We start from the raw sequence: 230,686 nt of genomic DNA on the forward strand, positions 1-230,686 counted from the left end.
CTCCACAAACTGTTCCGGCTGCGCGATGGCGTTCAGCAACGCGTGTTTCGTCCAGTAGTGGAAATGTTCGGTCAGACGATAGGTCGTACCGACATACGGGAATTTATCTGCTTTGCCCAGCGCGTCAGCATCGTCCTTGAAGATACGGGCGGCAGGGTTAGAGATAACGTTTGGATGCAGCGGGTTCGTACCGAGCGGCGTTTCAAAGGGTTCGTAATGTTCCGGGAACGGCCCTTCCGCCATCTTATCGGTAGCAAACAGACGCCCCATGCCCTCTGGTTGCATGATAAACGGCCCGACATTACTGCCCGGTGCGGCTGTGCTGTAGTCCGGAATATCCATCCCGCTCCATTTCGCCCCGTCCCATTTCAGGAGCTGGCGTTTAGGATCCCAGGGTTTACCCTGCGGGTCAGCAGAGGCGCGGTTATAAAGAATGCGGCGGTTGAGCGGCCACGCCCACGCCCAGCCCAGGGTGTTACCGAGGCCTGACGGATCGGCGTTATCACGACGCGCCATCTGGTTGCCTTCCGGCGTCCAGCTTCCGGCGAAGATCCAGCAACCGCTTGAGGTGGTGCCATCATCGCGCAATTGGGCAAACGAACTGAGCTGCTGACCTTTCTTCACGATCACGGCACCCGTTGCCGGGTCCATCACGTCTGCAAGGGCCTTGCCGTTGCTCTCCATCGCCACTTCTTCGGAAGCGGGTTCGTGAGGCGTGGTGTAATTCCAGGTCATATTAAGAACCTGTTCCGGATTAGCACCGCCTTCTTCGGCATACATTTTACGCAGACGCAGGAAGATGCCCGCCAGAATTTCGCCGTCCGTCACCGCATCGCCCGGCGCATCCTGACCTTTCCAGTGCCATTGCAGCCAGCGCCCGGAGTTAACGATAGAACCGTTTTCTTCGGCAAAGCAGGTGCAAGGCAGACGGAATACTTCGGTCTGGATTTTTGACGAGTCCACGTCGTTCGACTCACCGTGGTTTTGCCAGAAGGTGGACGTCTCGGTGTTGAGCGGATCGATGGTTACCAGGAATTTCAGTTTCGACAGCGCTGCGACGACCTTATTCTTGTTCGGGAACGACGCTACCGGATTGAAGCCCTGGCAGATATAGCCGTTCACCTGACCTTTGAACATCATGTCGAAATATTGCAGGACGTCATACCCTTTATCCCACTTCGGCAGCCAGTTGAAGCCCCAGTCATTCTCTTTCGTCGCCTTGTCGCCATAGAAGGCTTTCATGAGCGAGACAAAGAATTTCGGGTAATTGCTCCAGTAGTTTACCTGGCCTTCAAGCAGCGGTTTGGGCGTGTTCGCTGTCAGATAGGTCTGAAGGTCGCCCTGCTTCTCACTGGGAAGCGTCATGTAACCGGTCAGGCTTTGCGACAGCAGGCCAAGATCGGTCAGACCCTGAATATTGGAGTGGCCACGCAGGGCGTTGACGCCACCGCCTGCCATACCCATATTGCCGAGCAGCAACTGGATCATCGCCATGGTACGGATGTTTTGCGCACCGATGGAGTGTTGCGTCCAGCCCAGTGCATACAGGAACGATGCGGTTTTGTCGTGAGCGCTGGTTTCTGCGATGTACTCGCACACTTTCAGGAAATCCGCTTTCGGCGTCCCGCAGATGTTTTCAACCATTTCAGGCGTGTAACGGGAAACGTGCTGTTTCAGCAGATTCCATACACAGCGCGGATGCGTGAGCGTGGTATCCCGTTTCGCGAAGCCCTGTTCGTCCAGCTCATAGTTCCAGCTGGTTTTGTCATACTTACGTTTGTCAGCGTCATAACCGGTGAACAGGCCATCTTCGAAGCCAAAATCCTCACGCACGATCAGGCTGGCGTTGGTATAAGCCTCGGTGTATTCACGGTTATATTTTTCGTTAGTCAGCAGGTACAGCAGCACGCCGGAGAGGAAGGCAATATCCGTTCCTGAACGAATGGGCGTGTAAAAGTCCGCGACTGATGCCGTTCGCGTAAATCGGGGATCGATAACAATTAATTTGGCGCCATTATGGATTTTGGCTTCCATCGCCCAGCGGAATCCCACCGGATGCGCTTCAGCCGCGTTCCCACCCATCACAACGATGAGGTTGGCGTTTTTCATATCTACCCAGTGGTTGGTCATCGCACCGCGACCAAATGTTGGAGCAAGACTTGCTACCGTTGGTCCGTGTCAGACACGCGCCTGGTTATCCACGGCAAGCATGCCGAGGGCGCGGGTAAATTTCTGGGTTAAATAGCCGGTTTCATTACTGGATGCCGAGGCGCATAACATACCGGTGGAGAGCCAACGGTTAACGGTAGTGCCTTCGGCATTTTGCGCAATGTAGTTAGCATCGCGGTCTTCTTTAATCAGTTTGGCGATGCGGTCAAAGGCATCATCCCAGGTAATTTTCTGCCATTTATCAGAGCCAGGTGCGCGGTATTCCGGGTATTTCAAACGGCTTTCGGAATGCACGAAATCCAACAGACCTGCGCCTTTGGGACAGAGCGCCCCGCGGTTAACCGGATGATCCGGGTCGCCTTCAATATGGATAATGGATGCTTTGGCATTTTTCGCTCCGTCACCGAGGCTGTACATTAACAGCCCACAGCCAACGGAACAGTATGTGCAGGTGTTTCGGGTTTCACGGGTACGCAGCAGTTTGTACTGCCGCGTTTCCGCCAGCGCCACCCCTGGAGCAAAGCCCAGAGCCGCCGCTGTAGTACCTGCCATACCGCCAGCGCAGATCTTAAAGAACTGCCTTCTGCTGACCTGCATGGATTACTCCTTGATTCGACATTGTCACGCGTTGTTATTTACTTTGCGGTCGACGCCGCAAAGGTTCAGAATTGCTGTAAATCCCCTGGTCCAAAAGGGGTATGCCCCAGAATACCACATTGCGGGTACGCCTGTTTTAATTCGGTTAATACAACGTGAACAAAATCCATACTGAAGAAGACGAAATTGCTATGCAGATCACAGGTGCGCGCCAGGTCTCACTCTGGAAACGGGAAGATCTGCAGCATACCCAGCCTGACGTTCTGGCCGAAGAAGTGCCGGTGGCGTTGGTTTATAACGGCATTTCGCACGTCGTGATGATGGCATCGCCCAAAGAGCTCGAGTGGTTTGCTATTGGGTTTTCCTTATCCGAAGGGATTATTGAGAGCACATCAGACATCTATGGCATGGAGGTCGTCCCTTCCTGTAACGGCCTGGAGGTACAGATAGAGTTATCCAGCCGCCGCTTTATGGGATTAAAAGAGCGCCGCCGTGCGCTGGCCGGGCGAACAGGGTGTGGGGTCTGCGGTGTTGAGCAGCTTAATGACATCGGAAAACCGGTTACGCCGCTTTCTTTTACTCAAACGTTTGATCTGGCGAACCTTGATCAGGCTCTCCATCAGCTGACAGATTTTCAACCTGTCGGGACGCGCACGGGATGCACCCATGCCGCCGCCTGGATGTTACCGTCCGGTCAGCTGATTGCAGGGCATGAAGATGTGGGGCGCCATGTGGCGCTGGATAAACTGCTGGGGCATCGCGCGCACAAAGGAGAGCCCTGGACGCAGGGGGCGGCGCTGGTCTCCAGTCGGGCGAGTTATGAAATGGTGCAGAAAGCGGCGATGTGTGGCGTGGAAATTCTCTTTGCCGTCTCCGCAGCAACCACGCTGGCGGTTGAGGTTGCTGAACGCTGCAACCTGACGCTGGTGGGGTTTAGCAAACCGGGCAGGGCGACGGTTTACACGCATCCCCGGCGTTTAATTGCAGGTTGATGAGTTAGTCAATAATTTTGACAATTAAAAGCAAAACCTTCCGCTTTTTGTTGATGGGGTAGAGGTCTATTATCTATTCCATCGAGGCACGGTGCCTCACCCAAACAAATAACCTGAAGGATTTACATCATGAAAAGCATCAAAACTTTCGTTGCAGTTATCGCCCTTGCTACTTCTTTTGGTTCTTTCGCGGCACAAACCGTTACCGCAACCGGTTCAACAATGGATGGTGCGGAAGCCAAAATCGCCGCTCAGGCTCAGCAGGCGGGTGCGTCTTACCACATCACTGAAGCTTTCACCGGTGACCGTGTACATATGACCGCCCAATTGACCAAGTAAAAATCAGTACTGTCGAAAGAGCGCCTGCGGGCGCTTTTTTCGTTTTTGTAATGTCCGAAATCCACACTACTTTTTCAAACGGGAAAGGTTTTTAGGGTGTTGATAATTTGAGGCTTATTTCCAAAAGAAACAGGAGCTTCAACGCGATGCCTGATGGAACTCTACGCTGCTGTTCCCAGCTGCGAACAAGATCCACGCTTAGACCAATCGCATCCGCGAATTCAGCGTGTTTCATACCTGCATTTTTTCGAATGGCTTTAACATCAGGCAGAATATGACGATGAATATTTTCGGGTGCTGGAATTATCTGGCCTTTCTCAATGGCCACCATCTCTTCCAGGCTGGTCACAAGATCTGCAAACAATGTTTTATCCCGTTTTCTTTCCTCATAAGGAAGGCCGGGTACCCCTCAGGGCAATACCCCTTATTCCCGGAGCTGAGACCGTGTTTTCAAAATTGCTTTCTCAGCCTCGTTTAACTCATCTTTTACGTTTTTCGGGTATATGAGTATCAGGTAAATTCTCTCACTCGCTAATTTAACGTAGTAGCTAACCCTCACTCCCCCTCGCTTTCCTGTGCCTGGACGGGTCCAGCAGATCTTTTTACACCCACCAGTATGTCCAGTCACATCACCCCGTTCATATGCTTCCTGCAAATAGCTCTGAAGCGCCTGAAATTCATCATCCTGCATCAGGCTTCTCTTCATCGCGCTTCAGTCGGCAATACGAAAACTGCGCCTGTTAGATGTCCTGTCATTGCAAACGGTGTCGTCTCAGGAACCGTGTGCAAACGACTGTATTTGAAAAGTGGTTGCAGCCAGTCTGGCAGGTACTATTAATCTAAAAATTAATTCAATAAAATTGAATGATAAATGCAAATCATTCCACTTTCAGTTGAGGGTTAACAGGTCTATTATTTATTTCATCGAGGCGCGGTGCCTTAATTAAACAAACTTACTAAAGGATACATATCATGAAAAGCATCAAAACTTTTGTTGCAGTTATCGCTCTGGCTACTTCTTTCGGTTCTTTCGCGGCTCAAACTGTGACCGCAACGGATACCACTCTTTCTGGCGCAGAAGCCAAAATCGCCGCTCAGGCACAGCAGGCCGGCGCAGCCTCTTACCAGATTACCGAAGCCTTCTCTGGCAACCAGGTTCACATGACCGCTGAACTTAGCAAATAAGTTGTCCCGCACTGCCGCTGTCCCTTGCTCTTCGGAGCGGGGACAGGTTCTTTCCCATCCGGCTCTTTACACTCTCCCTTTATTGCACGCCCGCCAGACGCAACAGCGCCGTTACCACCGCGGCGGAAATAATCACCACAATTAACGGCATCTTGCGCCAGGCAAGAAACAGGGCAAACAGCACGCCCAGCACCCGCGCCATTCCGGCAAAATGTTCACCTTCATACAGCGTTGCCGCCAGCGCCACGGCAAACAGCAGGGTGGTAGCCGCATCCGAGAGCAGCGCCTGCGCGCGCTCCGACAGGGCCAGCTTACTGCCGAGCTTCGCCCCCCCCAGCCGCATCAGATAAGTGCCCGCCGATAAAATCGCAATGCCACCAATGATGAGCGTCGTGTTCGCCATTATTTCTTCCTCGCGAGCAGACCAAGTAAAGAGAGCAGCACCGGCAGCCCCACCGGCGTAAAGGGCACCGCCGCCAGCGAGATAACCGCCCCGCTGGCGGCGCGAATCAGCGTGGTTCGCTTCTTCAGTGCGGGTAGCACCAGTGCCAGTAAAATGGCGGGGAAGACCGCATCCAGGCCGATAGTTTCCGGCGCGGGCAACAGTTTTCCGACTCCGGCACCGACCAGCACCCCCGCCGGCCAGAACAGAGCCACACCCAAACCGCAGAGCCAGTAAGCCGCTTTGCGCTGTTCTGGCGTAGGCTGGGATAAACCAAACACCACGCTTTCATCGTTCATGATGTGGCAGCCTAAAAAGCCTGCCGCACGGCTGCCGACCAGTTCACGCACCGTCACCCCAAACGGCAGATGGCGGGCATTTACCAGCAAACCGGCTACTGCGGCAGCCAGCGGATTGCCGCCGCTGGCCACAATCCCGATAAACATAAACTCGGAAGCACCGGCGAGTACCAGCACGGAGAGGGTAAGGGGCACCCAGAGCGGAAAACCGTAGGCCATCGCCAGCGATCCATAGGAGACGCCCACCACGCCAACGGCGAGGCAAACGAGGAAAATGGCCCTGATCGTGTCGTTTGTGAGACTTGAAAAGTGATATCTGAACATAGGTTTTTTAGCTATATCGAACGAGAATCCATTATAATGAACACACTAAAATCGTTTTTCAAGAAGAACGATTCGTTCATTATAACGAACAATGGAGCCGTGTCATGACACAGCCTATTAGCGTGATTGCCAAAAGTCTGGTGCGGGAGCGCCTGAGAACCGGGCTGTCGTTGGCGGAGATCGCCCGCCGTGCCGGGATTGCGAAATCGACGCTTTCGCAGCTTGAGGCCGGGAACGGTAATCCTAGCCTGGAAACGTTATGGTCGCTTTGTGTGGCACTGGATATTCCCTTCGCCCGTTTGCTGGAGCCGCAGGCCAACAAGACGCAGGTGATCCGTCGCGGCGAAGGGACGAAAGTGGTCGCGGAACTGGCGCATTATCAGGCCACCTTGCTGGCTACCTGCCCGCCGGGTGCGCGGCGCGACCTCTATTTTCTGGACGCACAGCCCGGAGCCGATCGCATTTCGCAGCCGCACCCGCCAGGTTCCGTTGAGCACATTATTGTGACCCGGGGTCGGGCGATAGTGGGGCTGATGGAATCGCCGGAAGAACTCAGCGCAGGGGATTACATCTGTTACCCTGCCGATCTTGAGCATATTTTTAAGGCGCTGGAGCCTGACACCCAGGCCATTCTGGTCGCAGAACAGAATTAAGCCACCGCACCGCATGCCCGCTGGACGGGAACAGCTGCGCTGACAAAGACAGGGTAAGGTATGTCACTTAAAGCAATCGCCAAACAACTCGGTATTTCCGTCACCACCGTCAGCCGTGCGCTGAACGGCTATGATGATGTCTCGCAGGAGACGCGTGCCCGTGTGCAGGCTGAAGCGGACAGACGCGGCTATCGCCCTAATACCCTGGCCCGCCGCCTGAAGATGGGCAAAATCGATGCTGTCGGGCTGGTTTTTCCGGTACACCCGGTGCCGCTCAATAACAGCGTATTTATGGAAATGGTGGGGGAGATCAGCCGGGAGCTGGCGAACCACGATATCGATTTACTGTTGATTGCTGATGATGACCTGGCGGACAAGCACAGCTATTTGCGCATGGTGCAAAGTCGCCGGGTGGATGCGCTGATTGTTGCCCACACGCTGGACAATGACGTCCGGCTGGCGCAGTTGCAGGCCACCGGTTTTCCCTTCCTCGCGCTGGGGCGCAGCCAGCTTGCAAGGCCTTATGCGTGGTTTGATTTTGATAACTATGCCGGGACTTATCGCGCTACCCGTTACCTTATTGAAAAAGGCCATCAGCGTATTGCGCTACTGGGTGAGAACAACAATCAGGCGTTTATTACTCAGCGACGCCAGGGCTACCTGGATGCGCTGCGCGACAGCGGCTTATCGAGCGAATGGCTCCGCATGTTGCCCCCTTCACGCCGTGCGGGCTACCAGGCAGTAGAAGCCCTTCTTGCGCTGCCCGAACCGCCACAGGCCATTATTACCGACTGCAACACTCACGGGGACGGTGCCGCTATGGCACTGATCAAGCAAGGAAAACTGCTCGGTGACAACCGTGTGGCATTGGTGGTATATGACGGATTACCCGACGACAGCATTGTCGACGTGGATGTCGCCGCCGTCGTGCAGGCCACCCGCGAAGCGGTAGGTAAGCAGATTGCCGACATGGTACTTCAGCTTATTGCGGGCGAACCTGTAGGCCAATTACAGGTGCTCTGGCAGACCGAATTCCGCCCCGGCGTCACCGCCTGACTTCTCTCATTCAATGCGCAAATTTTTGAGTAGATCACATAACCAAAACGTTTCGGTTGTGATCCGAAACGTTTCGGATCAAGGATAGCGGCATCCCGAATCTGGAGACGCCCTATGGAAGCTCGTTATCTGCGCCTTGAAAGCGCAACAACCGATGTGGTTATTAAAACCCACCCTTTTGCTGAAATCGTTTACTGGGGGCCGCACCTCCATCACTACTCGCCCGAGGATGCGCAAAGCCTGGTACGCCCGGTTGCTAACGGCAGACTGGACGTAGATTCCCCGGTCACATTGATGGCGGAATCCGGGCATGGCCTGTTTGGTTCGCCGGGGCTGGAAGGGCACCGTAATGGGCTGGACGGCTCGCCGATTTTCACCACTATCGATGTGCAACATCATGAGCAAAGCGTGACCCTGACCAGCGAAGACGTGGTGGCGGGGCTGCAACTGACCAGCAAACTGCGTCTCGACGCGACCGGCGTGCTACAAATTCGCCATGGCCTGGCCAACCTGATGGCGGATGACTGGCAGGTGAATCGGCTGGCCGTGACGCTGCCGGTTGCGGAGTACGCTCGTGACGTGATGGCGTTTCATGGACGCTGGATCCGCGAATTTCAGCCGCACCGCGTCACCCTTGAACACGACAGCTTTGTGATTGAAAACCGTCGCGGGCGCACCTCTCATGAACACTTCCCGGCGCTGATGACTGGTAGCCCGCACTTCAGTGAATCGCAGGGCAGCGTCTGGGGCGTGCATCTGGGCTGGAGCGGCAACCACCGCCTGCGTGCGGAAGTGAAAACCGACGGCCGTCGCTATCTTCAGGCTGAAGCGCTCTATCTGCCTGGTGAAATGGCGCTAGCGGAAGGAGAAACCTTGTGGACCCCGTGGCTCTACGCCAGCCACTCCGCGCAGGGGCTGAACGGCATGAGCCAGCAGTTCCATCGATTCCTGCGTGCCAGGGTTATCCGTTTCGTCGGGGACAAGCCGCGCCCGGTGCACCTTAACACCTGGGAAGGCATCTATTTTGACCATAACCCGGCGCACATCATGAAGATGGCCGAAGAGGCTGCCGCGCTCGGCGTAGAGCGCTTCATCATTGATGACGGCTGGTACAAAGGGCGTAACGACGACTTTGCCGCGCTCGGCGACTGGTATCTGGATGAGGGGAAATACCCGGATGGGCTGCGGCCCGTTATCGACCATGTTAAAGCGCTGGGCATGGAGTTCGGCATCTGGGTTGAGCCGGAGATGATCAGTCCGAACTCGGATTTGTACCGTGCCCATCCCGACTGGGTGCTGGCGCTGGAGGGCTATTCGCAGATCCTCGGCCGCCATCAACTGGTACTGAACATCACGATCCCTGAGGCGTTTGATTACCTGCTGGCGCGTATGAGCTGGTTGCTTGGCGAGCATGAGATTGACTATGTGAAGTGGGACATGAACCGCGAACTGGTGCAGCCGGGTCAGGGGCGTCGCGCTGCGGCTGACGCGCAAACCCGCGCCTACTACCGCCTGCTCGACACCCTACGCAGCCGGTTCCCGCATATTGAATTTGAGTCCTGTTCGGCGGGCGGTGGACGCATCGATTATGAAGTATTGACCCGTTGCCACCGCTTCTGGGCATCGGATAACAACGATGCGCTGGAACGTAATATTATCCAGCGCGGCATGAGCTATTTCTTCCCGCCGGAAGTGATGGGTGCGCACATCGGCAATCACCGTTGCCATGCCACCTGGCGCCAGCACAGCATTGAGTTTCGCGGCCTGACGGCGCTGTTCGGGCATCTCGGTCTGGAGCTGGATCCGGTCAATGCCGATGCCAAAGAGCGTGCAGGCTACCGCCACTACGCCGCGCTCTATAAACAGTGGCGTGAAGTGATTCACAGCGGCACGCAGTGGCGTATTGATATGCCGGACAGCACCACGCTGGTACAAGGGATCGTGAGTCAGGATAAACGCCAGGCGCTGTATACCGTCAGCCAACTGGCGATGCCGGACTATACGCTGCTGGCCCCCCTGCGCCTTGCCGGTCTGGAGGCTCAGGCGCGGTATCGCATTACGCTTCTCGATCACCCGAACATCCGTATTACCGATGAGGGAGGCCACACCATGCGCCAGCTTCCGGCATGGATGACGGTACCGCAAATCGTCAGCGGGGAGTGGCTGATGCAGGCGGGGCTCGCGCTACCAGTGCTCGATCCGGAAAGCGCTATTTTGGTCGGTTTTGAACGCGTGTGACCCTAACGGGGCCGCGCTGCGGCCTCACTTCTGAGGATAATAAGAATGAACACGACCCCCTGTACCCATAAAAATAACCCGACGTTCTGGATCTTTGGCATCTTCGTATTTTTGTATTTCTTCATCATGGCCACCTGTTTTCCATTCCTGCCTATCTGGCTCTCGGATGAAATTGGCCTCAGTAAAACCCACACTGGCATTGTCTTTTCCTGCATGTCGCTTTCAGCCATCTCTTTCCAGCCGATTCTGGGCGTGGTTTCTGACAAACTTGGACTGAAGAAAAACATGCTGTGGGTGATCGTCAGCATGTTGGTACTCTTCGCGCCGTTCTTCCTGTACGTTTTCGCCCCGTTGTTGAAATTCAACATCTGGGCCGGTGCGCTGGCAGGAGGCTTATATATTGGCTTTGTCTTTTCTGCGGGCTCCGGTGCCATTGAAGCCTATGTGGAGAAGGTAAGCCGCCACAGCCATTTCGAATATGGTAAAGCACGCATGTTTGGCTGCCTCGGCTGGGGGCTGTGTGCTTCGACCGCTGGCATTCTGTTCAGCATTAACCCGGCGTTTGTCTTCTGGATGGGCTCTGCGGCAGCCGTCGTGTTAATGGTGTTGCTGGCGCTGGCGAAGGTGCAGTCGCAGGAAACCCTCACCGTGGGGACAGGTGAAAGCCGCCCGGCGACCATTAATATCCGTATGGTCATCGACCTGTTTCGCATGAAAAAGATGTGGATGTTTATTCTGTACGTGGTGGGCGTGGCCTGCGTGTATGACGTCTTCGACCAGCAGTTTGCCACCTTCTTTAAGTCCTTTTTTGATACCCCACAGGCGGGAACCAAAGCCTTTGGTTTTACCACCACGGCAGGGGAATTATGTAACGCAGTCATTATGTTCTGCTCGCCGTGGATCATTAACCGCATTGGTGCCAAAAACACGTTGCTGATTGCCGGACTGATGATGACAACTCGCATTATTGGTTCGTCGTTTGCCACTACGGTTTATGAAGTGATCGCGCTGAAAATGCTCCACGCGCTGGAGGTGCCGTTCCTGCTGGTGGGGGCATTCAAGTACATCACGGGCGTCTTTGATACCCGCCTGTCGGCGACTATCTATCTGATTGGTTTTAACTTCGCCAAACAGCTGGCGGCGATATTCCTCTCCGCGTTTGCCGGCAACATGTATGACCGGATTGGCTTCCAGGACACCTACTTAATCCTCGGCTGCTTTGTGCTGGCGATTACGCTGGTGTCAGCCTTTACGCTGAGCGGCAGGCAACCTACGGTGGTGACGGGGGGAACGCTGGAGGCGAGGTAAGGCAGAAAAACGCAGCTCTTATGGTGGCAAAACAGCATAAAGCTGTTTTAAAATGTAAGAATAGTTCTTACATCTGGAGCAGGTATGGCACGTACAATGACTGTAGATCTGGGCGATGAACTTCGTGAGTTTGTTGAGTCGCTGATCGCTACCGGGGATTATCGAACGCAAAGTGAAGTGGTTCGTGATTCCTTAAGACTGCTACGCGAGCAGCAGGCGCAATCGCGTTTAAATCAGCTAAGAGCGTTGTTATCTGAAGGGCTGGAAAGCGGTGAAGCGAAAAAATGGGAGCAGGATGCTTTCCTCAGAAACATCAAAGCCAGGGTGGCGACAAAGGATGAGAGAGATTGAGTTAACGCCGAAAGCGAATGAAGATCTTGAAAACATTTGGTTATACGGCTTTGAGATGTTCGGTATGGAAAAGGCAGATCGCTACATTCTGCATATCTCTTCCGTATTTGGTCATCTTGCACAACATAGTGCTGGCAAGCGAAGAGGGGAATTAGGGCAGGACATTCGTTCATTTCCCTGTCGGCAACATGTCATTTTCTATAAAGAAAACAGGCAAATGATATCCATTATCCGCGTATTACATCATTCGCGGGATGTCGAAACCCATCTGTATTGGCAATAGCTCCCCCTGCGAGGAGCTATTGCGTTTTACGCCAGGTAAAACACTTCGTTAAGCTCTGTGCTCACCGGGCTGTTGTCCGGGTTGGAGGGCATCACATCACTCATGTGTTTCCACCAGCGCTGGCAGACGTCGGTGTTAGCCACCGCGTTCCAGCGCTCTTCGGACTCAATTTCCACTGTCGCGAACAGCAGGTTACGGGCTTTATCAAGGTAAATGGCGTAGTGATGTGCGCCATGAGCCTTCAGCACAGCCTCAAGCTCAGGCCAGATGGGGTTATGACGACGCTCATACTCTTCGTGCGCGTCAGGATTTACCTGCATCACAAAGGCCTTACGGATCATAAAGCCTCCAGGTAGAGCTCGCGGACTTCATCACGGCTGGCGGTGCGCGGGTTGCATGGTGCGCAGGGGTCCGCCAGCGCCTTGTCCAGCCAGCCTTCGATATCCTCTTTGGTAACACCAAGCTGACTGAAGCCAGACGGAATGCCCACGCGTGCGCTGAGATCGCGAATGGCCTGAATCGCCGCCATGCTCGCCGCTTCATCGCTCATGCCACGGGTATCAACACCCATCGCCTGAGCCACGCGGGCAAAGCGGGCAACAGCATTCGGTCGGTTAAAGTTTTCGATTACCGGCAGCAGGATGGCGTTACAGACCCCGTGCGGCAGATTGTGAGTGGCGCCCGGCTGGTGAGCGAGAGCGTGGACCAGGCCCAGACCGGCGCTGTTAAACGCCATCCCCGCCAGGTACTGACCAAAGGCCATCTGTTCACGGGCTTCGATATTGTGACCATCGTCGACCGCTTTGGGCAGCCACAGATTGATGAGGCGGATGGCTTCCAGCGCATTAGCGTCAGTAAGCGGATGTGCGCCTACGGAAACATAGGCTTCTACAGCGTGAGTCAGGGCATCCATCCCGGTTGCGGCGGTTACAGATGCCGGGATTTCCAGCATCACGCTGGCATCGTCCACGGCAATATCCGGGATGATGTTCGGGTCGATGATGACCTCTTTCACCTGGCGAGCAGAGTCGATGATGACCGCGTTGCTGGTCATCTCGGCAGCGGTTCCGGCGGTGGTGTTGATGGCGACCAACGGCACGCCCGCATTTGTCACTTTGCCCACACCGGAATATGCAGTAGACGGGCCGGGGTTAGCGGTGAGGATTTTCACGGCTTTGGCGGTATCGATTGGGCTGCCGCCGCCGAAAGCGATCACGTAATCGCAGCCGGCAGTCTGGTAGGCTTCATAGCCTTTTTGCACCAGTTCTTCGGTCGGGTTAGGGAAGACGTCATCAAACAGGTGATATGACATCTGATGGGCGTCGAGTGCGGCGAAGAGGCTGTCCAGCAGGCCGAGTTTGACCAGCTGGCCGTCGGTCACAATCAGCGCTTTACCCCACTGTTTGCCTGCGACCAGGTTGACCATGTCACCGATTGCACCCGCACCATGCAGGCTGATTTTCGGAAGGGCTAACATAAAGCTCATAATGTATCTCCTTAATTACTTTTATTTTTTCCGGCGGCCAGACTCCATGCCGTCGGAGGTATTCTGTTCCCCTCACCCTAACCCTCTCCCCTTTGGAGCGAGGGGATGGTCCGGTACGCTCCAGCGCTCAGGAGCTAAACAATGGCTGAGAGCAGTTTTCACCCTCTCCCCTTTGGTGCGAGGGGATGGTCCGGTGCGCTCAAGCGCTCAGGAGCCAAACAATGGCTGAGAGCGGTTTTCACCCTCTCCCCTTTGGGGAGAGGGCAGGGGTGAGGGGCAATTAACCCCTTCTGCGCTGCATGACCCGGCGGTAGATAATTGGCAAAGAAATCACCACGATCAGCATCGCGCCGACGATAATCGACATCACAATGCCCGGCACGTTAAGCAGGCTCAGACCAAAGGTCACAAGCCCCATCAGGAAGGCGGCAATCACCACGCCCACCATGCTGCCAGAGCCGCCAAGAATGTTGACGCCGCCCAGCACCGCCATCGTCACCACCGCCAGCTCCCAGCCCATCGCAATCGTCGGACGGGTACTGCCCAGGCGTGACGTCAGCAACACCGACGCCAGGCCCGCCATCAGCCCCACCAGCGCAAACAGGATCAGGTTGTGGCGCTTCACATTGATGCCGGAATACCACGCGCCCGTCGGGTTGTTGCCGATGGCGTAAGTGCGACGACCAAAGTTGGTGCGATGCAGTACAAAAGCAAAGACGATGGCGAGCACAATAAACAGCGCAAACTCGAACGACAGCGCGCCGAAGACATAGCCCTGACCAAACCAGGCGAAGCTCTCCGGGTAAGCGTTAAGCGCCTGATCGCCCAGCAGAATGTAGGTGATGCCGCGGTACAGGCTCATGGTGCCGATGGTGATGACGATGGACGAGAGGTTAAAGCGCGTCACCAGCAGACCATTAAACAGCCCGCAAAGCAGACCTACCCCCAGTCCGACGCAGACCAGCAGCGGCGTGTCCAGACCCGCTGCGGCACAAAACCCCATCACCGTTGAACTCAGCGCGATGGTGGAGGCGACCGACAGGTCAATCTCACGAGCAATGATCAGCATCGCCATGGGCAGCACGATGATCGCCTTTTCCGTGAAGTTGAAGGTGGCGTCTGAGAGGTTCCAGATATTGAGGAAATAAGGTGAGGCCAGCGAGTTGGCAATGAACACCGCCAGCGTCACCGCCAGTAAAAAACCTTCCCAGCAGAGCAGGCGCTGCCAGAAGGACGTTGCGACGGGAACGTTGTTCACCGCGTCAGGCGTCAGCATTTTGGTCATGATTTCACCGCCACTTTCTGTCGTGCCAGGGCTGCATCGCGCAGGATCAGACGCCCTTTGCGTTTGTTGCCACGTTCATTCAGCAGAACCGCAATGACAATCACCGTGCCGGAAATCGCCATCTGCCAGAAGGGGGAAATACCGATGACAGGCAGCGCGTTGTTGATAACGCCAAGGAACAGCGCACCCAACAAACACCCGAGTACCCGGCCTGTTCCGCCCATGGTACTGATACCGCCAATTACACAGGCTGCCACGACCTGCAGTTCGAAACCGTTAGCCACGTCGACATAGGCGACAGCGAAGCGGGAAATCCACAGGTAGCCGCAAAAACCCGCCAGCGCCCCGGAAAGACAGAAACTGACGAACTGCATTTTTCCGGCGTTGATTCCGGTGTAGTACGCTGCCGTAGCGTTGCCGCCAGCGGTGTAGAGGGCACGCCCGGTGCGGCTGTAGCGCAGGAAATAGCCCACCAGCAGCAATGCCGCTACGGCACACCAGCTCAACAGCGGTAACCCGAGCAGGGAGGTGCGAGGCAGGCTGAGGAAGTCAGCGCTCATCTGGTGTGAGTTAATCCAGCCGCCATCTGAAAGCAGGAAGATAATGCCGCGATAGATGCTCATGGTACCGAGCGTCACCACAATCGCCGGAATGCCCATCTTCCAGACCAGCAGGCCGTTAATCATGCCCATCACCAGGCCGAGCGCAGTAGCCAGAATCAGCAGTGCCCAGACCGGAATTGTCGGGTAGTGGAAGTTCAGCAAAGCGACGATCATGCCGGTCAGTGCGAGGTTGGCCGCCATCGACAAATCAATGCCTTTGGTCAGCAGCACCATCATCTGCCCGAGCGCGAGGATGATAAGAATGGAGGTGTCGTTAAACATCTCCACCAGGTTGCCGGGACCGATAAACGACGGCACGCGGCTGCCGATAGCCAGCACCATCAGCACCACCACGCCGCCCAGCAGGGCTTCGCGATGTTTAAGAAGTTGTTGCCACATTATGCTGCCTCCTTACCGGCACCGCTGGCGGCGCTGACGATGGTTTCTGCCGTGGCTTCACCGGCGTTGTATTCCGCCACCATCAGCCCTTCATGCATCACAATGATCCTGTCCGCCATGCCCATCACCTCCGGCAGTTCCGACGACACCATGATCACCGCTAGTCCGTGGGAGACCAGTTCGGACATAAACTGGTGCACCGCCGCTTTCGAACCGATATCAATGCCTTTCGTCGGTTCGTCGAGGATGATCACATCCGGGTGGGTGGCGAGCCATTTGCCGATCACGACCTTTTGCTGATTGCCGCCGGAAAGGGTTTCCACTGGTTGTTTCCAGCTAAAGGCCTTCACCTGCAGGCGTCTGGCGTATTCATCCGCCAGCGCCCACTCTCTGGCATCGTTGAGCACGCCGTTGGGGTTGAGTTTGCCAAGCTGCGGCAGGCTGATGTTCTGGGCAATCGGCAGTTCAATGATCGCTCCCTGCTTTTGGCGCTCTTCCGGCACGCAGACAATCCCGGCCTGAATGGCATCCGCAGGCTGACGGAAATGCACCGCTTTGCCATTGAGGACGATCTCGCCAGAGGACGGGCGGGAAACGCCGGAGAGCGCCTGCATCAACTCGGTACGCCCGGCACCGACCAGACCGTAGAAGCCGAGGATTTCCCCCTTACGCAGAGAGAAATTGATATGGGCAAACTCGGTAGGGTGACAGAGATCTTTCACCTCCAGCACCGTGTTGCCCCTTTCACAGACCACTTTCGGGTAGGTCTGGGTGATGGCGCGCCCGACCATCATCGACACCATGCGTTCCTCGGTAATATCCTGCATCGCGCCGGAACCGATATAGACGCCGTCGCGCAGAATGGTGTAGTAGTCCGCCAGTTCGAAGATTTCATCGAACTTGTGCGAGATAAAGAGGATGGCTTTTCCCTCGTTTTTTAAACGCTCAACGATTTGATAAAACTCCAGAATTTCATGCTGAGACAGTGCCGCCGTGGGTTCGTCGAGAATCACTACCTGCGCTTCGAATGACAGCGCACGGGCAATCGCCACCATATGGCGCTGGGCGATGCTCAGGGTTTTGAGGGTGGCACGTGGATCAATCTGCACTTCGAGGCGGGTCAGGATATCCCGTGCCTTCTGATGCATGGCGGGCCAGTCGAGCTTTTTCAACAGACCCTTGCTGATGTACTGACCGACGAAAATGTTCTCGGTGACGGACAACTCGTCGAACAGTACGGTTTCCTGGTGTATGGCGGTGATCCCCACCTTGTGCGCAGATTCCGGTGTCGGAAGCTGAATGGGAATGGCTTTATAAAGGATTTCGCCCTCTTCAGGCTGGTAAATACCGGTCATGACTTTGACCAGCGTGGACTTGCCCGCGCCGTTTTCACCGATGAGGGCGGTGACGCTGCCGGGCCAGAGGTCGAGCTGCACGTTCTCAAGGGCACGCACACCAGGGAATACCTTGGTGATGCCTTTGAGGGACAGCAGGGGTGTGGATGCCGTCATAATGTTCTCCATAAAATTTCCCCTCACCCCACCCCCTCTCCCCATAGGGGCGAGGGGCTCGATCGGTTCCCTTCTCGCCTGAAGGGCGAAGGGCTCGATCGGTTCCCTTCTCGCCTTAAGGGCGAAGGGCTCGATCGGTTCCTTCTCGCCTTAAGGGCGAAGGGCTCGATCGGTTCCCTTCTCGCCTGAAGGGCAAGGGGCTCGATCGGTTCCTTCTCGCCTTAAGGGCAAGGGCTCGATCGGTTCCCTCTCGCCTTAAGGGCAAGGGCTCGATCGGTTCCTTCTCGCCTGAAGAGCAAGGGTTCGATCGGTTCCCTCTCGCCTTAAGGGCAAGGGCTCGATCGGTTCCTTCTCGCCTGAAGAGCAAGGGCTCGATCGGTTCCTTCTCGCCTGAAGAGCAAGGGCTCGATCAGTTCCCTCTCCCCTGTGGGGAGAGGGTTAGGGTGAGGGGCGAAGTTGTTAGAAAATTTTCGAGAACTTATCAATGTTGCTGGCGTCGTAGACGAACGGCTCTGCCATTGCGCCACTGCCGTCGGCATCCAGTTTCACCTTGCCGAGTTTGCCCATATTGGCCTCGGTTTTGGTCGCCGTCCCTTTCACTAAGTCATCGGCCAGGTACGTTGCGGCATAACCCAGATCGATGGGGTTCCAGATGGCGAAACTTTTCGTCGCCCCGGATTTCACCGCACCGGCCATTTCAGACGGCAGGCCAAGACCCGTGACGTACACTTTGCCAATCTTGCCCTGGTCTTTCACCGCCTGCGCTGCCGCCACGATGCCCACGGAGGACGGGGAGACAATCACCTTCAGGTCCGGGTAAGATTTCAGCAGGCCAACCGCTTCGCGGTAGCTCTTATCGGAGAGATCGTCACCGTAGGCAACGGTGACCAGATTGATGGACGGGTACTTCGGCAGCACCTTTTTCATCTCATCAATCCAGATGTTCTGGTTGGTGGAGGTCGGCGTTGCGCTGAGGATAGCCACGTCCCCCTTTTCCACATTCAGTGCTTTCAGCGCATCGGCCGCCAGCTTGACGTTGGTTTCGCCAATCAGGGCATTGTTAGACGGGTTCAGGTGAATCTGACGACCGCCTTTCGCCACGCCAGAGTCCCAGGAGACGACTTTAATGCCGCGCTGCATGGCTTTTTTCAGTACCGGGACCACGGCATCGGGATCGTTGGCGGAAATCGCGATCGCATCCACACCCTGAGCGATCAGGCCGTTAAGCACTTCGATCTGTGCTTCTGCGGTGGTGGTGGTCGGGCCGGTATAGATAACTTTGACATCACCTAACTCTTTGGCAGCTTCCTGCGCGCCGGTGTTTGCTGCTTCAAAAAAACCATTTCCTAATGATTTCGCTACAAGGGCAATTTTGACTTCTGCTAAAGCGGAACCGGACAACGCCAGAGCGGCAACGGTGAGGATTAAGCTTGTCTTTATTTTCATTGCTTTTACTCCACTGAGTTAGATTCCCGTCGTCATTCGCATTGCAGGTGCGTTGGCGTTCTCACGAACCCCGGTTACTTACTGTTGTAAGCGCCCGGAAATTCGCTGCGACGCTGCCTTCCTGCACTGCGAAATCCATAGGAATAGATTGTTTGCAGGTAACAGAGTTTCCCCTTCGGATCGTTGCCCGAAGGGGTTATATACCCGTCATACTTCAAGTTGCAGGTGCGTTGGCTTTCCTCGCTCACCCGGTCACTTACTCTTGTAAGCTCCCGGAGATTCACTGCGTCGCCGCCTTCCTGCAACTCAAATTATTTAGGGTATTAGACGTTCTTAGTGGTACAGCTCTAATGCACTGGCCAGCGGGGTGACGCCAAAGCGTTTACCCAACGCGATCAACTCTTCGCGGGTGATGGTCTGCTTCATGCCGCCCATGGAGTAGACTTTCACCAGCACTTCTGCAGATTTCTCCGCGGTATCGATAAGACCAAAGGTCTCGTCCAGCGTCGGGCCGCTGCCGAAAACGCCGTGGAACGGCCACAGCACCAGTGAATGTTTGTTCATCGCCTGGGCGGTAGCCTGACCGATTTCGTCAGTACCCGGCACCATCCACGGCAGAATGCCTACGCCGTCCGGGAAGACCACCAGACACTCGGTGCTCCCTTCCCACAGTTTGCGGGTGATAAGATCGGAATCATTCTCCAGCACGTAGGTCAGGGCGATCAGGTTGGTGGCATGACAGTGCATGATGACACGGTCTTTGCCGTCGGTAGCCTTGATGCGCTCGCAGTGTGACAGGAAGTGGGCCGGCAGTTCAGAGGTCGGCACCGCTTCGTTCGTCAGACCCCATAGAATGTGGTAGCCCGCGCCGTCGCTGTCCACTTTTACCACACCGAGGTTAGCGGCAGGGTCGAGCTGAACGTTACGGAAGAATTTGCCGGAACCGGTGACGATAAACGGCGTGTTGGCGAGCAGCGGCATCGGCTGGCTCAGCGCGATATAACGCGGCTCAGCATGGAAATCAGCTTCATAGGGGGCGATGTCAGCATCATCCAGACGCAGCGTCAGGTTACCGCCGTTGCGCTCATCCCAGCCTTTAAGCCAGGCATCGCTGGTGGCTTTGATCATGCCCTGGGTGAACCAGGCGTTGATAATGTTCTGCATAGTCTTTCGGTTCCTGTTTAATCGGCGAGGTTTTCCCCTCACCCTAACCCTCTCCCCAAAGGGGCGAGGGAACTGTTCGGTGCGTTCCATAACCCCGGTGCACTGGAGCGGGGGAACGGTTTGGTACTCTCCATAACCCCGGTGCACTGGAGCGGGGGAACGATTCGGTATTCTCCATAACCCCGGTGCACTGGGGCGAGGGAACGGTTCGGTCTTCTCCCTCTCCCTTTAAGGAAGGGGGTCGGGGCGAGGGTCAATCACCCGCGGTTACTCAACACCTCTTTCTCATAAGCGCGTACGCTCTGGAGCCACTGGCTACCGGCCGGTGTGTCGTGACGCTGGCAGTACATCTCCCACACGGCCTGCCACGGCAGGCATTTCTGCTCTTCCAGCAGTGCCAGGCGCGCGGTGTAATCACCTTCGGCTTCCAGTTGACGCAGTTGCTCAACCGGCTCCAGCAGGGCACGCAGCAGAGCTTTCTTCATATTGCGGGTACCGATGACCCAGGCGGCGATACGGTTGATAGAGGCATCAAAGAAATCGAGGCCGATGTGTACGCGGTCGAACAGGTTGTGACGCACAATCTCGCTGGCAATCGCCTGGGTTTCGTCGTCCAGCAGCACCACATGGTCACTGTCCCAGCGTACCGGGCGGCTGACGTGCAGCAGCAGGCGCGGCACATAGAGCATGGCGGCGGAGATTTTGTCGGAAATCACTTCGGTTGGGTGGAAGTGGCCGGCATCAAGACACAATGCAGTCTGGCGACTGGCGGCGTAGCCCAGGCAGAATTCGTTGGAGCCAACGGTGTAGCTCTCTGCCCCAATGCCAAACAGTTTGCTCTCAACGGCGTCAATGTGATGCGCCTGGTCGAACTTCTCGCTCAGCGCTTCGTCAAGGGCGGCCATTAAACGCTGACGGGGGGCGAGGCGGTCAACGGTGATGTCTTTCATGCCGTCCGGTACCCAGATGTTCATTACCGACGGCGTGCCAAGCTGCTCACCGAAGTACGCAGAAACGCGACGGCTGGCCTTCACGTGGTCAATCCAGAACTGACGGATTTTCGGGTCGGCATGGGAGAGGGTAAAGCCATCGGCGCTCAGCGGGTGTGAGAAACAGGAGGGGTTAAAGTCCAGACCCAGTTTGTTGGCTTTTGCCCACTCAACCCAGTTTTTGAAGTGTTCAGGCCTGATGGCATCGCGACTGACGGTGGGGCCTGCTTCATGATAAATCGCATGCAGGTTCAGGCGCTTAGGACCTGGGATCAAACTCAGTGCCTGTTCCAGATCCGCTCGCAATTCAGTGGCGCTACGCGCTTTGCCCGGATAGTTGCCGGTCGCCTGAATGCCGCCGGTCAGGCTGCCTTCCGGGTTTTCAAAACCAGCAACGTCATCGCCCTGCCAGCAGTGCATGGAGACCGGTAGTCTGTCGAGCTGGCGCAGCGCCTCTTCGACATCAATGCCTACTGCATTGAAGCGCTGTTTAGCGATTTCCCAGGCGTGTTCAAGTTGAGTGGTCATGCGCAAAGCTCCTTAGTCTGTCGTTTTTGCTGAAACCGCACGACGTAGCGGGCAATTTCGTTATCAGGATTGGGGGTGTAGGTTGTCAGCGCGTAGCTCGCGGCAACAACGTCACGAAAAGCATCGACACTCTTCAGTTCGTTCAGTGTCATCAGTTGCACGCCAATATTGCCAAGGGTGGAGGCTTCAATCGGGCCTGCCACCACGGGCAGACCGCAGGCATCGGCACAAAGTTGGTTCAGAAGCTGGTTCTGGCAGCCGCCGCCGACAATATGCAGTTGGGTAAAGGGTGTACCGCGAAGGCGGGCGAGCTCGCTCAGGACATCGGCATAGAGCAGCGCCAGGCTGTCAAAAATGCAGCGTGCCAGCTCGGCATCGCTGTGCGGCTCAGGCTGCTGGCTTTCGCGACAGGCGGCCTGGATCTCCTCACTCATATTGCGCGGGTTGATGAAGCGTTCGTCGTTGGGGTTGATAACGAACTGGCATGAAGGCAGCGCGCTGGCCCCGGCAATCAGCGCAGGCAGGTCTTCCACCTGATGCTCTTTCAGTACGCGCTGGAGCAGCCATAAGCCCATGATATTTTTTAGTACCCGGTAACGCCCTTCCGCCCCCCCTTCGTTAGTGATATTGGCGGCCAGGGCCTCGTCACCGGTGTAAGGCGTGGTGCTCTCAAAACCCATCAGCGACCAGGTGCCGGACGCGAGATAGGCGGCGCTGGTATGTTTCAGCGGCGAGGCGATGACGGCGCTGGCGGTATCATGGCTGGCAACGGCGACGACCGGAATGGCCTCGCCCTGTGGGCTGTTCCAGTGGCCGATCACATTGCCCGGATGCGTCGGAGTACCAAACCAGGATGCGGGTACGCCCGTCCAGTCGAGCAGCGTATCGTCCCAGTTGTCGGTTTCAATATTGACCAGTTGGGTGGTGGTGGCATTCGTGTATTCCCAGTTCAGATTACCGGTCAGGCGGAAGCTGAAATAGTCAGGGATCAGCAGAGCATGTTCTGTTGCGTTCACGACGTCCGGCTGCTGCTGGGCGAGGGCATAGAGCTGATAGAGCGTGTTAAAGGGGAGAAACTGAATCCCGCTGCGGCGATAGATGTCGGCTTTGCCGAGTGCCGCCTGGGCGCGTGCCATGATGCCATCGGTGCGGTGGTCGCGATAGGAGACGGGGAGGCCTACTCGCTGCCCGTGTTTATCAATCAGTACATAATCCACGCCCCAGGTGTCGATACCAATGCTGTCGATCTTCACACCCTCGGCACAGGCTTTTTCCAGCCCCAGACAGATTTCATCTTCAAGCGCGTCGATATCCCAGCAGTCGGCACCCTGTTTTTTTTCCAGATAATTGGCGAAGCGATGAACTTCACGCAGCGTGAGCATCCGCTGTTCTGTCGCGTAGCAGGCCAGCATTACGCGGCCGCTGGAAGCACCAAGATCGACGGCGACACAATGGCGAAAAGTCATGGTGAGGTCCTTGTGAGAGTTGTTACCCCCACTCTAAAAAAAGGACGCTCAGGTAACCTTCTTGTTACTGACAGTCGCCATGAGGGACTGGCAAGAAAGCAAAGGTGAAAGTGAGAGAGTTCACACTTTCGGGTAAAAGTGAGGCGCGTTACAGGTGTGACGGATGCCGCAATTCCTGATCTTTCACGCGCTTTCTTAAAAAACCGACAGGCTTTGCCGCGTTTGCGGTCAAAAATTCAAGGTGCGAATCGTTACCCTTAATTACTATTTTGAGAACATTTCTCATTAGTGAGTAGGGCAATCATGACCGTATTACACAGCGTGGATTTTTTTCCTTCGGGCATCACGCCAGTGGCTATCGAACCGCGATTGCCCCAGGCGGCATTTCCTGAGCATCACCATGATTTCCATGAGATTGTTATCGTAGAGCACGGCACGGGTATCCATGTTTTTAATGGTCAGTCGTATACCATAAGCGGTGGCACAGTCTGCTTCGTGCGCGATCATGACAGGCATTTATATGAACATACTGACAACCTCTGTCTGACCAATGTGCTCTACCGCTCGCCGGATGCGTTCAGGTTCCTGGCGGGCTTAAACGAACTGCTGCCACAGGAGCAGGATGGTCATTACCCGTCCCACTGGCGCGTTAATCAGTGTGTGCTTCAGCAGGTTCGCCAGATAATCGGCCAGATGGAAACGCTGGGGGATGGGCTGGATATGCCGACCACCGCTAACCGCGAAATTCTCTTTATGCAGTTGCTGGTGTTGCTGCGAAAAAGCAGCCTGGAAGAGGGGGCAATCAGTAACGATGCGCGACTGAATCAGTTGATGTCCTGGCTTGAGGATCATTTTGCAGAAGAGGTGTGCTGGGAGTCACTGGCAGACCAGTACGCGCTGTCACTGCGAACGCTGCACCGCCAGCTTAAAAGCTACACCGGCCTGACGCCGCAGCGTTATCTCAACCGCCTGAGACTGATTAAAGCGCGTCATATGCTGCGTCATGGGGATGATAGCATCACGGATATCGCTTATCGCTGCGGTTTTGGCGACAGTAACCACTTTTCAACGCTTTTTCGCCGGGAATTTAACTGGTCACCGCGTGATATTCGTCAGGGACGCGATGTGCAACTGCAATAACGGTAACGAGAAGGCTGTCACCGATTTTGTTTTGTAAATCAGCTAATAGTTACCGGTTGTCTTAGGCTGAGGTGATGTTGTGGCAAGCCAGTTAATTCTTCGTAGCGCCGATTTTTTCCCACGGGCAGGGCAGACCGTCGCTGTGGCGGATCGCTATCCGCAAAATGTGTTTGCGGAGCATACGCACGAGTTTTATGAACTGGTGCTGGTCTGGCGAGGCAATGGCCTGCACGTTCTTAACGATCGCCCCTGGCGCATTACCCGCGGCGATCTGTTTTACATTCGCGCTGAAGATAAACACTCCTATGCCTCGGTCAACGACCTGGTGCTGCAAAATATTATCTATTGCCCGGATCGACTATCACTCAATCTTGATTGGGCGGCGCACATTCCGGGGTGTCACGGTTCTGAATGGATGCCCCACTGGCGCATAGGCAGCACCGGCATGGCTCAGGCGCGCCAGGTCATTACGCAGCTTGAGCAGGAGAGTACGAAAAACGACCCTCTCGCGAACGCCATGGCGGAAGTCCTGTTCGCCCAACTGGTGATGACCTTAAAGCGTCATCGCTTTGCCACTGACAATCTGGCCGCGGTGAACAGTGAGCCATTGCTGGACAAACTCATCACCGCCCTCTCCGGTAGCCTTAACCGCAGCTTCCTGCTGGAACAGTTTTGTGAACAGGAGCAGTGCAGCGAACGGGCGCTTCGCCAGCAGTTTCGCACCCAGACCGGCATGACCATTAACCACTATCTGCGCCAGCTGCGGATTTGCCATGCGCAGTATTTATTGCAGCATAGCGAACTGATGATTGGCGAGGTCTCCACACGCTGTGGCTTTGAAGACAGTAACTATTTTTCTGTCGTCTTCACGCGCGAAACGGGTATGACGCCCAGCCAGTGGCGGCAGCGCCATAACGACGCGGCATAGTATCCTCGCGTCGCGACATTCCTTTATGCCACATAGACTTGTTTACATAACAGAATGTTATAACCATAATAAAACTACGGCATTGATAAACATTTTCAATAGCATTTAACTAACTATAATGAACCAACTGCTTACGCGGCGTTAACATACCTGCCGCCCGACAATAATGGAGATTAGTATGAGCTATACACTGCCATCCCTGCCTTATGCGTACGATGCACTTGAACCTCATTTCGACAAGCAGACGATGGAAATCCATCACACTAAACATCACCAGACCTACGTTAACAATGCCAACGCGGCGCTGGAAAGCCTGCCAGAATTTGCCAGCCTCCCTGTTGAAGAGCTGATCACCAAGCTGGATCAACTGCCGGCTGACAAAAAAACCGTACTGCGTAACAACGCAGGTGGTCATGCTAACCACAGCCTGTTCTGGAAAGGCCTGAAAAAAGACACCACCCTGCAGGGTGATCTGAAAGCGGCTATCGAGCGTGATTTCGGTTCTGTTGATAACTTCAAAGCTGAATTTGAAAAAGCAGCAGCGACGCGCTTCGGCTCTGGCTGGGCGTGGCTGGTGCTGAAAGGCGATAAACTGGCTGTGGTTTCTACTGCAAACCAGGATTCCCCGCTGATGGGTGAAGCTATCTCCGGTGCATCTGGCTTCCCGATTCTGGGTCTGGACGTGTGGGAACACGCCTACTACCTGAAATTCCAGAACCGCCGCCCGGACTACATCAAAGAGTTCTGGAACGTGGTGAACTGGGACGAAGCAGCAGCACGTTTCGCCGCTAAGAAGTAATTTCTCGTTATCTCCCGCGCCTTGCGGGTGAGTCCAGCCCCTGCTGACGTTGTCAGCAGGGGCTTTTTTATGGGCCAGACCGGGGGAAGGAATGATAGAAACGCTGATCTGATAAAAATGAAATATTGTTTTAATTTTGCATGTGAGATCACTTTTCCGGGTGTGACGAAGGTCTAACATTTCGCCATCAGCGCTGGAAACGTTTCGGTAAATGGGCGAGATGGCGCACAAAAATCAGTGATTTTTTGACAGGTGGCGATATGCAAATCAAACGTGCAATTGAAAAAATCCCCGGCGGGATGATGCTGGTTCCGCTGTTCCTTGGTGCGCTGTGCCATACCTTCTCTCCGGGTGCCGGTAAGTATTTTGGCTCCTTCACCAACGGCATGATCACCGGTACGGTGCCTATTCTGGCGGTGTGGTTCTTCTGCATGGGTGCATCCATCAAGCTCAGTGCAACCGGCACGGTGCTGCGAAAATCCGGTACCCTGGTGGTGACGAAAATTGCGGTGGCCTGGGTGGTCGCGGCGGTGACTTCACGTCTGATTCCGGCTCACGGTGTGGAGGCCGGCTTTTTTGCCGGGCTGTCGACGCTGGCGCTGGTCGCCTCAATGGACATGACCAACGGCGGTCTTTACGCCTCTATCATGCAGCAGTATGGCACTAAAGAGGAGGCCGGGGCGTTTGTGCTGATGTCTCTGGAATCGGGTCCGCTGATGACGATGGTTATCCTCGGTACGGCGGGTATCGCGTCATTTGAACCCCATGTCTTTGTTGGTGCCGTGCTACCGTTCCTGATTGGTTTTGGCCTCGGGAATCTCGACCCGGAACTGCGGGAGTTCTTTACCCGCGCGGTGCAGACTTTGATTCCCTTTTTCGCCTTCGCGCTTGGTAATACCATTGATTTAAGTGTGATAGCGCAGACCGGTTTGTTGGGGATTCTGCTGGGGCTGGCGGTCATTGTGATAACCGGCATCCCGTTGATTATTGCTGACAAGCTCATTGGCGGTGGCGATGGGACGGCGGGGATTGCAGCCTCCAGCTCGGCAGGTGCAGCGGTGGCAACACCGGTGCTGATTGCGGAGATGGTACCGGAGTTTAAAGCGATGGCACCGGCCGCTACTGCGCTGGTGGCGACATCGGTCATCGTGACCTCAATTCTTGTGCCGATCCTGACCTCTATCTGGTCACGTAGAGTGAAAGGAAACGCAGCAGCAGCTGAGCTACACAGTGCGGTAAAATAACACCGAAAAAGAGACATGAAGCCGGCCTGAAAAGGCCGGTTTTTTTAGCGCGTTGTCCCAAAAATTTCATCTGCCAGGGCACACTGCCCGGGCGTTAACTCACCGCCAAAATTGCGTGACGTGGCCCCACAATAGCCGAACTTACGTGACACCACGGTTTTGATGGTGGTAACAAAGTCTTCGCCAATGGTGTAAATCGACATAAACCGGCCAATGTCACGCTGGGCTCTGTGCAGTGCAGCCAGATCGTTTTGCTTCCAGGCTTGGCGGGCGCCGACAAATAACTCCGGCATTACGTTGTTCAGCCCGGAGATAACGCCTGCCCCGCCTGCCAGCAGGTTCGGAATGAAATATTCGTCATAGCCTGACAGCACGGCGAAATCATCGCGGATTTTTTCGGTCGCCAGAATGATATTGCGGGTATGCGACTGGCAGTCGACCGTGTCTTTGATGCCGACGAAGTTCGGGAATTCCGCTGCCAGCGTGGCGACCAGCTCAGGCGTCAGGTCACATCCCGTGCGTGCCGGGAAGTTATAGGCGAACCATTTGCCACGCAACTGTTGCCCCAGATGACGGAAGTAGCTCAGCAGTTGCGCCGACGTTTGTCCGTAGTAATAGGGCGGCAGCACCATCACGGCATCATAGCCGGTGCGGAAGGCCTCATCCGCCATTCGTTCTACATCATTCATGCAGGTTGAGGAGACGTTGGCGACCAGCGTGCCCGGCGTCATTTCCCGTACCTCTTTTATCAGCATAAGCCGTTCATCAAGCGTAAAAGAGGCGAATTCGCCAATGCTGCCCATTAGCAATACCACATCAATTCTGGCGTCGGTCAGGCGTGAAATATGCTGTCTCATTCCGTTCAGGTCGACTTTACCGTCGGGCGTCATTGGCGTAATGGACGGGCACCAGACGCCGCAAAATTCGTTTTCATTCTTCACGTCACTGTCTCCTTGAATGTGAAATAGCGTTTCAGTTATTCATTTAAGTGATAGCACGTCCCGATGAACCTCACGCGAACCGGTGTCTCATTTCTGCACGATTTCAGTGTAAAAAATGTGGTGTAATGCCAGGACACTTTACGCACCAGGGGGCCTTATGCGGCATGCGGTTAATGTTTATGTGGGAACAATACAGGATTATGCGGGAAGTAAGCCCAGTGCTATCGCCAAACGTCAGGTGGATGGAGAGTTAACGTTAACGAATCGCGGCCTGGTGGGGGATCAACAGGCGGAAAAAGTGATTCACGGCGGGCCGGACAGAGCCCTGTGCCATTATCCACGGGAGCATTATGCCTTCTGGCGACAGCAGTTTCCTGAGAACGAAACGCTCTATTATGCGCCCGCCTTTGGTGAGAATTTGTCGACGGAAGGGCTGACGGAACACAACGTATTTATCGGCGATATCTTTCGCTGGGGGGAGGCGTTAATCCAGGTCACTCAGCCACGCTCACCGTGCTATAAACTCAATTTTCACTTTAATGTCAGCGATATGGCCTCACAAATGCAGGCGAGCGGGCGCGTAGGCTGGCTGTACCGCGTGATTGCCGCCGGAAAGGTCGCCACTGACTCGCCGCTGGAGCTGGCCTCCCGTACCAGCGACGTCAGTGTGCAGGATGCCGCCGCCATTGCCTGGCATATGCCCTTTGATGACGCGCAGTACCATCGGTTACTTTCCGCAGCCGGGCTTTCAGCCAGTTGGGCAAGAACCATGCAAAAGCGACGTTTAAACGGCGTTATCGAAGATAATTCGCGAAGATTGCGCGGTAAATAGTGTCGGTTTCCCCTCGTATGCCGAGGGGAAACAATGCGGTTAAGCGCGTCTGTACAGCGGCAGCCAGATGGTCAGGCGTAACCCGCCCAGCGGGCTGTCATCCGCTTTTACCCAGCCACGGTGCTGCTGAATGGCGGTTTCGACGATAGCCAGCCCCAGACCCGTGCCCCCCGATTCACGATCGCGCGCCTCGTCGGTACGGTAGAAGGGGCGGAAAATTTGCTCTCTGTCTTCCGGGCTGACGCCAGGGCCGTCATCATCAACATTGATGGTAATGCCCTCTTTGTCGACGGCGAAGTTGACTTCGATTTTGGTGTGCGAATAACGCAGCGCGTTGCGCACGATATTCTCCAGCGCGCTTTCCAGCGCGTTGGGGTTGCCGTACAACGGCCACGGGCCCGGGGGGAAGTTGACCGTCAGCGTTTTGCCAACCTGCTCCGCCTCAAACGCGGCATTATCCAGCACCTCATTCCACAGGTGGTTCGCCTTCACGGTTTCGCTCACCAGGGCCGCTTTTTGCTGATTACGTGACATAACCAGCAGGTCATTAATCATACTGTCCAGGCGCTGTGCTTCGGTTTCAATACGCTCAAGCTCTTTGCTCTCCCCACTGCGGCGGCGCAGAAGCGCTGTCCCTAATTGCAAGCGGGTGAGGGGTGTACGCAGTTCGTGGGAGATATCAGAAAGCAGACGCTGTTGCGAGGTCATCATTCGCTCCAGCGCTGTGACCATCTGGTTAAAACTGGCCCCGGCGGCGATAAATTCCTGCGGCCCGGCTTCCAGCTCTGGCCGCTGGCGTAAATTGCCCTGGGCCACTTCATCCGCAGCGTTTTTCAACTTGCGGGCCGGTCTTGCGAGGCTCCATGCCAGCCAGAGCAGCAACGGCGAGCTAATAAGCATGGTGACGATAAGCAGCAGCAGCGGCCGGTCAAACAGCAGGTTGATAAAATCTGATTGAGAATTGCTGGCAGGGCGGATCAGATAGAGCTGGTAGCTATCCTCGCCGTCGCGGACGGAAAAGGGCCCTACCATCTCTACCCGCCCGTATTTTTTCTTCTGCGGGTGATCGGAGTTATCCGCCTGACCAATAAAGTTGCGGATAATCTGCATTTCATTGCGTTCTGCGCCTATCACGCGGCCTTCGCTGGTGACCAGCAGAAGGCGTTGTCCTGGCGGCGCCCATTTATCGATAGCGCGGAACAGTCTCCGCCACCACATCAGATCGTTCGGTGGGTCGTTGACCAGCTCCGCCTCGACGTGCTGTTCAATCATCACGCCCTGGCGCTGCTCGCTGTCGAGCAACTCCGTCATCTGGCGTGAATCAAGTTTTGGCACCATCAGAACCAGCATTAAAACCAGCGCCAGCGTCAGCCAGAAAATGGCGAAGATGCGGGCGGTCAAACTTCCTATCATGTAGCGGATACCATCAAATAGCCGCGACCACGTAAGGTTTTAAACCACGGATGGCCGTCCTTGCGGTCCGGTAGTTTGCGGCGCAGGTTAGAGATATGCATATCGATGGCGCGATCGAACGGCGTCAGGCGTTTGCCCAGCACTTCCTGGCTTAGATGCTCACGCGAAACCACCTGACCCAGGTGCTGCGCGAGCAGATAGAGCAGGGTAAATTCAGTGCCGGTAAGTTCAAGCGACTGACCATCGAAGCTGGCTTCCTGGCGACCCGGGTTCAGGCTCAGGCCATCTACTTCCAGGGTCGGAGAGCCGTTATCGGTGTTCTGCTGCTGTTCGCTCCAGTGGGAGCGACGCAAAATGGCGCGAATACGCGCGACCAGTTCGCGATCGTTAAAGGGTTTTGGCAAATAGTCATCAGCCCCCAGCTCAAGGCCGAGAACGCGATCCAACTCGCTGCCACGGGCCGTCAGCATAATGACGGGTGTCTGGTGTGTCTGGCGTAGCTCTTTAAGGGTGTCGATGCCATTTTTCTTCGGCATCATGACGTCGAGCAAAAGCAAATCGATACTGTCATCAAGGAGGTCGAGCGCCTGCTCCCCATCATGGGCAACCTGCACATTAAAACCTTCCATGTCGAGCAGCTCTTTTAACAGGGATGTAAGCTCTCGGTCATCATCTACTAAAAGAATCTTATTCATCGTTTAAATACCTCCGAGGCAGAAATTACGTCATCAAGAGTCGCTAATCCATGACTTTACGTTGTTTTACACCCCCTGACGCTTGTTTGCAGCCTGAATCGTAGACTGATTCTCGTTGATTCGCGACACATAAGATTTTGGGAGCAAATGATGCGCATTGTTACCGCTGCCGTCATGGCCTCAACACTGGCGCTCAGTACGATTGGCCAGGCAGCTGAAGTCGTAACAGGCGATAACTGGCACCCGACTGAGGGAATCGCGCAGCGTAATGGTCAGAACCATATGTTTGACGGCATAAATTTAACCGAGCATCAACGCCAGCAGATGCGAGATTTGATGCAGCAGGCACGGCACGACCAGCCCCCTGTTAATGTTAGCGAAGTGGAGGCAATGCATCGCCTTATCACCGCAGAAAATTTTGATGAAACCGCCGTGCGAAATCAGGCTGAAAAAATGGCGCAGGCACAGATAGCGCGTCAGGTTGAAATGGCTAAAGTCCGCAACCAGATGTATCACCTGCTCACGCCGGAGCAGCAGGCGGTTTTGAACCAGAAGCATCAACAACGGATGAACCAACTGCGCGACGTCGCGCAAATGCAGCAAGGTTCACCGTTGAAGTTCTTCAGTAGCAGCAGTACCCAGCGTTCCCAGTAATGAACCCTGTTTTCCTTGCCATAGACACCATCCCTGTCTTCCCCCACATGATGTGGGGGTTTTTTTTGCCCCGAATTCAGACCCCCTGATTTTGCGCCTGACAGGTGGCCTTTCGTTATACTACCCACACAAGAGTGGGGAGTCCTTATGAACGAATCTTACGGACGCCTGGTCAGCCGTGCTGCTATCGCAGCCACGATCATGGCGTCGTCATTATTGGTAATTAAAATCTTTGCATGGTGGTATACCGGTTCGGTCAGTATCCTGGCCGCGCTGGTCGATTCGTTAGTGGATATCGCCGCTTCGCTCACTAACCTTCTGGTGGTGCGTTATTCACTGCAACCGGCAGACGATGAACATACCTTTGGTCACGGCAAGGCTGAATCTCTCGCTGCGCTGGCGCAAAGTATGTTTATCTCCGGTTCGGCGCTGTTTCTGTTTTTAACCGGCATTCAGCATCTGGCGAACCCGGAACCTATGCATGCCCCTGGTATTGGTGTGGTTGTAACGCTGATTGCGCTGGTTAGCACTGTGATCCTGGTCACCTTTCAACGTTGGGTGGTGCGAAAAACCCAGAGTCAGGCGGTCAGGGCAGATATGCTTCATTATCAGTCTGATGTTATGATGAACGGTGCAATTTTGGTCGCGTTGTGGCTGTCGTGGTACGGCTGGCATCGTGCAGATGCCCTGTTTGCATTGGGCATCGGTTGTTATATTTTATACAGCGCGTTACGTATGGGATATGACGCCGTTCAGTCTCTGCTGGACAGAGCATTACCGGATGAAGAGCGTCAGGATATTTTCAATATTGTCACATCCTGGCCGGGCGTCAGTGGCGCACATGATCTTCGCACAAGGCAGTCCGGCCCAACACGGTTCATTCAAATCCATCTGGAGATGGAGGATAACCTCCCACTCTTTCAGGCGCATCTTGTGGCTGAACAGGTGGAACAGGCGATTCTGCAGCGTTTTCCAGGGTCCGATGTCATTATTCATCAGGATCCCTGCTCGGTAGTACCTCAAGGACGATAGGCGCGTTGAAGCTGTCGTATTTCGTTGTAAAAAAAGAGAGTCAGACCCGCATTTAGTGTATAAATTACCGCCATATGGTCTGACCTGAATCAATTCAGCAAAAAGCGATTGATATAATATTTGCATCATAGTCGTTTGCCCTGCGGGGCCTCGTTTTGGCCAACAGAACATTATTTTTGCATTCCTAAGTTCAGAGGTAGTCATGATTAAAAAAATCGGTGTGTTGACAAGTGGCGGTGATGCGCCGGGCATGAACGCAGCAATTCGTGGCGTTGTCCGTGCAGCATTAACTGAAGGTCTGGAAGTCGCGGGTATTTATGATGGTTACCTCGGCCTGTATGAAGACCGTATGATTCAACTGGATCGCTATAGCGTGTCAGACATGATTAACCGTGGCGGCACCTTCCTCGGCTCCGCGCGTTTCCCGGAGTTCCGTGAAGAGCACGTTCGCGCCGTGGCTATCGAGAACATGAAAAAACGCGGCATCGATGCGCTGGTGGTTATCGGCGGGGACGGTTCCTATATGGGCGCCAAACGTCTGACGGAAATGGGCTTCCCATGCATCGGCCTGCCAGGCACCATCGACAACGATGTGGCCGGTACTGACTACACCATCGGCTACTTCACTGCACTGCACACTGTGGTAGAAGCGATTGACCGCCTGCGTGACACCTCTTCTTCTCACCAGCGTATCTCTATTGTTGAAGTGATGGGGCGTTATTGTGGTGACCTGACTCTGGCGGCCGCCATCGCTGGTGGTTGTGAGTTTATCGTGCTGCCGGAAGTAGAATTCAGCCGTGAAGACCTGGTTGCCGAAATCAAAGCCGGTATTGCGAAGGGTAAAAAGCACGCCATTGTAGCTATTACTGAGCACATCTGTGATATCGATGAACTGGCGAAATATATCGAAACTGAAACTGAGCGTGAAACCCGTGCGACGGTGCTGGGTCACATTCAGCGCGGCGGCTCCCCGGTTCCTTACGACCGCATCCTGGCTTCCCGTATGGGTGCCTACGCCATCGAACTGCTGCTGCAGGGCCACGGTGGACGTTGCGTCGGTATTCAGAACGAAAAAATGGTGCACCATGACATCATTGACGCTATCGAGAATATGAAGCGTCCGTTCAAAGGCGACTGGCTGGACTGCGCTAAAAAACTCTACTAATCCTCATTAAACGCCCTCTGCACCGAGGGCGTTTCTTTTCGCTTCAGATATTCCCCAAAGTTATAGCCAATCTTCTTTTATTCTTTAATCATCGCATCGCTTTCTGGCAGGCTGAGTACATCAAAATACCTGACCTGAGAGAGTGGGCGATGAATAAATGGGGCGTGGGACTTACCTTACTGCTGGCATCCGGCAGCGTTCTGGCAAAGGACATTCAGTTATTAAATGTGTCGTATGATCCTACGCGTGAGTTGTACGAACAGTACAACAAAGCGTTCAGCGCACACTGGAAGCAGGAGACGGGCGATACTGTCACTATTCGTCAGTCTCATGGCGGTTCTGGTAAACAGGCGACCTCCGTCATTAATGGCCTGGATGCTGATGTCGTGACGCTGGCCCTGGCGTATGACGTGGATGCGATTGCCACGCGTGGCAGCATCGACAAAAACTGGATTAAACGCCTGCCGGATAACTCCGCGCCTTACACCTCGACCATTGTATTTCTGGTGCGTAAAGGCAACCCGAAACAGATTCATGACTGGAATGATTTGATCAAGCCGGGCGTGTCCGTCATCACCCCAAACCCGAAAAGCTCAGGCGGCGCGCGCTGGAACTACCTGGCGGCGTGGGGCTACGCGCTGCACCAGAACGGTGGCGATCAGGCAAAAGCGCAGGAATTTGTGAAGGCGCTGTTTAAAAATGTAGAAGTACTGGATTCCGGCGCACGTGGGGCAACCAACACCTTCGTAGAGCGCGGTATTGGCGATGTGCTGATTGCCTGGGAAAACGAAGCCCTGCTGGCGACGAAAGAACTCGGCAAAGATAAGTTTGAAATCGTGACCCCGAGTGAATCTATCCTCGCGGAACCGACGGTTTCCGTCGTTGATAAAGTGGTGGCGAAAAAAGGCACCCAGCAGGTGGCTGAAGCCTACCTGAAGTATCTCTACACGCCGGAAGGTCAGGAGATTGCAGCGAAGAACTTCTATCGTCCCCGTGACAAACAGGTTGCGGCGAAATATGAAAGCGAGTTCCCGAAACTGAAGCTGTTTACCATTGACGATGTCTTTGGTGGCTGGACAAAAGCGCAGAAAGCGCACTTCTCCAATGGCGGCACTTTCGACGAAATCAGTAAACGCTAATCCCCGGGCGGCCCTTAACGGGGCCGTTTTTGTTTTCCCCTTCGGACGTTATTTTCTTACCCTCCTGCGCTATGCTTCATGTTCTGCCTGAAATGAGGACGGCTAATGAAGATGGTGCTCCGAACCGTAAGCGTGCTGGTGATGTTAATGCTGCTGGCGGCGGCTTACGGCGCGTACTGGTGGCACAGCGGCGACAGGGATCAACTTCGCCAGACCGTGATCGGGCAATGCGTCCCTCATCAGCGTGATAAACAGCAGCCCGAACCCTGTGTTCAGGCTAACCTGGACGCGGGTTATGTGTTGCTCAAAGACCGACACGGCCCGCTGCAACATCTTCTTATGCCCACCTACCGTATTAACGGGATTGAAAGTCCACTGTTACTGCAGCCCTACACGCCGAACTTTTTCTGGCAGGCCTGGCAGTCGCGCGGGGTGATGGAAAAAAGGCACGGCGGCCCGGTTCCGAATAGTGCGATTTCACTGGCCATCAACTCCCGTACCGGGCGCACTCAAAACCACTTTCATATTCACATCTCCTGCCTGCGTAGCGACGTGCGAACCACGCTTGACCGTGAAGCAGCCAGTATTAGCAGCCGCTGGCTGGCGCTGCCCGGTGGACTGCTGAGGCATCACTATCTGGCGCGGCGGGTCACGGAAGCCGAACTGGTAAAGCGCAGTCCGTTCCTGATGCTGGCAGAAGAGGTGCCTGGTGCCCGTGACCATATGGGACGGTATTCACTGGCCCTGGTGCAGCAGGCTGATGGCTCCTTTGTGCTTCTGGCAACACAACGAGATGCGCTCACCTTTAACCGCGGGTTTGCGGAGGAACTCCAGGATCATCAGTGCACTATCCTGAACTGATCCCACCAGATTTGGCGTTTACCAGGCAAGTCTGTCGCCCTACACTTGCCGAAATTATCTACAGGAGACAGGCATGTCGCTCTGGTTTACTCACCCTCTGTTCCTTCCTTCCGTAATCGTTGGCATAACCATCGTGCTCTGGGCGACCTCGCTGTTGCCGGAGTTCATCACGGCGCTGTTGTTTTTCACCGCGGCAATGATTGCCAAAATTGCGCCGCCGGACGTTATCTTTGGCGGCTTCGCGTCTTCGGCGTTCTGGCTGGTGTTCAGCGGTTTCGTGCTCGGCGTGGCGATTCGCAAAACCGGGCTGGCCGACCGGGCCGCACGGGCATTGTCTTCTAAACTGACGGATTCGTGGTTGCTCATGGTGGCAAGCGTGGTTCTGCTAAGTTATGCGCTGGCCTTTGTGATGCCCTCCAATATGGGGCGTATTGCGCTGTTGATGCCCATTGTGGCGGCAATGGCAGCACGGGCGGGTATCGCGGAAGGCACGCGCGCCTGGTACGGACTGGCGCTGGCGGTCGGGTTTGGTACCTTCCAGCTCTCTGCGACCATTCTGCCTGCGAACGTCCCCAACCTTGTCATGAGCGGGGCGGCGGAAGGATCGTACGGCATTCACCTGAATTATGTTCCTTATCTGCTGTTGCACACGCCGGTGCTCGGCATACTCAAAGGTCTGATCCTGATTGGCCTGATTTGCTGGCTCTTCCCAGGCAAACCGCATGCTGCAAAAGAAATGGCACCGTCAGAACCCATGAGCCGGGCAGAGAAGCGGCTGGCATGGCTGCTGGCCGTTGTTCTGACGATGTGGGTGACGGAGAGCCTGCACGGCATTGGCCCGGCGTGGACGGGCCTGGTAGCGGCCTGCATTACGTTGTTGCCACGGGTCGGCTTTATCAATGGCGAGGAGTTTTCCAGCGGCGTGAATATTCGTACCTGTATCTACGTAGCCGGTATTCTGGGGCTGGCGATTACAGTGACGCAAACCGGGATCGGTGCGGCGGTGGGCAACGCCCTGCTGCATGTGATGCCGCTTGATCCGGAGAAGCCGTTCACCAGCTTCCTCGCGCTGACCGGCATCACGACGGCATTAAATTTCATCATGACCGCCAACGGCGTGCCGGCGCTTTTCACCACCCTGGCACAGAGTTTCTCCGATGCTACCGGGTTCCCGCTGCTGTCGGTAATTATGATTCAGGTGCTGGGCTATTCCACGCCGCTGCTGCCGTACCAGGCGTCACCGATTGTGGTGGCAATGGCGCTGGGTAAGGTGCCTGCCCGGGCGGGAATGTTGTTATGTTTCGCGCTGGCGGTGGCAACGTATCTGGTGCTGTTACCGCTGGATTATGCGTGGTTTAGCGTGCTGGGGAAATTGTAGGTCTTGATGGGTCTGTGCCCCTCTCCCTGCAGAGAGAGGGGCCAGGAAATTACGCTTTGGCGGCTTCTGCTGCTTTAACGATCACCGCAAAAGCGTCAGCTTTCAGGGATGCACCGCCAACCAGCGCGCCGTCGATGTCCGGCTGAGTGAAGAGTTCAGCCGCGTTGGACGCATTAACTGAACCGCCGTACTGGATGATCACTTGCTCAGCCACTTTCGCGTCGGCTTTAGCAATGTGGTCACGGATAAATTTGTGAACGGCCTGTGCCTGCGCCGGGGTAGCTGATTTGCCGGTGCCGATAGCCCATACAGGTTCGTATGCAATAACAGCGCCTTCGAAGGCCGCAGCGCCCTGGGTTGTCAGCACGGCGTCAATCTGACGCGCGCACACTTCTTCCGTTTTACCCGCTTCGTTTTCTGCTTCGGTTTCACCGATGCACAGAACCGGGATCAGACCCTGCTCTTTCAGCACGGCGAATTTCTTCGCGATGAATTCATCAGATTCTTTGTGGTAGGTACGACGCTCAGAGTGACCAATGATGATGTATTTCGCACCAATATCTTTCAGCATTTCAGCGGAGGTTTCGCCGGTGAATGCGCCAGACAGGTTAACGTCAACGTTCTGCGCGCCCAGCACGATGTGGCTGCCGTCAGCGGCGTGTTTTGCCAGATCGAGGTACATATCAGGTGGCGCGATGGCTACGCCACAACCGGTAACGCCAGCCAGCTCTTTACGCAGGTTAGCAACCAGTTCGTTTACCATATGGCGGCTGCCGTTCAGTTTCCAGTTACCCATCACCAAAGGATGTCGCATTTTTACTCTCCACGCACGAAGCGAATTAAGGAATATAGCTACCCCTCAGGGCAGCGTGGTCTGTGAAACAGTATAGAGATTCGTCCCTGCAAAGGCTTTGCTTTTTGTCATTTATTGTCGCCTTGGGTGCTCTCAGATAACGTCAGCTTAATCGGTTCAACTGCGAAGGTCAGCCCCTTTTCACCGTCATCTGCGACAACATAGCGAATCGCACCTTCCGTTTCGGCATACCATAATTTGTTTTTGCCGCTGTTCAGGAGCTTTTGCAGTTTTTGCAGGCTTTGCGCTTTTGTAAGACCGGGCGAAAACTCCCGCAGCACCGCAGCCATATACTCCTGCGCTTTCGCTCTGGACGATTTTTGCTCTGGTCCTCTGATGGGGAGCCAGGTTATCTGCATTGACTTAATTTTCAGCGTACCGCGCTCCAGTGCCGTGGACGCATAAAGATTGTCATTAATCCTGGTGGCCGCACGGGTGATACGCGCCGTGTCAGCACCCGATTCAATGGCGCGGAACTCATTCAACGCAAGCGCAGGATTGTCCTCATTAAAACTTTCCCGGAACTGGCTGATAGATTGTTCAAAGGTCGGGGCACCGGGCAATAAATAGGGTGCCGCCGGTACGGATGAGGCATCGTCTGCATGCGCAGGCGAAACTATCATCAGTGCCGCCAACAGGAGCCACCAGGTTTTCATCAACATCATCCTCATTTCATTTTGCTCACGATTAAAACGATAACCGCCGGGCTTGTCAAAAAGTCGCGCCGCCAGGGTAAACTAGCCGCATCACGATAATAAGGAACCTTACATGGGTATTCAGCAGTGGTTATTCTCAATTAAAGGGCGCATTGGCCGCCGTGACTTTTGGGTATGGATGGTCATCTGGGTGGTGGCAATGGCGGCGCTCTTTTATGCGGTCAGTTTCAGTCTGCTTGCCAGCCAGACTGCGGCGTTCATGCTGGTTTGTCTGCTCTGGCCGACCGCCTGCGTGGTCATTAAACGCCTGCACGATCGCGGCAAATCTGGCCCCTGGGCACTGTTATTTATACTCGCCTGGATGCTGCTTGCCGGGAACTGGGATATGTTAAACGCCACGTTGCAGTGGGCTGTCGGACGTTTTGTGCCTGCGCTTATCATGGTGGGAATGTTCATTGACCTGGGCGCCTTTGTGGGCACCCAGGGTGAAAACAAGTTTGGTAAAGATACGCTGGACGTAAAGTACCGCTAATCACCAGTAGTGTTCCGCCGTCATATGGCCCGGTCGACGGCGTAAGTGTTTGGCCATCTGCCGGGTCTCTTTCAGCAGTTGCTGCGTATCACGCACCATCTGCGGGTTACCGCACAGCATCACATGGCTGGTCTCTGGCGTCATCGGTAATCCGACGGCCTCCTCCAGTGCGCCGCTCTCGATAAGTGCCGGTACGCGCCCGGTCAGCGAACCTGAAACCGTTTCGCGGCTCACCACCGTCTGAATGCGTAATTTGCCTTCGTAGCGCTGCTGAAGCTCCAGCATCATCGGCAGGTAGCTGAGATCGGCGGCATAACGCACCGCATGTACCAGCACCAGATTTTTAAAGCGTTCGAGATCTTTGCCCTCCTGCAAAATCGACAGGTAAGGGCCAATAGCCGTGCCGGTGGCCAGCATCCACAGGGTTTCGCAGTCCGGCACCTCTTCAAGCACAAAGAAGCCAGCGGCTTCGCTAACGATCAGAATGTCATCCCCTGGCTGGAGTGCGGCCAGGCGAGGGCTAAGTTTGCCTTCCGGCACGGTGACCAGATAGAACTCAAGATCAGGATTTCCTGGCGCGTTAACGTGTGAGTAGGCGCGTTGCACCCGTTCCCCGTCGATTTCGAGCCCGAGCTTGGCGAACTGTCCGGCGGTGAAAGGAAGGATGGGGGCATGAACGGTCAGGCTGAACAACGCGTCGGTCCAGAACTCGACTTTAACCACTTTTCCTGTAACCCAGTCGGCCATGATTTTCTCCTGTTCAGAATCATTGCCTTATCTTCGTCGTGAATGGAGAGGATTTCCAGCCCGTGAGCACCGGAAAGCTCTCCCTGACAAATATACCCGCCCTGCGTAAGGTTGCAGATGCCTTGGCTACACGCCTTCACGCGAATCACTTACGAATAAGTTCATCGGGATGGCTCGCTGCCGTCAGCCTGCAACCTGGGTGATGCAGGAGACACACTTACAGAATATGGGTCTGCACGTCCGGGTCTTTGCGATCCAGATAATGAATTGACTGAATACGGCGAATGGTGCGTGATTTGCCGCGAATCAGCAGGGTTTCGGTGGTGGCGATATTGCCTTTGCGGCTGATACCGTCCAGCAGGTCGCCTTTGGTGATGCCGGTCGCGGAGAAAATCACATTGTCACTGCGCGCCATGTCGTCCAGACGTAACACGATACCCGCTTCGATACCCATCTCCTGGCAGCGTGCCAGCTCATTTTCCCCGATACGTCGGTTCGCTTCACTGTCACCTTTCACATGATGACGAGCCAGCAGGCGGCCCTGCATATCTCCGTCCAGTGCACGGATAACGGCAGCGGAGACCACACCTTCTGGTGCGCCGCCAATTCCGTAGAGCACGTCAACTTCGCTGTCCGGCATACAGGTCAGAATGGAGGCGGCAACGTCGCCGTCCGGAATGGCAAACACGCGCACGCCGAGTTTCTGCATGTCGGCAATGGTCGCTTCGTGACGTGGCTTCGCCAGAATGGTCACCGTCAGCTCAGCGAGCGGTTTACCCAGCGCAGCCGCGACGTTACGCAGGTTCTCATCCAGCGGCAGGTTGAGATCAATCGCGCCTTTTGCGCCCGGCCCGACAATCAGTTTTTCCATGTACATATCCGGTGCGTTGAGGAAGCACCCTCGATCGCCCACCGCCAGCACCGCCAGGGCATTCGCCTGGCCCATCGCGGTCATACGCGTACCTTCAATCGGGTCCACGGCGATGTCCACCGCATCCCCTTTGCCGGTACCGACTTTCTCACCGATGTAAAGCATTGGGGCTTCGTCTATCTCCCCTTCGCCAATGACGATGGTGCCGTCGATGTTGACCTGATTAAGCATGATGCGCATCGCGTGAACTGCTGCGCCGTCAGCTACGTTCTTATCACCGCGCCCCAGCCACTTGTAACCAGCAAGCGCCGCCGCTTCCGTCACGCGGGAAAATTCAATGGCAAGTTCTCGTCTCATTGCATACTCGTGAAGTCAAAGAAATTGCGCGAAGTTTAACACAGAGAGGGCGCGAGGGTGCGGCCGGGTCCCCTCACCCTAACCCTCTCCCCAAAGGGGCGAGGGGATGGTACGGTGCGGTTTTCTATCCAGGTGCAGCGGTGTCGGTTTTCATCCACTCCCAAAAGGATGAGGGGATTGTACAGCGCGGTTTTTTTCCGGAACGGAGGGTGAGTGAACGGGGCTGGTTTTCACCCTCTCCCCGTTGGGGAGAGGGCAGGGGTGAGGGGATTACTCGCCGTGATCTTCCCACGCCAGGGCGCGTTTTACTGCTTTCTTCCAGCCGTTGTAACGCACGTTACGCTCGGTGGTTTCAATACCGGGGCGGAATTCGCGCTCAATCACCGCCTTCTCTTGCAGTTCATCCAGATTCTGCCAGAAACCAACGGCCAGACCGGCCAGATAGGCGGCACCCAGCGCCGTCACTTCACGCACTTCGGGGCGCTCCACGCGGGTACCCAGAATGTCGGACTGGAACTGCATCAGGAAGTTGTTGGCGACGGCACCGCCGTCCACCCGCAAGGCGTGCAGACGAATGCCGGAGTCGGCCTGCATCGCTTCCAGCACATCCCGTGTCTGATAAGCAATGGATTCCAGGGTGGCGCGGATGATGTGGTTTGCATTCACCCCACGGGTCAGACCGAAGACTGCACCACGGGCATAGGGGTCCCAGTAAGGCGCGCCCAGACCGGTGAACGCAGGCACAACGTACACGCCATTTGTGTCTTTCACCTTGGTAGCAAAATACTCAGAGTCAAACGCATCGCTGATGAGTTTCACCTCGTCGCGCAGCCACTGAATAGACGCACCCGCCATGAACACCGCACCTTCCAGTGCATAGTTCACTTCACCGCTTGGGCCACAGGCGATGGTGGTCAGCAGACCATTTTCTGATTTCACCGCTTTCTCACCGGTGTTCATCAACATAAAGCAGCCGGTACCGTAAGTGTTCTTCGCCATCCCTTCTTTGACGCAAAGCTGGCCGAACAGCGCCGCCTGCTGGTCACCGGCAATCCCGGCGATCGGAATACGTGTACCACCTTTACCACCAATATTGGTCTGCCCGTAAACTTCAGAAGATTTGCGGACATCCGGCAGCATCGCGCGTGGAATATCCAGCGCTTCCAGCATCTTGTCATCCCATTCCAGCGTATTAATGTTGAACAGCATGGTACGGGAGGCGTTGGTGTAGTCGGTCACGTGTACGCGTCCCTGGGTCATTTTCCAGATAAGCCAGGTATCAACGGTACCAAACAGCAGTTCGCCGCGTTTTGCTCGCTCGCGTGAGCCTTCAACGTGGTCGAGGATCCATTTCACTTTCGTTCCGGAGAAGTACGGGTCAACCACAAGACCGGTGGCGCTACGCACGTATTCTTCCATACCATCACGTTTTAGTTGCTCGCAAATATCCGCGGTGCGGCGGCACTGCCAGACGATGGCGTTATAAATCGGTTTGCCGGTTTCACGTTCCCAGACAATCGCCGTTTCACGCTGGTTGGTAATACCAATCGCCGCGATCTGATCGGAGTTAATATCGGCTTTTGCCAGCACTTCAACCAGGGTGGAGCTCTGGGTAGCCCAGATTTCCAGGGGATCATGTTCAACCCAGCCTGGCTTCGGATAAATTTGTTCGAATTCGCGCTGGGATACGCTGATGATGTTGGCGTCATGGTCCATTACAACGGCGCGGGAGCTGGTAGTGCCCTGGTCGAGCGCAACGATATATTTTTTTTCAGTCATGATTTATGTCCCGTAGTCACATTACAGCGAAGCTTTTTGTTGAGCGGTAGGCGTGGAATCTTTCTCTTCCACGGCGCAAACATCACACGGCAGATGGCGGCCAATCAGTTTACGATAACCGAAGGCACCCAGCGCTGCGCCGACAATCGGCCCGAACAGCGGCACGAGGAAGTAAGGAATATCTTTACCGCCGGTGAAGGCAACATTGCCCCAACCTGCCAGCCAGGCGAACGCTTTCGGCCCGATATCACGTGCCGGATTCATCGCAAACCCGGTCAGTGGGCCCATAGAAGCACCAATAACCGCGATCAGCAGGCCGATCAGCAGTGGCGCAAGTGGACCACGTGGAATACCGTTACCATCGTCCCCTAACGCCATAATGACGCCCATCAGAATAGCGGTAATCACCATTTCAACCGCGAAGGCCTGCACAAAATTGATATGTGGGTTAGGGTAAGTTGAGAAAATGCCCGCGAGATCAATACTTTCAACCGTCCCACGTACCATGTGGTGAGTTTGTTCGTAATCGAGGAAAAGATTGTAATAAAGCCCGTAAACAAGCGCAGCAGCGCAGAACGCACCGGCAAACTGGGAAAAAATGAAAGGAGCAACTTTGCGCCCGTCAAAACAGGCAAAGAGCCACAACGCGATTGTCACTGCCGGGTTAAGGTGTGCGCCGGAAACCCCTGCGGTCAGGTAGATGGCCATCGCCACACCCAGGCCCCAAATGATACTGATTTCCCACTGTCCGAAGCTGGCGCCCGCCACTTTCAGCGCAGCAACGCATCCCACACCGAAGAAAATCAACAACCCGGTTCCGAGAAATTCGGCGATGCACTGGCCTTTTAAGGTTGAGGTTTGACTCATAATCGGATCCTGCCAAGAGTTTAATGGTTATTGTTTGCATGGAGGTCGGGCTCCACGATGTCGTGTAGACATACTGTTAATTTATCGTTAACGCTCACAAACGAGAAATATCGAAATTAAAATGTGTGTGCTACGTCAATAAAATGAGCGTTTTCGCGCTATGAGGCGCGTTTGCGAATGATGTGAACATTGAGTGAAGTGTGAACTGAATCATTTTTGTAACCCATAATTTAACAATTAAGGAGTAGGCCCGCCAGCAGCCCAGGCATAACCTGAAAAGTGTTGCAAAGCTTGATCTGCGCGGCTTGTCGCTGGACAGGGGCGGTAGGGCTTCATACAATCGGACACCAGGGCCATGCGCTAAACATTGAGGCGTCGCCGTTCACGGAACGAAGCTGTACCCGAGAGGTGCAACTGTTCATCAACGCCTTGCAATTCAGGAGAGGTATGACGATGTCATTAGAAGTATTCGAGAAACTGGAAGCAAAAGTACAGCAGGCGATTGATACCATCACGTTGTTGCAGATGGAAATCGAAGAGCTGAAAGAGAAGAACAACAGCCTGAGCCAGGAGATTCATTCTGCTCAGCAGGGTCGTGAAGAGCTGGAACGTGAAAACAACCAGCTTAAAGACCAACAGCATGGCTGGCAGGAGCGGTTGCAGGCTCTCTTAGGGCGCATGGAAGAAGTCTGATTACGCTTTATCTTTCGCGCCGTAGCGGCGTTGGCTGCATTCGCTCACCCCGGTCACATAGTTATCTATGCTCCCGGGGATTCGCTTACTGGCCGCCTTGCTACAACACGAAATCTTTCGCGTAATGTTGAGGTTATCTTTCGCGACGTAGCGGCGTTGGCTGCATTCGCTCACCCCGGTCACATAGTTATCTATGCTCCCGGGGATTCGCTTACTGGCCGCCTTGCTACAACACGAAATCTTTCGCGTAATGTTGAGGTTATCTTTCGCGACGTAGCGGCGTTGGCTGCATTCGCTCACCCCGGTCACATAGTTATCTGTGCTCCCGGGGATTCGCGTACTGGCCGCCTTGCTACAACACGAAATCTTTCGCGTAATGTCGGGTTTATCTTTCGCGCCGTAGCGGCGTTGGCTGCATTCGCTCACCCCGGTCACATAGTTATCTGTGCTCCCGGGGATTCGCGTACTGGCCGCCTTGCTACAACACGAAATCTTTCGCGTAATTGTTGATTTCAACTTGCGCGTAAAATAAAAAGGGCACCCGAGGGTGCCCTTTTTATATAAAGCGAAAGCGAACTACTCGATATCTAACGCATCTTCGGAAAGGATAATACCGGTGTTGTCAGCATAGAGATGGTCGCCGGAGAAGAAGGTCACACCGCCAAAGTTGACGCGGACATCGCTCTCACCAATCCCTTCTCCTGCTGCTCCCACCGGGATGGCGGCAATGGCCTGAATACCCAGATCCAGTTCCTCAAGGTCATCAACCTGACGCACCGCGCCATAGACGACAATGCCTTCCCATTCGTTCTGGGCGGCGATGCGGGCAAGATCCGCATCAATCAGGGCACGGCGCACCGAACCACCGCCATCGACCAGCAGTACGCGACCACGGCCATTCTGTTCGAGCAGATCATAGAGCAACCCGTTATCCTCGAAACATTTCACCGTGATGATTTGACCGCCAAACGACGACCGTCCACCAAAATTGGAGAACAGCGGTTCCACGACGTTGACATCTTCCTGGTAGATGTCACAGAGCTCAGACGTATCGTATTTCATAGGCTTAACGTTCAGTTGCTGCGAGAATAGTCAGTATATCGCGCATCACGCGTTGTTGGCAAAATCATCAATTGTTAATTGACCTTCGTCAGTTAAAAATGCACCTGACTTAAGATAATCCCAATCACAAACAATAAGTTAGTTAACAACGCCCCTTTTACCGTGCGTTCGAGCATCGGCGGCATAGCGTTCGGATTCAGTTCGCGCATCACAAAGCGCGCCTGTTTGAATAACAGCGGAGTGGCAAGCAGGAACAACCAGCCCCAGACGCTCTGCAACGAAAGCAGGTTAAACAACGCCAGACAAAGGAGCGCGCCCGCCAGCAGGCCGGCATGATAACGTCGGGCATTCACCGGGCCTAAACGAACGACGAGGGTGATTTTGCCGTTCACCCTGTCGCTGTCGATGTCGCGCAGATTATTGATGTTAAGCACGGCCGTAGCCAGCAGGCCGCAGGCGGTAGCAGGCAGGAAAATCGCCGGGCTCAGCATGTGTGCCTGGAGATACCAGCTTCCCATGACGCTCAGCCAGCCGAAGAAAATCAGCACCGAGACATCACCCAGGCCAATATAACCATAGGGGCGCTTGCCGACGGTATAGGTGATAGCGGCCACAATTGACAATCCACCCAGTACTACGAAACCGATAAAGTCCATCAATGTATGGGTGGCGGTCAGCAGCAGTAGCAGACCTGAAATACAGCTCAGAACGATGACGATAATCAGCGCGCGTTTCATCTGCTCAAGGGAGATCGCCCCTTTTTGCATCCCACGCAGAGGGCCAATACGGTCAGGTTTATCGCTGCCTTTGACAGCATCGCCATAATCGTTAGCCAGATTGGAAAGAATTTGCAGGAGGCCGGCGGTGCTTAACGCGAGTATGGCAACCAGGGGATCAAAGAAACCCTGCCACCAGGCGAGTGCCGTGCCCACCACAATGGCGGCAAAAGCCAGCGGAAGGGTTTTAGGCCGCAGGCTTTCCAGCCAGGCCTGGGTGCGGCTCAAAGGTTGTGTCTCGGTCATAATCCCAGCCAATAATAAAAATGGGGGCATAAGCCCCCATCAAAAATGATGAAAACGTTGTGGCGGGGATTATAAGATAAAACGGCTCAGATCTTCATCTGCCACTAAAGCATCAAGATGCTTACTCACATAGTCGGCATCAATAGTAATACTTTCGCCATTCAGGTCGCTTGCGTCGTAAGAGATATCTTCCATCAGACGCTCCAGCACTGTGTGCAGACGACGCGCACCAATGTTCTCGGTGGTTTCGTTGACCTGCCACGCAGCCTGAGCGATACGCTTGATCCCATCATCGGTAAACTCAATGTTCACGCCTTCGGTCGCCATCAGCGCTTTGTACTGTACGGTAACAGAGGCGTTTGGCTCGGTCAGGATGCGCTCGAAATCTTCGGTGGTCAGCGCTTTCAGTTCAACGCGAATCGGCAGACGGCCCTGTAATTCCGGGATCAGGTCTGACGGGCTGGCAACCTGGAACGCACCGGAGGCGATAAACAGGATGTGGTCCGTTTTCACCATGCCGTGTTTTGTGGAGACAGTACAACCTTCCACCAGCGGCAGCAGGTCACGCTGAACGCCTTCACGGGAGACATCCGGGCCGGAGGTGTTGCCACCACGTTTACAGATTTTGTCGATTTCATCGATAAAGACGATACCGTGCTGCTCAACCGCGTCGATAGCATCCTGCTTCAGCTCTTCCGGATTGACCAGTTTGGCAGCTTCTTCTTCCACCAGCAGTTTCATCGCGTCTTTGATTTTCAGCTTGCGCGGCTTCTGCTTCTGACCGCCCAGGTTCTGGAACATCGACTGCAACTGACTGGTCATCTCTTCCATACCCGGAGGGGCCATGATTTCGACACCCATCGGGGCCGCGGCGAGATCGATCTCAATCTCTTTGTCATCCAGCTGCCCTTCACGCAATTTTTTGCGGAATGACTGGCGAGCGGCGGACGGTTCGGCAGGCTGCTCTGCTTGCCCCCAGTTGTTTTTTGCTGGTGGGATCAGCACATCCAGGATGCGCTCTTCGGCCATCTCTTCCGCGCGGTAACGGTTTTTCTCAATGGCCTGGACACGCACCATTTTTACCGCAGCATCGGTCAGATCGCGAATGATGGAATCCACTTCCTTACCAACATAGCCCACTTCGGTGAACTTTGTAGCTTCGACTTTAATGAAAGGCGCATTGGCCAGCTTCGCCAGACGGCGGGCAATTTCGGTTTTACCGACACCGGTCGGGCCAATCATCAGAATGTTTTTTGGGGTCACTTCATGGCGCAGCTCTTCATCAAGCTGCATACGGCGCCAGCGGTTACGCAGCGCGATAGCGACGGAGCGTTTCGCCGCGTCCTGACCGATGATGTGTTTGTTCAGTTCGCTGACAATTTCGCGTGGGGTCATTTCAGACATGGGAGATCCTTACGCCTTGGAGGTCAATTCTTCAATGGTGTGGTTATGGTTGGTATAGATGCAGATGTCTCCTGCAATATCCAACGCTTTCACCGCGATATCGCGCGCATTCATGTCGGTGTTTTCCAACAGTGCGCGGGCAGCTGCCTGGGCGTACGGGCCGCCGGAGCCGATAGCAATGAGGTCGTTTTCAGGCTGAATGACGTCACCGTTACCGGTGATGATCAAAGACGCGGTTTCGTCCGCGACGGCCAGTAGCGCTTCGAGCTTGCGCAGCATGCGATCTGTGCGCCAGTCTTTCGCCAGTTCAACGGCGGCTTTCACCAGATGGCCCTGGTGCATTTCCAGTTTACGTTCAAAGAGTTCAAACAAGGTGAACGCATCGGCGGTTCCGCCGGCGAAGCCCGCGATAACTTTGTCGTTATACAAACGACGGACTTTTTTCACATTGCCTTTCATAACGGTATTGCCCAGCGTGGCCTGGCCATCACCGGCGATAACGACCTGGCCGTTACGGCGTACGCTTACTATTGTTGTCACGAGCAGACCCCCTGGTTAGGAATACAGAACAGAAGCCCCGTACAGGTACGGGGCCGAATGCAAATATAGATGGGGGGGATTTTGGGGGTTTCAACCCCCGGAGGCGAGACGGATACAGTTTGTGTGGCCGGCAATCTTCAGGCGGCTGATGGTTCCATCTGCGTTATCTTTCCCTTTCACCGGGCCGATGACCACGCGGTTCCAGCCGTTGCTGCTGGTGATGCGGGAGTCAAAACCTTCGAAAGCGAGCTGAGCGCGCACGGTTTCAGCCTGCTCTGCCCCTTTAAACGACCCGCACTGCACCATCCAGCGGCGGTCATCTTTCTTCTCAGCGGCTGGCTTAGGCGCTTCGGTTTCATGGGTTATCGGCGCACTCTGCTGTGTTTTTGGCGCCGCTGCGGTCGTGTGTGCAGGCGTTTGCAGTAAATCCTGATAAGGCTGCTGGTTACTGCTCACGGGCCTCTGCGTCTGCGTCTGGCGCGGCGGCTGTTGTACCGGCGCATTTTGTACCGTACGTGCTGGCTGAGAAGGCTGCGAACGCGGCTGCTCCGCCCACTGCTGTTGCTGCTGAAGCTGTTGCTGTGCCTGACGCTGGCGCTGCAACGTTTGCTGGCGTTGCTCTGCCGTCTGTTCATTCCACGGCACCTCATTGAGCTGCGTGGGCTGCTGGCGCATATCAGCTTGCATCTGCGCGAGCAATTGACGTTGCTCGCCTGTCAGCTGATCGGCGTTCTGTACTTCGCCGCCGGCAGAGGGTTCCGTAGGCGCACGTACGCCCGGCTGGCGGCTTTCAAGTTCTTTGATATAACGCCAGCGCTCTTCTGGTTTTGGCGGTAAGCCATTGCCTGCCACTTTCTGGCTCTGCAGGGTTTCGGACTCTTCTTTTTTGTGGTGAGTAATAAAGTACAGACCACCGATAAAGGCCACCACCACGGCAGCGGCGATCGCGACCATCGCTGGCGAGACAGCAGACGAACTGCGTTGCTTTTTCCTTGGGCTACTCTTTTTCTGCCGCGAAGGAGCCGACTGGCTGCGGCGTACATAATCTCGTTGTGCCACTATCGTTTCGCTGTATTTATTTCGTTTATCAGCCCGCCATGTTACTTAAGCGACGGGCTTTTGACCAGAAGAGGGATTCTGATAACCCATTTACGTTAGGTCAGCGCTTTTGTCGAGCCACGAATGATCAATTCGCAGTCCAGCAAGCGGGAACCACTACTGACACTATGTCCTTGCAGCTGATCCAGCAAGAGCAACATCGATTCGCGGCCGATGTCGAAACGCGGCTGGGCGACGGTGGTCAGCGGCGGATCGCAAAACTCTGCCAGCGAGATGTTATCAAAACCAATAATGGATAAATCGCGTGGGACCTGGAGGCCGTGGCGTTTGGCATGCGACAGCGCGCCGAGCGCCATGATGTCGCTATGGCAAAATACAGCGGTTGGTGGCCTGGGTAGAGACAAAAGCTGCTCCAGCGCGTTGCTGCCTGCAGCAAAGGTAAAATCTCCACGCGCAATATAATGAGGATCAACGGTGAGTCCGGAGCGACGCAACGCCTGCACATAGCCCTGTAAACGGTAGTGACAGAGCGGCATCTCTTCCGGGCCGGCAATACAGCCAATCAACTGATGTCCCTGCTCATGCAAATAGTTAACGGCGTTGAAGGCAGCGGTGAGATTATCGATATGGACGGTGGGTAGCTCCAGCTCGGGCGCGAATTCGTTGGCCATGACCATCGGGGGCAGATTACGTTGCTCTTCAATACTGGCATCAAAGGGTAAACGCGAGCCCAGCAGCAACATACCGTCAATCTGCTTGGTGATAATCAAGTCGATAAAGGTCTTTTCCTGCTGGTTCTGATGGGCGCAGTCGCCAATCAAAACCAGATAACCGTTTTCTGCGGCGGTCACTTCGATGCCGCGAATTATTTCGCTAAAAAAGGGATCGCAAATGTCAGGGACAATCACCAGGATGGTCCGGGATTCATTGCGTTTAACATTGCGTCCCATCGCCTGCGGCAGGTAACCCACTTCCATTGCCGCCTGTTCCACCCGATTACGGGTTGCCTGCGATACCTTATCTGGATTCATTAACGCACGGGATACCGTTGCGGTCGAAACGTTCGCTTTAACGGCAACATCTTTCATGGTCGCAGTTGCAACCGGATTCCTGGTCTTCACCTTCTTCTCCTCGCCTGCGCGGCGCACGCGCAGAGACATTTTTATCAGATAGTTAACCAGACCGGTTACAGTATTTTCAGCAAAAGTGTGATGAAAGTTAAATTTTTAGACCCGCCTCGCAAGCTTAGCTCTCAGCCGGGTCCACATCCAGGGTCCACTTCACTTTACGCGCGTCGGGGAGGGTATTGATAAGCGCCAGCGTGCCGCTGATAACCTGTTGCAGACGAACGCGGGAGGGGTGCTGAAGTAAAAGCTGCCAGCGCCAGCGCCCGGCGCGCTTGGGTGCCAGGGCGGGCACCGGGCCTAACACCCACAGTTGCTGGTCTGCAAGCGGGCTCGATTGCAGCAAATTCTTCAATTGCTGGAGGAAGAGAGGGGCCTGCTGATTGTTATGATCTTCAGCACGGATGATCACATGGCTGGTCCAGGGGGGAAGTTGCATGGTCTGACGTTCTGCCAGCGCTTGCTCTGCGAAGGTGTCATAGCCTTTATATAACAGCGTTTGCAGCAGGGGATGCTCCGGGTGGTGGGTTTGTAATACAACCTCACCTTGTTTTCCCGCACGGCCCGCACGGCCGGAAACCTGCGTATAGAGCTGGGCGAAACGCTCAGCAGCGCGAAAATCCGCAGAGAACAGCGCGCCGTCCACGTCCAGCAAGGCAACCAGGGTGACGTCCGGAAAGTGGTGACCTTTCGCCAGCATCTGGGTACCAATCAGAATACGCGCACCACCCCGATGAACATCGGCAAGATGTTGCTCCAGTGCCCCCTTGCGGCTGGTAGTATCGCGGTCAACGCGGGAGAGGGGCACGTCGGGAAAGAGGGGCGTCAGGGCCTGTTCAAGCTGCTCGGTTCCCAGCCCCACCGGCACCAGATGCGTCGACCCACATGACGGACACTGGCGCGGGACCTGGCGCTGGCTGTCGCAATGGTGACAGCGAAGCTGGTGTTGAGACTGATGCAGCGTGTAGTAGTGATCGCAGCGGGGGCATTCGGCAATCCAGCCACAGTCATGGCAGAGCAGCGCAGGTGCGAACCCACGGCGATTAAGGAAAAGAATAACCTGATTACCCGCCTGCAGATGCTGGCGCATGCGGTTGATTAGCGCTGGCGCTAAACCAGCCTGTAACGCCTGCCCTTTTAAATCCAGCACATGCTGGACCGCAGGGCGAGCCCCACCGGCGCGGCGCGTCAGGCGCAGCATGTGGTATTTCCGCGCCCGTACGTTGTGCAACGTTTCCAGAGCGGGGGTGGCGGAGCCTAAAATAATCGGTATCTGTTCACTATGCGCACGGTATACCGCCAGATCCCGCGCATGGTAGCGCCACCCTTCCTGCTGTTTATAGGAGCTGTCGTGCTCTTCATCAATCACGATCACCCCGAGGTTCTTAAAGGGCGTGAACAGCGCCGAACGCGTGCCGATAACTATCGCCGCCTCGCCGTTTTTTGCTTTCAGCCAGGCGGACAGCCGCTCGCTGTCGTTAAGGCCGGAGTGCAGCACCTCAACGGGGGCGGAGAAGCGTTCGCGAAAGCGGGCGATAGTTTGAGGCGTCAGGCCGATTTCCGGCACCATCACCAGCGCCTGTTTACCCTGTGACAGCGTGTTTTCCAGCACGCTCAGGTAGACCTCGGTTTTCCCTGAACCGGTGACCCCCGCCAGTAGCCAGGCGGAGAATCGGTCATCGGCACTGCGGATCGCCCCGACGGCGGTAGCCTGCTCGGTATTGAGCCTTAAACGCTCGCCGCTGACGGAAAAGCCCACCCGCCAGTCCTGCCACGCCGGTTCCTCACTGTTAAGCTCCGCCAGCCCTTTTGCACGTAATGATTGCAGTGCGGCTTCAGTGAAATCGAGCTGCGTGACTTGATGACGCCAGATGCGCCCCTGGCGTAAAGCGGCAAGGGCCTGCTGCTGTTTGGGGGAGCGTTTGAGCGTATTAATGTCGACAGCCAGCCCCTGTTCGGTGGCAAACCAGAACCACTGCACGGTCGCGCTGGCAGGTTTGCCCTGACGCAGCAAAATTGGCAGTGCGTTGGAGAGCACGTCGCCAATCGGGTGGTGATAATAATCCGCTGCCCAGAGCAGAAGTCGCCAGAGTGAGCCAGCAATCACCGGTTCGCTGTCCAGGACCTCAATGACCTCTTTCAGTTCATGAACGGGGAGTTCACTCTGCTCGCTAACCGCGACCACAATGCCGACACGCTCCTGTTTACCGAAAGGTACACGCACGCGACAACCTGCACTGACGGGCATGCTCTCGGGCAGGCGGTAGTCAAAGGTGCGAGGCAAGGGTACAGGCAGCGCAACGTGGGCGACGGGCATTTGTGGATCCTGACTTGAAAACTGGCGGGATAGTATACACATTGTTAACGGTGGGGCGCGGATCAGTTTGCATACACTGGTTAATTTCTGTATGATTCGCCGCCTTTGGTGCGTATTCACGCAGCCAAAACATTATTGCCCGAGAATTTTGCGTCCCTGCGGCGTGAAAGGCGACGGGAAATTATTAACTTCGCGTGGTGTCTGGCGTTAGGGCTGGAAGAGCGACGCGGCCTTAAACTGAGGTTTCCCATGAAAAAAGGTATTCACCCAAATTACACTGAAATTACTGCTAACTGCTCTTGCGGTAATTCTATCAAAATCCGCTCAACCGTAGGTCACGACCTGAACCTCGACGTATGCGGCCAGTGCCACCCGTTCTACACCGGCAAACAGCGTGATGTTGCTACCGGTGGCCGTGTTGACCGCTTCAACAAGCGTTTCAGCATCCCAGGCAGCAAATAAGTTGCCCGATAAAAAGAGCGCCGAAAGGCGCTTTTTTTGTGCCTGATTTCTGCCTGGTACACCCTCACATCACCGCCTGATCGCCATCTTTCCTCCCCTGTTGCTACGTCATCTCTGGTGATTCGGCACGGCGTTTCTTTTTTTAAGACCTATTGTTTCAGTTGGTGATATGGCGCTTATCAACCTTTGCTTTTTTGCCACGAACCGAAAACCCTGGCAAAATTTAAAAGGTTTGTACATTTACACTAAAATACAATCCCTCGCGTAATGAAACCTTTTTAATCTGTAGCTTTGAATTTCACTTGTTGCGCTGGCCTGGGGATTATCAGCTACATATTTTCTTTTATTAGATTACGTCAAAGAGGAATTTCCATGAAGCTGAAATATGCCTTATTACTGCTTCCTGTATTAGCAGGTGCGGCCCATGCCGGTTATGTGGATTATCGTCACGAGTATTATGATGATGGTCGTAACTACGACCGTGTTTATATGTCCCAACGTTTTGCAAGTGGTTTTGGTGTGGCGGTAGAAGGCATTTCTCGCTCTAATGATACGCAGGCCAAAAAACCACTGAATAATATGGAGTCAAACGGGGTAGAGTATACGGCAAGCTATCAGGCGACCTGGAACAACCTGGTCTGGCAACCCGGCGTGGCGGTTGAAACCGGTGATAACATCGCGATTTATAAACCTTATATTCGTGTTCAATATAATATTAATGAAAACTGGTGGACCGCCTTCCGCTACCGTTATGAGTATGCAAGACGCAATGCCCAGGGGCGTGACGATCGTCATTTAAACCGGCCGGAAGCATGGATTGGATATAATACCGGGAACTGGATGTTTGAATTAAACGGTTTCTATAAATTCGCAGAAAACGAAAATATTTATAATAACTCTAAAACAGATTATGAATATAACTTCCGTGTAGCTTATAAATATGGCTCATGGGTGCCTTTTGCCGAAGTGGGTAATGTTTCCTCCGGCTATAATACTGCCACCACCGATGACCGTCAGACCCGTTACCGTATCGGTCTGGGATACAATTTCTAACCTTCCTCATTTATTTCTGTGTCTGTCTGAACGGCGGCAATATATTTGTCGCCGTTGTTCTGCGCATTCGTAAGAGGACGTCTCGCCCTTACCACCGTAGGCCTTCTATTTACCCGGTTGAGATTTTACTGGCGACAAAGGTGCCGGTGCTTTTGACGCGTTGCAGCTAGTTTTTGTGATATATGTCACAAAATTCTTGCCGGTCGCCTTCATCAGGCTTATGCTTTTCACAACAAACAGGCAATCGAATAACGTGTGAAAGGTGATGACTATGCTGAAAGCGTTCAAAAATGTCGTTGTGTCTTACTTTGTTTCACTGTCAGAAGTTCACCCCGAAGTGACCCGCTTCTGATTCAGACACCGCATAACCTACAAAAAAGGCAGAAGATATCTTCTGCCTTTTTCATATCAGTATTCCCACGTATCGGGGTCAATTCCCAGTTCACGCATGATCACTTTCGCTGCTTCCGGGATTTCGTCGCTGCGCTCTTTACGCAGGTCTTCATCGTTGGGCAGAGGCTGGCCGGTAAAGGCATGCAGGAAGGCCTCACACAGCAGCTCGCTATTGGTGGCATGACGCAGGTTATTGACCTGTCGACGGGTGCGCTCATCGGTGAGGATTTTTAACACCTTCAGAGGAATGGAAACCGTAATTTTTTTTACTTGTTCACTCTTCTTACCGTGCTCAGCGTAGGGGCTGATATATTCGCCGGTCCATTCAGCCATGAGATACCTTTAATCCTCTCAGTCATTAATAGAAGGTCTGAACCTGGACAATGCACAGTGCCCGGACCGTAATCCCGCATAGTTTACCGTAGAGTCACTATCGTGACACGGTGTATCGCGTGACGTTGCTTTACTAAAGCATATAATTTTAACGGCTATTGCGCATTTGCTCAATCTATACGCAAAGAAGTTTAGATGTCCAGATGTATTGACGTCCATTATCCGAGTGTTTACTCTGTGACCTGACTTTTCATCCATTAAGCCAGGAAGCCTTCACCATGACGCGTAAACAGGCCACCATTGCAGTGCGTAGCGGATTGAACGATGACGAGCAGTACGGCTGCGTTGTCCCGCCTATTCATCTCTCCAGCACCTACAACTTCACCGGATTCAACGAACCACGCGCGCATGACTATTCGCGCCGTGGTAACCCTACGCGTGATGTTACCCAGCGTGCGCTGGCAGAGCTGGAAGGCGGAGCCGGCGCAGTGCTGACCAACACCGGCATGTCGGCGATTCATCTGGTGACCACGGTGTACCTGAAACCTGGCGATCTGCTTGTTGCACCGCATGACTGTTATGGCGGCAGCTATCGACTGTTCGATAGTCTGGCAAAACGCGGGTGCTACAACGTTTTATTTGTCGATCAAAACGATGAGCAGGCACTACAGGCAGCGCTGGCGCAAAAACCCAGGCTGGTACTGGTGGAAAGTCCAAGCAACCCATTGTTGCGCGTCGTGGATATTGCGAAAATCTGTCAGCTGGCGCGTGAAGCCGGGGCGGTAAGCGTGGTAGATAACACCTTCCTGAGCCCGGCGTTGCAAAACCCGCTGGCGCTGGGTGCTGACCTGGTACTGCATTCCTGTACGAAGTACCTCAACGGTCACTCTGATGTTGTCGCCGGGGTCGTGATCGCAAAAGACCCGGAACGTGTCACGGAACTGGCATGGTGGGCGAATAATATTGGCGTCACCGCAGGCGCCTTCGACAGTTACCTGCTGCTGCGCGGCCTGCGTACGCTCTCACCACGAATGGAAGCGGCGCAGCGCAACGCCCAGGCGATTGTCGAGTTCCTGAAAACCCAGCCGCTGGTAAAAAAACTGTATCACCCGTCGCTGCCGGAAAATCAGGGTCACGACATTGCCGCTCGTCAGCAAAAAGGCTTTGGGGCAATGTTAAGTTTTGAGCTGGATGGCGATGAGCAAACACTGCGTCGCTTCTTAAGCGGGCTGTCACTCTTTACGCTGGCAGAATCTTTAGGTGGGGTTGAAAGCTTGATCTCCCACGCTGCCACCATGACGCACGCGGGCATGGCGCCGGAAGCACGTGCCGCCGCCGGCATTTCTGAGACGCTGCTGCGTATCTCAACCGGCATTGAAGATGGTGAAGATTTGATTGCCGATCTGGAAAATGGCTTCCGGATCGCAGCTGAGGGATAAACATGAGTGTGAATGCGCAGGCAGGGGCGACGGTTCGCCAGCTGCACAAATTTGGTGGGAGTAGTCTGGCTGATGTGAAGTGTTACCTGCGTGTCGCAGGGATCATGAACGAGTACTCGCAACCTGGCGACATGATGGTCGTCTCGGCGGCGGGCAGCACCACCAACCAGCTGATCAGCTGGCTGAAGTTAAGCCAGACCGACAGGCTCTCTGCGCATCAGGTTCAACAATCATTACGGCGCTATCAGAGTGAGTTGATCGCCGGACTGCTGCCCGCTGACGTGGCGGACGGCCTGACCAGCGATTTTATTCGTGACCTGGAGCGGCTGGCGGGTTTGCTGGATAGCGGAGTAACCGATGCCGTCTATGCCGAAGTGGTGGGGCACGGCGAAATCTGGTCAGCCCGTTTGATGTCTGCCGTGCTTAACCAGCAGGGGATGGAATCCGCCTGGCTTGATGCGCGTGACTTCCTTCGCGCCGAGCGGGCGGCTCAGCCTCAGGTTAACGAAGGTGCCTCCTGGCCACTGTTGCAACAGTTACTGGCGCAACATCCTGGCAAACGTCTGGTAGTCACCGGCTTCATCAGCCGCAACGACGCGGGTGAAACCGTGCTGCTGGGGCGTAACGGTTCTGACTATTCGGCCACCCAGGTCGGCGCGTTGGGCGGCGTGTCTCGCGTCACCATCTGGAGCGATGTGGCCGGGGTGTACAGCGCCGATCCCCGTAAGGTTAAGGATGCCTGTCTGCTGCCGCTGCTGCGTCTGGATGAGGCCAGTGAACTGGCACGTCTCGCCGCACCGGTACTGCATGCCCGCACGTTGCAGCCGGTTTCCGGCAGTAATATCGATTTGCAACTGCGTTGTAGCTACAACCCGGAACAGGGGTCCACGCGTATTGAACGGGTGCTGGCCTCCGGCACCGGCGCGCGTATTGTCACCAGTCATGACGATGTCTGCCTGATTGAGTTTCAGGTTCCCGCGGGGCACGATTTCAAACTGGCGCAAAAAGAGGTCGATCTGATCCTCAAACGCAGCCAGGTGCGCCCGCTGGCGACAGGCGTTCATGCCGACCGCAACCTGCTGCAACTTTGCTACACCTCGGAAGTGGTGGAGAGCGTCTTTAAACTGCTCACTGAAGCGGACTTACCCGGCGACCTGCGTTTGCGCCAGGGGCTGGCGCTGGTCGCGCTGGTGGGAGCCGGTGTCTGCCATAATCCGCTGCATTGCCACCGTTTCTGGCAGCAGCTCAAAGGACAACCGGTGGAGTTTATCACCCAGTCAGAAGAAGGCATCAGTCTGGTCGCGGTACTACGCGTCGGACCAACCGAAAGCCTGATTCAGGGGCTGCATCAGTCTCTGTTCCGGGCGGAAAAACGCATTGGTCTGGTGCTGTTTGGTAAAGGGAATATCGGTTCACGCTGGCTGGAACTCTTTGCTCGCGAACAACGCGCCCTCTCTGCGCGAACGGGTTTTGAATTTGTGCTTGCTGGCGTGGTGGACAGCCGCCGTAGCCTGCTGAACTACGATGGGCTGGACGCCAGTCGTGCGCTGGCTTTCTTTAATGACGATGCGGTTGAGCAGGATGAAGAGTCTCTCTTCCTCTGGATGCGGGCACACCCCTACGATGATCTGGTGGTGCTGGACGTGACCGCCAGTGAGCTGCTTGCCGACCAGTATCTGGATTTTGCCAGCCACGGTTTTCACGTTATTAGCGCCAATAAACTGGCCGGGGCGAGCGACAGCAATAAATACCGTCAGATCCACGACGCCTTTGAAAAAACCGGGCGTCGCTGGCTCTATAACGCCACCGTCGGTGCGGGTCTGCCGGTCAACCACACCGTGCGCGATCTTATCGACAGCGGTGACAGCATTCTGGCCATCAGCGGGATTTTTTCCGGCACGCTCTCCTGGCTGTTCCTGCAATTTGACGGCACCGTGCCGTTCACCGACCTGGTGGATCAGGCCTGGCAGCAGGGTCTGACCGAGCCGGACCCGCGCGTTGACCTTTCTGGTAAAGATGTGATGCGTAAGCTTGTGATCCTCGCCCGTGAAGCGGGTTATGACATCGAGCCGGATCAGGTGCGTGTGGAGTCGCTGGTGCCGGCGCACTGCGAAGAGGGCTCCGTTGATCACTTCTTTGAAAACGGCGATGAGCTGAACGAGCAGATGCTACAGCGTCTGGAGGCGGCGCGCGAAATGGGCCTGGTGCTGCGCTACGTGGCGCGTTTTGACGCTAATGGAAAAGCACGTGTCGGCGTTGAAGCGGTACGCGAAGAGCACCCGCTGGCGGCGCTGCTGCCCTGCGACAACGTTTTTGCCATCGAAAGCCGCTGGTATCGTGATAACCCACTGGTGATTCGCGGGCCGGGTGCCGGGCGCGATGTGACTGCCGGGGCGATTCAATCGGATATTAATCGCCTGGCGCAACTGTTGTAATCCGTATGTTTTCCCTCTCCCGGCGAAAAGCGGAATGCAGGGCCGGTTTTCTCCCTCTCCCCGTGGGAGAGGGCTGGGGTGAGGGCATCATCACGCACTTCCCCCAGCCCATCCTGAACCTTTTTCATCTTCGTTGAATATACCGCACACATAATCGTGATTTTCCGGTTGACGTTCGTCCGCTTTTCCGTCATTTTTACATCCAGACGTCTAAACGGATGGATGTTTATAGCGCAGCAAATAACAACACGCGATTGATGAGGTAAGGTATGAGCTTTTTTCACGCCAACCAGCGAGAAGCCCTGAATCAGAGCCTGGCTGAAGTGCACGGGCAGATTAATGTTTCTTTTGAATTTTTTCCGCCGCGTACCAGTGAAATGGAACAGACCCTCTGGAACTCCATCGATCGTTTGAGCAGCCTTAAGCCGAAGTTTGTCTCCGTGACTTACGGCGCGAACTCCGGTGAACGTGACCGTACCCACAGCATCATTAAAGGGATTAAGGACCGCACCGGTCTGGAAGCCGTGCCGCATTTGACCTGTATTGATGCCTCCCGTGATGAGCTGCGCGCTATCGCCAAAGATTACTGGGACAACGGCATTCGTCACATTGTGGCACTGCGCGGTGATTTACCGCCAGGCAGCGGTAAGCCGGACATGTATGCCGCCGATCTGGTGACGTTACTTAAAGAGGTGGCGGATTTTGATATCTCCGTTGCGGCCTACCCGGAAGTGCACCCGGAAGCGAAAAGCGCGCAGGCGGACCTGCTGAACCTGAAACGCAAAGTGGATGCGGGCGCTAACCGTGCCATTACACAGTTCTTTTTCGACGTCGAGAGCTATTTACGCTTTCGCGACCGCTCCGTGGCGGCGGGTATTGATGTGGAGATAATCCCAGGCATTCTGCCGGTCTCCAACTTTAAACAAGCGAAGAAATTTGCCGACATGACCAACGTGCGTATTCCGGCATGGATGTCACAGATGTTTGCCGGCCTTGATGACGATGCGGAAACCCGCAAGCTGGTGGGCGCCAGCATCGCCATGGACATGGTGAAAATACTTAGTCGTGAAGGGGTGAAGGACTTCCACTTCTATACCCTGAACCGTGCAGAAATGAGCTACGCCATTTGCCACACCCTGGGCGTTCGCCCGGCACTCTGAGTGAACATTCCTGGCCGGATATTTGGCTCATCCGGCCACGCTGAACGCCACGTTGCCAGCGCAGAAAGTGGTGTGCACATCGTAATTATCTTCCAGTACCACAATATCGGCATCATACCCGCGCTGCAGTTTGCCTTTGTGCCCGTCAACGCCGAGCAGTCTCGCCGGATTAAGGGTGCAGGATTTCAGCGCGGCGCCAAAAGGCACCATTGCCCCTTCAACCATATTGTATAGACCGCGATTGAGATGCAGCGTACTGCCGACCAGCACGCCATTCTCCCGACGTGTTGCACCGTCTTCGCCCAGGATCATCGGTTCGCCGCCAAACATATAGCACCCGGGTGGGCAGCCCTTGGATTTCATCGAATCACTGATCATGATGACATCGTTGTCATTTTTCAGTCGGTAGAGGTGAGAAGCGGAAACCAGACTGACAAAAATACCGTCAGCGATCACTTCGCCATAAAGTCCGTCCAGACGAAAAGCGGCCCCGAGCAGCCCCGGTTCGCGGTTCACATACTTCGCCATACCGTTATACACATGGGTGACGTTCTTCGCGCCATTGGCGACGGCATCAAGAACCTGCTCAAAGGACGCGTTTGAGTGCCCCATGTTGACGACTATTCCTTTTTGCGCGCAGTAGCGGGTGAGGGCGAGATCTTTATCCTCTTCCGGCGCAAGGGTAATGGCGATTATCCGGTTCCGGGCCGCTTTCTCAAAGAGGGCAAATTCGGCCACGCTTGCCGGGCGAATCTGATTCTCCGGCTGCGCGCCGCGATACTGCTGGCACAAAAACGGACCTTCAAAATGAATTCCCAGGATCTCCGCACCGCAGTAATCCTCATCCATCACCCGGGAAATATTACCAAGTGCGGCAAGCAGGGTGGCATCCTCGTCCGTCACCGTGGTGGGGCAGAATGCGGTGACACCTTCAGCGGGGAGGTGCTTCGCCCAACGGCGTAATCCCTGCGGATCGTCTTCATTGGTGTCGTAATCCCATCCGCCGTGAGCATGGCTGTCAATCAGGCCAGGGATAATGCGCCGCGTGCCAAAGTCGTGGGTTGCGTTGTCGACAAAACCTGTCGCGATGTGAGTAATACGGCCATCCTCAACGATAATATGTGCCGGGTAAAAACCACCGGAGAGCCAGACGCGCGCGCTTTGGATGATCATTGCATTACCTCGGAGAAGGAATGAGTGAGGCAGCTTCCCGATCGCAAATAATGGTGACATCAGGGTGCAGCAGCAGGAAGGAGGCCGGGAAAAGCGGGTCAATGGTGGCGCATTCGTAGAGTTGCTTCATCACCGGGGCTTTCGATACGCCGTTGGCAATCAGTACGATCTCTTTACTTCTGAGGATGGTCCCCATACCGAGCGTGATGGCCTGACGCGGCACATCTTCGCGACGCGCGAAGAAACGGGCATTCGCCTTAATGGTCTCCTCATTAAGATCGACAACGTGGCACACCGGACTATGCGTGGCGTGAGGTTCGTTAAAGCCAATATGGCCGTCATGACCGATACCCAGTACGGTCAGATCAAAATCGCCATGCGCCTGAATAGTCTGTTCGTAGCGCGCGCACTCGGCGAGAAGATCTGCTGCCAGAACATCCGGAACAAAACGGTTTTCCAGAGGCAGGCTGGCATGCTGATAGAAATAGTGGTCAAGGAACCAGTAATAACTCTGGGGATCCTCTTTTTTCAGCGCAATGTATTCATCAATGTTGAATGAGAATGCGCGGGAAAAATCGAGCTGCTCATCCCGCGCCATGCGGCTCATCTCCTGTAACAGGCCGACCGGCGTGCCGCCCGTAGGCAGCGCCATAACCAGAGCAGGTTTATGCTCCAGCGCTTTTGCGACGCGGTGTGCCGCCAGCCTGCTCATTTCTTGATAGTTTTGTGCAATGGTAAAATTCAGCATGGGTTTTCCTTAACCGCCGACAGTGGTCTTAAGACCTATCTCTTCAGCGTACTCTCTTGTCTGGTCAATCAACTCCCGCTTAAGCGGCGGAAGGTCATTGAGTAAATAGGGCATCCCAAGGCGGTGATACTTGCCGATGCCGTAAATGTGGTATTCGAGGATATCCACCTGCAGCACGGCACTGCCGAGAGTGCGGATAAAATCGAGGCGTTTACGGATGTCTTCCGGTTGATCGTTCTGCGTGGGCACGATCACCATCCGGACCTGCATGGATTTGCCCATCGCCGCGATCGCTCTGGCGTTTTCCAGGATCAAATGGTTATCCACACCGGTGCAGGCAAGGTGGATTTCTGGATCCAGAGCTTTAATGTCGTAAGAAACCAGATCGACCGCGTCTACGAGCGGCAATAGTTTTTCCGAACGAATATTGCCAGCCGTGTCGAGACAGACATGCACGCCCTCCGCTTTCAGCCACTGTACCGTTTCGCGAACAAATTCAGCCTGTAACGCAGGCTCACCGCCGGAAAACGTGACGCCGCCGCCGCTGGTGTCGTAAAAGGTCTTATCCCGCAGCAGCAGATCCGCCAGTTCTCGTGAAGTCATCTCCTTACCCACTTTTTCGTAAGCGTCGTAAGGGCAGATGTCCACCATCTCAAGAAGATTGCTGCACTGCTTGCGGTCAATGTTCACCCCTTCGCCTGGCTTAGCGAAGGTAATGGCTTGATTTGCTGCCGCCTGGACGCAGGAACCGCACTGGCGGCAGCGCTCTTTAAACCAGAAGACGTTGAAACCAGACCTGAGCGTTTCCGGGTTCGCGCACCACAGGCAGCGGAGGTTGCACTGCTGCATAAAAACCGTTGTTCGCAGACCAGGGCCGTCTTTAGTGGAATAGCGTTGAATACGGGATAGCAGGCCTGTTTTCATTGTATGTCCTTATTAATATGTCCAGGCGGTTTACCAGGCCAGTTCTGTACGGGCGATAATCGCGTCCTGCGCTTCCGGCATCAGCGTCGAGAACAGGGCACAATAACCGGCCACGCGGACCATCAGGTTCGGGTAATCTTCCGGATGCGCTTTCGCTGCCCGCAGGATGTTTGAGTCGATGATGTTGAACTGGTTATGGAAGATATTTTTCTCCCGGCTGGCTTCCATAAAGGTGGTGAATTTTTCCAGGTTATCGTCACCCTCCAGCGCGCTTGGGGTGAATTTCATGTTCAGCAGCTGACCGCCGGCGATTTTCTGATTTGGCAGCTTGGCCACGGAGTTGATCACTGCCGTTGGACCTTCTTTGTCTGCGCCAAGGCACGGCGATGCGCCTTCGTTCAGCGGCAGGGTTGCCAGACGACCATCCGGCGTGGCCCCGACGTCAAAACCGTTTGGTACATACGAGGTGATGTTGGAAGTGGACATGGTGTATCCACATCCTTTCGGCCCTTTACCATAGCGATCGGTTTTGTACTTCGGCAGTAACCTCAGATAGGACTCGAACACATCGGCGACAATGTGATCCACATAGTCGATATCGTTGCCGAACTTCGGTGCATTACGGCAAAGTTTGCGCACGCGAGCACCTTCAATACCCTCGAAGTTGCTGTCCAGAGCGTCACGCAGCTGTGTGAGGGTCAGAACTTTGTCATCAAAGACCAGTTTTTTCACCGCAGCGAGACTGTCGCCAACAACGGACGGGCCGATGTTGGAAGAGCTGACGAAATCATATTCTGCACCGCCATTTTTCAGGGTCTTACCACGCGCCAGCGAGCAGTTGATGGTGGCGGAAGCAAAGGCGTCGGCATCGTGATATTTCAGTGCCCGGTCGCAGACCAGATCGCAGTCCACCGCCAGGTCAGAGTAGAACTCCAGCAGCTGGTTCCACGCGGCCCATACTTCCTCATAAGAAGCATAATGGATCTCACGCCCTTCCTGGCCGTTAACTTTGACCAGCTGCACGCCAGTGGCCGGGTCGCAGCCGTTGTTCATCACCAGCTCAAGAATTTTGCCGAAGTTAACGTAGGTCATCCCGGTGGCGCGGTGACCCCAGCGGCCGGGTATGGCGGTTTCCACGCAGCCCATTGAGGCATATTCGCGCGCCACTTCTTCCGTCAGCCCCAGCGTCATCATTGCCGGTATGACCACTTCGTCACAGAAAATGGACGGCATACCGAAACCTTTGCGGATAAGTTTTGCTGCGTCCTGCATCAGCGAATGCGGAGTATCTTTTGAGAAGCGCACGCTGAGGTTTGGCTCCGGCAGGCCGGTCAGCGCCATCGCTTCCAGCGACAGATAGGAGAGGTCATTGGTGCCGTCGGTGCCATCCGGCTTCATACCGCCCACCATCAGGTTGGAATAAAGCGGGTAGCCGCCGCTGTACTGGGTGTGGCCCCACGGACGCACTTTATTGAGGCTATTGGTCATGATGAAGAAGTGGGTCAGGATCTCCAGCGCCTTCTCTTTACTGATTTTACCGGCCTTGATATCCGCGTCGTAAAACGGCCAGACGTACTGGTCAAAACGGCCAAAGGAGAAGGAGTGTCCGTTACTTTCGATCATCATCAACAGATGGGTCAGATAGACGGTTTGGACGGCTTCATAGAAGCTCTGCGCTTTGCCTTCCATCAGATGAGCGAACATGTCGCTCATGGTCAGCAGTTCATCACGGCGTTTGGCGTCGGCGGTTTTTGCAGCTTCGTCTTTCGCAAGAGCAGAGAACCGTTTGCAGTAAGTCAGCGCGGCATTCATGGTGATGATGACGGCCTGATAGAAATCGGTCTGTTCTTCGGTCAGGTCTTTGTCTTCCGCCAGATGCTGTTTCGCGATATCGCGCATCCCGCCGTAGCCCACTTCCAGCACGAAGTCATGATTAGGGATAATGTGTCCGTCGCCGGACATGCTGATGCCGCCTCGGTGCAGCACGCCCTGTTTTTCTGCCAGACGGTTCACCTGCGGCAGGTTAGCCAGCACTTCATCCTGATGGGTTTTTCCCTGCCAGTAATCCTGTAAAACACGCAGACGAGCTTTGGTCTCTTCGCTTACCTGGAAGCTGTCGCCGGTACGTTTATCAAACTCATCCAGTTCATCAATAACCCAGTTAAATGAGTATTCCGGGAAGACCGGCGCGGCAAAGTTGGCGCTGGCCTGGTTGCCGACAATCAGCATCTCCGGTTCGATGTAAATCGTCATCTTTTCCAGAATGTCGGCCAGCGCCTGCGCGCGGCGAAGGACAATCGATTTTCCTTCGGAGCGTCTGAAGGAGTCGGTAATGATTTCGGCACGTTCGGGGCAGATTGTCGCCACGCGGTGGAACATCTGATCCTGTTTTTTAGCGATGCGTGCAAAATCGCAGTCGTTACTGCTGGGTCTGAAGCTGAGTAATCCGTTCATAAATACCCTCACTGATGAAATGGTTTTAGCGCATTTCATGCCTGGGGTGTGTTTTTGTCAATCTTAAAGTGATTCATTTTGTTTCTTTAGTCACAAATAGATCTAAAAAGAACATTTAAAGCGACTAAAAGACACAGGCGCCCGTCTCCGGGCGCGAAGGTTCAGACGGGGCTGTCAGCGAGGATAAGTTCAGCAGGATAGCGGTCAAGAAGGGATAACACGTCGGCAGCAATGCCGTTTTGACTAACAATCACGTCAAAGTCGCCCAGATCTCCATGACCTGCGAGGAAGGTCTGACCGAATTTGCTTTTGTCAGCCAGCAGGATTTTCTCTCGTCCGGCACGGGCCAGCGCCCGCTTTACGTGGGCATCGGTCATTTTTGGCACCGTAAGTTCACCCTGCTCATTGATGCCCTGCGTGCTGAGAAAGACTTTATCGGCGTGCAGTGTCGTAAAAAACTCAGCGGTGCTAAAAGAGACCATCCCCTGGGTGTCGTCTTCATATTCACCAGGTGCCACAATCAGCTTAATGTTGCTGCGCCCTTTAAGCAGGTTTATCACTGGCACCGAGTTGGTAATGACCATGATTTTCTTATCAAAAATGCACTGCGCAAAGGCCAGTGCGGTGGTGCCGCAGTCGATAATAATGGTGTCGCCGTCTTCAACCCGCTCAGCAGCTTTTTGCCCGATCAGGTGTTTATCATCGACCATCTGTACCGATTTGAGCTGAAAACTGGGTTCCACGCTGGCACCGCTCGTCAGGTAGGCACCGCCGTAGCTGGTTTTCACGATGCCCTGCTTTTCAAAGAAGGAGAGGTCACGGCGGATAGTCATTTTGGTGACGCCAAACTTTTCCGCAAGGTCATTAACCACAACCTTCTTTTCCTGCTGCAGAATGGCATAGATACCCATTCTTCTGTCTGATGATTGCATGAAGAGGATTCACAAAAGGGAAAAACGCACTATAAAGCACATAAATTACCCTGACAATATGGCGTGAAAGGAACATAAAGAAACACTCCCGGACGGCTGAGATATCCCCGGTAATATGACGTTTTGCAGCGATAACATTGCGCAATAAGAATAAAACCGTCACCGCGATGACTGGGTCCGGCTGAAAATCGGCGACGCGTATCCGCCCGTCCCCGATAAGCCCGAAGGATTAAGCTGACAACATTGCCGGGAGCAATGTTGAATAGCGCCTGCGCCAGCCCTGAAAGAGTGAGCCCCGGGGATGGGGCGTATAATTGACCGCGCCGCGGCGATTTTCCTGGCCGGGAGCCCGGGTCGCCAGGGCGGTGGCGGTGAACCGCCCTGGCACGTTCACGAGTTCTGGCGTGACAGAAAAGCAAGGGACATATGGTGAACGGAATGCCCCTCAGAGGCGATGTTTCCCCTCACCCCAAAGGGGCGAGGGGACCAATCGTGCTCGCATTGTTTTCTGGGGATCCCTCAGCCCGGACGGAGCCGGGAGTATGTAGCGCTTATTCCCACTCTGCCAGGAAGCGCTGACCATACTGATCAGCAACCAGCAGCGCGGCATAAACCTGATCCGGGGTCGCACCACCCGGCATGTTATGGATGGTTTCCCCTTCGGCGCAGGCCGCTTCTGCCACGATGCGCATTTTGGCGTGGACATCCTCAGTGATATCCAGTTGCGCGAGGGTGACAGGCAAACCAACGGTATGGCAAAGCGCGGCGACGGTTTCAATCTCTTCCACAGCCGCGTTTTCCAGTACCAGTTGCGTGAGGGTGCCGAAAGCGACTTTCTCACCGTGATAGTAATGGTGCGCATCCGCAATCGCCGTCAGACCGTTGTGAATCGCATGTGCTGCCGCCAGCCCGCCGCTTTCAAAACCGACGCCGCTCAGGAAGGTATTCGCTTCCACCACCCGTTCCAGCGCAGGCGTGACCACATGCTGCCCGGCGGCGAGCATTGCTTTTTCGCCTTCATTGATCAGCGTGTTATAGCAAAGTTCCGCGAGTGCTAATGCCGCCTGAGTACACTGGCCACCGGCCATAGTAGTCGCACCGCTGCGGGAACAGGCGCGGGCTTCAAACCAGGTTGCCAGTGCATCACCGATACCCGCCGCCAGTAAGCGCGCCGGTGCGCCTGCCACGATTTTAGTGTCGACAATCACGCAGTCCGGGTTGTTCGGCAGCATCAGGTAACGTTCAAACTCGCCTTCATCGCTGTAGATGACCGACAGCGCGCTGCACGGTGCATCCGTGGAGGCGATGGTTGGTGCGACTGCTACCGGTACATTCATAAAATGGGCCAGCGCTTTTGCGGTATCAAGGGTTTTGCCGCCACCAATGCCGAGCACGGCACCGCATTTTGCGCTTTCTGCAATATTACGCAGACGATCGATCTCATTTTGTGAACATTCGCCGCCGAAAGGCACCACTTCACAGGCGAGCCCGGCATCGGCCAGGCTGTTTTGCAGCGCTTCCTGAGCGAAACCTAAAACAAATTTGTCACCCACCACCAGCCAGCGTGCCGCCAGTGGTTTGAGGTACTCGCCGAGACGGGTGATAACGTCTGCACCCTGAATATATTTACCTGGGGATTGAATAATGCGGTCCATACATTTCCTCCATGCGGGCTACTCAGGCCGCGGAGCACGGCCCTGTCGCCGGGTTACAGGTTGAGATTGCCAAAAGCGTGGTTCCAGTCCTGTTCAAATTTCTCCACTGCTGATTCTACGGCGGGAGTATTGAGCATTTGTTGCGCTACATCTAAGGGCAGGGTGATAGCTTCACAGCCTGCCAGCAGGCAGTCCAGCGCCTGGCGGGGCGTTTTGAAGCTGGCCGCCAGCACTTTACTGCCGGGTGCGTGTTGCTCCAGCAGGCTTTGCAGCTCCTGCACGGTGCGAATGCCGTCTCCGCCCTGGGCATCGACGCGGTTTACGTAAGGAGCGACATATTTTGCACCTGCCAGCGCGGCAAGCAGCCCTTGGGATGCGCTGTAGACAGCGGTGCCGAGCGTTGGAATACCTTCTCTCTTCAGAAGCTTAATGGCCGCCAGACCTTCAAAGGTGACCGGGATTTTCACGACAATGCCAGGCACGGCGTGGCTCAGGCGTTTTGCCTCAGACACCATGCCTTCTGCGTCACGGCTCATCACCTGTGCAAACAGCGTACCTTCCGGGCCGAGGGCTTTTTGCAGGCGCGGTAATACGTCCCAGATGGACGCTTTACCTGCCGCAATAATGCTCGGATTGGTAGTGACACCCGCCAGCGGGTAGATACGCGCCAGGCGTTCAACTTCTTCCACATTGGCCGTGTCCAGATACAGTTCCATGATAGCTCCTCTTAATTTCCCAATAATGTCTCTCTTCAGAATACGTGGGGAACGGGAGAAGGCGCTACGCGACATTTCTGCCAAAAACTGGACAAATGTAATATCCGAATGAAAGCATGATCTGCATCATGTTTACCTGCCATGAAGTTATCAAGCGGCTGATAAGGTGAGATTTAACGAATAGCAAGCAATAGTGATATTACAAAAATCCAGTAAAGCGCAGGTTAAGACGCCCGCTCAGGCGGCGCGCTACTGCGGTTTTTTCCCGGTCAACTGGCTGTGATAGTGCCGACGATATTCTGACGGGGAGCGCTCGGTGTGTTTGCGAAACAGGCGGCAGAAATAGTTGCTGTCCACAAAGCCGCAGGTGTGCGCGACCTCTTTTACTTTCAGGTCATAACCCTTAAGCAGGGCTTTGGCGTGTTCGAGGCGTGTGTGGGTAAGATACTCATTAAAGCCAATCGCGCCCGTTTTCTGAAACAGGTGGGAGAGGTAGTTAGGGGAGATATAAAAGAATTGCGCCACCGATTCGCGGGTCAGCGGCATGGCATAATGTTCGTCGATATAGTCGCGAATGGCTTCGAAAAGGGCCTGACTTTTGGAGGCGGTCTGAATTTGACTGCCGAGGAGATCGCTGCAATGGCTCAACAGGCTGGCAACGATTAAACGGGCGGTTTGCTGCTCCTTTGGTTGCATCTGCATTTCGTGGAGCGTCTGTAAGAGGAAGGAGCCGATACGCGGCCCACGGCGAGCAACATGCTGTTTCGTTAGAGTATGAAGCGCGCTCCCATCCCAGCGCGTCACGCTGAATCCCAGTTGCTGTTTGCCAAAGAGGATGCTCAAGGTGGTCACAGGTGTTGACCACTGCGGAAAGTTCCAGCCGCCTGCTGGCACATACAATACATCCTGCTCAACCATCACAGACGTGTCGCCGGCAATCCCCCGATCATTCAGCTTGCCTTCCAGCACAATTTCCAGCCGGGGGAAGTCCACCTGAAATGCCTGGTCGGGAATAGCGCTGCCTGCGCCTGCAAAACAGATATGGCGCAGGGGATAGGGGCCGCTAATCAGGCGAGAGAGAAGGTGGCTGACGTCGTCATTCATGATTTACTTTCCCGGGGACGCGAACCGCATAACCTTAACGGGCGGCATAAAAAAAGGCCACACCAGGTGTGGCCTTTTGCGCAGTGTAGTGAGGATTAGCCCGTATTACGCATACCCGCGGCGACACCGGCAATAGTGACCATCAGCGCCTGCTCGACGCAGCGATCCGGCTCTTTACCTTCTTCTTCCGCTTTACGCGAGCGGTGCAGCAACTCGGCCTGCAAAACGTTCAGCGGGTCGGTATAGATGTTACGCAGCTGAATAGACTCGGCGATCCACGGCAGGTCAGCCATCAGATGCGAATCGTTGGCGATAGCCAGCACCACGTTGATATCTGCCTCAAGCAGCTTACGCAGTTCGGCACCCAGCGCCCAAAGTTCAGGGGAAACCAGGCGCTGATCGTAATACTCAGCCAGCCACAGGTCGGCTTTGGAGAAGACCATTTCCAGCATACCCAGACGGGTAGAGAAGAACGGCCAGTCACGGCACATGGCTTCCAGTTCGCTCTGTTTGCCATCTTCCACCACTTTTTGCAGCGCGGCGCCCGCACCCAGCCAGGCCGGAAGCATCAGGCGGTTCTGCGTCCAGGCGAAGATCCACGGGATTGCCCGCAGGGACTCTACGCCACCGGTCGGGCGACGTTTCGCCGGACGGGAGCCAAGCGGCAATTTACCCAGTTCCTGTTCAGGCGTTGCCGAGCGGAAGTACGGCACGAAATGTTTGTTTTCACGCACATAGCCGCGGTACATATCGCAGGAGATGTCAGACAGCTCATCCATGATATGGCGCCAGTCATCTTTCGGCTCCGGCGGCGGCAGCAGGTTCGCTTCCAGAATGGCACTGGTATAAAGCGTCAGGCTGCTGATGGTGATCTCCGGCAGACCATACTTGAAGCGAATCATTTCGCCCTGTTCGGTCACGCGCAGGCCCCCTTTCAGGCTACCCGGCGGTTGGGAGAGCAGTGCTGCGTGAGCAGGCGCACCGCCACGGCCAATCGAGCCGCCGCGACCGTGGAACAGCGTCAGTTCGATGCCCGCTTTTTCGCAGGTTTTGATCAGCGCGTCCTGCGCCTGATACTGCGCCCATGAGGCCGCCATCACGCCCGCATCTTTTGCGGAGTCAGAGTAGCCAATCATGACCATCTGCTTGCCCTGAATGAAGCCGCGATACCAGTCGATGTTCAGCAACTGAGTCATGACATCATCGGCGTTGTTCAGGTCGTCGAGGGTTTCGAACAGCGGTGCGACCGGCAGCGCAAAACCAATACCCGCTTCTTTGAGCAGCAGATGTACGGCCAGCACGTCGGACGGCGTTTTCGCCATCGAAATAACATAAGCGGCCACGGAACCACGTGGTGCCTCGACGATAACTTTGCAGGTGTCGAGCACTTCGCGGGTCTCTTCGCTCGGCTCCCACTGGCGCGGCAGCAGAGGACGTTTGGAGTTCAGTTCACGGATCAGGAACGCTTGTTTGTCCGCTTCCGACCAGCTTTCATAGTCACCGATGCCGAGGTAACGGGTCAGTTCACCCAGCGCTTCAGTATGGCGGGTGCTCTCCTGACGCACATCAATGCGTACCAGCGGCACGCCAAAACATTTGACGCGGCGCAGGGTGTCGAGCAGTTCGCCGTTGGCGATGATGCCCATACCACAGGCCTGCAGCGATTTATAACAGGCGTAAAGCGGTTCCCAAAGCTGCTCATTCTGCGTCAGCAGACCAGCCGGTTTCGGCAGTTTTTGCCCTTTCAGACGGGCTTCCAGCCAGGCCTGGGTTGCCATTAACTGACTGCGAAGCTTCTTCATCAGGTAGCGGTATGGTTCCTGCGCCCCTTCGGCACCGGCCAGATCGCGCAGTTCATCAGTACACTCGACCATAGAGAGCTCGGAGATCAGCACCTGAATATCTTTCAGGAAGAGATCGGTCGCTTTCCAGCGGCTCAGCAGCAGAACGTGGCGTGTAATATCCGCGGTCACGTTCGGGTTGCCGTCACGGTCGCCGCCCATCCAGGAGGTGAAGCGGACCGGCACAAAATCGACTGGCAGTCTGTAACCGAGATTCTCTTCCAGCTGTTCGTTCAGTTCACGAAGGTAGTTGGGCACGCCTTCCCACAGACTGTTTTCCACCACGGCAAAGCCCCATTTGGCTTCATCAACCGGGCTGGGGCGGTGCTTACGGATTTCGTCGGTGTGCCAGGACTGCGCAATCAGCTGGCGCAAGCGGCGCATCAGCTGGTTACGCTCGTAATCAACAATATCTTTGTTATCCAGCTGTTTTAAGCAGGTGTTCACTTCCACCATTTTGTGGATCAGCGTACGGCGGGTGATCTCTGTCGGGTGAGCGGTCAGCACCAACTCCAGCGACAGCGACTCCACCGCTTTTTTAATGGTCGCTTCGTTGAGATCGGGTTGGTCTTTCAGTTTACGCAGCGTACGAGCAATCACTTCCGGGTTGTTTGCGGCTTCGCCTTTTGGCGAAATGCTGTGGTACTGCTCAGCGGTATTGGCAAGATTCAGAAACTGGCTGAAGGCACGAGCGACCGGCAGCAGTTCATCATTGGACAGGTTTTGCAGCGTATTGAGCAGCTCCTGACGGTTGGCCTCATTACCCGCGCGTGAAGATTTGGACAGCTTACGGATTGTTTCGACCCTATCAAGAATGTTCTCTCCCAGCGCATCCTTGATGGTATCTCCCAGCAGCTTGCCGAGCATACTGACATTACTACGCAAAGCGGAATATTGTTCGTTCATGTTAACCCAGACACCCCATCTCATTTTATTTTGTTATACCCACCGCCCTGCAACGTGAAACGGATAGATATCAGACACCGCCTTTTATAAAGCCACGTAAAATCCACGGCGTCAATTGCGGCGAAATCGGTTCAGCAAACGAATAAATGGCGTGAATTTACGAAATTTAATTCGCTTTGCGGCTGATAAGCGTTGCTTATGAAAATGTGAACAACGTCACTGCGATTTCACCTCACCCTGGCAGGGTGAGATGAGGTAAATCAGTGCCAGCAGAAGTGATGCACCACCTGGGTTATCAGCTCGCGGGTGGGCTTAATAAAGCGCGTCTCAAGATATTCATCAGGCTGATGTGCCTGATTAATGGAACCAGGACCTAACACCAACGTGGGGCAAAGGGTCTGGATGAAAGGCGCTTCGGTGCAGTAGTTCACCACTTCTGTCTCCATGCCCAGCAGTTTTTCCACCACTTCCACCAGTTGGTGATCGGGCGGGCATTCGTAGCCTGGAATCGGCGGGTGCAGTTCGGTGACGGTAAGACGACCCGGCCAGCGGCTGCTTACCGGCTCCAGGGCCTCAGCAAGCAGCCCGTTGAGATCGTTAAGGGTCATTCCCGGCAGCGGACGAATATCCATGTGCAGCTCGCAGCAGGCACAGATGCGGTTAGAGGCATCGCCACCGTTAATGCTGCCGAGGTTCAGCGTCGGGTAGGGGACGGTAAAGGCATCGTAGTGATAACGCGTTTTCAGGTTATCGCGCAGATGCAGGATATGGCCGATGGCGTCGTGCATCAGCTCTATGGCGTTTACGCCCCGTGCCGGATCGCTGGAGTGGCCCGATTGCCCAAGAATGCGGATCGCGCTTGAGATGTGACCTTTGTGGGCGCGCACCGGCTGCAGGGAGGTTGGCTCGCCAATGATGGCGCAGTCCGGGCGCAGCTGCGTGTTTTCGGCGAAGTAGCGTGCGCCTGCCATACTGGTCTCTTCGTCGGCAGTGGCCAGTACGTAGAGCGGCTTTTTCAGCGTCGTCACATCAATATCACGCAGGGCATCCAGGATGAAGGCGAAGAAGCCTTTCATATCCGCCGTCCCCAGCCCGTAGAGTTTGTTGTCGTGCTCGGTCAGCGTGAAGGGATCGCGCGTCCAGCGACCGTCATCAAAGGGGACGGTATCGGTGTGACCGGTTAACAGGAGGCCACCCGCCCCCTCACCAATGCTGGCTAACAGATTAAACTTATTGCGCGTGCCGGGAACGGGCTGAACTTCCACCTTGAACCCGAGGTCGCCAAACCATCCTGCCAGCAGATTGATTAAAGAAGCATTGCTTTGATCAAGGGCTTCTTCCGTTGCGCTGATGGACGGCGTGCCAATCAGGGCGCGGTAAATCTCGATAAATGGCGGCAAATTCATTTTCATTGTTGACATACCTGAGTTCGTGATAGTATCAATATTCATGCATTAATAGTGAATAAAAATACATTAATGTTGAGCGTAAAGGAACCCATTCGGCGCCTTTACAGAGCGACGTGGGATTGATGTCGAATCACTCCCTGGCAAACTTGACGCACTAAGAAGGTAGACTGCCCCGATGTTGAACACATTAATTGTGGGTGCCAGCGGATATGCCGGCGCAGAGCTAGTGACCTATGTAAATCGCCATCCTCATATGAACATAACCGCTTTGACGGTTTCAGCGCAAAGCAATGATGCAGGAAAATTGGTCTCCGATTTACATCCGCAGTTGAAAGGCATTGTTGATCTGCCGTTGCAGCCAATGTCCGACATCAACGAGTTCGTTGAAGGCGTTGACGTGGTGTTTCTGGCGACCGCGCACGAAGTGAGTCACGACCTGGCACCACAATTTCTTGCCGCTGGCTGCGTGGTGTTTGACCTCTCCGGTGCGTTCCGTGTTAACGACCCCGCGTTTTATGAAAAATTCTACGGCTTCACGCATCAGCACCCTGACCTGCTGGCGCAGGCGGTCTACGGGCTGGCGGAGTGGAGCACTGATGCGCTGAAAGCGGCGAATCTCATCGCGGTGCCGGGCTGTTACCCAACCGCAGCGCAACTCTCTCTTAAACCGCTGATTGATGCCGGCGTGCTGGATCTCAACCAGTGGCCGGTGATTAACGCAACCAGCGGTGTGAGCGGCGCAGGGCGCAAAGCGGCAGTCTCTAATAGCTTCTGTGAGGTCAGCCTGCAGCCTTATGGCGTGTTTAACCATCGCCATCATCCGGAAATCACCACCCACCTCGGCGCACCGGTGATTTTCACCCCGCATCTGGGTAATTTCGCCCGTGGCATTCTGGAAACCATCACCTGCCGCCTGAAGCCTGGCGTGACGCACGGGCAGATTGCAGAGATTTACCAGAAGGCCTACCGCAATAAGCCACTGGTGCGCCTGTATGAAAAAGGCGTGCCGGCGCTGAAAAACGTAGTGGGTCTGCCCTTCTGCGATATCGGCTTTGCGGTACAGGATGAGCACCTGATTGTGGTCGCGACCGAAGATAATCTTCTGAAGGGGGCGGCGGCTCAGGCTATGCAGTGTGCAAATATTCGTTTCGGCTATGCTGAAACCCAGTCTCTTATCTAATTGAGTGCAGGCGTGATGATGAACCCATTAATTATTAAACTCGGTGGCGTACTGCTGGATAGTGAAGAAGCGCTGGAGCGTCTGTTTACCGCGCTGGTGAATTACCGTGAATCCCATGAACGTCCGCTGGTGATTGTGCATGGCGGTGGCTGTGTGGTGGATGAGCTGATGAAAAAGCTCAGTTTACCGGTGACCAAGAAAAACGGTCTGCGCGTCACCCCTGCCGATCAAATCGACATTATTACCGGCGCCCTGGCGGGCACGGCCAACAAAACCCTGCTGGCCTGGGCGAAGAAACACAAGATTGCCTCTGTTGGCCTGTTCCTTGGCGACGGAGACAGCGTGAAAGTCACCGAGCTGGATAAAGAACTGGGCCATGTGGGTCAGGCGCTGCCCGGCTCGCCGAAGCTGGTGAATTCCCTGCTGGAAGGCGGCTTCCTGCCGGTTATCAGCTCGATTGGCGTGACCGACGATGGCCGCCTGATGAACGTCAATGCCGATCAGGCAGCGACGGCGCTGGCAGCAACGCTGGGAGCAGATTTGATTCTCCTTTCAGATGTGAGCGGGATTCTGGATGGCAAAGGCCAGCGTATCGCCGAAATGACGGCGGCCAAAGCAGAACAGCTTATTGCGCAGGGCATTATCACCGACGGCATGATTGTGAAGGTGAATGCGGCGCTGGATGCTGCGCGCGCCCTGAACCGCCCGGTGGATATCGCCTCCTGGCGTCATGCAGAGCAACTGCCTGCGCTGTTTAACGGCACGCCGATTGGCACGCGTATTCTCGCGTAAGCACAAGCAACCGAATCTTAAGGCCGGACAGGCGCAGCGCCATCCGGCATAAATATCAGAACGAAACGAATTTAAGGAAGCATGTTATGGCACTTTGGGGTGGGCGTTTTTCACAGGCAGCAGATCAACGGTTCAAACAGTTCAATGACTCTTTGCGCTTTGACTATCGCCTGGCGGAGCAGGATATCGTTGGCTCTGTGGCCTGGTCCAAAGCGCTGGTCACCGTGGGCGTGCTGAGCAGTGAAGAGCAGGCTCAGCTGGAAGGCGCGCTGAACGTTCTGTTAGAGGAAGTGCAGGCGAACCCACAGCAGATCCTCGAAAGCGATGCGGAAGACATCCATAGCTGGGTGGAAGGCAAGCTTATCGATAAAGTGGGTCAGCTGGGTAAAAAGCTGCACACCGGGCGTAGTCGTAATGACCAGGTGGCGACCGATCTCAAACTGTGGTGCAAGGATACAGTAGCAGAGCTGCTTGCCGCCTGCCGTCAGCTGCAAAGCGCGCTGGTGGAAACCGCAGAAAATAACCAGGACGCGGTGATGCCAGGTTACACCCACCTGCAACGTGCCCAGCCGGTAACCTTTGCCCACTGGTGCCTGGCCTACGTTGAGATGCTGGCGCGTGACGAAAGCCGTTTGCAGGACACGCTTAAGCGTCTGGATGTCAGCCCGCTGGGTTGTGGCGCGCTGGCGGGGACCGCTTATGAGATCGATCGTGAGCAACTCGCCGGTTGGCTGGGCTTTAGCTGCGCGACCCGTAACAGTCTGGATACCGTTTCTGACCGTGACCATGTGCTGGAGCTGCTCTCTGATGCTTCAATTAGCATGGTGCATCTGTCTCGTTTTGCCGAAGACCTGATTTTCTTTAACACTGGCGAAGCCGGATTTGTAGAGCTGTCCGATCGTGTAACGTCGGGCTCCTCGCTGATGCCGCAAAAGAAAAACCCGGATGCGCTTGAGCTTATCCGTGGTAAATGTGGCCGTGTGCAGGGGGCATTGACCGGCATGATGATGACCCTCAAAGGTCTGCCGCTGGCCTACAACAAAGACATGCAGGAAGACAAAGAAGGGCTGTTCGATGCGCTAGACACCTGGCTGGACTGCCTGCACATGGCGGCGCTGGTGCTGGATGGCATTCAGGTGAAGCGTCCGCGTTGCCAGGAAGCGGCGCAGCAGGGCTATGCTAATGCCACTGAGCTGGCGGATTATCTGGTCGCTAAAGGTGTGCCGTTCCGTGAAGCGCACCATATTGTGGGCGAAGCGGTGGTAGACGCTATCCGGCAGGGTAAGCCGCTGGAAGATCTGCCGCTGGCCGACCTGCAGAAATTCAGCGCCGTCATTGCCGAAGATGTCTATCCGATTCTGTCGCTGCAATCCTGTCTGGATAAGCGTGCCGCCAAAGGCGGAGTATCCCCGCAGCAGGTCGCGCAGGCGATTGCGGATGCGAAAAATCGTTTAGTTTGATCCCCTGCGGGCTGATGCCCTCACTCCAGCCCGCTCCCATAAGGAGAGGGCGCAGAGATAAAAAGGCAACCTGGGTTGCCTTTTTGCTTTTATTTATCAGGATTTTGACGCAAAAAAAAGCGGACGCAGAGGTCCGCAAAATGTTCACGTTGGCTTTAGTTATTCAGAGAGAAAGAGGCAGTGGCAACAAGGGTAATGGTGTCCGCTTCGTTTCTGATGCTAATTATTGTACAGAATGCTTGATAGGGATAATCGTTCATTGCTATTCTATCTATCGCCATGAACTATCGTGGCGATGGAGGATGAATAATGAATATTCGTGATCTTGAATATCTGGTGGCGTTAGCTGAACACCGCCATTTTCGCCGTGCCGCGGATTCCTGTCATGTCAGCCAGCCCACGCTGAGCGGGCAAATACGTAAGCTGGAAGACGAGCTTGGCGTGATGCTTTTAGAGCGCACCAGTCGCAAAGTCCTGTTTACGCAGGCTGGTCTGTTGCTGGTGGATCAGGCGCGCACCGTATTGCGTGAGGTCAAAGTGCTCAAGGAGATGGCAAGCCAGCAGGGGGAAGCCATGTCTGGTCCGCTGCATATTGGCTTAATCCCCACCGTTGGTCCTTATCTGCTGCCGCATATTATTCCTTTGCTGCATCAGACGTTCCCGAAACTGGAAATGTATCTGCACGAAGCGCAAACCCATCAGCTACTGGCCCAGCTGGATAGCGGTAAGCTCGACTGCGCCATTCTCGCGCTGGTAAAAGAGAGTGAAGCCTTTATTGAAGTACCGTTGTTCGATGAGCCGATGATGCTGGCGATTTATGCCGATCACCCCTGGGCAAACCGCGACCGCGTACCGATGGCAGACCTGGCGGGTGAAAAACTGCTGATGCTGGAAGATGGACACTGCCTGCGCGACCAGGCGATGGGCTTCTGTTTTGAGGCCGGCGCGGAAGAAGATACCCATTTCCGGGCGACCAGTCTTGAAACGCTGCGCAACATGGTTGCGGCAGGAAGCGGCATTACTTTGCTGCCTGCGCTGGCGGTTCCCCGTGAGCGTGAACGCGATGGCGTAATCTATCTGCCCTGCATCAAGCCGGAACCACGCCGTACCGTTGGGCTGGTCTATCGTCCAGGCTCCCCACTGCGCAGCCGTTATGAACACCTGGCAGAGGCCATCCGTGGTGCAATGGATGGCCACTTCGACAGCGCGTTAAAACAGGCGGTTTAAACCGTTTAGCGCCGCTACCCGATAGGCTTCGGCCATGGTCGGGTAGTTAAAGGTGGTGTTAACAAAGTACTCGATAGTGTTACCACCGCCTTTCTGCTCCATAATCGCCTGACCGATGTGAATGATTTCGGCCGCGCGTTCACCAAAGCAATGAATCCCCAAAATCTCTTTGGTTTCACGGTGGAACAGGATTTTCAGCGTGCCCACGCTCATGCCCACAATCTGCGCCCGCGCCAGGTGCTTAAACTGCGCGCGGCCCACTTCATAAGGCACTTTCATGGCGGTCAGCTGCTGTTCGGTTTTGCCGACAGAGCTGATCTCAGGAATGGTATAGATACCGGTGGGGATATCCTCAATCAGATGGGCGGTGGCCTCACCTTTCATCATCGCCTGCGCGGCAATGCGACCCTGATCGTAAGCGGCCGAAGCCAGGCTTGGATAGCCGATGACGTCTCCGACGGCATACACATGCTGAAGCGCGGTCTGGTACATGCTGTTCACTTTCAACTGACCGCGTCCGTCAGCATCAAGCCCAATGTTCTCCAGCTGCAGGCTGTCGGTATTACCGGTGCGTCCGTTAGCATAGAGCAGGCAGTCAGCTTTCACCTTCTTGCCGGATTTCAGATGCATAATCACGCCATCCTCGGTCCCCTCGATGTGCTCGTACTCTTCGTTATGACGGATGACCACACCGCTGTTCCAGAAGTGGTAGGAGAGGGAGTCTGACATCTCCTGATCGAGGAAGGCCAGCAGACGATCGCGCGTGTTGATCAGATCGACTTTGACATTCATCCCCCGGAAGATCGACGCATATTCGCAGCCGATCACCCCGGCACCATAGATGATCACATGGCGTGGCTCATGATGCATATTGAGGATGGAATCGCTGTCGTAAATGCGCGGATGCGCAAAATCGGTATCGGCCGGATGGTACGGGCGTGAACCGCAGGCAATGACAAATTTCTCTGCTGTCAGCGTTTCGACCGAGCCGTCCGGGCACTCCAGCGCCAGCGTATGCGGGTCAATAAAGTGCGCATTCCCCTGCAGAATTTCACAGCGGTTACGTTCATAGAAGCCCTGACGCATCTGCGTTTGCTGATTTATCACGCTGTCCGCGTGGTTAAGAATATCGGCAAAGGAGGAGCGAAGAATGCGGGTGTGGTCGCTGTATAATGGGTTTTGATTGAATTCGATAATGCGGCTGACGGCGTGGCGGAGGGCTTTTGACGGGATAGTTCCCCAGTGGGTACAACCACCGCCCACGTTATGATAGCGCTCAATGACCGCCACTCTGGCACCCTGTTTAACCAGACCCATAGCAGCACCTTCACCGCCCGGGCCTGAGCCTATAACTATTGCGTCGTAATCGTAGGAATGTGGCATGGCAAGGCTTACCTGTTCTTATACATAAAAGCAACATAATAGTAACATCAACAGCGCGATAACCCAATTATCGTTGTGCTTTTTTCGTGCGCGAAAGCAGAAAGAGCTCGTAAACAATCATTCACAAACCAGTACAATCCGATTAGTTTTATTCTCTGGTATAGTGCCAGCAGGTCTGCGGAAGGATTCAAGCATTGTGATGGGCGTAAGAGCGCAACAAAAAGAGAGAACCCGGCGTTCGCTGGTTGAAGCGGCATTCAGTCAACTGAGCGCTGAGCGAAGTTTCGCCAGCCTGAGTCTGCGTGAAGTTGCGCGCGAGGCGGGCATAGCCCCGACGTCCTTTTATCGTCATTTCCGCGATGTGGATGAACTCGGCCTGACCATGGTCGATGAGAGCGGATTGATGCTGCGTCAGTTGATGCGTCAGGCGCGTCAACGTATCGCCAAAGGCGGCAGCGTTATCCGTACATCCGTTTCAACTTTTATGGAATTTATCGGCAATAACCCAAATGCGTTCCAGCTGTTATTACGTGAACGCTCGGGTACCTCTGCGGCATTTCGTGCAGCGGTGGCGCGTGAAATCCAGCATTTTATTGCGGAACTTGCCGACTATCTTGAAATCGAAAACCATATGCCGCGGGCGTTCACTGAAGCGCAGGCCGAGGCGATGGTAACGATTGTGTTTAGTGCAGGCGCTGAGGCGCTGGATGTAGGCATTGAGCAACGCAAGCAATTAGAAGAGCGACTGGTGCTACAGCTGAGGATGATTTCCAAAGGCGCGTATTACTGGTATCGCCGTGAACAAGAAAAAATGGCGCATCAACCCGATGAGTGAAGGACGAGTAATGAAACAGTCAGGTCAAGATAGAGGTACGTTGTTGCTGGCGTTAATCGCTGGCTTATCCATTAATGGCACCTTTGCAGCGATTTTTAGCTCCATTGTGCCTTTCTCCGTATTCCCCATTATTTCCCTGGTGCTGACAGTGTACTGCCTGCATCAACGCTATCAAAACCGTACCATGCCCGTGGGTCTGCCTGGCCTTGCGGCCGCCTGCTTTATTCTCGGTGTATTGCTTTACAGCACCGTGGTGCGAGCGGAGTATCCGGACATCGGCTCCAACTTCTTCCCGGCGGTGCTGTCGGTGATTCTGGTGTTCTGGATCGGTTTTCGTATGCGTAACCGCAATCAGGGGCTGTAGGACCTCAGGCCTGATAAGCGAAGCGCCATCAGGCCTGGCAACCGTTTATAAACTATTTCGCTGTTAACAGAACCCCGCACTCCATATGGTGCGTATAGGGGAACTGATCGAACAGGGCCAGACGTTCAATGCTGTGCGTCTGGCTTAACGTTTCAAGATTCTTACACAAGGTTTCCGGATTACAGGAAATGTACAAAATCCGGGGATACGCCTGCACCATCTTCTCGGTTTCGCTGTCCAGCCCACTGCGCGGTGGATCGACGAAAATCGTCTCGCACTGATAGCTCTTTAAATCGATCCCCTGCAGGCGGTTGAACGCACGCACGCCGTTCATTGCCTGGGTGAACTCTTCTGCCGACATGCGGATAATCTGCACATTATCGATATGGTTTGCGGCAATGTTGTATTGCGCTGCCGCTACCGATGGCTTGGCGATTTCCGTTGCCAGAACGCGGTCGAAATTACGGGCGAGTGCCAGTGAGAAGTTGCCGTTACCGCAGTATAGTTCGAGCAGATCCCCGGTTGACCCTTTTGTTGCACCCAGCGCCCACTCCAGCATCTGTATATTCATGGCGGCATTAGGTTGTGTGAAGCTGTTTTCTACCTGGCGGTAGATCATCTCTTTACCCGCAACGGGCAGACGCTCATCAATAAAGTCCTGATCAAGCGCAATCTTGGTTTTGGTTGCTCGGCCAATCAGTTGCACATTCAGGTTTTGTGCCCGCAGGGCATCACGCAGGCGGGTCGCCTCTTCACGCCACGCCTCGTCCAGCTTTTTGTGATAGAGCAGAGTGACGATGGCCTGATTGCTGAGGGTGGTCAGGTAATCAATCTGGAAAAGCTTATGGCGCAGCGTTTTGTTCTCGCGCAGGCTCTCCATCAACACCTTCATCAGCTGATTAATCAGCTCACTTGCCGCCGGGAAACTGTCCACGCGAATACGACTTTTGCTCTGCTGATCGAAAATGATGTGGTACAGGTCGTCGCCATCGTGCCAGATGCGGAACTCGGCACGCATACGGTAATGGCTGACCGGCGAGCGGAACACCTCCGGTACGGGCGCGGAGAAGGGCGTCATCATCGACTGCAGACGCACGACTTTCTCGGCAAGTTGCGCATCATACTGTTCTGTTGGCAGGTGTTCGGGAGTCATCGTATTTCCTGAATGAGTAAGAATAACGCGGGGATTGTAGGGGTTGCTCAGGGGATGTCCAGCGCCGGATGTTTTTTCGATTCACCTCATAGCAGTCTGGACATCTATATGTTTATGAATGTAGCATCCCTGTTCCGGTCCTGTAAGTTAAAAGGGAATCCAGTGTAAATCTGGAGCTGACGCGCAGCGGTAAGGAAAGGTGGGATGATAGCGAAAGCAGACACTGCTTATAAAAGTGGGAAGTCATCATCTTGTAGTACCTCCAAGCCCGAAGACCTGCCGGAGTTACGTCGCAATTGGTACCGTCGTCGCGAGCTACTGAGGGTACCTGCGGCATCCTTCCTATTATGTGGATGCTTACACAATGATAAAAAAAGTTTCGCTGCTGACGGCGCTCTCCGTCACGGCATTTTCTGGCTGGGCGCAGGACAGCAACCCGGACACGCTGGTGGTGACAGCAAATCGTTTTCAACAGCCTGCCAAAACGGTACTGGCGCCCACGGAAGTCGTAACTCGTGAGGATATCGATCGCTGGCAGTCACGCTCCCTGGTTGACGTACTACGTCGACTGCCTGGCGTGGATATCGCGCAAAATGGTGGTCTGGGTCAGACCGCCTCTGTTTTTGTTCGGGGTACAGAAGCGAAACACCTGTTGCTGTTGATTGATGGCGTGCCGGTTGCACGCTCCGGTATTTCAAACGACCCGGAGCTTAACCAGATCCCCCTCTCTTTAGTGCAGCGCGTTGAATACATCCGTGGCCCGCGCTCGACCGTTTACGGCTCCGGCGCAATCGGTGGTGTGGTTAACGTCATTACCCAGAGCGGTGGCGAGCAATCGCAGATTAATGCCAGCATCGGTTCGAAAGGATACCAGACCTATGACGGCACACTGCGGCAGCGCTTTGATGACACCGTGGTCACTGCCGCTGGATCCTACACCAGTACTCGTGGTTTTAACGTGCAGCCGGGCTCTTCATGGGACCATGATGCTGACCGTGATGGTTACCGCAATAAAACCTTCTGGGGAAGCCTGCAGCATAAGTTCAACGACAATATTGACGGCTTCTTCCGTGGGTACAGCTTTAGCAATAATGTGGACTATGACCTTGGCAGCCCGCCGTTCCTGCCGGAATACAGTGCGGATGAGCGTCAGTTGTACAGTCAGGGGTGGGATACCGGCCTGAGCCTTAATCAGGGGATCTACTCGTCCCAGCTGGTGGCGAGCTACCAGAAAAGCAAAGACTACAACTACAGCAGCATCTATGGTCGTTATGAAGACGGCACCACGCTGGATGACATGGAGCAGCGTTATATTCAGTGGGCGAATAATGTTGCAGTTGGTCATGGTTCGGTGAGCGCAGGCGCAGACTGGAAACAGGAACGTCTGGTCTCCTCTAACAAACGCTCTCGTGAAGCCTACGACCGCGATAATACCGGACTCTACCTGTCTGGCCTGCAGCAGTTTGGCGACGTCACGCTGGAAGCCTCCGGGCGTGAGGACAAAGACGAAGAGTTCGGCTGGCACGGCACCTGGCAGACGGCTGCAGGCTGGGAGTTCGTTGAAAACTATCGTCTGACGCTCTCTTACGGTACCGGCTTCCTGGCGCCGTCGTTGGGGCAGCAGTTTGGTGCGAAGCGTTTTAACATTGCCTCCAATCCGGATCTTAAGCCGGAGGAGTCTAAGCAATGGGAAGCGGGTATTGAGGGACTGAGCGGGCCGCTTGACTGGCGCCTGTCTGCTTATCGTTATGAGATTGATAATCTTATTACCTACAGCGACACGGCTTATTACAACATCAACTCGGCAACGATTAAGGGCGTAGAGTGGACGGGCACTGTGGACACCGGCATCTTCTCTCACCGCGTTACGCTGCAATATATTGACCCGCGTGATGATGAAACTGACGAAGTGCTGCCACGTCGTGCGAAGCGCCAGGCCAAGTATCAGCTTGACTGGGCGGTCTTCGATGTGGACATGAATCTTGCCTGGGAGTATTTCGGTAAGCGCTACGACAACAGAACATCGGCCTACAATCCTGAGCAACGTGTGTTGCCAGGTTACAGTACTGTCGATTTTTCTGCGTCATATCCAGTGACCTCACACCTGACAGTTCGTGGTAAAATAGCTAACCTGTTCGATAAAGATTACGAGACAGCTTATGGCTACCAAACTGCAGGACGGGAATACACCTTGTCTGGCAGCTACACCTTCTGAACTACGGCCCACCGTGCTGGTGTTTGACTCTGGCGTCGGTGGGTTATCGGTTTACGACGAGATCCGGCATCTCCTGCCGGATCTTCATTACATCTACACCTTCGATAACGTCGCCTTTCCTTACGGGGAAAAGAGTGAAGCGTTTATTGTTGAACGCGTTGTTGAAATCGTCACCGCTGTTCAGGCTCAATACCCGCTGGCCCTTGCCATTATCGCCTGCAATACGGCCAGTACCGTTTCTCTCCCGGCCTTGCGCGAAAAATTCTCCTTCCCGGTTGTCGGGGTAGTACCTGCCATTAAACCGGCGGCACGTTTAACCGCAAACGGCGTAGTGGGATTACTGGCAACCCGCGCGACGGTGAAACGCCCTTACACCCATGAGCTTATCTCGCGATTTGCTAATGAATGCACCATCGAAATGTTGGGTTCGGCTGAGCTGGTCGAGCTTGCAGAAGCGAAGCTACATGGCAAACCGGTTCCACTTGATGAGCTTAAGAAAATCCTCCGCCCCTGGCTACGTATGAGTGAGCCACCAGATACCGTGGTGCTGGGCTGTACGCACTTCCCTTTACTGCAGGATGAGCTTTTGCAGGTATTGCCGGAAGGGACACGTTTTATTGACTCAGGTGCGGCGATAGCGCGTCGTACCGCCTGGCTACTTGAGCATGAAGCACCGGATGCAAAATCAGCCGATGAAAATATTGCGTATTGCATGGAGGTCACGCCCGAAACTGTACTTTTATTGCCCGTTTTGCAACGCTATGGCTTCAGAACGCTTGAAAAACTGCCAGTTTAGTGACGTTTTGCGCAAAAAAGAGACGGTTAAAAAGTTTTTTGAATTTTAGACTTGTCAGCCCGGAATAACTCCCTATAATGCGCCTCCACTGACACGGAACAACGGCACACACGCCGCCGGGTCAGCAGGGTGTTCCGGTGAGATTCACTGAGAAGCCCGCAGAGAAAAGCGAAAATAAACGCTTGACTCTGAAAGAGGAAAGCGTAATATACGCCACCTCGCAACGGTGAGCGAAAGCCGCGTTGCACTGCTCTTTAACAATTTTTCAGACAATCTGTGTGGGCACTCAAAGTGACATGGATTCTTGATGTCTTCGGACAAAAAATGAATACCAAGTCTCAAAGAGTGAACACGTAATTCATTACGAAGTTTAATTCTACGAGCATCAAACTTAAATTGAAGAGTTTGATCATGGCTCAGATTGAACGCTGGCGGCAGGCCTAACACATGCAAGTCGAACGGTAGCACAGAGAGCTTGCTCTCGGGTGACGAGTGGCGGACGGGTGAGTAATGTCTGGGAAACTGCCTGATGGAGGGGGATAACTACTGGAAACGGTAGCTAATACCGCATAACGTCGCAAGACCAAAGAGGGGGACCTTCGGGCCTCTTGCCATCAGATGTGCCCAGATGGGATTAGCTAGTAGGTGGGGTAATGGCTCACCTAGGCGACGATCCCTAGCTGGTCTGAGAGGATGACCAGCCACACTGGAACTGAGACACGGTCCAGACTCCTACGGGAGGCAGCAGTGGGGAATATTGCACAATGGGCGCAAGCCTGATGCAGCCATGCCGCGTGTATGAAGAAGGCCTTCGGGTTGTAAAGTACTTTCAGCGGGGAGGAAGGCGATACGGTTAATAACCGTGTCGATTGACGTTACCCGCAGAAGAAGCACCGGCTAACTCCGTGCCAGCAGCCGCGGTAATACGGAGGGTGCAAGCGTTAATCGGAATTACTGGGCGTAAAGCGCACGCAGGCGGTCTGTCAAGTCGGATGTGAAATCCCCGGGCTCAACCTGGGAACTGCATTCGAAACTGGCAGGCTTGAGTCTTGTAGAGGGGGGTAGAATTCCAGGTGTAGCGGTGAAATGCGTAGAGATCTGGAGGAATACCGGTGGCGAAGGCGGCCCCCTGGACAAAGACTGACGCTCAGGTGCGAAAGCGTGGGGAGCAAACAGGATTAGATACCCTGGTAGTCCACGCTGTAAACGATGTCGACTTGGAGGTTGTGCCCTTGAGGCGTGGCTTCCGGAGCTAACGCGTTAAGTCGACCGCCTGGGGAGTACGGCCGCAAGGTTAAAACTCAAATGAATTGACGGGGGCCCGCACAAGCGGTGGAGCATGTGGTTTAATTCGATGCAACGCGAAGAACCTTACCTACTCTTGACATCCAGAGAACTTTCCAGAGATGGATTGGTGCCTTCGGGAACTCTGAGACAGGTGCTGCATGGCTGTCGTCAGCTCGTGTTGTGAAATGTTGGGTTAAGTCCCGCAACGAGCGCAACCCTTATCCTTTGTTGCCAGCGATTCGGTCGGGAACTCAAAGGAGACTGCCAGTGATAAACTGGAGGAAGGTGGGGATGACGTCAAGTCATCATGGCCCTTACGAGTAGGGCTACACACGTGCTACAATGGCATATACAAAGAGAAGCGACCTCGCGAGAGCAAGCGGACCTCATAAAGTATGTCGTAGTCCGGATTGGAGTCTGCAACTCGACTCCATGAAGTCGGAATCGCTAGTAATCGTGGATCAGAATGCCACGGTGAATACGTTCCCGGGCCTTGTACACACCGCCCGTCACACCATGGGAGTGGGTTGCAAAAGAAGTAGGTAGCTTAACCTTCGGGAGGGCGCTTACCACTTTGTGATTCATGACTGGGGTGAAGTCGTAACAAGGTAACCGTAGGGGAACCTGCGGTTGGATCACCTCCTTACCTTAAAGAACCTGCCTTTGCAGTGCTCACACAGATTGTCTGATGAAATGAAGCAGTAAAGAAATCTCTGCAGGCTTGTAGCTCAGGTGGTTAGAGCGCACCCCTGATAAGGGTGAGGTCGGTGGTTCAAGTCCACTCAGGCCTACCAAATTTTCCCTGAATGCTGCGTTGTGAAACCGCTCGCATACCTCAGTATGCTTCGCTGTTCCACGCCTTGCCTCAGGAAAAATTCCGGTGACAGAGAAACGTATTCCGATGGGGTTATAGCTCAGCTGGGAGAGCGCCTGCCTTGCACGCAGGAGGTCTGCGGTTCGATCCCGCATAGCTCCACCATCCTTTACTGCACACCACAAGAAAACTTCAGAGTGTACCTGAAAAGGTTCACTGCGAAGTTTTGCTCTTTAAAAATCTGGATCAAGCTGAAAATTGAAACAACACCCTGTCTCTTTTCTCCGTAATAAGAAAAGAAAAACAGGCGTGTTTGAGTCTCTCAAATTTTCACGACACTGAAGCGTTTTACGAAACAGCTTCGGGTTGTGAGGTTAAGCGACCAAGCGTACACGGTGGATGCCCTGGCAGTCAGAGGCGATGAAGGGCGTGCTAATCTGCGATAAGCGCCGGCGAGGTGATATGAACCCTTGACCCGGCGATACCCGAATGGGGAAACCCAGTGTGATTCGTCACACTATCATGTCATGAATACATAGTGGCATGAGGCGAACCGGGGGAACTGAAACATCTAAGTACCCCGAGGAAAAGAAATCAACCGAGATTCCCCCAGTAGCGGCGAGCGAACGGGGAGGAGCCCAGAGTCTGAATCAGCAAATGTGTTAGTGGAAGCGTCTGGAAAGTCGCACGGTACAGGGTGAAAGTCCCGTACACGAAAACGCATCTGTTGTGAACTCGAAGAGTAGGGCGGGACACGTGGTATCCTGTCTGAATATGGGGGGACCATCCTCCAAGGCTAAATACTCCTGACTGACCGATAGTGAACCAGTACCGTGAGGGAAAGGCGAAAAGAACCCCGGCGAGGGGAGTGAAAAAGAACCTGAAACCGTGTACGTACAAGCAGTGGGAGCACCTTCGTGGTGTGACTGCGTACCTTTTGTATAATGGGTCAGCGACTTATATTCTGTAGCAAGGTTAACCGTATAGGGGAGCCGCAGGGAAACCGAGTCTTAACTGGGCGTTAAGTTGCAGGGTATAGACCCGAAACCCGGTGATCTAGCCATGGGCAGGTTGAAGGTTGGGTAACACTAACTGGAGGACCGAACCGACTAATGTTGAAAAATTAGCGGATGACCTGTGGCTGGGGGTGAAAGGCCAATCAAACCGGGAGATAGCTGGTTCTCCCCGAAAGCTATTTAGGTAGCGCCTCGTGAACTCATCTCCGGGGGTAGAGCACTGTTTCGGCTAGGGGGCCATCCCGGCTTACCAACCCGATGCAAACTACGAATACCGGAGAATGTTATCACGGGAGACACACGGCGGGTGCTAACGTCCGTCGTGAAGAGGGAAACAACCCAGACCGCCAGCTAAGGTCCCAAAGTCATGGTTAAGTGGGAAACGATGTGGGAAGGCACAGACAGCCAGGATGTTGGCTTAGAAGCAGCCATCATTTAAAGAAAGCGTAATAGCTCACTGGTCGAGTCGGCCTGCGCGGAAGATGTAACGGGGCTAAACCATGCACCGAAGCTGCGGCAGCGACACTTATGTGTTGTTGGGTAGGGGAGCGTTCTGTAAGCCGTTGAAGGTGGCCTGTGAGGGCTGCTGGAGGTATCAGAAGTGCGAATGCTGACATAAGTAACGATAAAGCGGGTGAAAAGCCCGCTCGCCGGAAGACCAAGGGTTCCTGTCCAACGTTAATCGGGGCAGGGTGAGTCGACCCCTAAGGCGAGGCCGAAAGGCGTAGTCGATGGGAAACAGGTTAATATTCCTGTACTTGGTGTTACTGCGAAGGGGGGACGGAGAAGGCTATGTCGGCCGGGCGACGGTTGTCCCGGTTTAAGCATGTAGGCGGAGGTTCCAGGTAAATCCGGTACCTTTTAACGCTGAGGTGTGATGACGAGGCACTACGGTGCTGAAGTGACAAATGCCCTGCTTCCAGGAAAAGCCTCTAAGCATCAGGTAACACGAAATCGTACCCCAAACCGACACAGGTGGTCAGGTAGAGAATACCAAGGCGCTTGAGAGAACTCGGGTGAAGGAACTAGGCAAAATGGTGCCGTAACTTCGGGAGAAGGCACGCTGGTGCGTAGGTGAAGTGACTTGCTCACGGAGCTGAAACCAGTCGAAGATACCAGCTGGCTGCAACTGTTTATTAAAAACACAGCACTGTGCAAACACGAAAGTGGACGTATACGGTGTGACGCCTGCCCGGTGCCGGAAGGTTAATTGATGGGGTTATCCGTAAGGAGAAGCTCTTGATCGAAGCCCCGGTAAACGGCGGCCGTAACTATAACGGTCCTAAGGTAGCGAAATTCCTTGTCGGGTAAGTTCCGACCTGCACGAATGGCGTAATGATGGCCAGGCTGTCTCCACCCGAGACTCAGTGAAATTGAACTCGCTGTGAAGATGCAGTGTACCCGCGGCAAGACGGAAAGACCCCGTGAACCTTTACTATAGCTTGACACTGAACATTGAGCCTTGATGTGTAGGATAGGTGGGAGGCTTTGAAGCGTGGACGCCAGTCTGCGTGGAGCCAACCTTGAAATACCACCCTTTAATGTTTGATGTTCTAACGTGGACCCGTTATCCGGGTTGCGGACAGTGTCTGGTGGGTAGTTTGACTGGGGCGGTCTCCTCCTAAAGTGTAACGGAGGAGCACGAAGGTTAGCTAATCCTGGTCGGACATCAGGAGGTTAGTGCAATGGCATAAGCTAGCTTGACTGCGAGAGTGACGGCTCGAGCAGGTGCGAAAGCAGGTCATAGTGATCCGGTGGTTCTGAATGGAAGGGCCATCGCTCAACGGATAAAAGGTACTCCGGGGATAACAGGCTGATACCGCCCAAGAGTTCATATCGACGGCGGTGTTTGGCACCTCGATGTCGGCTCATCACATCCTGGGGCTGAAGTAGGTCCCAAGGGTACGGCTGTTCGCCGTTTAAAGTGGTACGCGAGCTGGGTTTAGAACGTCGTGAGACAGTTCGGTCCCTATCTGCCGTGGGCGCTGGAGAATTGAGGGGGGCTGCTCCTAGTACGAGAGGACCGGAGTGGACGCATCACTGGTGTTCGGGTTGTCATGCCAATGGCACTGCCCGGTAGCTAAATGCGGAAAAGATAAGTGCTGAAAGCATCTAAGCACGAAACTTGCCCCGAGATGAGTTCTCCCTGAGACTTTAAGTCTCCTGAAGGAACGTTGAAGACGACGACGTTGATAGGTCGGGTGTGTAAGCGCAGCGATGCGTTGAGCTAACCGATACTAATGAACCGTGAGGCTTAACCTTACAACGCCGAAGCTGTTTTGGCGTGAGAAACACGATTTTCAGCTGATTCCAGAATTAAGTGCGCAATAATTTACGCAGCAGCAAGGCGGCCAGCGAAGGAAAGGAAGGAGCATACTGAGGTATGTGACTGACTTTGCGAGCGCAGGCAACGCGGCTGATGCGATAAAAGATTGCGTACAGAGCACAAAGAATTTGCCTGGCGGCAGTAGCGCGGTGGTCCCACCTGACCCCATGCCGAACTCAGAAGTGAAACGCCGTAGCGCCGATGGTAGTGTGGGGTCTCCCCATGCGAGAGTAGGGAACTGCCAGGCATCAAATTAAGCAGTAAACCGGGGCAATAAACCGGTGGTTGTAGAAAAATTCGGTGGAGCGGTAGTTCAGTCGGTTAGAATACCTGCCTGTCACGCAGGGGGTCGCGGGTTCGAGTCCCGTCCGTTCCGCCACCCTATTAGGGGCGTAGTTCAATTGGTAGAGCACCGGTCTCCAAAACCGGGTGTTGGGAGTTCGAGTCTCTCCGCCCCTGCCAGAAAGTTAAAAAAATCCTTAGCACTTGCTAAGGATTTTTTTTGTCTTTTTTATTCCTGTCCGCCATCCCTCATTAACTGTTTTCTTCCATAAAAACATCAATCGATAACAGCTACTTTAAGAAGCTCACGGATCAGGCTCTGCTTATCGCTATTTTGTAACCAGATAGCATATAGCGGTCGCGAAAGTGTGGTGCTGTCGGCAACGGTATATAACCCCTCTTTCTGCTGAACCCATGAAACAGGTAGCCATGTGCATCCGTTAAGCACTGGAAGTTGTTGATGTGCTATTTCCGCTGAACTGGTCGTCAGGGTTGGAACATCATCTCCGGAGAGTAATTCTGTTTCATGCTGCTGAAAATCCGGGCCCCACTCCAGGCGTAAGTAGTTGAGCTGGGATTTGGTTTTTTCCGGCGAAGAGCAGTAGAGGCCAAGCGTGAAATGCCCCAGTAACTGGCTGCTAAATTCGTCCATCTTCGGGGTTTCTGTCGTGATTAGCAGGTCAAGCTGGCGTTCATGGAGTTGCTTGACCAAAGACTGCCGCTGTGCGATCCGCGCTTCAAATTGCAAATTTTCTTCAAGCTGATAAAGCCTTCCAAGCCAATGATTTAGCATGCATTCCCAAAGAGAGGCGCTTGCACCTATAGAGAACTGATTGTGCCGCGACGTATGAGCGACATCCTTGCGTGCTGCCTGCCAGGTATTCATTAGCGTTTCTGCGTAAGGTAAAAGCTTCTCCCCGGCAGCAGTAAGGCGGATGTTATTGCGATGCCGGGTAAACAGATTCACGCCAAGCTGATTTTCTAACTGACGAATACGAAAGCTTACCGCTGATTGTGTTAAATAAAGCGCTTCGGCAGCCCGTCCAAAGTGGCGTGTTCGGCTGACTTCCAGGAAAGTTTTCAGCAATTCCGTATCCACAGGTTTCTCCGCAAAATTATTTGTCGTAATGATTTAAATCTTTTGTTTTACACTCTGTCAAGCGTAACTAATACTCCGCGCCATAAATAGCTCGGCCAAAGAATTAGGAGCGTGCAGGATGGCGGAAAGCTTTACGACGACTAATCGTTTTTTTGATAACAAACATTATCCGCGCGGGTTTTCCCGTCATGGTGACTTCACCATCAAAGAAGCTCAGTTGCTTGAGCGCCACGGTTACGCATTCAATGAGTTGGATCTCGGAAAGCGTGAGCCAAGCACTGAAGAAGAAACGCATTTTGTTTCTGTTTGCCGCGGCGAAAATGAGCCACAAACCGAAGCCGAACGCGTCTGGTGCAAGTATATGGCACGCGTTAAGCGTCCAAAACGTTTTCATACCCTTTCTGGCGGAAAACCGCAGGTTGAAGGGAATGAGGACTACACGGAATCAGACGACTAAAAAAGGGGCTACGGCCCCTTTTTTATGCCATCATTTTTTGCAAATGAATCAGCAGCCTGTCAATGGCACGATAGCTGAGCGCTTCTTGCAGATGTGACCGTTGAATGCTTTCCTGCTCTTCCAGATCGGCGATAGTACGGGCGACCTTTAATAGCCTCTGCCATGCCCGGATGGACAGGCCCAACTGCACTAGCGTCTCCTCCAGCCAGTGAGCATCTTCCTGAATAAGAGAGCAACATTCCCTCATCTCGCTGTTTTCCAGGCGGGCATTTAGCTTTCTCTGACGTTGATACTGTCGCGCCTGCGCTCGGGTGACGCGTTCACGAACCTGAGCACTGCCCTCGCTTTTATGCTGTGGTTGGCTCAGCAAGCCTGGCGGCAATAACGGGATTTCCAGTGAGATATCAAACCGGTCGAGAAAAGGTCCAGACAGTCTTCCCAGATAGCGTAGGGTTTGTTCTGGAGTGCAACGATTGTGATTACCCTGGTAGTGTCCGGTGGGGCTGGGATTCATAGCGGCAATAAGTTGAAAACGGGCGGGATAACTTACCTTGGCCCGTGTTCGCGAAATATGTATCTGCCCTGATTCGATGGGCTCACGTAGTGCATCAAGAACCCGGCGTTCAAACTCAGGCAGTTCATCGAGAAAGAGCACACCATTGTGGGCCAGGGAGATCTCTCCGGGGGCAGGTATTGCCCCTCCTCCCACCATTGCCGTCAGTGAAGCACTATGGTGAGGTGCGCGAAACGGCCGTTGCCGCCATTTTTTGGCAATGCTGGCAGAGTTTACGAGACTAAGGATCGCGGCACTCTCCAGCGCTTCCTGGTTGCTTAGCGAAGGCAGTAGTGGTCCCAGGCGGCTGGCCAGCATAGTTTTACCTGTCCCGGGTGGTCCAATCAGCAACAGGTTATGTCCCCCCGCAGCGGTTATCTCCAGCGCGCGTTTGCCCTGCTCCTGACCGATCACATCGCTTAAATCATCATGTGTATTTTCCACTATGGGCTGCAATGTAAAAGAGGGGGGCTGCAGGGCATGTTTACCTTCAAGAAATGCACATACTTCCTGGAGGTGGCTTGCGACAAGACAATCCTCTGTTTCCGCAAGACTCACCTCTGCTTCATTCTCCTGTGAGACGATTATGCGTCGACCCGCCTTAATAGCTTCAATAGTACTTGATATCGCCCCAGGAACGCCCCGCAATGCGCCTGTAAGGGCTAATTCTCCCACAAACTCAAACTGGTCCAGATGACTGGCGTTGAGTTGCTCTGAAGCAGCGAGAAGCGCGATAGCGATAGGTAAATCGTATCGCCCACCATCCTTGGGTAAATCAGCCGGTGCAAGGTTAATCGTGATCTTTTTCGCCGGGAATTCATAGCCACTGTTGATAATGGCGCTACGGACACGATCCCTCGCTTCTTTGACGGTTGTCTCTGGCAGTCCAACCATAGTCAGACCGGGAAGCCCGTTACTGATATGAACCTCTACAGTGATGAGCGGCGCTGAAACGCCTAAAGCTGCCCTGGTATAGATAACTGATAACGTCATAACACCTCCCTGTGCATCGGGAGTATGCACGGTGAATGTGCTTTCACAGGAAGGCCGTTGCGAGATTTACGAGACGGCTTCCGGAGAAATTAACCCGTTTCAAGATGGTTGCAAGAGCGTGGATGAAGCGTCGCATCTTCACCTGGATGCTCCTCATCCGCTGAAATACCCTGAAAGGGTGAAGAAATTTCATTGTTTGATTTGTTCATAAAAAACAACAGGTTTTATGACAATTCTTTGTATGTGCGTTATCGGGGCTATAAATTTTTCTTGTGCCACCTCTCATATCTGTGATAACTCTTTAGGTATTCCTTCGAACCTGAAGACAGAAAGTACAGAAAATGACAGCCCTTCTACGAGTGATTAGCCTGGTCGTGATTAGCGTGGTGGTGATTATTATCCCACCGTGCGGGGCTGCACTTGGACGAGGAAAGGCTTAAGAATCAAGCCTTAACGAACTAAGACCCCCGCACCGAAAGGTCCGGGGGTTTTTTTATGACCTAAAAACATAAGCGAGGAGCAGAGGATGAGTACTAGCACAAAATTCTGTTTCTCCCGATTTACGGCGGGGAAGTGACTATGAATGGCGCACAGTGGGTAGTACATGCGTTGCGGGCACAACAGGTCGATACGGTTTTCGGGTATCCGGGTGGCGCAATTATGCCGGTTTACGATGCATTGTATGACGGCGGCGTGGAACACCTGTTGTGCCGGCATGAACAGGGGGCGGCAATGGCGGCCATCGGCTATGCGCGTTCTACAGGGAAAACTGGGGTATGTATCGCCACGTCCGGTCCAGGTGCGACCAACCTGATAACTGGTCTGGCAGATGCGCTGTTGGATTCCGTTCCGGTTGTTGCTATCACAGGTCAGGTTTCCGCACCCTTCATTGGAACGGACGCCTTTCAGGAAGTGGACGTTCTCGGTTTGTCGCTGGCCTGCACCAAACACAGTTTCCTGGTGCAGTCGCTGGAAGAGCTGCCGCGTATTATGGCGCAAGCTTTCCAGGTGGCAAACTCAGGCCGTCCTGGCCCCGTTCTGGTTGATATTCCGAAAGATATCCAGTTAGAGACCGGCGATCTGGAGCCGCATTTTTCCACTGTTGAAGATGACTTCTCTTTCCCGTATGCGGAAATGCAGCTGGCGCAAAGGATGTTGGCTGAGGCCAAAAAGCCGATGCTGTACGTTGGCGGCGGCGTGGGCATGGCGCAGGCAGTTGCGCCATTGCGCGATTTCCTGGCGGTCACACAAATGCCAGTTACCTGCACGCTGAAAGGCCTCGGTTCAGTAGAAGACAGCTATCCCTGGTATCTGGGGATGCTGGGAATGCATGGCACCAAAGCGGCAAACCTGGCGGTTCAGGAGTGCGATCTGCTGATTGCCGTCGGCGCGCGTTTTGACGATCGCGTTACTGGCAAACTGAACACTTTCGCCCCGCATGCGAAAGTTATCCATATGGATATCGATCCGGCGGAAATGAACAAGTTACGCCAGGCGCACGTCAGTTTACAGGGCGATCTGAATGCGCTGCTGCCTGCATTGCAGCAAACGCTCACCATCAGCGAATGGCGACAGTTCAATGCCGATATGCGCACTGAATTCGCCTGGCGCTATGACCATCCGGGTGAGGCTATTTATGCGCCGCTGTTACTGAAACAGTTGTCCGATCGCAAACCGGCTGACAGCGTGGTGACCACCGATGTGGGTCAGCATCAGATGTGGTCGGCGCAGCACATGACCTACACGCGCCCGGAGAATTTCATCACCTCCAGTGGCTTAGGCACGATGGGCTTCGGCCTTCCCGCCGCCGTGGGTGCTCAGGTGGCACGCCCGGACGATACGGTAATCTGTATCTCCGGTGACGGCTCTTTCATGATGAATGTGCAGGAGCTGGGCACCGTAAAACGCAAGCAGTTGCCGCTGAAAATCGTGTTACTGGACAATCAGCGTTTAGGGATGGTTCGTCAGTGGCAGCAGTTATTTTTCAACGAACGTTACAGCGAAACTACCCTTACCGATAACCCCGATTTCCTCGTTCTGGCCAGCGCCTTCGGCATTCCCGGCCAGCACATCACCCGTAAAGACCAGGTTGAAGCGGCACTCGACACCATGTTGTCCTGCGAGGGGCCTTACCTGCTTCATGTCTCAATCGACGAGCTTGAGAATGTCTGGCCGTTGGTACCGCCCGGTGCCAGTAATGCAGAAATGCTGGAGAAATTATCATGATGCAACATCAGGTCGCCGTGCAGGCGCGTTTGAACCCGGAAACGTTAGAACGTGTTTTACGTGTGGTGCGCCATCGTGGCTTTCAGGTTTGTGCGATGAACATGGAAACCACCACCGACGCTCAGAGCATAAATATTGAATTGACCGTTGCCAGCCCTCGCCCCGTCGACTTACTGTTTAGCCAGCTAAGTAAACTGATCGACGTCGCCCGGGTTGATATCCAGCAAAGTACAACCTCATCACAACAGATCCGCGCCTGAGCGCAAAGGAAAGAAAATGACGAAGAAAGCTGATTACATTTGGTTCAATGGCGAGATGGTTCCGTGGGGAGAAGCAAAGGTACACGTGATGTCCCACGCCCTGCACTACGGTACTTCCGTGTTTGAAGGCATCCGTTGCTACGACTCGCACAAAGGGCCAGTGGTGTTCCGTCATCGTGAACATATGCAGCGTCTGCGTGATTCCGCCAAAATCTACCGTTTCCCGGTTTCTCAGAGCGTTGATGAACTGATGGAAGCCTGCCGCCAGGTTATCCGTAAAAATAATCTGACCAGCGCCTATATTCGTCCGCTGGTCTTTGTCGGCGATGTGGGCATGGGTGTTAACCCGCCAGAAGGTTATACCACCGATGTAATCATCGCGGCCTTCCCGTGGGGAGCATACCTTGGTGCAGAAGCGCTGGATCAGGGGATCGATGCAATGGTTTCTTCCTGGAACCGCGTTGCGCCAAACACTATCCCGACTGCGGCAAAAGCGGGCGGTAACTATCTCTCCTCTCTGCTGGTTGGCAGCGAAGCACGTCGCCACGGCTATCAGGAAGGGATCGCGCTGGATGTGAACGGCTATATTTCTGAAGGAGCTGGTGAAAACCTGTTCGAAGTGAAAGATGGCGTGCTCTTTACGCCGCCGTTCACCTCTTCCGCTCTGCCGGGAATTACCCGCGATGCCATCATCAAGCTGGCGCAGGATCTGGGCCTTGAAGTGCGCGAACAAACGCTGTCCCGCGAATCCCTCTATCTGGCTGATGAAGTGTTCATGTCTGGTACTGCGGCAGAAATTACGCCGGTTCGCAGCGTTGATGGTATTCAGGTGGGCGAAGGCCGCTGCGGCCCGGTCACCAAACGTATTCAGCAAGCATTCTTTGGCCTCTTTACCGGTGAAACCGAAGATAAATGGGGCTGGTTGGATTCAGTAAACCAATAAAAAATTCATATTTCCCCCAATGAACGACGTTACAGGGGAAAGACAGACGGGAGTAAACAGAGCATGCCTAAGTACCGTTCCGCCACCACCACTCATGGCCGCAATATGGCGGGTGCCCGCGCGCTGTGGCGCGCTACCGGAATGACAGACGCTGATTTCGGTAAGCCGATCATTGCTGTCGTGAACTCGTTTACCCAGTTCGTGCCGGGTCACGTGCACCTGCGCGATCTCGGTAAGCTGGTTGCTGAGCAAATCGAAGCCTCCGGCGGCGTGGCAAAAGAGTTCAATACCATCGCCGTTGATGACGGGATCGCTATGGGGCACGGGGGCATGCTCTATTCACTGCCGTCGCGCGAGCTTATCGCCGATTCCGTTGAATACATGGTCAATGCCCACTGCGCCGATGCGATGGTCTGCATCTCCAACTGCGACAAAATCACCCCAGGGATGTTGATGGCCTCTTTGCGCCTGAACATTCCGGTGATCTTTGTTTCCGGCGGCCCAATGGAAGCCGGCAAAACCAAACTGTCTGACAAAATCATCAAGCTTGATCTCGTTGATGCGATGATTCAGGGGGCTGACCCGAAAGTCTCTGACTCTCAGAGTGACCAGATTGAACGTTCCGCCTGCCCGACCTGCGGCTCCTGCTCCGGTATGTTTACCGCGAACTCCATGAACTGCCTGACCGAAGCACTGGGTCTTTCTCAGCCAGGTAACGGCTCACTGCTGGCAACGCACGCTGACCGTAAGCAACTGTTCCTCAACGCGGGCAAACGCATCGTTGAGCTCACCAAACGTTACTACGAGCAGGATGATGCCAGCGCGCTGCCACGCAATATCGCTAACAAATCCGCATTCGAAAACGCCATGACGCTGGATATCGCCATGGGCGGCTCCACCAACACCGTTCTGCACCTGCTGGCGGCCGCGCAGGAGGCGGAAATCGACTTCACCATGAGTGATATTGATAAACTGTCCCGCAAAGTACCGCAGTTGTGTAAAGTCGCGCCGAGTACGCAGAAATACCATATGGAAGATGTGCACCGTGCGGGTGGTGTGCTGGGCATCCTCGGGGAGCTGGATCGTGCCGGGCTGCTCAACCGGGATGTGAAAAACGTACTGGGCCTGACCCTGCCGCAGGCGCTGGAACAGTACGATGTGATGCTGACCCAGGACGAAGCGGTGAAAAATATGTTCCGCGCGGGTCCTGCCGGTATTCGTACCACGCAGGCGTTTTCGCAGGATTGCCGCTGGGACACGCTGGATGACGACCGTGCCGAAGGGTGCATCCGTTCTCTGGAGCATGCCTATAGCAAAGATGGCGGCCTTGCCGTGCTGTACGGTAATTTCGCTGAGAATGGCTGCATTGTTAAAACCGCCGGCGTGGATGACAGTATCCTGAAATTTACCGGTCCGGCAAAAGTGTATGAGAGCCAGGATGACGCGGTGGAAGCGATCCTTGGTGGGAAAGTGGTGGCGGGTGATGTGGTGGTTATCCGCTACGAAGGGCCGAAAGGCGGGCCGGGCATGCAGGAGATGCTCTACCCCACTACCTTCCTGAAATCGATGGGCCTCGGTAAAGCCTGTGCGCTGATAACCGATGGTCGTTTCTCCGGCGGTACGTCTGGCCTCTCTATTGGTCACGTCTCTCCGGAAGCCGCCAGTGGCGGGAACATTGCAATTATTGAAGATGGCGACATGATTGCCATCGACATCCCGAACCGTGGCATTCAGTTGCAACTGAGCGATGCCGAAATTGCGGCACGTCGTGAAGCTCAGGAAGCGCGAGGTGCGCAGGCGTGGACTCCGGCGTCTCGCGAACGTGAGGTTTCCTTCGCGCTGCGTGCTTATGCCAGCCTCGCCACCAGCGCAGATAAAGGCGCTGTACGCGATAAATCCAAACTTGGGGGCTGATGATGGCCGAGTCGCAACCCCTTTCCGCCGCCCCCGAGGGGGCGGAGTATCTGCGTGCCGTGTTACGTGCTCCGGTTTACGAAGCCGTACAGGTCACGCCGTTACAGAAAATGGAAAAACTCTCTTCTCGCCTCGATAACGTCATTCTGGTCAAGCGTGAAGACAGGCAGCCAGTACACAGCTTTAAGCTGCGTGGTGCTTACGCGATGATGGCCGGCTTAACGGCAGAGCAGAAAGCACGCGGCGTGATCACGGCGTCGGCAGGCAACCACGCCCAGGGCGTGGCCTACTCTTCCGCCCGGCTTGGCGTTAAGGCCCTGATTGTGATGCCGACGGCAACCGCAGACATCAAAGTCGATGCGGTGCGAGGTTTCGGCGGTGAAGTGCTACTGCATGGTGCCAATTTTGATGAAGCCAAAGCCAAAGCGCTGGAGCTTTCTGCACAACAGGGTTTTACCTGGGTGCCGCCATTTGATCATCCGATGGTGATTGCCGGGCAGGGCACACTGGCGCTGGAACTTCTCCAGCAGGATGCCCACATTGACCGGGTTTTTGTGCCGGTTGGCGGCGGTGGCCTGGCGGCAGGTGTCGCCGTGCTCATCAAACAGTTAATGCCGCAAATCAAAGTGATTGCCGTCGAAGCCGAAGATTCAGCCTGCCTTAAAGCGGCGCTGGAGGCCGGTCAGCCGGTCGATCTTCCGCGGGTTGGGCTGTTTGCTGAAGGTGTGGCGGTTAAGCGGATTGGCGATGAAACGTTTCGTGTGCTTCGGGAGTATCTTGACGACATTATTACGGTCGACAGCGATGCGATTTGTGCGGCCATGAAAGACCTGTTTGAGGACGTGCGTGCAGTAGCTGAACCCTCTGGCGCTCTGGCGCTGGCAGGGATGAAAAAGTACGTAGCGCAGCATAACATTCGCGGAGAACGTCTTGCGCATGTACTCTCCGGTGCCAACGTAAACTTCCACGGCCTGCGTTACGTGTCAGAGCGTTGCGAACTGGGTGAACAACGTGAAGCCCTGCTGGCGGTCACCATTCCCGAAGAGAAAGGCAGCTTCCTGAAATTCTGCCAGCTGCTGGGGGGACGTTCGGTTACTGAATTCAACTACCGCTTTGCGGATGCAAAAGATGCCTGCATTTTTGTTGGGGTGCGTCTGAGCCGGGGGCTGGAAGAGCGCAAAGAGATCCTGCAACTGCTGAACGAAGGTGGTTATAGCGTGGTGGATCTGTCTGATGACGAAATGGCGAAACTCCATGTGCGCTATATGGTTGGCGGGCGACCATCGAAACCCTTAAAAGAGCGGCTGTTCAGCTTTGAATTTCCCGAGTCGCCGGGCGCACTGCTGAAATTCCTGCATACGCTCGGTACGCACTGGAACATCTCGTTATTTCACTACCGCAGTCATGGCACCGATTATGGTCGCGTACTGGCAGCATTTGAACTGGGCGAACATGAGCCGGATTTCGAAACCCGACTCAATGAGCTGGGTTATGACTGTCATGATGAGACGCACAATCCCGCTTTCCGCTTCTTCCTCGCAGGCTAAGCTGTTTTCATTGCGCAACAAGGCACGATTTATCGTGCCTTGTTTATTGATGACGCGCCAGGCGGTTGCGCTGCTGTTTCAACTTTCAATAGCGCTTACGACGATAAAACAGGCTGATTTAATGGATATCTATTTTTCAACAGGAGCAGTGACATGAAAGCCGATAAGTCATTACTGTATGCCTGCGTTATTAATGATTTAACGTTGATTAAAGAGAGACTGGCAGACGCGTCTTTGGCGCAACTTAACAAGCGGACCCAACAAGAGGGTACGCCCCTTCACGCGGCATCCTTACATGAAAACAGAGAAGCGGTTGATCTTCTCTTAGCCGCAGGCGCGGATATCGAAGCGGGAAACTTTTTAGGTAATAACGCAATGTTAACCTGCATTGCCGAAGGCAAATTAGCGATGGCCAGATACCTGATTGAGAAAGGGTCTGACATCAATAAAAAGGGCTGCCAAAATCGACATGCACTCAATCAGCTGATTTGCTATGCATGGGATCGAGACTTCGCACAATACCTGTTGAGTCAGGGGTGCGATATCAATCAAACCTCGCGTGATAAGTATGATTTATTGAATATCGCGGCCTGTAACAACAATACTGACGCGCTTGATTTCCTGCTCTCCAGTGGCATCAGTCAGACACACATTGCCTCTGCGCTATGTTGGGGAATACTGAAAAATGCCGTGGAAGCCGTGACGCTGTTGCTGCAACGGGGTGCCAGCCTGGAGGCGATGTACCCTGAATTAAAAGGCCTTGAAAAAGGGGTCTATCATCAGGCTGCGGTTAAAGAGAACGGTGAAGCAATGCTGGAACTGCTGTCAGATGCGGGCATTGATTTCAGCCTGCCGCCTGTACGCGCTGTGGTGGTGGGACTTGAAAAAACAACGTTAAGCCCGCTTGAATATGCTAAAGCACATTTAACGGCCTGGCCGCAATCTCTGTGGCTTAATAATAATATTAAGATTATGGCTGGCCAGCCAAAGTAGGCCGGGCAGAACAAGCTGCCCGCAAGGGAGCACGGCTCTGTGTGTGCTATGCTCCCTGCGCCTTTATTTCATGACCGTCTCACGCACATATTTATCCAGTGCTTTCGACTCATAAAACGTCATGCACTGCGCCAGCACATTGTTTGCTTTACCACTCTCGTCTTTTAGCGACAGCGTCAGTTTATCGAAATCTTTGGTCTCTCTGGCAACAAATGCCCGGAACGCATCCCAAATGCCCGCATTGCCCAGCGCATAACTTTCTACCAGAAATGAGGCATCATGAGCGGGGGCAGAAAAGGTATCTGCAGGGGTGAGATCGCGATAGTTTTGTAGCAGGCACTGCTTTAAGGCGAGATGTTTCACATCCTGGACGGTCACGCCCTTAGGTTTTGCCTGGACACCAACGCACATTGCCATCAGCACAATGAGCAGAGCGGTTCTGGTACGCATAGTCTCTCCTTATCAACCCTGAACAATTTTCCAGAACGCATCAATCAGCGGTTCATGCAGCCGTTTTTTCTGCACGCAGACGCCAAGCTCAAACGGCGTTTCCGCATCGTTGCGTTCCAGAATCATCACACGATTACGCACGGGTTCCGGACTGTTTTCCAGTACCACTTCTGGTAGTAGCGCGACGCCACAACCGAGCGCGACCATTGACACCATCGCCTCATGCCCGCCCACAGTGGCATAGATAGAGGGGTTACTGATTTTTTGTCGACGGAACCAGAGCTCAATGCGGCGACGTACAGGCCCCTGGTCCGCCATGATAAACGGCACCTGTGACCAGTCAGGTTTTTCCACCGAAACCTGATTGCGTACCGGGCAGGGTAGCGCCGGCGCGATCAGTACAACGGCCAGATTCTCAAGGATCGCAAAGGCCACCGCGCCGGGCAGGGTTTCCGGCTTGCCGGCAATCGCTAAGTCGGCTTCACCGGTTACCACTTTTTCCATGGCGTCGGCAGCATCGCCGGTGGTGAGTTTGATTTCAACCGAAGGGTGCTCCGCGCGGAAGCGGTCAAGAATGGGGGGCAAGTGGCTGTAGGCGGCGGTTACCGAACAGAAGATATGCAATTCCCCTGACAGCGACGGGCCTTGTTGATCGATGGCGTGACGCAGTTGCTGGTATTGCAGCAGCGTCTGCTGCGCAAAAGTGCGCAGTTCTTCCCCTGCTTCTGTCAGCGTCACGGTTCGGTTATCACGAACAAACAGCGGCTGGCCCAGATCTTCTTCAAGGCGCTGAATCTGTCGGGAAAGGGTGGAGGGACTTACGTGCATCGCCCGCGCACTGCGACCAAAATGGCGGCTTTCCGCCAGATGTAAAAACGTTTTCAGATCGCGTAAATCCATGAGACTGGCTCCACATTTTTACATTGCAAAAATTGCAATGTCACATTGTTAATATATCAATTTAAGCAACACATTTCCTGTTGTAATGTGGGTACATTCTCGCGTTACAGCGAACCGAACAATAAGCACGACACATCGACGAGGTTTCACCATGGCTAACTACTTTAATACATTGAATCTGCGCCAGCAGCTGGCTCAGCTGGGTAAATGTCGCTTTATGGCGCGTGATGAATTTGCGGATGGCGCAAGCTTCCTGCAAGGTAAAAAAGTGGTCATCGTCGGTTGTGGCGCCCAGGGTCTGAACCAGGGGCTGAACATGCGTGACTCTGGTCTGGACATCTCCTATGCGCTGCGTGCAGAAGCGATCGCGGAGAAACGTGCCTCCTGGCGTAAAGCGACCGAAAACGGTTTTAAAGTCGGTACCTATGAAGAGCTGGTGCCGCAGGCCGATCTGGTGGTTAACCTGACGCCGGACAAGCAGCACTCCGACGTTGTACGTTCCGTACAGCCGCTGATGAAAGATGGCGCCGCGCTGGGTTACTCCCACGGTTTCAACATCGTCGAAGTGGGCGAGCAGATCCGTAAAGACATCACCGTGGTGATGGTTGCGCCGAAATGCCCGGGCACCGAAGTGCGTGAAGAGTACAAGCGTGGTTTCGGCGTGCCGACGCTTATTGCTGTTCACCCGGAAAACGATCCTAAAGGTGAAGGTATGGCGATTGCTAAAGCCTGGGCTGCGGCAACCGGTGGTCACCGTGCGGGCGTGCTGGAGTCTTCCTTTGTTGCCGAAGTGAAATCTGACCTGATGGGTGAGCAGACCATTCTGTGCGGTATGCTGCAGGCGGGTTCTCTGCTGTGCTTCGATAAGCTGGTGGAAGAGGGTACCGACCCGGCATATGCAGAAAAACTGATTCAGTTTGGCTGGGAAACCATCACCGAAGCGCTGAAACAGGGTGGCATTACGCTGATGATGGACCGCCTGTCCAACCCGGCAAAACTGCGTGCTTATGCGCTGTCTGAACAGCTGAAGGGCATCATGGCCCCGCTGTTCCAGAAGCACATGGACGACATCATCTCCGGCGAATTCTCCTCCGGCATGATGGCGGATTGGGCCAATGACGATAAGAAATTGCTGACCTGGCGTGAAGAGACCGGCAAAACGGCGTTCGAAACCGCTGCGCAGTTCGATGGCAAAATCGGCGAGCAGGAGTACTTCGATAAAGGCGTTCTGATGATTGCGATGGTGAAAGCGGGCGTTGAGCTGGCGTTCGAAACCATGGTGGATTCCGGCATCATTGAAGAGTCTGCTTACTACGAGTCCCTGCACGAACTGCCGCTGATCGCCAACACCATTGCCCGTAAGCGTCTGTACGAAATGAACGTGGTTATCTCGGATACTGCAGAATACGGTAACTATCTCTTCTCTTACGCCTGCGTACCGCTGCTGAAAGAGTTCATGACCACGCTGCAAACCGGCGATTTGGGCCAGGCTATCGCTGAAGGCTCCGTTGATAACGCCCAGCTGCGTGATGTTAACGAAGCTATCCAGGCTCACCCGATTGAAGCAGTAGGTAAGAAACTGCGTGGCTATATGACCGATATGAAACGTATCGCGGTAGCAGGTTAAGTTAAAAAAGCGGGTAGCCGTTCGGCTGCCCCAAATCTGCTTTAATTAGAAAAGCCTGATGAGCGCATGCGCCATCAGGCTTTTTTTCGTAGGTCACTAAATAATCTGCGTCAGGTATTGTTATAATGTAACTTATGTAATATCGTAAGTTACATGAAAATAAATAACTCATTCTCAGCCACACTTCACATCCTGCTGCATATGGAGCAGGCGGATAAACCCATGACCTCGGAACAGATGGCCGCCTTTATTGACGGTAATCCGGCATTCATCCGTAAATTGCTTGCCGGACTTCGTGAAAGCCAGATTGTCGGGGCCATAAAAGGACACCACGGCGGCTGGCGGCTATGTCGTCCTGCCAGCGAGGTTACGCTCTACGATATTTATGTCGCGTTGGGTGAACCTGCGCTGTTTGCATTAGGGAATCGCAGCGAGAACCCGGCATGCCTGGTAGAACAAGGGGTTAACCGGATGATGTCCTCTACGCTTGCGGATGCTCAGACGCTAATTCTGGAACGCTTTAAGGGGCTGACCCTTCAGGATATTGGCCTGGAATTTATGTCTTATTTCAACGAGAAGGGGCACGAGTCATGATGTCTGAATTACTCACCGATGTTACCACTTGCCTGATGATCGCCCTGGCAGCCAGCAGCATCTCAATGACGATAACGCAAACCGAACTGTTCGCTGCGTTTCGCGAGTGGATGACCAGAAAGAATGCAATGATGGGGCACCTTTTCCACTGTTTTTACTGTCTGAGTCACTGGGTGGTGTTTGGTGGGATGCTGGTTTACCGCCCGGCGTTACTGCACAGTAGTTTTGCGTTTATCGATTGGGTGATGACCGCTTTTATCACCATCACGCTTGCCACTCTCATCAACGGACTGATGTTCAAAGTTTTCCAGGCAGCCGTCAGCACACATGTGATGAAACATAACGCCCAGCAGACGCTGCAATCGCAGAAATAAAAACTGGCGTCGCTGGCGAATTACAGAGCACGCTGGTGCCCTCACCCCGACTCTCTCCCACGGGGCTTAAGAATCCCCAGAAAATAATACGAGCACGGAAAGTCCCCTCGCCCCTTTGGGGAGAGGGCCAGGGTGAGGGGAAATATGCGGCGCTTATGGTCATTCCTTTCACCTCATGTTCCTTGCTTGTCTGTCACGCCAGGACCCGTGAACGTGCCAGGGTGGTTCACCGCCACCACCCTGGCGACCCGGGCAGCCGTCAACGCCTCATCGATTTTCAGCCAGACCCTGTCATCGCGGTGACGGTTTTATTCTCATTGCGCCGTGGTATCGCTGTAAAACGTCATAGTACTGGGGATTCTTCAGCCCACGGGGAGAGGGTGCAAACACTAAACGCCCTCTCCTGGAGAGGGCGTTGCAGTTTATTTCCGGTACAGCACCTTGATAATGTGGTAACCGAACTGGGTGTGCAGCGGGCCGGTTGGCTCCAGCTCCGGGCAGGAGAAGACGACTTTATCGAACGCCGGGACCATCTGACCCTGACGGAATTCGCCTAAGTGACCGCCTTTTTTACCTGACGGGCAGGTGGAGTGTTTCTTCGCCAGCTTCTCGAAATCGCCGCCGTTTTTCAGTTGTTCCAGAAGATCGAGTGCCAGTTTCTCTTCTTTCACCAGGATATGCATTGCTGCCGCTGTTTTTGCCATGATCGCGCCTTAACGTGTTGGGGATAAATCAGTGCGCAATAGTAGCATGCGTTAGCGGCGATACAGCACCTTGATGATGTGGTAACCAAACCTGGTTTTTACCGGTCCAAAGGGAGTGAGCAAGGGGCCACTGAACACCGCTTTATCGAAGGGGCCAACCATCACGCCCTGTTTAAACTCCCCCAGATCCCCACCGTTACGCGCCGATGGGCAGGTGGAATGGCGTTTTGCCAGATAGTCAAAGCCTGAGCCTTTTTCCAGTTTTGCCAGGATCTCCTGCGCCAGTTTTTCGGTTTTCACCAGAATATGCAGTGCAGCTGCGGTCTTCGCCATTTTTCGTATCCTGTGATCTCAACATGTCCCCACACTTTACCATCCGCGGGTAAATCTCCCTTCGGCTTTCTGCTACAATCCTCCCCCCGTTCGAAGATTGAGCAATATGTCCATGCGTCTTAACCCTGGCCAACAACAAGCCGTAGAATTTGTAACTGGTCCTTGCCTGGTGCTGGCAGGTGCTGGTTCCGGTAAAACCCGCGTTATCACCAACAAAATCGCCCATTTGATCCGCGAGTACGGATATCAGGCGCGCCATATCGCAGCGGTGACATTTACCAACAAAGCGGCGCGCGAGATGAAAGAGCGTGTCGGGCAAACGCTGGGGCGCAAAGAGGCGCGGGGTTTGATGATTTCGACGTTCCACACGCTGGGACTGGACATTATCAAGCGCGAATTCGCCGCGCTGGGGATGAAATCCAATTTTTCGCTTTTCGACGATACCGATCAGGTCGCCTTGCTAAAGGATCTCACCGAAGGGCTGATCGACGATGATAAAGTGGTATTGCAACAGCTGATCTCGACGATCTCTAACTGGAAAAACGATCTTCTTACTCCCGCGCAGGCTGCAGCACGCGCCAGCGGTGAGCGGGATCGAATTTTTGCCCATTGTTATAGTCTCTACGATGCACATCTTAAGGCCTGCAACGTACTGGATTTTGACGATTTGATTTTGCTTCCCACGCTGTTGTTACAGCGCAATGAAGAGGTGCGGGAGCGCTGGCAAAACAAAATTCGCTATCTGCTGGTGGATGAATACCAGGATACCAACACCAGCCAGTACGAGCTGGTCAGGCTGCTGGTAGGACAGCGCGCACGTTTCACGGTGGTGGGTGATGACGATCAGTCCATTTACTCCTGGCGTGGTGCACGCCCACAAAACCTCGTACTGCTGAATGAAGATTTCCCGGCCTTGCAGGTCATCAAGCTTGAGCAGAACTACCGCTCCTCAGGGCGTATTCTGAAAGCCGCGAATATCCTGATTGCGAATAACCCCCATGTGTTTGAAAAGCGTCTTTTCTCTGAGCTGGGCTATGGTGCTGAACTGAAAGTGCTGAGCGCTAACAATGAAGAGCACGAAGCGGAGCGCGTGACCGGTGAACTGATTGCGCATCACTTTATAAATAAGACGGAATATAAGGATTACGCCATCCTCTACCGCGGGAACCACCAGTCCCGGGTATTTGAAAAATTCCTGATGCAAAACCGTATTCCTTACCGCATCTCCGGCGGTACGTCATTTTTCTCGCGACCTGAGATCAAAGACTTACTGGCTTATCTGCGCATTCTGACGAACCAGGATGATGACAGCGCCTTCCTGAGGATTGTGAATACCCCGAAGCGTGAAATTGGCTCCGCGACGCTGCAAAAACTGGGGGAATGGGCAATGGTTCGCAATAAGAGCCTGTTTGCCGCCAGCTTTGACGTGGGGCTTAACCAGACGCTTACCGGGCGTGGCTATGAATCTCTGACCCGTTTTACTCACTGGCTGGGTGAAATTCAACGGCTGGCAGAGCGGGAGCCTATTGCCGCAGTGCGCGATCTCATTCACGGCATTGATTATGAGTCCTGGTTGTATGAAACCTCCCCCAGCCCGAAAGCCGCTGAAATGCGTATGAAGAACGTCAATACGCTCTTTACCTGGATGACAGAGATGCTGGAAGGGGATGAACTTAACGAGCCTATGGCACTCGATCAGGTGGTTACACGGTTCACGCTGCGCGACATGATGGAACGGGGAGAGAGTAACGAGGAACTGGATCAGGTGCAGTTAATGACACTGCATGCCTCAAAAGGTCTTGAGTTTCCTTATGTGTTTATGGTGGGAATGGAAGAGGGTTTCCTTCCGCATCAGAGCAGCATTGATGAAGATAATATTGATGAGGAGCGCCGACTGGCTTATGTCGGTATCACCCGTGCGCAAAAAGAGCTGACGTTTACCCTGTGTAAAGAGCGACGCCAGTATGGCGAGCTGGTGCGCCCTGAGCCGAGCCGTTTTCTGCTGGAGCTACCGCAGGATGATGTGAACTGGGAGCAGGAGCGCAAAGTTATTACGCCAGAGGAGCGCATGCAGAAAGGTCAGTCCCATGTTGCAAATATGAAAGCGATGCTGGAACGGGCAAAAGGCAGGGCATAAAGGTTAATCCCGCTCCGGCTAAAGGGCGGGATGCGCTGGATGGCTTAGAGCACTTCTATTGGCCAGTGGACGTAGCTTTGCCACTGGCTCTCCTGATCAATTAACTCCGCGCCAAGCGGATGACTCGCCATCCAGCCTTCGGGCAAGCGCAGCGTTAACTTTTCACCCTCAGCGTGCAGGGTGATAGCTGGCAGGAGGTCATCGCGGCGGCGGCTGGCAAAAATAATCGCCAGACGCAGCAGGCGGCAAAGATGCTCTGCAACACGGGGCGGCACGGCATTCTGCTGATGGAGAGAGGAGAGATCGACAGGATTGGTCTGGTTCAGCAGCAAGGTGGCCAGCAGCTTTTTCTGGGCAGGCGTAAAGCCGGGCAGGTCCAGATTTCTTACAAGCCAGGCGGCATGCAGCGGCGCCTGTTTAAACTCAATGCTTAAACCAATTTCATGCAGTTCGCAGGCAACATGCAGGATTTCAACACTGTAGGTGTCTAAATCCCAGGATTCTGCAACGCTGCGGGCAAACAGGGCGGCGAGCGTGGTGACACGTCGTGCCTGGTCGGTATCAATAATAAAGCGGCGTTGAATATTGCGCAGGGTGCGACTGCGAATGTCCTGATCTACGGTCAGATGTAACATGCCATAGACCAGTCCTTCACGAAGCGCACCGCCAGCAAGCGTCATGCTCTCGATGTTCATTTCGGTAAAAATGGCAATCAGGATGGCAAGGCCGCTCGGGAAAACCAGCGCTCGTTCCAGCGTCAGGCCTTCAATCTCCAGCTCTTCCAGACGGCCGCACTGTATGGCCCGCTGTTTCAACTGCTGCAGTTTAGCGAGAGTAATGCGTTCATCCATCCCCTGCGCCATCATGATTTCCTGCAACGCCTGAACCGTTCCGGAGGCACCAACGCATACCTGCCAGCCGTGGCGACGAAGCTCATCAGCTACCGGACGCAGTACCTCACGGGCGGCGTGCTCTGCGGCGTCGAAATTCTCCTGAGCAAGGTTGCGATCGGTAAAAAATCGCTCGAGCCAGGTGACGCACCCCATAGAGAGGCTGAAAAGAGAGGTGGCCTGCGCCCCCGTTCCGGTAACCAGTTCGGTACTGGCTCCGCCAATATCGACCACCAGCCGACGATCTGAACCACCCGTTGTATGCGCAACGCCCTGATAAATCAGCCGGGCTTCTTCTTCGCCGCTGATAACCTGAACCGGGCAGCCAAGAATTTCTTGCGCTTTGGCGATAAAATCATTCGCATTGACCGCCAGCCGCAACGTTGCGGTCGCAACCACACGAATTTGGCCGGGGGGAATATCCTGCAAGCGCTCGGAAAACAAACGCAGACATTGCCATCCACGTTCCATCGCTTCCTGGGAAAGGACGTTGTCCCGACCCAAACCCGCAGCAAGACGCACTTTGCGTTTCACGCGGGTCAGCGTCTGAATACTGCCAGCCACCTCGCGAACAACCAGCATATGAAAACTGTTTGATCCTAAATCAATAGCGGCATAAAGCGAGGCGGAAGCGAGCATATCTTTTAACCTGAACGACGACGATTACGTGGTGCGCTATTACGGCGCGGTCCACTGCCAGAACGCGATCGCACCAGACGTTTTGCAGGCGGCAAATCGGTTAACAGCGCATCCGGGTTGTATTTGCTAACCGGGATAGAGTGGCTGATATAGGTCTCAATCGCCGGTAGGTTCAGCGCATATTCTTCACAGGCAAGGCTGATGGAGTGACCGCTGGCGCCTGCACGACCGGTACGACCAATACGGTGAACGTAATCTTCGCAATCGTCTGGCAGGTCATAGTTAAAGACGTGCGTCACTGCCGGAATATGCAAACCACGCGCTGCGACGTCGGTCGCAACCAGAATATCCAGGTCGCCACGGGTAAACTCTTCCAGAATACGCAGACGTTTTTTCTGCGCGACGTCGCCAGTCAGCAGGCCAACGCGGTGTCCATCTGCTGCCAGATGACCCCAGATATCTTCGCAGCGGTGCTTGGTGTTGGCGAAAATAATGGCGCGATCGGGCCACTCTTCTTCGATCAACGTTTGCAGCAGACGCATTTTCTCTTCGTTAGAGGGATAGAAAAGCTCTTCTTTAATACGGTGGCCGGTTTTCTGTTCCGGTTCGACTTCCACGTATTCAGCGTTGTTCATCTGCTCAAACGCCAGTTCACGTACGCGGTAAGAGAGGGTGGCGGAGAACAGCATATTAAGGCGCTGGGTGACCGGCGGCATACGGCGGAACAACCAACGAATGTCTTTAATAAAGCCCAAATCGTACATGCGATCGGCTTCGTCGAGCACCACGACCTGGATAGCGCCAAGGTTAATGTGGTTCTGCTTTGCATAATCAATAAGGCGACCGGTGGTGCCGATAAGAATATCGACGCCGCTTTCAAGCACTTTTAATTGCTTATCGTAACCGTCGCCGCCGTAGGCGAGACCCAGTTTCAGGCCCGTTGATTGTGCCAGAGGTTCGGCATCAGCATGAATTTGTACGGCTAATTCACGGGTAGGTGCCATGATAATCGCGCGCGGTTGGTTTACCTTGCGATCGTCAATAGCGGGGTGAGAAAGCAGATAATGAAACGTTGACGTCAAAAACGCCATCGTTTTGCCGGTACCGGTTTGCGCCTGCCCTGCAACATCACGGCCAGCCAGCGTCAGCGGGAGGGCCAGTGCCTGTATGGGCGTGCAATTATGAAACCCTTTAGTTTCAAGGGCTTCAATCACCTTCGGGTGCAGGGCGAAGTCGGAAAACTTCTGTTCAGTCAAATGTGTTTTGCTCATAGTGTGGTAGAATATCAGTTTACTATTGCTTTACGAAAGCACATCCGTTCAAATAAACGGGGTGAAATAAAGTCAACCTTTAGTAAGGTTATGCTACATACACTAACAAGGTAGACATAATCCTGTGGAGTAAATATGAGCGATAAAATTATTCACCTGACAGACGACAGTTTTGACACGGATGTATTAAAAGCCGACGGGTTGGTTCTCGTCGATTTCTGGGCAGAATGGTGCGGCCCGTGCAAAATGATCGCCCCGATTCTGGATGAAGTCGCTGGCGAATACGAAGGTAAACTGACCGTTGCGAAGCTGAATATCGACCAGAACCCAGGCACAGCGCCGAAGTATGGTATCCGCGGTATTCCGACCCTGCTGTTGTTCAAAAACGGCGAAGTGGCGGCGACGAAAGTGGGCGCACTGTCCAAAGGTCAGCTGAAAGAGTTCCTGGACGCAAACCTGGCGTAACTCCTCGAATCTCAGCCGGTGCGGCCGTTATCCTAAATTAAGGGGATCGCTGGACGCCCGGCTTCAGTCGTGCTAATTTAGTTTTGACTTCGTTTTGAACATACCTTGTAGTTTGAACCTTGTTTTACCCGATGCTTCCCGCTAAGAACGATTGTTGCGAGAGAAGTGGATAGATTCCGGGCTTGTCACTTAATTCCGTCTTGTCGTTTCAGTTCTGTGTACTCTCCTGTGACCAGGCAGCGATTGGACATAAGTGATGGCCGCTAACAGGCATGGATGACCCTGCCATACCATTCACAACATTAAGTTCGAGTTCTACCCCGAGTTTAAGAACCCACACCATTATGAATCTTACCGAATTAAAGAATACGCCGGTTTCTGAGCTGATCACTCTCGGCGAAAATATGGGACTGGAAAACCAGGCTCGTATGCGCAAGCAGGACATCATTTTTGCCATCCTGAAGCAGCACGCAAAGAGTGGCGAAGATATCTTTGGTGACGGTGTACTGGAGATATTGCAGGACGGATTTGGTTTCCTCCGCTCCGCAGACAGCTCCTACCTCGCCGGTCCTGATGACATCTACGTTTCCCCCAGCCAAATCCGCCGTTTCAACCTCCGCACTGGTGATACCATTTCTGGTAAGATTCGTCCGCCGAAAGAGGGTGAACGTTACTTTGCGTTGTTGAAAGTTAACGAAGTTAACTACGACAAACCGGAAAACTCGCGTAACAAGATCCTGTTCGAGAACTTAACGCCGCTGCACGCAAATTCTCGTCTGCGTATGGAGCGTGGTAACGGTTCTACCGAGGACTTGACCGCTCGCGTACTGGATCTGGCATCGCCAATTGGGCGTGGTCAGCGTGGTCTGATTGTGGCACCGCCAAAAGCGGGTAAAACCATGCTGCTGCAAAACATCGCGCAGAGCATTGCCTACAACCACCCGGATTGCGTGCTCATGGTACTGCTCATCGATGAACGTCCGGAAGAAGTGACCGAGATGCAGCGTCTGGTGAAAGGTGAAGTGGTTGCATCCACCTTCGACGAACCTGCATCTCGCCACGTTCAGGTTGCTGAAATGGTTATCGAGAAGGCGAAACGTCTTGTGGAGCACAAGAAAGACGTCATTATCCTGCTCGACTCCATTACCCGTCTGGCGCGTGCCTACAACACCGTTGTACCGGCTTCCGGTAAAGTGTTGACCGGTGGTGTGGACGCTAACGCCCTGCACCGTCCGAAGCGTTTCTTTGGTGCTGCACGTAACGTGGAAGAGGGCGGTAGCCTGACGATTATCGCGACCGCGCTGGTTGATACCGGCTCTAAAATGGATGAAGTCATCTACGAAGAGTTTAAAGGCACCGGTAACATGGAACTGCATCTGGCACGTAAGATCGCTGAAAAACGCGTCTTCCCGGCCATCGATTACAACCGTTCCGGTACGCGTAAAGAAGAGCTGCTTACGACGCAAGAAGAGCTGCAGAAAATGTGGATCCTGCGCAAGATTATTCACCCGATGGGTGAAATCGATGCGATGGAATTCCTCATCAATAAGCTGGCAATGACGAAGACGAACGATGAGTTCTTCGACATGATGAAGCGCTCTTAATACAAATAAACCTCGGAAACGCCACGTTTTTACGTGGCGTTTTTCATTTATGGGCTATACGCTATATGCACAGGGACAGGCATAGTCCAACGCAGGCCACCCCAACGTAAACGTCAAGGGTAACAATCTTCTGATTGCTTGATAAATATACTAAAACGCCTGTGGATGACCTGCTTTCTCCTTTTTGGAGCGTGGCATCGTCGTTATACTGCCAGGATTAACATTCGCTGAGAGCTTGCATTGTGAATTTACTCACTGCGTTTACTGAATTATTCAGTATTTTCTTATTCACGACCGCGTTTTTGTTTTTTGCCCGGAAAGTGGCCAAACGCGTCGGTCTGGTGGATAAGCCCAACTTCCGCAAACGGCATCAGGGACTGATTCCGCTGGTTGGGGGAATTTCAGTCTACGCGGGGATCTGCTTCACCTTCGGAATCGCCGATTACTATATCCCCCACGCTGCCCTTTATCTTGCCTGCGCAGGCGTGCTGGTCTTCGTTGGTGTCATGGACGACAGATTCGATATCAGCGTCAAAATCCGCGCACTGATCCAGGCCCTTATTGCCATTGTGATGATGACGGTGGGCAAACTCTATCTGAGTAGTCTGGGCTATATCTTCGGCACCTGGGAAATGGTGCTGGGTCCCTTTGGCTATTTGCTGACCCTGTTTGCTATCTGGGCCGCCATCAACGCCTTTAATATGGTGGATGGCATTGACGGGCTGCTCGGCGGTCTCTCCTGCGTCTCTTTCGCCGCCATTGGGATCATTTTGTGGTTTGATGGCCAGATAAGCCTTGCGATGTGGTGCTTTGCCATGATTGCGGCCATTCTGCCTTACATCATGTTAAACCTCGGGGTACTGGGACGGCGGTATAAAGTCTTCATGGGCGATGCAGGCAGTACGTTTATTGGCTTTACGCTCATCTGGATCCTGCTGGAAACCACCCAGGGTAAAACCCACCCAATTAGCCCCGTTACCGCGCTCTGGATTATTGCAATCCCGCTTATGGACATGGTGGCGATCATGTACCGCCGTTTGCGTAAAGGGATGAGTCCATTTTCAGCTGACCGCCAGCATATCCACCACCTCATCATGCGTGCCGGGTTCACTTCCCGACAAGCCTTTGTACTGATTACTTTCGCTGCAGCGCTGCTGGCAACCGTGGGGGTCGTGACGGAATATACCCACTTCATCCCTGAATGGGTGATGTTGGCATTATTTTTGCTATCCTTCTTTTTATACGGTTACTGCATCAAGCGTGCCTGGAAAGTGGCGCGTTTTATTAAGCGCGTGAAGCGTAGAATTCGCCGCAACAGCGGTAATAAACCAACACTAACCAAGTAAATCCGGGAAAGAGATGACTCAACCATTGGCGGGAGCACCTTTAGCAGGTACGGAAAATGAGCTGGATATTCGTGGTCTGTTTCGTACCCTTTGGGCTGGAAAATTATGGATTGTGGGAATTGCGCTGCTGCTGGCGTTAGTCGCCTTAATCTGGACATTCTTTGCGCGCCAGGAGTGGGGAGCCACGGCCATCACCGACCGACCCACGGTAAACATGCTGGGAGGGTATTACTCTCAGCAGCAGTTTTTACGCAATCTGGATGTCAAAGCCAATCTCGCCCCCGCAGAGCAGCTTTCCGTCATGGATGAGGCGTATAAAGAGTTCGTGATGCAACTGGCCTCCTGGGATACACGCCGTGATTTCTGGTCGCAGACGGATTACTTCAAGCAGCGCAAAGTGGGTAACAGTAAAGCGGACGCCGCTATGCTGGATGAATTGATTGATAATATTCAGTTCAGCGCTGGCGATGTTACCCGCAATTTAAATGACAATATTAAGCTCACAGCAGAAACGGCGCCCGACGCCAATAATTTGCTCCGTCAATATGTTGCTTTTGCCAGCCAGCGTGCGGCAAGGCACCTGAATGATGAACTTAAAGGGGCATGGGCGGCGCGAACTATTCAGATGAAAGCGCAGGTCAAACGTCAGGAAGAGGTGGCAAAAGCTATCTTCAACCGCCGCGTCACCAGCGTAGAAAATGCCCTTAAAGTCGCCGAACAACACAATATTTCTCGCAGTGAAACGGAAGTTCCGCCAGCAGAGTTGCCGGATTCCGAGTTGTTTTTACTCGGTCGCCCGATGCTCCAGGCGCGACTGGAAAATTTGCAAGCAGTAGGGCCGGAGTTTGATCTGGATTACTTCCAGAACCGGGCCATGCTGAACACGCTAAACGTAGGTCCTACACTCGATCCCCGTTTTCAGACATATCGTTATTTGCGCACGCCGGAAGAACCGGTAAAACGCGACAGTCCGCGTCGTGCTTTCCTGATGATTATGTGGGGAGTGGTAGGGGCATTGATTGGCGCAGGCGTTGCGTTAGCGCGTCGCCGTACATTCTAACTCGCTGTCTATGATGAAGGCTTTTTGCCTTCATCCACCTAATCGAAGAGAAACGTTGTGAAAGTACTCACCGTATTTGGCACACGCCCGGAAGCCATTAAAATGGCACCACTGGTTCATGCGCTGGCAAAGGATCCTGATTTCGACGCAAGGGTATGCGTCACTGCGCAGCATCGGGAGATGCTCGATCAGGTATTACATCTCTTTTCTATCGTACCGGACTATGATCTGAACATTATGCAGCCCGGTCAGGGACTGACAGAAATTACCTGTCGTATCCTGGAAGGGCTGAAGCCTATCCTGGAGTCCTTCCGCCCGGATGTGGTGCTGGTGCATGGCGATACCACCACAACGGTCGCCGCAAGCCTGGCTGCCTTTTATCAGCGTATTCCGGTTGGCCATGTCGAAGCAGGATTGCGCACTGGTGACCTGTCGTCACCCTGGCCTGAGGAGGCCAATCGCACACTGACGGGCCACCTCGCACTCTATCACTTCGCCCCCACGGAAAATTCGCGCAGTAATCTGCTACGTGAAAACATCGCTGATAAACATATTTATGTCACCGGCAATACCGTAATTGATGCGCTTTTCTGGGTGCGTGACAGCATTCTGAATAACCCCTCCATAGAGGAGGAGCTGGCGGCACGTTACCCCTTCCTCGATCGGAACAAGAAGCTGATTCTGGTCACCGGACACCGTCGCGAAAGCTTTGGTCGTGGCTTTGAAGAGATTTGCCATGCGCTGGCCGAGATTGCCGCACATCACAATGATGTACAAATCGTCTATCCGGTTCACCTCAATCCCAACGTCAGCGAGCCGGTAAAGCGCATTCTCGGACATGTGGACAACATCACGCTCATTGAGCCGCAAGACTATCTGCCCTTCCTGTGGCTGATGAACCATGCCTGGCTTATCCTCACCGATTCCGGTGGGATTCAGGAGGAGGCGCCTTCACTGGGCAAACCCGTGCTGGTGATGCGCGACACCACTGAACGTCCGGAAGCTGTAGATGCCGGTACCGTCAGGCTGGTGGGAACAAACTGCCAGCGCATTGTTGAAGAGGTATCACGCCTACTGAATGACAGCGACGCCTGGCAAATCATGAGTCGCGCCCACAATCCCTATGGAGACGGGCAGGCCTGTGGTCGAATTTTGCACGCACTGAAAAATAATCGGGTAACACTATGAGCTTCACAACCATTTCCGTCATTGGCCTTGGCTATATTGGACTGCCAACCGCAGCGGCTTTTGCTTCCCGGCAAAAACAGGTCGTGGGGATCGACATTAACGCCCACGCTGTAGAGACCATCAATCAGGGCAAAATCCACATTGTTGAACCGGATCTGGACAACGTGGTGAAAACCGCCGTTGAGGGTGGCTGGTTGCGCGCCAGCACCACGCCCGTTGAGGCTGATGCATATTTGATTGCCGTGCCTACTCCTTTTAAAGGCGAGCATGAGCCTGACATGAAATATGTCGAAACGGCGGCGAAATCTATCGCACCGGTGCTTAAAAAAGGGGCGCTGGTTATTCTGGAGTCCACTTCACCGGTGGGCGCCACCGAACAGATGGCCGAATGGCTGGCGCAAGCCCGCCCGGATCTGACCTTTCCGCAGCAGGTGGGTGAAGAGGCTGATATCAATATCGCCTACTGCCCGGAGCGCGTACTGCCCGGCCAGGTGATGGTTGAGCTTATCAAAAACGACCGCGTAATAGGTGGGATGACGCCGGTCTGCTCGGCACGCGCGAGCGAGCTATACAACATCTTCCTTGAAGGCGAATGTGTGGTTACCAACTCCCGCACCGCCGAAATGTGCAAACTGACAGAAAACAGCTTCCGTGATGTGAACATCGCCTTTGCTAATGAGCTGTCGCTGATTTGCGCCGATCAGGGGATCAACGTCTGGGAGCTGGTGCGCCTCGCGAACCGCCATCCACGTGTGAATATTTTGCAGCCAGGGCCAGGGGTCGGTGGGCACTGTATTGCCGTTGACCCGTGGTTTATCGTGGCGCAAAACCCGCAGCAGGCGCGTCTGATTCGTACCGCGCGTGAAGTGAATGACAGCAAACCCCACTGGGTGCTCAGTCAGGTAAAAGCGACGGTTGCTGATTGCCTCGCCGCCACGGACAAGCGCGCCAGCGATATAAAAATTGCCTGTTTTGGCCTGGCCTTTAAGCCCAATATTGACGATCTGCGGGAAAGTCCGGCGATGGAAATTGCCCACAGTATTGCTCAATGGCATAGCGGCGAAACGCTGGTTGTTGAGCCGAATATTCACCAGTTGCCAGCGCGCATGGCAGGCCTTGGCGTGCTGGTGGAGCTGGACGAGGCGCTGACCAGAGCCGATGTGCTTGTCATGCTGGTCGATCACAAAGAATTTAAAGCCATTGCGGCAGACAGCGTCAGGCAAGGCTACATTGTCGATACTAAAGGCGTCTGGCGCTAAGGCACAGTTATGGCGATACACGGCACTCTTGAAGAACTGGCATGGGAAAGTGCCTTTTTTGGCCTTCGTAGCGCCATTCTGCGCTTGCAGGACGACGCGCCCGCGCTGGCCCTGACCAGTTTAGACGACTGGGCCCGCGTACAGGTTAAAATCCCGGCGCCACACGTTCATCAACTGGATGCTTTGCAGCAGGCAGGATTTAAGCTGGTCGAAGGTGAGGCTGATTTTGCCCTCACGGTGCCGGTAAAAGGTACCGACCCGCAGGCGCACACTGCCGTAGACGCTGACATAGCGCCGCTGCGTCAGATGGCGGCAAATCTGTTCAGCCAGAGCCGTTTTCGCGCGCCCTGGTACCCTCCTGAAGCCAGCGGACGCTTCTATGCACAATGGATCGAGAACGCCGTAAAAGGCGTGTATGACCATGAATGCCTGCTGTTTCGAACCGCAAACGGCGAGGTTTCTGCTTTTGTTTCCCTGCGCCAGCTCAACGACCATGAGGCCAGAATTGGCTTACTGGGCGGGTATGGGGCAGGGGAAAAACTGATGCTGGCGGCATGCCATTGGGCACGCCAGCGACAGCTCACAACACTTCGCGTGGCGACGCAGATAGGTAATCTTGCCGCCATCAAACGTTACACTCGCAGCGGTGCGATAATGGAAAGCACCGCTTACTGGTTATACAGGTGACTCTATGATCCCTTTTAATGCACCTCCGGTAGTAGGAACGGAACTCGACTATATGCAGTCGGCGATGGGTAGCGGCAAACTCTGTGGCGACGGTGGGTTTACCCGTCGCTGCCAGCAGTGGATGGAACAACGGTTCCGTAGCCCAAAAGTGCTGCTGACGCCTTCCTGTACGGCCTCGCTGGAGATGGCAGCGCTGCTGCTGGATATTCAGCCGGGTGATGAAGTGATCATGCCAAGCTATACCTTCGTGTCGACCGCCAATGCGTTTGTACTTCGCGGCGCGAAAATCGTCTTTGTGGATATTCGCCCGGATACGCTGAACATCGATGAAACTCGCATTGAAGCCGCCATCACTGAAAATACCCGCGCCATTGTGCCAGTGCACTACGCAGGTGTGGCCAGTGAAATGGACACCATTATGGCCATTGCCAAGCGGCACAATCTGTTTGTGGTGGAGGATGCCGCACAGGGCGTGATGTCCACTTACAAAGGGCGGGCGTTAGGCACTATTGGCCATATCGGCTGCTTTAGTTTCCACGAGACAAAGAACTACACCGCGGGTGGTGAAGGCGGTGCGACGCTTATCAACGATCGCGCGTTGGTCGAACGGGCGGAAATCATCCGTGAAAAAGGGACTAACCGCAGTCAGTTCTTCCGTGGGCAGGTGGATAAATACACCTGGCGGGATATTGGTTCCAGCTACCTGATGGCCGACTTACAAGCGGCATATTTATGGGCTCAGCTGGAAGCGGCGGATCGTATCAATCAGCAGCGTCTCGCTTTGTGGCAGACCTATTTTGATGCGCTCACCCCGCTGGCACGCGCCGGACGCATCGCGCTGCCCTCCATTCCGAAAGAGTGTGAGCACAATGCGCATATGTTTTATATCAAGCTGCGCGATCAGGATGACCGCAGCAAACTGATCGATTTCCTAAAAGAGGCCGAGATTCTGTCGGTATTCCATTACATCCCCCTCCATGCCTCTCCGGCTGGTGAGAAGTTCGGTGAATTCCACGGCGAAGATTTGCACACCACCGAAGAGAGTGAGCGTTTGCTTCGCCTGCCTCTCTTTTACAATCTGGCACCTGTTAACCAGCGTACCGTGATTAATACGTTGCTGAGCTATTTCAACTAACATGTCGCTGGCAAAAGCATCTGTCTGGACTGCCGCAAGCACCCTGGTCAAAATCGGCGCCGGGTTACTGGTGGTCAAACTGCTGGCTCTGGCGTATGGGCCGGCGGGTGTCGGGCAAGCAGGAAACTTTCGCCAGTTGGTGACGGTCCTGGGCGTACTTGCCGGAGCGGGTATTTTTAATGGTGTAACGAAATTCGTTGCGCAGTATCACGATGATTTACCGCGTTTACGCGATGTCGTGGGTACCTCTTCGGCGATGGTGCTGGGTTTCTCAACGCTGATGGCGCTGGTTTTCCTGGCTGGCGCTGCCCCCATCAGCCAGGGGCTGTTTGGTCATCAGGATTATCAAGGGCTGGTGCGTCTGGTGGCGCTGGTGCAGATGGGGATTGCCTGGGCGAATCTGCTTCTGGCCGTGATGAAAGGCTTTCGCGATGCGTCAGGCAATGCCCTTTCACTGATTACTGGCAGCGTTATCGGGGTCATCGCCTGGTATGTTTGCTACAAGCTCGGTGGTTATCAGGGGGCGCTGCTTGGCATGGCGCTGGTGCCCGCGCTGGTGGTTGTACCGGCGCTGTTTATGCTCATTCGCCGCCGCCATGTTCCGCTCGCCTGTTTTCGCCCACGGTGGGACAACGGCCTTGCCGGACAACTCAGTAAATTCACGCTGATGGCGCTTATTACCTCAGCCACCTTACCCCTGGCCTATGTATTAATGCGAAATCAACTTGCCGCCCATTACAGCTGGGATGACGTGGGTATATGGCAGGGGGTGAGCAGTATCTCCGATGCTTATCTACAATTTATTACCGCCTCGTTTAGCGTCTATTTGCTGCCGACATTGTCGAGACTCACGGCAAAGCAGGAGATCACTCGCGAGATTGTAAAGTCGCTAAAATTTGTGCTGCCTGCGGTAGCCGCCGCGAGCTTCGGTGTCTGGTTATTACGGGATTTCGCCATCTGGCTTCTGTTCTCTGACAAGTTTATCGCTATGCGTGATCTGTTCGCCTGGCAACTGGTCGGGGATGTACTGAAAGTGGGCGCTTACGTTTTTGGCTATCTGGTCATCGCGAAAGCCTCACTACGCTTTTATGTCCTGGCGGAATTGTGCCAGTTCGCGTTGTTGACGGCCTTTTCCCGTATGCTGATCCCGTCGCATGGTGCGGTGGGCGCAGCACAGGCCTACATGGCAACCTACATTATCTATTTCGCCCTCTGTTGTGGCGTGTTTTTACTCTGGCGTAGACGGCAATGACTGCACTCATACACGTACTGGGATCGGATATCCCACACCATAATCACACTGTGCTGCGATTCTTTAACGATAATCTCGCGGCCTCGGGCGAGCACGCCCGTGAGTTTATGCTGGTCGGTCAGGATGAAGGGATGCGTTCAACCTATGGCGCTTTAACGCTGCATTTTTTTGGTTCCAAACAGGCCCTCGCGCAGGCAGTCGTTGCGAAGGCGAAGGCTAACCGCCAGCAACGTTTCTTCTTTCATGGGCAATTTAATACCGGGATTTGGCTTGCCCTGCTGCGTGGGGCGATAAAATCTTCCCAGTTCTACTGGCATGCCTGGGGGGCCGATCTCTATGAAGTTTCCCGTAGCCTGAAATTCCGCCTGTTTTACCCGCTACGCCGCATGGCGCAAGGACGTATCGGGGCAATTTTTGCTACCCGGGGCGATTTGGCCTGGTTTGCCAGAATGCACCCCTCCGTGCGTGGGGAGCTACTCTATTTTCCAACGAGAATGGACCCCGCACTGAATACGCTGGCTTATGAGATTAAGCGTGAAGGCAAACTGACGCTATTGGTGGGTAACTCCGGCGATCCCAGTAATGAACATATCGCTGCCCTGAAAGCCATTCATCGCCAGTTTGGGGACAGCGTGAATGTGATTGTTCCGATGGGCTACCCGGCAAATAACGAACGCTATATTGAGCAGGTCCGCCAGGCAGGGCTGGGGCTCTTTCATCCGGACAACTTACGTGTTTTAGACCAGAAGATGGACTTTGACGATTATCTGGCATTGCTCAGCCAGTGTGATTTGGGTTATTTCATCTTTGCGCGTCAGCAGGGCATAGGCACCCTGTGTTTACTGATTCAGGCGGGTATTCCCTGCGTGCTCAATCGAAAAAACCCGTTCTGGCGGGATATGGCGGAAGAGGGGGTGCCGGTGCTGTTTACTGATGATACCCTCAATGAAAATATTATCCGTGAAGCGCAGCGTCAGCTACTCGCCGTGGATAAAGATGCTATCACGTTCTTCAGCCCGAATTACCTTGGCCCGTGGCATCAGGCATTGCGTATTGCCTCAGGGGAGACGCGATGAGCCCACTTGAGTTTTGCGGACTGCTAATTCTTTGGCTGGTAGCATCGCTGTTTATCGCCGCGCTGACCTGGTTCGAATTTCGCCGGGTGCGGTTCAATTTCAACGTATTCTTCTCGTTGCTCTTTTTGCTGACCTTCTTCTTGGGTTTCCCGCTCACGAGCATACTGGTCTTCCGTTTTGATGTCGGAGTGGCTCCACCAGGCATCATGATGCAATCGTTGCTGGCAGCAACCTGCTTCTATGGCATTTATTATGTGACCTATAAAACGCGACTGCGTGCCGCCTCGCAGACGCGCCCCTCACGGCCTTTGTTTACGGTAAACCGGGTAGAGGCGCACCTCATTTGCGCCATGCTGCTGGCGATAGCACTGGTCAGCGTAGGCATTTTCTTCATGCATAACGGCTTTTTGCTGTTTCGCCTGCACTCTTATAGCCAGATCTTTTCCAGTGAAGTCTCCGGAGTTGCGCTTAAGCGCTTCTTCTACTTCTTTATACCCGCCATGCTGGTTATCTATTTTTTACGTCAGGATGCGCGCGCGTGGCTGCTTTTCCTGGTCAGTACCGTCGCCTTTGGTTTGCTGACCTACATGATCGTAGGGGGAACGCGCGCCAATATCATCATTGCCTTCGCTATCTTCCTGTTCATTGGCATTATTCGCGGCTGGATCTCGTTGTGGATGCTGGCGGCGGCTGGCGTCATGGGAATAGTCGGCATGTTCTGGCTGGCGCTTAAACGCTATGGGCTGAATGTGAGTGGCGATGAGGCTTTTTATACTTTCCTCTACCTGACCCGCGACACCTTCTCCCCCTGGGAAAATTTGTCATTGCTGCTGCAAAACTACGACAAAATTGAGTTCCAGGGGCTGGCCCCCATTGTGCGTGATTTTTATGTATTTATTCCCACCTGGCTCTGGCCGTCGCGACCAGGCATCGTACTCAATGCGGCAAACTACTTTACGTGGGAAGTGTTGAACAACCACTCGGGTCTGGCGATATCCCCGACGCTGATTGGCTCGCTGGTGGTCATGGGTGGCGTGTGGTTTATCCCCCTTGGCGGCGTGGTGGTGGGGCTTATCATCAAATGGTTTGACTGGCTCTATACGCTGGGTAATCGGGAAACAAACCGCTACAAGGCTGCGATTTTGCACAGTTTCTGCTTCGGTGCCATTTTCAATATGATTGTCCTTGCGCGTGAGGGGCTGGATGCATTCACGTCACGGGTCGTCTTCTTCCTTATTGTTTTTGGCGCCTGTGTGATGATGGCGAAACTGCTTTACTGGCTCTTTGATGTTGCCGGGCTTATTCATAAGCGCGGCGTCCCTTTGTCTCAGGTCTGATTAAGGATGCGAATGACTGACAATACTGCTGCTCCGGTGTATGAGCTGCGCGGACTGAAGCTTATTGGCTGGCGCGATATGCAGCACGCACTGGATTATTTATATGCCAGGGGGGCGCTCAAAGAGGGAACGCTGGTCGCCATTAATGCCGAAAAAATGTTGACGATTGATGATGATCCCCGGATTCGTGCGTTGATTGAGCACGCAGAGTTCAAGTACGCGGACGGCATTAGCGTGGTACGGTCCATTCGAAAAAAATACCCGCAAGCGGATGTCGAACGTGTCGCCGGGGCTGATTTATGGGAAGCCCTGATGGAAAAAGCCGGGCGTGAAGGTACCCCCGTATTTCTGCTGGGTGGGAAGCCGGAGGTATTAGCACAGACGGCTGAAAAGCTGCACCGGCAATGGCAGGTTAATATTGTGGGCAGTCAGGACGGCTATTTTCGCCCTGACGACCGCGAGGCCTTATTCGAGCGCATCCGCGACAGCGGGGCCAGGATCGTGACGGTAGCGATGGGCTCTCCACGGCAGGAGATTCTGATGCGTGATTGCCGTGTCGTTCATCCACACGCGTTGTATATGGGAGTAGGAGGCACCTACGATGTCTTTACCGGGCACGTAAAACGCGCCCCTGAGGTATGGCAGCGGATGGGCCTCGAGTGGCTATATCGTCTTCTCTCTCAGCCAAGTCGCATCACACGGCAGTTACGATTGCTGCGTTATCTCTCCTGGCACTACCGGGGTAATTTATAATTTCCTGCCGTCGCGCCGCCCTGGCGCGACGGATCCGCTGTTTTATTGCGCGAAACATAGAATTTTTTTACGCATCGTTTGCCATTTCTCTTAATTTAATAAACCATTCGCACACTCAATGCATTGTGGCGTTATCGTTCGCACATTAAACGCCGGGATCGGTGCATTGCTGCACGTTACTCTCATAAAAACAACCCGCCAGGCGGGAAACGCAAACACAACAGAGGTTATATGGCCGAAAACAAACCCGAGCTCCAGCGCGGCCTGGAGTCTCGTCACATTGAATTAATTGCCCTTGGCGGCACTATCGGGGTCGGGCTCTTTATGGGTGCTGCGAGCACCCTGAAGTGGGCGGGCCCTTCCGTCTTACTGGCGTATATCATCGCCGGGCTATTCGTATTCTTCATTATGCGTTCTATGGGCGAAATGCTGTTCGTCGAACCGGTCGCAGGCTCCTTCGCCGTGTATGCGCATCGCTACATGAGCCCCTTCTTTGGTTATCTCACCGCATGGTCCTACTGGTTTATGTGGATGGCGGTAGGGATTTCCGAAATCACTGCCATCGGCGTTTACGTCCAGTTCTGGTTCCCTGAGATGGCGCAGTGGATACCGGCGCTGATTGCCGTCGGGCTGGTGGCAATGGCTAACCTTGCGGCAGTTCGCCTGTACGGTGAGATTGAGTTCTGGTTTGCGATGATCAAAGTCACCACCATCATTGTGATGATTGTGGTGGGGCTGGGCGTTATTTTCTTCGGCTTCGGCAATGGCGGCCACTCTATTGGTTTCGGCAACCTTACCCAGCATGGCGGTTTCTTTGCCGGCGGCTGGAAAGGCTTCCTGACGGCGCTGTGTATTGTTGTGGCGTCTTACCAGGGGGTGGAACTGATTGGCATTACCGCAGGTGAAGCGAAAAATCCGCAGGTCACGCTACGCAGTGCGGTCAGTAAGGTGCTCTGGCGCATCCTGATTTTCTATGTGGGTGCCATCTTCGTGATTGTGACGATTTTCCCGTGGAATGAAATTGGTACTAACGGAAGCCCATTTGTGCTGACCTTCGCTAAGATTGGCATTACTGCGGCGGCAGGGATCATTAACTTCGTGGTACTGACTGCAGCGCTCTCCGGCTGTAACAGCGGTATGTACAGCTGCGGGCGCATGCTCTACGCGCTGGCTAAAAACCGTCAGTTGCCGGCCTCGGTGGCGAAAGTGTCAAAAAGCGGTGTACCGGTAGCGGGGGTGAGCATCTCTATTGTGATCCTGCTGATTGGTTCCTGCCTGAACTACATCATTCCTAATCCACAACGTGTATTCGTCTATGTTTACAGTGCGAGTGTGCTGCCGGGTATGGTGCCGTGGTTTGTGATTCTGGTCAGCCAGCTGCGCTTCCGTATTGCCCACAAACAGGCGATCGCCAGCCATCCATTCCGATCTATTCTCTTCCCGTGGGCCAACTACGCCACGATGGCGTTTTTAGTGTGCGTACTGATCGGCATGGCGTTCAATGAAGATACGCGTATGTCACTGTTTGTCGGCATCCTCTTTATGGCTGTCGTGAGCGTGGTTTATAAGCTTTTGGGCTTTGGTCGCCGTGTTGAAAGCCCTGAAGTGGGGGAATAATCACCAAAATGCGCAAAGCATAACCAAACGCGCATTTTATTTAAAAAGGCACTAGACAGAGGGGGGGGAAGTCCGTATTATCCACCCCCGCAACGGCGCTAAGCGCCCGTAGCTCAGCTGGATAGAGCGCTGCCCTCCGGAGGCAGAGGTCTCAGGTTCGAATCCTGTCGGGCGCACCATTTAACCCGGTGCTTGATGAGCTGCGGTGGACTGTAAAAGACAGGGCCGCGTGAAAGAATTTGTAGTGGTGGCTATAGCTCAGTTGGTAGAGCCCTGGATTGTGATTCCAGTTGTCGTGGGTTCGAGTCCCATTAGCCACCCCATTAATTTGAAGTAAAAGTTTAGTTGTAAAAAGTTTCGTGGAATGCGAAGGTGGCGGAATTGGTAGACGCGCTAGCTTCAGGTGTTAGTGTCCTTAGGATGTGGGGGTTCGAGTCCCCCCCCTCGCACCACAACTTTGATTAAACAAAAAGTCAAAAAGCAGTACATCGGCGAGTAGCGCAGCTTGGTAGCGCAACTGGTTTGGGACCAGTGGGTCGGAGGTTCGAATCCTCTCTCGCCGACCAATTTTGAACCCCGCTTCGGCGGGGTTTTTTGTTTTCATATCCTGCGCTTTTCCTGCCTGTTGCCTGCCGACAACAAGTCGCTCCTTTTACTGTCGCCATCCGGTGACGTTTAATACGTTGATTTATAAACTCTCATTTATCTTGCCTGCGGCTTGTCTCCTCCGGACGACAAACTGGCTACGGCCAGAGGGAAGCCGATCCCTTGCTTTACCTTCTCACCGGCTGAATTACCTGCATTCCTAAAAGGTTGCGTTCTAAAGGTTTTGCTAATGCGAACCTGGCATACTATGTGCAATAATATAAGCGTAGATGCTCATTCCACCTCTTATGCTCGCCTTCGGGCCTCATAAACTCAGGAATGATGCAGAGCCGTTTACGGTGCTTATCGTCCACTGACAGATGTCGCTTCGGCCTCATCAGACACCATGGACACAACGTTGAGTGAAGCACCCATTTATGTTGTCATAAAGACCTGTTTTAACGCCTGCTTTTTAGCAGGCGTTTTTTTATGGTTTTTTGAATCAGGCCCGGTAGCGATGCAACACCAGCACGGCGATAAGCAGCATGCTGAAGGAGACACTATAGAGCGCCAGTGTGGCGCCCCACTCCTGGGCCAGCACGGCGGCTATTGCTGTCACCACGGTTGCGGTTGCCGTCTGCCAGCGCCACGCTCGGGCGCTGGCCCAGGCGACCCGCTCCGTTGTAAAACCGGCAAGTAAACTAAAGGTGCCTGCTGCAAACAGGACATTCGATGCCAGATGGGCGATAAAAATCAGCCCTGCCGCGAAAAGCGCCTTGTCTGAACTGAACGGCAACATACCGTAGGCCCCCAGAAATACCCCAAGGTTCATCAGCAAAAGGCGATTCCGGCGTGCATAAACGGGAAGTTTCTCGCCATTGAGTAATAGCGGTCCACACAGCTGACCCAGACTACGGGCGAAGAGCAGAGGCAACGCGATGCCGGTTGCTTCCTCAGGACGTATCTGTTGCACCAGCGCCGGCATTAAGGCCATTGCTGGTGAGCCTACAGCAGCCAGCACGGGAAGTATCAGCAGGCTGCGTTTTTGTATTCGGCTGAGTAAAGACCAGGCTAACGGCGGTGCCGCTTGAGGCGCGTCATCTTCTGAATGTCGGCCGTGGTAAGCAAGATACGTCAGAACGAGTAAGGTGATGGCAACCATAAAACTTAACGCATCAATACTCAGCAGCAGCAGCGGATCGACCCGCCCATACAGCATCACGCCAAGGCCCGTGCCGAGCAGGACCTGAGCCGCAAATATCACATTCTCCAGCGCCGTCGCTGCCGGAAGCTCCTGAGGAGATAAACCGCGCTTGAATATCAGCGTCAGCGCAGGCCATGCCATGCCAGCCAGTAATGCCTCCACCGACTGAACCATCAGTAACGCCGTTATGCTGTGCTGTAGCAGACCCACCAGAGGAAGCGACAGCGCGAGCAGTCCCAGCGTTTCGGAAAAGACCAGAACCCGAACAGGCGAGTAGCGACGGCAAAGCTTTTCCCCCAGATGACTGCCCACAAGGCCAGGTAACGTCGCCAGTATATAAGCGAGCGTTAGCGTTGATGCCGACGCGCCCCAGTCCAGTAGCAGGCCAAAAACCAGCACCTGTGTTAATCCGTTGCCAAGAGACGATAAAACAAATGCGCCAAGCAGCAGACGCAGCCAGTGATGCGCACGTAATGCACGCGCAAGTGCGAATAACAGGATATTCATGATGTGGATTTCCCTAAACGAGTCATGCCCTACAGCGAAAAGCTGCATATAAAAAAAATGGGTAACTCAGGGAAATCGTTACATTGGCGGGAGCGATCCGTTTTTAAAGACCAAAAAACTGTAGCACAGAAACGCGACGTTAACAGTTAAAAACGGGGCCATATGGCCCCGTAGATTCAGGAAGGTGGATTGTTCTGCAGCGTCAGCAACAAGCCGTCACGACGCATGGTGGCAGCCTCTTCGGGCTGATGGAGTCGGTCAAGACAATCTGCCAGCCAGGCATAGTCAAACGCATCCGGACGCTGTTTTATCGCCGCGCGAAACGCCAGGCAGGCTTCTTTCCATTCGCCATGTTTCATCAACGATTGTCCCAGCGTACTCCACAACAGCGGCCGGTCGCCCTGGGTCTTAATGTGTTGACGAAGCACCTTTTCAACCTGCTCGGGGTTGTTGGTTTTCAGGCGTGGAATAACCATCACCAGCCGCTCTTCATAGTGACGTTTAAGGCCATCAAGAATAATTTCCTGCGCGGTATCGTGATCGTTACATTCAATCAGATGCTCGGCCATTGCCACTTGTAACAGTGGCTGATGGCGAGTTTTACGGCTCTGGTTTTTCCACCAGGTTTTCAGCCCTTCGCTGCCCTGATCGGCTCGCGCCTGATCCATCAGGCCAATCCACGCCTGCTGCTGGAGGGCATCACGCTGGGCTTCATCGCCAACATTGGCTTTCGTCATGGACGGAATGATATCCAGCAACGAACTCCATGCCCCGGTACGAATATAGGCTTGTTCAGCAAGGCGCAAGACTTCAGGATGGCGAGGCGTAATTTCCAGCAGCTTATCGACGCCATGTCGTGCGGCGTGATTTTCATTGCGCGCGAGCTGCAAACGTACGCGGGTGATCTCGACCGGGATAAGATCGTGACCGGCCAGCTCAGTGGCACGTTCCAGATGCTGATTGGCACGGATCTCATCGCCACGCTGCTGGGCTGCTTCGGCAGCCAGCAGGTAGTTCACCACCGGTTGTTCAGCGTGATCGGCGTTCTTCGCCATAAGCTTCTCAACCTGCTGGTAATCACCTTCGGCCAGTTTCAGCAATGCCTGTTCCGTCTGTTTACGGGCGCGACGGCGCTTACGACCCACGAACCAGCCGCGCGTGTGCGCCCCGGTACGGAAAATCCGCCGTAACAGCCACTCAATAGCAAACAACACCACAAGGGCAAGAATCAGAATGATGACAAGGCCGGTAACACTGGTTTCAATATTGTAATTATCCGTCTGGATAAGCACATAACCCTGGTGACCCGCGATCATCGGGCCAACTACAATACCCGCCAGTAACAGTGCAAAGAGCAATAATACTTTCAGCATGATTATTCTCCCTGCGGTGCGTTAGCGGGTGCGGATTGAGGCGCATCCGCCCCGGGTTGCGTCAGCAAATTACGCACGCGGGTTTGCATCAGTTTTTCAAGAATAGGCTGACTTTGCAGCGCATCCGGGATCTCCATCGCGATGCTTTGCTGATCGAGCTTATCAAGCTCTTCAAGGAACGCTTTGGTGGTCGCATCTTCAGTGTCGTAGTAGGCGCGAACCCAGGTCGACACATTATCCAGCGCCTGCTTGTAGGTCTCTTCCTGATGACGAGGAACCGCCTGCGCCGCTACTAACAGCCGCGAACGGATATTTTCACGCAGATAGACGTCCTGATTAGGTGCCAGCAGCGGAACCGCCGTGTCATCGCGGCGGCGAATAGTAATAAAGCTGTCCATAAAGCTCTGCCAGCTTTTCTGAAGGTTTACGCGCCATTCGGTAATAGAGCTGGAGAGCTCGCTGCTATCGGCGTCCATCGGAGAATCGTCGTCGTTATTGTCCGCAAGGCGCAGGTTATCTATCTGATTGGATAACTGATTCACCTTCAGAATAATGCCGTCATAGTCCACCTGAGTGATAGCAGACAGAGCAGTGATATCCTCGGTGATGGCGCGACGAGCGGTAATCAGGCTGGGATCATTCATTTCAGCAAGGCTGATATCGGCGCTTTTCAACAGTGCAGCGGCCGTCGTGGCATCCTGATCGCTCCAGAGCTTACGCCCGGCCAGTTTGACCAGGAAATCAGCCTGGGCCAGCAGCCAGGTTTTAGCGTCAGAGCCGGATATCGTCGCCACTTTTTGCTGCAACTCATCCAACTGCTTGTTGAGTGCGGCCTGCTGGTTTTTGGCTTCGTCCAGCTGCGTCGCTTGCTGCTTGATAACGTCTTCCAGCCCGGCTTTTTGTTTATCCTGGGCCTGCTGTAAAGCAATGACCTGATTTGCCAGCTCGTCGTTCGTCGCACGTATAACGGTGGTCTGATGCTTGACCCAGCCATAAAGACCGACGCCTGCGGCCAGTGCGATAGCAATTGCAATCACACTCAGTGCAAGACTCGTCTTGCCAGCGCGGTTGTTCTTCTCGGCTTTTTCGGGCGGCGGCGTTGTGCCATCAACCTGTTTGGTCTCTTCAACCACGGCAGAGGAGTGTTGTTGTTCCGTCATTATGGCTTCCCATTATGAGTGTTATTGTAATGCGCGAATCAGCGCATCGTTTTCTGCGTTATCGGCGACCTGAATATCCTGCCAGCCCAATTCCCGGGCGAGGTTCGCCAAACGTTCACTGACGACAAGCAGTCGACAACCCAGTAGCCAGTTTTCACGATACCAGGGTGGAGTGAGTGAAAAAAGTTGCTGTAACATCTCGCCGCTGGTTACCACCAGGGTAGTCACCCCCCGCGTGTGCCAGCGCATCGCTTCTTCTGCGCCGTCGTAATATTTCATACTGCGTTGATAGCATTCACAAAATTCTACTATGGCGCCCCGTTCCTGCAGGGTTTGACCTAGTAATTCCCGGCCACCATTGCCTCGTAAGATTAGCGCACGTTTGCCCTCAATGCTTTGTAATTCAGGCAATTGTAGTAAGACTTCGCTAATTTCACGATCCAGCGGGTAGCGTACATCAATACCGCTGACTTTATGCAGTGCCAGCGCGCTTGTGCGGCCAATCGCGAAATAGTCCGGGTCTGCAGGCCACGTAGTATGGGCCTGTTTTAAGTGAGCCTGGGCGAAGGTCACCGCATGTTGTGAAAGGATGAAAACCATGTCGTTGGCGGTGAGCGCATTCAACCGCCCGGCGAGAGAATGCAGCTCGCGTCCAGGGGAAAACTCAATCAGCGGAAAGCTCCATGCCACCAGCCCCAGAGCGCGCAACCGGCTCACAAGTATCTCTCCTGCGGGAGAGGGACGGGTGACAAGGATACTCATGCAGGCGCGTCTCCGTTATAAACGTCGGTCAGAATGTCACGAGCGCCGTTTGCGAGCAGCTCTTCAGCGAGAGAAATGCCCATTTCGACCGCCTCTGACGGCTGGCCACGTCGTTCGCCACGAATAATGTCAGAGCCATCCGGTGCACCGACTAAGGCGCGTAGCCAAAGCTCCCCCTCCGTTATTTCAGCATAGCTGCCAATTGGCACCTGGCAGCCGCCTTCAAGCCGCGTATTCATGGCACGTTCAGCCGCAACCCGCAGCGACGTTTCATCATGGTTGAGCGGGGCGAGCAGTGCTCGTGTGTGTTCATCCGCCAGCCGACATTCAATCCCGACCGCCCCCTGGCCGACGGCCGGGAGAGAGAGTTCAGGAGGTAGTGCTTGCTTGATACGCGCTGCCAGACCCAGACGTTTTAGTCCTGCAACGGCGAGAATAATCGCGTCATAATCGCCGTTGTCGAGTTTACTTAAGCGTGTACCTACGTTGCCTCGCAGGGAACGAATCTCAAGATCCGGGCGACGTGCGGCCAGTTGACACTGGCGGCGTAAACTTGACGTGCCGACAACGCTGCCCGCTGGCAAGTCATCAAGACAGTTAAAGTGATTGGAAACGAAAGCATCGCGCGGATCTTCACGCTCGCAGATGGTTACCAGACCCAGCCCCTCTGGAAAGTCTACCGGCACATCTTTCATCGAATGCACCGCAATATCTGCACGATTTTCAAGCAAAGCCAGTTCCAGCTCTTTTACAAATAAGCCTTTACCACCGACTTTAGCCAGAGGAGTATCCAGAATGACATCGCCGCGGGTAACCATGGGCACCAGTTCAACCGTCAGGTTGGCATGATGTGCCTCCAGCTGTGTCTTAACATAATGTGCCTGCCAGAGCGCCAGGGGACTTTGCCGTGTGGCAATTCTTAAAACATTGTCTAACATGCTTGTTACCGTCATTATCGTCTGTTGACCATCCTAACATTGTTGTCTTAGGGTGTCAGGTTTGCGGTTAATGCACTGGAAGTGGCGGGTTTGACCATCGCGATAAGACTCGCCTCAGTTGTAAGTGGGAATTTACACGTAGTGAAGGGTGCTACACTGGTAAGTAGCGCATCTTTCTTTACGGTCAATGAGCAAGGTGTTAAATTGATCACGTTTTAGACCATTTTTTCGTCTTTACTACCTCAAAGATGAAGGCGAAAAAGGGTAACGGCTTAATTGGCTTTTCTGTAAACATCAGGCGATATGTCTTGTACCTCTATATTGAGACTCTGAAACAGAGACTGGATGCCATAAATCAATTGCGTGTGGACCGCGCGCTTGCTGCTATGGGACCTGCTTTTCAGCAGGTGTACAGTCTGCTGCCGACATTGCTGCACTATCACCATCCGCTGATGCCGGGTTACCTCGATGGTAACGTTCCAAAAGGCATCTGCCTTTACACGCCTGATGAAACCCAACTGCACTACCTGCATGAACTCGAACTCTACCGTGGCATGCCTGCGCAGGAGTCGCCAAAAGGCGAACTGCCGATTACGGGCGTCTATACCATGGGGAGTACCTCTTCGGTAGGGCAGAGCTGTTCTTCCGATCTTGATATCTGGGTGTGTCACCAGTCCTGGCTTGATAATGAAGAACGCCAGCTGTTACAGCGCAAATGTAGCCTGCTGGAGAGCTGGGCGGCATCGCTGGGCGTCGAGGTGAGCTTCTTCTTAATTGATGAAAACCGCTTCCGCCATAATGAAAGCGGCAGTCTGGGTGGTGAAGACTGTGGCTCCACGCAGCACATTTTGTTGCTTGATGAATTCTACCGCACCGCTGTGCGCCTGGCGGGTAAGCGTATTCTGTGGAATATGGTGCCGGGCGATGAAGAAGAGCACTATGACGACTACGTCATGACCCTCTACGCACAGGGTGTACTTACGCCGAATGAATGGCTGGATCTCGGCGGCCTGAGCTCGCTGTCTGCTGAAGAGTATTTCGGCGCCAGCCTCTGGCAGCTCTATAAAAGTATCGACTCCCCGTACAAAGCGGTGTTGAAAACATTGCTGCTTGAAGCCTATTCCTGGGAGTATCCAAACACCCGCCTTCTGGCGAAAGACATTAAACAGCGTCTGCACGATGGCGAAATCGTCTCGTTCGGTCTCGATCATTACTGCATGATGCTGGAGCGCGTAACCCACTATCTGACCGCTATCGAAGACCACACTCGCCTGGACCTTGTTCGTCGATGTTTCTACTTAAAAGTGTGTGAGAAACTGAGCCGTGAGCGTGCCTGTGTTGGCTGGCGGCGAGAAGTCGTCAGTCAGTTAGTCAAAGAGTGGGGGTGGGACGAAGCTCGCCTCACGATGCTGGATAACCGGGCAAACTGGAAAATCGATCAGGTGCGTGAAGCGCACAATGAACTGCTTGATGCAATGATGCAGAGCTACCGTAACCTGATCCGCTTTGCGCGCCGCAATAATCTGAGCGTCTCCGCCAGTCCGCAGGACATCGGTGTGCTGACCCGTAAGTTATATGCCGCGTTTGAAGCGCTGCCGGGCAAAGTTACGTTAGTTAACCCGCAGATTTCGCCGGATCTCTCCGAGCCAAATTTAACCTTTATCCATGTTCCGCCAGGCCGTGCGAACCGCACCGGTTGGTATCTCTACAACCGCGCCCCGAACATGGACTCTATCGTCAGCCATCAACCGCTGGAATATAACCGCTACCTGAACAAACTGGTGGCCTGGGCGTGGTTTAATGGTCTGTTGACGTCGCGTACGCATCTGTATGTAAAAGGCAATGGTATTGTCGACCTGGCAAAACTGCAGGAGATGGTGGCGAACGTGTCGCATCACTTCCCGCTGCGCCTGCCTGCGCCCACGCCAAAAGCCCTCTACAGCCCATGTGAAATTCGTCATCTGGCCATTATCGTCAACCTGGAGTACGACCCGACCGTGGCGTTCCGTAACCAGGTTGTGCATTTTGATTTCCGTAAGCTGGATGTGTTCAGCTTTGGCGAGCAGCAAAACTGCCTGGTGGGTAGCGTCGACCTGCTGTATCGAAACTCGTGGAATGAAGTGCGCACGCTACACTTTAACGGCGAGCAGGCGATGATTGAAGCGCTGAAGACCATCCTTGGCAAGATGCATCAGGACGCGGCACCGCCGGACAGCGTTGAGGTGTTCTGTTACAGCCAGCACCTTCGTGGGTTAATACGTACCCGCGTCCAGCAGTTGGTTTCCGAGTGCATTGAGCTTCGCCTCTCCAGCACCCGTCAGGAAACGGGCCGCTTTAAGGCATTGCGTGTGGCCGGGCAGACCTGGGGCCTTTTCTTCGAGCGTCTTAATGTGTCGGTGCAAAAACTGGAAAATGCGATCGAGTTTTACGGCGCCATTTCGCATAACAAGCTGCACGGTCTGTCGGTTCAGGTCGAAACCAACCACGTTAAACTGCCGCAAGTGGTGGATGGCTTTGCCAGTGAAGGGATCATTCAATTCTTCTTTGAAGAGACGGGCGATGACGGTTTCAACATCTATATTCTGGATGAGAGCAACCGCGCGGAAGTCTATCATCACTGCGAAGGCAGCAAAGAGGAGCTGGTGCGTGACGTGAGCCGGTTCTACTCCTCGTCTCATGACCGCTTTACCTACGGCTCGAGTTTTATCAACTTTAACCTGCCGCAGTTCTATCAGATTGTAAATGTGGATAATCGGGTGCAGGTCATCCCGTTCCGCAATCAGTCCATTACGCCGGTCGCGTCTGCCAGTCAGGATAACGACGCACCGATGTTGCAGCAGTATTTCTCCTGACTCCCTGTTGGGGTGCGGCCTGATGCCCTCACCCCACTCCTCTCCCGGCAGAGAGCAGCAAAACGAGCCGTTATCCCCGGAAGCTTACCTCTTCGCCTGCCTGCTGCGTCGCCGCTTGTTCCAGCAAGTCCCAGAACGTTTCACCTGAGCGATCGCATACCCACTCGTTCTCTTTGAGATCGAAGTGGTAGCCGCCCTGCTTAGTCGCCAGCCACACCTGATGCAGAGGTTCCTGACGGTTGATAATGATTTTGCTGCCGTTTTCAAAAGTGAGGGTCAGCACGCCGCCGTTGATTTCGCAGTCGATATCACTGTCGCTATCCCGGTCGTCCAGACGCGTCTCGATGGTTTCCCAAAGGGTGTCAGCCAGGCGATGAAATTCACTGTCGTTCATTGTTGTTTCCCGTTTTAGGTGATGGCGGCAGTATAACGCGAAATATTTCCCGATGCAGGGTGTGTGCAAACTCTTGCTTTTGTGCCTTCTCCTGCGATGATAGATAAAAGAAAGGATGAACTAACAGGCTACCTACAATGAAAGATGTGTGTCGCACGCTGGCCGTAATGCTGGCCTTATTCAGCCTGACAGGCTGTGGTCTGAAAGGACCGTTGTATTTCCCGCCGGCAGATAAAAACGCGCCGCCGCCCACGCAAAAAGCGTCACCCGTTCTCCAGTCGACTACGCCGGATCGTAACGATCGTGGTGATAACGGTGGCCCGAGCCAGGTTAACTAATTACGATCCCCGTTCCGTACCCGCGCAGGTAATTGGAGTAGATAATGCAGTTCTCGAAGATGCATGGCCTTGGCAACGATTTTATGGTCGTCGACGCGGTGACGCAGAATGTCTTTTTCTCCCCGGAGCTTATTCGCCGTATGGCAGACAGGCACCTGGGCGTCGGGTTCGATCAGTTACTGGTGGTTGAACCCCCTTATGATCCTGAACTTGATTTCCACTACCGCATTTTTAACGCGGACGGCAGCGAAGTGTCGCAGTGCGGCAACGGCGCACGTTGCTTTGCCCGCTTTGTCCGCCTCAAAGGTCTCACCAATAAACGCGATATCCGCGTCAGCACCGCCAACGGGCGAATGGTATTAAGCGTGACGGAAGACGAGCTGGTGCGCGTGAATATGGGCGAGCCTAACTTTGAACCATCGCAGGTCCCGTTTCGCGCTAACAAAGCGGAAAAGACCTATATTATGCGTGCAGCGGAGCAAACCATAATGTTCGGGGTTGTCTCAATGGGCAATCCACATTGCGTGATTCAGGTTGATGACGTTGACACCGCGCCGGTGGAAACGCTGGGGCCGGTGATGGAAAGCCATGAACGTTTCCCTGAGCGCGCCAATATTGGTTTTATGCAGGTGGTTAAACGAGATGCTGTTCGTCTGCGCGTTTATGAACGTGGTGCTGGCGAAACGCAGGCCTGTGGCAGCGGCGCATGTGCAGCCGTCGCCGTTGGCATTCAGCAGGGTCTGCTGGCCGACGAAGTACGAGTCGACTTGCCGGGCGGCCGGCTGGATATCGCCTGGAGAGGGCCGGGCCAACCATTGTACATGACCGGCCCGGCAGCACATGTCTACGACGGATTTATTCATCTATGAAGCACGTTGGGGAAGAGCAGCAGGAGGCGCCTGCCGAACTGGACGACAGCGCGGTTGTGGAGTATCTCCTGCGTCATCCTGAATTCTTTATTCGTAATGCCCACGCAGTGGAACAAATTCAGGTGCCGCACCCGGTACGCGGTATGGTTTCTCTTGTGGAATGGCATATGGCGCGCGCGCGCAATCACATCAATGTGCTGGAAGAGAACATGACGCTTCTGATGGAACAGGCCAGCGCAAATGAAGGCCTGTTTTATCGCCTCCTGCGCCTGCAAAGTAAGCTGGCATCGGCGGGCAGCCTTGAAGAGATGCTTAACCGCTTCCAGCGCTGGGCAAAAGATCTGGGGCTTGCGGGCGCGACCATTCGCCTTTTCCCCGACCGCTGGCGGCTTGGCGCACCCTCTGGCTTTACGCATCTGGCGCTCTCTCGCCAGGCGTTCGAACCTTTTCGCATCCAACGGCTGGGCCAACAGCAGCATTACCTGGGCTCGCTGAACGGGCCGGAACTCCTGTTGCTGTTACCCGACGCCAAAGCCATTGGTTCTGCTGCCGTTTCCATGATGGGACGTGACGCCGATTTGGGTGTGGTTATCTTCAGCAGCCGGGACCCGCACCACTATCAGTCCGGGCAGGGCACTCAGCTTATAGAGGAGATCGCCATGATGTTGCCTGACCTGCTGGAGCGTTGGATCGAGCGCGCATGACCGACTCGCCCTTACACGCCGCCGTCGCAGATTTTCTTCGCTATCTGCGCGTTGAGCGACAGCTCAGCCCCATCACCCTTATCAATTATCAGCGTCAGCTTGATGCCATCATTGCCCTGAGCGAAACGCTGCACTTGCAGCGCTGGCAACAATGTGACGCCGCCATGGTTCGTGCCATCGCCGTGCGCAGCCGCCGTAAGGGTCTTGGCGCGACCAGCCTCGCGCTGCGTCTTTCCGCCTTGCGCAGCTTCTTTGACTGGATGGTCGGTCAGGGCGAGTTGCCTGCAAACCCGGCAAAGGGAGTGTCAGCGCCCGCCACGCCACGCCATCTGCCCAAAAATATTGATGTTGATGATGTTAATCGTCTGTTGGATATCGATCTTAACGATCCGCTGGCGGTGCGCGATCGCGCGATGCTGGAAGTGATGTACGGGGCTGGCTTACGCTTGTCGGAGCTGGTGGGGCTGGATGTGAAACACATGGATCTGGAGAGCGGCGAAGTGTGGGTGATGGGGAAAGGCAGCAAAGAGCGCCGGCTGCCCATCGGGCGTAATGCGGTTATCTGGATTGAACACTGGCTCGATTTGCGCGGCCTTTTCGGCACCGATGACGATGCCCTGTTTCTGTCGAAACTTGGCAAACGTATTTCGGCGCGTAACGTGCAAAAACGTTTTGCTGAATGGGGGATCAAACAGGGGCTGAACAGCCACGTGCATCCGCATAAGCTACGCCACTCTTTCGCCACCCATATGCTGGAATCCAGCGGCGACCTGCGCGGCGTGCAGGAGCTACTCGGGCATGCTAATCTTTCCACCACGCAAATTTATACTCATCTTGATTTTCAACACCTTGCCTCGGTGTATGACGCAGCGCATCCACGCGCCAAACGGGGGAAATAATGCGATTTTACCGACCAACGGGCCTCATCTCGGCCCTGACGTTTGATCTGGACGACACGCTGTACGACAACCGTCAGGTCATCCTGCGCACGGAGCAGGAGTCTCTGCGCTTCGTACAGCAATACCACCCCTCGCTGAACGCACTGGAAAGCACCGATTTACATCGCATTCGCCAGTCTCTGCGCGAGACCGAACCCGATATTTATCATGACGTGACCGAATGGCGTCGACGTGCGGTGGAAAACGCTATGCTTGGTGCTGGCTTAACCGCACAGGACGCCGCTGCAGGGGCTGAGGCGGCGATGCACCACTTCGCCACATGGCGCAGCCGTATTGATGTACCGCAGGAGACGCACGAGACGCTGGCGAAACTGGCTGAAAAATGGCCGCTGGTGGCTATCACCAATGGCAATGCGCAGCCGGAACTTTTCGGTCTTAACGACTACTTCAAATTTGTGTTGCGTGCAGGTCCGGATGGGCGGGCGAAACCCTTCAACGATATGTACCATCTTGCCGCCGCGCGTCTGAATATTCCTCTGGGGGAAATTCTGCACGTAGGCGATGATCTGACGACCGATGTGGCGGGGGCAATCCGTTGCGGTATGCAGGCCTGCTGGATCAAGCCTGAAGGAGCAGACCTGTTAACAGCGGCGGATAGCCGCTTGCTGCCCCATCTGGAAATTTCGCGGTTGGCATCCCTCACCACGCTGATATAATCACCAGCAGTATTGTATAAATCCACAGTATGCCCGGTAGGCTTCATGCCACCGGGCAGATGACTTTCGGCGGTGCCAATGGACGTTTCTTACCTGCTCGACAGCCTCAATGACAAACAACGTGACGCCGTTGCGGCGACGCGTTCCAATATGCTGGTGCTGGCCGGGGCAGGCAGTGGTAAAACGCGCGTGCTGGTCCATCGTATTGCGTGGCTGCAGAGCGTGGAAAACTGCTCACCGTACTCGATTATGGCGGTGACCTTTACCAACAAAGCGGCGGCCGAAATGCGCCACCGTATTGCCCAACTGATGGGGACCAGCCAGGGTGGCATGTGGGTTGGAACCTTCCACGGGCTGGCGCACCGCTTACTGCGCGCCCATCATATGGACGCGAATCTGCCGCAGGATTTTCAAATCCTTGACAGCGAAGATCAGCTGCGTTTGCTCAAGCGGCTGATTAAGGCGATGAACCTTGATGAGAAGCAGTGGCCGCCGCGTCAGGCCATGTGGTACATCAACGGGCAGAAAGATGAGGGTATACGTCCACATCATATTCAAAGCTACGGCAACCCGGTGGAGCAGACCTGGCAGAAAGTGTATCAGGCCTATCAGGAGGCCTGCGATCGTGCAGGGCTGGTGGATTTTGCTGAACTGCTGCTGCGTGCCCACGAGCTGTGGCTGAATAAACCCCATATCCTCCAGCACTACCGCGAACGCTTCACCAACATTCTGGTGGACGAATTCCAGGACACCAACAACATTCAGTACGCATGGATCCGACTGCTGGCAGGTGATACCGGCAAGGTGATGATTGTCGGTGACGATGACCAGTCTATCTACGGCTGGCGCGGTGCCCAGGTAGAAAACATCCAGCGCTTCCTTAAAGATTTTCCCGGTGCCGAAACCATCCGCCTTGAGCAGAACTACCGCTCAACCAGCAATATTCTCAGCGCGGCAAACGCCCTGATTGAAAACAATAATGGCCGTCTGGGTAAAAAGTTATGGACCGAAGGCATTGAGGGCGAGCCGATTTCGCTCTACTGCGCCTTCAACGAACTCGACGAAGCCCGCTTTGTCGTTAACCGGATCAAAACCTGGCAGGACAACGGCGGTGCGCTTGAGAAGTGTGCGATCCTCTATCGCAGCAACGCCCAGTCGCGTGTGCTGGAAGAGGCGCTGCTACAGGCCAGCATGCCGTACCGTATTTACGGCGGGATGCGCTTCTTTGAACGTCAGGAAATCAAAGACGCGCTCTCCTATCTGCGCCTTATTGCTAACCGTAATGACGATGCAGCCTTTGAACGCGTAGTTAACACGCCAACGCGTGGCATTGGCGATCGTACCCTGGACGTTGTTCGTCAGACTTCCCGTGATCGTCAGCTGACGTTATGGCAGGCCACCCGTAAGCTATTGCAGGAAAAAGCACTCGCAGGCCGTGCGGCAGGCGCTTTGCAGCGTTTTATTGAGCTGATTGATGCGCTGGCCCAGGAGACGGCGGAAATGCCCCTGCACGTGCAGACTGACCGGGTCATTAAAGATTCAGGTCTGCGCATGATGTACGAGCAGGAAAAGGGCGAGAAAGGCCAGACACGTATTGAGAACTTAGAGGAGCTGGTGACGGCGACGCGCCAGTTCAGCTACAACGAAGAAGATGAAGATTTAATGCCGCTGCAGGCGTTTCTTTCCCATGCTGCGCTGGAAGCAGGCGAAGGGCAGGCGGACACCTGGCAGGATGCCGTGCAGCTGATGACGCTCCATTCGGCGAAAGGGCTGGAGTTCCCCCAGGTGTTTATTGTCGGTATGGAAGAGGGCATGTTCCCAAGCCAGATGTCGCTGGACGAAGGCGGACGCCTGGAAGAAGAGCGCCGCCTGGCTTACGTCGGTGTGACCCGTGCCATGCAAAAACTCACCCTGACCTATGCCGAGACGCGTCGTCTGTACGGCAAAGAGGTTTACCATCGTCCGTCACGCTTTGTTGGCGAACTGCCGGAAGAGTGTGTGGAAGAGGTTCGTTTACGGGCCACCGTCAGCCGTCCGGTCAGCCATAAACAGCTGGGAACACCGATGGCGGAAAACGACACGGGTTATAAACTGGGCCAGCGCGTGCGGCATGCGAAATTTGGTGAAGGCACCATTGTGAACCTGGAGGGCAGTGGCGAGCATAGCCGTTTGCAGGTGGCCTTCCAGGGGCAGGGTATCAAATGGCTGGTTGCCGCTTATGCTCGTCTGGAAACAGTGTAACATTCAGAAAAATATCATCTTTTTGTAATCTTCTGCTAGCCTTATACGCTGAGGGGGAAATATTACCCCTTAGCGTTCCGTTGCGAGTTGACGCCTTATTTTTGCTGGCGTAACATGCGCGCACGATCACGCTAAGAGGACATTCGCCTTGGACACACCCAGTACATACTGGCTCAATTCCCTGTCATCCAGGAACAACTCCTAAGGCTATCTCCTCTTGCTGATGGCCTTAGTGGTTGTCAGCGATCTGTTTTATTCCCGTCGCGCTGAGTCAGGCTGTTTAATGGTCTGAAACGCCTTATGTTTCTTGTGTGCCCAACCGAACTGTCCAGACATTTTTGTATTGGGAGTCCCGGTCATGCTGAGCGCATTTCAACTCGAAAATAATCGTTTAACCCGCCTCGAGGCTGATGAAATCAAGCACCTCGCCAGCTCTGTATGGGTTGATTTGGTCGAGCCGGACGATGACGAACGACAACGCGTGCAAACGGAACTTGGCCAGAATCTGGCAACACGCCCTGAACTGGAAGATATCGAAGCATCCGCTCGTTTCTTTGAAGACGAAGACGGTTTGCATATCCACTCCTTCTTCTTCTTCGAAGACGCTGAAGATCACGCCGGTAACTCCACGGTGGCTTTTACTATCCGTGAAGGTCGTCTGTTTACCCTGCGTGAGCGTGAGTTGCCGGCATTCCGGCTCTATCGTATGCGCGCCCGCAGCCAGGAGATGGTGGATGGCAACGCTTATGAGCTTTTGCTGGATCTCTTCGAAACCAAGATTGAACAGCTGGCGGATGAAATCGAAAATATCTACAGCGATCTGGAAAAACTGAGCCGCGTGATCATGGAAGGTCAACAGGGTGATGAATATGACGAAGCGCTTTCCACGCTGGCAGAACAGGAAGATATCGGCTGGAAAGTTCGCCTGTGCCTGATGGATACCCAACGTGCACTGAACTTCCTTGTTCGCAAAGCGCGTTTACCCGGCGGGCAACTGGAGCAGGCGCGTGAAATCCTGCGCGATATCGAATCTCTGCTGCCGCACAACGAATCCCTGTTTCAGAAGGTAAACTTCCTGATGCAGGCGGCAATGGGCTTTATCAATATCGAGCAGAACCGCATTATCAAGATCTTCTCGGTGGTTTCAGTGGTCTTCCTGCCCCCGACGCTTGTTGCCTCCAGTTACGGGATGAACTTCGAGTTTATGCCTGAACTGCACCTGAGCTTCGGTTACCCTGCCGCCATTATTCTGATGATCCTGGCAGGCCTGGCCCCGTATCTCTATTTCAAACGCCGCAACTGGTTGTAATTCTGCCAACAGAGGTTCAGCAATTCTGCTGAACCTTTCTCTCTTACAGGCTCCAGGTCTGAATACCCTTAACCTTCAGTTCGTAATACCAGATATTCGCCCGCGAGGCGGTATAAATATTAACAACAAAGGCCAGGAATCGCAGATCGGTAGCCGCAATAATAACGGCAACTACAATATTTAGTAGTAAGATCAGAATTGATTTTTTCCATAACCCTAATATCAGCAAATAGATAATTGAGAAGAAATAGGCGAAGAAGTTCATAGACACTTTAAGCTTTTGCCCAAACGTCATTGTCTTAAACGCTTCTCTCCAGGCTGGCGTCGCGCCCCAAAAAGCGGGCAGGCCATTTTTGTCAAAGAACGAAAAACGGAATTTCCATTTTTCACTCAGTGACGGATCGTTCTGGTAATCGTAGTCGTTAGCGACGCTCATGTTTCTCTCCATAATGGTAATGATTTTTGCAGGTTCAGACTGCCGGGTCTTCGTGTGTAGGGGCGAGGAGTAAGATTAAAAACAGCAAAAAGTCGAAGCCGTTACCCACTTTAACGGCCAGGCTCTCGCATTCTGCGCCAAAAAAGAACCCCAGCCCGGCTGACGCCAGGTAAATGACGACTGAGGGAATAACCACGTAACGGGCTTTTAATCCACTGTCCCGCGTGCGTTGCGCATTGATATTCACCTTCAGGTAAGTAAACAACACCATGCACGACAGCAGAATAATGGGGCGCTCATCCAGATTGAAGGCGAGGGAAAGAAAGATAACATGCAAGAGTATATAGAGAACAATATATGGCCGACGCATAAGCCGTTTTTTGCCGGAAGGCAAAATAATCCTGCGCATCATTTCTCATTCATCCTGAACAGTGAAAATCAAACAGATTAAAACATAGCATTGAGAAATGGATTATGCGAAACAGAAATTGAATAATCCTCGATATAAATAAGCGGGCGACCATGCCGCCCGCTTATTTAGCGTGTTGATGTCCGGGTTAATGCATCTGGTCGACTGCGCAATTTATCACTCAGTGATGTCCCCAGGCCCTCACCGGTCGGCGGCAGCAAATAACCGTTTTCAACAACCGGTAGCCTGTCCACCAGATCGCCGTAGAAATCCGCCAGATAGGCGCGTACCACCTCCTGGAATATGGCGTTATTGCATGACAACCCCAAGTGCAGCGAGGCCATTAGTACCACCGGGCCGGTACAGTCGTGGGGGGCAATGGGCTTTTGGTAGGCTTCGGCCAGCGCAGCGATTTTTTTTGCTTCGGTAATGCCGCCACACCAGGAGAGATCGAGCATCACGTAGTCGAGCGCGTCGGCGGCTAAACACTCCCGAAAATTGCTCATCGTGGCCAGGGTTTCACTGCCACAAACCGGAATGCCGGAAAGGCGACGGTAATCTGCCAGCCCCTGTGGCGAATCCATTTTGATGGGATCTTCTGCCCAAAAGATATCGTACTGTCGCAGCTCACGTGAAATAGCCAGCGCTGCGGTGGTATTCCACAGGGAGTGGAATTCACACATCACATCGATTTTGTCGCCCACCGCGTCACGGATCTTTTTGAAAGGCGCGATGGCTTTCTTGATATCACTGCTACTGATGTACTGGCCGTTGCTGGCTGCGGCGAAGCTGTCTACCGGCCAGATTTTCATGGCGCTGAACCCTTCTTCAATCAAACTTTGTGCCAGCTCGTCCGGGCATTCCAGGAAGGCAACCTGATCATCATAGCGACCCTGCGGGCGCTGCTCGCCCTGTGACAAGGTGCGGCGTTGCTCACCCTGACTATTAAAATTTACCCCTGCGCAGGTGTTGTAGGCGCGCATTTTGTCGTGGCACAACCCGCCCAGTAACTGCCAGACCGGCTTTTTCAGCGCCTTACCCAGTAAATCCCATAGCGCAATATCGATAGCCGAACAGGCGCGGGTCTCCACCCCGGAGCCGTTGAAACCCAGGTAGCCCCGTAGCAGTGTACGGTTGTGGCGCTCGATATTCAGCGCCTCCTGACCCAGCAGCATCGGGGCGATGATGGAGTGGATATAGGCTTCTACCGCTTCAGCGCCACGGAACGTTTCCCCTAAGCCGATCAGCCCTTCATCGGTGTGAATCTCTACCCATAACAGGTTTGCATGTGCACGAACCCGGGTCGTTTCGATTTTAGTGATCTTCATAGATACCCCCTCGCGGATTAACTTTCTTTAATGGTTGCGCTACCATTTGCTGCTGTTAAAAAAGCTGTCTACAGGTGCAAAATAGAAAGCATTAAAAAACAATTAAATCAAACCATTATAAAATGGTAGCGCATTCATTTATCGCTCAAGCCTGGACTGATCCCTGGCGGCAGACAAGCGCAGGATCGTCAAAATGCGATCCCGCTTACAAAAAGGAGGTGGGGTCAGAGGCGCTAAGGTGTCTGAAGACAGGTCGAAAGTCGGTCAACGAGGGTAAAGCCAACGTCATCATTGACGGTCGTATGATCGCCGTTTTTCAGGCGGCGCAGCAGGGCAGCCGCTGCCAGATGACCAAGCTGTTTGCCATCAATGCGCACTGTCGAAAGAGGCGGGAAAGTGTGGGCAGCGAAGTTCATATCGCCAAAACCAAAGACAGAAAGCTGTTCCGGCACCTTCAGATGGCGGCTTGCGGCTTCGGTCAGCACGCCGTGGGCCAGGGTATCAGAAGTGCAAACGACGACACGCGGTGTACTGTCCCTTTCAAGGATGCGTGTTAAACCTTCGCGGCCCTGCTCCAGGGCAGGCAGTCCCGTGAAGCTCTGATGCACAATATCAGTGATGCCCTGCGACGTTAAGGTTTCCATAAACACCTGCGCTCGCACTTTACCGCGTGGATCATCAACGGAGAGCAGGGCGAAATGACGATATCCCTGACCGAGTAAATGATTAGCCACACGACGGCCCACCTCTTCGTGAGAAAACCCCACCAGCATATCAATAGGGGAGTCGCTGATGTCCCAGGTTTCCACCACCGGCACGCCCGTCGCACGCAGGCGTTTGCGGCTGGGTTCAGTGTGCACCGTTCCGGTGAGGATAATGCCATCCGGGCGACGACTGAGGATCACGTCCAGCAGCTCCTGTTCCTGTTGTGCTTCATACCCGGAGATACCCAGCAGGACCTGGTAGCCGTTGGCGGCCAGTTGCTCGGCAATCGCCTGAAAGGTATCCGAAAACAGGGGATTAGTGAGCATCGGGACTAATACCGCGACCAGACGGCTACGGTTGGATGCCAGTGCGCCCGCATTCTGATTGGGTACAAAGCCCGTCTCTTCAATGACTTTCAATACTCTGGTGCGCGTCGCTTCCTTTACCTGGTCCGGTTGATTTAACACACGCGACACCGTGATGGGGGCAACATTAGCCATTTTTGCTACATCTGCGATGCGCAGTCCTGAAACTGTCTGTTTACGACCGGGCATAGAGTGTCCACCACTGAAAGACGGTTAGTTTAAGGGCTTATCTTATCGACCACGACGTTGGGTATACAGCGCATCGAGTACAAAAACTGCCAGCGCAACCCAAATAAAGGCAAAGGTCACCATTTTGTCTGCGCCGGGGTGCTCATCGTAGAAGAACACGGCCAGAAGGAACATCAAGGTCGGGCCGATGTACTGAAAGAACCCGAGCGTCGATAAGCGAAGACGGGTAGCCGCCCCGGTAAAACAGAGCAGGGGAATGGTGGTGACAACACCCGCTGCCATTAACAGCAGGTTAAGAGACACGCTGTTCTGGGTCATATGGCTGGTTTCGCTGTTTGCAAAGCCAAACAGCCAGATGGCCGCAACCGGAAGCAACCAGAGTGTTTCGATGAGCATGCCAGTCTGGGCGTCAACGGCGATTTTTTTACGGATGAGCCCGTAAAAAGCGAAGCTGAAGGCGAGTCCGAGCGAGATGATCGGTAACGAGCCGAAGGCCCACAACTGAACCAGCACGCCGGTCGCCGCCAGAATAACCGCAGCCCACTGCATCCGGCGAAAACGCTCGGCGAGAAAAATCATGCCCAGTAAAATATTCACCAGGGGGTTGATGAAATAACCGAGGCTGGCTTCCAGCAGATGATGATTATTGACCGACCAGATAAAAAGCAGCCAGTTGCCCCCGATTAGCACTGCCGAAAGTGCCAGTAAGCAGAGCTTCTTTGGCATGCGGAAAACCTGTTTCACCTGCGGCCATTGTCGGCTGACGCTTATCAGGGCAATCATAAAGAAAAAGGACCAGATAATGCGGTGAGTCAGGATTTCATCGGCGGGGACATACCCTATGATTTTGAAATAAGCCGGCGCAATACCCCAAATAAAGTAAGCCGCAAGGGCGAGTAACACCCCTTGTCGCGTCTGTTTTGCATCCATGTCACTACACTCGTTGCTGAAAAGAGAGGCTACTTTAACTGATTTTGTGACTCAACCCACCATATAGGTCGCGGTTGCGCTTGCAATATAGAGCTGCTCTTCGTTATGCAGCTCAACACGGGCAACAGCCACTTTGTTCCCCGCACGCAAAAGGGTGCTGCTGGCGGTAAACCGGTTTCCACGGCCAGGGCGTAAATAATCCACGCGTAAATCAATCGTCCCCATCCGCGACAAACGGGTCCGCAGCTCCTCCTCCGTCAGCGTATCGTGACGCGTGAGGGTGCTGCCTACGCAAACCAGTCCGGCCGCCACGTCCAGGGCGGAAGCAATCACGCCACCATGAAGAATACTCTGCGCCCAGTTTCCCACCATCATGGGTTGATTATTAAAGCTGAGCTCGGCGTACTCTTTTTCATAGCGGATGAGTTCCAGCCCAAGGGCGCGATTAAACGGCATATGGTAAACAAAGATCTCACCTACCAGTTTTAATGCGGCGTCGGCTGTGAGGAGGGTTGACATAGAAGCTATATCCATAAGTTAAAGAAATGTTGATTTTATGCCTCAAAATTGTTGATTACCAGTTTCAGAAAGGATACCTGCGCAGCTCTTAAATAAATCTGTAGAATAGGTGGCGCTAAAATATTCAGTTCAACAACTTTGTTCAGGGGAAGAAAGCCGATGCGGACGTTTCTGGGTTGGTTTGCGGCAGCGTGCATGCTGCCATTTGCAGCATTTGCGCAGGAAGCGACAGTAAAAGAAGTTCATGATGCGCCCGCGGTGCGCGGCAGTATTATCGCCAACATGCTCCAGGAGCATGATAATCCGTTTACGCTCTACCCGTATGAATCCAACTACCTGCTTTATACCTATACGAGCGATATGAACAAAGAAGCCATCCGCTCTTATAGCTGGTCGGATGAAGCTCGTAAGGATGAAGTGAAGTTCCAGCTCAGCCTGGCATTCCCGTTATGGCGTGGTATTGTCGGACCGAACTCGGTGCTGGGTGCGTCTTACACGCAAAAATCCTGGTGGCAGCTCTCTAATACCAAAGAGCCGGCGTCTTCGCCGTTCCGTGAAACCAACTATGAACCGCAGCTGTTCCTTGGTTTTGCCACCGACTACAGCTTTGCGGGCTGGACGTTACGTGATGTGGAGTTTGGTTTTAACCATGATTCCAATGGACGTTCCGACCCGACGTCGCGTAGCTGGAACCGCATCTACACGCGTTTGATGGCGCAAAACAATAACTGGCTGGTAGAAGTGAAACCCTGGTACGTCGTGGGAAATACCGACGATAACCCGGACATCACCAAATACCTGGGCCACTATCAGATGCGAATCGGCTATCAGTACGGTGAAACCATCTTCAGCGTGAAAGGTCAGTACAACTGGAATACTGGCTACGGCGGCGCAGAGGTCGGTGTGAGCTATCCGATTACCAAACATGTTCGCTTCTACACTCAGGTGTACAGCGGCTATGGCGAGTCGTTGATTGACTATAATTTCAATCAGACACGGGTTGGTGTTGGCGTAATGCTCAACGATCTGTTTTAAGGATTGCAGTTTCATGAGCAGGCGCTGAAAATAGCGCCTGTTTTTTGCGGTTGAATGGGGTAAATGTGGCGCAGGCGGAAGTTTTGAATCTGGAATCGGCAGCTCTACAGGTTTTACGTGAAACCTTTGGCTACCAGCAGTTCCGTCCGGGCCAGGTGGATATTATCGACACGGCGCTCGCCGGTCGCGATTGTCTCGTCGTGATGCCCACGGGTGGCGGAAAATCCCTCTGTTATCAAATTCCGGCGTTGATCCTTCCGGGATTAACCCTGGTGGTCTCACCGCTTATCTCGTTGATGAAAGACCAGGTCGATCAGCTCCTTGCCAACGGTGTGGCGGCGGCGTGTCTCAATTCAACGCAGACGCGCGAGCAACAGCTTGAGGTGATGGCAGGGTGCCGAACCGGGCAAATTCGTCTGCTCTATATCGCCCCCGAGCGTCTGATGCTCGACAATTTCCTGGACCAGCTTCGCCACTGGAACCTCACTCTGTTAGCCGTGGACGAGGCGCACTGTATCTCTCAGTGGGGCCATGATTTCCGCCCGGAATATGCCGCTCTTGGGCAGTTGCGCCAGTATTTGCCCGCGGTGCCCTTTATGGCGCTCACCGCCACGGCCGATGACACTACACGGGCGGACATTGTGCGTCTGCTCGGGCTCAACGACCCGCTGATTCAAATCAGCAGCTTCGACCGTCCGAACATCCGCTACATGCTGATGGAGAAGTTTAAACCGCTCGATCAGCTCCTGCGCTACGTGCATGACCAGCGTGGCAAAGCGGGGATTATCTACTGCAACAGTCGTGCGAAAGTGGAAGACACCGCCGCACGTCTGCAAAGTCGGGGGTTCAGTGCGGCGGCCTACCATGCCGGGCTGGAAAACGACGTGCGCGCCAGCGTGCAGGAGAAATTCCAGCGCGATGACCTGCAAATCGTGGTCGCCACCGTGGCCTTCGGGATGGGCATCAACAAACCCAACGTGCGCTTTGTGGTGCATTTCGATATTCCGCGCAACATCGAATCCTATTATCAGGAAACCGGTCGTGCCGGACGAGACGGGTTACCGGCGGAAGCCATGTTGTTTTATGCCCCGGAAGATATGGCCTGGCTGCGTCGCTGTCTGGAAGAGAAACCCGCCGGGCAGTTGCAGGATATCGAACGCCACAAACTGAACGCGATGGGAGCCTTTGCTGAGGCGCAAACCTGCCGTCGCCTTGTGCTGCTGAACTATTTCGGCGAAGGGCGACAGGCACCCTGCGGTAACTGCGATATCTGCCTCGATCCCCCAAAACGCTATGATGGGCTCACCGATGCGCAAATTGCCCTCTCCACCATTGGTCGGGTTAATCAGCGGTTCGGGATGGGCTATGTGGTGGAAGTGATCCGTGGCGCAAATAACCAACGTATCCGTGAGCTTGGCCACGATAAGCTTAAGGTGTACGGGATGGGGCGGGATAAAAGCCATGAGCACTGGGTGAGCGTGATTCGACAACTCATCCATTTGGGGCTGGTCACGCAGAATATTGCGCAACACTCATGCTTACAGATGACGGATGCCGCGCGTCCCGTGCTGCGGGGTGAAATACCGTTGCAACTGGCCGTACCGCGCATGGTGGCGATTAAATCCAGGGTGATGCAAAAGGCCGCCGTCGGCAACTATGATCGTAAGCTCTTCGCCAAGCTACGCAAACTGCGTAAAGCGATTGCTGATGAAAACAACGTGCCGCCGTATGTGGTCTTCAATGACGCAACGCTTATCGAAATGGCGGAACAGATGCCCATTACGCCGGGTGAAATGCTGGGAGTTAATGGCGTTGGGGTTCGTAAACTCGAACGGTTTGGTCAGGAGTTTATGGCGCTGATCCGTGCCCACGTTGACGGTGATGATGAGTAGTCAGCAGGCGCGAAAAGTGCCAGGATAGTTACCCACTTTACTATTTTTCCGCGAGTTAAACATGGTCATGCTCTTCCTCACCGTCGCCCTGGTGCACATTGTGGCGTTAATGAGTCCAGGCCCGGACTTTTTCTTTGTGTCGCAAACCGCCGTTAGCCGCTCCCGTAAAGAGGCGATGATGGGTGTGCTGGGCATCACCGCAGGCGTGATGGTCTGGGCGGCCGTTGCGCTGCTCGGTCTGAACCTGATCCTTGAGAAAATGGCCTGGCTGCACAGCATTATTATGGTCGGCGGTGGCCTGTATCTGTGCTGGATGGGTTACCAGATGCTGCGCGGCGCGCTGAAAAAAGAAGAGAAAACCGCCGAAGCGCCTGCGGTGGAGCTGGCGACCAGCGGGCGCAGCTTTATGAAGGGGCTGCTGACGAATCTCGCCAATCCCAAAGCCATCATCTACTTCGGCTCGGTATTCTCACTGTTTGTGGGAGACAGTGTCGGTACGGGCGCGCGCTGGGGTATTTTCGTACTGATCATTGTGGAAACCTTTGCCTGGTTTACCGTGGTGGCAAGCCTGTTCGCTCTTCCGGCGATGCGTCGTGGTTATCAGCGTCTGGCGAAGTGGATTGACGGTTTTGCCGGTGCGCTGTTCGCCGGTTTCGGTATTCATCTGATCATTTCGCGGTAAGTTTTCTACCGGATAGCTGACGCCATCCGGTTATCTCATCAGGCATGACGTGCCGATGCCAGCAGTGCCCCCACCAGCATAAATAACGACCCAAACACCTTATTTAACGCTTTCATCTGATGTGGCCCTTTAATCCAGCCAGCGATACGCTGCGCCAGCGTCGCGTAGCCAATCATCACAATGATATCCACCACAATGGTGGTCACGCCCAGCACCACGTACTGCATGATTTGCGGCTGCTGCGGCACAATAAATTGTGGAAACAGCGCGGCCAGAAAGACAATGCTTTTGGGGTTGGTGAGATTCACAAACACGGCGCGCTTAAACAGACGCGAGCGGGATTGCGTCCGGGCAAGGGTATTGAGGTCAATCGCCCCGGCGGCGCGCCATTGTTGAATACCGAGCCAGATCAGGTAGGCAGCCCCCGCCCATTTCAGTACTTCAAACGCCAGCACCGAGCGGGAGAAAAGGGTGCCCAGACCTACGCCCACCAGCACAATGTGAATACCAAGGCCAGTTTGTAGCCCGGCAATGGACGCCGCCGCGCCACGATAACCGTGGCTTAGCGAGGTGGTCATGGTATTGATCGCCCCGGAACCGGGCGAAAGGCTGAGGATAATGGACGTCAGCAGATAGGCGAACCACCACTCGAAGGTCATGAGAAACTCCCTGATTGTCTGTTTTTATGCCACAATACGCTATTGTCCGCAGAGGTTGCTATAGGTCACAAAAAACGTTTTGGTCGTGTGAGTGAGGGCGTACCCAATGTTCCGGCGAAACAAGGAGTGGGAAACCAGAGAAAGCGCGTTTGCTGCCTTTGCTACAGGTCCGTTAACCGATTTCTGGCGTCAGCGTGAAGAGGCAGAGTTTACCGGCGTGGATGACGTCCCGGTGCGTTTTGTCCGTTTCCATGCCACCGGGCACGATCGGGTTATCGTGGTCTGCCCTGGCCGTATTGAAAGCTATGTGAAGTATGCCGAACTGGCCTATGACCTGTTTCATCTTGGGTTTGATGTGCTCATTATTGACCATCGCGGTCAGGGGCGGTCGGGGCGTATGCTGGAAGATTCGCACCGGGGCCACGTGGTCAATTTCAGTGATTACGTTGACGATCTGGCGGCATTCTGGGAACAGGAAGTGGCTCCCGGCCCGTGGCGTAAGCGCTACATCCTGGCCCATTCTATGGGCGGTGCGATTGCCACGCTCTTTTTACAGCGCCATCCGCAGGCAAATTGTGATGCTATTGCGCTGTGCGCGCCCATGTTCGGCATCATTATTCATCTGCCAGACTGGATGGTACGCCCGTTGCTGGACTGGGCCGAAGGCTACCCGCGCATTCGTGAAAATTACGCCATCGGCACGGGACGCTGGCACGCGCTGCCGTTTGCCATCAACACCCTGACCCATAGCCGCGAACGTTACCGACGCAACCTGCGTTTTTATGCTGATGAGCCTCAGTTACGCGTTGGCGGGCCAACCTGGCACTGGGTGCGGGAAGGCATTCTGGCCGGTGAAGAGGTGCTGGCAGGGGCGGCATCAGACACCTCGCCGATGTTGATTATTCAGGCAGAAGAAGAGCGTGTTGTGGATAACCGCATGCACGATCGCTTCTGCGACATTCGCGCCGCAGCGGGTCACCCTTGTGAAGGGGGCAAGCCGCTTGTCATAAAGGGCGCGTACCATGAGATCCTCTTTGAAGAGGACGCCATGCGCTCAGTCGCGCTCAGCGCCATCGTCGACTTCTTCGATCGGCATAACTAATGAATTATTGAGGTATAAGGTTCTTATGTATCAGGTTGTTGCATCTGATTTAGATGGCACATTGCTCTCCCCCGACCACACACTCTCCCCGTTTGCGAAGGATACGCTCAAGCTCCTCACTGCGCGCGGGGTGAACTTCGTTTTCGCCACGGGTCGTCACCATGTGGATGTCGGGCAAATCCGCGACAACCTGGAGATCAAAGCCTACATGATCACCTCGAATGGCGCGCGCGTACACGATACCGACGGCAATCTGGTGTTCACCCATAACCTCGATCGGGACATCGCCGCTGACCTGTTTGGCGTGGTGCATAACAACCCGGACATCATCACTAACGTCTACCGTGATGACGAGTGGTTTATGAACCGCCACCGTCCGGATGAAATGCGTTTCTTTAAAGAGGCAATTTTCCAGTATTCCCTCTACGAGCCAGGCTTGCTGGAGCCGGAAGGGATCAGCAAAGTCTTCTTTACCAGCGACTCGCATGAACAGCTCCTGCCTCTGGAGCAGGCGATAAACGCCCGCTGGGGCGATCGCGTTAACGTGAGTTTCTCCACGTTAACCTGCCTGGAAGTAATGGCAGGCGGCGTGTCGAAAGGGCATGCGCTGGAGGCCGTATCCGCAGCGCTGGGTTACAGCCTTAAAGAGTGCATCTCCTTTGGCGACGGCATGAACGATGCCGAAATGCTCTCTATGGCGGGCAAAGGATGCATCATGGGCAACGCCCATCAGCGCCTGAAGGATCTGCACCCGGAGCTGGAAGTGATTGGTACTAACGCCGACAACGCTGTCCCACATTATCTACGCAAACTCTTTCTTGAGTGACGATAGGGTTATTTATTGACCAGTTGTCAACCAAAGACTCCGCTACAATGGGTGTTCCTTATCCAGAGAGACATTCATTGTGGCGCTTCTCATCATTACCACGATCCTGTGGGCCTTCTCTTTTAGCCTGATTGGCGAGTACCTTGCCGGGCATGTTGACAGCTATTTTTCGGTGCTGATGCGCGTCGGGCTGGCGGCGCTGGTCTTTTTACCTTTCCTGCGCACGCGCGGGCTACCCTTTAAAACAATCGGTTTGTATATGCTGGTGGGGGCGCTCCAACTGGGCATTATGTACCTGTTCAGCTTCCGGGCCTACCTCTACCTGACAGTCTCGGAGTTCCTGCTCTTCACCGTCTTCACGCCGCTTTATATCACCCTCATTTACGATCTGCTCAGTAAACGCAAACTGCGCTGGGGCTATGCGCTGAGTGCGCTGCTGGCGGTGGTGGGAGCGGCGATTATTCGTTATGACAAAGTCAGTGAGCACTTCTGGACAGGGCTGATGTTTGTTCAGCTTGCCAACCTCAGTTTCGCCATCGGCATGGTGGGCTATAAACGCCTGATGGAAACCCGTCCTATGCCGCAGCACAACGCGTTTGCGTGGTTCTACCTCGGTGCGTTTGTGGTGGCGGTGACCGCCTGGTTTGCGCTGGGAAATCCACAAAAACTGCCAACCACCAACGTACAGTGGGGCGTGCTGATCTGGCTGGGCGTGGTGGCGTCAGGGCTTGGCTACTTCATGTGGAACTACGGGGCAACGCAGGTGGATGCCGGTACGCTTGGCATCATGAATAATGTGCACGTTCCGGCCGGGCTGCTGGTTAACCTTGCCATCTGGCAGGAGCAGCCCCACTGGCCGAGCTTTATTATTGGTGGCTCGGTGATAATGGCCTCGCTGTGGGTCCATCGACAGTGGGTCGCTCCGCGCTCCGCACAAACGGCAGATGGTCGCAAGCGTGGTTCCGCGCTGAGCGAATAAACGCCTCGGTCACCGGTTGACGCTGCTCACCATCGCGTGTGGCGGCGTACAACCGGCTCCACAAGCCTTCTCCCAGCGTCTTTGTCACCACCAGCCCCTGGCGTTCAAAACTCTCCACCACCCAGTGCGGCAGTGCGGCAATCCCCATCCGCGCCGCCACCATCTGAATCAATAACAGGGTGTTATCCACACTTTTTAGCGACGGGCTGACGCCTGCCGGTTGCAGGAAGTGACGCCAGATATCCAGACGACTGCGTTGCACCGGGTAAATAAGCAGCGTTTCGGCGGCAATATCTTCCGGTGCGATTCGCGCCCGTGAAGCAAGAGGATGGTCAGGCGAGAGCACCAGCCGCACTTCAAAATCAAACATCGGCGAATAGTACAGCCCGCTGCGCGGCAGAATGTCCGATGTCATCACCAGATCCAGCTCGCCCTGCTGTAAGGCTGGCTGCGGGTCAAAGGTCACGCCTGATTTAAAATCCATCTCCACCTGCGGCCACTGGGTATGAAAACGCTCCAGCGCCGGCGTCAACCACTGGATACAGCTGTGACATTCAATGGCGATGCGCAGGCGTGTTTGCTGCGGTTTATTGCAGGCCTGCAACGCGCTGGTGATTTGTGGCAGCACCTGGTTTGCCAGTTGCAGCAGGATTTCGCCCTGCGGCGTAAAGCGCAGGGGCTGACTTTTACGCACAAACAGCCGGAAGCCCAGGCGCTGTTCCAGATCGCTGAACTGGTGGGAAAGGGCGGACTGAGTCTGGTGCAGCGATGCCGCCGCCGCCGCGAGAGAACCGCTGTTGCGTAACGCCTGCAGCGTTTTCAGATGTTTAATTTCGATCATGAAAGTCCTTCACTCCGGCATGACAAATTTGCGCTTGAGGAATATACAGTACCTTTTGATTATAGATGTGTAAACATCTGGACGTCTAAAATCCGTCGTCTTTTAAATTTATGACGCGGTGGCTGCGTTTACCTGCTCCGGCCACTTACTTCAGTAAGCTCCCGGAAATAAGCAAACGTGCTGCCTGCCCTGAATTCAAAATCTAACGTATTGACAATGACTTAGAGGAAGCGCAAATGACAGTTATCACACACACCCTCGGTTTTCCTCGCGTTGGTCTGCGTCGCGAGCTGAAAAAAGCGCAAGAGAGCTATTGGGCGGGCAACCTTTCCCGTGAAGAGCTGCTGGCGGTTGGCCGCGAACTGCGTGCCCGTCACTGGGAGCAGCAAAAAGCGGCGGGCATTGACCTGTTGCCGGTGGGCGACTTCGCCTGGTACGATCACGTTCTGACCACCAGCCTGCTGCTCGGCAATGTTCCGGCTCGTCATCAGAACAGAGACGGTGCTATCGATATTGATACGCTGTTCCGCATGGGTCGTGGCCGTGCGCCCACCGGTGAACCGGCAGCAGCAGCGGAAATGACCAAGTGGTTTAACACCAACTATCACTACATGGTGCCGGAGTTCGTCAAAGGCCAACAGTTCAGTCTGCGCTGGACGCAACTGCTGGAGGAAGTGGACGACGCGCTGGCGCTGGGCCACAGAGTTAAACCTGTATTGTTAGGCCCGGTCACTTACCTGTGGTTGGGTAAAGTCAAAGGTGAACCCTTTGATCGCCTGAGCCTGCTGAACGATATTCTGCCGGTCTACCAGCAGGTACTGGCTGAACTGGCAACACGCGGCATTGAGTGGGTACAGATTGACGAACCTGCGCTGGTACTGGAACTGCCACAGGTGTGGCTGGATGCGTTCAAACCGGCGTACGACGCGCTGTCCGGGCAGGTGAAGCTGTTGTTAACGACCTATTTCGAGGGCGTCACCCCTAACCTGGACACCATTACGGCGCTGCCGGTACAGGGGCTGCACGTTGATCTTGTTCACGGTAACGATGACGTTGTGAGGCTACATGAGCGCCTGCCCTCTGACTGGTTGCTCTCGGCAGGCCTGATTAACGGTCGTAACGTCTGGCGTGCCGATCTTACAGAGAAATATGCACAAATTGCGGTGATCAACGGCCAACGTCCGCTATGGGTGGCCCCTTCCTGTTCGCTGTTGCATAGCCCCATCGATCTGAACGTAGAAACGCGTCTTGATGCCGAGGTAAAGAGCTGGTTTGCCTTCGCGCTACAGAAATGTGAAGAGCTCGCACTGCTGCGCGATGCGCTGAACAGCGGTGATACCACTGCCATCAAAGCCTGGAGCGTACCGATTCAGGAACGTCGCCACTCCACCCGCGTGCACAATAGCGCTGTTGCAAAACGACTTGCAGCCATTACCGCGCAGGAGAGCCAGCGCAACAGTCCTTACACCGTGCGTGCAGTAGCCCAGCGTGCACGTTTTAAACTGCCTGCCTGGCCCACCACCACCATCGGTTCGTTCCCGCAAACCACCGAGATTCGTGGCCTGCGTCTGGACTTCAAAAAAGGCAATCTCGACGCTAACCACTATCGCACCGGCATTGCTGAACACATCAAACAGGCGATTGTGGAGCAGGAGCGGCTGGGGCTGGACGTACTGGTACACGGCGAAGCCGAGCGTAACGACATGGTCGAGTACTTTGGTGAGCATCTGGACGGTTTTGTCTTCACGCAGAACGGCTGGGTGCAGAGTTACGGCTCCCGCTGCGTGAAGCCGCCAGTGGTAATTGGCGACGTCAGCCGCCCGGAAGCCATTACCGTGGAGTGGGCGAAGTACGCCCAATCTCTGACCGACAAGCCGGTAAAAGGGATGCTGACCGGCCCTGTGACGATCCTGTGCTGGTCCTTCCCGCGCGAAGATGTGAGCCGTGAAACCATCGCCAAACAGATTGCGCTGGCGCTGCGTGACGAAGTAGCGGATCTGGAAGCGGCCGGTATCGGCATCATTCAGATTGATGAACCGGCCCTGCGTGAGGGGCTGCCGCTGCGCCGTAGCGACTGGGAGGCGTATCTGGCCTGGGGCGTCGAAGCTTTCCGCATTAACGCGGCGGTAGCGAAAGATGATACCCAGATCCACACCCATATGTGTTATTGCGAGTTTAACGACATCATGGATTCCATCGCCGCACTGGATGCTGACGTGATCACCATTGAAACGTCACGCTCGGATATGGAACTGCTGGAGTCGTTTGAAGCTTTCGACTACCCGAACGACATCGGGCCGGGCGTCTACGACATCCATTCGCCGAACGTCCCAAGCGTAGAGTGGATTGAAGCCCTGCTGGCAAAAGCCGCCCAGCGCATCCCGGCGGAGCGCCTGTGGGTGAACCCGGACTGCGGCCTGAAAACCCGCGGCTGGCCAGAAACCCGTGCCGCACTGGCGAATATGGTGAAAGCGGCGCAGAATTTGCGCCAGGCCTGAGAAGTGGGTGACTCATAATGAAAAGCGATCGCCCAGGCAATCGCTTTATTTACTTGTCTTTCGGATCGACGATGTTGATGGTGTAGGTTTTCTTAAATCTCGTGGAGCTTTCAAACATATGTGCGTAGCCACCTCCCGCCACCAGGAAGGTGACCACCCCTGTTTTGACAGGGGTGCCTTGCACCTGAATACAATTTAGATCACGGGTGTCTGTTGTTTTGTCTGACATGCGCCATTCTGGGAGCGGGCAATATTTGATGGTCAGCCCAGTATCCTCTGGATTAAGACGTAATGAATTTCCGGAGCCAGAAACACTGGCACCGAAGATGTTGATTTTCGCCGAGTAAGGCTGATGTAATACAGCATCATGTAACCTGGGGTTTTCTGGTAAGAAAGAAAAATGTTGGCTGCATGATGTCAAACATATTGTCATCATCAATATAAAGATTTTATTCATGCATTGATTCATCCTTGAGTTATGACTGTAGAGAATATTTATGCTATTCATCTTCTGAATGTGTATGTTAATGGTCCAGAACATTAATGGTGTAGGTTTTCTTAAATCTGGTGGCACTTACAAACATCGACCCATAGACACCTCCACCCACGACAAAAGTGACAATTCCGGGTTTAACGGGAGTTCCCTGTACGAGGATACAATTTAGATCGCGAGTGTCTGATGTTGTGTCTGACATGCGCCATTCTGGGGTCGGGCAATATTTGATGGTCAAGCCCGTATCCTCTGGATTAAGACGCAATACTATGCCTGGACTAATAACTGGGGCGCCGAAAATATTGATTTTTGCCGAGTAAGGTTGATGAACAACAGCGTCACGTAACATGGGATATTCAGGCAAAAACGAAACGTGCCGACTGCATGATGTCAAAAATAATACTATGATAATGAGATGTATTTTATTCATATTTATTTTAATGGCTTAAAAACCATGCCCCCGAAGAAACGATTGAGAAAACGACGGGTAGTCATGTCCGATTTAATGTGGTTTTTTACTTTTCCCCATGAGAAAAGTGCTAAGGATATTTCGCCTCTGTCACTTTGCGTTAACTGACTGTTCCAAACGATCCAGTGATTCGGCACAGTGAAAATTGAATCGTTACCGTCCAGTAATCCTCCGGCGACCAGCGTAACGACTTTGTACCCTCTGTTGACGTAATCATTAAAGATATGAATGTCTTCCACGCTGCCCCGGGTGATACCTGCATTGCAGAATACCAGTTCATAGCCCGCCTTCTGGAACCACTCTGTCAGAGTCTGCCACATGGTGACTCCGGCGGCAGGGGAGTCGACGGTGTCGTAGTTAATCACCGCATTTTCCGAATCTCTGAGACTGGCGAGGGTTATCCAGTCAACACCAGGAATAATAGGATCTGGGGGGGTTAAGTCATGGTCGTAAAATTCCCCTGACGGGTGTCTACATCCCTCTCCCGGCACAATTTCCAGCTCGCCAATTTTGGTTTTACCCCAGCACCAGAGTTCACGGGCGGCCTGCGCGTAGACATCGGGTCTGTCTATTTGCAGGCAGTAGAAAAATGCGGCTGGGCCGCACAAACTTCCCCACCCCTGATTAGGATAATCCAGCTGATTAAATCGCGTGGTTATCTGTTCTCTAATGGTGCTACGCTCGAAGGGATCGAGGTCATGGCCAATAGGGTACTCTTTCGCAATAAACGGGCGTTCGGGTCTGGATATTTTGACCTCCTGTATATTGGTTTCACCGGGTTTGACTCGACGGGTGTACCCGGTGGTAACGAAGAAACACGGATTCTCACGTTTAATTGAAGACCATGCACGCCCGGAACTGAATTCCGCTAAGGTATACATTTTGGTAAAAGGGGTTTCGTGAATGCGCGATGCCCCCAGCCTGCCTTTCCAGTAAAGGGTGACTTTCATGATATACATCGTTGAGAACGGATCGTCAGTTTCCTGAGTAATATGGCGTTGGGTTTCATAATTACTTTGTATTTGTTGTTGCGTCACATCCACAAGAATATGTTTATTACGCCGTGAATCCATTCGATAAATTAATAGGTCATAAAGAATATCCTCGGGTTTGACGTTGGAGCGAATTTGAGTGCTTACAGTATAGGTGGGCATTGTTAATCCTTTAGTTATATTGATGCTGAAAATTAACGGCATCCTGACGTTAATTAATGGTTTGGCTGTAATGTATTTATATATTTAATGGAATTTATTTGCGACCCGCAGAGATCACGTATTACGAGATCTCTGTACGATCAATTTGAAAATAAGTCGCGACGCTGGGGATTATATTTTACTCCTCCCGGCACAACCATGTTGTATTGCGTTGCGCCAGCAATGCTCTTTGCTGCGGCGTGGGTGTGCGGTCGCTGACCACATAGTGAAAATCGCCGATATCGCCGTTGCGGCACATCGCCCGACGGCCAAATTTGGTGCTGTCTACCACCAGCACGTTCACCTCCGCGCTGGCGACCAGCGCCAGGCGGGCCACCACTTCCTCGTCGTTAAAATCATATAACTCACCCTCTTCACCAATGCCGCCTACGGAGACCACACCCATATCAACCCGATAGCGGCGAAAAAAGGTCAGGGCATCGCTGCCGATCACGTCCAGATCGCGTTTGCGTACGCGCCCACCTGCCACCGTCAGTTCACAGCCTGGAAGCAGGCTCAACGGTGTGGCCGCGTGCAGATTGTTGGTGCAGACCGCCAGTTGCGTATCCTGTGGCAGGGCGCGGGCGACCATTTCGACGGTGGTACCGGTGCCGAGAAAACAGCTTTCCGCGTCGGCGAGAAGCTGAACCACGCGCTCGCCCATCCAGCGTTTGCCGATGACGTTCACGATCTCCCTTTGCTGATAGCCAATATTTTCGCGTGCGAAAGGAGCGACCATCCCGTGACGGCGTAAGAGCAGGCCCTGGGCGGTGAGCTCACGCAGGTCGCTGCGTACGGTTTGTAATGACACGCCAAAGTAGTGGGCCAGTTGTTCAATACTGCTTTCACCCTGTTCGGTGACGAGAGAGACAATCTCGCTGCGGCGGGCTTCCGGGGTCATATTTGCGTCCTGCTTTAACGGATTGGCACATGCTAGCCCGCAAATATGAAATTAGTACTACGAAAAACGGAGGTCATATTTCTGTCAGATTCCGTTGGTTTAATCGTCACAACGAAAACCAAGGGGATGAAAACATGAGTAAAACACCTGCACTGGCTGTGGTTTTTCTGGCCATGATGAGCGCGTCGGCCTTCGCCAAATCGACCCTCACGCTCTATACCAGCCAGCCTAACGAAGATGCACAGATGACGGTCAGTGCGTTTGAGCAGGCGCACCCGGATGTGGAAGTGAAGTGGATACGTGACGGAACCACCAAGCTGATTGCCCGTCTGCAGGCGGAAATCGCTGCCGGAGGAGCCAGCCCGGACGTATTGCTCATCGCTGACAGCGTGACGATGGAATCCCTGAAGCAAAAAAATCTGCTGGCGGCCTATAAATCACCGCAGGCCAGCCGCTACGATGCGCAACTCTACGATAAAGACGGTTACTACTACGGCACCAAGCTCATCACTACCGGCATTGCCTACCACACCAAAGCGCCGGTGAAACCGGACTCCTGGCAGGATCTGCTCAAACCTGAGCTGAAAAATATGACCACGCTGCCCAGCCCGCTCTACTCCGGCGCGGCGCAAATCCACCTCGCGACCCTGATGAATGACCCGCAGCTCGGCTGGCAGTATTACGAAAAACTGAAAGAGAACGGGGCAATGCCGCAAAGCGGTAACGGCGGGGTAATGAGCGCGATTACCTCCGGCAGCAAAGCCTACGGTGTGCTGGTGGACTATATGGCGATCCGTGAAAAAGCCAAGGGTGCGCCCGTCGAGTTCGTCTTCCCCAAAGAGGGGGTCAGCATCGTGACGGAACCCGTCGCAATGATGAAAGAGGCGAAAAACGGAGAAGGGGCAAAAGCCTTTATCGATTTTGTACTCTCTCCTGAAGGGCAAAAACTGGTGCTTAAACAGGGCTATCTGACCGCAGACCCGGCTCTGCCCGTTCCTGCTGGATTCCCGGCACGCGACAGTATCAAGCTGATGGCCTACGACCCGGCGAAAGCGCTGGCGGATGCCGAACCGAACAAAAAACGTTTTGCCGACCTCTTCGGAAACCGCTAAGTCATGACCGCAATGACCCTACGTCAACCCGCTACCCGCAGCCCTCCGAAAGGGCTGCTGTGGCTGCTACTCTGCCTGATTGCGCTGCTCAGTCTGCTCCCCAGCCTGCGACTGCTTACCTCCGCACTCTTCGACTGGCAGCAGGGCAGCAACAGCAGCCTGTGGCGGGTGATGAGCAGTGAAACCACCTGGATAGCGCTCTGGAACAGCCTTTACACCAGCGGTCTGGGGACCCTGCTCTCACTGGTGCTGGGTAGCCTGTTCGCTTTCTGCCTGGCGCTGACCAACATTCGCGGTAAGCAGATTTGGGTGTTCCTGTTTATGCTGCCGATGATGATCCCCCCACAGGTGACGGCACTAAGCTGGCTACAGCTGTTTGGGCCGGGCAGTATTCTGCTCAACAGCATTGGTCTTGCTCCGGCGTTTGGTAGCCCCAACCCGCTCTATTCGCCGGAAGGCATTGCGCTCTTGCTGGGTATCCAACATGCGCCGCTGGTTTTTCTGGCGCTGCGCACGCAACTGCACTGCCTGCCAAAAGAGCAGATTGAAGCCGCGCGTCTCAATGGCGCTTCGCTGTGGCGGGTATTTTTCGACATCGTTTTACCCCTTTGCCGCACGGCGCTCTGGTCGGGCGCGGCGATTGCCTTTGTCTCGGCGCTGGGGAACTTCGGCATCCCGGCGATGCTCGGCATTCCCATCTCTTACTTTGTGTTGCCGATTCAGATTTACCAGACGCTCTCCAGCTTTGGCCCGTCGATGCTCAACGATGTGGCGGCGCTGTCGGTGCTGATGGGGGTGCTGGCCATCGGTATTGTTACCCTGCAAGGGCGTATGCAACGGCGCTATGCGCTGCCCCTTATCGGCATGGCGGGGCGTGCGCTGAGTTTTGAACTGGGCAAATGGCGACTGGCAACGGAACTGCTGTTAAGCGCGGTGCTGTTTGCCATTCTGCTGGCCCCGTTGCTGGCGTTGCTGGTTACGTCGCTGGTGCCGACACTCGGTGTGCCGCTGAACATGGAGACCCTGACGTTCTCGGCCTGGCGCGCCATCTTTGACGATCAGAGCGCCACATGGCGGGCCCTGATCAACAGCGTAACGCTTTCAGTGAGCGCTTCGCTGGTGCTGATGCTCCTCTGTCTGCCACTGGCGTGGCTACTGGTGCGTTACCCCAGCCGCCCGCTGCGCTGGCTGTACAGCGTCATTGATATCCCCTACACCCTTCCCGGCGTGGTACTGGCGATTGCATTTATCCTGCTGTTTGCCCGCCCGCTGCCGTGGGTGGGTATCAGTCTCAGCGGGACGCTGACCCTTATTTTTCTTGCCTATCTCGCCCGTTTCCTGACGGTGTGCCTGAAGCCGGTGCACAACAGCATGTTGCAACTTGATCCGGCAATGGAAGAGGCGGCAAGTCTGGCGGGCGCCGGGTTCTCCCAGCGGTTACGTCATATTGTTCTGCCGCTGCTGGCACCTGCGGCCTTTGCCGGTGCGCTGTTGGTCTTTCTGACGGCGGTCAATGAACTGACGGTGTCAGCGCTGTTATGGAGCGCGGGCAAGGAGACCATCGGCGTGGTGATTTTTAATCTGGATGAGAGTGGTAACAAAGTGCTGGCCTCGGCGATTTCCGTGCTGGTGGTCGCGCTGGTGGCAGGCGTCATGTTACTGCTCAGTCGTCTTGGCAGGTATTTACCCAAAGGAGTGATTCCGTGGCAGAGCTGAAACTGGAACGGTTGTGTAAGGCATTTGGCGATCAGCTCGTGGTACGGGACCTGGATCTGACCATCCCCGAGGGGGCGTTTACGGCGCTGTTGGGGCCAAGCGGCTGTGGCAAAACCACGACGCTGCGCATTCTTGCCGGATTAGAACATTTATCTTCAGGCCGCCTGCTGCTTGGCGATCGTCTGCTGGCGGATGCACGCGTCCATATGCCACCCGAAACGCGCGATATGGGTATGGTGTTTCAGACTTATGCCCTGTGGCCGCATATGACGGTGGCGGAAAACGTAGGCTATCCGCTTAAGCTGCGCAAAGTGCAGGGTGCGGCACGTCAGAAGCAGGTAATGGAAGCCCTGGAGGTGGTGGAACTGGGTGCCTATGCCGACCGTTCTCCGCAGGATCTGAGTGGAGGGCAGCGTCAGCGCGTGGCGCTGGCCCGCTGTCTGGTGTCGGAGCCGCAGGTGGTTCTGCTGGACGAGCCGCTGGCGAACCTCGACAGACATTTACGCGCCACTATGGAACAGACGTTCCGTGATTTTCATCGTCGCACCGGCGCCACGTTTGTTTATGTGACCCACGATCAGGCCGAAGCGATGGCGCTGGCGAGCCATATTGCCGTGATGCACAAAGGAGAGCTGATGCAGTGGGGTGCGCCGCAGACGCTCTATCAGCACCCGGATAATGCCTGGGTCGCGGGCTTTATCGGCAAAGGCAGTATTGTCTCACTGACGGCCCCTGCCGATGTACAGGATCTGGACAGCATCCAGTTGCACAATGGCATGGCGTCAGGCAGTGACGGACCGCGCCAGCAGGTACTCATTCGACCGGAGCACGTTCAGATCACCGGCAATGGCCTTGTCGCGATGGTTGAAAGCTGCATTTACCAGGGGGAACGCTATTTGCTGGCGCTGCGTCTGCAGGACGGACAAATGCTCAGCGCCTTCCACCACTCCCCTTTGCGTGAACAGCAGCATACGGGGGTGCGCCTGTTGCAGGGCTGGCGGCTGGAGGCGGCATGACGATAGTTATTGACGTTATCAGTGGCCTGAACGCTAAAGCCCCGGCAGCGATCCTCATCTCCACGCCCCGGCAGCGAATTTTACTGGATGCGGGTGGGGCGCTGGATCCTGACGATGATCCATGGCCGGTGCCGGACAACCTCGATGCCGTATTGCTCAGTCACGATCATGTGGATCATATTGCAGGCCTGGATCGTCTGCCATCGACAATCCCGGTGTACTGCACGGCACTCACCGCGCAGGCCTTGCCCTCAGGCCATGATATTCAGATTATCCCGGTGCGCGGTCAGTTTCAGCTTGGCGAGATAACCGTCACGACAGGTAGCAGTGGGCATGCCCTCGGAGGAGTGTGGTTCCACCTCAACGTGGCGGGCGGTATTTTTTACAGTGGCGATTTCAGTATGGAGTCGACCATTTTTCACTTTGATACCCCACCCCCTGCGCAGGTCGCGCTGCTGGATGCCTCTTACGGTCTGTACGACGTGGCGCAGCATGAGCAGTGGGCTAAATTACAGGGCTGCTTTACGCGTCCTACACTCTGTCCGGTCCCGCCTTCCGGGCGCGCGGTAGAGCTGGCACTCCTGCTGGCAAGAGAAGGAGATACCGATATGGCGCTGGATGCGCCCTGCCTTGCGCTACTCCGGCAGATGGTCGACTGCAACGATGGCAGCGTGCGAGAAGATGTTGTGGGGGCGTTGCAGCAGCTACTGCAGACGCTCGCGCCGTTTTCCCCTGAAGTAAAGATTCTGTTTGCCGCCGATCCCGATGGCCAGAGCGGAATGGCCGGTGAACTGCGCGCCCGTGGCGACTTTTATCACCGGACGCTGTTTACAGGACACCTTAACCGCGTGGCCCGGCAGCAGTGGCAAAAAGGTGATGTGGATTTCTGCCGCTGGAATGTGCACCCGACCCGGCAAAGTTTACAGGCGCTGGTCGCCATGCTGGATTGCCGTAAGCTGTTCCCGCTGTTTACACCGATTGAGGATATCGGGCGCTGGCAGCAGGCGCTGCAATGTGAAATAGCTGACTTTCATTATCTTAGTCTAACCCGCTAATATTTATACCTTTTCACCACTCCTTCCTGGATCGTATCGCAAAATCGATGACGATCTTTCTCACCACCCACCTGCTTTATGAGATCTCTCACAAAATTTATATTATTATATTGTTATAACAATATAATAAATAACCACAGGGACCTCTGTATGAACTACAACGAAACAGGAAGCGCCATCGTGAAGTACTGCGGCGGGCTAACCAATTTTATTCATGTGACCAACTGTATGACCCGGGTGCGGATGACCATTTCTGACCCCGATAAGGTCGATATGCAAGGACTAAAAAGTATTGCTGGCGTGCTTGGGGTAGTGGAAGACGACACATTGCAAGTGATTGTTGGGCCGGGTAAATCGACAAAAGTCGCCGCTGTAATTAATGCTATGTTGAAAGGGGAAGCATCCAGCGACTCACCACTGAGTGCCGTAGAGCTGAAAGCAAATCAGGCGCGGGCAAAAGCCAAAAAGCAGACCCGCACCAAAGTCATTCTCAAGCATATCGCCAATATATTCGTGCCGATTCTGCCTGCGCTTATTGCGGCAGGGATCTTAATGGGTCTGAACAATGTACTGGTGAATACTGCCGCCTCCTGGGCGCTGGAAAACCATATTGCCCCAGCGGGTAAGTTGACAGCAGCGCAGATGGTACTTGAGCAGCGTCATTTGCTCGGCATCAGCCAGTTCCTCGACATCATCTCAAAAGCACTGTTTGGCTTCCTGGCTATCTACACCGGCGTAACGACGGCACGCGAGTTCGAGGGCAATGCAGTAATGGGCGGGTTACTGGGGGCGATAACTATCGCGCCTCAGCTCACATCAATGGGGCTAACGCCCGGCCAGGGTGGGTTGATTGGTGTGATTTTTTGCGTCTGGCTGATGTGCCTGCTGGAAAGACAGGTGCGCCGCATTGTGCCGGATATTATCGATGTAGTAGCCACGCCGACTATTGTGCTATTAGTCATGGCGGGTGCGCTGCTGTTCGCCATTATGCCCATTGCCGGTGTGGTCTCGAATGGTATCTTGCATGGACTTAACGGCCTGCTGGCGACGGGCGGCATTGCCGCAGGGTTTGTGCTCTCCGCGCTTTTCCCGTTCCTGATTTCACTGGGTCTGCATCATGGATTGTTCCCGATTCACCTTGAGATGATCAACAGTACCGGCCACGCGCCACTCTTCGCTATTCAAATTATGTCCAATTCCGGGATGGTCGGTGCGGCGACGGCGGTGCTGCTGCTTACCCGTGACCCGGTTATGAAAAAGATTGCCAAAGGTGCTATCCCCACTTCCATTCTGGCAGTGGGCGAGCCAACCATATTTGGCGTTAACATACCGGCCGGTTTTGCCTTTATCACCGGCTCCATTGGCGCGGGTTTTGGTGGCATGATGATCGTGCTGCTGGGCGTGTCGACCAATGGTGTCGGGGCGGCCGGGTTATCAGCGCTGCCGCTTATTGCCGATGGTAAGTATCTGCAATATATCCTGTCCTGGCTGGTGGGATGTGCCGCTGCATTTATCCTGACCTACATTGTCGGCAAGGTGCGCGGCTACGATAAAGAGACGGCGTGACGGACTGAAAAGGAGGTAGTAATGAAAGCGATTATGTTGATGTTTGATTCGCTCAATAAGCGGCTGCTGTCGGCCTACGGCAGTGACGCCGCGATCACGCCGAACTTTCAGCGGTTGAAAGAGAAAACAGCGCGTTTTGATAACGTCTACGTCGGCAGTATGCCATGCATGCCCGCGCGGCGGGAGCTGCATACCGGGCGCTATAACTTTTTGCACCGCGGCTGGTCACCGCTTGAACCTTTTGATGACTCAATGCCGGAATTGCTTAAAAAGCATGGGGTGCATACGCATTTGGTGACGGATCATAAACACTACTGGCGGGATGGTGGCGCAACTTACCACTCACGTTTTAACACTTATGAGTTTGTGCGGGGTCAGGAGGGGGACGCGTGGAAAGGGGTGGTGGATAAACCCGCATATGGTTATGAGTCGGGTGAACCCGAAGAGATTAAACAGCGACGCATTACCAGCCGGGTGCAGCATCAGATCAATGTGCAGTTTATGCAAAATGAAGAGGATCATCACCTCGCACGCACGATCAACAAAGGGCTGGAGTTTATTGAAACCAACCACGCCAGCGACAACTGGTTTTTACAACTGGAATGTTTCGACCCTCACGAGCCGTTTTTTGTGCCGGAAAAATACCTGAAAATGTACGGCATTGATGATCCGTCACAATTTGACGGCTGGCCACCCTACTACTTTGTGACAGAAAGCGAAGAGCGGAAAAGTACCATTCAGAAATACTACAAAGCATTGCTGACAATGGTAGATACATATGTAGGGCGCGTGCTGGATTATATGGACAGGCACGATCTGTGGAAGGATACGATGCTTATCATTAACACCGATCACGGATTCCTGCTGGGTGAGCATGAGTGGTGGGGCAAAAATATTATGCCGTTATATAACGAAGTCGCTAATATTCCCTGCTTTATCTGGCATCCGGCGTTTCCGCATTGTGCCGGAGAAAGCCGTCAGGCGCTGGCGCAAACTATCGACATCCCCGCCACATTATTAGAGGTGTTCGGTGTGGCGAAACCGGCGGATATGCAGGGTGTTTCGCTCCTCCCGGCGCTGCGTGATGACACCCAGGTGCGCGATTATGCGTTGTTCGGCTACCACGGCTGCCACGTCAATATCACCGATGGCCGCTATGTTTACATGCGTTCACCGACGGAGCCGGGTATTGAGGGACTGTACGAATACACCCTGATGCCCACCCGCATTAACAGGCGTTTCACTCCGGCCGAACTGCGTGAGACAACGTTGCATCCGCCGTTCGACTTTACCAAGGGCTGCCCGGTCATGAAGATCCCAGCGGAATCGGTGATGACACGGAATGCAGATCGTTTCGGTCATCGTCTGTACGATCTTAAGGCTGACCCGGCCCAGCGACAGCAAAGTCAGAATGAACAGGCGGCACTGCGCCTGCGTGACAAAATGGTGGAGATGATGCAGCAGACCGATGCTCCTCAGGAGCTGTACGCCCGCTATCGGTTGAATGAACCAGACAGTCCGCTGTTGGGCTATGACCCGCATCTGCTGCCGGAACTGGCCGCCTTTATCCCCAGGGTACGCTACGGCCTTTACGCGCTATTACAGCATCTGGAAGGAAGTGGACAGCAGACGCTGGCGGATGAGCTTAAAAACGCCTGTCGTTCTGACTGGCAAGAGGAAAATTTGTGGGCCTTCGTGCAGAACCGTGTTCCGGGGGAGCAGCATCAAAGTGTGTACTATAAGATGGCATTAGAAATGCGTCTTGATTGAGCGGTATCCCCGGCGGCAGCCGGGGAGGTAAGGAGCTGTAATTAATGAAAGAAGAGTTGGATTATTCGCGCGGCGCGAAACCGCTTTATGCCCAGTTATATGACATCCTGCTCTCACGGTTAAAAGCCGGGACGTATAAAAAGCATGATGTTCTGCCCACCGAAGCGGAATTTGAAGAGTTATTCGGCGTCAGTCGCATTACCGCCCGTCGCGCACTGGCGGAGCTGGCGGCAAAGGGGCTGGTTAAGCGCCAGGCAGGGATAGGTACGATGGTAATCAGTACCTCGGAAAAACAGGATGTTAAAACCCGAATTCGGCTGGTGGACGGGCAGCAGCAGCAACCTATTTCCCGTAACAACCTTAAGCTGGAGAAGTTAATCCCCCCACAGGAGGTGGCTTTGGCATTTGGGGTGGATGGAAAAACAGCGATTTTGCGCCTTACCCGTACTATCTTTCGCCAAAATGAACAACCTGCCCAGGTGAACTATATCTGGCTGACCCCCCGCCTTGGAGAGCTTACGCTTGCTGCTTTTAAGGGGGGGCTTTACAGCCTTATGGAAAAGCGGAACGAAAATATTGAAAGCTATCAAGACATTATCACCTCAGAGTTGCCGACGGAGGACGATTGCGAAATCCTCAAAATCAGCGCGAGTGAGCCGCTACTGGTGAAAACCCGTCGGGGCTATAACGATCGAGGCGAGCTGGTAGAATTCGGTATCGCCCGGCATCTCGCCAGATGCTATCAGTATGTCGTTGAGAATAACCGATGAGCTGGCAAACTCAGGGAAAGTCACCTGACTACCGTTTTACACTGGCGAATGAACGCACCTTTCTGGCCTGGATCCGTACCGCGCTTGCTTTTATGGCAGCGGCGATAGGTATCGATCAGCTTGCCCCGAACTTTGTTTCCCCTGGGTTCCATGATCTGCTGGTCGCGCTATTGGGCGGTATAGCCGCATTGCTGGCCTGGTATGCGTGGCGGCGTTGGGCACTGAACGAACGTGCAATGCGCAACGATGCAGCATTAGACTATCCGCGAATGCTGCTATGGCTTAGCTATGGCCTGTCTATTGTCATCGTCGTCACGCTAACCCTCTTGCTGATGTTATGAGCCGACAAACTTCAAACCGGGATGCCGGTCTCCAACCAGAGCGAACCTCGCTTGCCTGGCAGCGCACGGTCTTTTCGGCTCTGGTTTTTACACTGGCAATGGTTAGGGTCGCCTTATGGCGTGACGACAGAATGTTTATCCTCCTGAGTGGTATTGCCGCAGCGCTGGCGATAGTCCTCACGATCCTCTCCTTGCGTCGCCAGCGAGGGCTATTGGTTGGGGGCAACCTGACGACGGCATCATCATTGATGGATAAACGGCTGATAAGCCTTGTTTTGTTTCTGGGTTCAGTGTCGCTGGCGCTGCACGCGCTAGTTAATTTGCTGCATAAAGGATGGGTTTGATATGGCAGTAGCAGGGTGCCAGGTAATGGCGAAGCCGACCGGGTCGGTGTGTAATATTGATTGCACCTACTGTTTTTATCTCGAAAAAGAGGCGCTTTATCCTGAGCGTAATAAAAACTGGCGTATGTCGGATGAAACCCTCGAAAAATACATCCAACAGCAAATCGCTGCGCAAAAGGGCAGCCATGTGATTTTTGCCTGGCAGGGCGGAGAACCTACCCTGATGGGGCTGGATTTTTTTCGCCGCGTGGTGGCGCTTTGTGCCCACTATGCCAACGGCAAGAAAATCGAACATGCTCTGCAAACCAACGGCATTCTGCTCAATGATGAATGGGCGCAGTTCTTTGCTGAACATCATTTTCTGATTGGCCTGTCGATTGACGGTCCGGCGCATCTGCATAACCAGTACCGGGTGAATCGCGCGGGTAAAGGTACCCACGAACAGGTAATGGCGGCGATGGCGCTGCTCAAAGCCCACCATGTTCAATTCAATACGCTCACGGTAGTGGGTAAGCACAACGTCGGGCATGCGCGGGAGGTCTATGACTTTCTGCTGGCGGCGGGCTCCCGGCATATGCAGTTTATCCCTCTGGTGGAGCGAATGAGCACGGCGCAAACGTCGGTATTGAATCTGGTGATGCCGGGTGAAAGTGCCGCGACCCTGACGCCCTGGTCCGTTCCCTCGTGGCAGTTTGGTGAGTTTCTCAATCAAATTTTTGACGTCTGGATCCGCCGTGACGTAGGGCGAGTGTCGGTGCAAATGTTTGACGTCGCCTTTGCCGCGTGGAACGGTCAGCCACCCGTGCTCTGTGTGCACGCTGAAACCTGTGGTCACGCCTTTGCGCTGGAATCTAATGGCGATCTCTATAATTGCGACCACTTCGTCTATCCGGAACACTTGCTAGGTAATATTCATCAGCAAAGTATTGAAGTGATGAATAACAGCGAACAAGCGCGAGCGTTTGGCGCTGAGAAACGAGAGGGGCTAACCGCCGACTGTCGCCGCTGCGATTTTCAGTTTGTTTGCCACGGTGGCTGTCCGAAGCACCGCTTTGCCGTCTCAGCGGGTGGGCATCCGGGGCACAACTATCTTTGTGCAGGCTATAAGCACTTCTTTAAACACATCACGCGGGTGATGAACGTCTGGCGGGAAATGCTGGCGGATGGCCATCCGTCTGCCACCATCATGCAGTGGGTGGCGCAGGATGATCGCGTCGCCATGCCGCCTCTTCAGCCGGGAACCGTCAGCCGCAACGAGCTTTGTCCCTGCGGCAGCGGTAAAAAATACAAGAAGTGCTGCGGGTTACGCCGCTGAGTTGTCGCGGGAGACGCCGCCTGATTTCGCAAACCAGTCCAGCATACGCTGCCAGCCATCTCTGGCAGACGCTTCATGATAGCTGGGGCGATAGTCAGCATTAAAGGCATGTCCGGCATCCGGGTAAACGATAATCTCCGCTCGGGCATTAGCGGCGCGCAGTGCCTGACGCATGGTTTCAATGGTCTCCTGCGGAATGGAGTCATCCTGAGCGCCATAAAGCCCCAGCACCGGTGCGCTAAGGTCGACGGCGATATCCACCGGATGTTTTGGCGAGTTCAGGGATTTCTGACCCACCAGTTTACCGTACCAGGCAACCGCCGCTTTAAGCTGCGGATTATGCGCCGCGTAAAGCCAGGCAATCCGCCCGCCCCAGCAAAACCCGGTCGCCAGCAGACGATGAGCATCGCCGCCGTTGCGTGCCGCCCAGTTCGCGACGTGATCGAGGTCGGCCAGTACCTGGGCATCTGGTACTTTCGTCACCAGACCTTCAAAAAGTGTGGGGATATCGGCAAAATCGTTCGGGTCGCCCTGACGGAAATAGAGCTCCGGGGCAATGGCCAGATAACCTTCCTGAGCAAGACGTCGACAAAGGTCGCGAATATGTTCATGCACGCCAAATATTTCCTGAATCACCAGCACCACCGGCAGGGGGCCTGAGGCATTTTCAGGCCTTGCATGGTATGCAGGCATGCTGTCGCCCTGGCTTGGAATGGTGGTTTCGCCAGCGAGGATAGCGTCTTGCGAGGTGTGCAATGTTGTGGACGCATGAGGTGAAGCCGCGGGGGCGTAGCCCGGCAGGGTGTTGGTTGTCATGGCTTTCTCCATACCTTTTATTAAGCTAATAGCGCTTAAGTAACTATAGTCCGCTCATGTGCAAACCTTCCTGTGAGAAAAAGGCTATCTTTGGAACAGAGTGGTATGGATGAGTATATTAATGTGATGCAAGTCACTATTTTATGGAAATGTTATGCAAACAATTTTCTTCATGGCGATCTCAGTCACGAAATTGTGCGCTTCTCTTCTGTAAAGTACCTTTTTGCTTCTCCTGACTAAACCTGACCACAGAGGAGTCTTTATGTCCAAGTCTGATGTTTTTCATCTCGGCCTCACTAAAAATGATTTACAAGGGGCTACCCTGGCTATCGTCCCTGGCGATCCGGAGCGTGTGGAAAAGATCGCCGCGCTGATGGATAAGCCGGTTAAGCTGGCATCTCACCGTGAATTCACCTCCTGGCGTGCTGAACTTGATGGTAAAGCCGTTATCGTCTGCTCAACCGGTATCGGCGGCCCGTCTACCTCTATCGCTGTTGAAGAGTTGGCTCAGCTCGGTATCCGCACCTTCCTGCGTGTGGGCACTACTGGTGCCATTCAGCCGCATATCAACGTGGGTGACGTTCTGGTGACCACTGCATCGGTGCGTCTTGACGGTGCCAGCCTGCACTTCGCGCCGATGGAATATCCGGCAGTAGCTGATTTCGATTGCACCACCGCGCTGGTCGCTGCGGCGAAGGAGATTGGCGCCACTACGCATATTGGTGTTACCGCGTCATCTGATACCTTCTATCCGGGCCAGGAACGTTATGACACCTTCTCTGGCCGCGTGGTTAACCGCTACAAAGGCTCCATGGAAGAGTGGCAGTCAATGGGCGTGATGAACTACGAAATGGAATCCGCCACGCTGCTGACCATGTGTTCAAGTCAGGGGTTGCGTGCAGGTATGGTCGCTGGCGTTATCGTTAACCGTACCCAGCAGGAAATTCCGAACGCGGAGACCATGAAGCAGACCGAAAGTCATGCGGTAAAAATTGTCGTCGAAGCGGCACGCCGTCTCGTCTGATTCTGTTTCTGAGTGTAAAAGGCCGGCTTGACCGGCCTTTTTGTTTTATGCGGTCGGGATAAATCTGGAACTTACGTACCCGCCGTGAAGATATTACCTTCGCCGTTCATAATAAAGACAACGCATTAATTCTTTATTGCTCTCATTTCCTCCGTATACCGGCACATCACGCTAAGGTTGAAACGTAGGGCAATCTCGCCCAATCTGTTACACTTCACGAACATTTTCTTTAATAGCAGGCACTAAGATGGCGGAAGATTCAAACGAGACGACGCATTTTGGTTTTCAGACCGTCGCCAAAGATCAGAAGGCTGATATGGTGGCGCACGTGTTCCACTCGGTCGCCTCAAAATATGATGTGATGAATGATTTGATGTCCATGGGCATTCATCGCTTATGGAAGCGCTTCACCATCGATTGCAGCGGCGTACGTCGCGGGCAAAAGGTACTCGATCTGGCGGGAGGCACCGGTGATTTAACGGCGAAATTCTCCCGTCTGGTGGGTGAAACCGGTCAGGTCGTGCTGGCGGACATCAACGACTCTATGCTCAAGATGGGGCGTGAAAAGCTGCGCAACATTGGCATCATCGGCAACGTGGAGTATGTACAGGCAAATGCGGAAGCGCTGCCTTTCCCGGATAACACCTTTGATTGCATCACCATCTCGTTCGGCCTGCGTAACGTCACCGAAAAAGAGAAAGCGCTGAAGTCGATGTACCGCGTACTGAAGCCGGGTGGTCGGTTATTAGTGCTGGAGTTCTCCAAACCTGTCATCGAACCGCTGAGTAAAGTGTACGACGCCTACTCGTTCCATGTGCTGCCGCGTATTGGTCAACTGGTTGCCAGCGATGCTGACAGCTATCGCTATCTGGCTGAGTCTATTCGTATGCATCCGGATCAGGAAACCCTTAAAGCAATGATGCAGGGTGCCGGGTTTGAAAACGTGGATTATTACAACCTGACGGCAGGTGTGGTTGCGTTGCATCGTGGCTATAAGTTCTGACAGGAGTTTATATGCCCTTTAAATCCCTGGTGAATGCCGGTATTGAACGGGTGTTCAATACCGTAATTTATCGTGAAAAGGCCCTGAAACCGGCCCGGCAGCGGTTACACGGTAAAGTGTTGCGCGTTGAGCTTAAAGAGTTCTCCTCCCCGCTGGTGCTGGCTTTTAGCGAGCGGCAGGTTGACGTGTTAGGTGCATGGGAAGGTGAGGCAGATTGCACGGTGATAACCCACCTGCGGGTCTTGCCGACACTGCGTGACCGGCAGCAACTGACCGCGCTGATACGCTCCCAGGACCTTGAGGTACGGGGTGACATTCAGGTGGTTCAGAACCTGGTCGCGCTGATGGATTTAGCAGAGTTTGACGTGGCCGAGTTGCTGGCACCTTACATGGGTGATGTGGCGGCAGAAGGCATCGGAAAAACGCTGCGCGCAGGCTCGAACATGATTCAGCATGGTTTTAAACGCCAACAGCATTATGTGGCGGAAGTGCTGACCGAGGAGTGGCGTCTGGCGCCAGGGGCGCTCGAAGTGGCCTGGTTTGTCGAAGAAACCGCCGCCGCAGAACGTGCGGCAGACAACCTAATCAAACGAATGGATAAACTGGAGGGCAAATGACGCCAGGAGAAATTCGGCGCCTCTATTTCATCATCCAGACTTTTTTGAGTTACGGCCTTGATGAACTCATCCCCAGAATGCGTATCACCATTCCGCTGCGCCTGTGGCGGAGAACGTTATTCTGGATGCCCAACCGACACAAAGACAAGCAACTGGGCGAACGCCTGCGTCTCGCCTTGCAGGAACTGGGGCCGGTCTGGATTAAGTTTGGCCAGATGCTCTCCACACGACGTGACCTCTTTCCGCCGCTGATTGCCGATCAGCTGGCGATGTTACAGGACAAAGTCGCGCCTTTTGACGGGCATCTTGCGAAAAAACAGATTGAAAAAGCCATGGGCGATCAGCCGGTTGAAGTCTGGTTTGATGATTTCCAGATAGAGCCCTTAGCGTCGGCTTCTATCGCCCAGGTTCACACTGCGCGACTGAAAGAGAACGGTAAAGAGGTCGTTATCAAGGTCATCCGTCCGGACATTCTGCCCATCATCAGAGCCGACTTAAAGCTTATCTATCGGCTGGCGGGTTGGGTGCCGCGTCTGCTGCCTGACGGACGTCGCCTGCGCCCGCAGGAAGTGGTTCGCGAGTACGAAAAGACACTGATCGACGAGCTGGATTTACTGCGTGAATCGGCGAACGCCATTCAGTTGCGGCGCAACTTTGAAGACAGCCAGATGCTCTACGTTCCTGAAGTCTATTCCGACTATTGCAGCCAGAATATGATGGTGATGGAGCGTATTTATGGCATCCCGGTTTCAGACGTGGCGACGCTTGAGAAAAACGGCACCAACATGAAACTGCTGGCCGAGCGCGGGGTGCAGGTCTTTTTCACTCAGGTGTTCCGGGACAGTTTCTTCCATGCGGATATGCACCCTGGCAATATCTTCGTCAGCTTCGAACATCCTGAAGATCCGCAATACATCGGTATTGATTGCGGTATCGTCGGGTCGCTGAACAAAGAAGATAAGCGCTATCTGGCGGAGAACTTCATCGCCTTCTTCAACCGCGATTATCGCAAAGTGGCTGAGTTACATGTCGATTCAGGCTGGGTGCCGCCGGACACCAATGTCGAAGAGTTTGAATTTGCGATTCGTACCGTCTGTGAGCCAATTTTTGAAAAACCGCTGGCGGAAATCTCCTTCGGCCATGTGTTGTTGAATCTTTTTAATACCGCACGTCGCTTTAATATGGAAGTGCAGCCGCAACTGGTGCTGTTACAGAAAACCCTGCTGTATGTTGAAGGGGTAGGGCGTCAGCTTTATCCGCAGCTCGATTTGTGGAAAACCGCGAAACCCTTCCTCGAAACCTGGATCAAGGATCAGGTAGGGCTTCCGGCTCTGGTCAGGGCGGTGAAAGAAAAAGGACCGTTCTGGATAGAAAAAATGCCAGAACTTCCTGAACTGATTTACAACAGTTTGCGCCACGGCAAGCAACTACAGATAAGTGTTGATAGAATCGCGTCTGAATTGCAGACAAATCGTGTGCGTCAGGGGCAATCCCGCTATTTATTTGGTGTTGGCGCGACGTTGCTGCTCAGTGGCACATTATTACTGATTACCCGGCCGGAATGGGGGTTTGAGCCCTGCTGGTTAATGGCCGCCGGGGTGATAGCCTGGTTAATTGGCTGGCGTAAAACGCGCTGAGTGACGTATCGATCCCGGAGGCCCGTTTGAGGCCTCGCTTTATCATCATCGCTTACTGAGGAACGTTATGGGTGGTATCAGTGTTTGGAATTTAGTCATCATAGCCGTTATTGTTGTGCTGCTGTTTGGAACAAAAAAGCTAGGCTCTATCGGGTCCGATCTGGGGGCCTCGATTAAAGGCTTTAAGAAAGCCATGAGCGATGATGACAAGCAGGATAAAGAAAAATCTGCGCAGGATGCGGATTTTACGGCGAACTCCCTTGCTGATAAGCAAGATGAAGTAAAAAAAGACGAAAAGCGTCACGACAAAGAGCAGGTGTAATCCGTGTTTGATATTGGTTTCGGCGAGCTTTTATTAGTCTTCGTGATCGGCCTTGTAGTGCTGGGCCCGCAACGTTTACCTGTTGCGGTGCGCACGGTAGCAGGCTGGGTCCGGGCCCTGCGTTCTCTTGCGACTACGGTACAAAACGAGCTGGCGCAGGAGCTTAAAATGCAGGAATTTCAGGACAGCCTGAAGAAGGTCGAAAAGGCCAGCCTTGAGAACCTGACGCCGGAACTCAAAGCCTCAATGGATGAGTTGCGCCAGGCCGCAGAGTCAATGAAACGTTCTTATATTGCCAACGATCCGGAAAAAGCGAGTGATGAGGCCCATACCATCCATAATCCGGTCGTGAAGGGCAATGAAGAGCAACATGAAGGCGTAACGCCTTCCACGGCGGAAAACCAGGCCAGTGCGCCGCAACAAGCGCCTGACGCCTCTGACGTGAAAAAGACAGAAACTCCGACAGCGGAAGCCAGACCGGTTTCCGAAACACCCCCTCCTTTAAGTGATAAGTCCTGAACATGGCTGTTGATGATACCCAACCGCTCATCGCACATCTGATTGAGCTGCGTAAGCGCCTGCTAAATTGCATCATTGCGGTGTTTGTGATTTTCCTGGCGCTGGTTTACTTCGCGAACGACATCTACCATCTGGTTTCCGCACCGCTGATTAAGCAGTTGCCGCAAGGCGCGACAATGATCGCGACCGATGTGGCATCACCCTTTTTCACACCGATCAAACTGACCTTTATGGTGTCGCTTATCCTTTCCGCGCCGGTCATTTTGTATCAGGTATGGGCATTTATTGCGCCTGCCCTTTATCGCCATGAGCGCAGACTGGTGGTGCCACTGCTGGTTTCGAGTTCGCTGTTATTCTATATCGGTATGGCCTTCGCCTATTTCGTGGTTTTCCCGCTGGCGTTTGGTTTTTTAGCCAACACCGCGCCGGAAGGGGTACTGGTATCGACGGATATCGCCAGTTATCTCAGCTTCGTCATGGCACTGTTCATGGCCTTTGGCGTCTCCTTCGAGGTGCCAGTGGCCATCGTGTTGTTGTGCTGGATGGGCGTTACCACCCCAGAATCGTTACGCCAGAAACGACCTTATGTGCTGGTGGGAGCCTTTGTGGTGGGTATGCTGCTTACGCCGCCGGATGTATTCTCGCAGACGTTGCTGGCTATCCCGATGTACTGTCTGTTTGAAGTCGGTGTCTTCTTTGCCCGCTTCTATACCGGTAAAGGGCGTCGCGGCGATGAAGACGAAGAGCAGACCACCGAAGAGTAATTCCAGCCGCCCGTCAGGGCGGTTGTTGTATGGAGCAGGGCATGTTTGATATCGGCGTTAATCTCACCAGTTCCCAGTTTTCCCACGATCGTGATGAAGTGGTGACCCGTGCGCAGACCGCAGGGCTGAGCGGTATGCTACTGACAGGGACGAATCTTCATGAAAGCGAGCAGGCACAACAGTTTGCGCGTCACTACCCGCACTGCTGGTCTACCGCTGGCGTGCATCCCCATGACAGCAGCACCTGGACGTCAGAGACGGCAGACCGAATTCGTGCCCTCGCCACGTTGCCTGAAGTGGTGGCCATTGGTGAATGCGGGCTCGATTTTAACCGTAATTTCTCAACCCCCGCGGAGCAGGAGAGGGCGTTTGTCGCACAACTGGCACTGGCCGCCGAGCTTGCTATGCCGGTGTTCCTGCACTGTCGCGATGCGCATGCCCGCTTTCTTACCCTGCTGGACCCCTGGCTTGAGAAACTGCCCGGCGCTGTGCTGCACTGTTTTACCGGCACGCTGAGTGAGGCGCAGGATTGTCTGGCACGCGGGATGTACCTGGGAATAACCGGCTGGATTTGCGATGAGCGTCGTGGCCTGGATCTGCGTGATGTCCTGCGGCACATTCCCGCTGAGCGCCTGTTTATTGAAACTGACGCGCCGTATTTGCTGCCGAGAGACTTAACGCCGAAGCCCAAATCACGACGTAACGAACCTGCGCACCTGGGGCATATTCTTCACTGCGTTGCGGGATTGCGTGGCGAAAACGTGGCGTCGCTTGACAGGATTCTGGACAAAAATGTGCAGACGCTGTTTGGTATTAGGCTTTCTTAAAGTCGGTGTTTTTAATGCTCTGCATGACCTGTTTATTCAGCAGGTTGAGCAGCAGCATGGAGCGCGCTTCGCCATCCGGCTCTTTAAAAATAGCCTGTAAACCTTCGAGCGCGCCTTCGGTAATGATCACCTGATCGCCCGGATAAGGTGTTTCAGGATCGGTTACATTCTCAGGTTTATAAATCGACAACTGATGAATGACCGTTGAAGGGACGAGGGCGGGGTGAGCGCCAAAGCGAACAAAATGGCTGACGCCGCGCGTGGCATTAATTGTGGTGGTGTGGATGATTTCCGGATCGAACTCCACGAAAAGGTAATTAGGAAATAGCGGTTCGCTCACCGTTGTACGTTTACCGCGAACGATTTTTTCCAGTGCGATCATTGGCGTCAGGCAGTTAACCGCCTGGCGTTGGAGGTGTTCCTGGGCGCGCTGGAGCTGGCCTCGTTTGCAGTAAAGTAGATACCAGGATTGCATAATGTTCTTTTCCGGAAGTTCGGAGCGCAAGGATACCAAATACGTGCCAGGAAGGCTAAGTTGATTATACGCCTCGCGCTCGCTGACCGTTGAATTTCACCTCAATTTAACAAAATTACAGCAACGTGAAGATGAACACCGTATAATAAAGCGCTTATCAAGAGGCCAGCATAAACCCCATGAAATACCACGACCTACGCGATTTTATGACGCTGCTTGAACAGCAGGGCGAACTTAAACGTATTACGTTGCCGGTTGATCCTCACCTGGAGATAACGGAAATAGCTGACCGTACGCTACGGGCGGGTGGTCCGGCGTTGCTGTTTGAAAACCCGAAAGGGTACAACATGCCGGTGCTATGTAACCTGTTCGGGACTCCGCGCCGTGTGGCTCTGGGTATGGGGCAGGAAGAGGTCAGTGCGCTACGGGATGTGGGAAAATTACTCGCCTTTCTGAAAGAGCCGGAGCCGCCAAAAGGCTTTCGCGATCTCTTTGATAAGCTCCCTCAGTTTAAACAAGTGCTGAACATGCCGACCAAGCGGCTGCGCGGTGCACCTTGCCAGCAAATAGTGGTGCAGGGTGAGGATGTCGACCTGACAACCATCCCTATCATGCAGTGCTGGCCTGACGATGCTGCGCCGTTGATTACCTGGGGACTGACCGTTACGCGGGGGCCGCATAAAGAGCGTCAGAACCTGGGCATTTATCGCCAGCAGCTGATTGGCAAAAATAAGCTCATTATGCGGTGGTTATCCCATCGGGGTGGCGCGCTGGATTTCCATGAGTGGCGTGAGGCCCATCCTGGCGAACGTTTCCCGGTTGCTGTCGCGCTGGGGGCCGATCCGGCGACGATTCTGGGCGCCGTAACGCCAGTACCTGACACGCTATCTGAGTATGCGTTTGCCGGACTTCTGCGTGGAACCAGGACCGAAGTCGTGAAATGCATTTCGAATGATCTGGAAGTCCCCGCCAGTGCGGAAATCATACTCGAAGGCTATATTGAGCCGGGGGAAATGGCGCCGGAAGGACCCTATGGCGATCATACGGGCTACTACAATGAGATCGACAATTTCCCGGTTTTCACCGTTACGCATATTACGCAACGTAAAGACGCTATCTATCACTCAACTTACACCGGTCGCCCGCCGGATGAGCCGGCTGTACTCGGTGTTGCGCTAAATGAAGTCTTCGTGCCGATCCTGCAAAAGCAGTTCCCGGAAATTGTTGATTTTTACCTACCACCAGAAGGTTGTTCCTATCGCCTTGCGGTGGTAACCATGAAGAAACAGTACGCAGGCCATGCAAAACGCGTCATGATGGGTGTCTGGTCATTCTTACGCCAGTTTATGTACACCAAATTTGTGATCGTATGCGATGACGACATCAACGCCCGCGACTGGAATGATGTGATCTGGGCTATTACCACGCGTATGGACCCGGCAAGGGATACGGTGCTGGTTGAAAATACGCCGATTGATTACCTGGATTTTGCTTCGCCGGTTTCCGGCCTTGGCTCAAAAATGGGACTGGATGCCACCAACAAATGGCCCGGCGAAACCCAGCGTGAATGGGGTCGCCCTATCAAAAAGGATCCTGAAGTAACGGCGCGTATCGACGCCATCTGGGATGAGCTGGCCATTTTTAGCGACGGCAAAGGTGCGTAACGCGCCGCCGTTTTTCGCCTGACACAACGACAACAAGTATGAACCCGACAGAGGGAGCGCATGACAACCTTAAGCTGTAAAGTGACCTCGGTAGATGCCATCACCGATACCGTATATCGCGTACGTTTAGTGCCGGAAGCGGCTTTTTCTTTTCGCGCTGGCCAGTACTTAATGGTAGTGATGGATGAGCGAGATAAACGCCCCTTCTCGATGGCGTCCACCCCCGATCAGCATGAGTTTATCGAGCTGCACATTGGTGCGTCGGAGATCAATCTGTATGCCATGGCGGTGATGGATCGCATCCTGAAGGATCGTGAAATTGTCATCGACATTCCTCACGGTGAAGCCTGGTTACGCGATGACACGTCTCGCCCACTGGTGCTGATTGCCGGAGGAACCGGTTTCTCGTATGCCCGTTCAATTCTGCTGACTGCTCTTTCGCAAAACCCGAACCGTGATATCACTATTTACTGGGGCGGACGTGAAGAGAAGCACCTCTACGATCTGGCTGAACTTGAAGCCCTGTCCGTCAATCATCCCAACCTGCGCGTTGAGCCTGTTGTCGAACAGCCGGAAGAGAACTGGCGTGGCCGTACCGGAACGGTGTTGACGGCGGTATTGCAGGATTTTGGCACGCTGGCAGAACACGATATCTATATCGCAGGTCGCTTTGAGATGGCGAAAATTGCCCGTGACCTCTTCTGCAACGAGCGCAGCGCACGTGAAGATCGCCTCTTTGGCGACGCATTCGCGTTTATTTAAGCAATAAAAAGCCCGCCCCTGACAGGCGGGAAAACGGCAACTAAACTGTCTCTCTTCGCCAGTGACGCCATAACTGCGTTGGCTGCGCTCGCTCACCCGAATCACTTACTTCAGTAAGTTCATCGGGATTCGCTCGCTTGCCGCCTTGTTCTGACGGCATTGGCTTTGAGATACCTTTCCTGAGCTACACTCGCTCGAATACCGTCGCGATACCCTGACCCAACCCGATGCACATCGTCGCCAGACCAAACTGGGCATCTTTGCGTTCCATCAGATTAAGCAGGGTGGTGCTGATACGTGTACCGGAACAACCCAGTGGATGGCCGAGTGCGATCGCACCGCCGTTGAGGTTGATCTTGTCGTCAATCTGCTCCATCAGCCCCAGATCTTTAATGCACGGCAGGATCTGTGCGGCGAAAGCTTCGTTCATTTCGAACAGATCGATGTCGCTGACGGACAGCCCCGCTTTTTTCAGCGCCAGTTTCGATGCCGGAACCGGGCCATAGCCCATGATCGACGGATCGCAGCCGACCACCGCCATTGAGCGCACGCGGGCGCGAGGTTTCAGTCCTAACTCACGGGCGCGACTTTCGCTCATTACCAGCATGGCAGATGCGCCATCAGAAAGGGCGGAAGAGGTGCCTGCGGTCACAGTACCATTGGCCGGGTCAAATGCTGGACGCAGCGCGGAGAGCGCCTCGACGGTCGTTTCCGGGCGAATGACTTCGTCATAACTGAACTGTTTAAGTACGCCATCCGCATCGTGTCCCCCGGTGGGGATAATTTCATTTTTGAATGCACCGGACTGCGTGGCAGCCCAGGCGCGGGCGTGGGATCGGGCGGCGAACGTATCCTGCATCTCACGGCTGATCCCATGCATACGTGCCAGCATTTCCGCTGTCAGCCCCATCATGCCCGCCGCTTTGGCGACATTACGGCTGAGTCCGGGGTGGAAATCCACACCGTGGCTCATCGGCACGTGGCCCATATGTTCCACCCCGCCGACCAGGCACGCCTGCGCGTCGCCGGTCATGATCATGCGGGCAGCATCGTGCAGCGCCTGCATTGAAGAACCACACAGGCGGTTGACGGTCACTGCCGGAACGGAGTGTGGGATTTCCGCCAGCAGCGAGGCGTTACGGGCGATGTTAAAGCCCTGCTCCAGCGTTTGCTGCACGCAGCCCCAGTAGATATCGTCCAGTGCAGTGGCCTCCAGCGCCGGATTGCGCGCCAGCAGGCTACGCATCAGATGCGCGGAGAGATCTTCTGCCCGCACATGGCGAAATGCGCCGCCCTTTGAACGGCCCATCGGGGTGCGAATTGCATCGACAATGACAACCTGTTCCATTGTGACTCCTTAAGCCGTTTTTAGCTCACCAACCGGACGGGCTGGTTCAACCGGGGGATAGTAGGGTTCGTTATGGCGCGCTTTGGTACGTAGACCTTCCGGCACCTCATACAGAGCACCGAGGTGCTGATACTGCTGTGCCATATCGAGATATTTCGCACTGCCAATGGTATCCAGCCAGCGGAATGCCCCACCGTGGAAAGGAGGGAAGCCAAGACCATAGACCAGCGCCATGTCCGCCTCCGCCGGGCTTGCGATAATGCCCTCTTCCAGACAGCGCACCACTTCGTTGACCATCGGGATCATCATGCGGGCGATAATGTCATCGTCGCTGAAATCACGCTTCGCCTGGCTGACATCCGCCAGCAGACTGTCAACGGCAGCATCTTCTTCTTTCTTCGGTTTGCCTTTGCTGTCCTCTTTATAGCGCCAGAAGCCCAGCCCATTTTTCTGCCCGAAGCGGTTAGCGTCGAACAGCGCATCGATGGCATCACGATAATCTTTCTGCATCCGCTGTGGGAAACCGGCTGCCATGACCGCCTGCGCGTGGTGCGCGGTATCAATGCCAACAACGTCGAGCAGGTAAGCCGGGCCCATCGGCCAGCCAAACTGTTTTTCCATCACCTTATCAATCTTGCGGAAATCTGCGCCGTCGCGCAGCAGCTGGCTGAAACCGGCGAAGTAAGGGAAGAGTACGCGGTTGACGAAGAAGCCAGGGCAGTCGTTGACCACAATCGGTGTTTTGCCCATTTTGCTGGCCCACGCCACCACGGTGGCGATGGTTTTATCAGAGGTTTTTTCACCGCGAATGACTTCAACCAGCGGCATACGATGAACCGGGTTAAAGAAGTGCATGCCGCAGAAGTTTTCCGGGCGTTTGAGCACGCTTGCCAGTTCGCTGATAGGAATAGTCGAGGTGTTGGAGGCCAGAACGGTACCCGGGCGGACTTGCTCTTCGGTTTCCGCCAGCACCGCTTTTTTGACTTTCGGGTTTTCCACTACCGCTTCAACGACCACCTCTACGCGGTCAAAACCGCTGTAATCAAGGGTAGGATGAATGGTCGAAATCACGCCCGCCAGCTTAAGGCCATTAATTTTTCCGCGCTCCAGCTGTTTATTAAGCAGCTTGCTGGCTTCGGTCATGCCGAGCGTCAGTGACTTATCGGCGATGTCCTTCATTATCACCGGCACGCCTTTCCATGCTGACTGATAAGCAATGCCACCGCCCATGATGCCAGCGCCCAGGACCGCGGCGTGTTTTGGCGTCTCAATATCTTTAGTCAGTTTCTTCGCTTTGCCTTTCACATACTGATCGTTAAGGAAAATCCCGACCAGTGCGCGGGCTTCTTTACTGTGCGCAAGGGGGACAAAGCTTTGATTTTCGAGATTCAGTGCTTCTTCACGACCAAAACGCGCAGCTGCTTCGATGGTTTTCACTGCGGTCATCGGGGCGGGATAATGTTTGCCTGCGGTCTGCGCCACCATGCCCTTAGCAATGGTGAAGCTCATGGCCGCTTCGATTTTGCTTAAGTGCAGCGGCTCCAGCTTCGGCTGGCGTTTGGCTCGCCAGTCAAGATCGCCGCTAATCGCCTGGCGCAGAATGGCGAGTGCACCTTCTTTTAACTTCTCTGGTTTTACCACGCCGTCGACCAGACCGAGTTTCAGCGCCTCGTCGGCACCGACATCTTTACCGGCAGCGATGATCTCAAGGGCGCTGTCCGCCCCGAGCAGACGCGGCAGACGTACCGACCCACCAAAGCCGGGCATAATGCCGAGTTTAGTTTCCGGCAGACCGATGCGCAGGTCTGGCGTCGCCAGGCGGTAGTCGGTCGCCAGCACGCACTCGCAGCCGCCGCCCAACGCGTAGCCATTCACGGCAGAAATTGTCGGCACCGGTAAATCTTCCAGGCGGCTGAATACGCTGTTAGCAAAGTGAAGCCAGGTGCTCAGTTGCTCTGCAGGAACCAGGAACAGAGAGAGGAATTCGGTGATATCAGCACCGACGATGAATGCCGCCTTTTCAGAACGCAGCAGCAGGGCTTTTAAATCGGACTGCTTTTCCAGCACGTCCAGCGCCTCGCCGAGGCTGGCAACGGTAGCTGTATCAAGTTTGTTCACTGAGCCGGGAGCGTCGAACACCAGTTCGGCAATGCCGTCTTCCAGCCAGTTAAGATATAAGGTTTCGCCTTTGTAGAGCATGTCAGTCTCCTGAGTCCCGCAAGATGATCTGGTCATACCAGATGAGGCGAAGTGTGGATTTTATGTTAATAAATTGCAAATTTATCATTAAGAAATTGCAGGGCCGATCACGCTCAGGGGAAATCACCCACCCCGGAGAGGCTGTGCTAAGATGCGAAAACATGAGGTCAAAAAAACAGAAGGAAGAATGATGGACTCACTGGCCGCGCTCTATAAAAATCATATTGTTACGTTACAGGAACGTACCCGCGATGTACTGGCCCGCTTTAACCTTGACGCGCTGTTGATTCACTCCGGCGAACTCTTCAATGTCTTTCTCGACGATCATCCCTACCCGTTTAAAGTCAATCCGCAGTTCAAAGCCTGGGTGCCGGTAACCCAGGTTCCCAATTGCTGGTTGCTGGTGGATGGTGTTAACAAACCAAAACTGTGGTTCTATCTGCCGGTCGATTACTGGCACAACGTGGAACCGTTGCCGACATCATTCTGGACCGAAGAGGTCGAGGTTATTGCTCTGCCCAAAGCGGATGGCATTAGCAGTCAGTTGCCTGCCACGCGCAGCAATATAGGTTACATCGGGCCAGTGCCCGAGCGAGCTCTCGCACTGGAGATTGCCGCCAGCAACATCAACCCGAAAGGGGTGATTGATTACCTGCACTACTACCGCGCTTATAAAACCGATTATGAACTGGCGTGCATGCGCGAAGCGCAGAAAACGGCGGTTAATGGACATCGTGCCGCTGAAGAAGCTTTCCGTTCAGGCATGAGCGAGTTCGACATTAACCTGGCTTACCTGACGGCTACCGGCCACCGTGACACCGATGTGCCATACAGCAATATTGTGGCGCTGAATGAGCATGCGTCCGTATTGCACTACACCAGACTGGATCATCATGCTCCTGCGGAGCCGCGTAGCTTCCTGCTGGATGCCGGTGCGGAATATAACGGTTATGCCGCTGACCTGACCCGCACCTGGTCTGCCAACAGCGATAATGACTACGCCCAGTTGATCAAGGACGTTAATGAAGAGCAACTGGCGCTGATTGCGACCATGAAAACCGGGGTCAATTACCTTGAGTACCATGTGCAGTTCCATCAGCGTATCGCCAGGCTGCTGCGTAAGCATCAGATAATTACTGACATCAGTGAAGAGGCGATGGTGGAGAACGATCTCACCGGGCCGTTTATGCCGCACGGTATTGGGCACCCGCTGGGGCTGCAGGTGCATGATGTTGCCGGATTTATGCAGGATGATAGCGGCACGCATCTGGCCGCGCCGTCGAAATACCCTTACCTGCGCTGCACGCGTATTTTGCAGCCACGTATGGTGCTGACCATTGAACCAGGCCTCTATTTTATTGACTCCCTGTTAGCGCCGTGGCGTGAAGGCCCGTTCAGTCAGCACTTCAACTGGCAGAAAATAGAAGCGCTGAAGCCGTTTGGTGGCATTCGTATTGAAGACAACATCGTTATTCATGAGAACAGCATTGAGAACATGACGCGGGATTTGAAACTGGCGTAATGGAAAGCTGGCTGATACCGGCTGCGCCGGTCACCTTTGCTGAAGAGATCAAAAAAAGCCGTTTCATTACGCTGCTGGCGCATACCGATGGCGTGGAGGCGGCGAAAGCCTTTGTGGAGTCGGTTCGTGCAGAACACCCGGATGCACGACATCACTGCGTGGCCTGGGTAGCCGGGCCGCCGGATGACTCGCAACAGTTGGGTTTTTCCGACGATGGCGAGCCTTCGGGAACAGCCGGGAAGCCAATGCTCGCCCAGCTCATGGGGAGTGGTGTCGGTGAACTCACCGCCGTGGTGGTGCGTTACTATGGCGGCGTGTTGCTCGGAACCGGTGGCTTAGTGAAAGCGTATGGCGGTGGTGTCAGCCAGGCGCTTGCTCTGCTCACAACGCAGCGCAAGACGCCATTAACCGAATATACTTTGCAGTGCGAGTACGGACAATTGACCGGCATCGAGACGTTGCTGAGTCAGTTTTCCGGAAAAATTATTGCGAGCGAATATCAGGCTACCGTTTACCTCCGGGTCGCCCTTCCGCAATCTGAGGTGGCGGCTTTTTCGCTAAAACTCGCTGATTTCAGTCGCGGTGCGTTGCATTTAGATAAGATTGAAGAATAATCCCCACCTGGTTTTTGCACACGTTAATACCTAAGGAAGCGGCAGAGATGCATTTTCGCGCCATAACCCGAATTGTTGGACTCCTTATCATCCTCTTTTCCGGGACGATGATTCTGCCTGGGCTGGTGGCCTTACTCTACCGCGATGGGGCCGGCCGAGCCTTTACCCAGACGTTCTTCGTTGCGCTGGCGATTGGCTCCATCCTGTGGTGGCCAAACCGGCGGGAGAAGAGTGAACTTAAATCCCGCGAGGGTTTCCTTATTGTCGTACTGTTCTGGACGGTGCTGGGAAGTGTGGGTGCGCTGCCCTTTATCTTCTCCGAAAGCCCTAACCTGACGGTCACCGACGCGTTTTTTGAATCTTTTTCGGGTTTAACCACCACCGGGGCCACCACGCTGGTGGGGCTGGATTCGCTCCCTCACGCCATCCTCTTTTATCGCCAGATGCTGCAGTGGTTCGGCGGGATGGGGATCATCGTGCTGGCGGTGGCGATTCTGCCGATTCTGGGCGTTGGGGGAATGCAGCTTTACCGTGCCGAGATGCCGGGTCCGCTGAAAGACAACAAAATGCGCCCGCGTATTGCGGAAACGGCGAAAACCCTGTGGCTTATTTATGTCCTGCTGACGGTGGCCTGTGCGCTGGCTCTGTGGTTTGCCGGTATGCCAGCGTTCGACGCAATAGGCCATAGTTTCTCGACGATCGCCATCGGCGGCTTCTCAACCCATGATGCCAGCGTCGGCTATTTTGACAGCCCGACAATCAATACGATTATTGCTATCTTCCTGCTGATCTCAGGCTGTAATTACGGCCTGCACTTCTCTTTATTAAGCGGCCGAAATTTAAAGGTCTACTGGCGGGACCCGGAATTCAGAATGTTTATTGGTGTGCAGCTGACGCTGGTGGTTATCTGCACCGTCGTACTATGGTTCCACAACGTTTATGCCTCAGCGGTGACCACCCTCAATCAGGCTTTCTTCCAGGTCGTCTCGATGGCGACCACCGCAGGATTCACTACCGACAGCATTGCCCGCTGGCCGCTGTTCCTGCCGGTACTGCTGCTGTGTTCTGCTTTTATCGGTGGCTGCGCCGGGTCGACGGGTGGTGGGCTGAAGGTCATCCGTATCCTGTTACTGTTCAAGCAGGGCAACCGTGAACTGAAACGTCTGGTGCACCCGAATGCGGTATACAGCATTAAATTAGGTAACCGTGCGCTGCCGGAGCGTATCCTTGAAGCAGTGTGGGGATTCTTCTCGGCCTATGCGCTGGTGTTTATCGTCAGCATGCTGGCAATCATTGCCACCGGCGTGGATGACTTCTCGGCCTTTGCTTCCGTAGTGGCCACCCTTAATAACCTGGGGCCAGGCCTCGGCGTGGTGGCAGACAACTTTGCCAGCATGAATCCGGTAGCGAAATGGATCCTGATGGCCAACATGTTGTTTGGTCGCCTTGAGGTCTTTACCTTATTAGTACTCTTCACTCCCACTTTCTGGCGCGAATAAGGACGTAATACGTGAAAACATTGATTCTGTTTTCGACCCGTGATGGACAGACGCATGAGATTGCCAACACGATTGCCGCCGAGCTCCGTGGGCTTGGCATCGAGAGTGATATGGTTAATCTTCATGATACACAAAATGTTCACTGGGACGCTTATGAGCGGGTCGTGATTGGTGCCTCTATTCGCTACGGTCATTTCAATCCGGTGCTGGACAGCTTTGTGAAACAGCACCGTGAAATATTGAGCCGTCTGCCAGGGGCATTCTTCTCTGTAAACCTGGTGGCGCGTAAGCCGGAAAAAAACACGCCGGAGACAAACAGCTATACGCAGAAGTTCCTCGCGCGATCTCCGTGGCAGCCTGATGCCTGCGCCGTCTTTGCTGGGGCGTTACGTTACCCGCGTTATCGCTGGTTCGATCGCCTGATGATCCAACTCATTATGAAAATGACGGGCGGTGAAACCGATACGCGTAAAGAGGTGGTCTACACCGACTGGCAGCAGGTGAGCTTATTTGCCGGTAAAATTGCTCAGTTAAACCGCAAATCGTCTCTTTAATAAACTTTACGAATGAAATTTGAGCGAACGATAAATTTTTTGAATTTTAGACTTGTCAGCCCGGAATAACTCCCTATAATGCGCCTCCACTGACACGGAACAACGGCACACACGCCGCCGGGTCAGCAGGGTGTTCCGGTGAGATTCACTGAGAAGCCCGCAGAGAAAAGCGAAAATAAACGCTTGACTCTGAAGCGGGAAAGCGTAATATGCACACCCCGCGCCGCAGCGAAAAACGAAGCGGCACTGCTCTTTAACAATTTATCAGACAATCTGTGTGGGCACTCAAAGTGACATGGATTCTTGATGTCTTCGGACAAAAAATGAATACCAAGTCTCAAAGAGTGAACACGTAATTCATTACGAAGTTTAATTCTACGAGCATCAAACTTAAATTGAAGAGTTTGATCATGGCTCAGATTGAACGCTGGCGGCAGGCCTAACACATGCAAGTCGAACGGTAGCACAGAGAGCTTGCTCTCGGGTGACGAGTGGCGGACGGGTGAGTAATGTCTGGGAAACTGCCTGATGGAGGGGGATAACTACTGGAAACGGTAGCTAATACCGCATAACGTCGCAAGACCAAAGAGGGGGACCTTCGGGCCTCTTGCCATCAGATGTGCCCAGATGGGATTAGCTAGTAGGTGGGGTAATGGCTCACCTAGGCGACGATCCCTAGCTGGTCTGAGAGGATGACCAGCCACACTGGAACTGAGACACGGTCCAGACTCCTACGGGAGGCAGCAGTGGGGAATATTGCACAATGGGCGCAAGCCTGATGCAGCCATGCCGCGTGTATGAAGAAGGCCTTCGGGTTGTAAAGTACTTTCAGCGGGGAGGAAGGCGATACGGTTAATAACCGTGTCGATTGACGTTACCCGCAGAAGAAGCACCGGCTAACTCCGTGCCAGCAGCCGCGGTAATACGGAGGGTGCAAGCGTTAATCGGAATTACTGGGCGTAAAGCGCACGCAGGCGGTCTGTCAAGTCGGATGTGAAATCCCCGGGCTCAACCTGGGAACTGCATTCGAAACTGGCAGGCTTGAGTCTTGTAGAGGGGGGTAGAATTCCAGGTGTAGCGGTGAAATGCGTAGAGATCTGGAGGAATACCGGTGGCGAAGGCGGCCCCCTGGACAAAGACTGACGCTCAGGTGCGAAAGCGTGGGGAGCAAACAGGATTAGATACCCTGGTAGTCCACGCTGTAAACGATGTCGACTTGGAGGTTGTGCCCTTGAGGCGTGGCTTCCGGAGCTAACGCGTTAAGTCGACCGCCTGGGGAGTACGGCCGCAAGGTTAAAACTCAAATGAATTGACGGGGGCCCGCACAAGCGGTGGAGCATGTGGTTTAATTCGATGCAACGCGAAGAACCTTACCTACTCTTGACATCCAGAGAACTTTCCAGAGATGGATTGGTGCCTTCGGGAACTCTGAGACAGGTGCTGCATGGCTGTCGTCAGCTCGTGTTGTGAAATGTTGGGTTAAGTCCCGCAACGAGCGCAACCCTTATCCTTTGTTGCCAGCGATTCGGTCGGGAACTCAAAGGAGACTGCCAGTGATAAACTGGAGGAAGGTGGGGATGACGTCAAGTCATCATGGCCCTTACGAGTAGGGCTACACACGTGCTACAATGGCGTATACAAAGAGAAGCGACCTCGCGAGAGCAAGCGGACCTCATAAAGTACGTCGTAGTCCGGATTGGAGTCTGCAACTCGACTCCATGAAGTCGGAATCGCTAGTAATCGTGGATCAGAATGCCACGGTGAATACGTTCCCGGGCCTTGTACACACCGCCCGTCACACCATGGGAGTGGGTTGCAAAAGAAGTAGGTAGCTTAACCTTCGGGAGGGCGCTTACCACTTTGTGATTCATGACTGGGGTGAAGTCGTAACAAGGTAACCGTAGGGGAACCTGCGGTTGGATCACCTCCTTACCTTAAAGAACCTGCCTTTGCAGTGCTCACACAGATTGTCTGATGAAATGAAGCAGTAAAGAAATCTCTGCAGGCTTGTAGCTCAGGTGGTTAGAGCGCACCCCTGATAAGGGTGAGGTCGGTGGTTCAAGTCCACTCAGGCCTACCAAATTTCTGCTGATGCTGCGTTGCGGCGACACTCACATACTTCAGTATGCTTCGTGTCACCACGCCTTGCCTCAACAGAAATTAAGGTTGATGAGGTTTACCGATGGGGCTATAGCTCAGCTGGGAGAGCGCCTGCCTTGCACGCAGGAGGTCTGCGGTTCGATCCCGCATAGCTCCACCATCCTTTACTGCACACCACAAGAAAACTTCAGAGTGTACCTGAAAAGGTTCACTGCGAAGTTTTGCTCTTTAAAAATCTGGATCAAGCTGAAAATTGAAACAACACCCTGTTTCTTTTCTCCGTAATAAGAAAAGAAAATCAGGCGTGTTTGAGTCTCTCAAATTTTCACGACACTGAAGCGTTTTACGAAACAGCTTCGGGTTGTGAGGTTAAGCGACCAAGCGTACACGGTGGATGCCCTGGCAGTCAGAGGCGATGAAGGGCGTGCTAATCTGCGATAAGCGCCGGCGAGGTGATATGAACCCTTGACCCGGCGATACCCGAATGGGGAAACCCAGTGTGACTCGTCACACTATCATGTCATGAATACATAGTGGCATGAGGCGAACCGGGGGAACTGAAACATCTAAGTACCCCGAGGAAAAGAAATCAACCGAGATTCCCCCAGTAGCGGCGAGCGAACGGGGAGGAGCCCAGAGTCTGAATCAGCAAATGTGTTAGTGGAAGCGTCTGGAAAGTCGCACGGTACAGGGTGAAAGTCCCGTACACGAAAACGCATCTGTTGTGAACTCGAAGAGTAGGGCGGGACACGTGGTATCCTGTCTGAATATGGGGGGACCATCCTCCAAGGCTAAATACTCCTGACTGACCGATAGTGAACCAGTACCGTGAGGGAAAGGCGAAAAGAACCCCGGCGAGGGGAGTGAAAAAGAACCTGAAACCGTGTACGTACAAGCAGTGGGAGCACCTTCGTGGTGTGACTGCGTACCTTTTGTATAATGGGTCAGCGACTTATATTCTGTAGCAAGGTTAACCGTATAGGGGAGCCGCAGGGAAACCGAGTCTTAACTGGGCGTTAAGTTGCAGGGTATAGACCCGAAACCCGGTGATCTAGCCATGGGCAGGTTGAAGGTTGGGTAACACTAACTGGAGGACCGAACCGACTAATGTTGAAAAATTAGCGGATGACCTGTGGCTGGGGGTGAAAGGCCAATCAAACCGGGAGATAGCTGGTTCTCCCCGAAAGCTATTTAGGTAGCGCCTCGTGAATTCATCTCCGGGGGTAGAGCACTGTTTCGGCTAGGGGGCCATCCCGGCTTACCAACCCGATGCAAACTACGAATACCGGAGAATGTTATCACGGGAGACACACGGCGGGTGCTAACGTCCGTCGTGAAGAGGGAAACAACCCAGACCGCCAGCTAAGGTCCCAAAGTCATGGTTAAGTGGGAAACGATGTGGGAAGGCACAGACAGCCAGGATGTTGGCTTAGAAGCAGCCATCATTTAAAGAAAGCGTAATAGCTCACTGGTCGAGTCGGCCTGCGCGGAAGATGTAACGGGGCTAAACCATGCACCGAAGCTGCGGCAGCGACACTATGTGTTGTTGGGTAGGGGAGCGTTCTGTAAGCCGTTGAAGGTGGCCTGTGAGGGCTGCTGGAGGTATCAGAAGTGCGAATGCTGACATAAGTAACGATAAAGCGGGTGAAAAGCCCGCTCGCCGGAAGACCAAGGGTTCCTGTCCAACGTTAATCGGGGCAGGGTGAGTCGACCCCTAAGGCGAGGCCGAAAGGCGTAGTCGATGGGAAACAGGTTAATATTCCTGTACTTGGTGTTACTGCGAAGGGGGGACGGAGAAGGCTATGTCGGCCGGGCGACGGTTGTCCCGGTTTAAGCATGTAGGCGGAGGTTCCAGGTAAATCCGGTACCTTTTAACGCTGAGGTGTGATGACGAGGCACTACGGTGCTGAAGTGACAAATGCCCTGCTTCCAGGAAAAGCCTCTAAGCATCAGGTAACACGAAATCGTACCCCAAACCGACACAGGTGGTCAGGTAGAGAATACCAAGGCGCTTGAGAGAACTCGGGTGAAGGAACTAGGCAAAATGGTGCCGTAACTTCGGGAGAAGGCACGCTGGTGTGTAGGTGAAGTGACTTGCTCACGGAGCTGAAACCAGTCGAAGATACCAGCTGGCTGCAACTGTTTATTAAAAACACAGCACTGTGCAAACACGAAAGTGGACGTATACGGTGTGACGCCTGCCCGGTGCCGGAAGGTTAATTGATGGGGTTATCCGTAAGGAGAAGCTCTTGATCGAAGCCCCGGTAAACGGCGGCCGTAACTATAACGGTCCTAAGGTAGCGAAATTCCTTGTCGGGTAAGTTCCGACCTGCACGAATGGCGTAATGATGGCCAGGCTGTCTCCACCCGAGACTCAGTGAAATTGAACTCGCTGTGAAGATGCAGTGTACCCGCGGCAAGACGGAAAGACCCCGTGAACCTTTACTATAGCTTGACACTGAACATTGAGCCTTGATGTGTAGGATAGGTGGGAGGCTTTGAAGCGTGGACGCCAGTCTGCGTGGAGCCAACCTTGAAATACCACCCTTTAATGTTTGATGTTCTAACGTGGACCCGTTATCCGGGTTGCGGACAGTGTCTGGTGGGTAGTTTGACTGGGGCGGTCTCCTCCTAAAGTGTAACGGAGGAGCACGAAGGTTAGCTAATCCTGGTCGGACATCAGGAGGTTAGTGCAATGGCATAAGCTAGCTTGACTGCGAGAGTGACGGCTCGAGCAGGTGCGAAAGCAGGTCATAGTGATCCGGTGGTTCTGAATGGAAGGGCCATCGCTCAACGGATAAAAGGTACTCCGGGGATAACAGGCTGATACCGCCCAAGAGTTCATATCGACGGCGGTGTTTGGCACCTCGATGTCGGCTCATCACATCCTGGGGCTGAAGTAGGTCCCAAGGGTACGGCTGTTCGCCGTTTAAAGTGGTACGCGAGCTGGGTTTAGAACGTCGTGAGACAGTTCGGTCCCTATCTGCCGTGGGCGCTGGAGAATTGAGGGGGGCTGCTCCTAGTACGAGAGGACCGGAGTGGACGCATCACTGGTGTTCGGGTTGTCATGCCAATGGCACTGCCCGGTAGCTAAATGCGGAAAAGATAAGTGCTGAAAGCATCTAAGCACGAAACTTGCCCCGAGATGAGTTCTCCCTGAGACTTTAAGTCTCCTGAAGGAACGTTGAAGACGACGACGTTGATAGGTCGGGTGTGTAAGCGCAGCGATGCGTTGAGCTAACCGATACTAATGAACCGTGAGGCTTAACCTTACAACGCCGAAGCTGTTTTGGCGTGAGAAACACGATTTTCAGCTGATTCCAGAATTAAGTGCGCAATAATTTACGCAGCAGCAAGGCGGCCAGCGAAGGAAAGGAAGGAGCATACTGAGGTATGTGACTGACTTTGCGAGCGCAGGCAACGCGGCTGATGCGATAAAAGATTGCGTACAGAGCACAAAGAATTTGCCTGGCGGCACTAGCGCGGTGGTCCCACCTGACCCCATGCCGAACTCAGAAGTGAAACGCCGTAGCGCCGATGGTAGTGTGGGGTCTCCCCATGCGAGAGTAGGGAACTGCCAGGCATCAAACAAGTGAAAAGCCCATCCTGACGGATGGGCTTTTTGCGTTTTCATTGCCCATGAAACCTTCTCTATAACCACAAGCGCTCACCCTGTAGATACGGTAAACTACCCCGGTTTCTGCATCAGGATAGCGTCTATGAATCACTCCCTTAAGCCCTGGAATACCTTTGGTATTAACCGGAATGCTCACAATATTGTCTGCGCTGACAGTGTTCAGTCATTACTGAACGCCTGGCAAAGCGCGACTCAAAACCATCAACCGGTACTCATTCTGGGCGAAGGTAGCAATGTTCTCTTCCTGGAGGATTTTACAGGAACGGTTATTGTTAACCGGATTATGGGCATCGACGTCACTGAAAGTGATGACAGCTGGCATATTCACGTCGGAGCCGGGGAAAACTGGCACAAACTGGTGCAATTTACTCTTAATAACCACATCCCCGGACTGGAAAACCTGGCGCTGATACCGGGGTGTGCAGGCTCCTCACCAATTCAAAACATTGGTGCTTATGGCATAGAGCTTAAAAACGTCTGTGAGTACGTAGACTGTGTCGAACTGGCAACGGGAGAGGCAAAACGTCTCAGTGCTGAAGAGTGCCGTTTTGGTTACCGGGACAGCATCTTTAAGCATGAATACCAGGATCGCTATGTGATTGTCGCAGTCGGTCTGCGTTTAGCCAAAAGATGGACACCGATCTTATCCTATGGTGATCTGATCCGTCTGGATCCTGCTACCGTGACGGCCAAAGAAGTGTTTGATACGGTCTGTCATATGCGTATGAGTAAGTTGCCTGATCCAAAAGTAAATGGTAACGCAGGCAGCTTCTTCAAAAACCCCGTGATTTCCCATCATAAAGCGACATCTTTACTCGCCGAATGGTCACATGCGCCTCATTATCCCCAGGCTGACGGGAGCGTAAAGCTAGCCGCGGGATGGCTTATCGATCAATGTAAGCTGAAGGGTACGAGGATCGGTGGCGCTGCTGTACATCGTCAGCAGGCACTGGTACTAATCAATGAATGTGATGCGACCAGTGATGATGTAGTCAGACTGGCACACCTTGTCCGCCAGCATGTAGGTGAAAAATTCGATATCTGGCTGGAGCCTGAAGTGCGATTTATTGGCCCAGGTGGTGAAGTAAACGCGGTGGAGGCTATAGCATGAAGGACAACACAATCCCCTTAACGCTGGTTTCACTCCTCGCTGATGGCGAGTTTCACTCTGGTGAGCAGCTCGGGGAACGTCTGGGAATGAGTCGTGCAGCGATTAATAAACACATCCAGACGCTACGTGACTGGGGAGTGGACGTCTTTACGGTGCCGGGTAAGGGATACAGTCTGCCAGAACCGATACAGCTGCTGAGTCAGAGCTACATTTCCGAAAGAATACGGGACGGTAATGTCTCGGTTTTATCCGTTATTGACTCCACTAACCAGTACCTGCTGGACAGGATTTCAGAGATTGAGTCTGGTGATGCGTGTGTGGCGGAATACCAGCAGGCAGGTCGTGGCAGACGTGGCCGTAAATGGTTTTCTCCCTTCGGTGCCAATCTCTATCTTTCGATGTACTGGCGTCTTGAGCAAGGACCCGCTGCGGCTATAGGGTTAAGTCTTGTAATCGGTATGGTGATGGCTGAGGTTTTGCAAGCGTTAGGCGCAGAGAAGGTTCGCGTAAAATGGCCCAATGATCTCTACCTGAACGATCGTAAACTGGCAGGTATTCTCGTCGAACTTACGGGAAAAACAGGTGATGCGGCACAAATTGTAATTGGTGCTGGCATTAACCTGGTCATGCGTAACGTCAAGGAGAATGTCATCAGTCAGGGGTGGACTAATCTACAGGAAGCAGGGATTTCCATCGATCGTAACGAACTGGCGGTACGCTTAATTTCAGAACTGCGTTCGGCGCTTGCCCTTTTTGAAGAGGAGGGGCTTGCTCCCTGGCTTTCACGCTGGGACCAGCTAGATAACTTTATCAACCGGCCCGTTAAACTCATTATTGGTGAAAAAGAGATTTTTGGTATTTCCCGGGGTATTGATGTGCAAGGGGCGTTACTGCTTGAGCAGGACGGAGTAATTAAGCCCTGGATGGGCGGAGAGATTTCACTACGAAGTGCCGAATAATGAAAAAGGGGGAGCCATAGCTCCCCTTTACTTATTTTCGCAAGCGTACCTGTTCTACTGCATGATTAGCACTTTTAGTCATTATCAGACTCGCGCGCTCACGCGTAGGAAGAATATTTTCCTGAAGATTAAGCCAGTTAATTTCCTGCCATAAGGACGTTGCAATTTCAATCGCTTCGGATTCTGAAAGTTTTGCATAGTTATGGAAATAGGAGTCAGGATCGGTGAACGCGCCTTCTCTGAATTTCAGGAAGCGGTTGATATACCAGCGTTGCAGCAGTTCTTCCGGCGCATCAACATATATGGAAAAATCGACGAAGTCCGAAACAAATACATGATGCGGATCGTGCGGATAATCCATGCCGCTTTGCAGGACATTAAGCCCTTCAAGAATCAAGATATCAGGCTGGGCTACGGTTTTATCCCCATCGGGAATCACATCGTAAATCAAATGCGAGTATATGGGTGCCGTGACGTTCGGGACACCGGATTTAATATCTGATACGAACTTCACTAAACGGTGCATATCATAGGATTGTGGAAACCCTTTTTTCTTCATTAAATCGCGGTCTTTAAGTACCTGATTAGGGTGCAAGAAACCGTCAGTGGTAATGAGTTCAACCCGACGGTGTTCAGGCCAACGACTTAATAACGCTTGCAGCACACGCGCAGTCGTACTTTTACCAACAGCAACGCTGCCGGCAATGCTTATGATATAAGGGATACGTTGTCCATTTGTGCCTAAAAACTGCTCAAGCACGGCCTGACGCCGCAGATTAGAACTTATATAAAAATTGAGTAATCGCGACAGCGGCAGATAGATTTCAGCGACCTCTTCAAGAGAAAGGTCCTCATTAATACCTTTTAACCGGGCGATTTCGCCTTCAGTCAGCGTCATTGGCACTGAATCACGAAGCGCAGCCCATTGGCTACGATTAAACTGTAAGTAGGGCGTCATTAACGTTTGCTCTTTATTACTCATAAGCTTTCTGCCTGCCAATCTGGCCCACCGCACGTGCTCATGGAACACTGCGATATGCCTTTTCTTTAGATATTGCGATGGCGTGACGTTATTGAAATAAGTTAGGACAATGGGCAGGAGGTTAACACCAGATGACAGGGAATAATATGAAAAATGTCTAACTGATAATGCTTACGTGAAGCGGCATATCTCTGGCAGGCTACCGGCACCGGTAATGCCCCCTCTTTCTCTGCCGTCTATGATGTCCGGCATGGACTTGTGCCTGCTGGCACGCCTTAACGAGATAAACCAACCGATGAAGTCGCACCTCCTGACCAGAAGAGGATGGCAAAGCGATGCCGACGTATTCTTTTATCAACCGCTTATTTCTACTCTTCTTGCCAGGCGACCCTGTTGCAGAGGAGGCTCTTACAACGTTTAAGATAATAGAAAGCCACGTTTTAAAGAATGTCAGGACGTTATTAACCCGCTGAATTCAGGATGCCGCTCGTTTTTTACTCTGAGTTGCTTGAAATAGCATCATTTTTCTGACGGTTAGCACAAAATGTGAGCGAAAGAACATTTTGTGCAATTTTTTAGTTGCATGAAGTCGCAGGTCTCCATAGAATGCGCGCTACTTGATGCCGACTTAGCTCAGTAGGTAGAGCAACTGACTTGTAATCAGTAGGTCACCAGTTCGATTCCGGTAGTCGGCACCATCAAGTCCGGTGGGGTTCCCGAGCGGCCAAAGGGAGCAGACTGTAAATCTGCCGTCACAGACTTCGAAGGTTCGAATCCTTCCCCCACCACCACTTTCTGGCAGCGTTTTCGCCGCCTGAGCGGGTTAGAAAAATTAATCAGCTCAAACAACAAAAAGAGATTTATCTCTTTTTTTGTACAGAAAGAACTGGGTAGCCGAGTTTCAGGATGCGGGCATCGTATAATGGCTATTACCTCAGCCTTCCAAGCTGATGATGCGGGTTCGATTCCCGCTGCCCGCTCCAAGACGTGCTGATATGGCTCAGTTGGTAGAGCGCACCCTTGGTAAGGGTGAGGTCCCCAGTTCGACTCTGGGTATCAGCACCACTTCATTCCTCCCTCCCAATTCTCTCTGTTACTTAATTCAACAAGTCGGGCATGTTGCCTGGTTGATGTGGTGATATCACCGATTTATCCGTGTCTTAGAGGGACAATCGATGTCTAAAGAAAAGTTTGAACGTACAAAACCGCACGTTAACGTCGGTACTATCGGCCACGTTGACCATGGTAAAACAACGCTGACTGCTGCAATCACTACCGTTCTGTCCAAAACCTACGGTGGCCAGGCTCGTGCATTCGATCAGATCGATAACGCGCCGGAAGAAAAAGCACGTGGTATCACCATCAACACCTCTCACGTTGAATACGATACCGAAATCCGTCACTACGCTCACGTAGACTGCCCGGGCCACGCCGACTATGTTAAAAACATGATCACCGGTGCTGCGCAGATGGACGGCGCGATCCTGGTTGTTGCTGCGACTGACGGCCCGATGCCGCAGACCCGTGAGCACATCCTGCTGGGTCGTCAGGTAGGCGTTCCTTACATCATCGTGTTCCTGAACAAATGCGACATGGTTGATGACGAAGAGCTGCTGGAACTGGTAGAAATGGAAGTTCGTGAACTTCTGTCTCAGTACGATTTCCCGGGCGACGACACGCCTATCGTTCGTGGTTCTGCACTGAAAGCGCTGGAAGGCGAAGCAGAGTGGGAAGCGAAAATCATCGAACTGGCTGGCTACCTGGATTCTTACATCCCGGAACCAGAGCGTGCGATTGACAAGCCGTTCCTGCTGCCGATCGAAGACGTATTCTCCATCTCCGGTCGTGGTACCGTTGTTACCGGTCGTGTAGAGCGCGGTATCATCAAAGTAGGCGAAGAAGTAGAAATCGTTGGTATCAAAGACACTGCCAAGTCTACCTGTACTGGCGTTGAAATGTTCCGCAAACTGCTGGACGAAGGCCGTGCGGGTGAGAACGTAGGTGTTCTGCTGCGTGGTATCAAACGTGAAGAGATCGAACGTGGTCAGGTACTGGCTAAGCCGGGCACCATCAAGCCGCACACCCAGTTCGAATCTGAAGTGTACATTCTGTCCAAAGACGAAGGCGGCCGCCATACTCCGTTCTTCAAAGGCTACCGTCCGCAGTTCTACTTCCGTACAACTGACGTGACTGGCACCATCGAACTGCCGGAAGGCGTTGAGATGGTAATGCCGGGCGACAACATCAAAATGGTTGTAACCCTGATCCACCCGATCGCGATGGACGATGGTCTGCGTTTCGCAATCCGTGAAGGCGGCCGTACTGTAGGTGCGGGCGTGGTAGCAAAAGTTATCGCTTAATCGCTGATAACATTTGACGCTACGCGCAAGAAAAGGGCATCATTTGATGCCCTTTTTGTACGCGCTCGAATCAGAACCTGGCTCATCAGTGATTTTTTCCTCATAATCATTGCTGAGACAGGCTCTGTAGATAGCGTTGAGTCCGAAATGCAATAAAGCTTTTCGGTTTGGTTGCCTCGCTCATGCGGGGCAAAAATGTTTGTCTGATTCTTGTAACGGGTTGGTTTATGAGTGCGAATACCGAAGCTCAAGGGAGCGGGCGCGGCCTGGAAGCGATGAAATGGGTTGCTGTTGCGCTACTGCTCATTGTGGCTATTGTAGGCAACTACCTCTATCGTGACATGATGCTGCCGCTGCGTGCGCTGGCCGTGGTGATTCTGATTGCTGCAGCGGGCGGTGTCGCGCTGTTAACGACGAAAGGTAAAGCAACCGTTGCTTTTGCCCGTGAAGCGAGAACTGAAGTCCGTAAAGTTATTTGGCCAACTCGCCAGGAAACACTGCACACCACATTGATCGTAGCTGCGGTTACTGCGGTTATGTCACTTATTTTGTGGGGCCTGGATGGTATTCTGGTTCGCCTCGTTTCCTTTATCACTGGCCTGAGGTTCTGAGATGTCTGAAGCTCCTAAAAAGCGCTGGTACGTCGTTCAGGCGTTTTCCGGTTTTGAAGGCCGCGTAGCAACATCGCTGCGCGAGCATATCAAATTACACAATATGGAAGAGTTGTTTGGTGAAGTCATGGTTCCGACCGAAGAAGTGGTCGAAATTCGTGGCGGCCAGCGTCGCAAAAGCGAACGTAAATTCTTCCCGGGCTACGTGCTGGTACAGATGGTCATGAACGACGCAAGCTGGCACCTGGTGCGCAGCGTACCGCGCGTGATGGGCTTCATCGGTGGTACTTCCGATCGTCCGGCGCCGATCAGCGACAAAGAAGTGGATGCTATCATGAACCGTCTTCAGCAGGTTGGTGATAAGCCGCGTCCGAAAACGCTGTTTGAACCGGGTGAGATGGTCCGTGTTAGTGATGGTCCGTTTGCTGACTTCAACGGTGTCGTTGAAGAAGTTGATTACGAGAAATCTCGTCTTAAAGTTTCTGTTTCAATCTTTGGTCGTGCGACCCCGGTTGAACTGGACTTTGCTCAGGTCGAAAAAGCCTAAGTATCGATCAAAAAGGCAGCGATTAAATCGTTGCACAAGGCGCGAAATTGGCATACAATTTCGCGCCTTTTGTTTTTATGGGCCTTGCCCGTAAAACGAATATTTATCACGGGGAGCCTTTTTTGAGGCGCTATTACCCAATCTGAGGATTTAAGAATGGCTAAGAAAGTCCAGGCCTACGTCAAGCTGCAGGTTGCAGCTGGCATGGCAAACCCGAGCCCACCGGTTGGTCCGGCTCTGGGTCAGCAGGGTGTTAACATCATGGAATTCTGTAAAGCGTTTAACGCAAAAACTGATTCCATGGAAAAAGGTCTGCCAATTCCGGTTGTTATCACCGTTTATGCCGACCGTTCTTTCACTTTCATTACCAAAACGCCTCCGGCAGCAGTTCTGCTGAAAAAAGCGGCTGGTATTAAGTCTGGTTCCGGTAAGCCGAACAAAGACAAAGTGGGCAAGATCTCCCGCGCTCAGCTGCAGGAAATCGCTCAGACTAAAGCCGCGGACATGACTGGTGCTGATATTGAAGCGATGACTCGCTCAATTGAAGGTACTGCACGTTCCATGGGCCTGGTAGTGGAGGATTAAGAAATGGCTAAACTGACCAAGCGCATGCGCGTGATCCGTGAAAAAGTTGATGCGACCAAACAGTACGACATCAACGAAGCCGTTGCTCTGCTGAAAGAGCTGGCCACTGCTAAATTCGTAGAAAGCGTAGACGTTGCCGTTAACCTCGGCATCGACGCACGTAAATCTGACCAGAACGTACGTGGTGCAACTGTACTGCCGCACGGTACTGGCCGTTCCGTTCGCGTAGCCGTATTTACCCAGGGTGCAAACGCTGAAGCTGCTAAAGCTGCAGGCGCTGAACTGGTAGGTATGGAAGATCTGGCTGACCAGATCAAAAAAGGCGAAATGAACTTCGACGTTGTTATTGCTTCCCCGGATGCAATGCGCGTTGTTGGTCAGCTGGGCCAGATCCTCGGTCCACGCGGCCTGATGCCAAACCCGAAAGTTGGTACTGTAACGCCTAACGTTGCTGAAGCGGTTAAGAACGCTAAAGCAGGCCAGGTTCGTTACCGTAACGACAAAAACGGCATCATCCACACCACCATCGGTAAAGTGGACTTTGACGCTGACAAACTGAAAGAAAACCTGGAAGCTCTGCTGGTTGCGCTGAAAAAAGCGAAACCGACTCAGGCTAAAGGCGTGTACATCAAGAAAGTTAGCATCTCCACCACCATGGGTGCAGGTGTTGCAGTTGACCAGGCTGGCCTGAGCGCTGCTGCAAACTAATGCCTTTACGTGGGCGGTGGATTTGTCTACAATTCTACCCCCACGATTCTGTTGAAAGATACAGACGCTATGCGAGTCATTTGAATTGCAGCAAGGCGGCAAGCGAGTGAATCGCCAGGAGCATAGTTAACTATATGACTGGCGTGAGCGAGAGCAGGCAACGCAGCAGCAGTTCAAAGGACGATGTCATAGAAAGAATTTGTTCGTTGGAGCCTGGCCTATCCAGGCCTCCGTCGAAGACCGCAGGTGTTTCGCAAGAAACTTAATCCCCTGCGTAGACGGTGACAGAACGCTAAGATTATTTCTGATACTCTGGCTTGTTTCTGCTCACCGTATTAAGACGCTCTTTCCGTTGGAATGAGTGAAGTGAGTTCCAGAACATTTTGTTCTGGCAAACATCCAGGAGCAAAGCTAATGGCTTTAAATCTTCAAGACAAACAAGCGATTGTTGCTGAAGTCAGCGAAGTAGCCAAAGGCGCGCTGTCTGCAGTAGTTGCGGATTCCCGTGGCGTTACTGTGGACAAAATGACCGAACTGCGTAAAGCAGGTCGCGAAGCCGGCGTATACATGCGTGTTGTTCGTAACACCCTGCTGCGCCGTGTTGTTGAAGGTACTCAATTCGAGTGCCTGAAAGACGCGTTCGTTGGTCCGACCCTGATTGCATACTCTATGGAACACCCGGGCGCTGCTGCTCGTCTGTTCAAAGATTTCGCGAAAGCGAATGCAAAATTTGAGGTCAAAGCTGCAGCCTTTGAAGGTGAATTGATCCCGGCATCGCAAATCGATCGCCTGGCAACTCTGCCGACCTACGAAGAAGCAATTGCACGCCTGATGGCAACCATGAAAGAAGCTTCGGCTGGCAAACTGGTTCGCACTCTGGCTGCTGTTCGCGATGCGAAAGAAGCTGCTTAATCGCAGTTATCTTTGTAAAGCATCTGCTTACGTATAAACTTATTCTGATTTTCAGGAACAATTTAAATGTCTATCACTAAAGATCAAATCATTGAAGCAGTATCCGCTATGTCTGTAATGGACGTTGTTGAGCTGATCTCTGCAATGGAAGAAAAATTCGGCGTTTCTGCTGCTGCTGCTGTAGCTGTAGCTGCTGGCCCGGCTGAAGCTGCTGAAGAAAAAACTGAATTCGACGTAATTCTGAAAGGCATCGGCGCTAACAAAGTTGCTGTTATCAAAGCAGTACGTGGCGCAACTGGCCTGGGTCTGAAAGAAGCTAAAGACCTGGTAGAATCTGCACCTGCTGCTCTGAAAGAAGGCATCAGCAAAGACGACGCCGAAGCACTGAAAAAATCCCTGGAAGAAGCTGGCGCTGAAGTTGAAGTTAAATAAGCCAACCTTTCCGGTTGCAGCTTGAGTAATCAGGCTGATGGCTGGTGACTTTTTAGTCACCAGCCTTTTTGCGCTGTAGGGTACCGGTAGCATTTCTCACTGTTTGACTACGGGTTACCTTTTCAATGTTTGTTTCTATCGATGACTTAATATACTGCGGCAGAGCGTCCGTTCTGTGTAAACCGCAATGAAATGATTTAAGCGTGATAGCAACAGATATTGCGGAAAGTTTTCTATTTTCCGATCAACAAAATGGTGTTGCATAAACTGTCCATTCGACGGACAGAGTGGGTCGACTTGTCAGCGAGCTGAGGAACCCTATGGTTTACTCCTATACCGAGAAAAAACGTATTCGTAAGGATTTTGGTAAACGTCCACAAGTTCTGGACATTCCATATCTCCTTTCTATCCAGCTTGACTCGTTCCAGAAGTTTATCGAGCAAGATCCTGAAGGGCAGTACGGTCTGGAAGCAGCTTTCCGCTCCGTGTTCCCAATCAAAAGCTATAGCGGTAATTCGGAGCTGCAGTATGTTAGCTACCGTCTGGGTGAGCCGGTATTTGACGTTAAAGAGTGTCAAATCCGTGGCGTAACTTATTCTGCACCGCTGCGCGTAAAACTGCGTCTGGTGATCTACGAACGTGAAGCGCCGGAAGGCACCGTTAAAGACATCAAAGAGCAGGAAGTCTACATGGGCGAAATTCCGCTCATGACCGACAATGGTACCTTTGTTATCAACGGTACTGAGCGTGTTATCGTTTCTCAGCTGCACCGTAGCCCTGGCGTCTTCTTTGACTCCGATAAAGGTAAAACCCACTCTTCGGGTAAAGTGCTCTATAACGCGCGCATCATTCCTTACCGTGGTTCCTGGCTGGACTTCGAGTTCGATCCGAAGGACAACCTGTTCGTACGTATCGACCGTCGCCGTAAATTGCCTGCGACCATCATTCTGCGTGCGCTGAACTACACCACTGAGCAGATCCTTGACCTGTTCTTTGAAAAAGTTGTTTTTGAAATCCGCGACAACAAGCTGCAAATGGAGCTGTTGCCGGAACGTCTGCGTGGCGAAACTGCCTCCTTCGATATCGAAGCAAATGGCAAAATCTACGTAGAAAAAGGTCGCCGTATCACTGCGCGCCATATTCGCCAGCTGGAAAAAGACGAGATTCAGCACATCGAAGTACCGGTTGAGTACATCGCAGGTAAAGTCGTTTCTAAAGACTATATCGACGAATCTACCGGCGAGCTGATCTGCCCGGCGAACATGGAACTGAGCCTGGATCTGCTGGCTAAACTGAGCCAGTCTGGTCATAAGCGTATTGAAACGCTGTTCACCAACGACCTGGATCACGGTGCTTACATTTCTGAAACTATCCGTGTCGACCCAACTAACGACCGTCTGAGCGCGCTGGTAGAAATCTACCGCATGATGCGCCCGGGTGAGCCGCCGACGCGTGAAGCTGCTGAAACCCTGTTTGAGAACCTGTTCTTCTCTGAAGACCGTTACGATCTCTCTGCTGTAGGTCGTATGAAGTTCAACCGTTCGCTGCTGCGTGACGAGATTGAAGGTTCCGGCATCCTCAGCAAAGACGACATCATTCAGGTTATGCGTAAGCTGATTGGTATCCGTAACGGTCAGGGCGAAGTCGATGATATCGACCACCTCGGCAACCGTCGTATCCGTTCCGTAGGCGAAATGGCGGAAAACCAGTTCCGCGTTGGCCTGGTACGTGTAGAGCGTGCGGTGAAAGAGCGTCTGTCCCTGGGCGATCTGGATACCCTGATGCCGCAGGATATGATCAACGCCAAGCCAATCTCTGCCGCAGTGAAAGAGTTCTTTGGTTCCAGCCAGCTGTCTCAGTTTATGGACCAGAACAACCCACTGTCTGAGATCACGCACAAACGTCGTATCTCTGCACTCGGCCCGGGCGGTCTGACCCGTGAGCGCGCAGGCTTTGAAGTTCGAGACGTACACCCGACCCACTACGGCCGCGTGTGTCCAATCGAAACGCCTGAAGGTCCGAACATCGGTCTTATCAACTCCCTGTCCGTGTACGCACAGACCAACGAATACGGTTTCCTTGAAACCCCGTATCGTAAAGTGACTGACGGTGTTGTTACTGACGAAATTCACTACCTGTCTGCTATCGAAGAAGGCAACTACGTTATCGCTCAGGCGAACTCCAACCTGGATGACGAAGGCCACTTTGTAGAAGACCTGGTGACCTGCCGTAGCAAAGGCGAATCCAGCTTGTTCAGCCGCGATCAGGTTGACTACATGGACGTTTCCACCCAACAGGTGGTATCCGTCGGTGCGTCTCTGATCCCGTTCCTGGAACACGATGACGCCAACCGTGCATTGATGGGTGCGAACATGCAACGTCAGGCGGTTCCTACTCTGCGCGCTGATAAGCCGCTGGTTGGTACCGGTATGGAACGTGCTGTTGCCGTTGACTCCGGTGTTACTGCGGTGGCTAAACGTGGCGGTCTGGTTCAGTACGTGGATGCATCCCGTATCGTTATCAAAGTTAACGAAGATGAGATGTACCCGGGCGAAGCAGGTATCGACATTTATAACCTGACCAAGTACACCCGTTCTAACCAGAACACCTGCATCAACCAGATGCCGTGCGTGTCCTTAGGTGAGCCAATTGAGCGCGGCGACGTGCTGGCTGATGGCCCGTCCACCGATTTGGGTGAACTGGCGCTCGGTCAGAACATGCGTGTAGCGTTCATGCCGTGGAATGGTTACAACTTCGAAGACTCCATCCTCGTATCCGAGCGTGTTGTTCAGGAAGACCGTTTCACCACCATCCATATTCAGGAACTGGCATGCGTGTCCCGTGACACCAAGCTGGGGCCAGAAGAGATCACCGCTGACATCCCGAACGTGGGTGAAGCTGCGCTCTCCAAACTGGATGAATCTGGTATCGTTTACATCGGTGCAGAAGTCACCGGCGGCGACATTCTGGTAGGTAAGGTAACGCCAAAAGGTGAAACCCAACTGACGCCAGAAGAGAAACTGCTGCGTGCTATCTTCGGTGAGAAAGCGTCTGACGTTAAAGACTCTTCTCTGCGTGTACCGAACGGTGTCTCTGGTACCGTTATCGACGTTCAGGTCTTCACCCGTGACGGCGTTGAGAAAGACAAACGTGCGCTGGAAATCGAAGAGATGCAGCTGAAGCAGGCGAAAAAAGACCTGTCTGAAGAACTGCAGATCCTCGAAGCTGGCCTGTTTGGTCGTATCTACGCGGTGCTGGTTGCAGGTGGTGTTGAAGCTGAGAAGCTCGACAAACTGCCGCGCGATCGCTGGCTGGAACTGGGCCTGACCGACGAAGAGAAACAGAATCAGCTGGAGCAGCTGGCTGAGCAGTATGACGAACTGAAACACGAGTTCGAGAAAAAACTCGAAGCGAAACGCCGCAAAATCACTCAGGGCGACGATCTGGCACCGGGCGTGCTGAAGATTGTCAAAGTGTATCTGGCCGTTAAACGTCAAATCCAGCCTGGTGACAAAATGGCAGGTCGTCACGGTAACAAGGGTGTTATCTCTAAGATCAACCCGATCGAAGATATGCCTCACGACGCTAACGGTACGCCGGTAGACATCGTGCTGAACCCGCTGGGTGTACCGTCTCGTATGAACATCGGTCAGATTCTGGAAACCCACCTGGGTATGGCTGCGAAAGGTATTGGCGATCAAATCAACGCCATGCTGAAGCAGCAGCAAGAAGTCGCGAAGCTGCGCGAGTTCATCCAGCGTGCCTACGATCTGGGTACCGACGTTCGTCAGAAAGTCGACCTGAATACCTTCAGCGATGAAGAAGTACTGCGTCTGGCTGAAAACCTGCGTAAGGGTATGCCTATCGCAACGCCAGTCTTCGATGGTGCGAAAGAGTCTGAAATCAAAGAGCTGTTACAACTGGGTGGCCTGCCGAGTTCCGGTCAGATCACACTGTTTGATGGCCGTACCGGTGAACAGTTCGAGCGTCAGGTAACCGTAGGTTACATGTACATGCTGAAACTGAACCACCTGGTTGATGACAAAATGCACGCGCGTTCTACCGGTTCTTATAGCCTGGTTACTCAGCAACCGCTGGGTGGTAAGGCGCAGTTCGGTGGTCAGCGCTTCGGGGAGATGGAAGTGTGGGCGCTGGAAGCATACGGCGCAGCATACACCCTGCAGGAAATGCTTACCGTTAAGTCTGATGACGTGAACGGTCGTACCAAGATGTATAAAAACATCGTGGACGGCAACCATCAGATGGAACCGGGTATGCCAGAGTCCTTCAACGTACTGTTGAAAGAGATTCGTTCGCTGGGTATCAACATCGAGCTGGAAGACGAGTAACTCTCGCTCAAACAGGTCACTGGTGCCGGGGTAACACCCGGCGCCAGATTGTGCTAACTCCGACGGGAGCAAATCCGTGAAAGACTTATTAAAGTTTCTGAAAGCGCAAACTAAAACCGAAGAGTTTGATGCGATCAAAATTGCTCTGGCCTCGCCAGACATGATCCGTTCATGGTCTTTCGGTGAAGTTAAGAAGCCGGAAACCATCAACTACCGTACGTTCAAACCTGAACGTGACGGCCTTTTCTGTGCGCGTATTTTCGGGCCAGTAAAAGATTACGAGTGCCTGTGCGGTAAGTACAAGCGCCTGAAACACCGCGGTGTGATCTGTGAGAAGTGCGGCGTTGAAGTGACCCAGACTAAAGTGCGCCGTGAGCGTATGGGTCACATCGAGCTGGCGTCTCCGACTGCTCATATCTGGTTCCTGAAATCTCTGCCGTCCCGTATCGGCCTGCTGCTGGATATGCCGCTGCGCGATATCGAACGTGTGCTGTACTTCGAATCCTATGTGGTTATCGAAGGCGGGATGACGAACCTGGAACGTAACCAGATTCTGACCGAAGAACAGTATCTGGACGCCCTGGAAGAGTTCGGTGACGAATTCGACGCCAAAATGGGTGCGGAAGCTATCCAGGCCCTGCTGAAAAGCATGGATCTGGAGCAGGAGTGCGAACAGCTGCGTGAAGAGCTGAACGAAACCAACTCCGAAACCAAGCGTAAAAAGCTGACCAAGCGTATCAAGCTGCTGGAAGCGTTCGTTCAGTCTGGTAACAAACCAGAGTGGATGATCCTGACCGTTCTGCCGGTTCTGCCGCCAGATCTGCGTCCGCTGGTTCCGCTGGATGGTGGTCGTTTCGCAACGTCCGATCTTAACGATCTGTATCGTCGCGTGATTAACCGTAACAACCGTCTGAAACGTCTGCTGGATCTGGCGGCGCCGGACATCATCGTACGTAACGAAAAACGTATGCTGCAGGAAGCGGTAGATGCCCTGCTGGATAACGGCCGTCGCGGTCGTGCCATCACCGGCTCTAACAAACGTCCTCTGAAATCTTTGGCCGACATGATCAAAGGTAAACAGGGTCGTTTCCGTCAGAACCTGCTCGGTAAGCGTGTTGACTACTCCGGTCGTTCTGTTATCACCGTAGGTCCATACCTGCGTCTGCATCAGTGCGGTCTGCCGAAGAAAATGGCACTGGAGCTGTTCAAACCGTTCATCTACGGCAAGCTGGAACTGCGTGGCCTCGCCACCACCATCAAAGCCGCGAAGAAAATGGTTGAGCGTGAAGAAGCTGTCGTTTGGGATATCCTGGACGAAGTTATCCGCGAACACCCGGTACTGCTGAACCGTGCACCAACTCTGCACCGTTTGGGTATTCAGGCATTTGAACCGGTACTGATCGAAGGTAAAGCAATTCAGCTGCACCCGCTGGTTTGTGCGGCTTATAACGCCGACTTCGATGGTGACCAGATGGCTGTTCACGTACCGCTGACGCTGGAAGCCCAGCTGGAAGCGCGTGCGCTGATGATGTCTACCAACAACATCCTGTCTCCAGCGAACGGCGAGCCAATCATCGTTCCGTCTCAGGACGTTGTACTGGGTCTGTACTACATGACCCGTGACTGTGTTAACGCCAAAGGCGAAGGCATGGTGCTGACTGGACCGAAAGAAGCTGAGCGTATTTACCGCGCTGGCCTGGCCTCTCTGCATGCGCGCGTTAAAGTGCGTATCACTGAATACGAAAAAGATGAAAACGGTAAGTTTGTTGCGAAAACCAGCCTGAAAGACACGACCGTTGGCCGTGCGATTCTGTGGATGATCGTACCTAAAGGTCTGCCGTTCACTATCGTGAACCAGGCACTGGGTAAGAAAGCTATCTCCAAGATGCTGAACACCTGCTACCGTATTCTGGGGCTGAAACCGACCGTTATTTTTGCGGACCAGACGATGTACACCGGCTTTGCTTACGCAGCGCGTTCAGGTGCATCCGTTGGTATTGATGACATGGTCATCCCGGAGAAAAAACACGAGATCATCTCTGAAGCAGAAGCTGAAGTTGCTGAGATCCAGGAGCAGTTCCAGTCTGGTCTGGTAACGGCGGGCGAACGCTATAACAAAGTTATCGATATCTGGGCCGCGGCGAACGATCGTGTATCCAAAGCGATGATGGACAACCTGCAGACTGAAACGGTAATCAACCGTGAAGGTAAAGAAGAGCAGCAGGTTTCCTTCAACAGCATCTACATGATGGCCGACTCCGGTGCGCGTGGTTCTGCAGCACAGATTCGTCAGCTGGCAGGTATGCGTGGTCTGATGGCGAAGCCAGATGGCTCCATCATCGAAACGCCAATCACCGCGAACTTCCGTGAAGGTCTGAACGTACTCCAGTACTTCATCTCCACGCACGGTGCGCGTAAAGGTCTGGCGGATACCGCGCTGAAAACCGCGAACTCCGGTTATCTGACCCGTCGTCTGGTTGACGTTGCGCAGGATCTGGTAGTCACTGAAGACGATTGTGGCACCCTCGAAGGTATCACCATGACCCCGGTTATCGAGGGTGGTGATGTTAAAGAGCCGCTGCGCGATCGCGTTCTGGGTCGTGTGACTGCTGAAGACATTCTGAAGCCGGGCACTGCAGACATTCTGGTTCCGCGTAACACGCTGCTGCATGAGCAGTGGTGTGACCTGCTGGAAGCAAACTCTGTTGACTCCGTGAAAGTTCGCTCCGTTGTATCCTGTGACACCGACTTTGGTGTATGTGCGCACTGCTATGGTCGTGACCTGGCGCGTGGCCACATCATCAACAAAGGTGAAGCTATCGGCGTTATCGCGGCACAGTCCATCGGTGAGCCGGGTACACAGCTGACGATGCGTACGTTCCACATCGGTGGTGCGGCATCTCGTGCGGCTGCTGAATCCAGCATCCAGGTGAAAAACAAAGGTAGCATCCGTCTGAGCAATGCGAAGTCGGTTGTGAACTCCAGCGGTAAGCTGGTAGTGACTTCACGTAACACCGAGCTGAAACTGATCGACGAATTCGGCCGTACTAAAGAGAGCTATAAAGTCCCTTACGGTGCAGTCATGGCTAAAGGTGATGGTGAGCAGGTTGCAGGCGGCGAAACCGTAGCAAACTGGGATCCGCACACCATGCCGGTTATCACTGAAGTGGCGGGCTTTATTCGCTTCACCGATATGATCGACGGCCAGACGATTACTCGTCAGACCGACGAACTGACCGGTCTCTCCTCGCTGGTGGTTCTGGATTCTGCAGAACGTACCGCAGGTGGTAAAGACCTGCGTCCGGCACTGAAAATTGTTGATGCTAACGGCAACGACGTTCTGATCCCTGGCACTGATATGCCAGCGCAGTACTTCCTGCCAGGTAAAGCGATTGTTCAGCTGGAAGATGGCGTACAGATCAGTTCCGGTGACACCCTGGCGCGTATTCCTCAGGAATCCGGCGGTACCAAGGACATCACCGGTGGTCTGCCACGCGTTGCGGATCTGTTCGAAGCACGTCGTCCGAAAGAGCCGGCAATTCTGGCGGAAATCAGCGGCATCATCTCCTTCGGTAAAGAGACCAAAGGGAAGCGTCGTCTGGTAATTACCCCGCTGGATGGTAGCGATCCATACGAAGAGATGATTCCGAAATGGCGTCAGCTCAACGTGTTTGAAGGTGAACGTGTAGAACGTGGTGATGTGGTTTCCGACGGTCCGGAAGCTCCGCACGACATTCTGCGTCTTCGTGGTGTTCACGCGGTTACCCGCTATATCACTAACGAAGTACAGGATGTTTACCGTCTGCAAGGCGTTAAGATTAACGATAAGCACATCGAAGTTATCGTTCGTCAGATGCTGCGTAAAGCGACCATCGAAAATGCAGGTAGCTCCGACTTCCTGGAAGGCGAGCAGGTTGAATACTCCCGCGTCAAGATTGCAAACCGCGATCTGGAAGCGAACGGCAAAATCGGTGCGACCTTCGCACGCGACCTGCTGGGTATCACCAAAGCGTCTCTGGCAACCGAGTCCTTCATTTCTGCGGCATCGTTCCAGGAAACGACTCGCGTTCTGACCGAAGCCGCCGTTGCGGGCAAACGCGACGAACTGCGTGGTCTGAAAGAGAACGTTATCGTGGGTCGTCTGATCCCGGCTGGTACAGGTTATGCGTACCATCAGGATCGTATGCGCCGTCGCGCAGCGGGCGAACTGCCTGCCGCACCGCAGGTAACTGCAGAAGATGCATCTGCCAGCCTGGCAGAGCTCCTGAACGCAGGCCTGGGCGGTTCTGATAACGAGTAATCGTTGCTGATACGCTAAGTAAGCTAAGCTGCACCCCAAAGGTTGGATACCAACTGAGTAAGGTGCAGTTTTTTTTTGACTTTTTTCTTCTCCTTCTTCTCACCTGCCGCTGCTGATCTCCCTCTCTTTTTGAAAATAAGTAAAATCTCAGATCAATTAAAATGAAATAGTGTTTTAGTTGTGTTCGTCACAATTTCTTTTGTGCCTTTTGTTAAAATACCCACCGTTGTCAGGGTAAAGCCTGACCGTTTTCTGTCTTCAGTGTGAGGTTTGAACGCGGCGTTAAAATAACGTGTTGAATAGCGTGATTCCGACTGGCTTATTTTTGTCAGGGTAGCGCTATGTTCAAATAAAAGAAAACCATTCGATGGTTTCAGAAATAATAAAAACGACTACGAGATTTTATTTCTCGCAGGCTTCTGCATCTTTAATTTACTGAAATGCTAACTAAAAACATAAAGACTTATCGGCTACTAATCATTAATTATGGTGGAAAGGGTTTACTATGGATTACGTAATAAAAGTACTTGGCACACCCGCAATTATTATCGCCTTTATTGCGTTTTTAGGTCTGGCATTACAAAAAAGTAGTATGACGAATATCATTAAAGGCACACTACTGGCATTTATAGGCTTTGTCCTTATTAAGACCGGTGGCAGTATCCTGGGCGGGGTGCTAACCATGTTTAGCGACCTTTTTACCAATGCCTTTGGCCTTCGCGGCGTGGTGCCAAGCAACGAAGCAATCATGGCGTTGACGATTGATAAACTCGGCCGACCCGCAGCCTTTATACTGTTTTTCGCCATGATAATTAATATTCTCATGGCACGTTATACACGCTTTAAGGCTATCTATTTATCGTTGCATTTGATTGTTTTCATGTCTTTTTCAGTAACCGCTGCGCTTGTTGGTCTGGGATATAGTGAACAGTTTGCTATTATTTTTGGCTCACTGGTCATTGGCTGCTATATGGCGATTTTCCCAACGTTATTATCGCGCTTTAGCCGTAAAATTATTGGGCATAATGATTACTGTATCGCTCATGCCGCTTCCAGTTCCTATCTTATCGGTTCCTACCTGGGAAAATGGCTGGGCAATACGTCAACAAACGTTGAAGAGGTTAAGGTTAGCGATAAATTCAGTTTTCTGAAAAACGCTGACGTTGCCACATTTATTACTATGTTCTGCCTGCTGGGCATTTCCTCAATATTCGCAGAGGCCGCTTACCTCGACAAAATGCTTGCCGGCAAACCTTACCTGGTGTGGCTGTTAGAAAAATCGGCAACCTTTGCGGGTGGCTTATATATCGCCAAGAAAGGGGTAGCCATGTTCACTGAGGAGATTGTCCCTGCATTCAAAGGCTTTTCACAAGTCGTCGCACCGGGCTCCATTCCGGCAGTGGATCCGATGGTGCTTTTCGATAAGTCACCCAACGCGGTACTGATCGGTTTCCTTGTCAGCTTTTCGGCGGAACTGGTCTGCGTTGCCTTGTTCCCGATGATTGGCCTGCCAATTATTATTCCGGGGATTATGGCAAGCTTCATCACCGGCGGTAGTGCAGCGATTTTTGGTAATGCGACCGGCGGGCTCCGGGGCGCGATTATCGCCAGTTTCGTCAACGGACTTTTGCTTTGTGTTCTGCCCGCTCTGGTGCTGCCGCTGTTCAGTCATCTTGGCGTGGACAGCGTTACCTTCGCGGACCCGGATTTCACCTTCCTGTCCGCTATCATTAAATATACGTTTGGCCTGGCCCATTAATATTGTTGCAGGTCTGACTGGCAGACCTGCAGTTCCTGTTTTAACGAGGTGTCATGATGTTCGTTTATAAAGAAGAGACGGTACTGGAAGATCTGGGAAACGGCGTTACTCGCCGAATTCTGGCTCACGGTGGCGGTATGATGGCGGTGGAGGTTAACTTTACCGAAGGCGCTGTCGGGCCAATGCATCATCATCCACATGAACAGCTAACCTATGTATTATCGGGACGCTTCAGCTTTACGATTGACGGCGTGACGAAGGAAGTGAGCGCGGGCGATACGCTGTACAAGAAGCCCGACGTGGTCCACGGATGTGTTTGCCTGGAAGCGGGCACGCTGTTAGACACCTTCACGCCGCAGCGAGAAGATTTTTTGTCTTAAATGAATGTACAAAAAGAACCCGCTTTGGCGGGTTTTTGCACATCTGGCACTAAAAAAGACCTCGATCGCGTTTCAGGACGCAGTGATGACGAGCTGGTGTTAGAAAACATGGGTGTTAACTCAACAGGAATTGCACCCATGTCCCGATACGTTATCTCTCTTCTTCTGGCCTTGTTTTTCTGCTCTTCCGTTTATGCGGAGGTGGGCTTTCATCAGCTTCAACTTAATAAAGACAGTGAGCGCATGCTCGATGTTGCCCTCTGGTATCCCACTCACGATCGCGGCAAACCCGAACAGGTCGGTGAAAATATTGCCTTTAGTGGAATACCTGCATTGCGAAATGCCAGACCGACGACGCCACTGCATCCCCTTTTACTGATCTCTCATGGCTACGGTGGCAATTGGCGAAACCTTAACTGGCTGGCACACGATATGGCATCCCAGGGCTATATTGTGGCCGCCGTCGATCACCCCGGCACGACCACCCGCAATAAAAAAGAACGCGACGCGCAACAGTTATGGGAGCGACCGCAGGATCTGGTGGCGGTGTTGAATTTTCTGACGGACTCCCCGCGCATTGCCGGATCGGTTGATCCTGAGCGTATTGCGGCTATTGGTCATTCGCTGGGGGGCTGGACAGTCATGGAGCTGGCCGGTGCGCAATTTTCCGCGCGTCGTTTTTTAGACGATTGCAAAACCCATCAGGCGTTAGGTGCCTGCAAACTCACGCATGTTCTGGGTCTTGATAAACCGGAATCGGCAGCAACGCTTTCCAGAAGTCAGCGTGAGCCGCGTATTAAAGCCGTCGTCTCTCTGGATTTAGGACTCGCAAGGGGCTTTACGCCAGAGAGCCTTGCGCAGATAAACCTGCCAGTTCTGGTGATGGGCGCGCAGGCCGACAGCGATGATGTACCTGCTAAGCTGGAGTCTGGCTATCTCTTTGATTCACTCCCGGCAGCGCGCCGCCAGTATGTCAGCGTGACAGGGGCGACCCATTTCAGTTTTATGCAAAGGTGCATGCCGGGTGCGGAGGCCTTAATCGAAGCGCAAGAACCTGGTGAAGGCATCGTCTGTCGCGATGGCGGTAGCCTGAGCCGGTCTGCTATCCACAAGGTGCTGTCATCACAAATCAGTCAGTTTTTAAATCAGTCTCTGCGTTACTCGCCGCCGTCCGGCGAAAATCGGTCGGGCTCATCCCACTGATACGTACAAATTCGCGGTTGAAATTGGATTTCGTGGCGAAGCCGGCCTCCAGCATGACCTGAGTGACCGGCGCCTGCGAGCTCAGCAGCAAATGCTGCGCATACCTGATGCGAAAGCCGTTTATCCACTGCGAGACATTACAGTCGTGGGTTCGGTTAATGGCCCGGGATATCTGCCTTGCCGGTATACCGGTTTTTCGTGCCAGCGACTGCAAGGTAAGATCGCAGTCGAGAAAGAGTTCACGTTCAGCCAGCGTCTTTTCTAACCGTTGGCAAAGCTGCTGATCCTCGGGGGCCGCAACGTCTGGCTCCGAGGGTTCTGGCAGCTCACTGGCAGATATCGGTATGATTTTTCGTCCGCTAAACAAAATAGCGAGGCAGATAAAAGGCAACAAAATCCCCTGGGAAATCGCGACCAGCAGTGGCGCATGCCGTCCGCTGAACTGGCTAAAATCCCAGGCGATGGCTAAATCCGTCAGACTGGAAAAACAGAGAAAGCCTCCTGCGGCAAATGCCATCATCGAGGTCGTCGGTGAATCGCTAAGCCGGATTAACGCAAAGGCATCAGCACCTGACCAACCTGTTCTGAGCAGCGCTATACCATAGCCCAGATAAAGCATGACCAGCGCCCCATCCGTTGCGTCTGGCCAGCCAAGGTTCACCAGCAGCGCGAGGGTTGGCGGGATGACAGAAGTTGTGATATGCCATGTTTTTTTATGCAGGGTGAGATCGGTAAAACAGCGCCACACCAATGGGGGAAACAATATGGCAAACAGTGACTGAAGCTGGCGGAAAATAACCGCATCAAACGCCCAGCGCAGCGCTGACATCATGACGAGCAGCGCACAACCTGCAATGAAGTACATCACCCCACGTGATTTCTCACCCGGCTGCAGGCAAACTTTAGCGAGCAGGATAAGCAGGATAAAAAGCGTAACGATCGGAAAGGGGAGTGAGGGCATAGGCAACCTGGTTCTGGTATCTGGCGTCAGAAAGAATGCCATTGTTGTGCCATAAGTGAAGGGAAAAAACACGCCACCAGATAGCGCGTTGACAGGCGTAAAAAAGCAAAATGCCCGCGTTAACGGGCATCCTGCATGACTGACTGGGACGTTATTCCTGGTTCACGGGCGGCAGACGGCGGTAAAGTTCAATCATATCTCCCGCCAAATCCTGGATGACCATTGCATTCATCAGGTGATCCTGCGAGTGGACGGTAATCAGATTGACCGGTAATTTGCCGGTTCCTTCATCAAGACCGATAAGTTGGGTCTGGATCTTATGCGCATTTTTCACAAACTCATGGGATTCTACCATCGCCTGTTCTGCCCCGGTAAAGTCACCCTTACGCGCAAGTTGTAATGCCGTCAGCGCCTGGCTACGTGCTGCGCCAGCATTGACGAGAAGCTCCATAATGATGGTTTCTAAATCTTCCACGCGCTTACTCCATCAGCTTGAGGGCTTTTTCCAGAACGACATCACCTTTCATCATGCCGTAATCCATCATGTCGATAACGGCGACTTTTTTGCCTAACGGATCGGCCTGCGCCTGCAGTTTGGCCTGTTCATACTTCACCTGCGGCCCAAGCAGTACAATGTCTGCCGTGGCGATGTTGTCTTTGAACTCCGCGACGGGCACCGCCTTGATGGTTACTTCAACCCCTTTTTTCTGCGCTGCGTCTTTCATGCGTTGAACCAGCATGCTGGTGGACATTCCCGCAGCACAGCATAAAACGATGTTTTTCATAGTCAGCCTCGATGTGGATGGGATAACTGATAATTATCCCGCGCGCTACCGACAACAACTGCATTACCATGAATGTGTGTATAGCATCACAAACATTCACCCTGCTGTCTGAAACCGGTTACAGTCAGGTTGACGAATGGGGTGAAACCGACTCACGACGAATCACTATCCGATTTTTACCCTGCTGTTTGGCCTGATATAACGCATCGTCGACGCCAGTGATGAGCTGCTCAAGGGATTCTGATTGCCACTCCCCTAAGCCTGCGCTGAACGTCACCGATAATCCTTTTTCACGCCAGTCACGCTTTTCAACGTTTATACGCCATTGCTCCATGAGCGGCTGGGCCTGGGCAAGCGTAGCCCCGGGGAAGAGTACGGCAAACTCTTCTCCACCGTAGCGATAGAGGGAGATCTGTCTCGGTTGCAGTACATGTAATCCTTCGCGGGCCACGCTGCGCAGCACAATATCGCCGCTCAAATGTCCCCAGGTATCGTTAATGGATTTAAAGTTATCAATATCCACCATTGCCAGTATGAAGGGCTCGTAATTTTTCATTAATGCTGCAATATCATTGTCGAACGCCCGACGGTTTTTGCAGTTTGTCAGGGCATCCATCGTTGCCTGTCTGACCCATGCTTGTTCCCGCTCCTTATTACTTCTGATGGCCCTGGTCAGCATCGCTTCCAGTCTCGGGGTCTGCTGCACATCACCCGTCTTAATCGCATTGAGAATGTTGAGCAGAACCGTGCGCGAGGCATAGTGCAAATACAGGCCAAAAAGAATGACCACGATCGCCGCCGCGCCAAAGCCCCAACTGACCACCACGGTTTCATTGCGCAACAGGTTTTCCAGCGTCTTGCCAGGCACGATATAAACAGCAAACCAGTCCGGATTCGTCAGCGAACTGTAATAAAGCCAGGTATTTCGTGTTTCGTCATGAAACATGCCCTCACCGCTGTTCATTTCTGCCATGCGCCCCTGCTGAGAAAAGGCGTGAAAAAGCACGCCTGTATCGGGATGCAACATGACGTGCCCGCTGCGATCCACAATAAAAAACTCTCCTTGCACCGGCGATTGCATGGTTCTTAACCCGTAGCTAAGGGAAGCCAGATCCAGGTGAAAGGCCAGCGTACCTTTGAGCAGGCCTTCTGGCGAAACAACAGGCTTATACACTGTGACGGTCGGGTGATGAGTGAAGAAGTCATCATAGATAGGCGTGTATTGAGTAAAGACGGAGGTTTCGGCCTGGTGAACAAACCAGGGGCGCGTTTTCGTGTCATAGCGTCTGCTTTCTTCATTATCGAAAACCACCGGCGCGCGCAGATAATGCCCCTGTGGGTCGGCAAGCGAAATTGAAGAGACGGAAGGCATTAACCTTAGCAACTGCATCAGGGTCTGCAGACCTTCAGGTGACGCCAGATTCACGGCATCATCGAGCCGGTTATAACGGGAAAAGTAAGACGTAGCCTGATTGAGGATAAAATCGTTCCCCTTAAAAACGGCTTCAGTATAGTTAGCGGCGATATTGTGGGTGAAGGTTTGATTCACTCGGTGATAGTTATCAATGATGTTTTTTCTCTGACTTACGATGACCAGTACGGCAACGATCAGCAGACAGAGAAAGATGCCGGTAAAGCTCACCAGAACGGGCGTCGTGAGCGAAAGTTTTCGGCTGTGCATAGTCGTTATCTTCAGTAGCGTTAGACAGGGATCCGGGAAAGTATAGGCAAGCGTGGCGTGAAAAATGCACTGGCTTCCTGGTGCTTGATTGTTTATAACACTGGATTGTGCCGCATTTTACAGTATCAATGTCTGGTATTTTGCGTATTAAGCCAATTTATTGTCTGATATAAGTCAAAGAGTTGGTGGAATGGCGTAATCAGAGGGAGGGCGGGGTGGCTGGGACTGTAGCGCCACCCCGGTCAGCGTCCGTTGCTGACCTGAGTAGCGTAAATAGCGGGGGAAGAGAATGCCACGCCCCGTATACCGATTAGTCGGGATGCCTCGTAAACATTCAGCGAGTTACTGCAACGGGTGGGCAGTTTTGCGGCGCACGCCCCAGCCAACTGTCCCAGTCTTTCCAGACGGGTTGCAGCCCTCTCTCCTTAAGTGCCAGAGCCACCTCCTCCGGACGTCGGGCGTCGTGGGGTGAAAACTGCTCCAGTTCAGGATGGTTATCTGCATAGCCACCCGGCTGTGTTTTCGAAAACGCGCTGACATTATTGATAGCCAGTGGAATAACATTATCGCGAAACCACGGCGATTCACGGGTTGAGAGCGACAATTCGGTGTCTGGCGAAAACAGGCGGAAAGCACAAATGGTTTGCACCAGCTGCCGCTCGTCCATTATTGATGCGGGTTCAACGCCGCCGGTACAGGGGCGCAGGCGTGGGAAGGAAATGGAGTAACGGCTTTGCCAGTAGTGCTGCTGCAGCCAGAGCAGATGCTCGGCCATCATGTAGCAATCCGCTCTCCAGCTGTCGGAAAGGCCGATCAGGGCACCCAGGCCAATTTTGTCGATGCCAGCCTGCCCGAGCCGGTCAGGTGTTTCAAGTCGCCAGAAAAAATCCTGCTTTTTTCCTTTAAGATGATGACGGGCATACTGCGTCTCGTGCCAGGTTTCCTGATAGACCATCACGCCATCCAGCCCGAGCGTTTTCAGTTCCGCATATTCCCCGACAGACATCGGCTGCACTTCCATCTGTAACGAAGCAAACTGAGGGCGGATAGCAGGCAGGTGACGACGGAAGTAATCCATCCCCACTTTACCCTGATGCTCTCCGGTCACCAGCAGCAGGTGCGCAAAGCCCATCTCACGTATGGCGGCGCACTCGCGGGCAATCTCCGATTCCTCCAGCGTTTTGCGCTTAATACGGTTGCTCATGGAAAAACCGCAATAAGTGCAGTCATTGGCGCAAAGGTTGGAGAGATACAGCGGGACGTAAAAGCTTACCGTGTTGCCAAAACGCTGGCGGGTAAGGCGCTGTGCTTTCTGCGCTAAAGGCTCCAGGTATGCGCTGGCGGCCGGAGAGAGCAGGGCCATTAAATCTTCCCGGCTGACCTGCGACGCCTCTAATGCCCGCTCTACATCAGCGGGCGTCTTGCTGTTGATGCGAAGCCGGATATCATCCCAGTCCAGCGTCCGCCAGCGGTCAGTAAAGGTTTTCATGCATGGGTCTCCAGAAAGCCGGTCAACGGGCTGGTGGCGCTGGCATAGTGGCTGCGACAGCCAGGAACAGCCTGCCGAGCGAGTACTCCCGCTTCTACGGCGAGACGAAACGCCTGCGCCATCTGCACCGGATCCGCTGCCACGGCGATGGCAGTATTGATCAGTACCGCGCTGGCCCCCATCTCCAGGGCCTGGGTGGCGTGACTGGGTACGCCGATCCCGGCATCCACGACGACCGGTACCGTGGCTTGCTCAATAATGATGTTCAGCATGGCGCGCGTTTCCAGCCCCTGATTGGAACCAATCGGGGCGTCGAGCGGCATCACCGCCGCACAGCCCACTTCCTCAAGGCGTTTACATAGCACCGGGTCAGCGCCGCAGTAGGGCAGTACCACGAACCCCTGTTTTACCAGAGCTTCTGCGGCTTTCAGTGTTTCAATGGGATCTGGTAATAGCCAGCGGGCATCAGGGTGAATTTCCAGTTTAAGCCAGGTAGTGCCCAGCGCTTCGCGCGCCAGTTGGGCGGCAAAAATAGCCTCTTCCGCCGTTTTTGCCCCGGATGTGTTGGGCAGAAGGGTGATGCCGGCGGCAACCAGCGGAGCCAGAATGTCATCACTCTGCTGGCGCAGGTCAACCCGCTTCATGGCAAGCGTAACCAGCTGGCTTCCTGATGCCCGAATGGCGTCGATCATCACCGAGGAAGAGGCAAATTTCCCGGTTCCAGTGAAAAGGTGTGAATCAAAGGTTTTATCCGCTATGCGTAACATCTCAGCCCCCTGCGATGACCTGAAAAAGCAGGATCTGGTCGCCATCCTGCACATGATGCTGGTCCCACTGCTCCCGCGGCAGGATCTGCTGATTAAGCGCCAGCGCGGCGCCTGGTTTGAGCTGACCGAGCTGGGTCAGTAGCGCCGTTACGGTCAGCGTACCGGTAAGCGCGACAGGTGAGTCATTGAAGAGAATCTGCATGGAGACCTCCACAAACCGGGCAGTGACTGGCGCGATGTAGCGTCAGATTCCGCCAGGCATGGGTTCGGGCATCAAACAGACGCAACTCACCGTGGAGGGAGGGCATTCCGCTCAGCAATTTGATGGCTTCCAGCGCCTGCAACGTTCCCATCACCCCTACCACTGGCCCAAGTACTCCCGCGGTCCGACAGTTACGTCCGGGTTCACGATCATCCGGCCATAAGCAGCGGTAACAGCCGTGAGTCCAGGGAGGCGTTAATACCATGAGTTGGCCGCCAAAGCCGACGGCACTGGCGGTAATCAGCGGCGTGCCGGTGTTGACGCAGGCGGCATTGATGGCCTGGCGGGTCGCCATATTGTCGGTGCAATCCAGCACCACATCGGCATGTTTAACCGCATGAAGGAGAGCATCCCCGGCCAGCCGCTGCTCCAGGGCGATGAGCGTAATGTCCGGGTTAAGCCGTTCTAATCGCTGTTTTGTCACCTGCGATTTTGACCGGGCGATATCGTCGGTAGTAAAGACAATTTGCCGCTGCAGGTTGCTCAGATGTACGTCGTCGTCATCCGCCAGTACCAGGGTGCCAACGCCCGCGCCAGCCAGATAGAGGGCGGCCGGGGAACCTAAACCCCCCAGACCGATAATCAGCACCCGACTGGCGAGCAGTTTTTGCTGGCCCTCAATGGCAATATCTTCCAACAGCATCTGGCGGCTGTAGCGCATAAAGTCGCGGTCATTCATCGCCGGTCCCCGCCATGTTCAGTAACAGCGCCGTGGCTTCGCGCCAGTCAGGCGCCTGAGCGAACGCGCTGACGACCGCAATGCTGCCGACGCCCGTTTTCAGAACAGCAGGCGCACGCTCAAGGCTGATACCGCCGATGGCCACCGTAGGGTAGTCCGCCAGCCGTGAAATATGCCGCGCCAGCTGTTCCAGACCCTGTGGCGCAGAAGGCATCTGCTTGGTTTGCGTCGGGAAGACGTGTCCCAGCGCGATGTAGGATGGGCGCGCCGCCAGCGCCACGTCGATCTCCATATCATCATGCGTGGAGACGCCCAGCCGTAATCCGGCCTGCTGAATGGCTTTCAGATCGGTGGTTTCCAGATCTTCCTGACCAAGGTGAACGCCGTAGGCCTGGTGTTTCACCGCCAGCCGCCAGTAGTCGTTGATAAACAGGCGGGCCTGGTAACGGCGCCCCAGCGCAATGGCGGCAACCACCTCGGCCTCGACCTCGTCATCGCGTTTATCTTTGATACGTAACTGAAGCGTGCGCACACCTGCCTCCAGCAGGCGCGCTATCCACTCGACGCTGTCCACCACCGGGTAGAGCCCCAGTCGAAAGGGAACGGGGGGGAAATCGGGCTGGTACATTATACCTCCTCTTTTTTGAGGTAGATTTCGCCGCCGCTGGCGCGGAAATTTTCTGACATGTTCGCCATCCCCACGTCGATGGCTTGCGCGGCCGCGTAGTCACGCACCTCCTGGCTGATTTTCATTGAACAGAATTTAGGCCCGCACATGGAGCAGAAGTGCGCGACTTTGCCGGACTCCTGCGGCAGCGTTTCGTCGTGGTAGGCGCGGGCGGTGAACGGGTCGAGCGCCAGGTTGAACTGGTCTTCCCAGCGGAACTCGAAGCGCGCTTTCGACATGGCGTTGTCGCGGATTTGCGCCCCCGGATGCCCTTTCGCCAGGTCCGCCGCATGGGCGGCAATTTTGTAGGTAATCAGCCCCTGCTTCACATCCTCTTTGTTCGGCAGGCCGAGATGCTCTTTCGGGGTGACGTAGCAGAGCATGGCACAGCCGAACCAGCCAATCATCGCCGCGCCAATGCCGGAGGTGAAGTGGTCGTAACCCGGCGCGATATCGGTCGTGAGCGGCCCTAAGGTGTAGAACGGCGCTTCGTGGCAGTGCTCCAGCTCTTCAGTCATGTTGCGGCGGATCATCTGCATCGGCACGTGGCCCGGACCTTCAATCATCACCTGCACGTCATACTCCCAGGCGATTTTGGTCAGTTCGCCCAGCGTATGCAGTTCGGCAAACTGCGCTTCATCGTTAGCATCCTGAATCGATCCCGGACGCAGACCGTCGCCGAGTGAGAGCGACACGTCATAGGCGGCACAGATTTCGCAGATCTCGCGGAAGTGTTCATAGAGAAAGTTTTCCTGATGGTGGGACAGGCACCACTTCGCCATAATCGAACCGCCGCGCGAGACGATGCCGGTCAGGCGTTTGGCGGTCATCGGCACGTAGCGCAGCAGCACACCAGCGTGAATGGTGAAGTAGTCGACGCCCTGTTCGGCCTGCTCCAGCAGGGTGTCGCGGAAGGCTTCCCAGCTGAGGTTTTCCGCAATACCGTTGACCTTCTCCAGCGCCTGGTAGATGGGCACCGTACCGATCGGTACCGGGCTGTTACGCAGGATCCACTCGCGGGTTTCGTGGATATAGCGGCCGGTAGAGAGATCCATCACCGTATCTGCCCCCCAGCGCGTCGACCAGACCAGCTTTTCCACTTCTTCTTCAATGGAAGAGGTGACCGCCGAGTTGCCGATGTTGGCGTTAACCTTTACCAGGAAGTTGCGGCCAATGATCATCGGCTCCGACTCCGGGTGGTTGATGTTGGCGGGGATAATCGCCCGTCCGGCGGCCACCTCTTTACGCACGAATTCCGGGGTGATGTTCTCCGGCAGCCGGGCACCGAACCCTTCGCCCGGATGCTGATGACGTAACACCTCGCTGCGAATGCGCTCGCGGCCCATGTTTTCGCGGATGGCGATGAATTCCATTTCTGGCGTCACGATCCCCTGGCGCGCATAGTGCAGTTGGGTTACGCATTTGCCTGCTCTGGCACGCTTTGGCGTCAGCAGACCGGTAAAACGCAGTTCGTCCAGGCCGTCGTCGGCCAGACGTTCTTTGGTATAAGCGGAGCTGCGGTTTGCCAGCTCTTCGCAGTCGTTACGCGCATCAATCCACGGCTGGCGCAGCTTCGCCAGTCCCTGCTGAACGTTGATAGTAATGTTCGGGTCGCCGTACGGGCCGGACGTGTCGTAGACCGGAACAGCCTCGTTTTCCTCGTACTGCGGCTCCGCTTTGCTGCCGCCGATAAGCGTCGGGCTGAGCTGGATTTCACGCATCGGAACATGGATATCCGGTCGTGAACCGGTAAGGTAGATGCGTGTTGAGTTGGGGAAGGCGGTTCCTTCCAGCGTATCAATAAAGTGCTGCGCCTGGGCGCGTTGTTCACGACGGGTCAGTTTAGTAGTGGCAGACATAGCGCATTCCAAAAGTTAAGGACATGGCTTGTCAGACGACGGATGGAGTAATGGATGTGCACCGCCCGTGAAGGCAGCAGCATAAAGCTGAATTACTCTTGTTCCCTTCGCAGGTATTAGCCTGATCAGGTTCCGCGGATCCCGAATTAACGGTCTCAGCCTTTTTCACTTCATCCTTCACGCTGCCTCTTTGTTGGCTGCGTCAGCTCACCCCAGTCACTTACTCATGTAAGCTCCGGGGATTCACTGACTTGCCGCCTCGACGCATCGCGAATGCTATTGTGAAAATATAGGCACTCCGACAAGAAAAACCCCCCTCAATTGCAGGGGGCGGTATGTAAATTACGCGTTAATCAGAAAGAACTCAAGCAGGGCGCGCCATTCCACTTTCGTCATTGGCGCTGTCTTTAAGATTATGGTCGAACGCCAGTACGATCAGCTTGTCTTCAAGCGAGAAGCGGGCGGCCAGGGCTTCGCCGATGTCAGACAGCGCCTGCTGAAATTCAGCGTAGTTGTCATCGTCGATAGCATTTTCCAGGCTGGAGTCGTAATACTCCATAATTTCAAGGGTATTGGCTTCAAGCAGGGGGTAAATCTGCGTGGAGGCTAAAAGTGGGCTGGTCCCTTCCATTTCGCTGATAATACGTTCATAAATATTAAAATGTCCGGCGGAAAGGTATTCGACCAGGTTATGACAGAATTCGTCCAGCGCTTTTTCATTCAGCTGCATGTACGATCCTTTGCCAGGTTTTATGCCAACCAGGTTGTAGTAATGAACCAGCAACTGTTTTCGGTTATAGAGCCAGTTGTCGACCAGTTCGTTACTTCCTCCAATTCTTTCCGCCAGTGTTGCTAGCTGGTTTAGCATAATTGACTCCGCAATATTAAGATTAAAAAAAAGCTCGAATGTAATAATAATGTTAACAACATGCCAGTAAAGCTAAGGTAGTGCAAACAAATGCATCGTATTATCGAGTCATCAGATCATGGCTGGTGGATCGTAAGCCATGAACAAAAATTATGGTTGCCCGGGGGAGAATTACCACTCGGTAATGCAGGAAATTTCGATCTTGTGGGGCAAAGCGCACTTAAAATTGGTGAATGGGAAGGCGAACCCGTCTGGATGATCCGTCAGCATCGCCATCAGGATATGGGATCGGTGCGTCAGGTGATCGAGCAGGATCCTGGATTGTTTCAGCTGGCCGGGCGCGGAGTTCAGCTTGCTGAGTTTTATCGTTCGCACAAGTTTTGCGGTTATTGCGGCCACACTATGCACCCCAGCAAAACCGAATGGGCCCTGTTATGTGACCACTGCCGTGAACGTTATTACCCGCAGATAGCCCCCTGCATTATCGTAGCCATACGCCGTGAAGATAAAATTCTCCTGGCTCAACACACTCGCCATCGCAATGGCATTTACACCGTTCTGGCCGGTTTTGTTGAGGTGGGCGAAACGCTGGAACAGGCCGTTGCCCGTGAAGTGATGGAAGAAAGCAGTATCAACGTTAAAAACCTGCGCTACATCACCTCCCAGCCCTGGCCTTTTCCGCAGTCGCTGATGACGGCGTTTATGGCGGAATACGACAGCGGGGAGATAGTCATCGATCCTAAGGAACTGATCGATGCCAGCTGGTATCGCTACGACGACCTGCCACTGCTGCCTCCGCCTGGCACCGTTGCCCGTCGTCTGATTGAAGATACGGTCGCGCAGTGTCGGGCAGAATATGAGTGACATGTTACACTGGGCGCATAAACGCTAAAGGAATGTAAACATGACCGACTTAAAAAACGATCGCTACCTTCGCGCACTTCAGCGCCAGCCCGTGGACGTGACGCCAGTCTGGATGATGCGTCAGGCCGGTCGCTATCTTCCGGAATATAAAGCGACGCGCGCCCAGGCGGGCGACTTCATGTCGCTGTGCAAAAATGCCGAGCTGGCGTGCGAAGTCACCCTGCAGCCGTTGCGTCGTTACAAACTGGATGCAGCGATCCTCTTCTCTGACATCCTGACCATCCCGGATGCGATGGGTTTAGGGCTCTATTTCGAGGCGGGTGAAGGCCCACGTTTTACCTCTCCTGTCACCTGCCATGCTGATGTGGAAAAACTCCCGGTGCCCGATCCCGAGCAGGAGCTGGGGTATGTCATGAACGCGGTGCGTACCATTCGCCGCGAACTGAAAGGCGCAGTGCCACTCATTGGTTTTTCCGGAAGCCCGTGGACGCTGGCGACCTATATGGTGGAAGGGGGCAGTAGCAAGGCCTTTACCGTCATTAAAAAGATGATGTATGCCGAGCCGCAAACGCTGCATCTGTTGCTCGATAAGCTCGCGAAAAGCGTCACCCTTTACCTGAACGCACAGATTAAAGCCGGTGCCCAGTCCGTGATGATTTTCGATACCTGGGGCGGTGTGCTGACGGGCCGTGATTACCAGCAGTTCTCGCTCTATTACATGCATAAAATCGTTGATGGCCTGCTGCGTGAAAACGACGGCCGCCGTGTTCCGGTCACCCTGTTTACCAAAGGTGGCGGACAATGGCTGGAAGCAATGGCAGAAACTGGCTGTGATGCGCTGGGCCTCGACTGGACGACGGATATTGCCGACGCCCGCCGTCGCGTAGGCAACAAAGTGGCGCTGCAGGGCAACATGGACCCGTCGATGCTTTATGCCACGCCTGCCCGTATAGAAGAAGAAGTCGCGACTATACTTGCAGGTTTCGGTGAGGGCGAAGGGCATGTGTTCAACCTCGGTCACGGCATCCATCAGGATGTGCCGCCGGAACATGCTGGCGCGTTTGTGGAGGCGGTGCACCAGCTCTCAGCCCGATATCACAAGTAAGGAGTGGTTATGGATCTTGCGTCACTGCGTGCTCAACAAATTGAACTGGCTTCATCGGTTTGTCGTGACGACCGTCTGGACAAGGATCCCCCTGCGCTCATTGGCGGCGCAGACGTTGGGTTTGA

Annotated in this window: 201 protein-coding genes, 14 tRNA genes, 6 rRNA genes and 1 riboswitch (2 of these 222 only partly in view); of the genes, 138 read left to right on the forward strand and 83 right to left on the reverse strand. The window is 53.9% G+C overall.

Annotation, left to right across the window (positions count from 1 at the left end):
* A protein-coding gene (gene fdnG / locus M1D91_RS00275) for a formate dehydrogenase-N subunit alpha (RefSeq protein ID WP_437432213.1) crosses the window boundary here: on the reverse strand, positions 1 to 2,766 show its 5' portion. It extends 285 nt beyond the left edge of the window; only the first 2,766 of its 3,051 coding nucleotides appear in the window; it begins with the start codon at positions 2,764 to 2,766; its stop codon lies beyond the left edge, outside the window.
* Between the two features lie 191 nt (positions 2,767 to 2,957).
* Here fdnG and fdhD point away from each other — a divergent pair, with 191 nt between their 5' ends.
* On the forward strand, positions 2,958 to 3,758 hold the full coding sequence (fdhD, locus tag M1D91_RS00280) for a formate dehydrogenase accessory sulfurtransferase FdhD (protein WP_437432214.1): 801 nt from the start codon (positions 2,958 to 2,960) through the stop codon (positions 3,756 to 3,758).
* 129 nt (positions 3,759 to 3,887) lie between these two features.
* Positions 3,888 to 4,097 carry a YdgH/BhsA/McbA-like domain containing protein gene (locus tag M1D91_RS00285; protein ID WP_437432215.1) on the forward strand — a complete coding sequence of 70 codons (210 nt, stop codon included), beginning with the start codon at positions 3,888 to 3,890 and terminating at the stop codon, positions 4,095 to 4,097.
* Positions 4,098 to 4,188: 91 nt separating this feature from the next.
* Here the strand turns inward: M1D91_RS00285 and nadS are convergent, their stop codons facing one another.
* On the reverse strand, positions 4,189 to 4,461 hold the full coding sequence (nadS, locus tag M1D91_RS00290) for a NadS family protein (RefSeq protein ID WP_437432216.1): 273 nt from the start codon (positions 4,459 to 4,461) through the stop codon (positions 4,189 to 4,191).
* A 608-nt stretch (positions 4,462 to 5,069) separates the two neighbouring features.
* On the opposite strand from nadS, the gene M1D91_RS00295 reads away from it, so the two are divergent.
* Positions 5,070 to 5,282, forward strand: a complete 213-nt coding sequence (locus M1D91_RS00295; RefSeq protein WP_437432218.1) for a YdgH/BhsA/McbA-like domain containing protein — start codon at positions 5,070 to 5,072, stop codon at positions 5,280 to 5,282.
* 79 nt (positions 5,283 to 5,361) lie between these two features.
* On the opposite strand, the gene M1D91_RS00300 is transcribed toward M1D91_RS00295, so the two are convergent.
* Together M1D91_RS00300 and M1D91_RS00305 are read right to left on the reverse strand one after the other, a co-directional pair.
* Positions 5,362 to 5,685 (reverse strand): AzlD domain-containing protein, encoded by a 324-nt coding sequence (locus tag M1D91_RS00300; RefSeq protein ID WP_437432219.1) that lies wholly within the window; start codon positions 5,683 to 5,685, stop codon positions 5,362 to 5,364.
* Positions 5,685 to 6,347, reverse strand: a complete 663-nt coding sequence (locus M1D91_RS00305; protein ID WP_437432220.1) for an AzlC family ABC transporter permease — start codon at positions 6,345 to 6,347, stop codon at positions 5,685 to 5,687. The genes M1D91_RS00300 and M1D91_RS00305 overlap by 1 nt, the downstream gene beginning before the upstream one ends.
* 104 nt (positions 6,348 to 6,451) lie before the next feature.
* Here M1D91_RS00305 and M1D91_RS00310 point away from each other — a divergent pair, with 104 nt between their 5' ends.
* The 6 genes from M1D91_RS00310 to M1D91_RS00335 all read left to right on the forward strand — a co-directional run bounded on the left by M1D91_RS00310 (position 6,452) and on the right by M1D91_RS00335 (position 12,236).
* Positions 6,452 to 7,000: a helix-turn-helix domain-containing protein gene (locus M1D91_RS00310; protein WP_437432221.1), complete on the forward strand. Its 549-nt coding sequence runs from the start codon at positions 6,452 to 6,454 to the stop codon at positions 6,998 to 7,000.
* A 60-nt stretch (positions 7,001 to 7,060) separates the two neighbouring features.
* Positions 7,061 to 8,056, forward strand: coding sequence for a LacI family DNA-binding transcriptional regulator (locus M1D91_RS00315; RefSeq protein ID WP_437432222.1), 996 nt, complete (start codon positions 7,061 to 7,063; stop codon positions 8,054 to 8,056).
* Positions 8,057 to 8,170: 114 nt separating this feature from the next.
* A complete protein-coding gene (locus M1D91_RS00320; protein WP_437432223.1) occupies positions 8,171 to 10,294 on the forward strand; it encodes an alpha-galactosidase in 2,124 nt (707 codons plus the stop codon).
* Between the two features lie 45 nt (positions 10,295 to 10,339).
* Positions 10,340 to 11,602: an MFS transporter gene (locus M1D91_RS00325; protein WP_437432224.1), complete on the forward strand. Its 1,263-nt coding sequence runs from the start codon at positions 10,340 to 10,342 to the stop codon at positions 11,600 to 11,602.
* A gap of 84 nt (positions 11,603 to 11,686) precedes the next feature.
* Positions 11,687 to 11,953: a type II toxin-antitoxin system ParD family antitoxin gene (locus tag M1D91_RS00330; RefSeq protein ID WP_437432225.1), complete on the forward strand. Its 267-nt coding sequence runs from the start codon at positions 11,687 to 11,689 to the stop codon at positions 11,951 to 11,953.
* The gene (locus M1D91_RS00335) at positions 11,940 to 12,236 is read left to right on the forward strand and encodes a type II toxin-antitoxin system RelE/ParE family toxin (RefSeq protein WP_437432226.1); all 297 of its coding nucleotides are present in this window, start codon (positions 11,940 to 11,942) and stop codon (positions 12,234 to 12,236) included. Before M1D91_RS00330 ends, M1D91_RS00335 begins: the two co-directional genes overlap by 14 nt.
* A gap of 26 nt (positions 12,237 to 12,262) precedes the next feature.
* Here M1D91_RS00335 and rhaM read toward each other — a convergent pair whose 3' ends face one another.
* The 9 genes from rhaM to rhaB form a co-directional block, all read right to left on the reverse strand.
* The gene (gene rhaM, locus M1D91_RS00340; RefSeq protein ID WP_437432227.1) at positions 12,263 to 12,577 is read right to left on the reverse strand and encodes an L-rhamnose mutarotase; all 315 of its coding nucleotides are present in this window, start codon (positions 12,575 to 12,577) and stop codon (positions 12,263 to 12,265) included.
* The gene (gene fucO / locus M1D91_RS00345) at positions 12,574 to 13,722 is read right to left on the reverse strand and encodes a lactaldehyde reductase (RefSeq protein ID WP_437432228.1); all 1,149 of its coding nucleotides are present in this window, start codon (positions 13,720 to 13,722) and stop codon (positions 12,574 to 12,576) included. The genes rhaM and fucO overlap by 4 nt, the downstream gene beginning before the upstream one ends.
* 280 nt (positions 13,723 to 14,002) lie before the next feature.
* A complete protein-coding gene (locus M1D91_RS00350; protein ID WP_437432229.1) occupies positions 14,003 to 15,007 on the reverse strand; it encodes an ABC transporter permease in 1,005 nt (334 codons plus the stop codon).
* Positions 15,004 to 16,008: an ABC transporter permease gene (locus M1D91_RS00355; RefSeq protein WP_437432230.1), complete on the reverse strand. Its 1,005-nt coding sequence runs from the start codon at positions 16,006 to 16,008 to the stop codon at positions 15,004 to 15,006. Before M1D91_RS00355 ends, M1D91_RS00350 begins: the two co-directional genes overlap by 4 nt.
* Positions 16,008 to 17,519 carry a sugar ABC transporter ATP-binding protein gene (locus M1D91_RS00360; RefSeq protein ID WP_437432231.1) on the reverse strand — a complete coding sequence of 504 codons (1,512 nt, stop codon included), beginning with the start codon at positions 17,517 to 17,519 and terminating at the stop codon, positions 16,008 to 16,010. Before M1D91_RS00360 ends, M1D91_RS00355 begins: the two co-directional genes overlap by 1 nt.
* A gap of 459 nt (positions 17,520 to 17,978) precedes the next feature.
* Positions 17,979 to 18,965 (reverse strand): rhamnose ABC transporter substrate-binding protein, encoded by a 987-nt coding sequence (gene rhaS, locus M1D91_RS00365; protein ID WP_437432232.1) that lies wholly within the window; start codon positions 18,963 to 18,965, stop codon positions 17,979 to 17,981.
* A 333-nt stretch (positions 18,966 to 19,298) separates the two neighbouring features.
* A complete protein-coding gene (rhaD, locus tag M1D91_RS00370) occupies positions 19,299 to 20,129 on the reverse strand; it encodes a rhamnulose-1-phosphate aldolase (protein WP_437432233.1) in 831 nt (276 codons plus the stop codon).
* A 257-nt stretch (positions 20,130 to 20,386) separates the two neighbouring features.
* Positions 20,387 to 21,646 (reverse strand): L-rhamnose isomerase, encoded by a 1,260-nt coding sequence (locus M1D91_RS00375; RefSeq protein WP_437432234.1) that lies wholly within the window; start codon positions 21,644 to 21,646, stop codon positions 20,387 to 20,389.
* Entirely contained in the window at positions 21,643 to 23,112 is a 1,470-nt protein-coding gene (gene rhaB, locus M1D91_RS00380) for a rhamnulokinase (RefSeq protein ID WP_437432235.1), read from the reverse strand. The genes M1D91_RS00375 and rhaB overlap by 4 nt, the downstream gene beginning before the upstream one ends.
* A 303-nt stretch (positions 23,113 to 23,415) precedes the next feature.
* On the opposite strand from rhaB, the gene rhaS (M1D91_RS00385) reads away from it, so the two are divergent.
* The 4 genes from rhaS (M1D91_RS00385) (at position 23,416) to kdgT (ending at position 27,223) form a co-directional block, all read left to right on the forward strand.
* Positions 23,416 to 24,252: an HTH-type transcriptional activator RhaS gene (gene rhaS, locus M1D91_RS00385; RefSeq protein WP_437432236.1), complete on the forward strand. Its 837-nt coding sequence runs from the start codon at positions 23,416 to 23,418 to the stop codon at positions 24,250 to 24,252.
* 79 nt (positions 24,253 to 24,331) lie between these two features.
* Positions 24,332 to 25,180, forward strand: coding sequence for an HTH-type transcriptional activator RhaR (gene rhaR / locus M1D91_RS00390; RefSeq protein ID WP_437432237.1), 849 nt, complete (start codon positions 24,332 to 24,334; stop codon positions 25,178 to 25,180).
* Positions 25,181 to 25,358: 178 nt separating this feature from the next.
* The gene (sodA, locus tag M1D91_RS00395) at positions 25,359 to 25,979 is read left to right on the forward strand and encodes a superoxide dismutase [Mn] (protein ID WP_437432238.1); all 621 of its coding nucleotides are present in this window, start codon (positions 25,359 to 25,361) and stop codon (positions 25,977 to 25,979) included.
* 260 nt (positions 25,980 to 26,239) lie between these two features.
* Positions 26,240 to 27,223, forward strand: coding sequence for a 2-keto-3-deoxygluconate transporter (gene kdgT / locus M1D91_RS00400; protein WP_437432239.1), 984 nt, complete (start codon positions 26,240 to 26,242; stop codon positions 27,221 to 27,223).
* Between the two features lie 44 nt (positions 27,224 to 27,267).
* Here the strand turns inward: kdgT and M1D91_RS00405 are convergent, their stop codons facing one another.
* Complete coding sequence (locus M1D91_RS00405) at positions 27,268 to 28,164, reverse strand: dihydrodipicolinate synthase family protein (protein WP_437432240.1); 897 nt, start codon at positions 28,162 to 28,164, stop codon at positions 27,268 to 27,270.
* 157 nt (positions 28,165 to 28,321) lie between these two features.
* Between M1D91_RS00405 and yiiM the strand changes: the two genes are divergently transcribed.
* Positions 28,322 to 28,996: a 6-hydroxyaminopurine reductase gene (gene yiiM / locus M1D91_RS00410; RefSeq protein WP_437432241.1), complete on the forward strand. Its 675-nt coding sequence runs from the start codon at positions 28,322 to 28,324 to the stop codon at positions 28,994 to 28,996.
* 39 nt (positions 28,997 to 29,035) lie between these two features.
* Here yiiM and cpxA read toward each other — a convergent pair whose 3' ends face one another.
* On the reverse strand, positions 29,036 to 30,409 hold the full coding sequence (gene cpxA / locus M1D91_RS00415; RefSeq protein ID WP_437432242.1) for an envelope stress sensor histidine kinase CpxA: 1,374 nt from the start codon (positions 30,407 to 30,409) through the stop codon (positions 29,036 to 29,038).
* A complete protein-coding gene (cpxR, locus tag M1D91_RS00420; protein ID WP_437432243.1) occupies positions 30,406 to 31,104 on the reverse strand; it encodes an envelope stress response regulator transcription factor CpxR in 699 nt (232 codons plus the stop codon). The genes cpxA and cpxR overlap by 4 nt, the downstream gene beginning before the upstream one ends.
* Positions 31,105 to 31,254: 150 nt before the next feature.
* Here cpxR and cpxP point away from each other — a divergent pair, with 150 nt between their 5' ends.
* The 6 genes from cpxP (at position 31,255) to M1D91_RS00450 (ending at position 37,333) form a co-directional block, all read left to right on the forward strand.
* Entirely contained in the window at positions 31,255 to 31,758 is a 504-nt protein-coding gene (cpxP, locus tag M1D91_RS00425; protein ID WP_437432289.1) for a cell-envelope stress modulator CpxP, read from the forward strand.
* A gap of 147 nt (positions 31,759 to 31,905) precedes the next feature.
* A complete protein-coding gene (gene fieF / locus M1D91_RS00430; RefSeq protein ID WP_437432244.1) occupies positions 31,906 to 32,790 on the forward strand; it encodes a CDF family cation-efflux transporter FieF in 885 nt (294 codons plus the stop codon).
* A gap of 202 nt (positions 32,791 to 32,992) precedes the next feature.
* Positions 32,993 to 33,955 (forward strand): 6-phosphofructokinase, encoded by a 963-nt coding sequence (pfkA, locus tag M1D91_RS00435; protein WP_437432245.1) that lies wholly within the window; start codon positions 32,993 to 32,995, stop codon positions 33,953 to 33,955.
* A gap of 149 nt (positions 33,956 to 34,104) precedes the next feature.
* Positions 34,105 to 35,094, forward strand: coding sequence for a sulfate ABC transporter substrate-binding protein (locus M1D91_RS00440; protein ID WP_437432246.1), 990 nt, complete (start codon positions 34,105 to 34,107; stop codon positions 35,092 to 35,094).
* Positions 35,095 to 35,199: 105 nt separating this feature from the next.
* Complete coding sequence (locus M1D91_RS00445) at positions 35,200 to 35,955, forward strand: CDP-diacylglycerol diphosphatase (RefSeq protein ID WP_437432247.1); 756 nt, start codon at positions 35,200 to 35,202, stop codon at positions 35,953 to 35,955.
* 73 nt (positions 35,956 to 36,028) lie between these two features.
* A complete protein-coding gene (locus tag M1D91_RS00450; protein WP_437432248.1) occupies positions 36,029 to 37,333 on the forward strand; it encodes an SLC13 family permease in 1,305 nt (434 codons plus the stop codon).
* Positions 37,334 to 37,382: 49 nt separating this feature from the next.
* Here M1D91_RS00450 and tpiA read toward each other — a convergent pair whose 3' ends face one another.
* Positions 37,383 to 38,147 carry a triose-phosphate isomerase gene (gene tpiA, locus M1D91_RS00455; RefSeq protein ID WP_437432249.1) on the reverse strand — a complete coding sequence of 255 codons (765 nt, stop codon included), beginning with the start codon at positions 38,145 to 38,147 and terminating at the stop codon, positions 37,383 to 37,385.
* A 107-nt stretch (positions 38,148 to 38,254) separates the two neighbouring features.
* Positions 38,255 to 38,842: a DUF1454 family protein gene (locus M1D91_RS00460; RefSeq protein ID WP_437432250.1), complete on the reverse strand. Its 588-nt coding sequence runs from the start codon at positions 38,840 to 38,842 to the stop codon at positions 38,255 to 38,257.
* A gap of 112 nt (positions 38,843 to 38,954) precedes the next feature.
* Here M1D91_RS00460 and M1D91_RS00465 point away from each other — a divergent pair, with 112 nt between their 5' ends.
* Positions 38,955 to 39,374, forward strand: a complete 420-nt coding sequence (locus M1D91_RS00465; protein ID WP_437432251.1) for a DUF805 domain-containing protein — start codon at positions 38,955 to 38,957, stop codon at positions 39,372 to 39,374.
* On the opposite strand, the gene fpr is transcribed toward M1D91_RS00465, so the two are convergent.
* The 4 genes from fpr to M1D91_RS00485 all read right to left on the reverse strand — a co-directional run bounded on the left by fpr (position 39,375) and on the right by M1D91_RS00485 (position 43,995).
* On the reverse strand, positions 39,375 to 40,121 hold the full coding sequence (gene fpr, locus M1D91_RS00470) for a ferredoxin--NADP(+) reductase (protein WP_437432252.1): 747 nt from the start codon (positions 40,119 to 40,121) through the stop codon (positions 39,375 to 39,377). It lies immediately after the preceding gene.
* Positions 40,122 to 40,338: 217 nt separating this feature from the next.
* Positions 40,339 to 41,349: a class II fructose-bisphosphatase gene (glpX, locus tag M1D91_RS00475; protein WP_437432253.1), complete on the reverse strand. Its 1,011-nt coding sequence runs from the start codon at positions 41,347 to 41,349 to the stop codon at positions 40,339 to 40,341.
* Between the two features lie 270 nt (positions 41,350 to 41,619).
* Complete coding sequence (glpK, locus tag M1D91_RS00480; protein WP_437432254.1) at positions 41,620 to 43,128, reverse strand: glycerol kinase GlpK; 1,509 nt, start codon at positions 43,126 to 43,128, stop codon at positions 41,620 to 41,622.
* Positions 43,129 to 43,149: 21 nt separating this feature from the next.
* The gene (locus tag M1D91_RS00485) at positions 43,150 to 43,995 is read right to left on the reverse strand and encodes an MIP/aquaporin family protein (RefSeq protein WP_437432255.1); all 846 of its coding nucleotides are present in this window, start codon (positions 43,993 to 43,995) and stop codon (positions 43,150 to 43,152) included.
* A gap of 447 nt (positions 43,996 to 44,442) precedes the next feature.
* On the opposite strand from M1D91_RS00485, the gene zapB reads away from it, so the two are divergent.
* A complete protein-coding gene (zapB, locus tag M1D91_RS00490) occupies positions 44,443 to 44,688 on the forward strand; it encodes a septal ring assembly protein ZapB (RefSeq protein WP_121497563.1) in 246 nt (81 codons plus the stop codon).
* A 576-nt stretch (positions 44,689 to 45,264) separates the two neighbouring features.
* Here zapB and rraA read toward each other — a convergent pair.
* The 7 genes from rraA to priA form a co-directional block, all read right to left on the reverse strand.
* A complete protein-coding gene (gene rraA / locus M1D91_RS00495; RefSeq protein ID WP_437432256.1) occupies positions 45,265 to 45,750 on the reverse strand; it encodes a ribonuclease E activity regulator RraA in 486 nt (161 codons plus the stop codon).
* A 92-nt stretch (positions 45,751 to 45,842) separates the two neighbouring features.
* Entirely contained in the window at positions 45,843 to 46,772 is a 930-nt protein-coding gene (menA, locus tag M1D91_RS00500; protein WP_437432257.1) for a 1,4-dihydroxy-2-naphthoate polyprenyltransferase, read from the reverse strand.
* Positions 46,773 to 46,841: 69 nt separating this feature from the next.
* A complete protein-coding gene (gene hslU / locus M1D91_RS00505; RefSeq protein ID WP_437432258.1) occupies positions 46,842 to 48,176 on the reverse strand; it encodes an HslU--HslV peptidase ATPase subunit in 1,335 nt (444 codons plus the stop codon).
* Positions 48,177 to 48,185: 9 nt separating this feature from the next.
* Positions 48,186 to 48,716: an ATP-dependent protease subunit HslV gene (hslV, locus tag M1D91_RS00510; protein WP_014072345.1), complete on the reverse strand. Its 531-nt coding sequence runs from the start codon at positions 48,714 to 48,716 to the stop codon at positions 48,186 to 48,188.
* A 90-nt stretch (positions 48,717 to 48,806) separates the two neighbouring features.
* The gene (gene ftsN / locus M1D91_RS00515) at positions 48,807 to 49,775 is read right to left on the reverse strand and encodes a cell division protein FtsN (protein ID WP_437432259.1); all 969 of its coding nucleotides are present in this window, start codon (positions 49,773 to 49,775) and stop codon (positions 48,807 to 48,809) included.
* Positions 49,776 to 49,870: 95 nt separating this feature from the next.
* Positions 49,871 to 50,863, reverse strand: coding sequence for a DNA-binding transcriptional regulator CytR (gene cytR, locus M1D91_RS00520; protein WP_457976306.1), 993 nt, complete (start codon positions 50,861 to 50,863; stop codon positions 49,871 to 49,873).
* A gap of 157 nt (positions 50,864 to 51,020) precedes the next feature.
* Positions 51,021 to 53,216 carry a primosomal protein N' gene (gene priA / locus M1D91_RS00525; protein ID WP_437432261.1) on the reverse strand — a complete coding sequence of 732 codons (2,196 nt, stop codon included), beginning with the start codon at positions 53,214 to 53,216 and terminating at the stop codon, positions 51,021 to 51,023.
* 249 nt (positions 53,217 to 53,465) lie between these two features.
* Here priA and rpmE point away from each other — a divergent pair, with 249 nt between their 5' ends.
* Together rpmE and M1D91_RS00535 are read left to right on the forward strand one after the other, a co-directional pair.
* Complete coding sequence (rpmE, locus tag M1D91_RS00530) at positions 53,466 to 53,678, forward strand: 50S ribosomal protein L31 (RefSeq protein WP_437432262.1); 213 nt, start codon at positions 53,466 to 53,468, stop codon at positions 53,676 to 53,678.
* A 372-nt stretch (positions 53,679 to 54,050) separates the two neighbouring features.
* On the forward strand, positions 54,051 to 54,731 hold the full coding sequence (locus M1D91_RS00535; protein WP_437432263.1) for an oligogalacturonate-specific porin KdgM family protein: 681 nt from the start codon (positions 54,051 to 54,053) through the stop codon (positions 54,729 to 54,731).
* Between the two features lie 408 nt (positions 54,732 to 55,139).
* Here M1D91_RS00535 and metJ read toward each other — a convergent pair whose 3' ends face one another.
* Positions 55,140 to 55,457, reverse strand: a complete 318-nt coding sequence (metJ, locus tag M1D91_RS00540) for a met regulon transcriptional regulator MetJ (protein WP_437432264.1) — start codon at positions 55,455 to 55,457, stop codon at positions 55,140 to 55,142.
* Between the two features lie 278 nt (positions 55,458 to 55,735).
* Here metJ and metB point away from each other — a divergent pair, with 278 nt between their 5' ends.
* From metB to metF, 3 genes are all read left to right on the forward strand, one after another.
* Positions 55,736 to 56,896, forward strand: a complete 1,161-nt coding sequence (metB, locus tag M1D91_RS00545; RefSeq protein ID WP_437432265.1) for a cystathionine gamma-synthase — start codon at positions 55,736 to 55,738, stop codon at positions 56,894 to 56,896.
* A gap of 2 nt (positions 56,897 to 56,898) precedes the next feature.
* Entirely contained in the window at positions 56,899 to 59,331 is a 2,433-nt protein-coding gene (locus tag M1D91_RS00550; RefSeq protein WP_437432266.1) for a bifunctional aspartate kinase/homoserine dehydrogenase II, read from the forward strand.
* 269 nt (positions 59,332 to 59,600) lie between these two features.
* Entirely contained in the window at positions 59,601 to 60,491 is an 891-nt protein-coding gene (gene metF / locus M1D91_RS00555) for a methylenetetrahydrofolate reductase (RefSeq protein WP_437432267.1), read from the forward strand.
* 27 nt (positions 60,492 to 60,518) lie between these two features.
* Here the strand turns inward: metF and nagA are convergent, their stop codons facing one another.
* From nagA to argE, 10 genes are all read right to left on the reverse strand, one after another.
* The gene (nagA, locus tag M1D91_RS00560; protein WP_437432268.1) at positions 60,519 to 61,664 is read right to left on the reverse strand and encodes an N-acetylglucosamine-6-phosphate deacetylase; all 1,146 of its coding nucleotides are present in this window, start codon (positions 61,662 to 61,664) and stop codon (positions 60,519 to 60,521) included.
* A 4-nt stretch (positions 61,665 to 61,668) separates the two neighbouring features.
* Positions 61,669 to 62,412, reverse strand: coding sequence for a glucosamine-6-phosphate deaminase (nagB, locus tag M1D91_RS00565; protein ID WP_437432269.1), 744 nt, complete (start codon positions 62,410 to 62,412; stop codon positions 61,669 to 61,671).
* A 9-nt stretch (positions 62,413 to 62,421) separates the two neighbouring features.
* Positions 62,422 to 63,336 carry a glycyl-radical enzyme activating protein gene (locus M1D91_RS00570; RefSeq protein ID WP_437432270.1) on the reverse strand — a complete coding sequence of 305 codons (915 nt, stop codon included), beginning with the start codon at positions 63,334 to 63,336 and terminating at the stop codon, positions 62,422 to 62,424.
* 30 nt (positions 63,337 to 63,366) lie between these two features.
* Positions 63,367 to 65,790, reverse strand: coding sequence for a glycyl radical protein (locus M1D91_RS00575; RefSeq protein ID WP_437432271.1), 2,424 nt, complete (start codon positions 65,788 to 65,790; stop codon positions 63,367 to 63,369).
* Between the two features lie 161 nt (positions 65,791 to 65,951).
* Complete coding sequence (locus M1D91_RS00580; protein WP_437432290.1) at positions 65,952 to 66,701, reverse strand: DeoR/GlpR family DNA-binding transcription regulator; 750 nt, start codon at positions 66,699 to 66,701, stop codon at positions 65,952 to 65,954.
* Between the two features lie 572 nt (positions 66,702 to 67,273).
* Entirely contained in the window at positions 67,274 to 68,377 is a 1,104-nt protein-coding gene (gene gldA, locus M1D91_RS00585) for a bifunctional L-1,2-propanediol dehydrogenase/glycerol dehydrogenase (protein ID WP_437432272.1), read from the reverse strand.
* Positions 68,378 to 68,430: 53 nt separating this feature from the next.
* Positions 68,431 to 69,093 carry a fructose-6-phosphate aldolase gene (gene fsa, locus M1D91_RS00590; protein WP_437432273.1) on the reverse strand — a complete coding sequence of 221 codons (663 nt, stop codon included), beginning with the start codon at positions 69,091 to 69,093 and terminating at the stop codon, positions 68,431 to 68,433.
* Between the two features lie 249 nt (positions 69,094 to 69,342).
* Positions 69,343 to 70,197: a helix-turn-helix transcriptional regulator gene (locus M1D91_RS00595; RefSeq protein WP_437432274.1), complete on the reverse strand. Its 855-nt coding sequence runs from the start codon at positions 70,195 to 70,197 to the stop codon at positions 69,343 to 69,345.
* A gap of 95 nt (positions 70,198 to 70,292) precedes the next feature.
* Positions 70,293 to 72,944: a phosphoenolpyruvate carboxylase gene (gene ppc, locus M1D91_RS00600; protein ID WP_437432275.1), complete on the reverse strand. Its 2,652-nt coding sequence runs from the start codon at positions 72,942 to 72,944 to the stop codon at positions 70,293 to 70,295.
* 260 nt (positions 72,945 to 73,204) lie between these two features.
* Positions 73,205 to 74,356 carry an acetylornithine deacetylase gene (argE, locus tag M1D91_RS00605; RefSeq protein WP_437432276.1) on the reverse strand — a complete coding sequence of 384 codons (1,152 nt, stop codon included), beginning with the start codon at positions 74,354 to 74,356 and terminating at the stop codon, positions 73,205 to 73,207.
* Positions 74,357 to 74,528: 172 nt separating this feature from the next.
* On the opposite strand from argE, the gene argC reads away from it, so the two are divergent.
* From argC to oxyR, 4 genes are all read left to right on the forward strand, one after another.
* Positions 74,529 to 75,533, forward strand: coding sequence for an N-acetyl-gamma-glutamyl-phosphate reductase (gene argC, locus M1D91_RS00610; RefSeq protein ID WP_437432277.1), 1,005 nt, complete (start codon positions 74,529 to 74,531; stop codon positions 75,531 to 75,533).
* A gap of 15 nt (positions 75,534 to 75,548) precedes the next feature.
* On the forward strand, positions 75,549 to 76,325 hold the full coding sequence (gene argB / locus M1D91_RS00615) for an acetylglutamate kinase (RefSeq protein ID WP_437432278.1): 777 nt from the start codon (positions 75,549 to 75,551) through the stop codon (positions 76,323 to 76,325).
* A gap of 86 nt (positions 76,326 to 76,411) precedes the next feature.
* Positions 76,412 to 77,785: an argininosuccinate lyase gene (gene argH / locus M1D91_RS00620; protein WP_437432279.1), complete on the forward strand. Its 1,374-nt coding sequence runs from the start codon at positions 76,412 to 76,414 to the stop codon at positions 77,783 to 77,785.
* A 309-nt stretch (positions 77,786 to 78,094) separates the two neighbouring features.
* On the forward strand, positions 78,095 to 79,012 hold the full coding sequence (gene oxyR, locus M1D91_RS00625) for a DNA-binding transcriptional regulator OxyR (protein WP_437432280.1): 918 nt from the start codon (positions 78,095 to 78,097) through the stop codon (positions 79,010 to 79,012).
* Here the strand turns inward: oxyR and sthA are convergent.
* On the reverse strand, positions 78,995 to 80,395 hold the full coding sequence (gene sthA, locus M1D91_RS00630; RefSeq protein WP_437432281.1) for a Si-specific NAD(P)(+) transhydrogenase: 1,401 nt from the start codon (positions 80,393 to 80,395) through the stop codon (positions 78,995 to 78,997). The two genes, oxyR and sthA, sit on opposite strands and share 18 nt — an antisense overlap.
* Before the next feature lie 196 nt (positions 80,396 to 80,591).
* Between sthA and fabR the strand changes: the two genes are divergently transcribed.
* Both fabR and M1D91_RS00640 read left to right on the forward strand, forming a co-directional pair.
* A complete protein-coding gene (gene fabR / locus M1D91_RS00635) occupies positions 80,592 to 81,230 on the forward strand; it encodes an HTH-type transcriptional repressor FabR (RefSeq protein ID WP_437432282.1) in 639 nt (212 codons plus the stop codon).
* A gap of 10 nt (positions 81,231 to 81,240) precedes the next feature.
* Complete coding sequence (locus M1D91_RS00640; RefSeq protein ID WP_437432283.1) at positions 81,241 to 81,594, forward strand: YijD family membrane protein; 354 nt, start codon at positions 81,241 to 81,243, stop codon at positions 81,592 to 81,594.
* Between the two features lie 52 nt (positions 81,595 to 81,646).
* On the opposite strand, the gene trmA is transcribed toward M1D91_RS00640, so the two are convergent.
* The gene (trmA, locus tag M1D91_RS00645) at positions 81,647 to 82,747 is read right to left on the reverse strand and encodes a tRNA (uridine(54)-C5)-methyltransferase TrmA (protein ID WP_437432284.1); all 1,101 of its coding nucleotides are present in this window, start codon (positions 82,745 to 82,747) and stop codon (positions 81,647 to 81,649) included.
* Between the two features lie 118 nt (positions 82,748 to 82,865).
* A riboswitch (cobalamin riboswitch) is annotated at positions 82,866 to 83,045 on the forward strand.
* 66 nt (positions 83,046 to 83,111) lie between these two features.
* Between trmA and btuB the strand changes: the two genes are divergently transcribed.
* The 9 genes from btuB to M1D91_RS00690 all read left to right on the forward strand — a co-directional run bounded on the left by btuB (position 83,112) and on the right by M1D91_RS00690 (position 91,663).
* Entirely contained in the window at positions 83,112 to 84,962 is a 1,851-nt protein-coding gene (gene btuB / locus M1D91_RS00650; RefSeq protein WP_437432285.1) for a TonB-dependent vitamin B12 receptor BtuB, read from the forward strand.
* Complete coding sequence (gene murI, locus M1D91_RS00655; protein ID WP_437432286.1) at positions 84,907 to 85,758, forward strand: glutamate racemase; 852 nt, start codon at positions 84,907 to 84,909, stop codon at positions 85,756 to 85,758. The genes btuB and murI overlap by 56 nt, the downstream gene beginning before the upstream one ends.
* 393 nt (positions 85,759 to 86,151) lie before the next feature.
* Positions 86,152 to 87,691 (forward strand): 16S ribosomal RNA (locus M1D91_RS00660).
* A gap of 71 nt (positions 87,692 to 87,762) precedes the next feature.
* Positions 87,763 to 87,839 (forward strand) — tRNA-Ile (locus M1D91_RS00665).
* Between the two features lie 109 nt (positions 87,840 to 87,948).
* Positions 87,949 to 88,024: transfer RNA gene (locus M1D91_RS00670), tRNA-Ala, on the forward strand.
* 207 nt (positions 88,025 to 88,231) lie between these two features.
* Positions 88,232 to 91,137 (forward strand): 23S ribosomal RNA (locus M1D91_RS00675).
* Positions 91,138 to 91,332: 195 nt separating this feature from the next.
* A 5S ribosomal RNA gene (gene rrf / locus M1D91_RS00680) occupies positions 91,333 to 91,448 on the forward strand.
* The 16S, 23S and 5S rRNA genes sit together here with 4 tRNA genes alongside, the layout of an rRNA operon.
* 55 nt (positions 91,449 to 91,503) lie before the next feature.
* Positions 91,504 to 91,580, forward strand: a tRNA-Asp gene (locus M1D91_RS00685).
* A gap of 7 nt (positions 91,581 to 91,587) precedes the next feature.
* Positions 91,588 to 91,663, forward strand: a tRNA-Trp gene (locus tag M1D91_RS00690).
* 97 nt (positions 91,664 to 91,760) lie between these two features.
* Here the strand turns inward: M1D91_RS00690 and hdfR are convergent.
* Positions 91,761 to 92,582 carry an HTH-type transcriptional regulator HdfR gene (hdfR, locus tag M1D91_RS00695; protein WP_437433031.1) on the reverse strand — a complete coding sequence of 274 codons (822 nt, stop codon included), beginning with the start codon at positions 92,580 to 92,582 and terminating at the stop codon, positions 91,761 to 91,763.
* A gap of 118 nt (positions 92,583 to 92,700) precedes the next feature.
* Between hdfR and M1D91_RS00700 the strand changes: the two genes are divergently transcribed.
* Positions 92,701 to 93,039, forward strand: a complete 339-nt coding sequence (locus M1D91_RS00700) for a MaoP family protein (protein WP_437433030.1) — start codon at positions 92,701 to 92,703, stop codon at positions 93,037 to 93,039.
* Between the two features lie 22 nt (positions 93,040 to 93,061).
* Here M1D91_RS00700 and M1D91_RS00705 read toward each other — a convergent pair whose 3' ends face one another.
* Positions 93,062 to 94,585, reverse strand: a complete 1,524-nt coding sequence (locus M1D91_RS00705) for a YifB family Mg chelatase-like AAA ATPase (RefSeq protein WP_437433029.1) — start codon at positions 94,583 to 94,585, stop codon at positions 93,062 to 93,064.
* A gap of 341 nt (positions 94,586 to 94,926) precedes the next feature.
* Between M1D91_RS00705 and ilvL the strand changes: the two genes are divergently transcribed.
* The 7 genes from ilvL to M1D91_RS00740 all read left to right on the forward strand — a co-directional run bounded on the left by ilvL (position 94,927) and on the right by M1D91_RS00740 (position 102,468).
* Entirely contained in the window at positions 94,927 to 95,025 is a 99-nt protein-coding gene (gene ilvL / locus M1D91_RS00710; protein ID WP_001311244.1) for an ilv operon leader peptide, read from the forward strand.
* Positions 95,026 to 95,164: 139 nt separating this feature from the next.
* On the forward strand, positions 95,165 to 96,811 hold the full coding sequence (gene ilvG, locus M1D91_RS00715; protein ID WP_437433028.1) for an acetolactate synthase 2 catalytic subunit: 1,647 nt from the start codon (positions 95,165 to 95,167) through the stop codon (positions 96,809 to 96,811).
* The gene (gene ilvM, locus M1D91_RS00720; RefSeq protein ID WP_437433027.1) at positions 96,808 to 97,071 is read left to right on the forward strand and encodes an acetolactate synthase 2 small subunit; all 264 of its coding nucleotides are present in this window, start codon (positions 96,808 to 96,810) and stop codon (positions 97,069 to 97,071) included. The genes ilvG and ilvM overlap by 4 nt, the downstream gene beginning before the upstream one ends.
* Positions 97,072 to 97,087: 16 nt before the next feature.
* Positions 97,088 to 98,014 (forward strand): branched-chain amino acid transaminase, encoded by a 927-nt coding sequence (locus tag M1D91_RS00725; RefSeq protein ID WP_437433026.1) that lies wholly within the window; start codon positions 97,088 to 97,090, stop codon positions 98,012 to 98,014.
* A gap of 63 nt (positions 98,015 to 98,077) precedes the next feature.
* The gene (gene ilvD / locus M1D91_RS00730; RefSeq protein ID WP_437433025.1) at positions 98,078 to 99,928 is read left to right on the forward strand and encodes a dihydroxy-acid dehydratase; all 1,851 of its coding nucleotides are present in this window, start codon (positions 98,078 to 98,080) and stop codon (positions 99,926 to 99,928) included.
* A 2-nt stretch (positions 99,929 to 99,930) separates the two neighbouring features.
* The gene (ilvA, locus tag M1D91_RS00735; RefSeq protein ID WP_437433035.1) at positions 99,931 to 101,475 is read left to right on the forward strand and encodes a threonine ammonia-lyase, biosynthetic; all 1,545 of its coding nucleotides are present in this window, start codon (positions 99,931 to 99,933) and stop codon (positions 101,473 to 101,475) included.
* 153 nt (positions 101,476 to 101,628) lie between these two features.
* Positions 101,629 to 102,468, forward strand: coding sequence for an ankyrin repeat domain-containing protein (locus M1D91_RS00740; protein WP_437433024.1), 840 nt, complete (start codon positions 101,629 to 101,631; stop codon positions 102,466 to 102,468).
* Positions 102,469 to 102,531: 63 nt separating this feature from the next.
* On the opposite strand, the gene M1D91_RS00745 is transcribed toward M1D91_RS00740, so the two are convergent.
* Both M1D91_RS00745 and ilvY read right to left on the reverse strand, forming a co-directional pair.
* Positions 102,532 to 102,918 carry a hypothetical protein gene (locus M1D91_RS00745; RefSeq protein ID WP_437433023.1) on the reverse strand — a complete coding sequence of 129 codons (387 nt, stop codon included), beginning with the start codon at positions 102,916 to 102,918 and terminating at the stop codon, positions 102,532 to 102,534.
* 12 nt (positions 102,919 to 102,930) lie between these two features.
* Complete coding sequence (ilvY, locus tag M1D91_RS00750) at positions 102,931 to 103,818, reverse strand: HTH-type transcriptional activator IlvY (RefSeq protein ID WP_437433022.1); 888 nt, start codon at positions 103,816 to 103,818, stop codon at positions 102,931 to 102,933.
* A 151-nt stretch (positions 103,819 to 103,969) separates the two neighbouring features.
* Between ilvY and ilvC the strand changes: the two genes are divergently transcribed.
* The 3 genes from ilvC (at position 103,970) to M1D91_RS00765 (ending at position 106,413) form a co-directional block, all read left to right on the forward strand.
* A complete protein-coding gene (gene ilvC, locus M1D91_RS00755) occupies positions 103,970 to 105,445 on the forward strand; it encodes a ketol-acid reductoisomerase (RefSeq protein ID WP_437433021.1) in 1,476 nt (491 codons plus the stop codon).
* Positions 105,446 to 105,598: 153 nt separating this feature from the next.
* Positions 105,599 to 106,039, forward strand: coding sequence for an Rrf2 family transcriptional regulator (locus tag M1D91_RS00760; protein WP_437433020.1), 441 nt, complete (start codon positions 105,599 to 105,601; stop codon positions 106,037 to 106,039).
* Positions 106,036 to 106,413 (forward strand): DUF1360 domain-containing protein, encoded by a 378-nt coding sequence (locus M1D91_RS00765; protein ID WP_437433019.1) that lies wholly within the window; start codon positions 106,036 to 106,038, stop codon positions 106,411 to 106,413. Before M1D91_RS00760 ends, M1D91_RS00765 begins: the two co-directional genes overlap by 4 nt.
* A 422-nt stretch (positions 106,414 to 106,835) precedes the next feature.
* Here the strand turns inward: M1D91_RS00765 and ppiC (M1D91_RS00770) are convergent, their stop codons facing one another.
* Together ppiC (M1D91_RS00770) and ppiC (M1D91_RS00775) are read right to left on the reverse strand one after the other, a co-directional pair.
* On the reverse strand, positions 106,836 to 107,117 hold the full coding sequence (ppiC, locus tag M1D91_RS00770; RefSeq protein WP_039055076.1) for a peptidylprolyl isomerase PpiC: 282 nt from the start codon (positions 107,115 to 107,117) through the stop codon (positions 106,836 to 106,838).
* A gap of 51 nt (positions 107,118 to 107,168) precedes the next feature.
* Positions 107,169 to 107,450, reverse strand: coding sequence for a peptidylprolyl isomerase PpiC (gene ppiC / locus M1D91_RS00775; RefSeq protein ID WP_437433018.1), 282 nt, complete (start codon positions 107,448 to 107,450; stop codon positions 107,169 to 107,171).
* Between the two features lie 112 nt (positions 107,451 to 107,562).
* On the opposite strand from ppiC (M1D91_RS00775), the gene rep reads away from it, so the two are divergent.
* On the forward strand, positions 107,563 to 109,587 hold the full coding sequence (gene rep / locus M1D91_RS00780; RefSeq protein WP_437433034.1) for a DNA helicase Rep: 2,025 nt from the start codon (positions 107,563 to 107,565) through the stop codon (positions 109,585 to 109,587).
* Positions 109,588 to 109,631: 44 nt separating this feature from the next.
* On the opposite strand, the gene gppA is transcribed toward rep, so the two are convergent.
* The gene (gppA, locus tag M1D91_RS00785) at positions 109,632 to 111,116 is read right to left on the reverse strand and encodes a guanosine-5'-triphosphate,3'-diphosphate diphosphatase (RefSeq protein WP_437433017.1); all 1,485 of its coding nucleotides are present in this window, start codon (positions 111,114 to 111,116) and stop codon (positions 109,632 to 109,634) included.
* Positions 111,117 to 111,121: 5 nt separating this feature from the next.
* On the reverse strand, positions 111,122 to 112,387 hold the full coding sequence (gene rhlB / locus M1D91_RS00790; RefSeq protein WP_437433016.1) for an ATP-dependent RNA helicase RhlB: 1,266 nt from the start codon (positions 112,385 to 112,387) through the stop codon (positions 111,122 to 111,124).
* Between the two features lie 135 nt (positions 112,388 to 112,522).
* On the opposite strand from rhlB, the gene trxA reads away from it, so the two are divergent.
* The 18 genes from trxA to M1D91_RS00880 all read left to right on the forward strand — a co-directional run bounded on the left by trxA (position 112,523) and on the right by M1D91_RS00880 (position 127,732).
* Complete coding sequence (gene trxA, locus M1D91_RS00795) at positions 112,523 to 112,852, forward strand: thioredoxin TrxA (RefSeq protein ID WP_437433015.1); 330 nt, start codon at positions 112,523 to 112,525, stop codon at positions 112,850 to 112,852.
* Positions 112,853 to 113,017: 165 nt separating this feature from the next.
* Positions 113,018 to 113,119 (forward strand): hypothetical protein, encoded by a 102-nt coding sequence (locus M1D91_RS00800; RefSeq protein WP_437433014.1) that lies wholly within the window; start codon positions 113,018 to 113,020, stop codon positions 113,117 to 113,119.
* Between the two features lie 77 nt (positions 113,120 to 113,196).
* Positions 113,197 to 114,456: a transcription termination factor Rho gene (gene rho, locus M1D91_RS00805; protein ID WP_064327923.1), complete on the forward strand. Its 1,260-nt coding sequence runs from the start codon at positions 113,197 to 113,199 to the stop codon at positions 114,454 to 114,456.
* A gap of 242 nt (positions 114,457 to 114,698) precedes the next feature.
* A complete protein-coding gene (gene wecA / locus M1D91_RS00810; protein ID WP_437433013.1) occupies positions 114,699 to 115,802 on the forward strand; it encodes a UDP-N-acetylglucosamine--undecaprenyl-phosphate N-acetylglucosaminephosphotransferase in 1,104 nt (367 codons plus the stop codon).
* 13 nt (positions 115,803 to 115,815) lie between these two features.
* Positions 115,816 to 116,862 (forward strand): ECA polysaccharide chain length modulation protein, encoded by a 1,047-nt coding sequence (gene wzzE / locus M1D91_RS00815; RefSeq protein ID WP_437433012.1) that lies wholly within the window; start codon positions 115,816 to 115,818, stop codon positions 116,860 to 116,862.
* 57 nt (positions 116,863 to 116,919) lie between these two features.
* Positions 116,920 to 118,050 (forward strand): non-hydrolyzing UDP-N-acetylglucosamine 2-epimerase, encoded by a 1,131-nt coding sequence (gene wecB, locus M1D91_RS00820; RefSeq protein ID WP_437433011.1) that lies wholly within the window; start codon positions 116,920 to 116,922, stop codon positions 118,048 to 118,050.
* A complete protein-coding gene (gene wecC, locus M1D91_RS00825) occupies positions 118,047 to 119,309 on the forward strand; it encodes a UDP-N-acetyl-D-mannosamine dehydrogenase (protein WP_437433010.1) in 1,263 nt (420 codons plus the stop codon). Before wecB ends, wecC begins: the two co-directional genes overlap by 4 nt.
* Positions 119,310 to 119,318: 9 nt before the next feature.
* The gene (gene rffC / locus M1D91_RS00830; RefSeq protein WP_437433009.1) at positions 119,319 to 119,996 is read left to right on the forward strand and encodes a dTDP-4-amino-4,6-dideoxy-D-galactose acyltransferase; all 678 of its coding nucleotides are present in this window, start codon (positions 119,319 to 119,321) and stop codon (positions 119,994 to 119,996) included.
* Positions 119,997 to 120,000: 4 nt separating this feature from the next.
* A complete protein-coding gene (gene rffA / locus M1D91_RS00835; RefSeq protein ID WP_437433008.1) occupies positions 120,001 to 121,131 on the forward strand; it encodes a dTDP-4-amino-4,6-dideoxygalactose transaminase in 1,131 nt (376 codons plus the stop codon).
* A gap of 1 nt (position 121,132) precedes the next feature.
* Entirely contained in the window at positions 121,133 to 122,383 is a 1,251-nt protein-coding gene (wzxE, locus tag M1D91_RS00840; RefSeq protein WP_437433007.1) for a lipid III flippase WzxE, read from the forward strand.
* Positions 122,380 to 123,459, forward strand: coding sequence for a TDP-N-acetylfucosamine:lipid II N-acetylfucosaminyltransferase (locus M1D91_RS00845; RefSeq protein WP_437433006.1), 1,080 nt, complete (start codon positions 122,380 to 122,382; stop codon positions 123,457 to 123,459). The genes wzxE and M1D91_RS00845 overlap by 4 nt, the downstream gene beginning before the upstream one ends.
* Positions 123,456 to 124,796: an ECA oligosaccharide polymerase gene (gene wzyE / locus M1D91_RS00850; protein ID WP_437433005.1), complete on the forward strand. Its 1,341-nt coding sequence runs from the start codon at positions 123,456 to 123,458 to the stop codon at positions 124,794 to 124,796. Before M1D91_RS00845 ends, wzyE begins: the two co-directional genes overlap by 4 nt.
* A gap of 12 nt (positions 124,797 to 124,808) precedes the next feature.
* Entirely contained in the window at positions 124,809 to 125,549 is a 741-nt protein-coding gene (gene wecG / locus M1D91_RS00855) for a lipopolysaccharide N-acetylmannosaminouronosyltransferase (protein ID WP_437433004.1), read from the forward strand.
* Between the two features lie 231 nt (positions 125,550 to 125,780).
* Positions 125,781 to 127,166, forward strand: a complete 1,386-nt coding sequence (thrP, locus tag M1D91_RS00860) for a bifunctional threonine/serine APC transporter ThrP (RefSeq protein WP_437433003.1) — start codon at positions 125,781 to 125,783, stop codon at positions 127,164 to 127,166.
* Between the two features lie 102 nt (positions 127,167 to 127,268).
* Positions 127,269 to 127,345, forward strand: a tRNA-Arg gene (locus M1D91_RS00865).
* 68 nt (positions 127,346 to 127,413) lie between these two features.
* Positions 127,414 to 127,489 (forward strand) — tRNA-His (locus tag M1D91_RS00870).
* Positions 127,490 to 127,532: 43 nt separating this feature from the next.
* A tRNA-Leu gene (locus M1D91_RS00875) sits at positions 127,533 to 127,618 on the forward strand.
* Between the two features lie 37 nt (positions 127,619 to 127,655).
* Positions 127,656 to 127,732, forward strand: a tRNA-Pro gene (locus tag M1D91_RS00880).
* A 521-nt stretch (positions 127,733 to 128,253) separates the two neighbouring features.
* Here the strand turns inward: M1D91_RS00880 and M1D91_RS00885 are convergent.
* The 5 genes from M1D91_RS00885 to hemC all read right to left on the reverse strand — a co-directional run bounded on the left by M1D91_RS00885 (position 128,254) and on the right by hemC (position 133,695).
* Complete coding sequence (locus tag M1D91_RS00885; RefSeq protein ID WP_437433002.1) at positions 128,254 to 129,462, reverse strand: MFS transporter; 1,209 nt, start codon at positions 129,460 to 129,462, stop codon at positions 128,254 to 128,256.
* Between the two features lie 176 nt (positions 129,463 to 129,638).
* Positions 129,639 to 130,835 (reverse strand): protoheme IX biogenesis protein HemY, encoded by a 1,197-nt coding sequence (gene hemY / locus M1D91_RS00890; RefSeq protein WP_437433001.1) that lies wholly within the window; start codon positions 130,833 to 130,835, stop codon positions 129,639 to 129,641.
* A 2-nt stretch (positions 130,836 to 130,837) separates the two neighbouring features.
* Positions 130,838 to 131,995, reverse strand: coding sequence for a uroporphyrinogen-III C-methyltransferase (gene hemX / locus M1D91_RS00895; protein WP_437433000.1), 1,158 nt, complete (start codon positions 131,993 to 131,995; stop codon positions 130,838 to 130,840).
* Positions 131,996 to 132,016: 21 nt separating this feature from the next.
* On the reverse strand, positions 132,017 to 132,757 hold the full coding sequence (hemD, locus tag M1D91_RS00900) for a uroporphyrinogen-III synthase (RefSeq protein WP_437432999.1): 741 nt from the start codon (positions 132,755 to 132,757) through the stop codon (positions 132,017 to 132,019).
* Positions 132,754 to 133,695 (reverse strand): hydroxymethylbilane synthase, encoded by a 942-nt coding sequence (gene hemC / locus M1D91_RS00905; RefSeq protein WP_437432998.1) that lies wholly within the window; start codon positions 133,693 to 133,695, stop codon positions 132,754 to 132,756. The genes hemD and hemC overlap by 4 nt, the downstream gene beginning before the upstream one ends.
* A 308-nt stretch (positions 133,696 to 134,003) precedes the next feature.
* Between hemC and cyaA the strand changes: the two genes are divergently transcribed.
* Positions 134,004 to 136,547: a class I adenylate cyclase gene (cyaA, locus tag M1D91_RS00910; RefSeq protein ID WP_437432997.1), complete on the forward strand. Its 2,544-nt coding sequence runs from the start codon at positions 134,004 to 134,006 to the stop codon at positions 136,545 to 136,547.
* 70 nt (positions 136,548 to 136,617) lie between these two features.
* On the opposite strand, the gene cyaY is transcribed toward cyaA, so the two are convergent.
* A complete protein-coding gene (gene cyaY, locus M1D91_RS00915; protein WP_437432996.1) occupies positions 136,618 to 136,941 on the reverse strand; it encodes an iron donor protein CyaY in 324 nt (107 codons plus the stop codon).
* Between the two features lie 137 nt (positions 136,942 to 137,078).
* Between cyaY and lptM the strand changes: the two genes are divergently transcribed.
* The 8 genes from lptM to corA all read left to right on the forward strand — a co-directional run bounded on the left by lptM (position 137,079) and on the right by corA (position 144,017).
* Positions 137,079 to 137,279: an LPS translocon maturation chaperone LptM gene (gene lptM / locus M1D91_RS00920; RefSeq protein WP_437432995.1), complete on the forward strand. Its 201-nt coding sequence runs from the start codon at positions 137,079 to 137,081 to the stop codon at positions 137,277 to 137,279.
* Between the two features lie 44 nt (positions 137,280 to 137,323).
* A complete protein-coding gene (gene dapF / locus M1D91_RS00925) occupies positions 137,324 to 138,148 on the forward strand; it encodes a diaminopimelate epimerase (protein ID WP_437432994.1) in 825 nt (274 codons plus the stop codon).
* The gene (locus M1D91_RS00930; protein WP_437432993.1) at positions 138,145 to 138,852 is read left to right on the forward strand and encodes a DUF484 domain-containing protein; all 708 of its coding nucleotides are present in this window, start codon (positions 138,145 to 138,147) and stop codon (positions 138,850 to 138,852) included. The genes dapF and M1D91_RS00930 overlap by 4 nt, the downstream gene beginning before the upstream one ends.
* Complete coding sequence (xerC, locus tag M1D91_RS00935) at positions 138,849 to 139,751, forward strand: tyrosine recombinase XerC (protein WP_437432992.1); 903 nt, start codon at positions 138,849 to 138,851, stop codon at positions 139,749 to 139,751. Before M1D91_RS00930 ends, xerC begins: the two co-directional genes overlap by 4 nt.
* A complete protein-coding gene (gene yigB, locus M1D91_RS00940; RefSeq protein ID WP_437432991.1) occupies positions 139,751 to 140,467 on the forward strand; it encodes a 5-amino-6-(5-phospho-D-ribitylamino)uracil phosphatase YigB in 717 nt (238 codons plus the stop codon). Before xerC ends, yigB begins: the two co-directional genes overlap by 1 nt.
* 78 nt (positions 140,468 to 140,545) lie before the next feature.
* Positions 140,546 to 142,708 carry a DNA helicase II gene (gene uvrD, locus M1D91_RS00945; RefSeq protein WP_437432990.1) on the forward strand — a complete coding sequence of 721 codons (2,163 nt, stop codon included), beginning with the start codon at positions 140,546 to 140,548 and terminating at the stop codon, positions 142,706 to 142,708.
* A gap of 148 nt (positions 142,709 to 142,856) precedes the next feature.
* Positions 142,857 to 142,913 (forward strand): YsgD/CorL family protein, encoded by a 57-nt coding sequence (gene ysgD, locus M1D91_RS00950; RefSeq protein ID WP_353889132.1) that lies wholly within the window; start codon positions 142,857 to 142,859, stop codon positions 142,911 to 142,913.
* A 153-nt stretch (positions 142,914 to 143,066) separates the two neighbouring features.
* Positions 143,067 to 144,017, forward strand: coding sequence for a magnesium/cobalt transporter CorA (gene corA, locus M1D91_RS00955; RefSeq protein ID WP_437432989.1), 951 nt, complete (start codon positions 143,067 to 143,069; stop codon positions 144,015 to 144,017).
* Positions 144,018 to 144,060: 43 nt separating this feature from the next.
* Here the strand turns inward: corA and M1D91_RS00960 are convergent, their stop codons facing one another.
* From M1D91_RS00960 to yigI, 6 genes are all read right to left on the reverse strand, one after another.
* Positions 144,061 to 144,453: a DUF2628 domain-containing protein gene (locus tag M1D91_RS00960; RefSeq protein ID WP_437432988.1), complete on the reverse strand. Its 393-nt coding sequence runs from the start codon at positions 144,451 to 144,453 to the stop codon at positions 144,061 to 144,063.
* Between the two features lie 34 nt (positions 144,454 to 144,487).
* On the reverse strand, positions 144,488 to 144,865 hold the full coding sequence (locus tag M1D91_RS00965) for a hypothetical protein (protein WP_437432987.1): 378 nt from the start codon (positions 144,863 to 144,865) through the stop codon (positions 144,488 to 144,490).
* Between the two features lie 125 nt (positions 144,866 to 144,990).
* A complete protein-coding gene (locus tag M1D91_RS00970) occupies positions 144,991 to 146,190 on the reverse strand; it encodes a mandelate racemase/muconate lactonizing enzyme family protein (RefSeq protein ID WP_437432986.1) in 1,200 nt (399 codons plus the stop codon).
* Positions 146,191 to 146,423: 233 nt separating this feature from the next.
* Positions 146,424 to 147,449, reverse strand: coding sequence for a LacI family DNA-binding transcriptional regulator (locus tag M1D91_RS00975; RefSeq protein WP_437432985.1), 1,026 nt, complete (start codon positions 147,447 to 147,449; stop codon positions 146,424 to 146,426).
* A 42-nt stretch (positions 147,450 to 147,491) separates the two neighbouring features.
* Positions 147,492 to 148,379 carry an EamA family transporter RarD gene (gene rarD, locus M1D91_RS00980; RefSeq protein WP_437432984.1) on the reverse strand — a complete coding sequence of 296 codons (888 nt, stop codon included), beginning with the start codon at positions 148,377 to 148,379 and terminating at the stop codon, positions 147,492 to 147,494.
* A 51-nt stretch (positions 148,380 to 148,430) separates the two neighbouring features.
* Positions 148,431 to 148,898 carry an acyl-CoA thioesterase YigI gene (gene yigI / locus M1D91_RS00985; protein WP_437432983.1) on the reverse strand — a complete coding sequence of 156 codons (468 nt, stop codon included), beginning with the start codon at positions 148,896 to 148,898 and terminating at the stop codon, positions 148,431 to 148,433.
* A 159-nt stretch (positions 148,899 to 149,057) separates the two neighbouring features.
* Here yigI and pldA point away from each other — a divergent pair, with 159 nt between their 5' ends.
* The 3 genes from pldA to rhtC all read left to right on the forward strand — a co-directional run bounded on the left by pldA (position 149,058) and on the right by rhtC (position 152,507).
* Entirely contained in the window at positions 149,058 to 149,933 is an 876-nt protein-coding gene (pldA, locus tag M1D91_RS00990) for a phospholipase A (protein ID WP_437432982.1), read from the forward strand.
* 65 nt (positions 149,934 to 149,998) lie between these two features.
* Complete coding sequence (gene recQ / locus M1D91_RS00995) at positions 149,999 to 151,825, forward strand: ATP-dependent DNA helicase RecQ (protein WP_437432981.1); 1,827 nt, start codon at positions 149,999 to 150,001, stop codon at positions 151,823 to 151,825.
* 61 nt (positions 151,826 to 151,886) lie between these two features.
* Positions 151,887 to 152,507 carry a threonine export protein RhtC gene (rhtC, locus tag M1D91_RS01000; protein ID WP_437432980.1) on the forward strand — a complete coding sequence of 207 codons (621 nt, stop codon included), beginning with the start codon at positions 151,887 to 151,889 and terminating at the stop codon, positions 152,505 to 152,507.
* 38 nt (positions 152,508 to 152,545) lie between these two features.
* Here rhtC and rhtB read toward each other — a convergent pair whose 3' ends face one another.
* A complete protein-coding gene (gene rhtB / locus M1D91_RS01005; RefSeq protein WP_437432979.1) occupies positions 152,546 to 153,166 on the reverse strand; it encodes a homoserine/homoserine lactone efflux protein in 621 nt (206 codons plus the stop codon).
* Positions 153,167 to 153,272: 106 nt separating this feature from the next.
* On the opposite strand from rhtB, the gene pldB reads away from it, so the two are divergent.
* The 3 genes from pldB (at position 153,273) to M1D91_RS01020 (ending at position 156,073) form a co-directional block, all read left to right on the forward strand.
* Entirely contained in the window at positions 153,273 to 154,268 is a 996-nt protein-coding gene (pldB, locus tag M1D91_RS01010; protein WP_437432978.1) for a lysophospholipase L2, read from the forward strand.
* Between the two features lie 25 nt (positions 154,269 to 154,293).
* A complete protein-coding gene (gene yigL / locus M1D91_RS01015) occupies positions 154,294 to 155,094 on the forward strand; it encodes a sugar/pyridoxal phosphate phosphatase YigL (RefSeq protein ID WP_437432977.1) in 801 nt (266 codons plus the stop codon).
* 79 nt (positions 155,095 to 155,173) lie between these two features.
* Positions 155,174 to 156,073 (forward strand): carboxylate/amino acid/amine transporter, encoded by a 900-nt coding sequence (locus M1D91_RS01020; RefSeq protein ID WP_437432976.1) that lies wholly within the window; start codon positions 155,174 to 155,176, stop codon positions 156,071 to 156,073.
* Here the strand turns inward: M1D91_RS01020 and metR are convergent.
* On the reverse strand, positions 155,961 to 156,914 hold the full coding sequence (gene metR, locus M1D91_RS01025) for an HTH-type transcriptional regulator MetR (RefSeq protein WP_437432975.1): 954 nt from the start codon (positions 156,912 to 156,914) through the stop codon (positions 155,961 to 155,963). The genes M1D91_RS01020 and metR overlap by 113 nt on opposite strands.
* Before the next feature lie 236 nt (positions 156,915 to 157,150).
* On the opposite strand from metR, the gene metE reads away from it, so the two are divergent.
* Entirely contained in the window at positions 157,151 to 159,412 is a 2,262-nt protein-coding gene (metE, locus tag M1D91_RS01030; RefSeq protein ID WP_437432974.1) for a 5-methyltetrahydropteroyltriglutamate--homocysteine S-methyltransferase, read from the forward strand.
* 49 nt (positions 159,413 to 159,461) lie between these two features.
* Here the strand turns inward: metE and M1D91_RS01035 are convergent, their stop codons facing one another.
* From M1D91_RS01035 to M1D91_RS01045, 3 genes are all read right to left on the reverse strand, one after another.
* A complete protein-coding gene (locus M1D91_RS01035; protein WP_437432973.1) occupies positions 159,462 to 159,869 on the reverse strand; it encodes a hypothetical protein in 408 nt (135 codons plus the stop codon).
* A gap of 468 nt (positions 159,870 to 160,337) precedes the next feature.
* Positions 160,338 to 161,528, reverse strand: coding sequence for a hypothetical protein (locus M1D91_RS01040; RefSeq protein ID WP_437432972.1), 1,191 nt, complete (start codon positions 161,526 to 161,528; stop codon positions 160,338 to 160,340).
* A 178-nt stretch (positions 161,529 to 161,706) separates the two neighbouring features.
* A complete protein-coding gene (locus tag M1D91_RS01045) occupies positions 161,707 to 162,468 on the reverse strand; it encodes a DeoR/GlpR family DNA-binding transcription regulator (RefSeq protein WP_437432971.1) in 762 nt (253 codons plus the stop codon).
* A 134-nt stretch (positions 162,469 to 162,602) separates the two neighbouring features.
* On the opposite strand from M1D91_RS01045, the gene M1D91_RS01050 reads away from it, so the two are divergent.
* The 10 genes from M1D91_RS01050 (at position 162,603) to M1D91_RS01095 (ending at position 173,473) form a co-directional block, all read left to right on the forward strand.
* Complete coding sequence (locus M1D91_RS01050; protein ID WP_437432970.1) at positions 162,603 to 163,580, forward strand: ABC transporter substrate-binding protein; 978 nt, start codon at positions 162,603 to 162,605, stop codon at positions 163,578 to 163,580.
* 3 nt (positions 163,581 to 163,583) lie between these two features.
* Entirely contained in the window at positions 163,584 to 165,296 is a 1,713-nt protein-coding gene (locus tag M1D91_RS01055) for an ABC transporter permease (RefSeq protein WP_437432969.1), read from the forward strand.
* A complete protein-coding gene (locus M1D91_RS01060) occupies positions 165,284 to 166,312 on the forward strand; it encodes an ABC transporter ATP-binding protein (RefSeq protein ID WP_437432968.1) in 1,029 nt (342 codons plus the stop codon). The genes M1D91_RS01055 and M1D91_RS01060 overlap by 13 nt, the downstream gene beginning before the upstream one ends.
* Positions 166,309 to 167,367, forward strand: a complete 1,059-nt coding sequence (locus tag M1D91_RS01065; protein ID WP_437432967.1) for an MBL fold metallo-hydrolase — start codon at positions 166,309 to 166,311, stop codon at positions 167,365 to 167,367. Before M1D91_RS01060 ends, M1D91_RS01065 begins: the two co-directional genes overlap by 4 nt.
* A 150-nt stretch (positions 167,368 to 167,517) precedes the next feature.
* Positions 167,518 to 168,933: a PTS transporter subunit EIIC gene (locus M1D91_RS01070; protein WP_437432966.1), complete on the forward strand. Its 1,416-nt coding sequence runs from the start codon at positions 167,518 to 167,520 to the stop codon at positions 168,931 to 168,933.
* Positions 168,934 to 168,954: 21 nt separating this feature from the next.
* Positions 168,955 to 170,703: a sulfatase gene (locus M1D91_RS01075; RefSeq protein WP_437432965.1), complete on the forward strand. Its 1,749-nt coding sequence runs from the start codon at positions 168,955 to 168,957 to the stop codon at positions 170,701 to 170,703.
* A gap of 44 nt (positions 170,704 to 170,747) precedes the next feature.
* Positions 170,748 to 171,473 (forward strand): GntR family transcriptional regulator, encoded by a 726-nt coding sequence (locus M1D91_RS01080; protein ID WP_437432964.1) that lies wholly within the window; start codon positions 170,748 to 170,750, stop codon positions 171,471 to 171,473.
* Positions 171,470 to 171,814, forward strand: a complete 345-nt coding sequence (locus M1D91_RS01085) for a YidH family protein (protein WP_437432963.1) — start codon at positions 171,470 to 171,472, stop codon at positions 171,812 to 171,814. The genes M1D91_RS01080 and M1D91_RS01085 overlap by 4 nt, the downstream gene beginning before the upstream one ends.
* Positions 171,811 to 172,158, forward strand: coding sequence for a DUF202 domain-containing protein (locus tag M1D91_RS01090; protein ID WP_437432962.1), 348 nt, complete (start codon positions 171,811 to 171,813; stop codon positions 172,156 to 172,158). The genes M1D91_RS01085 and M1D91_RS01090 overlap by 4 nt, the downstream gene beginning before the upstream one ends.
* Before the next feature lies 1 nt (position 172,159).
* On the forward strand, positions 172,160 to 173,473 hold the full coding sequence (locus M1D91_RS01095; RefSeq protein ID WP_437432961.1) for an anaerobic sulfatase maturase: 1,314 nt from the start codon (positions 172,160 to 172,162) through the stop codon (positions 173,471 to 173,473).
* Here M1D91_RS01095 and M1D91_RS01100 read toward each other — a convergent pair.
* Positions 173,462 to 174,289, reverse strand: coding sequence for a dienelactone hydrolase family protein (locus M1D91_RS01100; RefSeq protein ID WP_437432960.1), 828 nt, complete (start codon positions 174,287 to 174,289; stop codon positions 173,462 to 173,464). The two genes, M1D91_RS01095 and M1D91_RS01100, sit on opposite strands and share 12 nt — an antisense overlap.
* Positions 174,290 to 174,551: 262 nt before the next feature.
* On the opposite strand from M1D91_RS01100, the gene udp reads away from it, so the two are divergent.
* From udp to tatD, 8 genes are all read left to right on the forward strand, one after another.
* Complete coding sequence (gene udp / locus M1D91_RS01105) at positions 174,552 to 175,313, forward strand: uridine phosphorylase (protein ID WP_437432959.1); 762 nt, start codon at positions 174,552 to 174,554, stop codon at positions 175,311 to 175,313.
* 247 nt (positions 175,314 to 175,560) lie between these two features.
* The gene (gene ubiE, locus M1D91_RS01110) at positions 175,561 to 176,316 is read left to right on the forward strand and encodes a bifunctional demethylmenaquinone methyltransferase/2-methoxy-6-polyprenyl-1,4-benzoquinol methylase UbiE (RefSeq protein WP_437432958.1); all 756 of its coding nucleotides are present in this window, start codon (positions 175,561 to 175,563) and stop codon (positions 176,314 to 176,316) included.
* 11 nt (positions 176,317 to 176,327) lie between these two features.
* Positions 176,328 to 176,933 carry a ubiquinone biosynthesis protein UbiJ gene (gene ubiJ / locus M1D91_RS01115; protein ID WP_437432957.1) on the forward strand — a complete coding sequence of 202 codons (606 nt, stop codon included), beginning with the start codon at positions 176,328 to 176,330 and terminating at the stop codon, positions 176,931 to 176,933.
* Positions 176,930 to 178,570, forward strand: coding sequence for a ubiquinone biosynthesis regulatory protein kinase UbiB (gene ubiB / locus M1D91_RS01120; protein WP_437432956.1), 1,641 nt, complete (start codon positions 176,930 to 176,932; stop codon positions 178,568 to 178,570). The genes ubiJ and ubiB overlap by 4 nt, the downstream gene beginning before the upstream one ends.
* A 67-nt stretch (positions 178,571 to 178,637) precedes the next feature.
* On the forward strand, positions 178,638 to 178,892 hold the full coding sequence (tatA, locus tag M1D91_RS01125; protein ID WP_437432955.1) for a Sec-independent protein translocase subunit TatA: 255 nt from the start codon (positions 178,638 to 178,640) through the stop codon (positions 178,890 to 178,892).
* 3 nt (positions 178,893 to 178,895) lie between these two features.
* On the forward strand, positions 178,896 to 179,411 hold the full coding sequence (gene tatB, locus M1D91_RS01130; RefSeq protein ID WP_437432954.1) for a Sec-independent protein translocase protein TatB: 516 nt from the start codon (positions 178,896 to 178,898) through the stop codon (positions 179,409 to 179,411).
* Between the two features lie 2 nt (positions 179,412 to 179,413).
* Positions 179,414 to 180,175 carry a Sec-independent protein translocase subunit TatC gene (gene tatC / locus M1D91_RS01135; RefSeq protein ID WP_437432953.1) on the forward strand — a complete coding sequence of 254 codons (762 nt, stop codon included), beginning with the start codon at positions 179,414 to 179,416 and terminating at the stop codon, positions 180,173 to 180,175.
* Positions 180,176 to 180,216: 41 nt separating this feature from the next.
* Entirely contained in the window at positions 180,217 to 181,002 is a 786-nt protein-coding gene (tatD, locus tag M1D91_RS01140; protein WP_437432952.1) for a 3'-5' ssDNA/RNA exonuclease TatD, read from the forward strand.
* On the opposite strand, the gene rfaH is transcribed toward tatD, so the two are convergent.
* On the reverse strand, positions 180,989 to 181,477 hold the full coding sequence (gene rfaH, locus M1D91_RS01145) for a transcription/translation regulatory transformer protein RfaH (protein ID WP_437432951.1): 489 nt from the start codon (positions 181,475 to 181,477) through the stop codon (positions 180,989 to 180,991). The two genes, tatD and rfaH, sit on opposite strands and share 14 nt — an antisense overlap.
* 170 nt (positions 181,478 to 181,647) lie before the next feature.
* On the opposite strand from rfaH, the gene ubiD reads away from it, so the two are divergent.
* Positions 181,648 to 183,141, forward strand: coding sequence for a 4-hydroxy-3-polyprenylbenzoate decarboxylase (ubiD, locus tag M1D91_RS01150; RefSeq protein WP_437433033.1), 1,494 nt, complete (start codon positions 181,648 to 181,650; stop codon positions 183,139 to 183,141).
* A gap of 60 nt (positions 183,142 to 183,201) precedes the next feature.
* Positions 183,202 to 183,903 (forward strand): NAD(P)H-flavin reductase, encoded by a 702-nt coding sequence (fre, locus tag M1D91_RS01155; protein ID WP_437432950.1) that lies wholly within the window; start codon positions 183,202 to 183,204, stop codon positions 183,901 to 183,903.
* A 184-nt stretch (positions 183,904 to 184,087) separates the two neighbouring features.
* Here the strand turns inward: fre and fadA are convergent, their stop codons facing one another.
* Positions 184,088 to 185,251 (reverse strand): acetyl-CoA C-acyltransferase FadA, encoded by a 1,164-nt coding sequence (gene fadA / locus M1D91_RS01160; protein WP_437432949.1) that lies wholly within the window; start codon positions 185,249 to 185,251, stop codon positions 184,088 to 184,090.
* 9 nt (positions 185,252 to 185,260) lie between these two features.
* Entirely contained in the window at positions 185,261 to 187,450 is a 2,190-nt protein-coding gene (fadB, locus tag M1D91_RS01165; protein ID WP_437432948.1) for a fatty acid oxidation complex subunit alpha FadB, read from the reverse strand.
* 190 nt (positions 187,451 to 187,640) lie between these two features.
* On the opposite strand from fadB, the gene pepQ reads away from it, so the two are divergent.
* From pepQ to birA, 11 genes are all read left to right on the forward strand, one after another.
* A complete protein-coding gene (gene pepQ, locus M1D91_RS01170) occupies positions 187,641 to 188,972 on the forward strand; it encodes a Xaa-Pro dipeptidase (protein ID WP_437433032.1) in 1,332 nt (443 codons plus the stop codon).
* Positions 188,972 to 189,586 carry an IMPACT family protein gene (locus M1D91_RS01175; protein ID WP_437432947.1) on the forward strand — a complete coding sequence of 205 codons (615 nt, stop codon included), beginning with the start codon at positions 188,972 to 188,974 and terminating at the stop codon, positions 189,584 to 189,586. Before pepQ ends, M1D91_RS01175 begins: the two co-directional genes overlap by 1 nt.
* Before the next feature lie 47 nt (positions 189,587 to 189,633).
* Positions 189,634 to 191,085 carry a Trk system potassium transporter TrkH gene (gene trkH, locus M1D91_RS01180; protein ID WP_437432946.1) on the forward strand — a complete coding sequence of 484 codons (1,452 nt, stop codon included), beginning with the start codon at positions 189,634 to 189,636 and terminating at the stop codon, positions 191,083 to 191,085.
* An 11-nt stretch (positions 191,086 to 191,096) separates the two neighbouring features.
* Entirely contained in the window at positions 191,097 to 191,639 is a 543-nt protein-coding gene (gene hemG / locus M1D91_RS01185; protein ID WP_437432945.1) for a menaquinone-dependent protoporphyrinogen IX dehydrogenase, read from the forward strand.
* A 392-nt stretch (positions 191,640 to 192,031) separates the two neighbouring features.
* Positions 192,032 to 193,571: ribosomal RNA gene (locus tag M1D91_RS01190) — 16S ribosomal RNA — on the forward strand.
* Positions 193,572 to 193,642: 71 nt separating this feature from the next.
* Positions 193,643 to 193,719: transfer RNA gene (locus tag M1D91_RS01195), tRNA-Ile, on the forward strand.
* Between the two features lie 104 nt (positions 193,720 to 193,823).
* Positions 193,824 to 193,899, forward strand: a tRNA-Ala gene (locus tag M1D91_RS01200).
* Between the two features lie 207 nt (positions 193,900 to 194,106).
* Positions 194,107 to 197,011: ribosomal RNA gene (locus tag M1D91_RS01205) — 23S ribosomal RNA — on the forward strand.
* 195 nt (positions 197,012 to 197,206) lie between these two features.
* A 5S ribosomal RNA gene (rrf, locus tag M1D91_RS01210) occupies positions 197,207 to 197,322 on the forward strand.
* A 136-nt stretch (positions 197,323 to 197,458) separates the two neighbouring features.
* Entirely contained in the window at positions 197,459 to 198,487 is a 1,029-nt protein-coding gene (gene murB, locus M1D91_RS01215) for a UDP-N-acetylmuramate dehydrogenase (protein ID WP_437434527.1), read from the forward strand.
* Positions 198,484 to 199,446, forward strand: coding sequence for a bifunctional biotin--[acetyl-CoA-carboxylase] ligase/biotin operon repressor BirA (gene birA, locus M1D91_RS01220; protein ID WP_437434526.1), 963 nt, complete (start codon positions 198,484 to 198,486; stop codon positions 199,444 to 199,446). Before murB ends, birA begins: the two co-directional genes overlap by 4 nt.
* A gap of 31 nt (positions 199,447 to 199,477) precedes the next feature.
* On the opposite strand, the gene coaA is transcribed toward birA, so the two are convergent.
* Positions 199,478 to 200,428 (reverse strand): type I pantothenate kinase, encoded by a 951-nt coding sequence (gene coaA / locus M1D91_RS01225; RefSeq protein WP_437434525.1) that lies wholly within the window; start codon positions 200,426 to 200,428, stop codon positions 199,478 to 199,480.
* 622 nt (positions 200,429 to 201,050) lie between these two features.
* On the opposite strand from coaA, the gene M1D91_RS01230 reads away from it, so the two are divergent.
* The 16 genes from M1D91_RS01230 to M1D91_RS01305 all read left to right on the forward strand — a co-directional run bounded on the left by M1D91_RS01230 (position 201,051) and on the right by M1D91_RS01305 (position 218,574).
* Positions 201,051 to 201,126: transfer RNA gene (locus tag M1D91_RS01230), tRNA-Thr, on the forward strand.
* Between the two features lie 8 nt (positions 201,127 to 201,134).
* Positions 201,135 to 201,219, forward strand: a tRNA-Tyr gene (locus tag M1D91_RS01235).
* A gap of 117 nt (positions 201,220 to 201,336) precedes the next feature.
* Positions 201,337 to 201,411: transfer RNA gene (locus tag M1D91_RS01240), tRNA-Gly, on the forward strand.
* Between the two features lie 6 nt (positions 201,412 to 201,417).
* Positions 201,418 to 201,493, forward strand: a tRNA-Thr gene (locus M1D91_RS01245).
* A 110-nt stretch (positions 201,494 to 201,603) separates the two neighbouring features.
* Entirely contained in the window at positions 201,604 to 202,788 is a 1,185-nt protein-coding gene (gene tuf, locus M1D91_RS01250) for an elongation factor Tu (protein WP_457975828.1), read from the forward strand.
* 227 nt (positions 202,789 to 203,015) lie between these two features.
* Positions 203,016 to 203,399: a preprotein translocase subunit SecE gene (gene secE / locus M1D91_RS01255; protein ID WP_437434176.1), complete on the forward strand. Its 384-nt coding sequence runs from the start codon at positions 203,016 to 203,018 to the stop codon at positions 203,397 to 203,399.
* A 1-nt stretch (position 203,400) separates the two neighbouring features.
* Complete coding sequence (nusG, locus tag M1D91_RS01260) at positions 203,401 to 203,946, forward strand: transcription termination/antitermination protein NusG (protein ID WP_002438628.1); 546 nt, start codon at positions 203,401 to 203,403, stop codon at positions 203,944 to 203,946.
* A 156-nt stretch (positions 203,947 to 204,102) separates the two neighbouring features.
* Positions 204,103 to 204,531 carry a 50S ribosomal protein L11 gene (rplK, locus tag M1D91_RS01265; RefSeq protein ID WP_058914236.1) on the forward strand — a complete coding sequence of 143 codons (429 nt, stop codon included), beginning with the start codon at positions 204,103 to 204,105 and terminating at the stop codon, positions 204,529 to 204,531.
* A 3-nt stretch (positions 204,532 to 204,534) separates the two neighbouring features.
* Positions 204,535 to 205,239 (forward strand): 50S ribosomal protein L1, encoded by a 705-nt coding sequence (rplA, locus tag M1D91_RS01270; protein ID WP_437434177.1) that lies wholly within the window; start codon positions 204,535 to 204,537, stop codon positions 205,237 to 205,239.
* Positions 205,240 to 205,653: 414 nt separating this feature from the next.
* Positions 205,654 to 206,151 carry a 50S ribosomal protein L10 gene (rplJ, locus tag M1D91_RS01275; protein WP_007704673.1) on the forward strand — a complete coding sequence of 166 codons (498 nt, stop codon included), beginning with the start codon at positions 205,654 to 205,656 and terminating at the stop codon, positions 206,149 to 206,151.
* 66 nt (positions 206,152 to 206,217) lie between these two features.
* A complete protein-coding gene (gene rplL / locus M1D91_RS01280; RefSeq protein WP_437434178.1) occupies positions 206,218 to 206,583 on the forward strand; it encodes a 50S ribosomal protein L7/L12 in 366 nt (121 codons plus the stop codon).
* A 320-nt stretch (positions 206,584 to 206,903) separates the two neighbouring features.
* Complete coding sequence (gene rpoB / locus M1D91_RS01285; protein ID WP_437434179.1) at positions 206,904 to 210,932, forward strand: DNA-directed RNA polymerase subunit beta; 4,029 nt, start codon at positions 206,904 to 206,906, stop codon at positions 210,930 to 210,932.
* 76 nt (positions 210,933 to 211,008) lie between these two features.
* Complete coding sequence (rpoC, locus tag M1D91_RS01290; protein ID WP_437434180.1) at positions 211,009 to 215,232, forward strand: DNA-directed RNA polymerase subunit beta'; 4,224 nt, start codon at positions 211,009 to 211,011, stop codon at positions 215,230 to 215,232.
* A 505-nt stretch (positions 215,233 to 215,737) separates the two neighbouring features.
* Positions 215,738 to 216,991 carry a PTS ascorbate transporter subunit IIC gene (locus M1D91_RS01295; RefSeq protein WP_437434181.1) on the forward strand — a complete coding sequence of 418 codons (1,254 nt, stop codon included), beginning with the start codon at positions 215,738 to 215,740 and terminating at the stop codon, positions 216,989 to 216,991.
* 56 nt (positions 216,992 to 217,047) lie between these two features.
* On the forward strand, positions 217,048 to 217,371 hold the full coding sequence (locus M1D91_RS01300) for a cupin domain-containing protein (protein WP_437434201.1): 324 nt from the start codon (positions 217,048 to 217,050) through the stop codon (positions 217,369 to 217,371).
* A gap of 138 nt (positions 217,372 to 217,509) precedes the next feature.
* Positions 217,510 to 218,574, forward strand: coding sequence for an alpha/beta hydrolase family protein (locus M1D91_RS01305; protein ID WP_437434182.1), 1,065 nt, complete (start codon positions 217,510 to 217,512; stop codon positions 218,572 to 218,574).
* On the opposite strand, the gene M1D91_RS01310 is transcribed toward M1D91_RS01305, so the two are convergent.
* The 11 genes from M1D91_RS01310 to rsd all read right to left on the reverse strand — a co-directional run bounded on the left by M1D91_RS01310 (position 218,501) and on the right by rsd (position 228,592).
* Entirely contained in the window at positions 218,501 to 219,535 is a 1,035-nt protein-coding gene (locus M1D91_RS01310; RefSeq protein ID WP_437434183.1) for a helix-turn-helix domain-containing protein, read from the reverse strand. The genes M1D91_RS01305 and M1D91_RS01310 overlap by 74 nt on opposite strands.
* Positions 219,536 to 219,686: 151 nt before the next feature.
* The gene (locus M1D91_RS01315; RefSeq protein ID WP_437434184.1) at positions 219,687 to 220,010 is read right to left on the reverse strand and encodes a PTS lactose/cellobiose transporter subunit IIA; all 324 of its coding nucleotides are present in this window, start codon (positions 220,008 to 220,010) and stop codon (positions 219,687 to 219,689) included.
* Positions 220,011 to 220,014: 4 nt separating this feature from the next.
* On the reverse strand, positions 220,015 to 220,320 hold the full coding sequence (locus M1D91_RS01320; protein WP_437434185.1) for a PTS sugar transporter subunit IIB: 306 nt from the start codon (positions 220,318 to 220,320) through the stop codon (positions 220,015 to 220,017).
* A 124-nt stretch (positions 220,321 to 220,444) separates the two neighbouring features.
* Positions 220,445 to 222,001, reverse strand: a complete 1,557-nt coding sequence (locus tag M1D91_RS01325) for a sensor domain-containing diguanylate cyclase (RefSeq protein ID WP_437434186.1) — start codon at positions 221,999 to 222,001, stop codon at positions 220,445 to 220,447.
* Between the two features lie 334 nt (positions 222,002 to 222,335).
* Positions 222,336 to 223,490, reverse strand: a complete 1,155-nt coding sequence (gene thiH, locus M1D91_RS01330; protein WP_437434187.1) for a 2-iminoacetate synthase ThiH — start codon at positions 223,488 to 223,490, stop codon at positions 222,336 to 222,338.
* On the reverse strand, positions 223,487 to 224,257 hold the full coding sequence (thiG, locus tag M1D91_RS01335; protein ID WP_437434188.1) for a thiazole synthase: 771 nt from the start codon (positions 224,255 to 224,257) through the stop codon (positions 223,487 to 223,489). Before thiG ends, thiH begins: the two co-directional genes overlap by 4 nt.
* A gap of 1 nt (position 224,258) precedes the next feature.
* Entirely contained in the window at positions 224,259 to 224,459 is a 201-nt protein-coding gene (gene thiS / locus M1D91_RS01340; protein ID WP_437434189.1) for a sulfur carrier protein ThiS, read from the reverse strand.
* Positions 224,440 to 225,198, reverse strand: coding sequence for a HesA/MoeB/ThiF family protein (locus M1D91_RS01345; protein ID WP_437434190.1), 759 nt, complete (start codon positions 225,196 to 225,198; stop codon positions 224,440 to 224,442). Before M1D91_RS01345 ends, thiS begins: the two co-directional genes overlap by 20 nt.
* Positions 225,191 to 225,826, reverse strand: coding sequence for a thiamine phosphate synthase (gene thiE, locus M1D91_RS01350; protein WP_437434191.1), 636 nt, complete (start codon positions 225,824 to 225,826; stop codon positions 225,191 to 225,193). The genes M1D91_RS01345 and thiE overlap by 8 nt, the downstream gene beginning before the upstream one ends.
* Complete coding sequence (gene thiC, locus M1D91_RS01355) at positions 225,826 to 227,724, reverse strand: phosphomethylpyrimidine synthase ThiC (protein ID WP_437434192.1); 1,899 nt, start codon at positions 227,722 to 227,724, stop codon at positions 225,826 to 225,828. Before thiC ends, thiE begins: the two co-directional genes overlap by 1 nt.
* Positions 227,725 to 228,088: 364 nt before the next feature.
* Complete coding sequence (gene rsd, locus M1D91_RS01360) at positions 228,089 to 228,592, reverse strand: sigma D regulator (protein ID WP_437434193.1); 504 nt, start codon at positions 228,590 to 228,592, stop codon at positions 228,089 to 228,091.
* A 90-nt stretch (positions 228,593 to 228,682) separates the two neighbouring features.
* Between rsd and nudC the strand changes: the two genes are divergently transcribed.
* The 3 genes in view from nudC to nfi are tightly spaced (at most 40 nt apart) and all read left to right on the forward strand, a layout consistent with a single transcriptional unit that may run on beyond the window.
* Positions 228,683 to 229,456, forward strand: coding sequence for an NAD(+) diphosphatase (nudC, locus tag M1D91_RS01365; RefSeq protein ID WP_437434194.1), 774 nt, complete (start codon positions 228,683 to 228,685; stop codon positions 229,454 to 229,456).
* A gap of 40 nt (positions 229,457 to 229,496) precedes the next feature.
* Positions 229,497 to 230,561, forward strand: coding sequence for a uroporphyrinogen decarboxylase (gene hemE, locus M1D91_RS01370; protein WP_437434195.1), 1,065 nt, complete (start codon positions 229,497 to 229,499; stop codon positions 230,559 to 230,561).
* A 9-nt stretch (positions 230,562 to 230,570) separates the two neighbouring features.
* A protein-coding gene (nfi, locus tag M1D91_RS01375) for a deoxyribonuclease V (RefSeq protein WP_437434196.1) crosses the window boundary here: on the forward strand, positions 230,571 to 230,686 show its start. It continues 556 nt past the right edge of the window; only the first 116 of its 672 coding nucleotides appear in the window; its start codon is at positions 230,571 to 230,573; the stop codon falls past the right edge of the window.

This window comes from Enterobacter sp. SA197 (genome assembly GCF_054131575.1).

Coding starts and splice junctions, on each gene's coding strand:
- rplJ (WP_007704673.1), top strand. CDS start 205,654: ATGGCTTTAAATCTTCAAGACAAACAAGCGATTGTTGCTGAAGTCAGC.
- priA (WP_437432261.1), bottom strand. CDS start 53,216: ATGCCCGTCGCCCACGTTGCGCTGCCTGTACCCTTGCCTCGCACCTTT.
- M1D91_RS01325 (WP_437434186.1), bottom strand. CDS start 222,001: ATGCACAGCCGAAAACTTTCGCTCACGACGCCCGTTCTGGTGAGCTTT.
- ilvL (WP_001311244.1), top strand. CDS start 94,927: ATGACAGCCCTTCTACGAGTGATTAGCCTGGTCGTGATTAGCGTGGTG.
- M1D91_RS00760 (WP_437433020.1), top strand. CDS start 105,599: ATGAAAATAAATAACTCATTCTCAGCCACACTTCACATCCTGCTGCAT.
- M1D91_RS00965 (WP_437432987.1), bottom strand. CDS start 144,865: ATGATGCGCAGGATTATTTTGCCTTCCGGCAAAAAACGGCTTATGCGT.
- tpiA (WP_437432249.1), bottom strand. CDS start 38,147: ATGCGACATCCTTTGGTGATGGGTAACTGGAAACTGAACGGCAGCCGC.
- ilvC (WP_437433021.1), top strand. CDS start 103,970: ATGGCTAACTACTTTAATACATTGAATCTGCGCCAGCAGCTGGCTCAG.
- fadB (WP_437432948.1), bottom strand. CDS start 187,450: ATGCTCTACAAAGGCGAAACCTTATATCTTAACTGGCTGGAAGACGGC.
- thiC (WP_437434192.1), bottom strand. CDS start 227,724: ATGTCTGCCACTACTAAACTGACCCGTCGTGAACAACGCGCCCAGGCG.
- cpxP (WP_437432289.1), top strand. CDS start 31,255: ATGCGCATTGTTACCGCTGCCGTCATGGCCTCAACACTGGCGCTCAGT.
- hslU (WP_437432258.1), bottom strand. CDS start 48,176: ATGTCTGAAATGACCCCACGCGAAATTGTCAGCGAACTGAACAAACAC.
- wzxE (WP_437433007.1), top strand. CDS start 121,133: ATGTCGCTGGCAAAAGCATCTGTCTGGACTGCCGCAAGCACCCTGGTC.
- cpxR (WP_437432243.1), bottom strand. CDS start 31,104: ATGAATAAGATTCTTTTAGTAGATGATGACCGAGAGCTTACATCCCTG.
- rhlB (WP_437433016.1), bottom strand. CDS start 112,387: ATGAGCAAAACACATTTGACTGAACAGAAGTTTTCCGACTTCGCCCTG.
- M1D91_RS01085 (WP_437432963.1), top strand. CDS start 171,470: ATGAGCTGGCAAACTCAGGGAAAGTCACCTGACTACCGTTTTACACTG.
- hemE (WP_437434195.1), top strand. CDS start 229,497: ATGACCGACTTAAAAAACGATCGCTACCTTCGCGCACTTCAGCGCCAG.
- M1D91_RS00330 (WP_437432225.1), top strand. CDS start 11,687: ATGGCACGTACAATGACTGTAGATCTGGGCGATGAACTTCGTGAGTTT.
- M1D91_RS00360 (WP_437432231.1), bottom strand. CDS start 17,519: ATGACGGCATCCACACCCCTGCTGTCCCTCAAAGGCATCACCAAGGTA.
- gldA (WP_437432272.1), bottom strand. CDS start 68,377: ATGGACCGCATTATTCAATCCCCAGGTAAATATATTCAGGGTGCAGAC.
- oxyR (WP_437432280.1), top strand. CDS start 78,095: ATGAATATTCGTGATCTTGAATATCTGGTGGCGTTAGCTGAACACCGC.
- pldA (WP_437432982.1), top strand. CDS start 149,058: ATGCGGACGTTTCTGGGTTGGTTTGCGGCAGCGTGCATGCTGCCATTT.
- trkH (WP_437432946.1), top strand. CDS start 189,634: ATGCATTTTCGCGCCATAACCCGAATTGTTGGACTCCTTATCATCCTC.
- pldB (WP_437432978.1), top strand. CDS start 153,273: ATGTTCCGGCGAAACAAGGAGTGGGAAACCAGAGAAAGCGCGTTTGCT.
- pfkA (WP_437432245.1), top strand. CDS start 32,993: ATGATTAAAAAAATCGGTGTGTTGACAAGTGGCGGTGATGCGCCGGGC.
- M1D91_RS00460 (WP_437432250.1), bottom strand. CDS start 38,842: ATGAAAACCTGGTGGCTCCTGTTGGCGGCACTGATGATAGTTTCGCCT.
- ilvG (WP_437433028.1), top strand. CDS start 95,165: ATGAATGGCGCACAGTGGGTAGTACATGCGTTGCGGGCACAACAGGTC.
- hemC (WP_437432998.1), bottom strand. CDS start 133,695: ATGTTAGACAATGTTTTAAGAATTGCCACACGGCAAAGTCCCCTGGCG.
- rplK (WP_058914236.1), top strand. CDS start 204,103: ATGGCTAAGAAAGTCCAGGCCTACGTCAAGCTGCAGGTTGCAGCTGGC.
- sodA (WP_437432238.1), top strand. CDS start 25,359: ATGAGCTATACACTGCCATCCCTGCCTTATGCGTACGATGCACTTGAA.
- M1D91_RS00640 (WP_437432283.1), top strand. CDS start 81,241: ATGAAACAGTCAGGTCAAGATAGAGGTACGTTGTTGCTGGCGTTAATC.
- ilvM (WP_437433027.1), top strand. CDS start 96,808: ATGATGCAACATCAGGTCGCCGTGCAGGCGCGTTTGAACCCGGAAACG.
- yigL (WP_437432977.1), top strand. CDS start 154,294: ATGTATCAGGTTGTTGCATCTGATTTAGATGGCACATTGCTCTCCCCC.
- M1D91_RS00325 (WP_437432224.1), top strand. CDS start 10,340: ATGAACACGACCCCCTGTACCCATAAAAATAACCCGACGTTCTGGATC.
- M1D91_RS00705 (WP_437433029.1), bottom strand. CDS start 94,585: ATGACGTTATCAGTTATCTATACCAGGGCAGCTTTAGGCGTTTCAGCG.
- metR (WP_437432975.1), bottom strand. CDS start 156,914: ATGATCGAAATTAAACATCTGAAAACGCTGCAGGCGTTACGCAACAGC.
- M1D91_RS00485 (WP_437432255.1), bottom strand. CDS start 43,995: ATGAGTCAAACCTCAACCTTAAAAGGCCAGTGCATCGCCGAATTTCTC.
- M1D91_RS00960 (WP_437432988.1), bottom strand. CDS start 144,453: ATGAGCGTCGCTAACGACTACGATTACCAGAACGATCCGTCACTGAGT.
- hemD (WP_437432999.1), bottom strand. CDS start 132,757: ATGAGTATCCTTGTCACCCGTCCCTCTCCCGCAGGAGAGATACTTGTG.
- metF (WP_437432267.1), top strand. CDS start 59,601: ATGAGCTTTTTTCACGCCAACCAGCGAGAAGCCCTGAATCAGAGCCTG.
- M1D91_RS01080 (WP_437432964.1), top strand. CDS start 170,748: ATGAAAGAAGAGTTGGATTATTCGCGCGGCGCGAAACCGCTTTATGCC.
- sthA (WP_437432281.1), bottom strand. CDS start 80,395: ATGCCACATTCCTACGATTACGACGCAATAGTTATAGGCTCAGGCCCG.
- gppA (WP_437433017.1), bottom strand. CDS start 111,116: ATGCTCGCTTCCGCCTCGCTTTATGCCGCTATTGATTTAGGATCAAAC.
- rhaS (WP_437432236.1), top strand. CDS start 23,416: ATGACCGTATTACACAGCGTGGATTTTTTTCCTTCGGGCATCACGCCA.
- argB (WP_437432278.1), top strand. CDS start 75,549: ATGATGAACCCATTAATTATTAAACTCGGTGGCGTACTGCTGGATAGT.
- yiiM (WP_437432241.1), top strand. CDS start 28,322: ATGCGGCATGCGGTTAATGTTTATGTGGGAACAATACAGGATTATGCG.
- rhaB (WP_437432235.1), bottom strand. CDS start 23,112: ATGACTTTTCGCCATTGTGTCGCCGTCGATCTTGGTGCTTCCAGCGGC.
- M1D91_RS00700 (WP_437433030.1), top strand. CDS start 92,701: ATGGCGGAAAGCTTTACGACGACTAATCGTTTTTTTGATAACAAACAT.
- rraA (WP_437432256.1), bottom strand. CDS start 45,750: ATGAAATACGATACGTCTGAGCTCTGTGACATCTACCAGGAAGATGTC.
- rpoB (WP_437434179.1), top strand. CDS start 206,904: ATGGTTTACTCCTATACCGAGAAAAAACGTATTCGTAAGGATTTTGGT.
- rffC (WP_437433009.1), top strand. CDS start 119,319: ATGGCGATACACGGCACTCTTGAAGAACTGGCATGGGAAAGTGCCTTT.
- cyaY (WP_437432996.1), bottom strand. CDS start 136,941: ATGAACGACAGTGAATTTCATCGCCTGGCTGACACCCTTTGGGAAACC.
- fdhD (WP_437432214.1), top strand. CDS start 2,958: ATGCAGATCACAGGTGCGCGCCAGGTCTCACTCTGGAAACGGGAAGAT.
- ppc (WP_437432275.1), bottom strand. CDS start 72,944: ATGAACGAACAATATTCCGCTTTGCGTAGTAATGTCAGTATGCTCGGC.
- cytR (WP_457976306.1), bottom strand. CDS start 50,863: ATGAAAGATGTTGCCGTTAAAGCGAACGTTTCGACCGCAACGGTATCC.
- thiE (WP_437434191.1), bottom strand. CDS start 225,826: ATGTACCAGCCCGATTTCCCCCCCGTTCCCTTTCGACTGGGGCTCTAC.
- argH (WP_437432279.1), top strand. CDS start 76,412: ATGGCACTTTGGGGTGGGCGTTTTTCACAGGCAGCAGATCAACGGTTC.
- M1D91_RS00300 (WP_437432219.1), bottom strand. CDS start 5,685: ATGGCGAACACGACGCTCATCATTGGTGGCATTGCGATTTTATCGGCG.
- nusG (WP_002438628.1), top strand. CDS start 203,401: ATGTCTGAAGCTCCTAAAAAGCGCTGGTACGTCGTTCAGGCGTTTTCC.
- fsa (WP_437432273.1), bottom strand. CDS start 69,093: ATGGAACTGTATCTGGACACGGCCAATGTGGAAGAAGTTGAACGCCTG.
- M1D91_RS00295 (WP_437432218.1), top strand. CDS start 5,070: ATGAAAAGCATCAAAACTTTTGTTGCAGTTATCGCTCTGGCTACTTCT.
- ilvY (WP_437433022.1), bottom strand. CDS start 103,818: ATGGATTTACGCGATCTGAAAACGTTTTTACATCTGGCGGAAAGCCGC.
- zapB (WP_121497563.1), top strand. CDS start 44,443: ATGACGATGTCATTAGAAGTATTCGAGAAACTGGAAGCAAAAGTACAG.
- fieF (WP_437432244.1), top strand. CDS start 31,906: ATGAACGAATCTTACGGACGCCTGGTCAGCCGTGCTGCTATCGCAGCC.
- ubiE (WP_437432958.1), top strand. CDS start 175,561: ATGGCGGAAGATTCAAACGAGACGACGCATTTTGGTTTTCAGACCGTC.
- M1D91_RS00440 (WP_437432246.1), top strand. CDS start 34,105: ATGAATAAATGGGGCGTGGGACTTACCTTACTGCTGGCATCCGGCAGC.
- rplL (WP_437434178.1), top strand. CDS start 206,218: ATGTCTATCACTAAAGATCAAATCATTGAAGCAGTATCCGCTATGTCT.
- tatC (WP_437432953.1), top strand. CDS start 179,414: ATGGCTGTTGATGATACCCAACCGCTCATCGCACATCTGATTGAGCTG.
- pepQ (WP_437433032.1), top strand. CDS start 187,641: ATGGACTCACTGGCCGCGCTCTATAAAAATCATATTGTTACGTTACAG.
- ilvA (WP_437433035.1), top strand. CDS start 99,931: ATGGCCGAGTCGCAACCCCTTTCCGCCGCCCCCGAGGGGGCGGAGTAT.
- nagB (WP_437432269.1), bottom strand. CDS start 62,412: ATGCTGAATTTTACCATTGCACAAAACTATCAAGAAATGAGCAGGCTG.
- rffA (WP_437433008.1), top strand. CDS start 120,001: ATGATCCCTTTTAATGCACCTCCGGTAGTAGGAACGGAACTCGACTAT.
- M1D91_RS01320 (WP_437434185.1), bottom strand. CDS start 220,320: ATGAAAAACATCGTTTTATGCTGTGCTGCGGGAATGTCCACCAGCATG.
- M1D91_RS01295 (WP_437434181.1), top strand. CDS start 215,738: ATGGATTACGTAATAAAAGTACTTGGCACACCCGCAATTATTATCGCC.
- fre (WP_437432950.1), top strand. CDS start 183,202: ATGACAACCTTAAGCTGTAAAGTGACCTCGGTAGATGCCATCACCGAT.
- M1D91_RS01075 (WP_437432965.1), top strand. CDS start 168,955: ATGAAAGCGATTATGTTGATGTTTGATTCGCTCAATAAGCGGCTGCTG.
- hemX (WP_437433000.1), bottom strand. CDS start 131,995: ATGACGGAACAACAACACTCCTCTGCCGTGGTTGAAGAGACCAAACAG.
- cpxA (WP_437432242.1), bottom strand. CDS start 30,409: ATGATAGGAAGTTTGACCGCCCGCATCTTCGCCATTTTCTGGCTGACG.
- fucO (WP_437432228.1), bottom strand. CDS start 13,722: ATGAGCTTTATGTTAGCCCTTCCGAAAATCAGCCTGCATGGTGCGGGT.
- M1D91_RS01095 (WP_437432961.1), top strand. CDS start 172,160: ATGGCAGTAGCAGGGTGCCAGGTAATGGCGAAGCCGACCGGGTCGGTG.
- M1D91_RS01040 (WP_437432972.1), bottom strand. CDS start 161,528: ATGCCCACCTATACTGTAAGCACTCAAATTCGCTCCAACGTCAAACCC.
- rhaD (WP_437432233.1), bottom strand. CDS start 20,129: ATGCAGAACATTATCAACGCCTGGTTCACCCAGGGCATGATCAAAGCC.
- thrP (WP_437433003.1), top strand. CDS start 125,781: ATGGCCGAAAACAAACCCGAGCTCCAGCGCGGCCTGGAGTCTCGTCAC.
- menA (WP_437432257.1), bottom strand. CDS start 46,772: ATGACCGAGACACAACCTTTGAGCCGCACCCAGGCCTGGCTGGAAAGC.
- M1D91_RS00285 (WP_437432215.1), top strand. CDS start 3,888: ATGAAAAGCATCAAAACTTTCGTTGCAGTTATCGCCCTTGCTACTTCT.
- thiH (WP_437434187.1), bottom strand. CDS start 223,490: ATGAAAACCTTTACTGACCGCTGGCGGACGCTGGACTGGGATGATATC.
- M1D91_RS00740 (WP_437433024.1), top strand. CDS start 101,629: ATGAAAGCCGATAAGTCATTACTGTATGCCTGCGTTATTAATGATTTA.
- fpr (WP_437432252.1), bottom strand. CDS start 40,121: ATGGCCGACTGGGTTACAGGAAAAGTGGTTAAAGTCGAGTTCTGGACC.
- M1D91_RS00975 (WP_437432985.1), bottom strand. CDS start 147,449: ATGCCCGGTCGTAAACAGACAGTTTCAGGACTGCGCATCGCAGATGTA.
- M1D91_RS00845 (WP_437433006.1), top strand. CDS start 122,380: ATGACTGCACTCATACACGTACTGGGATCGGATATCCCACACCATAAT.
- M1D91_RS01065 (WP_437432967.1), top strand. CDS start 166,309: ATGACGATAGTTATTGACGTTATCAGTGGCCTGAACGCTAAAGCCCCG.
- argC (WP_437432277.1), top strand. CDS start 74,529: ATGTTGAACACATTAATTGTGGGTGCCAGCGGATATGCCGGCGCAGAG.
- M1D91_RS00570 (WP_437432270.1), bottom strand. CDS start 63,336: ATGAAAACAGGCCTGCTATCCCGTATTCAACGCTATTCCACTAAAGAC.
- M1D91_RS01100 (WP_437432960.1), bottom strand. CDS start 174,289: ATGACAACCAACACCCTGCCGGGCTACGCCCCCGCGGCTTCACCTCAT.
- nudC (WP_437434194.1), top strand. CDS start 228,683: ATGCATCGTATTATCGAGTCATCAGATCATGGCTGGTGGATCGTAAGC.
- M1D91_RS01090 (WP_437432962.1), top strand. CDS start 171,811: ATGAGCCGACAAACTTCAAACCGGGATGCCGGTCTCCAACCAGAGCGA.
- rpmE (WP_437432262.1), top strand. CDS start 53,466: ATGAAAAAAGGTATTCACCCAAATTACACTGAAATTACTGCTAACTGC.
- birA (WP_437434526.1), top strand. CDS start 198,484: ATGAAGGACAACACAATCCCCTTAACGCTGGTTTCACTCCTCGCTGAT.
- M1D91_RS00310 (WP_437432221.1), top strand. CDS start 6,452: ATGACACAGCCTATTAGCGTGATTGCCAAAAGTCTGGTGCGGGAGCGC.
- M1D91_RS01305 (WP_437434182.1), top strand. CDS start 217,510: ATGTCCCGATACGTTATCTCTCTTCTTCTGGCCTTGTTTTTCTGCTCT.
- trxA (WP_437433015.1), top strand. CDS start 112,523: ATGAGCGATAAAATTATTCACCTGACAGACGACAGTTTTGACACGGAT.
- glpK (WP_437432254.1), bottom strand. CDS start 43,128: ATGACTGAAAAAAAATATATCGTTGCGCTCGACCAGGGCACTACCAGC.
- M1D91_RS00580 (WP_437432290.1), bottom strand. CDS start 66,701: ATGGGTATCTATGCCATTCTGCAGCAGGAAAAGAAGGTTGTGGTTAAT.
- metJ (WP_437432264.1), bottom strand. CDS start 55,457: ATGGCTGAATGGACCGGCGAATATATCAGCCCCTACGCTGAGCACGGT.
- uvrD (WP_437432990.1), top strand. CDS start 140,546: ATGGACGTTTCTTACCTGCTCGACAGCCTCAATGACAAACAACGTGAC.
- ubiB (WP_437432956.1), top strand. CDS start 176,930: ATGACGCCAGGAGAAATTCGGCGCCTCTATTTCATCATCCAGACTTTT.
- argE (WP_437432276.1), bottom strand. CDS start 74,356: ATGAAAATGAATTTGCCGCCATTTATCGAGATTTACCGCGCCCTGATT.
- M1D91_RS00885 (WP_437433002.1), bottom strand. CDS start 129,462: ATGAATATCCTGTTATTCGCACTTGCGCGTGCATTACGTGCGCATCAC.
- M1D91_RS00305 (WP_437432220.1), bottom strand. CDS start 6,347: ATGTTCAGATATCACTTTTCAAGTCTCACAAACGACACGATCAGGGCC.
- M1D91_RS00335 (WP_437432226.1), top strand. CDS start 11,940: ATGAGAGAGATTGAGTTAACGCCGAAAGCGAATGAAGATCTTGAAAAC.
- rho (WP_064327923.1), top strand. CDS start 113,197: ATGAATCTTACCGAATTAAAGAATACGCCGGTTTCTGAGCTGATCACT.
- M1D91_RS00445 (WP_437432247.1), top strand. CDS start 35,200: ATGAAGATGGTGCTCCGAACCGTAAGCGTGCTGGTGATGTTAATGCTG.
- fadA (WP_437432949.1), bottom strand. CDS start 185,251: ATGGAACAGGTTGTCATTGTCGATGCAATTCGCACCCCGATGGGCCGT.
- M1D91_RS00970 (WP_437432986.1), bottom strand. CDS start 146,190: ATGAAGATCACTAAAATCGAAACGACCCGGGTTCGTGCACATGCAAAC.
- trmA (WP_437432284.1), bottom strand. CDS start 82,747: ATGACTCCCGAACACCTGCCAACAGAACAGTATGATGCGCAACTTGCC.
- M1D91_RS01045 (WP_437432971.1), bottom strand. CDS start 162,468: ATGACCCCGGAAGCCCGCCGCAGCGAGATTGTCTCTCTCGTCACCGAA.
- M1D91_RS00745 (WP_437433023.1), bottom strand. CDS start 102,918: ATGCGTACCAGAACCGCTCTGCTCATTGTGCTGATGGCAATGTGCGTT.
- M1D91_RS01175 (WP_437432947.1), top strand. CDS start 188,972: ATGGAAAGCTGGCTGATACCGGCTGCGCCGGTCACCTTTGCTGAAGAG.
- ppiC (WP_039055076.1), bottom strand. CDS start 107,117: ATGGCAAAAACAGCGGCAGCAATGCATATCCTGGTGAAAGAAGAGAAA.
- rhaM (WP_437432227.1), bottom strand. CDS start 12,577: ATGATCCGTAAGGCCTTTGTGATGCAGGTAAATCCTGACGCGCACGAA.
- M1D91_RS00550 (WP_437432266.1), top strand. CDS start 56,899: ATGAGTGTGAATGCGCAGGCAGGGGCGACGGTTCGCCAGCTGCACAAA.
- tuf (WP_457975828.1), top strand. CDS start 201,604: ATGTCTAAAGAAAAGTTTGAACGTACAAAACCGCACGTTAACGTCGGT.
- tatD (WP_437432952.1), top strand. CDS start 180,217: ATGTTTGATATCGGCGTTAATCTCACCAGTTCCCAGTTTTCCCACGAT.
- hemY (WP_437433001.1), bottom strand. CDS start 130,835: ATGCTGAAAGTATTATTGCTCTTTGCACTGTTACTGGCGGGTATTGTA.
- M1D91_RS01345 (WP_437434190.1), bottom strand. CDS start 225,198: ATGAATGACCGCGACTTTATGCGCTACAGCCGCCAGATGCTGTTGGAA.
- M1D91_RS00930 (WP_437432993.1), top strand. CDS start 138,145: ATGAAGCACGTTGGGGAAGAGCAGCAGGAGGCGCCTGCCGAACTGGAC.
- wzyE (WP_437433005.1), top strand. CDS start 123,456: ATGAGCCCACTTGAGTTTTGCGGACTGCTAATTCTTTGGCTGGTAGCA.
- M1D91_RS00375 (WP_437432234.1), bottom strand. CDS start 21,646: ATGACCACTCAACTTGAACACGCCTGGGAAATCGCTAAACAGCGCTTC.
- rplA (WP_437434177.1), top strand. CDS start 204,535: ATGGCTAAACTGACCAAGCGCATGCGCGTGATCCGTGAAAAAGTTGAT.
- M1D91_RS00765 (WP_437433019.1), top strand. CDS start 106,036: ATGATGTCTGAATTACTCACCGATGTTACCACTTGCCTGATGATCGCC.
- rhtC (WP_437432980.1), top strand. CDS start 151,887: ATGGTCATGCTCTTCCTCACCGTCGCCCTGGTGCACATTGTGGCGTTA.
- secE (WP_437434176.1), top strand. CDS start 203,016: ATGAGTGCGAATACCGAAGCTCAAGGGAGCGGGCGCGGCCTGGAAGCG.
- yigI (WP_437432983.1), bottom strand. CDS start 148,898: ATGTCAACCCTCCTCACAGCCGACGCCGCATTAAAACTGGTAGGTGAG.
- rsd (WP_437434193.1), bottom strand. CDS start 228,592: ATGCTAAACCAGCTAGCAACACTGGCGGAAAGAATTGGAGGAAGTAAC.
- M1D91_RS00595 (WP_437432274.1), bottom strand. CDS start 70,197: ATGAATGACGACGTCAGCCACCTTCTCTCTCGCCTGATTAGCGGCCCC.
- M1D91_RS00320 (WP_437432223.1), top strand. CDS start 8,171: ATGGAAGCTCGTTATCTGCGCCTTGAAAGCGCAACAACCGATGTGGTT.
- lptM (WP_437432995.1), top strand. CDS start 137,079: ATGAAAGATGTGTGTCGCACGCTGGCCGTAATGCTGGCCTTATTCAGC.
- rhaS (WP_437432232.1), bottom strand. CDS start 18,965: ATGAAAATAAAGACAAGCTTAATCCTCACCGTTGCCGCTCTGGCGTTG.
- dapF (WP_437432994.1), top strand. CDS start 137,324: ATGCAGTTCTCGAAGATGCATGGCCTTGGCAACGATTTTATGGTCGTC.
- metB (WP_437432265.1), top strand. CDS start 55,736: ATGACGCGTAAACAGGCCACCATTGCAGTGCGTAGCGGATTGAACGAT.
- rfaH (WP_437432951.1), bottom strand. CDS start 181,477: ATGCAATCCTGGTATCTACTTTACTGCAAACGAGGCCAGCTCCAGCGC.
- M1D91_RS00465 (WP_437432251.1), top strand. CDS start 38,955: ATGGGTATTCAGCAGTGGTTATTCTCAATTAAAGGGCGCATTGGCCGC.
- coaA (WP_437434525.1), bottom strand. CDS start 200,428: ATGAGTAATAAAGAGCAAACGTTAATGACGCCCTACTTACAGTTTAAT.
- thiG (WP_437434188.1), bottom strand. CDS start 224,257: ATGTTACGCATAGCGGATAAAACCTTTGATTCACACCTTTTCACTGGA.
- nagA (WP_437432268.1), bottom strand. CDS start 61,664: ATGATCATCCAAAGCGCGCGCGTCTGGCTCTCCGGTGGTTTTTACCCG.
- corA (WP_437432989.1), top strand. CDS start 143,067: ATGCTGAGCGCATTTCAACTCGAAAATAATCGTTTAACCCGCCTCGAG.
- rep (WP_437433034.1), top strand. CDS start 107,563: ATGCGTCTTAACCCTGGCCAACAACAAGCCGTAGAATTTGTAACTGGT.
- ppiC (WP_437433018.1), bottom strand. CDS start 107,450: ATGGCGAAGACCGCAGCTGCACTGCATATTCTGGTGAAAACCGAAAAA.
- M1D91_RS01035 (WP_437432973.1), bottom strand. CDS start 159,869: ATGAATAAAATCTTTATATTGATGATGACAATATGTTTGACATCATGC.
- glpX (WP_437432253.1), bottom strand. CDS start 41,349: ATGAGACGAGAACTTGCCATTGAATTTTCCCGCGTGACGGAAGCGGCG.
- M1D91_RS00535 (WP_437432263.1), top strand. CDS start 54,051: ATGAAGCTGAAATATGCCTTATTACTGCTTCCTGTATTAGCAGGTGCG.
- murB (WP_437434527.1), top strand. CDS start 197,459: ATGAATCACTCCCTTAAGCCCTGGAATACCTTTGGTATTAACCGGAAT.
- tatA (WP_437432955.1), top strand. CDS start 178,638: ATGGGTGGTATCAGTGTTTGGAATTTAGTCATCATAGCCGTTATTGTT.
- M1D91_RS01300 (WP_437434201.1), top strand. CDS start 217,048: ATGTTCGTTTATAAAGAAGAGACGGTACTGGAAGATCTGGGAAACGGC.
- udp (WP_437432959.1), top strand. CDS start 174,552: ATGTCCAAGTCTGATGTTTTTCATCTCGGCCTCACTAAAAATGATTTA.
- rhtB (WP_437432979.1), bottom strand. CDS start 153,166: ATGACCTTCGAGTGGTGGTTCGCCTATCTGCTGACGTCCATTATCCTC.
- btuB (WP_437432285.1), top strand. CDS start 83,112: ATGATAAAAAAAGTTTCGCTGCTGACGGCGCTCTCCGTCACGGCATTT.
- wzzE (WP_437433012.1), top strand. CDS start 115,816: ATGACTCAACCATTGGCGGGAGCACCTTTAGCAGGTACGGAAAATGAG.
- ilvD (WP_437433025.1), top strand. CDS start 98,078: ATGCCTAAGTACCGTTCCGCCACCACCACTCATGGCCGCAATATGGCG.
- xerC (WP_437432992.1), top strand. CDS start 138,849: ATGACCGACTCGCCCTTACACGCCGCCGTCGCAGATTTTCTTCGCTAT.
- M1D91_RS00450 (WP_437432248.1), top strand. CDS start 36,029: ATGTCGCTCTGGTTTACTCACCCTCTGTTCCTTCCTTCCGTAATCGTT.
- M1D91_RS00575 (WP_437432271.1), bottom strand. CDS start 65,790: ATGAACGGATTACTCAGCTTCAGACCCAGCAGTAACGACTGCGATTTT.
- M1D91_RS00350 (WP_437432229.1), bottom strand. CDS start 15,007: ATGACCAAAATGCTGACGCCTGACGCGGTGAACAACGTTCCCGTCGCA.
- thiS (WP_437434189.1), bottom strand. CDS start 224,459: ATGCAGATTCTCTTCAATGACTCACCTGTCGCGCTTACCGGTACGCTG.
- murI (WP_437432286.1), top strand. CDS start 84,907: ATGGCTACCAAACTGCAGGACGGGAATACACCTTGTCTGGCAGCTACA.
- M1D91_RS00355 (WP_437432230.1), bottom strand. CDS start 16,008: ATGTGGCAACAACTTCTTAAACATCGCGAAGCCCTGCTGGGCGGCGTG.
- yigB (WP_437432991.1), top strand. CDS start 139,751: ATGCGATTTTACCGACCAACGGGCCTCATCTCGGCCCTGACGTTTGAT.
- ubiJ (WP_437432957.1), top strand. CDS start 176,328: ATGCCCTTTAAATCCCTGGTGAATGCCGGTATTGAACGGGTGTTCAAT.
- M1D91_RS01055 (WP_437432969.1), top strand. CDS start 163,584: ATGACCGCAATGACCCTACGTCAACCCGCTACCCGCAGCCCTCCGAAA.
- M1D91_RS01070 (WP_437432966.1), top strand. CDS start 167,518: ATGAACTACAACGAAACAGGAAGCGCCATCGTGAAGTACTGCGGCGGG.
- M1D91_RS00725 (WP_437433026.1), top strand. CDS start 97,088: ATGACGAAGAAAGCTGATTACATTTGGTTCAATGGCGAGATGGTTCCG.
- M1D91_RS01050 (WP_437432970.1), top strand. CDS start 162,603: ATGAGTAAAACACCTGCACTGGCTGTGGTTTTTCTGGCCATGATGAGC.
- wecC (WP_437433010.1), top strand. CDS start 118,047: ATGAGCTTCACAACCATTTCCGTCATTGGCCTTGGCTATATTGGACTG.
- kdgT (WP_437432239.1), top strand. CDS start 26,240: ATGCAAATCAAACGTGCAATTGAAAAAATCCCCGGCGGGATGATGCTG.
- rarD (WP_437432984.1), bottom strand. CDS start 148,379: ATGGATGCAAAACAGACGCGACAAGGGGTGTTACTCGCCCTTGCGGCT.
- M1D91_RS01310 (WP_437434183.1), bottom strand. CDS start 219,535: ATGCCCTCACTCCCCTTTCCGATCGTTACGCTTTTTATCCTGCTTATC.
- M1D91_RS00315 (WP_437432222.1), top strand. CDS start 7,061: ATGTCACTTAAAGCAATCGCCAAACAACTCGGTATTTCCGTCACCACC.
- wecG (WP_437433004.1), top strand. CDS start 124,809: ATGACTGACAATACTGCTGCTCCGGTGTATGAGCTGCGCGGACTGAAG.
- metE (WP_437432974.1), top strand. CDS start 157,151: ATGACAGTTATCACACACACCCTCGGTTTTCCTCGCGTTGGTCTGCGT.